Here is a 214888-nt window from a genome sequence, read left to right as displayed (position 1 = left end):
GACTCACCCCTCACGCTCCTGGTCACCCTCATCGCCATCGCCCTCATGGTCGCCGGCTGGTACGCCTGCCGCAAACGCATCCACGAGATCGCCGAAGCCCGCGAAGGCTTCACCGGCATGTCCCCCGTCATCGCCAACCGCCCCGGCCCGGGCGGCGCGGACCGGATCTAACCCGGCAACTTCTTTCCCGGCAAGACAGCGCCACTGAGCGCGAACGGACACATGTGGCCCCACTCCAGGGGCCACATGTGTCTGTTCGCGCTTAAGCGGTTTCGGTCATTGACGGCCGTTGGGTGCCGGAGTAATTTACGACTAGCTGTGCTGAAAGCGCTGGGCCACAGGCCCTAAACCGTCGAGACGGGGACGAACCTCGTGTCTGAATCACGCCAAGGCAAACCGCGCGATGCTGCCGCCCTGCCAAGGTGCATCCGGTCTCCGCCGCTGTGGACGTCCTGCCCGGACTACTGCGCCTCCAAGAGCAAGAGGTTGGGCCCGCACCGGCTGCAAAGACAATCACCCGGCGCGGCCATGCGGCCGCCCCCAGATACCGGGGTGTGTGCCCCCGGATGAATCGGGAGTAAACCGTGGACAACAGTTCCTTCGAGGCCCTCCAGGAGAAAGTACGGGGCCAAGTCATCACGAGCGACCAGGCGGACTACGACGATGCGCGGGCCGTCTTCAACGGAATGATCGACAAACGCCCCGCGGCCGTCCTGCGCGTGTCGCAGGTCGCGGACGTCATCGCCGGCGTGAATTTCGCCCGTGACACAGGCCTGGACCTGGCGCTGCGCGGCGGCGGCCACAGCGCGCCCGGGTTCGGGACCTGCGACGGCGGCCTCGTCATCGACTTCACAGGCTGCCGGGGGGTGCGCGTGGACCCTGCCAATGGCACGGCACGAGCCGAAGCCGGAACGACATGGGCGGACTTCAATCACGCCACGGGTGCATTCGGCCTCGCCACCACCGGAGGCATCATTGGATCAACGGGCGTTGCGGGACTAACGCTCGGCGGAGGCATCGGCTACCTCGCCCGGAAGTACGGACTGTCGTGCGACAACCTCAAGTCCGCTGACGTGGTGACTGCGGACGGGAAGTTTTTGGTCGCCAGCACCACTGAAAATGACGACCTCTTTTGGGCGCTTCGCGGCGGGACCGGCAACTTCGGCGTCGTGACTTCCTTTGAGTTCAACCTGCACCCCGTGGATGTTCTCTACGGGGGAGTGATCATTTACCTTCTGGAGCACGCCGACGCTGTGGCACGGCTCTACAGGGATTACATCGCCACGGCACCGGAGGAAATGGGCGTCTTCCTGGGCTTCCACCAAGGCCCGCCGGTCCCGTTCCTGCCAGAGGAGTACCACGGGAAGCCCGTGGTAGTGCTGGTGGGCGGCTGGGCGGGCCCCCACAACGAGGGCGAGCGTCAATGGCAGCCGTTCCTTGACGTTGCGCCTGTCGCCGGCTCCTTCCTTGGCCCTCTGCCCTACACAGTTCTCAACACGCTCTTCGACCCGTTCTACCCGAAGGGCCTGCAGGCATATTGGAAGTCAGAGTTCCTGCCCGTTCTGAGCGATGACGTAATCCATGTGGCTGAGAAGTTCGGCGAAGGCATTCCCAGCGTCCAGACGGCCAACCACTTCTACCCGATTGACGGGGCCGTCCAGCGGGTCGGGCGGGACGAGACCGCATTTCCGTACCGCGACGTCAACTTCGCCGTCGACATTGCCTGCCATTGGGAGGATCCGGCCCACAACGAAGCCAACAAGAAGTGGGTGCGCGATTACTACGCAGAGCTCCACCCCCTCGGATCCGGTGCGGGCTACGTGAACTTCCTCGACGCCGACGACCAGACACACATCAAGGACACCTACGCGGGGAACTACGCCCGCCTCGCCGAGGTCAAGGCCAAGTACGATCCCGGCAACCTGTTCCACGTCAACCAAAACATCAAGCCGGCCGGCTGATACCGCCTGCATCACGAGCATTTCTGCACCTCTTCAAGGGGGCCGTCCGCATCTCCGCCGCACCAGTCGGTGGGCGTGCGTGGGGACAGCCGCAGAAAGTGGTGCAGAAATGCCCTTCGCCCTACGCGGGGAAGGTTCCTTCTGCCGCCATTCGGCCTACCATGGAGGCATCCGGGGTGAGGCCCGCGATGAGCGGTGCCTCCACGGTGCGTCGAAGGGCCGGACGAATGGACGTCGTTGTCATCGAAACCCCGCAGCTCGGGGACCGCAGCTACCTGGTCCATGACGGCCGCGTCGCGCTGGTGGTCGATGCCCAGCGGGACACCGACCGCATCGAGGAGGCCGCGAGGAGCGCCGGGGTGCGGATCACCCACGTGGCCGAGACTCACGTCCACAACGACTACCTCACCGGCGGCCTGATCCTCGCCCGCGCCCACGGAGCCAAGTACCTGGTGAACGCCGCGGACCAGGTTGCCTATGAGCGCGAGCCGGTTGAAGACGGCCAAACCCTGCAGATCGGCGCGCTCACGCTCCGAGCCGTGGCCACGCCCGGGCACACCCACACGCACCTGTCCTACATCGTCACGGACGGTCCGGGCAGGGCCGTATTTTCCGGCGGCAGCCTGCTCTTCGGCTCCGTTGGCCGCACCGATCTTCTCGGCCCCCGAGACACCGCCGGCCTGACACGGGACCAGTACGCGTCGGTCCACCGGCTCGCGGACGAGGCCGGACCCGATGCTGCCCTCTATCCCACCCACGGGTTTGGCTCGTTCTGCTCGGTCGGACCGGCCACCCGCGCGGAGACGTCGACCATTGCCGAGCAGTGCGAAGGGAACCATGCACTGACGGATCCGGATCCCGAGCACTTTGCGGCCGAGCTCATGGCCAATCTCTCCGCGTACCCTTCCTATTACGCCCACATGGCCCCCATTAACATGACCGGCCCCGAGCCCGCGGACCTGAGCCTGCCGGAGTCACTCGGCGCCGCTGAGCTGACGGAGCGGCTGGCGAACGGCGAATGGGTGGTCGACCTGCGCCACCGCGTGCTGTTCGCCGGCAACCACCTGCGGGGCACCGTCAGCTTGGAATACGGCTCGGGACGAAGCTTCAGTTCCTACCTCGGCTGGGTTCTCCCCTGGGGCGAAAAGCTGACGCTCGTCGGCAGCAGTGAGGATCTGCAAGATGCCATCCGCGACCTTTCCCGCATCGGCATCGAGCGCCCCGATGCCGCGGTGGGAACAGAACCCGGCGAACTGGCCCCGGGAGCTCCCGTCGCCTCTTATCCCCGCGCCGGCTGGCCCGCCGTCGTTCATGAAAAGCCCGGCGGCGACCCCGTGCTGGACGTACGCCGCAGCGACGAGTTTGCCGCCTCGCACGTGGCAGGCGCCATTAACGTGCCACTGCACGAACTGCTGGCCCGTCTGGCGGAACTGCCCGCCGGGTGCCTCTGGGTGCACTGCGCCACCGGCTACCGCGCCGGCGTCGCGGCCAGCCTGCTGCAGCGGGCAGGGCGGGACGTGGTCCAGATCGATGCCCGGTTCCGGGACGCCGCGGCCGCCGGGGTCGCCCTGCAGATGAAGCCGCTGCAGCGGGGGTGACGCGTCTGTCCGTGGCCGATGACCCGGTCGAAAATGCAAAGTCTAGGTTGAAAGGAGAACAACAATGGATGCTGAACGCAAAGTGGTTGTCGGCGTGGATGGCTCCGATTCCTCGGTGGAAGCCCTCCGTCTGGCGGCGCGGCTGGCACCAGGCCTGGGTGCGCGCGTCCATGCCGTAGCCTGCTGGCATTTCCCGGAGATGTATGCCGGATACATCCCTCCGGATTTCGAGGCGTTCGAGACCTCGGCTGCCAAGACCCTGGCCCAGTGCATCGAGAAGGCATTCGGACCGGACGTTCCGGAGACCCTGACCAGTGAGCTGGTGCGGGGTCCGGCCCCGGCCACGCTGGTGGAGGCGGCGGCCGGAGCGGCGATGCTGGTGGTGGGGCGCAGGGGCCACGGCGGGTTCATGGGCCTGCACCTCGGCTCGGTGAGCACCGCCTGCGTGGCGCACGCCCAATGCCCGGTCCTGGTGGTGCACACCAAGGATGACCACGAGCGCGCCCACCATTTCCGCAGGGGCGCCGCGTCCAGGGACGCACACAAGGACCCGGGCAGGGACGCACCCGTGGACACGGCCACGCGCTAAACCCTCCGCGTAACGCAACGCACCTGCAACCCCCTGACGGCGCGCCATCGCCTATGCTCGGCTGAGCAGCTCACAACTGGCTCAACGTCGAACCACGGGAGACAACCTCATGACCAACTGGCGGATCCGGGACTTCCACTCCGCGGACCTGGACGGCATCCTGCACCTCTGGGAGTCGCTGAAGGCCACCAACGTCGAGCCGGTCTATGCGCTCTCCGAGGTGCTGGCATCGTGCGAGAAGGACCATGCCGTAGTGGCCGTCCTCGGCGACCAGGTGGTAGGCGCCGCCGTCGGCCGTGCAGCCCACGACCAGGGCTGGGTCGTTTTCCTGGCCACTCTGCCGGAATTCCGCGGCCGGGGCATCGGCACTTCCCTGCTTGCCGCCGTCGAAAACCGGATGGCGCCGCACGGACTGAACAAGCTTTCGGCCCTGATGCCCGAGTCGGAGACCCGGGTGGAGGCCTTCCTGAGCCGCGGCTTCGTGCTCAAGAAGAACCTGCGCTACTTCGAGCGCACCATCCCCGTGCAGCGGCAGGAACTCGAACCCCTTAGCCTGCTGGGCGGACGCATCCTGGCGCGGGACCTGTGGGAGAACGTGGCCGGCATGCGCCGGGAAAAGGAACTCCTGGAGCGCCGCCTGGTCCTGCCGCTGGCGGAGGCGGACCTCGCCGACGAATTCGGTGTGGTGCCGCCGCGGGCAGTGGTGCTGTTCGGGCCCCCCGGTACCGGCAAGACCACCTTCGCCAAGGCGATCGCCTCCCGGCTGGAGTGGCCCTTTGTTGAAGTCTTTCCCTCCCGGCTGGCGTCCGACCCCAAGGGTCTGGCAGGCGCACTGCGGGAGACGTTCCTGGAGATCGCGGAACTCGAGCACGCCGTCGTGTTCATCGACGAGGTGGAGGAGATCGCCTCCCAGCGCGCCGGGGACCCGCCGTCTCCGCTGCAGGGCGTCACCAACGAACTGCTCAAGATCATCCCGGCCTTCCGCGAACAGCCCGGCCGCATCCTGGTCTGCGCCACCAACTTCATCCGCGCCCTCGACTCCGCCTTCCTGCGCCACGGCCGGTTCGACTACGTGATCCCCATCGGCCTCCCGGACCGGCAGGCCCGCGAAGCCATGTGGCAGCGCTTCATCCCCGCCGCCGTCGTGGACAACGTGGACGTGGAGCAGCTCGTGGACCGGACCAAGGGCTTCTCCCCCGCGGACATCGAGTTTGCCGCGCGTAGCGCCTCCCAGCGTGCGCTGGAAAAGGCAGTGTACGACGACGGCGGGCTGGCTTCCGGGGGCGGCGTGTCCGTCCGCGAGGCGGTCCGAAAAGGTCCCGCCACCCAGGACTACCTCGATGCCATCGCAGACACCCGCACCACCGTCAGCGACGAGGTGCACGAGGAGTTCCTGGAGGACATCGACGCCCTCGGCCGCGTGTAGCCTCTTCGCTGCAGCCAAAGCAACGCGGGGTCAGATAACGCCCATATGTGGGCCCGAATTGGGCGCTAAGTGACCCCGCGTTGCAGTCATTGCCGAGTCGAGGAGCAACGTGATCCTGTTTCTGACGATCGTCAGCGGAGTGGCCTGGACGGTTGTGTATGTCGAGGCGATCCGGCTGGGCGTCCGGGAACGCACCTACGCCATCCCGGCGGCGGCCTTGGCGCTCAACTTTGCCTGGGAGGCCATCTACGCCTCGCGGTCCCTGGCTACGGGCATATCGGCGCAGGGGATTTTCAACATCGTGTGGGGCCTGGCGGACGTCCTCATCGTCTACACCTTCCTGAGGTTCGGGCGGGCCGAGCTGCCGCCCTGGATCACGCGGCCGCTCTTCCTGGGCTGGGCCATACTGCTGGGCGTCACGTCATTCGCGGTGCAGCTTCTGTTCGTGGCTGAGTTCGGCTGGGACGACGCCACCAAGTACGCCGCCTTCCTGCAGAACCTGCTGATGTCCGGGCTCTTCTTCGCCATGTTCGTCGCGCGTGGCGGCGGCCGCGGCCAGTCGCCCATCATCGCCGTGGCCAAGTGGATTGGCACGCTTGCACCCACCATTGTCTACGGCGGTTACGGAAACTCGGCCCTGATCCTTGGCTTGGGAGCGCTGTGCAGCGTGTTCGACGTGACATACATTGCCCTGCTCTGGCGGGCGCGCGGACGCGCTACTGTTTGACTCATGCCCTCTAATCCGCTTCGGCACGCCGCGGCCCGCATGGGCGGCCGGGATCCACACCAGCCGCACCGGACAGCCACCCCACTGGAACTCTTCTTCGACCTGACTTTCGTGATCGCCTTCGGGGTGGCCGGCAGCCAGTTCGCCCACGAGATCGCGGAGGGACACTTCGGCGCCGGGCTGCTCGGCTTTTCCTTCGCGATGTTTGCCGTGATCTGGGCGTGGATCAATTTCACCTGGTTCGCCAGTGCCTACGACACCGACGACTGGGTGTTCCGGTTGGTCACCATGGTTCAGTTGCTCGGTGTCCTGATCCTGGCGATGGGCATCGAGCCCATGTTCCACTCCCTGGTGGAGGGGCGGCACGTGGAGAACACGGCCATCGTGGGCGGCTACGTCATGATGAGGCTTGCCCTGGTCTTCCAGTGGCTGCGCGCTGCCCGGCAGGATCCGGCCCGCAGGCAGACGTGCCTGCGCTACGCGGGATACTTGGCGGTGGTCCAGCTTGGGTGGATCGCTGTGCTGTTCATCCAGGCGGACGTCGCCACCACATTCCTGATGATTGCACCGCTCTATGTCCTGGAGTTGGCCACTCCGTACGCCGCCGAGCGGAACGCCACCACGCCCTGGCATGCCCACCACATCGCCGAACGCTACGGCCTGCTGGCCATCATCGCCCTCGGCGAATGCCTGATCGGCGCCGTAGAGACACTCCGGGCGATCGTGGCCAACCATGGCTGGTCGGTTGATGCAGCCCTGGTGGGTTTCGGCGGCACGGCACTGGCCTTCAGCATGTGGTGGATCTACTTCGTCCTGCCCGCCGGCCGGGCGCTGCACCTGCAGCGGCACCGTTCCTACTTCTTCGGCTACGGCCACATCCCTGTCTTCGCCGCAATCGCCGCCACGGGCGCTGGCCTGCACGTCGCCGCGTACTACATCGACCATGCCGCCCACATCAGCGCCGCCGTCGCCGTCGCCAGCATCGCCGTTCCCGTGGCCCTGTTCAAGGTCTCGCTCACGGCACTCTTCAGCGTCATGACGTGCGTCGACCGCACGCTCATCGCCGTCACCACCGGAGTGGTGCTAGTGCTCGGGGGAAGCGTGGCATTGGCGGCTGCGGGCGTCTCGGTTCCCGTCTGCCTGCTTGTCATTGTTGCGGCGCTCGGTGCGTCGATCGTCATCGATGAGCGCCGGAGCACGGATCTGCTTCACGCGGCGCTGGCGAAGCTGGAGCAGCGGTCCGAGACCGCCTGACGGGCTCCGCTACGCCCCGGGCCAGACCCAAGGGTCACGCGGCAGGCTGGCGGGCGAAAACTCTTTGAGGGCGTTCTCCAAGGAAGCGCCGGGGAGCCCCAGCGATTCCAAGATGATGCGCTGCACAGCTTCTGCGGGGATTCCGACGGCGGCCAGGTCGCCCAAGGTAACCGCGCCGTCCCGCTTTGCCAGACGGGCGCCGTCGGCGTTCACCACCAGCGGCACGTGGGCATATTCCGGAGCGGGCATATCTAGGAGAGATGCGAGATATGCCTGCCGGGGTGTGGACGGCAGAAGGTCATCGCCGCGGACCACCTGGTCTATGCCCTGCTCGGCATCATCCACGACGACGGCCAGGTTGTACGCGGTAACACCGTCGTTCCGGCGCAGGACAAAGTCGTCCACGACGCCCGTGAACGTCCCGTGCAGCACGTCCTCCACCGTCCACTCAGCCACAGAGGAACGCAACCGGATCGCGGCCGGACGGGTAGACCGCTTGAACTCGAGCTCCGCCGCTGACAACTGTCGGCATGTGCCGGGATAGGCTCCCTGCGGTGCGTGCGGCGCGGACGGTGCCTCCTGGATCTCACGGCGGGTACAGAAGCACTCATACGTCAGCCCGGCGGCGGCCAGCCGTCCGATGGCGGCCGTGTACAGCGGTTCGCGGTCCGTCTGGCGCACCACCGCGCCGTCCCACGTCATTCCGACGGCCGCCAGGTCCCGCAGCTGCACGGCCTCAGCCCCCGCCCGCGCGCGGTCGAGGTCCTCAACGCGCAGCAGAAACCGCCGTCCGGTGGAACGGGCAAAAAGCCAGGCAAGGATCGCCGTCCGGAGGTTTCCCACATGCAGCTCACCGGACGGGCTCGGTGCGAAGCGGCCAGCGCAAGTCATGCCATCCACCCTATGCCGAACACCACAAGAGCCCCTCAGCTACCGTGCTCCGGGGGGTTGGCCGGGGATCGGTAACTCAGGGGCTCTTGCCGTGCCTGTCCTGAACGGAACTGCGTTCCGGAATTCGAGGCACTTCCTGCGGAAAGACGAATGCGTGAACAAGTGTCAATCAGCGGCTGCCTCCTTGCGGGAAGCGTGGTCCAGGGAGCCGGGTGGTGTGCCGGGAGCCTGTAGCCTGCCGGCTGCGGGGGTAACCGTCGCCTGCGTTGCCACTATCTGAGCAGAACACTTACAGTAGGCGCAACGGGCACCGAACCGACTGGTCAATCTGACCGGTTGCGCGGCCCGGAACAGGACAGGAAGTGATCAGATTGCAGGAGCTCGACGCCACCGACCGGAGAATCCTTTCGGCCCTGGACGAGGATCCGCGGCTGCCAATCATGGTCCTGTCCCAGCGGCTGGGCCTGGCCCGCGGAACAGTACAGTCGCGCCTGGAGCGGATGACGGCGTCGGGCGCTCTCCGGCCCAACAGCAGCCGTGTACTGCCCGCAGCGCTGGGCCGCGGCGTTGCCGCCGCGGTCAGCGCCGAACTGGACCAGAGCCACCTCAACGAGGCCATCGCTGCGCTGCGCGAAATCCCGGAAGTACTGGAGTGCCACGCCCCTGCCGGCGACACGGACCTGCTGATCCGGGTGGTGGCCACCAGCCCTGATGACCTTTACCGGGTTTCCGAGGAGATCCGGCTGTGCCCGGGAATCGTGCGGACGTCCACCAGCATGTTCCTGCGCGAGGTGATTCCCTACCGGACTACGGGCCTCCTAGAACACTGACAAAACCCCCTTGGATAGGCGCTCCGATACTGCGCAAATCATTGGGGAAAACTGCGGATTTTCCGGCGGCTGTCCTGCGGTGGCAGCTATAACCTGATTCAGCATCCGCCGCGGCGCTGGGCACGCGGCGGGTGCATTGTTCACTCAGGGTCTCCGCCGGGGGGTCGGTCTCAATAAGGAACTCAATGCGCTCTTTTTCACGTTCAATCGCGTCGGTCACCGGCTTGCTGGTTCTCGCCGCGGGCCTCGTCTCGCTTCCCGCCGCCGCTTCGGTGGCTGCCACAGATCCTGCCGCGGGCGGCACTACACTGCCGGCGGAGTCCCCGACGGAACAGGAGCACCACGGGTACGAATCCGCGCCCGGTGTGCCGATGGATGAGCCGCCTGCCGGACTGGCACTGCAGACCGAGGCGGGGGTGACTGCTCCCGTTCCAATCACGGTCAAACTTGTCGTGGCCACCCTGGTCGATAACAAGGCCCTCGTTCCGATGGCCCAGGCCGAGGCGGCCGTGACGGCCTCCAGCAACTACTGGAAGGCGATGTCCGGCGGCCGTATCTCCATGACCGTCACCGAACGGGCGACCTTGGCCTCCAAGACGGCGAGGTCGACGGACTCCTACTACGACATGATCAACAAGATCACGAGCGAGCTGAAGTGGACCTACAGCGCCAACAAGGCCCTGGTGATCTTTGTGCCAAGCGACACGCTCGCCGGCGGCGCCCTCGGCGCCGGCTACAGCAGCAACGGCAACAGCGGGCGCGTGCTGATGCCGAAAATCAGCGGCTTCACCAACAGCGTGATCGCCCACGAATTCGGGCACGTCCTGGGTTCCATGCACGCCGACGCCCTGCAGTGCGGCAGCGGCGTTTCGGACGTGGGCGTCACCAGCACCGGGCAGTTCACCGATTCCTCCTGCTATATCCGGGAATACGGCGACAGCACCGACCTGATGGGGCTGTCCAGCTACAACATGCCGGTGATCAGTTCGCCGTTTTGGGAAGCCAGGGGCCTGGGCAATGGCACTGACGTCCGCGACCTCGGTGTCGCTTCCGGCGTGAAGAGCTACACGCTGAAGCCGTGGGGTGACACCAAGCTGGCCTACCGCGCGGTGAAGTTCGCAGATCCGGCCAGCCGGGAGGTCTACTACCTGGAGCTCCGCCAGCCGGTCGGCTACGACACCTACCTGGCCAGCGGGTATGCGGGCAACCGGGGCGTCAAGGTGGTCCAGCGCGGCGGCGCCACCCCCTCGTCCTCGCTGGCACTGATGCCGTCCACCGTTCCATTCAGCGGCTACTACGCCACCAATCACACGTGGCAGGCCGGCAGCACGTTCACCACGAACGCGGGAACCCGGGTCACCATCAATTCCGTCACCGCCACCTCCGCCACCGTTACCATCGACGCCGACCCCGGACGCAAAGCCCGAATCCGGTTTTCGGCAGGCGACTTCGACGGAGACGGACGCCCGGACATGCTGTCGCGGGAGACCGACGGCTCCCTCATGCTGAACGCCGGCCAGCCCGGAAACAAGCTCGGCGCGCCGAAGCGCATCGCAGGCGGCTGGAACATCTTCAACACGGTCGTGGGGGATGCCGACTTCACCGGAGACGGACAAGCCGACCTTCTTGGACGTACTTCCGAAGGAGAGCTCTGGCTCTACCCAGGAAACGGCCAGGCCGGCTTCCTGCCCAGGATCCGAATCGGCGGGGGTTGGCAGATCTTCCAGCGCATCGTCACCCCGGGTGACCTGACGGGTGATGGCAAGCGCGACCTAGCCGGCATCAAGCCCGACGGCACGCTGTGGCTCTACCCCGGCGACGGCAAGAGCGGCTTCCTGGCCCCCACCCAGGCCGGAACCGGGTGGAACGGCTTCACCGCAGTTTCCCCGGCAAGCGGATTCGGCGGGCGCGTTGGCGGACTACTGGCCCGCAGCAGCGACGGCTCGCTCTCCTTCTACGCCGGAAACGGCGCCGGAGCGTTCCGCGAGCCGGTTCGGCTGGGAGCAGGCTGGGGCGCGTTCGAGACGATCATCGGCGGGCATGACTTCAGCGGGGACGGACAAACCGACGTTCTCGTGGGCACGTCCGCCGGCACCCTCGCGCTCTACCCGGGTACCGGTGGGAGCCGCCTGGCGCCGCGGGTATCACTCGGGACCGGATGGAACAAGTACAGCCAAGTGTGGGGTGCCGGCGACATGACGGGCGACGGACGCACCGACGTCCTGGCGCTCACTCCGCAGGGCCAGCTGTTCCTGCACCCGGGCAACGGCTCGGGCGGGTTCACGGCCGCCCGGTTGCTCAATTCCGGCTGGCAGACCTATAGCCAGATCTTTTCCGCCGGAAACATCGACGGCAGCGGGGGTCCGGACATCGTGGCCCGGGCTGCGGACGGAAGGCTGTGGATCTATCCCTCTGACGGGAAGGGCACTCTCCTGGCCCGCAAGCTCATCGGTGCCGGTTGGCAGGGCTTTACGCGGATCCTGTCCCCGGGAGACTTCACCGGGGACGGTAAGAGCGACCTCATGGCCCAGACACCTGACAGCAGGCTGTGGGTGTACCCGGGCAACGGCAGGGGCGGCCTGCTCGCGCGGCGGGCGCTGGGTTCCAACTGGAACGTGTTCAGCCAGCTCATCCCTGCGGGCGACATCACCGCGGACGGCAAGCAGGACATCCTGGCCCGCACCGCAGCCGGGGACCTGTGGCTCTACCCGGGCAACGGAACCGGTGGCGCCCTGCCGCGCCGGCAGCTTTCCGGCGGCTGGGCCGCATACAAGCCGCTCGTAGCGGCCGGCCGGCTCACGGGCACCAACTCCACCAGCCTGCTGGCTCCGTCAGCAGACGGAACCCTGTGGCTGTATAGCCTGTCGAGCTGGGGCACGTTCCAGAACGTCGTGCTGAACCCCCGCTGAGCACCGGAGACAGTTAAGCGCGAGCGGACACTTGGGCCCCTGATCCACACGGATCGGGGGCCCCAAGTGCTCGTTCGCGCTTGTGGAATGCCCGGCGTTGGAAGGAAAGTCACACCGGCGGGCCCGCGTTGGACTTCAGGTTCTTCATCACCAGCGTCGAGGTCAGCCGTTCGACGCCCGGAAGTGCCGTCAGCTCACTGTCGTAGAAGCGCTGGTAGGAGGGCAGGTCCGCCGCGATCACCTTGAGCAGGTAGTCCGGGGAACCGAACAGCCGCTGCGCCTCCACGATGTTCGGGTTCTCCGCGACCCGGCTCTCGAAGATCTCCATGGTGGGGCGGTCCACCTGCCGGAGCGTCACGAACACAATCGCCTCAAATCCAAGCCCGACGGCGGCCGGGTCAATGTCCGCTTTATAGCCGCGGATCACGCCGGACTGCTCGAGATCGCGGAGCCTGCGGTGGCAGGGGGCAACGGTGAGTCCCACCTTGGCGGCCAGCGCCGTGGCAGTTATTCTGCCGTCCTCTTTGAGGTGGCGCAAAATACTTCTGTCGATATGGTCAATCACGCAAGAATCTTACTCGCAAGGCCGCGATCCGGGCGAAATCGGAGAGCACTTCTGGCTGCGTTTTGCCTAGGCTTTTCTTACAGCCCAACACGCAGGAGCCCGCCCATGAATCCCCAGCTATTCCTCGCCTTTATTGTGGTGGCGGCCGCCCTCGCCTGCACCCCCGGGGTGGACTGGGCCTACTCCATCACTGCGGGCCTGGGCCGCCGCAGTTTCGTGCCCGCCGTGGCGGGGTTGTGCAGCGGTTACGTGCTGCACACCGTTCTCATGGTCGCCGGGCTCGCCGCAGTCCTGGCAAGCATGCCGGGCCTGCTGGGCTGGATCACGGTGGCCGGTGCCGTCTACCTGCTGTGGCTGGGGACCGTCACCATCAGGTCATGGCGAGGTGCGAGCTTCACGGCCGCGGCCGCCGTCGGGAATCCGGGGCAGAACCAGCTCCGGTCCTTTCTCCAGGGCATGGGGACCAGCGGCATCAATCCCAAGGGCCTGCTGTTCTTCCTGGCCCTCGTGCCGCAGTTCGTCAGCGCCGACGCGCCGCTGCCCGTGCCGGTACAGTCCGGACTGCTGGGCCTGACGTTCGTGCTGCTCGCGGCCCTCGTGTACACCTGCGTGGCCCTGCTGTCGCGGAAACTCCTGCAGTCCCGGCCTAATGCGGCCCGCCGAGTGACGCTGTCCAGCGGCATCATCATGGTGCTCCTGGGCGCCGCGCTGCTCTCGGAGCAGCTGCTGCCAGCCCTGGGCCGGTTGGCGTAGGAGCCGGTCCGCCCGGAAGCCGGCCCGGCGGCAGACTCAGACCTTTTGCTCCATGAACCACTCGGTGAAGCCCGAGGCCCGCCCCTCGGGATCGAGCCGGATCACCCACAGGTTCTCGTAGTTCGGGCGGTCATCAAGGTACGTGGTGCGGCCCTGCACGAACGCGAGGTCCCCGTCGGACCCCAGCAGCGACCATTCGAACGTCCAGTCCTCAGGCTGGTCCGCCGACCCGATCCAGCGCTCCACGATCTGTTCGCGCCCGCGCCACGGGTCCGGGTCGTAGGGCCGCGTGGCATATACGGCATCCTCGGTGAAGAGGGCGGCGATGTCTTCGGGGTCGTTCGTTGTCCACGCCGCTACATACTTGTCCATCCACTGCCTGATTGCGTCAGTCATGGGTCCGTTGTATCGCGGCCCTGGACTGCCCACAAGAGCCTGCCGCCCACAGGAGCCAGCCTCAGTCCCCGCCGAACTGCTTCCACTTCTGTTCCCACGCCCGGCGCGCTTCGATGTCCTTGCGGATGACCTCGAAGGTTTCGAGCTCCGCCTGCTTGCTTCGCTGCCAGTCCCGAGGGTTGAGGGACTTCCGGCCGTTGTCCAGCAGTATCAGGGCGCGGTCGGTCAGGGCGTCGTTGCGCAGGGACAGGCTGGTCTTCTGCCGCCGCAGGACTTCCTTGAGTGCCTGCTGGGCCTGACTGTGGGCGCCTAGCCGACGGAGCGAACGGGCCCGGATCAGAAGCAGCGCCGCGGACAGGTCATCCGCATTCATCAGGCCCTCAGTCCAGACCACCACCTCCTGGTCCCGGCCCAAGGCGGCGGCGAGGGCGCACCTCGCCAGCGCGGTGGGCAAGGACGGCGGCAGCCTGACCAGCGTTTCAAGGGCCGCCTCGGTCTGTCCCGCTTCCCGGAGCGAATGGGAGAGCGCAAGGAAAACCGACTCCTCACTGAACAGCACCGGCACCACGACGCGTTCGGCGACTTCCACCCGGGTGACCACGTGCGTGAGGTAACTGGCGGCGAACTGGTTCGCCTCATCGTCGTTCCTGATGGACAGCCCGCGCTGCAGGAGCTCCGCGGCCCGCAGGTAACCGCCCTGCTTGTAGGCGAGCAGGCCAGCCATCACGCAGCAGAGTCCTGCCCAGCCGGGATAGGCGCGGCCAGCCGCAATGAGCCGGTTCGGGTCGGCGTTCGAGAAGATGGCGTCGTATACGGTCCTGGCAGCTTTTCCGGGCAGCAGCTTGAGCCGCGGAACACTGCCGTCCACGCTGATCCGGGAGTCCCCTCCCCCGAGGACGCCGTGGATCAGCCCACCCATGCCCTCGGCTATTTCGCGCACCGGCGTGCGGACCTTGCCGCCGCCGAAGGGTGTCAGGTCGCGCGTGTCGCGGTAGATCGGTCCTGGACGCTGCCCCGCGGTCATTCCACCATGCTAATAGCGGGACGGAACTAAGCCGAAGCGGCGCCCACCCAGACGCCCACCACCCAGGTGCTGGCCGCGAGGCAGGCCAGGCCGAACTCAGCGAGCATTCCCAGGCCCGTGGCTTTCAGGGCGGCCCAGCTGGAGGTCAGGGCAGTCCGGAAGTTGCGCGTGCGCAGGACTTCGCTGAGCAGCAGCCCGGCGGCAAAGCCCACGAACAGGCCCACCACGGGAATGACGAACATGCCGGCAATGCCCAGCACAACCCCGACGGCGACGCTCCGGTTGGGAATCCGGTGTTCCTTCAGCTTGCGGCCGGCGAGGACGGCGCTGGCCGCCATGCCTGCCAGCACAAACATCATGCCCACGGCGAAAACCACCCAGCCGGTCACGCCCTCGCCGCCCCAGATAGCCCACGCCAGCAGGCTCAGGCCGATCAGGAAACTGCCGGGGAGGACGGGGATGACGGTGCCGGCGACGCCAACCAGGATGGCCAGGCCGCACAGGACGGTCACGAGGGTTTGGGCGTTCATGCCCCCAGTCTAGGGCGGAGCAGCCGGGCGCTTGGTCCGCGGAGCGCGGACTTTGCCGGGAACGACGACGGCGGCGCCTCCCCAGCACGGGAGGCACCGCCGTCGGGCTTCAGTCAGCCCTTTCAGTCAGCTTTGGTGTCAGACTGCGTCCGCTTCGACCGCCGCGGCAACAGCGGCCGTGACGGCCGGCGCAACCCGCGGGTCCAGCGGGCTGGGCACAATGTAGGACGCCGACAGCTTGTCATCGGCCAGTTCGGCGATAGCGCGGGCCGCGGCAACCTTCATCGCAGGCGTGATGCGGCGCGCGCCGGCGTCCAGGGCGCCGCGGAAAATGCCAGGGAACGCCAGGACGTTGTTGATCTGGTTCGGGAAGTCGCTGCGGCCGGTGGCCACCACTGCCGCGTACTTGGAAGCGACCTCGGGCAGGACCTCGGGGTCCGGGTTGGACAGTGCGAACACGATGGAGCTGTGGTTCATCAGCTTCAGGTGCTCCTCGTCCAGCTTGGAGGAGGAAACGCCCACGAAGACGTCAGCGCCCAGCAGCGCTTCCCCCGGGCCGCCTGAAATGCCGCGCGGGTTGCTGCGCTGCGCCATCTGGGCCTTCTTGCTGGCGGGATCGGCGGCGATGTCGGCACGCCCGGAGTTGATCACGCCGCGGGAGTCCAGCAGCACCACATCCTCGATGCCCGCGGTGAGCAGGATTTCGGCGATGGCGATGCCAGCAGCGCCTGCACCGGAGATCACCACGCGGAGTTCCTCGAGCCCGCGGCCGGTCACCTTGGCGGCGCCGGTCAGCGCGGCGAGGACCACGACGGCGGTGCCGTGCTGGTCATCGTGCATGACGGGGCAGTCCAGGGCTTCGATGAGCTTTTCTTCCAGCTCGAAGCAGCGCGGGGCGGCGATGTCCTCGAGGTTGACGGCACCGAAGCTGGGGCGCAGCCGGACAAGGGTTTCCACGATCTCGTCCACGTCGGTGGTGTTGAGGACCAGCGGGATGGAGTCCAGCTCGCCGAAGGCCTTGAACAGGGCCGACTTGCCTTCCATGACAGGCAGCGAGGCGCTGGGGCCGATGTTTCCCAGGCCGAGGACAGCCGTGCCGTCGCTGACGACGGCCACGAGGCGCTGGGCCCAGGTGTGGCTCTTGGCGAGTTCTGGGTCAGCGTGGATGGCGCGGCTGACCTGGGCGACGCCCGGCGTGTAGGCGATGGAAAGGTCCCGCTTGTTGCTGAGGGGAACGGTGCTGGCAATGGAAAGCTTGCCGCCCTCGTGGGCAGCGAAAATCTCCTGGTCAGTCAGCTCGGCGGCTGCGCTGGTGTCATTGGTAGCAATAGTTTCAGTGGACACGTCGTTGTCTCCTGTAGCTAGCCGTGGGCGCACGGCACAGTATGGCTCAAGCAATCGAGGCTCAAGATGGTCAGATACACGCTTTCGCTGACGGCCCAAAGGTGGCGGGTCCCGTCAGAAAGCCAGTGGAGCTGGTGGGTGCTGGCCACTCCGCTACTGCCATGTTAGACAGGACAAAGGCCCACCCTTAGCCATATCGGACCTGCTGGGCCGAACGGAAAGCATTTATAGCTGACTTGTGGCCCATTTCACCGCTTATCGCCCCTTTTATGACTCGCCGGTCTAGACCGGTTACGCGGTATTCCGCGCCAGCCGCGGCGCCGGCACCAGCAGGGTGCAGGCCTTCTTCAGGTCTTCCTCCGCCTCAAACAGGGATAGCCTGCGGCAGCGCACCGACTGGACTAGACCGGCGATGGTCGGCAGCAGGACCCGCGCGACGGTAGGGTCGCCGCTCACTGAGGCAACGGCACGTTCGGCCAGGGAATCGATGTCGCACAGCAGGCCGGTGGTGTCCCGGTCCTTGACGTACACGCCTTGGCTCAGGCACTGTTCAACGGCGGGCTGCATGACGCGCATGTGGAAGATTTCCATGGCTACACCGGAGAGCGCATGGATGCGGACGGCGCCCGGCCCTGCTCCCGTCTTGAGCTCGCCGAGCTGATGCCGGTACAGGGCCAGCATCAGGTGGGTGGCGGAGGGGAAGTAGCGGTACAGGGTGCCTAGGGGGACGTTGGCCTGGGCGGCAACCTCAGACAGGGTCACGGACTGGAGGCCCTTCCGCGAGAACCCGGCGGCCGTCTCGAGAATCCGGTTGTAGCGGCGCTGCTGCCGGGGAAGGGAGGGCGGGGCGGCCATGGGCGGAAGATCAGGCATAGCGTCAAGCATCATCAGTCCGGGGGTTGAGATTCCTGGTGCAGTCAGGGAGAGCCCCATTCCCTGTCCTGCCACGATTCGCGCTCCACTATACGGCACAGGCTTCAGGGCTCCCTGGGAGCCGGGCGTGTCCCGACGCTAGGCAACGCCCTTGATCTTGACCACGAAGACGGCCCCCAGCAGGCCGATGACGGCGGCGGCTATGTAAAGGGACACGTAGCCGCCCCACAGGGTGACGAACGGCCATGCAAGTGCCGGAGCGATGACCTGTGGCAGGGAGTTGGCGATGTTGATGATGCCAAGGTCCTTGCCCTTGTCGGCAGCGTTGGGGAGCACCTGGGTGATGAGCGCGAAGTCCACGGCGAGGTAGGCGCCGAACCCGATCCCCAGCACACTCGCACCGATGATGCCGCCCACCCAGGTGGGGGCGAAGGCCAGGATCAGCGATGCCAGCGCAATGATCACTGATGATGCGATCACCAGCGGCTTGCGCTTGCCCATCCTGTCACTGAGCCGGCCGCCGACCACGCTGGTGATGATCACGAATACGGCGTACAGCCCGGTCAGCACCAGCAGACCGAAAGCTGGTTCAAGTCCCGTGGTCTCCTTCAGGTGTACGGCGTCCGCCAGGAAGAACAGCAGGTACAGGGTGACCATGTGGTTGCCGATGTTGACCAGCAGCCGGGTGATCCAGGCCCAGGCAAAGTCGGGGTGCCGCAGAGGCCGGATGAACCCCAGCAGGAAGCCGCGCCAGTTCAGTGGTTGGCCAGCCGCTGCCGGGAGCGGGGCGTCGTCGCTCTTGACCATGTACATCACCACGCCTGCCACGAGGGCGGCCGCACAGATGATGTAGCCGAGGGCGAAGTTTCCGCTGACGACCGCGCCAATCACCGCTCCGACCAGGATCCCGGCAGTTTGTCCCATCGCCGCCAGGCCGCCGACCGTCGCGCGCTGCGGGACGGGGACACGGTCGGGAACTGCGGCGGTGATTGCGGCATAGGCGCCGTTGCAGCCGGCCTGCACCAGGCACCAAAGCAGCGTCATCACCGCCACGTTCGGCGCCCCGGCCAGCCCCACGAGCCCGACTGCACCAAGGACGGCGCCGGCCAGCACCCATGGCACGCGCCGGCCGAACCGGGACGCCGTGCGGTCGCTGAACGCGCCGAAGAGCGGATTGGCCACCAGCGACACCGCCGCGCCGGCACCGGTGACGAGGGCGAGGATGGCTTCCTTCTGACCCGGATCGAAATGTTCCGCCTGCTGCGCGAGGAGCACCTGGATCGGGCCGAAAAATGCCGCGTTGATGCCGAGGTTGACCAGCACCACGCCCGTGACCCAGAGGGACCTGACCCGTGCCGTCGGTTCGGCGAGCGCGGCGGACTGCCGGGTGCCCACCAGGCCGGGGTCGGGTACCGCACCGGGTATGTCGGACAGGCTCATGGCGGTCTCCCCCTGGAACATGGTGATGATGGAATCAGACTATCCGCAGGACGTTTATATCAGCGTTCTTTGCGGCGATAGAATGCGGTGCCTGCACACCTCCTGCCACCGGGGTTCCGTCCGCAGAGACACCTACTGCTCATTCCATGGGGGAATGCATTTTGTCACCACAAATCCCCGGCCATCGCGTCCTACTCAAATCCGCCGCTGTTGCAATCGCCGCCGCCTTGGCCCTCGCGGCTTGTACCACCAACAGCTCCCAACAGGCTTCCGACTCCAGCCAGAGTCCTGCAAATGACGAAGCCACAGTCAGCCGCGTCATCGACGGAGACACCTTCGTAGCTTTGACCAATGACGGCGAGAAGACCATTCGCCTGCTCAACGTCGATACGCCGGAAACCAAGGATCCGAACGCTCCCGTAGAGTGCCTCGGCCCCGAAGCTACCACCGCGCTGGAACAGCTCCTTCCAGTCGGGTCGGTGGTGCGTCTGGAGCTCGATGTAGAGCCGACCGACAAGTACGGACGCACACTCGCCGGCGTTTTTGATTCGTCAGGAACCCTTATCAACGCAGAGGTCGCCCGCCAAGGCATGGGCATTCCGATGCTTATAGAGCCCAATCGCAAGTTTTACGCGGCGGTCGAGGACGCCTTCGAAGAGGCCCGGACCCGGGCTGTTGGACTCAACTCCACGGACCTCGCGTGTCTGCCTGCGCAGCAGGTTGAGCAGGCGGTGGCAGCAGTGGAGTCGATCACTGCCGTTCCACTCGCAGAATCGACGTCAGCGCTCGATAAATCAAATGCGGGGCTTGTAACCGCGCTGGCGACCATCGCGGCGCTGAGGGCGGCGTCGAAAGCTAAGGGCAAAGTCCATTGGGCTGCCTACCAGCCAGCCAAGCTGGCACAGCTCGTTTCACGGCTGGAGACTTCAGCCTCAGCTGCGACGGCACGGCAGGTAGCAATCAAGGGCAAGAAGAATAGCCTCGCCGATGCTGCAGCAGCTGCGAAAGCCGCCCGGGTGAAGGCTGAAGCCGCAGCAAAGGCAGCAGCTGCGAAGGCTGCAGCTGAGGCGGCCGCCGCAGCCCGAGCCAAGGCGGCCGCTGAGGCAGAGGCTGAACGCATCAGGAACCTTCCTCCTGTCTATGTGCCGCCGGCTCCCCCTGTCTATGTTCCGCCCGTATACGAACCTCCGGCAGCTCCGGCACCAGTCACAGACCCTTACCCCGGCTACACCGGGCCGCGCTGCTACGCACCCGGCGGTAAGACGTGGAGGCCCTGCGGATAGTTAGGCTTTGATAGCCGCACCACGACCCTGAGGAGAACCAATGACCGCTTCGCCTGCCAATGCCGCCGTCAACACCGCCGATCTCTACGATGAGCGCGGCGACGAGCTGGACTCCATCTCCCTGCAGTTCCAGTCCCTGGGCAGCCACTCGCATTTCAGTGGCCCCGTCCGGACCGTGCGCTGCTTCGAGGACAACGCCCTCGTCAAGTCCGTCCTCGCCACACCCGGGAACGGCGCCGTGCTCGTCGTCGACGGCGCCGGTTCCCTGCGGACCGCGCTCATGGGGGACCTGATCGCGGCGAGCGCCGTGGCGAACGGCTGGGCCGGCGTCGTAATCAACGGCGCCATCCGGGACCGTGAGGCCATCGCGGAACTGCCACTCGGAGTCAAAGCCCTGGGAAGCAATCCGCGCAAGAGTGCCAAGGCAGGAGCGGGAGAGACGGACGTGGACCTGGTGATCGACGGCGTGACCATCCGAACCGGCGCCACCATCTGGTGCGATCCGGACGGAATCCTCATTGAGCGCTGAGGAATACACGGTGATAGGTGAGATCTCGACGCTTAGGAGCACCCCAAGCGTCGAGATCTCACCTCTCGGCGGGCGCTGACCGGCGGAGCCAACCGCCGAAGAAGAGCCCACGGGAAATTTCGGTTGCTCCGGGGAACAAAGCAGGAAGTAACATAGTTACTGAAAGCAACTATCAAATGCGATCCCCCCTTCTCTTGACCCTGGAGCAGCCATGTCCAAAACCACCGCCGGACCCGCGCCCGGAGAGGCCCTGACGCAGCGGCAGACCATCACCGTCATGGTGGGGCTGATGCTCGGCATGTTTCTGTCCTCGCTGGACCAGACCATCGTGTCCACCTCCATCTACACCATTGCCAACGACCTCGACGGGCTCTCCCTCCAGGCGTGGGCCACCACGGCATACCTGATCACCTCCACGGTCACCACACCGCTGTACGGCAAGCTCAGCGACATCTTCGGCCGCCGCCCGCTCTACCTCGCGGCGATCATCATTTTCCTGGCCGGCTCGCTGTATGCAGGCTCGGTGCACTCGATGACCGAACTGGCCATCGCCCGCGGCATCCAGGGCATGGGCGCCGGCGGCCTGCTGGCCCTGGCGCTGACCATCATCGGCGACATCGTCCCGCTCAAGGACCGGGCCAAGTTCCAGGGCTACTTCATGTCCGTGTTCGGCATCTCCTCGGTCCTCGGCCCCGTGGTGGGCGGCGCCTTCGCCGGATCCGAGAGCATCCTGGGCTTCGACGGCTGGCGCTGGGTCTTCTTCATCAACCTGCCCATCGGGCTGGCCGCCCTGGCCGTGGTGTTCCTCTACCTGCACCTGCCCGCGAAGCACGTCAAGCAGAAGATCGACTACTGGGGCGCCGCAGCCATCACGCTGGCCATCGTCCCGCTGCTCCTCGTCGCCGAACAGGGCCGCAGCTGGGGCTGGACCTCGGCCAACTCCTTCATCTGCTACGGCCTGGGCGTCTTGGGCATCGTTGCCTTCCTGCTGGCCGAGCGGCGCGCCGGCGACTATGCGCTCATCCCGCTGCGTCTCTTCCGGAACGTCACCTTCGGACTGTCCTCGCTGCTGAACTTCATCATCGGCATCGGCATGTTCGGCGCCATCGCGATGCTGCCCATGTACCTGCAGCTGGTCAAGGGCCTCACGCCCACCGAAGCCGGCCTAATGATGATCACCTTCACCATCGGCATCCTGACCGGCTCTATCACCGCCGGGCGTACCATCTCGGCCTCGGGCACCTTCCGGATCTTCCCCATCCTGGGCACCGCCATCCTGACCACCGCCGCCATCGTCATGGGACTGTCCCTTGGCGCTGACACCGAACTCTGGGTCCCCGGCCTGATCGCCGTCTTCTTCGGCCTGGGCCTGGGCTTCTGCATGCAGCCGCTCACCCTCGCGATGCAGGTTTCGGTGCCCTCGAAGGACATGGGCGTTGGCACCTCCACCGCCGCGTTCTTCCGCTCCATGGGCGGTGCCGTCGGCACGGCCGTGTTCATCTCCATGCTCTTCAGCCTGGCCGCGGACAAGATCGCCAGCGGCATGAAGGACGCCGCGCAGAACGCCGATTACCTCAAGGTCCTGAAGGACCCCGCCGTCGCCGCCGACCCCGCGAACGCCAAGCTCTACGACTTCTTCAAGAACGGCGCCAGCAACGATTCCCTCAACGACACCAGCTGGCTGCACTCGGCAAACCCCGTGCTCACCCGGCCGATCACCGAGGGCTTTGCCCAGTCGATCGACACCGTCATGCTCACCGCGGCCGTCCTCACCGGCATCGCCTTCCTCATCAGCTTCGCGCTGCCGAAGAAGAAGCTCACGGATCCGAAGGCAGTGATGAAGGAACCCGCGGCCGCCCACTAGGCACCGCTTACGCCAAATCCGCAGCTGCGTTACGGCAGGCACCCTCCGGGGTGCCTGCCGTTTCATTTTTCCGCGGAAATCTGCCGGATGCGGCACCAAACGGACGACGACGGCGGGACCTGCCGCCGTCGTCGTCATCCGTCCCGGAGTGGATCAGCGCCCGGTGACGTGGCACACTGTTAGGCGCGTGTGCGCCGGCCGACAGGGCCGGTTTCCGCAGCCGACGACGTTTGCACCGCAGCCACCCACCCCCGAACCAAGGGAGAACCATGTCCACCGACAAGCAGACAACCGCCAAGATCCCCAAGCGGGTGATTTGGCTGGCGCTTGCCGGCGCCGTGGGCGGCTTCCTGTTCGGCTTTGACTCCTCGGTGGTCAACGGCGCCGTGGACGCTATGAAGGACGAATTCGCCCTCGGCGAGGCCGTCACCGGTTTCGCCGTGGCCGTGGCACTGTTGGGCTGCGCGGCCGGCGCGTACATGGCCGGCAAGGTGGCGGACCGCTACGGCCGCATCCCTGCCATGAAGCTGGGGGCTCTGCTGTTCCTCATCAGCGCCATCGGCACCGGCTTCTGCTTCAGCGTCTGGGACCTCATCTTCTGGCGCCTGGTGGGCGGGCTGGGCATCGGCCTGGCCTCGGTAATCGCACCGGCGTACATCTCCGAAATTTCGCCCCGGCACGTCCGCGGCCGGCTAGCGTCACTGCAGCAGCTGGCCATCACCACGGGTATCTTCGCCGCCCTGCTGTCCGACGCCCTGTTCGCCACGTCCGCCGGAGGTGCGCACCAGGCATTCTGGCTGGGCATCGAAGCCTGGCGCTGGATGTTCCTGGCCGCCGCTGTTCCGGCCGTGGTCTACGGCGTGGTCGCGTACACGCTCCCCGAGTCCCCGCGCTTCCTCGTGGTCCAGGGCAAGGAGGACCTGGCCCGGAAGGTCTTCGACTCCATCGCCCCGGACGAAGACACCGACCGCCACCTGCGGGAAATCCGGGAGGCGATCGAGGAGGACCAGCTCGCGGGCAGGAAGGGCTCGCTGCGCGGCAAGGCGTTCGGCCTGCAGGCAGTGGTCTGGATCGGCATCACCCTGTCCGTCCTGCAGCAGTTCGTGGGCATCAACGTGATCTTCTACTACTCCACCACGCTCTGGAAGGCCGTCGGCTTCCAGGAGAAGGACTCGCTGACCATCTCGGTGGCCACGTCCATCACCAACATCCTGGTCACGCTCGTGGCCATCGCCCTCGTGGACAGGATCGGACGCCGCCCCATCCTGCTGGCCGGCTCCATCGGCATGGCCGTATCCCTCGGCGCCATGGCCCTGGCCTTCGCCTCGGCCACGGGCACAGGTTCCGACATCACGCTCCCCGGCGCCTGGGGTCCCGTTGCCCTGGTGGCCGCGAACGTGTTCGTGATCAGCTTCGGCGCATCCTGGGGACCGCTGGTCTGGGTGCTGCTGGGCGAGATCTTCCCCGCCCGGATCCGCGCCCGCGCCCTGGGCCTGGCCGCCGCCGCCCAGTGGATCGCCAACTTCGCCATCACGCTGAGCTTCCCCGTGATGGCCGCAGGCTCGCTGCCGCTGACGTACGCCATGTACGCACTCTTCGCGGCAGCTTCATTCTTCTTCGTCATGTACAAGGTGCCGGAGACGAACGGCATGTCGCTGGAACAGGCTGAGACCCTGTTTGTTCCGAAGGGGTCCGTCAAGGTCTAACCGGCTCTTGGCTCCTCTGGCATGAAACGGAAGACGCCCACGTTCCCTGCTTTGTCTTTGGAACGTGGGCGTCCTCTGCTTAAGACGGCTGGCTAGGACTGGGGACGGTTCACGATCGCTTCGGCGTGCTCGGCAACCCAGGCGACGAGGGGCAGCATCAGGGCACTCAGTTCCTCCCCGCGGCCGGTCAGGCTGTAGTCCACGCGGGGAGGAATGACGGGCTGGGCGTCGCGGCGGACGAACCCGTCGGCTTCGAGGGTCTTCAGTGTCTGGGCGAGCATTTTCTCACTGATGCCCTCGGCCCGGCGGCGGAGTTCGCTCCAGCGCTGGGGACCCTCGGACAGTGCAACCAGGAGCAGCACGCCCCACTTGCTGGTGACGTGGTCAAGCACGGTCCGGCTGGGGCATCCCGCCGGAAAGATCCCGTCCGCGAAGGGAAGTGCAGCGGCCTTGGCTGGGGTACTTACCGTCATGCCAGTACCTTACCTGAAAGTGCGTACTCTCTTTTGGGAAGCATTCGCGAATGAACCGGGTTGGCACCACTGACAGTCACCTCAGAAAGGACCATCATGACCATCGTCATCACCGGAGCCACCGGCCAGCTCGGCCGCCTCGTCGTCGAAGCGCTGCTTGAAAGCGGCCTGCCCGCGGAGCAGATCGTTGCCGCAGGCCGGACCGTGGACAGGATCGCCGACCTCGGCGAGCGCGGCGTCCAGGTCCGCACCATCGACTACAGCCAGCCGGAGTCCCTTCGGCAGGCGTTTGCCGGCGCGGACAAGGTCCTGCTGGTTTCAGGCAGCGAGGTGGGCCAGCGCGTCGAGCAGCACCGGAACGCGATCCATGCGGCCAAGGAGGCCGGCGTCGGCCTGATTGGCTACACGAGCATTGCCAATGCGGACACCACCGCCATGCAGCTGGCCGCCGAACACATCGCTACTGAAGACATTCTCCGGGACTCGGGCGTGCCGTTCGTCCTGCTCCGCAACGGCTGGTACCTGGAAAACTACACGGGCCAGTTCCCGGTTCAGGTCCAGCACGGCGCCGTGTTCGGCAGCGCTGGCGACGGCCGCGTAAGCGCCGCGTCCCGGGCCGACTACGCGGCAGCGGCTGCGGCTGTGCTGCTGCGGGATGACCAGGGCGGCAAGGTTTACGAGCTGGGCGGCGACAATGCCTTCACCCTCAGTGAGCTGGCGGGGGAAGTCAGTGCGGCATCCGGAAAGCCTGTGGCGTACAGGGACCTGCCTGCAGAGCAGTACACCGAGGTCCTGGTGGGTGCCGGACTGCCGGAGCCATATGCGGCCATCCTGGCTGACAGCGATCTCGGCATCGCCCGCGGTGATCTCCTGGTCACCAGCGGGGATCTCAGCGCCCTACTCGGCCGCCCGACCACGCCGCTGCGCGAGGCCGTCCAGGCCGCCGCTGCAGTGAGCCCCCAGGCCAGCTAACCCCAAGCCAAACGCTCGATCACTTCCTGCAGGCTTTCACCGCACCCTTCCTCACGTCCTGCAGGTTTCCGACGAACGCTTCCTCACTTGGGGTCAGGAGCTCCGGCCAGGCCCGGTCTCAAGTGAGGACGCGTCGGGAGAGAAGCGGCAGGACCTGAGGACGCGTCGGGAAAGAAGCGGCAGGACCTGAGGACGCGTCGGGAGAGAAGCGGCAGGACCTGAGGACGCGTCGGGTCAAAAGCGGCAGGACCTGAGGACGCGTCGGGGAAAAGCGGCAGGATCTGATAGAGCGTCCTTTGGGCACGATTAGACGCACGGATTAAACGCACGACGCCGGAACCCGCTTTGAGTTCCGGCGTCGTGTTGTCGCGTTATTCAGCTCAGAGACAGAGCCTGCGGGCCAGGCTAGGCCGGGGCGGCGACGTCCTCTGCCTTGCGCTCCTCGACGAGGCCGCAGACCGCCGCGAAGAGCGGGTGGTCCTGCGCCAGTCCGGTGATGCGCTCCGTGGCCGCGGCCGGTTCGGACGAGGCCAGGATCTGCCCGAGCTCAACGGCCTCGGTGTCGGCGGGGTCGTTGAAGCGCAGGGCAGCAGCGATGGCCCCGAGCAGGGCCTCCGGGACGATCCCGCGTTCGGCCAGTTCCGCCGCCGGACCGATGAACCGCTCGTGCCGGCTGAGCTTCCGCAGCGGCGCGCGCCCCACGCGGTTCACGGTGTCCGGCAGGTGCGGGTTGGTAAAGCGGCCCAGGATCTTCTGGACGTAGGCTTCCTGCTCGTCGTAGCTGAAGCCGTGCTTGGACACGAGCAGCTGCTTGGTTTCGTCCAGCACGGCGCGCACGTCCGCAGCAACGTCCTCGTCCGCCATGGCGTCGGAAATCTTTTCCAGCCCGGCTTCAAACCCGAAGTAGGCCGCGGAGGCGTGGCCCGTGTTCACCGTGAACAGCTTGCGCTCGATGTAGGGCCCGAGCTCGTCCACGAAGGTGGCACCCGGAATCACAGGGGCGGCACCCCCGAACGGCGTGCGGTCGATGACCCATTCGTAGAACGTCTCCACCGTGACGTCCAGGCCCTGCCCGGGTTCCTGGTTGGGCACGATCCGGTCCACGGCCGTGTTGGCGAACACCGCCGAGTCCGCCAGGGATCCGGCGGCCTCGTCCCAGGACGAGACGATCGACTCGCGCAAAAGGTCCGTGGCGTTGATGGCGTTCTCACACGCCATCACCTGCAGCGGCGGCAGCCCAGCGGCCCGGGCGGCGATTCCCTTGGCGATCGCGGGGGCCACGAACTTCAGGATGTGCGGCCCCACAGCCGTGGTGACGATGTCCGCTGTCGCGATTTCCTCGATGAGCTGCGCCTCCTGGGTGCCGGAGTTCACCGCCCGGAAGTTGTCCACCGTGCGCACGGCGGGGTTCTCCCCCACCTCGTGCACGCTGTAGCTGTCGGCCCCAGCGAGCTGGGAGATCAGGGCATCCGCAACGTCAGCGAACACCACCTCATACCCGGCTTCGTGCAGCAGCAGGCCAACAAACCCCCGGCCGATGTTGCCGGCCCCAAAATGTACAGCCTTCACTATGCGTTGACCTTTCCAAACAGTTCCAGGACTTCGTCCACGGATGTCGCCGCCTCAAGCTGCGCCACCTGGGCCTTGTTCGTGAAGACCTTGGCGATCGAGGACAGGATGTGCAGGTGCTCGTTGTTGACACCGGCCACGCCCACCACGAACTTGACCTGCTTGCCGTTCCAGTCGATGCCCTCGGGATAGCGGATCACCGAGACAGCCGACTTCCGGATGTGGTCCTTGGCGGCGTTGGTGCCGTGCGGAATGGCCAGGAAGCTACCCATGTACGTGGAGACTGACTCCTCGCGCTCGTGCATCGCGCGGATGTAGTCCTCATCCACGGCGCCGCGCGCCAGGAGCAGCTGGCCCGCCTCGTCGATCGCGGCATCCCGGGTGGAGGCTGAGCCGGTCAGGACCACGCTCTCCGGTACCAGGATGTCCGACGGCGCCGCGACAGTTTCGGGGGAAGCGTCAGTTACGGCGCCGGTTCCGGCAGTTGCACCGGCCGCAGCCGTTGCGCTCGCTCCGGCACTGGTACCGGCTTCGCCCGGAGCCTCCGCCCCTTCCGCATTGCTGCGCTGGACCATTTCCACGATCTCGTCATAGCGCGGGCTGTTCATGAAGTTGTCCACGGAAACATGGACTGCGCTGGCCGTGGCCGGCTTGGCCCGTTCCGTGAGGTCCTGGTGCGTGACCACCACGTCGTAGGTGTCGCTGAGGTTGGCGATGGACGCATTGGTGACCTTGACGTCCGGGAACCCGGCCGCCTTGATCTTGTTGCGCAGAACGGAGGCGCCCATGGCGCTGGAGCCCATTCCGGCGTCGCACGCGAACACGATGTTGCTGATCGGACCGGTCAGAACGCCCACGCCGCCACCGGCCCCCGCGCCGGTGAGCACGGAGGAAACCGAGCTCTTCTTGCCCTTCATGGCTTCCATCTTCGCGGTGGCGTCTCCGAGATCAGCCTCGTCGCTGTGACGGGTTGTGCGCAGGATCAGCGAGGCCACGAGGAAGGAAACCGTGGCGGCGAGGAGCACGGAGAGGATCACGCCGAGGTAGCTGTCGCGGGACGTCTGGGCGATGACGGCGATGATGGAGCCCGGGGCCGCCGGGGCCACGAGGCCGGAGTTGGTGACCGCCAGCGTGGCGATGCCGGTCATGCCGCCGGCAATCGCCGCCAGGATCAGCAGCGGGCGCATGAGGACGTACGGGAAGTAGATCTCGTGGATGCCGCCGAAGAAGTGGATGAGGGCCGCGCCGGGAGCAGAGGCCTTGGCGGCGCCACGGCCGAAGAACATGTAGGCGAGCAGGATGCCCAGGCCGGGGCCGGGGTTCGCCTCCAGCAGGAACAGGATGGACTTGCCCTGGTCCAGCGACTGCTGGATGCCCAGCGGGGTCAGTACTCCGTGGTTGATGGCGTTGTTGAGGAAGAGAACCTTGGCCGGTTCGATGAAGATGCTGGTCAGGGGCAGCAGGCCGTTGTTCACGAGGAACTGGACCACGTTGCCGGCGGCGGTGCTGAACGCCTGGACCAGCGGGGAGATGCCGTAGAAGCCGAGCATGGCGAGCAGGGCGCCCCAGATGCCGGCGGAGAAGTTGTTCACCAGCATCTCGAAGCCGGGACGGATCTTGCCGTCCCAAATGGCGTCGATCTTCTTCATGGTCCAGCCGCCGAGGGGGCCCATAATCATGGCGCCGATGAACATCGGGATGCCGGCACCGACGATCACGCCCATGGTGCCGATGGCACCAACGACGCCGCCACGGACGTCATAGACCATCTTGCCGCCGGTGTAGGCGATCAGGAGAGGCAGCAGGTAGGTGATCATGGGACCCACAAGGCCCGTGTTCGGAACTCCCTCGGCGTTCGTGCCGAATCCGCCGAGCTGCGGTACCGGGATCCATCCCTTTTCGATGAACAGTGCCGTGATGATGCCCCAGGCGATGAACGCACCGATGTTGGGCATGATCATGCCGGAAAGGAACGTCCCGAACCTCTGGACGTGCACCCGCGCACTGGTTTTGGGTTTTGCAACTGTCTCTGTTGCCATGTGATTTCCTAACGTGGTCCCTGCGGCACCGCAGGATGGTCCGATAGTTTCGTCTAGCTGGTGGAACTGGTGGAGATCCGGTGGAGCCATTCGAGAAAAAGCTTGAGTTCCGAGCTGGTGAGCTGGTCCGAGTGGGATGCCTGCAGCGCCGCGTTCAGCGCTATGGCAGCCACCACCACTGATGACTTTCCGGAGTCCTCCGGTCCCGCATCCCGCCCCTGGTCCCTGGACACCGCAAAGATCATGGCGTCCCGGGTCATGGTGGACAGCTCCAGGTTCCGCTCGGCGGCCGGTTCTGCGATCAGCATGAGTGTCACGCCCACGTTGGCTGCCAGGATGCTCCTGGCCGCCTCCCGTGGCTGGACGTTCAGCTGGCCGGCCGCAGCAGCCTTGTTCAGCATCTCCTCCAGGAGTCCCTCCGCATCGGCAACGATGGCGGGGCGGCTCTCGGGGCGGATGTTACCGAACATGACCAGATAAAGTTCGGGCTGCTTGAGCCCGAACTGCACGTGGTTGTCCCACATCCGCCGGATATCCACCAGCGGCTGTCCGGACGGGGCGAAATCCCTCTCGCCCGCCACGTACTCTTCGAAACCCGCGGCGACAACTGCGTCAAAGAGGCCCTCCTTGTCACCGAAGTGGTGATAGAGGGTGGGCGCCGTGACACCCGCCAGCTGCGTGATCTGGCGGGTGGAGACAGCGGCCCCCGCGGAGTTGGCCAGCAATTCGGCTGCCGCACGCAACAGCCTCATTTTGGGCGGAAGCTGGCCATCGAAACTCATAACCGCTACCCTAGCACCTATAGCAACGCTATATGAACTGAATCACATACAATTTTTTTCAGGCACCGCAACGCAGCATCGGACGTAGCCGTTCCGAGTTTCCGGGCTTCCGCCCGGGCAGATACCGGCGGGCCTGGCTACCGGCAGAGAACGAGGACCTTCAGTGCAGAACTTCCCAGGAGTAGGCGTCAGCCCCGGACGCATCATCGGCACGATCCGCCAGATGCCCAAGCCCATCAGCGAACCTCCGGCCGGCGAACAGCTGGCTGCCGGGACTACCCCCGAGGAGGCGACGGCAGCACTGAAGGCCGCAGCGGGTGCCGTCCATGATGAGCTGAAGGCCCGCGCGGACCACGCCACCGGTGATGGCAAGGCGGTCCTGGAAGCCACGGCCCTGATGGCCAAGGACACCATGCTGATCAAGGGCGCAGCTAAGCTGATCGCCCGCGGCACCTCGCCGCAGCGGGCCATCTGGGAATCGGGCTCCTCGGTTTCCGAAATGCTGCACAACCTCGGCGGCTACATGGCCGAGCGCGCCACCGACGTCCTGGATGTCCGCGCCCGCATCGTGGCCGAACTCCGTGGCGTATCCGCACCGGGCATCCCGTCGTCGAACGAACCGTTCATCCTGGTGGCCGAGGACCTGGCCCCTGCCGACACCGCCACCCTCGATCCCAACAAGGTCCTCGCGCTGGTCACCGCCGGCGGCGGTCCGCAGTCCCACACCGCGATCATCGCCCGCTCACTCGGCCTGCCGGCGGTTGTGGCCGCCGTCGGCGTGGACGAGCTTCCGGACGGCACCGAGGTTTACGTTGACGGCGCCGCCGGTTCCATCACGGCCAGCCCGGATGATTCGCTGCGCGCAGCGGCCGAGGCCTGGGCCGCCACGGCCTCCCTCCTTGCCGAGTTCAGCGGTACGGGTTCGACGGCGGACGGCCACCTCGTGCCCCTCCTCGCCAACGTGGGCGGGGCCAAGGACGCCCAGGCCGCGGCCAAGCTCGGCGCCCAGGGCGTTGGCCTGTTCCGCACCGAGTTCTGCTTCCTCGAACGTGACACCGAGCCCACCGTTGAGGAACAGGCCGCGGCATACAAGGGCGTGTTCGATGCCTTCCCGGGCAAGAAGGTGGTGCTCCGCACCCTGGACGCCGGCGCAGACAAGCCACTCCCCTTCCTCACCGACTCCACCGAACCCAACCCGGCCCTCGGCGTGCGCGGCTACCGCACCGATTTCACCACTCCGGGGGTCCTGGATCGGCAGCTGGAGGCAATCGCGCAGGCCGAAAAGGAGTCGGAGGCTGACGTCTGGGTCATGGCTCCGATGATTTCGACGGCGGAGGAAGCCGCCCGTTTCGCCACGATGTGCGCTGAAGCCGGCATTAAGACGCCGGGCGTGATGGTGGAGGTTCCGTCCGCCGCCCTCACCGCCGACACCATCCTGCGCGAAGTGGCCTTTGCCAGCCTGGGAACCAACGACCTCACCCAGTACGCCATGGCCGCCGACCGCCAGCTGGGCCCGCTCGCCGGGCTGAACACGCCGTGGCAGCCTGCCGTACTGCGCCTCGTGGGACTGACCGTTGAGGGTTCACGGGCAGAAGGACACAACAAGCCGGTGGGCGTCTGCGGCGAGGCCGCCGCGGACCCGGCCCTCGCCGTCGTGCTGACCGGCCTGGGCGTGACCACCCTGTCCATGACGGCCCGCTCGCTCGCGGCGGTGGCCGCCGTGCTGAAGACCGTCACTCTGGCGGAGGCCCAGGAGCTGGCCAAGCTGGCCCTGTCCGCGCCGAGCGCCGTGGAAGCCCGCGCCTGGGTCCGGGAAAAGCTGCCCATCCTGGAAGAACTCGGACTGTAGTTCAGCTGCTCGGGGAAGGCAGGCGCTCGGAAATCCGGGCGCCTGCCTTCCTGGCGTTCACGCCGTCAGAATGGGGGTCAGGCCGTGGAGCCTTCGGCTGCCGCTGTGCCCTCGGCCGCGGCGCCGGCCCAGCGCCGGATGGTCCGGGCAACATCTTCGGTTGCGGTGTCCTGAACGACGTGCCCGCGCCCGGGCAACTCGGCAAACGCACCGTCCGGCGCCTGCGCGGCGAGGAGTTCGCACCACGGCCTGCGGGCGATCGGATCCCTTCCGCCACGGAGGACGAGCACCGGCTGGGCCACGCCCCGGATCCGGGAGTCGAGCGGGTACTCCATCATCACGGGCAGTTCTGTCAGATACCACCGAAACCCGGTCCGGAAGTAGTCGGTAAACACCACGGCGTTGGTCAGAGGCGGCTCGCTGAAAAGCGAATCCCGTGTCAGTGCGAGCGCGTGCCACGCCGCGCTCCGCCGCGCAGAGTCCACCACCGGACCCATGAGCACTGTGCGGGTCACCAGCCCGGGCGCCTGGAGCGCCAATTCCACTGCGAACTGGACCCCCATGGAATGGCCCACCACAATGCAGGACTCCACGCCATGCTCCGCCAGGACCGCCGCGACGAAAGCCGCGTACTCACCCACCGTGACCTGCCGGCCCGGACGCGGCGTGCCGCCGAAGCCCGGCAGGTCGAAGGAGTAGACGGCAGCGGCGCGTTCGGCGCCCTCCGCCTGCAGGTTCTGTTCTTTCGGGCCCCGGGCCAGTTCGACGTGCAGCCGGGCGAGGTAACGGTGCGAAACGCCGATGCCGTGGAGCAGCACATAGGCCGGCTGCCCCGCGGCCGACGCCTCGTTCGAGGTGTACAGGCGCCCCGTCAGGCCGTTCGCCGTCACTGCTTTCCCGCCGCTCAGTCTCATCCGCCGAGCATATCCAACTCACCGTTCCGCAACGGTTAGGCTTCTGCCATGGCTCTGATTGCTCCCCGGGTGGCGCCCGCCCTTCCTGCCGACGATGCGCTGGCGCTGCAGCGCGCGCTCGACGGCGGCACTGACATCACCGTCTTCGTGGACGGTACTGTCCACCGCCTCCCGCCTCAGGCGAGGGACGCCGTCGTCGACCTCCTGGCACGGTTCAGCCGCGGCGAAGCGGTGACCGTCAGTAGCGTGGAGGAAATGCTCACCACCTCAAAGGCGGCAGAACTGGCCGGCATCTCCCACACCTACCTGCGCAACATGACGGACCGGGGCGAGATTCCGGTGGAATACCGCGGCACACACCGCCGCATTCGGCTGGCCGCCATCATGGCATGGCTGGAAGGGCAGAAAAAGAAGCAGGCGGCAACGGCCGCCGCGGCCGGTGAAGCCTCCCACGCCGGGACTTCCGACGGCGGGAGCGCACAGTAGCGTTTCGCGCGGTTTGGCGGTGGCTGGAGACGTTTAACGTGCAAAGATTGAAGGTAATCGGAAAAGCGCCGGCGCCCGAAGGCTCGGGCATGGGCACCGGTGACAGCGGAACCACGGACTGCAGGAGGCCTGGGAATGGAAAGTGCGGCAATTTCCACCTCCGCGCTTGACTTGCTGCTGCTCCTGCGGGGAAGTGAACCGGAGGGGCTGGGCCGCGCGGACCAGGTCTCCTACCAGATCGAGACCGCCATTCTGATGGGCATCCTCACCGAAGGCGACAGGCTGCCCACGGAGTCCGTGCTTGCCGGTGAACTCGGCATCTCCCCGATCACCCTGCGGCAATCCCTGGCCGCCCTGCGGACCAAGGGGCTGATCGAAACCAGCCGTGGACGCAGCGGCGGCAGTGTGATTCGCCGGCAGATCGAATTCACGAATTCCCAGCTGCAGGACAAGCTTCGCGAAACGAGCACAGAGGCGCTCAGGGACCTTGGCGACCTCGGTGCGGCCATCGCTTCAATGTCGGCCCGGCTTGCGGCCGGGCGGGCGGATCCCAAGAACGTGGAGCACCTTGAGGATCTGGCGAGGCGCCACCGGGACTCGGCCGATGACCGGGCGCGGCGCCGCATGGACAGCCGGTTCCATGTTGCCGTCAGCATCGCCGCACAGTCCAGCAGGCTGACCTCGGCCGCCCTTCAGCTTGAAGCCGAGCTGATGACCCTGTGGTGGGGGCGCTCCGGCCAGGCCGGCAGTGACGGCAAGTCCGTGGAAGAACACGCCGCAATCGTTGATGCCATCAGGGCCCGGGACGCTGACGCTGCCGCCAGCGCGGCAGAACGGCACAGCCGCAACGAGACCGAATACTTGATAGAGCAGCATCTCAGATTGACGATGCGGCCCGAAGAAGGTGCGTGACGTGGAGACCGTAGAAGAAGCCCTTGAGCGGACGGCCGCCACGCTCTCGTCGAGCATTAGCCGCGTTTTCGTTGATCTGGAGAAGATTGCAAGCACCGTTACGGCGGCGGCAGCAGCCGTGTCAGGCGTACCGCGCCGCAGCGAATTCCTGTTCCTGAAGCAGGAACTCGCCAATTTCATCAAGCTGCACTCGGACATCATCGTCGGAGCCGGCATCGCCTACGCCCCGGGAAGTCTCCGGGAAGCAACGCACTGGCTGGAATGGTGGCGGACGCAGCGGACGGGCGAACCCCGTTTTGTCACCCATGACCTCAACCCGGACTCGCTGAACTACTACGACTACACAACCCGCGACTGGTTCACCATCCCGTCCGCCAGCGGGCAGCCCGTGGCGGTTGGACCCTACGTCGATTTCGGCGGCATCAACGTCAACATCATCACCCTCTGCGTTCCGGCGCCCACCGCCCAGGGGATTCAGATCCTGGGGTGCGACCTGACCCTGGCGAACCTCGAGGGAATCTTCCTGCGGGCCCTTCAGCTCCGCGAGCCCGTGGTGGTCCTCGTGGGCCCCAACGGCCGGGTCATCGCGTCCAACAACGCACGCATCGCCACGGGAACTCTGTTCCTGGAAGAGGACATGGCGCGGGCTGACATCTCGGTGGACGTTTCGCCGGCCAACCCCGCGCGACTGCCCTGGAAGCTGATCACCCTCCGGGATTAGGCTCCTTCGTGGACTGTAGATGTCCCGGCCTGCAAGCAAAATGACGGGGTGATAAGGATCAAGCAACGATCCTCCCTATCCAGGGTTTCCGGCTGGCCCGCGGGGTTACTCTTTATTCGTGGTGAGATTCAGGGGGTTGCACATCGTGGCGGGCATCGTCGCCATGGGTGTGGCGGCTGCCTTGGGAACCATCATGGGCCTGAACAATACCGCCGTTTTTACCTCCAGCTGCGTGGTCTACGTGGCTGTATCGCTGTTCGTCCAGAGCCGCCTCGCAAAGTTCCGCACCCCGCTTCAGGGGCTTCCGCAGCATCTGCCCGACGGCGTTCCGCTGGAACGGACCGCAGAGCGGACTTCAGAACGTCCTGCCGAGCAGCTGCCCAGCGGCGAAGGCAACGCCGCCTAGTCCCCACCGGCTCCCTGGCGGCGTGGGCCCAAAGCCGGGCGTCAGATTCTTGGCCTTGAAGCCCAGCGCCGCGCCTTCAGGGCGGCGTGCAGCTCCAGCCGCACCATCCCCTTGAGCGGATCGACGCCCAGCAGCTGACGGATGCGGCCCAGCCGGTTGTAGATGCTGCTGCGGTGCAGGTGCAGCTTCTCGGCGACATCCTGGACAGAACCGTCATTGTCGTAGAGCAGTTCCAGCACCGGCAGGAGCTCGCCGTTCCGGTCGTGGTCCTCCAGCGCCCGGAAGTTCACTGAACTTGCATCGCTCCAGACCCCGGCCCCGCCGCCGGCCGAGGCCAGGAGCTGGTAGACGCCCGAGGCCCGGCAATCCACCAGCTCGCCGAGCCGTGGATCAACCGCGGCCGCCAGGGCGGCAACCTTCGACTGCCGGTAAGCCTCGGCCAGGTCTTTGACACGGCCGAATCCCTCACTGGTTCCCAGGATGATCCGCTCCACGGACCTACCGGAACGCTTGGCGAGCTCCAGCTGATAGTGCACCAGGACCTGAGCGTGGCTCGCGCGCCCCGTGGACTCCCGGAAAAGGACCACCGAATGTGTCTCGGCACCGGCGCTGAACAGGGCAGCGTCCACGCCGATGGTGGCTTGCAACGCGGCTGCGCGGTGAATCAGCGTCGAGGCGATCGGGTCTGGCCCGGCCATCCAGCCGTCGGCGTCGAGGACCGTCACCAGCTGCCACGGCCCGCGGTCCTGGACTTCCTTCCAGCCCGCCACGGCAGCAACCGCATTCGCTTCCCCGGCGCAAGCTGCCAGGAACTCCCGTTCGCGGCTGCGCCGGAATTCTGATTCGGCGGTGTTGGAGTCGAGCAGCATTCCGGACAGCAGGTCCAGCTCGTCCCGGACGCCGGGCAGTTCGGCGAGGATCGCCGTCGCACTTTGCTCCTCCAGGTCCTGCTGCACCCACAGGTAGCCCACGCGGAATCCCCGGACCAGCAGCGGGACGCAGACGCGCCCCAGCATTCCCAGGTCCTCGTTGGCGGGCACCACCACCGGCCGCACCGCGGTGGCGATGCCGTGCGAGAGCTGCCAGTTTTTGACGTCCAGCGGCACGCGCTTGCTGAGCAGGAAGTTAACCCGGACCCGGTCCGCGTGCGACTGGTTGGAGCTGTAGGCGAGCAGCAAACCGTCCAGGTCTTCCAGGGAAAGCCCGCGGCCAAGTTTCAGGGCTACCCGCTCCACGAGCTGCTCCACATCCTGCTGCATGGTGAAAGACTACGTCCCGGAGGGGGCCTCGGGCGAACGGACATCAGGCGACACCTGACGCCCCACCGGTCGACATTAGTCGAACACCAGACTTCGAAAACCGCGGAATCACGCGGTCCGGCTACGGGCGGGGCAGCCGATTCCTGTAGTGCGCCTCACAGCCGGATTTATTCTGGAATCACAACATTCCCCACACATTCCGGCCTTGCAGCCATCGAATCTGGAGCCCAAAAAAATGATCATCGGTGTCCCCAAAGAGATCAAGAACAACGAATTCCGCGTCGCCATCACGGCTGCCGGCGTTCACGAATTCCGCACCCACGGCCACACGGTCCTGGTGGAGCGCGGTGCGGGCCTGGGTTCCGGCATCACCGATGAGGAGTACGCCATTGCTGGCGCGGAAATCGTCGCCGATGCCGACGAGGTCTGGTCCCGCGCGGACATGGTGATGAAGGTCAAGGAGCCCATCAAGGCCGAGTACCACCGCTTCCGCAAGGGCCTGATCCTCTTCACCTACCTGCATTTGGCCGCCGAGCCCGAGCTGACCCAGGAGCTCATCAACGCCGGCGTCACCGCCATCGCGTACGAGACCGTCCAGGAAGGCCGCACGCTGCCCCTGCTCGCGCCCATGTCCGAGGTGGCCGGCCGGCTCTCCGTCCAGGTGGGCGCGACCTCCCTGATGGCGCCCGCGGGCGGGAAGGGCGTGCTGCTCGGCGGCGTCCCGGGCGTCCGCCCGGCCAAGGTCGTGGTCCTGGGCGCTGGCGTCGCAGGCACCAACGCTGCCGCCATGGCCCTGGGCCTCGGCGCCGACGTCACCATCCTGGACATCAACATCAACCGGCTGCGCGAACTCGACGCCCAGTACCAGGGCCGGCTCAAGACCGTGGCGTCCAACAAGTACGAGATCGAGAAGTCCGTGGTGGACGCCGACCTCGTGATCGGCTCCGTGCTCATTCCCGGCGCGAAGGCCCCCAAGCTGGTGACCAACGAACTCGTGGCGCGCATGAAGCCCGGCTCGGTGCTCGTGGACATCGCCGTAGACCAGGGCGGCTGCTTCGAGGACACGCACCCCACGACGCACCAGGAACCCACGTACAAGGTCCACAACACGATCTTCTACTGCGTGGCCAACATGCCCGGTGCCGTCCCGAACACCTCCACCTACGCGCTGACCAACGTCACGCTCCGCTACGGCGTGGCCCTGGCAAACCTCGGCGTCAAGGCAGCCTTCGAGAAGGATCCCGCACTCGCGGCCGGCCTGAACATCGCCGCAGGCCACGTTGCGCACCACTCCGTCTCCGAGGCACACAACCTGCCCCTCGTAGCGGACTGGCACGAGCTGGTCTCCGCGTAACTAGCTCGCCGTCCTGAACGGCAGTCACCCTCCGCGTGCTTGGGCCCACGCCGGCAGGGTTCCCTAGCCGAGCTTGCGAGGTTAGGGTGCCGGCGGGGAGCACGCTTCCGGATGGCTGCCGTTCAGACGTTAAACCTGCGCAGAGGCCAGCTCACGTGCTTTTTCTATTAATTTGAGGACCTCAACGGGGCCGGCCGGATCTACTGGTAACGGCAATGACGAGGCGGTGCCGCCGGCGGAGATCTTGGCAGCGAGGAGGCGATAGAACTCCGGGTAGTTCCCGCGCTCGGTCGGCAGCCGGTCCAAGTGCCCGTCGCGCCCCAGCTGTCCGGCCCATTCGGCGGCCTCCACGCCGTACTCCGCATCCAGCGGGCTCCCGCCGGCGACGATGTACGGCTCCTGCGGGTCCACGCCGTGCTTGGTGTAGCCGCCATCGGTGCCGAGGACACGGTAGCGCGGGCCCTGCTGCGCGCAGAGCATGTTCATCCAGTGGTGGCTGAGCACGCCGCTCTCATGCCGCAGGATCACGAAGCAGTCATCATCGGTCTTTTCGCCGGGGCGGCGGGCCTGGAGCTCGGCATGGACCACCTCGCCCGGGCCGAAGAGCTGCAGCGCCTGGTCCAGGAGGTGGGTGCCGAGGTCGAACAGGACACCGCCGCCGTCCGCCGCGGTGGCCTCCGCTTTCCAGGCCTTGGCAACCTCGGGCGACCACCGTTCAAACCGTGATTCAAACCGCGTGACCTCCCCCAGCACACCTCGCTCCAGCAGGGCTTTGACCGTGAGGTAGTCCCCGTCCCAGCGGCGGTTCTGGAACACCGTCAGCACCCGCCCCAGCCGCTCAGCGAGCGCAATCAGCTCCTGCCCCTGATCGCTCGTCACGGCGAACGGCTTGTCAACGACGACGTCGAGCCCGGCCTCGAGCGCGGCCTTCGCCAGCGGATAGTGGGTGGCCGGCGGAGTCCCCAGCACCACAAGGTCAAGGTCAGCGGCCACCGCAAGGACAGCATCGCCGTCGGGCACCGTTCTGACGTCGGGGTATTGCTCGACGGCGGCTGCCTGCCGGCCCGGGTCAGAGGTGGCGATGATATCCAGCGAGTAGCCGGGGTCCGCCGCGACCAGCGGCGCATGGAAGACCCGGCCGGACAGGCCAAAGCCCACCACGGCAGTGCGGATGGGAGCGGAGAGGATGGGGGAATCGGTGCTCATGGTGCCACGCTACTCCCTGGGCCGGTCCAGCTTCAGCCGCCGGCACCTCCGACGACGCGGGTGACCAGCTCACGCCAGGACTCCTCCAGCCGCTCCGGCGAAAGGTGCTGCTCGCGGACGGCGTGCAGCAGCCGTTCGGGTTCGAGGGTTGCGCTGAGGGACATGGCCATGAGCCACGGGTCCGCGTCGAAGCCCGCCGAGCGCAGCAGATGCTCGATGTGGCGGTGCCACAGCACCGCGGCGGGGGCCTCGAACCTGTTGTGCAGCGACGCTTCGGCGGCCCGCGCGAGCTCACCGTATTCCATGACATACCGGATGCGTTCGGCGCCGAAGGCGATCAGCCGTTCCAGCGCCGGCGCCCCGGGACCAAGCGGCGGCGGCCCGAACATAAAGCGGCCCTGGAACTCGGCCTCGGCGTCGCTGAGCAGGGTCATCATCAGGCCGGCCCGGCTGCCGAAGCGGCGGAACACGGTTCCCTTGCCCACGCCCGCGCGCTCCGCCAGTTTGTCCATGGTCACGCCATCGGCGCCGCATTCCTCCACGAGCTGCCGGGCAGCGCACAGGAGCAGCTCCCGGTTCCGGGCAGCATCGCTGCGTTCCGCTCCGGCCCCGGACGCAGCGCCGGACGCCGACGTGGACGCGGCGCCGGACGAGGATCCGGGAGCGGACCCGGATCGGATTGGGATGAGGCTCACACCAAGCATTCTAGACCCGGGAATAATATCCGGACCGCAGTCCGTTTAGTCTGGATGAAGGCACCAAACGCCTCCAAGAACCATTCGCCCCGGAGCGTTCCGCGGCAAGACCTAAGGAGTTCACATGTCCAAGAGCACCGTACTCGCCCTCGTGGGAAGCCTGCGCGCCGACTCCCACAACCGCAAGCTCGCCGAAGCCATCCAGCTGAACGCCCCTGAGGGCCTCGAGATCGTGATCCACGAGAGCCTGGGCAACATCCCCTTCTACAACGAGGACATCGACGTCGAGGGCCAGGTCCCGGCCGCCGCCACCGCCCTGCGCGAGGCAGCCGGCCAGGCTGATGCCCTGCTGCTGGTCACCCCCGAGCACAACGGCACCATGCCCGCTTCGCTGAAGAACGCCATCGACTGGCTGTCCCGCCCCTACGGCGCCGGCGCCCTCACCGGAAAGCCCACCGCCGTCGTCGGCACCGCGTTCGGCCAGTTCGGCGGCGTCTGGGCCCAGGACGAGGCCCGCAAGGCCGTTGGCATCGCCGGCGCCCGCGTCCTGGAGGATGCCAAGCTCGCCGTCCCCGGCTCCATGGTCCGCTTCGCGGAAACCCACCCGAAGGACGACGCCGAGGTCGTTGAGCAGATCAAGGAACTCTTCGTCGCCCTGTCCGCCGTCGAGCCCGCCGGCGCAGCCGCCTAAGCGACTCCGCTCCCCCACACGCCCCCGGCCCTCCAGCGGCCGGGGGCGTGCGCGATTCCCGGCCTCGGCCCGCTGACCGGCGGCCCGGACGGCTGCAATCAATCCGTGACTGAGCTGCCGCCAAACTGACACCCGGGCACCGTTCCCCGGCCCGCCGCCCCGCCGTAACGTTGATGTACGGGACGTGCCGGGGCAGGGAGTGCGGTGCAGTCATGAAGTCGAGCTGGGGAGTCAGACCGCTGACGACGGCGGTTGCCGCCTTCTGCCTGACGTTGCCCTTGTGGCTCGGCGCCTGTGTCCCGCTCGAACAAAATGCCTACGACGCCGGGCCCTCCCCCGCCGTTGCACCCGAACCCCGCCCGGCTCCTCCGGTGAGCCCGCCAGAGGAAGCCGGCGCGCCCACCGCCACCGGATCCAGCCTGGAACCCGGGCGTGGAGCCTCGGGCCAGGGTGCCCCTGGTGCCGGCGCAACAGGTCAGGGAACAGCTGGCGGACTTTCCGAACCCGTTCCTTCAGCGGGTTCAGCTGCTCCGTCCGGAGACCCTAACCCCGGCGGATCAGGGCCTGGCGGGCTTCCGTCCGCCGGCGTGGCCGGCCCGGACGCCGGTCCTGACACCCAGGCACAGCTGCCGGGCTCCGGACAGCAGCCCGCGCCTGCTTCGGGGGCCGCGGCCGGCCCGGCTGCCGCTGTCCCCACAACCGGTTCCACCCCAACAGCTTCCACGGCGCCCGGTTCGCCTGGAACTGGGACCGGTGAAGCCGGCGCCGGCACTGCGGTTTACTACGTCGCCCTCGACGACGGCGGCAGGTCCGGCGTGCGCTTCGGCTGCAACGACAGCCTGGTGGCCGTGCACCAGGCCGACTCATCCGCCAGCGAGCCACTGCAGGCCGCCATGGGCAGGCTGCTGTCCGGCCCGGGCGCGCCGCCTGCGACCGGCCTGTACAACGCCCTGTCAGCCTCCTCGCTCCAGTACGTGTCCGGCTACCTGGACGGCACCACCGTGGTGGTGAACCTGACCGGTGCAGTGCAGCCGGGCGGCGTCTGCGATCTTCCGCGGATCGAAGCACAGCTCACCCATACTGCCGTCACGGCCGTGGGTGCCGTCCGGGCGGAAATCTATGTCAGCGGCGTGCCGCTGGCCGAAGTTCTCGGCCTCCGCTAGCCCTCATCGTCCCGGGAGAACAGGGCATCCATGTCAGCATGGGTCGGCGAGCCGGCGAGTTCGGACCAGTTGCCGTCGCCCAGGATTTCGGCGGCCACTCGGGAGACCGTTGCGTAAGCCGCCTTCGCAGCATTGCCGCCGATACTGACCCGCCGCACGCCGGCGTCGTGCAGTTCGCCCACCGACGCCGATCCGACGCCGGCAAGGGCATTCACAGGTGCCGAAATTCGCCTGCTGAGCTCATGCAGGATGTGAAGGTCCGTCACGCCGGGAACGAAGATTCCGTCGGCCCCTGCGGCAAGCCAACGCTCGGCCCGCTCCAGCGTTTCCTCGAACGCCGAGTCCCCGAACTGCCCGGAAAGGTACGTGTCCGTCCGGGCATTGATGAAGAGGTTCACTCCGGACTCTGCCGTGATGCTGCGGACCAGGCTGATCCGGTGGGCCTGCTCGTCGGCGTCAGTAAGACGTATCCCGCCCGAGTCTTCGATGTTCACGCCCACGGCGCCGGCCTCCAGCACCGCCGCGACGGTCTGCCGGAGCAGCCCGTCGTCGAAAGCGCCGTCCGCACCCGCGTACCCTGCCTCGATATCCGCCGTGACCGGGAGACTCGTCGCCGCGGTGATCCTGCGGAGCGCGTCGAACGCCAGACCCGGCGGCACATGGCTGCCGTCGGGGTACCCCAGGCTCCAGGAAATGGCCGAACTCGAGGTGGCAATGGCCTGCGCCCCGGCCTTCTCCACGAGCCGGGCCGACGCCGCGTCCCACACGTTCACGAGCACCAGCGGAACAGCACCGCCCGCGTGCATCTGACGGAAGGCGTCAGCCTTGGCGGATTGGGAGAGTGCAGATCTGGACACTACGGATTGGGACCGTGCGTGCTGGGGCTCGAGTGACGTCATGGCTCCATTCCATGCCTTGGTCCGCCCGACGTAAAGGTGCCCGGCGGTCCTGGTTCCTAAGGTTCCACAAGATAAGTCAACAGCTGTTGCCTAACCAGCAACCCATGGCTGTACTCTGGGACTGTGACCCACGAGACACTCGACGCCGCCGCAGCCGTCCTCCCCGCCGAAGCCATCGACGCCATCGAGCGGGCCGCGACATCAGCCCACCGCCACGATGAACTCTTCTCCGAGCGAGCCGCGAACATCAAGCAGTCGGCGGTCCGGGATGTTTTCGACATTTCCATGCGGCCAGGCCTGGTCTCCCTGGCAGGGGGCAGCCCCTACCTGCAGTCCCTGCCCCTCGAAAAACTTGCCCAGACGGCCGCGCGGATCATCGCCGAGGACGGCCTGACGGCGCTGCAGTACGGCGGAGGCCAGGGCACTGAGGAACTGCGCACACAGATCTGCGAAGTCATGGCCGCCGAAGGCATCCTGGACGCGCGGCCCGAGAACGTGGTGATCACCGCCGGCTCGCAGTCCGCCCAGGACGTGGCCACCAAGGTGTTCTGCGATCCTGGCGACGTGGCCCTTGTGGAGGAACCGACCTATGTGGGGGCGCTCAACACGTTCGAGGCATACCAGGTCCAGGTGGAGGCCGTGCCCATGGACGACGACGGCCTGGTGCCTGATCTTCTCGAGGCCAGGATCGCGGCGCTCCAGACCGCCGGGAAAAACATCAAGTTCCTCTACACCATCCCCAACTTCAACAACCCGTCGGGCATCACGCTGGCGCAGGAGCGCCGGCAGCAAATCGTGGAAATCTGCCGCCGCGCCAACATTTTGGTGCTGGAGGACAACCCGTACGGGCTGCTGAGGTTCGACGGCGAGCCGCTGGCCCCGCTGCGCGCAGACAACCCTGACGACGTCATTTACATGGGATCGTTCTCGAAAATCTTTGCCCCGGGATTGCGCATCGGCTGGGCCCTGGTTCCGGCCCACCTGCAGCGCCGTTACTACCTGGCCTCCGAGGCAGTCACGCTCTGCCCACCTACACTAAACCAGATGCTGGTCTCGGCCTACCTTCGCGACTACGACTGGAAGGGCCAGATCGAGACGTACCGCGGGCTGTATGCCGAGCGGTGCCACGCGATGCTGGCGGCACTGGAGAAGCACATGCCTGAAGGGCTCAGCTGGACCCGGCCGCAGGGCGGATTCTTCGTCTGGGTGACGCTGCCGGAGGGCGTGGACACGTACCCCCTGCTCCACAAGGCAATCGATGCCGGCGTCGTCTTCATTCCCGGCGCAGCCTTCACGCACTCCGACGAACCGTCGAACAAGCTGCGCCTGGCTTTCAGTGCCGTTCCGCCGGAAGCCATCGCCGAAGGGGTGCGGCGCCTGGCTCCGGTGCTGCAGGAAGCCATAGACGCCCTGGCCTGAGCTGCGGGCGGCCAGGACATCAGATCATCCGGAACAAGCAAAGGAGATAAGGCCATGGCGGAAACCATTGTTGTGGGTGTGGACGGAAGCGGTACCGCACGCAAGGCAGCGGAGGTGGCGCGGGACTTGGCCGGCGCGCTGGGCGCCCGCCTCCACGTCGTGTCCGCGTTCGATACCGACCGGACCGAAGTCTTCGGCAGCGGCAGTGACCGCTGGATCGTGTCGGACGCCGGCGAAGCTGAAAGAGTGGCCCGGGAGGTGGCGGCCGCCCTGGCGGCAGGCGAACTCGAGATCACGTATTCCGCCGCACGGGGCAAGCCCGCCGAGGCGCTGGTCAGGGAGGCGGACCGCCTTGAGGCGAGAATGATCGTGGTGGGAAACCGCCGCATGCAGGGCCTCGGGCGCGTGCTGGGCAGCGTGGCCAACAGCGTGGCACACAGTGCGTCCTGCGACGTCTACATCGCGAATACCTACGGAGCGGACTAGCCCCGGCGCCGCCCTGACTCGGGTAGGCCTGCGCACTGCCGGCAGCGTACTGCGGGCCTGCCCAGCGCAAGCCTCACTTGACGCGGATCACCCCGGCTGGTGGGCAGTCTCACCACGTTTTCCGGCAATCCGGCGAGGCCTGAAAGATAAAATTGGAGGTGCCCCCGATGGTGCGGACAAACCCAAATCTACCTTTCAGGGGAACACTGTGCTTACACTCCAGCGTCGCCACCTCGTCGGCCACGACATCCTCCTCGCCCGCCACGGCAACCACATCAGCGCCATGCGCGTGGACCGCTCCGCGGACCGTGTGATCGCCCTCCTCGATGACGGCTCCGTGGACAGCGCCCCGAACCTCATCTCCCCCGACCTGCAGCTGCCTGACACGCTGAAGAGCGTTCTGCGCGAGGACTGGAAGTTCCTCACGCTCGTGAGCGCCGGCATCGCCGCCGTATCCGGCGTCATGCTGGCCGCCGCGGTAAGCATGGCAGGCATGTCCGCCGATCCGGCCATGGCCCAGCTGCTGGCCAGCTCCTACACCGCCTACTAGACCGGTGCCCGGCGTCAGCCGATCCGCACCAGCACCTCTCGGAGTACCCACCACAATCCTGCGGTGACGCCGCCGCCCACCAGCGCGCCCGCAACAACCTGCGCCACCGTATGGGCACGCAGTACCACCCGGGACCAGCCCACAGCGGGAATCAGCAGCAGCAGCGGAAGCCACGGGGCGCCCAGGATCAGCACCGCGATGACCGTGGTCAGGGCGATCGCCCCCGCATGGCCGCTGATTTTCCAGAACAGGCTGATGGCGGCGAGCACCACCACGCCGCCCACTATGGCCAGCACCACCACAATGACGCTGTACGGCGCGTTAATGGCCAGGAGCACCGCCAGCCCCGCGAGCAGTGACACCACCGTCATGGCAAGCACCGGCGCCCGTTGCTCGCGGTTACTGACGTGGTGGTCCGTCACCTTGCCCAGACGGACCAGAAGGACGACGGCGGCCAGGGGCAGCACGCACACAAACAGCACCGCCACGGCGCCGAACCACACGGTGCCCGGAAAGCCCGGTTCCAGGGCCGGGCTAAGGAGCAGCAGCAAAGCCACGGTGATCGGCGGCTGAAGCGCCTCCGTAATGACCCGGGCCACACGGTTTTTCACGCGGATGCTCATCCCGCGATCCTCACCCATGGAAACCCCGTCCCTGACTGTCCGGCCCTCCCCCCCTTTCCCGGAGGGTACCGCTCCGCGGACCGGCAGTCGAGCAGCAGTCCCGGTCAGTCGAGCAGCAGCGCCGGCTCTTCCAGGATGGCGGCGACGTCGGCCATGAAGCGCGCTGAAAGGTCACCGTCCACCACGCGGTGGTCGAAGGATCCGCCAAGGGTGGTGATCCAGCGCGGAATGACCTCGCCGTCCAGGACCCACGGCTTTTGCTTGATGGTGCCAAACGCCACGATGGCCACTTCGCCGGGGTTGATGATGGGAGTTCCGGTGTCGATGCCGAGGGCGCCGATGTTGGTGACCGTCAGCGTGCCGCCCTGCATCTGCGCCGGCTGGGTCTTGCCGGCACGCGCGGTGGTGGCGAGCTCGTTGAGGGCCAGCGCCAGTTCCTTCAGGGACAGGTCCTGCGCGTTCTTGATGTTCGGGACCATGAGCCCCCGGGGCGTGGCCGCGGCAATGCCCAGGTTCATGAAGTGCTTGACGTGGATCTCCGCGGAGTCGCTGCCGTCCGCGTTGTCCACCCAGGTGGCGTTCACGCTCGGGTTCCGCGCTGCAGCCCAGATGACAGCCTTCGCGAGGATCAGCAGCGGGGAGACCTTGATGCCCTCGAAGTCGCGTGAAGCCTTGAGCCGCTTGACGAATTCCATGGTGCGGCTGGCATCCACGTCCACGAAGATGCTCACGTGCGGCGCGGAGAACGCCGACTCCACCATGGCCTTCGCGGTGGCCTTGCGGACGCCCTTGACCGGGACCCGTTCGATCCGCTGCTCCTGCGGACGGCCTGACGTGCCCCAGAAGGTGTCCGCCTTGTCCACTTCCGCATCGCGCTGCGCCTGGTAGCTGACCAGGTCCTCGCGGGTCACCTCGCCGCGCGCGCCCGTGGCCACGACGTCGGCCAGGTCAATGCCGAGGTCGCGGGCGATCTTCCGCACCGGGGGCTTGGCCAGAACCCTGTTCATGAGCCCGGAAATGGCCCCGCCCAGCGTTGGCTTGTCAGTTTCAAGAGCGGGCGTCCACTCGGGCCGCCTCGTCACGGCAGGCCCTGCCACCGGACCGGCGCTGGGCGGACCGTCCAAGAGCGCATCCTTCGCGGACCGCGGCTGGACAGGCTCCACCTCCGGCGCGCCGTGGACTGCATCTGCCGGAATCGCCGGCCTGGTCTTGCGCGGGCGCCGCTTCACGGCGTCAGCCTTGGGGCCTGAACCCACCAGCGGCCCGGCGGCCAGGCCGCCAGCGGCAGCTTCATCGTCGGCTGGCAGCTTTCCGTACATCAGCGCCGGCTCGGTGGCCTCAGCGGCGGGCACCGGCGCGTCGGCCGGTGTGGGGTCGCCGTGCATGGTGTCAGAGACGCTGATGATGGCGGTCCCCACGTCCACCGTCTCTCCTTCCGCGACCAGCAGTTCGGTGACGGTGCCGGCGAACGGCGACGGGAGTTCGACGAGGGACTTGGCCGTCTCGATCTCGCACAGGACGTCGTTGATGGCCACCTCATCGCCGGGCTTGACCTTCCACGAAACGATTTCTGCCTCGGTCAGGCCCTCACCGACGTCGGGGAGGTTGAACTTGTTAAGCGTCATGGGATCCTCGGGTTCGAATGCTCGGCCGCTCCGGGAGGTGCGGAGCCGGTAGGCGAAGGGTCAGCAGGTGCTGGTGCGCGACGGCGTCAGTACGCGAAGGCGCGGTCCAGCGCCTCAAGGATGCGGTCGATGTCCGGAAGGTAGTCCTCTTCGACCTTGGCCACGGGGTACGGCATGTGGAAGCCGCCCACCCGGATGACCGGCGCCTCCAGCGAGTGGAAGGCCCGTTCGCTGATCCGCGCGGCGATTTCACCGCCGATGCCGCCGAAGGTGGGAGCCTCGTGCGCCACGACCAGCCGGCCCGTCTTCTTGACGGAGGCCTCGATGGCGTCGAAGTCGATCGGCGAGATGGAGCGCAGGTCGATCACCTCGATGCTGCGCCCGTCCTCCGCCGCGGCGTTGGCGGCAGCGAGGGCCACGGGGACTAGCGGGCCGTAGACCACCACCGTGGCGTCGGTCCCTTCCCGGACCACATGGGCCTTGAACGGATCCTCGGCCGGGCCGGCTGATTCCGTGTCGACCTCGCCCTTGAGCCAGTAGCGGCGCTTCGGTTCGAAGAAGATCACCGGGTCCTGGCAGTTCACGGCCTGCTGGATCATCCAGTAAGCGTCGTGGGGGTTTGACGGAGTGATGATGCGCAGCCCGGGGGTGTGCGCGAACAGCGCCTCCGGCGACTCGGAGTGGTGCTCAATGGAGCCGATGCCGCCGCCGTAGGGGATGCGGATGACCACGGGCACAGTGAGGTTGCCGTTGCTGCGCGAGTGCATTTTGGCCAGCTGGGTGGTGATCTGGTTGAAGCCGGGGAAGACGAAGCCGTCGAATTGGATCTCGGCAACCGGGAGGTAGCCGCGTAGCGCCAGGCCGATCGCGGTGCCGATGATGCCGGATTCTGCGAGCGGGGTGTCCACCACCCGGTCCGCTCCGAATTCGCCGATCAGGCCGTCGGTGACGCGGTAGACGCCGCCGAGAGGGCCGATGTCCTCGCCCATGAGGAGGGACTTGGGGTTGTTGCTCAGCGTGGCACGCAGGCCTTCGTTAATGGCCTTGGCAATGGTCATGGTGGTCATCAGCGGCTTGCCCCTTCTTCCTCGTCGCCGCCGGCAAAGCCCGCGCTGTACTCTTCGAACCACGCCAGTTCCTCGGCCACGAGCGGGTGAGCCTCGACGTAGGTGTTGGCAAAGGCGGTCCTGATGTCCGGTGCGTCCGACTCATACGTGGACTTGCGGATGTAGGCGGCGAGTTCGTCGCCGTCGGCGGCAACCTGCGCGAAGAAGGCGTCATCGGCCATGCCCTCAGCGCGGAGGTACTTCTCCAGCCGGTCCAGCGGATCCTTCTCCCGCCAGAGGGCCTCTTCCGAGGACTCGCGGTATTTCGTGGGGTCATCGGCCGTGGTGTGGGCGCCCACGCGGTAGGTGAAGGCCTCAATGAGCACCGGGCCGTTGCCCTGGCGCGCGTGCTCGAGCGCCCATTCGGTGACGGCGTGTACCGCCACGACGTCGTTGCCGTCCACGCGGATGCCCGGGAAGCCGTAGCCCTTGGCGCGGTTGGAGAGCGGGATCCGGGTCTGCACAGCGGTAGGCACGGAGATGGCCCAGTGATTGTTCTGGCAGAAGAAGACCACCGGGGCGTTGTACGAGGACGCGAACACCATGGACTCGTGGACGTCGCCCTCGGAGCTGGCACCGTCGCCGAAGTAGACCATGACGGCCGCCTTCGGCCCGGCCGGGCCGTCGATGCCCTGGGCGCCCTCCACTCCTTGAGCCTCTGCCAGGCGCTGGTCGCGCTGGATGCCCATGGCGTACCCGACGGCGTGGGGCGTCTGCGCAGCTAGCACCAACGTGTACAGGTGGAAGTTGGTGTCCTTGGGGTTCCAGCCGCCGTTGGAGACGCCGCGGAACTGCTTCAGCAGTTCGGCCAGGTCCACGTTGCGGGTCAGGGCGACGCCGTGCTCCCGGTAGGTGGGGAAGATGTAGTCCTGCGGCTGGCTGGCACGCCCGGACCCGATCTGGGCTGCTTCCTGGCCCGTCAGCGGAACCCACAGCGCCAACTGGCCCTGCCGCTGCAATGCCGTGGCTTCCTGGTCGAACCGGCGAATGGCCGCCATGTCCGCGTAGAAACCCCGGAGTTTTTCGGCGTCGAGACGCGCGGCATACTCCGAGAACACTGAGTCGGTACCCAGCGTGCCATCGGGGCCCAGAAGCTGGACCATTTCACTCGAAGGCACACCCAGGGCCGCCTCGGCCTGCGCCTCGAGCTGGTCGTCCAGTTCCGTGCCATCGAACTCGGTGGAGGGCAGATGTGTTGCGCCCATACCGTCTCCTTGCCTGCCGCATCCGGATGCGTTGCAATGTCGCTGGGATATATGCCTTGCTGGGAATGCATTCCCGGTGAGGCATATATATTTGGCTTACTGTTCCTTACTTTATCCGGCGTAGGTAGTGCCGGCTGTTTGTTAAGCGCTAGGAACGGCGTGGCGGTTTTGTGTAAACCGCACAGAGTTCCAGGAATCGCGTGTTCGCTTCCACTTCGCCGATGCTGACCCGGACACCTTCATTTCCGAAGGCACGCACGGACAGCGCCCGTTCCCCGGCGAGCTGGGCGAACTCCGCACTGTTCTCGCCAAGATCGAGCCACACAAAGTTGCCCTGGGCGTCCGGAACGAACCAACCGAGGTCCCGGAGACCTGCCGTTACCCGGTCCCGCTCAGCCACCAGGCTTTGTACCCTTTCTACAACCTGGCCAAAATTCTGCAACGACACGACGGCGGCCTGTTCGGCGATCTGCGAGACCGCGAACGGGGTGGCGGCTACGCGCAGATGCTGGGTGAGCTGGGGCTGGGAAACGCTGTAGCCGACCCGGAGGCCGGCGAGGCCGTGTGCCTTGGAGAACGTCCTGAGCACCGCCACATTGGGGTACTTGCGGTACATCTGGATGCCGTCCACCGCGTCTTCCGCCCTGACAAACTCCTGGTAAGCCTCATCGATGACCACTACAACGTCCGACGGCACCGCCCTGATGAAGCGCTCGGTTTCCTCGGCGGTCAGGATGGGGCCGGTGGGGTTGTTGGGAGTGCACAGCAGGATCACCCTGGTTCGCGCGGTCACGGCCGCGGCCATGGCGTCGAGGTCATGGCGGCCGTCAGCCGTCACGGGGATACGCACACTCTCTGCCCCGGCCAGCCCCACGCAGATGGGATAGGCCTCGAACGACCGCCAGGCGTAGATCACTTCGTCGGGCTTGCCGTCGTCATTCTGGCCGGCGAACGTGGTCAGCAACTGGGTGAGGGCGCCGAGGCTGCCGGCACCGGTGACGATGTCCTCGGCCGGAACGTCGAGGAATCCGGCGAGCGCGGTACGCAGCTTGGTGCTGAGCGGATCCGGATATCGGTTGAAGTCGGTCTGGGCGGCAATGGCCTCCACCACGGCCGGGATGGGCGGCAGCGGGTTCTCGTTGGACGACAGTTTGTAGCTGGCAAGGCCGTCGACGGCGACGGGCGGCTTGCCGGCAGCGTAGCGGGGCAGCCGGTCAACCACCGGTCGCGGCCTCAAGCCCCCCGCCATAGTCTCTGATGAAGTCATGCCACCTAGCCTATGCCCCGGACTGCCTGCCCGACCTTGCGGTGTGACAGCATGGGCGCATGCGGTCTTTCATCATGCGCGTGATCATTAATGGACTGGCGCTGTGGATTGCCAGCTGGCTTCTGCCCGGCCTGGATATCTCCACCACAGCCACCACGGAAGCTGTAGCCAAGACCGGGGTGAACCAGGGAACTGACGCCGCCGGCATTGTCCTCGCGTACCTGTTCATCGGACTGATTTTCGGCCTGGTCAACGCCTTCGTGCGGCCGATCGTCAGCTTCCTCTCCCTGCCCATCACCATCCTGACGCTGGGCCTGTTCACTGTTGTGATCAACGCCGCGATGCTCTATCTCACCTCCTGGATCAGCGGCTACACGCCCGTGCACTTCACTATCGATTCGTTCTTCTGGACCGCCCTGCTGGCCGCCATCATCATCACCGTCATTTCGCTGGTGGCAGACCGGGTCCCCGGCGCCCGCCACCGCTGAAACCCCCGCCGGCGCCGGCACTTCCGCCACCACTGACACCCCCGCCGATGGGTAGGATCGTCCTGCCCAGGGCGGGCAGTGGCGGCAGCCCCGCGGGCGTGGGCGGTTTTGGCGCACGGACCAGCTGGAACCGGGTGGCCCTGGCAGTCCCTCCCGCGCCTACCACCCCGGCAAGCGCGGCAGTGGACGCCGCCAGGGAAGGATCCGGGCTCGCCGAGACTGCCCGGGCCCCCGCCTCATAGTTGGTGAGCCTGTGCCCGGGACCGAGGCCGGCGTCCACACCGGGCGGCGTCCTGACGAGACCGTTGAGCGTGACTGTCACCCGTTCCTTGGTGTCCGGGTTGGGGAGGCCCTCACTGCCGGGAACCCAGTCCTGCCGGTGCTCCAGATGCAGGCTGCTGATGCCCGGCTCCGGGGTTATGGCGCCCACCGGCGATCCCGCGGTCAGCACGTACTTGAGGTTGTACTCGGTCAGGAAGGCCTTGTCCTGGCTGAGGTTCATGGCATGGATGCCGCCCTGGCTGTAGCCCACGGCCACCACCTGGTCCCCGGCCTCCGCACCGGCCTGGCGCAGGGCCGCCCGGATGCCTGCGGCCGTGTACTCGGACCCGTACCCCAGTGATTCGCCGACACCGGCCTCGTCGAAGGGGTTGGGGCCACCCATGTTGCCGGGCTGAGTTCCGGGGATGACGACGATGAACGCGCCCCGACCCCCGGTGGTTGTCCGGATGATCTCGATTCGGCCGGGGCCGGCGTCGTCCACCTCCCCTGCCCGGGCAAGAAGACCTGCCGGAGAGGCGTCCAGGGCAATCTCGCCGGAGCTTTCCTGCAGCGCCTTCACCGGCCGCGGCTTGAGGTCGGGCCTTACCCGGTCCATCAGCATGCGGACAAGGACCGGCGCACTGGAGCCCCCGCCGGAGGCAAGCGCCATTTCCGTGGCGGCATCCATCTCACCGGACCGCATCCCCAGAAGCGCGGCCAGGAAGCCAGCGGCCACCACCGGATCGCTCGAGGCGATCGCCTCGGTACTTGCCGTGTTGGGCCGCCAGTCCCGCCAGTCCCCAACCAGGGCGAGGTCAACTGCCTGCCGTCCCCACAACCATGGTGCGTCCCAATGGAGATGTGTGATGAGCAGGTTCGCCGTCTCGGCGGCGCTGTACTCGAGCTGGCAGGCGCGCACACCCCCTGCAAGGCGCTCCACCTCCTCCCGCACCGCCGCTACGGAACGCTGCCCTTCCCAGACGGCAGTGAGGGCCCCGGCACCGCTGGCCGGATCGTCCCGCTGGTAGCTTCCCAGCGATTCCCAGACCCTGTACATGCCCAGTTCGACAGCCGCCAGATCCCGGGCGAGCACATCCAGCTCACGCGCCCCCGAATCCAGTTCCTCCAGCTGGAAGGAGATCCCGCCTACTCCGCCGCGCACGGAAAGGACAGCGTTGGAGGCCGGTTCGAGGGGGCGCAGCTGCCCGCCGCCACCGCCCGGCGCGGCCTCGGCCATCAGTAGCCACCGGCGGTGGGAAGGGCGGCCCCGGTGACACGGACGGAGTGCCGCCGCAGGGCGAGGGCGGCGGCAAGCACTCCTTCCCGGGCCCGGCAAAGGGCAACGGCCTGTAAGCGGAGACTGGATCTGTACGCCAGCCCGGCAGGGGACTGCCAGTCCATCAGCTGGAGCTGCGTCAGCCTTGCCTGTACAGCATCGACCTGTTCCGCGCAGGCCTCCACCCGCCCGGCCAGCAGCTGGACCTCAAAACTCCGCGACGAACATGCCGCGGCGTCGGCCGCTGTCACGCTGGCGCTCATCACTGTCCCGCTGGCGCTCATCCGGATACCCCCATCCACTGCGGGCCAACGCTCCGGCGTCAGCCCTTCTCTCGCTTCCTGCCCACGACGCTAAGGCGCCGTCCGCCGCCGGCGGAACGGCCGGCGTCGTCCATGTGGAGAAGTGCGCGGGTCAGGGGCTGTGGAGGAGAAGTCACACGGAATCCGGTGCTTCAGCGGGCACAGAACTTCATGAAAGAATCAGGTCATGCCTGAAACTGCCGCCACAGCTGACACCCGTACGCCCTCCGGACGCCTCGCCCTCGCCGCGTCAGGGGAACAAATCGCGCTCGGCCCGCTGGACGGCCGCTACAAGTCCGCCGTCGGCCCCCTCGTTGACTACCTGTCCGAGGCAGCCCTCAACCGCGACCGGGTGGCCGTCGAGGTGGAGTGGCTTATCCACCTGACCGGGGACAACGTCCTCCCCGGCGCCGGCCCCCTGACCGGGGACCAGCAGCAGCAGCTGCGGGCGATCGTCACCGAATTCGATGCCTCCTCCGTCGCCGAGCTGGCCGAAATCGAAGCCGTCACCGTCCACGACGTGAAGGCCGTGGAGTATTACATCGGCCGCCGCCTGCCCGCCATCGGCATCGAGAACCTCACCGCCATGGTGCACTTCGGCTGCACCTCGGAGGACATCAACAACCTTTCCTATGCCCTGGGCGTGAAGGGCGCTGTGGAGGACGTGTGGCTGCCCGCAGCCCGTGCCCTCGTGGCCCAGATCAGCAAGATGGCAGAAGATAACCGCGCCGTTCCCATGCTGTCCCGCACGCACGGCCAGCCGGCCACGCCCACCACCCTGGGCAAGGAGCTCGCCGTCATCGCGCACCGCCTGAACCGGCAGCTGGTGCGCGTCGCCAAAACGGAATACCTCGGCAAGATCAACGGCGCCACGGGCACGTACGCCGCCCACGTGGCATCCGTCCCCGGCGCGGACTGGCAGCAGGTCGCGAAGTCGTTCGTGGAGAAGCTGGGCCTGACTTGGAACCCGCTGACCACGCAGATCGAAAGCCACGACTGGCAGGCAGAGCTGTACGCCGATGTCGCCCGCTTCAACCGGATCCTGCACAACGTCTGCACGGACATCTGGAGCTACATCTCGATCGGCTACTTCGCGCAGATTCCCGTGGCAGGCGCCACCGGCTCCTCAACGATGCCGCACAAGGTCAACCCGATCCGCTTCGAAAATGCCGAGGCCAACCTGGAGATCTCCTCGGGGCTCCTGGACGTGCTGGGCTCCACGCTTGTCACGTCCCGCTGGCAGCGCGACCTCACGGACTCCTCCAGCCAGCGCAACATCGGCGTGGCCTTCGGCCACTCCCTGCTGGCCATTTCCAACGTGGCCAAAGGCCTGGAGCGGCTCGATGTCGCGGAGAGCGTGCTCGCCGGGGACCTCGACACGAACTGGGAAGTCCTGGGCGAAGCCATCCAGATGGTGATGCGCGCGGAGGCAATCGCCGGCGTCGAAGGCATGGAGAACCCGTACGAGCGACTCAAGGACCTCACCCGCGGCCAGCGCGTGGACGCCGCCCGGATGCAGGAGTTCGTCCAGAGCCTGGGCCTCTCCGCAGAGGCAGAGGCGCGGCTGCTCGCCCTGACGCCGGGCAAGTACACCGGCATCGCGGACCAGCTGGTTGATCACCTTAAATAAGCACGACGGCGGTGCCGGCTATGTTGCCCGGCACCGCTTCCGTTTCCGGCGGCTTCGGCAAGACAGCTCCTGCACGAAGCGGCCGGTCCCGTTTTGCGGCGGCTTGTCCCGCCTACCTTCCCGACGACGATAAGGAACGCGAAACCATGAGGCTGCTGCTCATCCGCCACGGCGAAACTCCCGGGAATGTGCTGGGGCAGCTGGACACCGCCCACCCCGGCCCCGGCCTGACCGAGCTGGGCGAGCGCCAGGCCGAGGCCCTGCCGCGGGCCCTGGCGAACGAGCCGATCAGTGCGCTGTACGCCTCCACCCTGGTCCGCACCCAGATCACCGCCAAGCCGCTGAGCCGGGAGCTCGGCCTCGATGTGGAGATCCTGGACGGTATCCACGAGATCGAGGCGGGCGCCCTGGAAAAGCTGACGGACCACGAGTCCCACCGGCGGTACATGAGCACCGTGTTCGCCTGGACCGACGGCGACTTCGACCGCCGGATGCCCGGAGGGCCCAACGGGCGCGAGTTTTTCGAACGCTATGACGCCGCGATCGCCAAGGTGTCCGCGGAAGCCGCCGGTACCGGCGCAGTCGCCGTCGTCAGCCACGGTGCCGCGATCCGCGTCTGGGCGGGCCACCGGGCAGGCAACATCGACATGGAGTTCGCCGCCCGGCACGTCCTCGCCAACACCGGGATCGTGGCGCTGGAAGGCGAGCCCGAGGCCGGCTGGAACCTGGTTCACTGGGATGCCAGCCCCGTCGGGGGCCTTGCCCTGGCCGACCCCACCGCCGAGGACCCGATGGGAAAGACCACGGGCTAGGTCCGGCGAAGTGTTCCCACAGCGCTTACCGGCAGGAAACACCGCGGAAACGGCGCGCTTCTAGCCTTAATTCGCATAACCCTTCGGCGAATCGAGGCACAGATGCAGACCAATCCGAGGCTCAACATCCGGAAAGTCAGTTGGTCGAATCCTGTGGGAGCTGATCTGCGCGCGGCACAGCAGGCGGAACTGGACGCCCGCTTCGGGTGCCCCGACCATGAGCCGGGACCCAAGCCCTCCGAAGTGGACACCGCCGTGTTCCTCGTGGCTTACGACAAGGGTTCGGGCCAGCCGGTGGGCTGCGGGGGCCTGCGGCTGCTCGATTCCGGGACGGCGGAAATCAAGCGCCTCTACGTTCTCCCGTACACCCGCGGTTCAGGCGTGGCGAGCTCCATCCTGGCCGCCCTCGAGGCCGAGGCCTTTGCCCAGGGCATCACCCGGATCACTGCGGACGCGGGCTCGGCGCAGACCGACGGCCGCAATTTCTACGCGAGCTCCGGCTTCGATCCGGTTCCCAACTTCGGTCCCTACATCGGCGTCGAGTACTCGTTCTGCTTCGCCAAGACGATCAACTCGCGCAGTGCGGCGCATACTGCCATGGCCTGAACCGCCCCACACAACCGGCGGCGGCCGTCACACTCCGGTGGGGCAGGCCGCCGTCGGCTAATCTCGCGCTATGGAAACCAAAGACATTACGTTCCGCACCCGCAAGTGGGTCCGGCCCGAGGACCTCAACGCCAACGGCACCCTGTTCGGTGGCAGCCTGCTGAAATGGATCGACGAGGAAGCCGCCATCTACGCCATCCTCCAGCTGGGCAACGGCCGCGCGGTCACCAAGTACATTTCCGAAATCAACTTCGTCAGCTCCGCAGTCCAGGGCGACCTCATTGAGATGGGCCTGACCGCCACGCGCTTCGGCCGGACGTCGATGACCATGCGCGCCGAAGTGCGCAACATGATCACCCGGCAGAGCATCCTCACCATTGAGGAGATCGTATTCGTGAACCTCAGCTCCACCGGCAAGCCGGAACCGCACGGCTACACCGAAATCACCTACGACCGCGACCGCATCCCCACGCACCACCTCACCGAAACGCTGCAGCAGGACTGACGTCACCGCCGTCGTCCGGCTGATACGGATGCACCGCCGGTGTCAACGGGTAGCCAGCCTGAGCAGCCCGTCGCGCAGCGGCTGTGCCCGTTCGGTCAGGGCCACACCCGCCATGGCGGAGGAAGCCAGCCGCAACAGCTGGGTCTTCAGGGCGCGCTGCCGGTTGTAGGCCTTGAGCGCGTCTTCCATCCGATGGACGTTGAGGAGTTCGGCCAGCGTGACGGCGTCTACGAGCGCCTCGCAGGCGCCGCGGCCCAGGTTGGGCGTCATGCCGTGGGCGGCGTCGCCGGCCAGGACGGCGCCCGGCCGCACAAAGCTGCCCAGGTTGGGCGTGGTCCAGATCCGCTGCGCCAGCGTGGCGTCCGCCGTGGCCTGCTCCAGCGCTGTCCGGACGGCGGGCGCGCTTCCGGCGAAGCGCTCCATTGCCTGCTTCAGCGCTTCGGCTGCATCAACGCCCGCCGGCCCGAGGTCCGAGCGGAACGAGGCATACCAGTAGGTCCGGCTGGCGGACGCTGGCGTGATGCCGAACAGTTGCCCGCGGCCCCAGTATTCCCCTCCGGCGCCGGCCTGGACGGGACCGGGAAGGACGCCCCGCAGCGCCAGGTACGGCGTCAGCTTTGCCTGTGACCTGGCGCCCCAGAAGGAGCGTCGCACCACGCTGTGGACGCCGTCGGCCCCCACCAGCAGGCCCGACGACAGCGGGCCGGTGGCCGGAATGTCATCCACCCTGCCCTCGATGCGCTGCACGGAAGCCGGCAACGCGGCATCAAGGATCCTGATGAGGTCCGCGCGTGAGACGCCGCGGACCCCGCGGACCTCGGGCGCCACCAGGGCTGTACCCGTGGCGTCGCGCAGGGCCATCCCGCCGAACGCTGTGCCCGCCTCCCTGATCTGCGGCAGCACTCCCAAGACCGCCAGCGCCGCCTGCGCCTCCGGCCACATGGCCAGCGACGTCTCCACTGCCGGAAAGCCGGGCCGCTGCTCGTGGATGGCGACGTCGAAGCGCTGCGGGTCAAGGCCCGCCGCGAGCGCGAGGCCGGCGATGCCGCCGCCGATGATCGTTATGGCTTCCATGGACCCGATCTTAAGCCCGACGGCGGGGCGCCTGGCCCGTCATGAGGTCCGGGGCCTGTCGTGCGGAAGACTAGTGTGACGGCCAGCCAGTGTAGGCCTCGGCAAGGTACGCCTGGCCGTGCCGTGAGGACACCACGGAGTGCAGCTCGCCCAGCTGGCGGGCCCGGGCGAAGTCGCCGGCATCGGCAGGGGTGTGCAGCATGGTGGTCATCCAGTAGGAGAACTGCTGGGCCTTCCAGACGCGGTCCAGGGCGCGGTCACTGTACGAATCCAGGAGGGCGGTGGAGCCGCTGTTGTAGTAGCTGTCCAGCCCCTCAAACAGCACCTTGACGTCGTGGATCGCCAGGTTCAGGCCCTTGGCGCCGGTCGGCGGCACCGTGTGCGCAGCGTCGCCGGCCAGGAACAGCTTGCCGTGCCGCATCGGCGTGTGCACGAAGCTGCGGAACGGCAGGACCATCTTGTCGATGACCGGGCCTTCCTTCAGTTCGAAGCCGTTGCCGTTGACGCGGCTGCGGAACTCCGCCCAGATTCGCTCATCGGTCCAGTCGGCCACGTTTTCCTTGGGGTCGCACTGGAAGTACATGCGCTGCACGGTTTCGGTGCGCTGGCTGATGAGGGCAAAGCCGTTCTCGGAGTTGGCGTAGATCAGCTCGTCGGAACTGCGGGGTGCCTCGGCCAGGATGCCGAACCACGCGAACGGGTACTCGTGAAAGTACCACTTGCGGTGCACCTCGGGGATCTGGAAACGGCAGTGGCTGCGTGAGCCGTCGGCGCCGGTGATGAAGTCGGCCTGGAGCTCGTACTCCACGCCGTCTGCGTCGGTGAACCAAACTTTGGGCTTGTCCTCGATGCCGTGGGTGGTGGTGTCGGTGACGCTGTAGCGCACGTCGCCGCCGTCGGCCTCCCGGCGGGCGGCGAGGTCCATGAAGACGTCGGTCTGTGGGTACAGCCAGACGGACTCCCCCACGAGTTCCTTGAAGTCGATGCGGTGGCTCTCGCCGTTGAACCGCAGCTCGATCCCGTCGTGGCGGTCGCCCTCCCGCAGCAACCGGTCGGACACGCCGCTGTCGACGAGCATGTTCACCGTGCCGTGCTCCAGGATGCCGGCGCGGACCGTCTCCGAAATTTCCTGGCGGCTGCGGATTTCGATCACGGTGGATTCGATTCCGGCCTTGGCCAGCAGGTGGGACAGCATGAGTCCCGCAGGGCCCGCGCCCAGGATGGCTACCTGGGTGGTGATGATCTGTCGTGCCATGGTGTTCCTCGCTCCGTTGCGTGGCCCGTAGGTCCGGGCGGAAGGTGGTTGCTGGCTAACAGTGTGCGCCGGGCAGTGTGGCTGGCGTTACACCAATTCCGATCAATGGAAGCAACCCAGCGCCCCGCCGTCCTACCCGGCACCCTCGCTGAGCCGCCGCGCGATGCCTCGCGCCGCCGTCTGGAGCGCGGGTACCAGCGCCTGCATGCGCATCTCCCGCAGGGGAACCACGACGCCGATTGCCGCCACCGCGCGCTTCTGGCCGTCCAACACGGGAACGGCAATGCCCCAGGTGTCGGGGTCGATCACGCCCGCAAGTTCGGCATAACCCTGGTTTGCTGCCTCAGCCAGCAAGGCGCGCACCTCGTCCCGGCTCGCCTTTCCGGCGGGATCGGCGAACTCGTCCAGGTACTCGGCCTGGAGATGCTTGGGCTGGTGCGACATCAGGGCCAGTCCGGCTGACGACACGTGGACCGCCATGCGGCCGGCGATCTGGGCCCGGTTCGCCACCGATCCCCGCCGGGACAGCCGCTCCACAAACAGCGCTTCCCAGCCGTCGAGCACCGCAAGGTTCACGTTCTGGTTGAGAACATGCTGGATGTCCTCCATGAAGGGCATGGCTGCCTGCCGCAAGGCCAGCGTGGGCGAATTGCGGTTGACCAGCTCCCATAGCCTCAGCCCCAGCCGCACCGAGCCCCCGGGGCTGGTCTCCAGCAGCCCGTGCGCTGCCAGCTGACGTACCAGGCGGTGGGCAGTGGTCAGGGGGAGGTCCGCGCGCTCGGCAAGCTCGGACAATTGCAGGACGGTGACGCCGGCCGGGAATGCTGCGATGACACGCACCACGCGGTCAACCACCGAATCCCCGGAGACTGAGTTGGCCAAGGTCCTGCTTCCATTGAATGGTTTTTGTTGTCCCACATTACACCCGGCGGTGATACAACTCTCATGTCGAATCTGATGGCGGCACGCCGAAACGCTCCCTGCAGCGCCGCGGCATTCCGTCCTCCAGAAGGTCTTTCCGGCCATATGCAGCGGCAGCTCCACAAGCCGCCTTCGATCCCGTAACAAGCTTCTACCCGGACGATGAGGTTCCCATGTCAACGCTCCCTGCTGCCCGCCGCTCCCAGTGGCCCGTCTGGCTTTGCTGGCTGGCTATGGTGCTGGACGGATTCGACCTGGTGGTGCTGGGCACCGTCATCCCTACCCTGATCAAGACCCATGAGCTGGGCTTCGACGCCATCGGGGCCACCTACGCAGCCACGATTTCACTGGTGGGCGTGGGCATTGGGGCGCTCTTCATCGCGCCGCTTTCCGACCGGCTGGGACGGCGCCGCCTCCTTGTGGCCTGCGTGGCGTGGTTTTCGCTCTTCACCATTGCGGTCGTTTTCGCGCCGAATGTGGCCGTCTTCGGCATCTTCCGCCTGCTCGCCGGACTGGGCCTGGGCGCCTGCCTGCCGGCCGCATTGGCCTACATGAACGACTACGCCCCAGCCGGCACGGCCGGTAAGTCCACTACCAGGACCATGACCGGCTACCACGTGGGCGCCGTCGCCACCGCATTCCTGGCCCTTCTGGTGGTCCCGGACTGGCGCATCATGTTCGTCGTCGGCGGCGTGGCCGGTTTCGCCCTGGTCCCGCTCCTGTGGTTCCGGCTGCCGGAGACCCTGCCGCCTGCGCACGCAGTGGAGCCCGCGGAAACAGAAGCCGTAACAGCGGCAGCAGGGGCAGAGGCCCGGAGCCGCGAGGCCCGGCCCACAGCGACGCCCTCCACCGCCCGCCAGCAGGCCAGCTTCCGCGACCTCCTCCGCAAGCCCTACCCCTTCGTCGCCCTCGGCATCGCGGTGGCATCCTTCATGGGACTCCTGCTGGTGTACGGCCTGAACACCTGGCTCCCGCAGCTCATGGCCTCCGCCGGGTACACCGTCAGCGCGGGCCTGGTGCTGCTGCTGGTCCTGAATGTGGGTGCCGTCGTGGGGCTCGTGGTGGCCGGCATCCTTGCGGACAAGCACGGCACCAAGAAGATCGTCCTGTTGTGGTTCGGGCTTTCCGCCGTCTTCCTTGCCGTCCTCAGCATCAAGGTGCAAAGCGAGCTGCTGCTCAACGCGGCCGTGTTCGTGACCGGCGTTTTCGTCTTCAGCTCCCAGGTCCTGGTCTACGCCTGGGTCAGTCAGCTCTTCCCGGCCCGGCTCCGCGGCACCGCCCTCGGGTTCGCTGCCGGTGTGGGCAGGTTCGGCGCGATCATGGGCCCGGCCGTCACCGGAACGCTCGTGGCCGCCGGCATCGCCTACCCGTGGGGCTTCTACGTGTTCGCGGCCGCCGCCGTCCTTGCGGTCGTCGCCCTGGTGGCCGTCCCCCATGCCATCGCCGCGGCACCCGGCCGGGAGGCCGCCGTCGAACGCTCTTGACTAGCCCCTTCCGCGGACGACGGCGGCGGGTAACCTAAGGACAGTAAGCTCACTTACCATCCTTGGAGGCTGACCCCATGACGGACCGGATCGCAGACATCTGGGGCGAGCGGACGCCGCACGGAAGCGGGCAGGCGTGGCCCGAGCGCGTGGACCAGGTCCTGGCCGAAGGGATGACCGACGGCGACGTGGACCGCTGGGTGCAGTCGGCCTGCGTCCTGTGCAGCAACGGGTGCGGCTGCGACATTGCCGTCAAGGACGGGAAAATGGTGGGCATCCGCGGCCGCGCGCAGGACCGGGTGAACCGCGGCCGGCTGGGGCCCAAAGGCCTCTACGGCAGCTGGCAGGGCGAGCAGCACCGGGACCGCCTGACCCGGCCGCTGATCCGGGTGGACGGCGAGCTGGTGGAGACCGACTGGGACACCGCCATGGGCCGCATAGTGGAGCGGAGCAAGGAGCTGCTGGCCAGCAAGGGCCCGCTCAGCCACGGCTTCTACACCAGCGGGCAGCTGTTCCTGGAGGAGTACTACGCGCTGGGCATGCTAGGCAAGGCTGGAATCGGCACTCCGCACATGGACGGCAACACGCGGCTGTGCACCGCCACGGCCGCCGCGGCGCTGAAGGAATCATTCGGCGCCGACGGCCAGCCGGGCAGCTACACGGACATTGATGACTGCAGCGCCATCTTCCTCTACGGCCACAACATGGCTGAGACGCAGACGGTGCTGTGGGCGCGCGTGCTGGACCGGCTGGACGGGCCTAACCCGCCAAAGCTCGTGTGCGTCGATCCGCGCGACACCGAGGTTGCCCGCCGGGCCGACGTGCACCTGGCGGTCCATCCGGGCACCAACCTGGCGCTGATGAACGGGCTGATCCGCGAGGTCCTCGCCAACAACTGGATCGACGAGGACTACATCAGCCAGCACACCGCAAACCTGGAGCAGCTGCGCAGCGTGGTGGAGCCGTGGACTCCGGAGAAAGTGGCGGAAACCTGCGGCGTGGATACGGCCGACGTGCGCCGCGCCGCCGAGATCTTCGGCACCGGGGAGAGGGTCCTCTCCACTGTCCTGCAGGGCTTCTACCAGTCGGCCCACGCGACGGCATCGTCCTGCCAAGTCAACAACCTGCATCTGCTCCGGGGCATGCTGGGCAAGCCGGGCTGCGGGCTGCTGCAGATGAACGGCCAGCCCACCGCGCAGAACAACAGGGAATGCGGGGCCGACGGCGACCTGCCGGGCTTCCGTAACTGGGAGAACCCGCAGCACGTGCAGGACCTGGCCCGGCTGTGGAACGTGGACCCCGGCATCATCCCGGACTGGGCTCCGCCCACGCACGCCCTGCAGATCTTCCGCTACGTCGAGCAGGGCTCCATCGAACTGCTCTGGATCTCCGCCACGAACCCGGCCGTGTCCATGCCCCAGCTGGAACGGATCCGGCACATCCTTGACAAGGACAGCCTGTTCCTGGTGGTCCAGGACATCTACCTCACCGAGACGGCGCAGTATGCCGACGTCGTCCTCCCCTGCGCCGCCTGGGGCGAGAAGACCGGCACCTTCACCAACGTCGACCGGACCGTCCACCTGTCCGAGAAAGCCGTCGACCCGCCGGGCGAGGCACGGAGCGACCTCGACGTCTTCCTCGACTATGCCCGCCGAATGGGGTTCACGGACACGGACGGGCGGCCGCTGCTGGACTGGTCGGGCCCCGAGGACGGCTTCGAGGCGTGGAAGGAATGCTCGCGCGGCCGCCCATGCGACTACACGGGCCTCAGCTACGACAAGCTCAGGGGCGGCAGCGGCATCCAGTGGCCGTGCACCGACGGTCAGCCCGGGGGCACCGAGCGGCTGTACACCGACGGCGAGTTCCCCACCGCCCCGGAGTACTGCGAGTCCTTCGGGCATGATCTCCTCACCGGCGCCACGACGGGCGAAACGGAGTACAAGGCAACGGTGCAGCCCGGGAAGGCCTGGCTCAAGGCACTCGACTACACCCCGCCGCACGAGGAACCCGACGCCGACTACCCGCTGCGCTACACCACCGGCCGGACGGCGTACCACTTCCACACCCGGACCAAGACCGGCCGCAGCCGCCGGCTCAACGCCGCCGCGCCGGAGCCGTGGATCGAGATGTCCGTCGAGGACGCTGCCCGCGCGGGGTGCCAGGAGGGGGACATCGCCCGGGTGACGTCACGCCGCGGCAGCCTCGAAGTCCCGGTCCGCGTGGGGGACATCCGGCCCGGCACCGTCTTTGCGCCGTTCCACTACGGGTATTGGGACGTGCCCGACGGCGGCCGGCACCGCGCCGCGAACGAACTCACCGTCACCGAGTGGGACCCGGTGTCCAAGCAGCCGCTGTTCAAGAATGCCGCCGTCCGGGTGGAAAAACTGCGCAGCGGCGACGGCCCGTCGAAGGCCCCGGACACCACCGCTTCCCGCCGCGCAACAGGAGCCCAGCGATGAAACTTCCCGTCTACATCGGCCTGCTGGACGAGGCGGAGGCCACGCTCGCGTCGTCGTTCCGCGTGGTTGCGGAGGGCCTCGGCGATGAGCCGGACGTGCACTTCATCCTGCAGACGTTCGCCAAGAAATGCGATGCCCACCGGGAGGCGCTGAAACCGGTCATTGACCGCTACGGCGAGGACACCGAGGGCGAGGAGGAGCACCGGCTGACGGCCGATGGCATCAGGAAGGTCCGCTCCGGGCCACTGGGGCTGATGCTTGACCTGCAGGACCTGTACGTCCTGGTCAACCACATCGACGTGACGTGGATGATGGTGGGGCAGGCCGCCAAGGGTGACCGGGACAGGGAACTCCAGGGCGTGGTAGAGCAGTGCGAGGGCGACTCGGAGCTGGAAATCCGCTGGCTGCAAACCAGGATGAAGCAGGCCGCGCCCCAGGCGCTGCTGGTGGCCGAGTGAACCGTGGCTAGATAAACCCGTGGCTGAATAGCGCCCTACCGCGCCGGCACGCCTGCAGAGGTCCGCCGCGACATCCGGGACCACACGGCGGGCGCCAGCACCACGGCGATTCCGACGGCGGCGCCGATCACCGTCTCGACGATCCGGTCCCGGAGCAGGATGCCGGGCGCGGCCGGGGAGACGAGCAGCGTGGAGGTCAGCGCCAGCGGCGTCACGAAGAGCTGGGCCAGCACGTAGTTCCGGGCGATGAAGAGCTCGGCGCCGAACTGGCAGATGGCGATCACCAGGACCGTCTGCCACGGCACTGGCTGCAGCAGCAGGATGCCCGCCAGGAGGATAAGGCCCAGCACTGTGCCGATGATCCTCTGGACGCCGCGGGCGATGCGGTGCCGCGTGGTGCGTCCCACCAGCGGAACCACCGCCGCCACCATGGCCCAGTAGTTGTGCCCGAAGCCGAGCAGCTGGCCCACGAGGGTGGCCAGGGTGCCAGCGAGCCCCGCTGCCACCAGGTAGCCCAGCGCCTCGAGCCCCGCCGCCCGCTTCTCTTCCGCGGTAAGGCGGACGGGCGGGGGCTTCTCCCACGGGGTCCGGTGGCTGCGCAGTACGCGGGAGGACAGCCCGACGGCCAGGCAGAAGAGCGTGGTCAGGACGGACACCAGCATGCACTGCCACAGCGGCGGCTGGCTGGGGATGGACGCGATCGCGGCGAAGGCGAAGATGTGGAACAGTGAGCCAGCCGGCCGGTGCCGCCACCGGGCGATCACCAGCGAGCAGACCCCGGCCACAAGGGTGGTTACCAGCACCTGCAGCCAGATGGCCGCCTCCGGGGACAGGCCGCCGGCGTGCACCAGCCGGGCGGTCAGCGTGGCCAGGAGGATCACCAGCAGCATGAGCGCACCCGCACGGACCTGGATGAAGAACCGCTTGCGGTGCAGCTCGCCGCGGCCGTAGATGCCGGTGAAGGCGCCGAAGGAGGCAAAGATCGCCAGGTCCAGGCGGCCCAGCAGCACCAGGGTGATCAGCGGCACGAAGACGCCCACGGCGCACCGCACGGCGACGTGATGATCCTTGTTTGCCGGGGCAAGGGTGAACATCTCGGCCAGCAGCTTCACGGGGGGTTCGCGCCTTTCGTTGCAGTTTGGAACTGACGACGGCGGCACTGGCGTCCGCTTACCAGCTTAATGGGGGCGGCCCACGCCTTTCCCGTGGCGGCCGCCCGCTGTCCTGTTGCGTTCGTCTCCCTCCGCACGGGCCTCCTCAGCCGGGCCTACCGGGCGGGGCTACTTGGTGGCGTGGGTACGTGCGTCCACGGTGACCACTTCGAAGGTCTTGGCGTTCGTCACCCCAAACTTGGCGTTGACGGCGGCGAGGGTGTCATCGAAGAGTGCGGCCGTCGTCGGGATGTTGAAGTGGGGGCTCTTGATGACCTCACGCAGCTTGGCCGTTGACTCGTGGAAGTTCACGCGGAGCCGGCTGATCTGGTTGGAGAAGTTCTGCACGGCCCAGACGGTGCCGCCCTTGACCAGGATGCCGTCGACGTTGGGCACCTTCACGCCGGTGATCTCGGTGCTGGCGCCGGTCCGCGGATTGACCGTGTAGAGCGCCTGGTTGCCCGAATGGGCCACCAGCAGCCGGCGGCCGTCGCGGGAGTAGGCGATGCCGTTGAGGTTGAACTCCTTGCTGGTGTCCGCGGCGGGGCCCTTCAGCGTCAGCGTGCGCACGCTGCCGAGGCCGCCGTCGTCATCCACCGGGATGAAGTACAGCTCACCCTGCCGCGAGTTGGTGAACCAGGCGCCGTGGCGGGTGAGCGCCACGTCGTTGATGAACGCTTCCTTCTTCGTCAGCTGATAGGTCTTGACGGTCTTTCCTGTGTCGGTGTTGTACACGTAGGCCTGGCCGGTGGGGCCGCCGGCCACGAAGAGCAGATCGTTGTGCCGGTCTGCTTTCATGCCCACGGCCATCCTGCCCGCGGGCACATCGATGAACCTGGTGGCCTTGTCCTTGCGGATGTCACCGCGGTAGATGTCCCCGGTGACGAGGTCGCCGGCGAAGAACTTGGTGCTGCCGGCGGCCGCGATGCCTTCGGCGCCCTTGGCCCCGTCCAGCAGGATGACCGGGGCAACATCGTCCGAACGGGACTGCACTGCCCGGGCCTCTCCGGCGGAGGCGACGGGTGCGGGGACCAGGAGCGCGGCGAGGGCGAGGAACCCTGCTGCGGCAAGGCGGCCGGTACGGCCTGGACTGATGCTGACGGGCATGGCGGTGCTCTCCACGAGTGGACTTTTCCGTGCGAGCAGGCCGTTGTACGGGAGCTCCGCACGCTGGTCTTTCCAGTTTAAGGACCGGGCCGGGGGCTGGCCATAGCCCGGGAACGGGGACGCCGCCGCCCTGGCCCGGCTGCGAGTTTTTTATCCAGATATCGCGTGCAAAAGCCCCATCAGAGGCCATTATCTGGACAAAAACTCCAAGGGTTTGCGGGATGGTTCGCGGGATCGGAACGCGGGGGCAATGCCCCTGTAACAGCGGCCGGGCAGGCTGGGGGCATGAAGCCCACCGCGAGCGCCCCATCCCCTGCCGAACTGAGCTGTGCCGAATTGAGCTGCGAGGTCTGCGGGCAGATGCCCGAGCCCACCAAGACGCGCCTCACGGTGGCCAATGTCGCCGTCATGCTCCCGATCGAACTCCTGGTGCACGCGCTGGTGGTGCAGACGCATCTGCCCTACGTCGCCAAGGTGCTCGTCCTGACCCTGACGGCCACCGTCCTGGTGATCTGGGTGGCCGAGCCGTCCGCCGCGCGGATCCTGCGGCGGTGGCTCCACGCCCCCGCGCTCCGTCACCGCCGGCACCTTGGCGCGGCTCCGGCTCTGTGGCGTGCCCGCACCGTGCTCCGCGACGAGCCCGGCTCCCTCAAGCGGATCACCCGGTCCCTGGCGCTGCTGGACACCAACATCCTGGGCATCCACGTGCACCCGGTCCGGGGCGGGGTGATGGATGAGTTCGTGCTGTCCGCCCCGGGTGAGGTCAGCGAGCGCCAGCTGCTGGAGGCACTGGCGGACGGCGGCGGACGGGGCCCGCAGGTCTGGCCCACCACCGCCCTGGCCATGGCCGACGGGCAGACCAAGGCCCTGACCCTGGCCGCCCGCATCGCCGCCGCACCCGGGGAGCTTCCACTGGCCGTAGCGGAACTGCTGTCCGCCCGGATCCTCGACCCCGGCAGCGAGTCCGCCCGCCACACCCTAACGAACGGCACGGAAACGAACGACGCCGGCACTCTCCTGAAGATTCCCACCGCCTGGCACGGACCCATCACCTTCTTCCGTCCCGGCGAGCCGTTCACGCCGGCCGAATCAGCCCGCGCCCACCGGCTCGCGGAGCTCGCCGAAATCCTGGCGCACCGGGAGCCGCTCGCCCATCACGGGAAGAGTCAGAACCCGGAGGGGTAGCGCGGGGTGTAGCTCTCTTCGAGGCGCCGGACTTCCGAGTCGGTCAAAGCAATCCCGACGGCGGCAGCGGCGTCGTCGATATGGCGTTCCTTCGTCGCCCCGATGATGGGGGCGCTGACGGCGGACTTGCCCGCGCTCCAGGCCAAAGCGATCTGTGCCATCGGCACGCCACGATCCTCCGCCACGGCGGCGACGGCGTCGACGATAGCCCTGTTCGCGTCCTCGTCCTGCTTGTACAGCCCCTTGCCGAACTCGTCCGTGTCCTGCCGGGTCCCGGACCCGGCAGCACCCCACGGCCGGGTCAGGTTTCCGCGGGCCAGCGGGCTCCAGGGGATGACGCCCACACCCGTGGCCTGGCAGAACGGATGCATTTCGCGTTCCTCCTCCCGCTCGAGGAGGTTGTACTGGTCCTGCATAGACACGAACTTGGTCCAGCCGTGCAGCTCCGCCACATGCTGCATCCGGGCGAACTGCCAGGCCCACATGCTTGACGCCCCGATGTACCGCGCCTTTCCCGCCTTCACGACGTCGTGCAGGGCCTCCATCGTCTCCTCGACCGGGGTCACCGGGTCATAGCGGTGGATCTGGTACAGGTCGACGTAGTCGGTGCCAAGCCGGGTGAGGGACGCATCGATCTCGTGCATGATCGCGGCCCGGCTGAGGCCGGCCCCGTTACGGGCCTGACGCATCCGGCCGTGGACCTTGGTGGCAATCTGGACCTCCTCACGGGGTGCCAGCTCCTTGAGCAGGGTGCCGGTGATCTCCTCGCTCGAGCCGGCCGAGTACACATTTGCTGTGTCGAAGGTGGTGATCCCCGCCTCGTAGGCGCGCCGCACGAACGGCCTGGCTTCATCAAGTCCCACACTCCACCCGTGCGACCCCTTCTCCGGATCGCCGTAGCTCATCATGCCCAGGACAACTGCGCTGATTTCCAGCCCGGAGTTTCCAAGTCGGACCGTCTTCATTCGGTACTTCCTTTCCCTGCCTGCCTCACCCTCAGTCCGGAGGGAGTAGCTACATCCGGACTTTGAGCGCCCCGGGATCCACCCAGATGGACAGGCTCTTGACGGTGCCCACGTGGTCGCCGTCGAGCTGGAACTCCTCCTCGTGCTCCAGGGTGACCTCGATTTTCTTGCCCTGGAAGTACTCGGCGGATTCCTTCTGGTTCTTCCGGCGGCCGAAAATGCCCGCCGCGACGCCCAGCCAGCCGAAGTGCCCGCGGGGCGCCAAAATCAGCAGGTCAAGGACGCCGTCGTCGACCTTCGCCTCGGGGAAAATCTCGATGCCGCCCATGATCCGGCCGCAGTTGCCGGCCATGACACTGCGGATCCGCCGCTTGACCGGGTGCTTGCCGTCCACCTTGACTGTGGCCCTGACCGGCTTGCCCGGCAGCTTGCGGATGCCGGCTTCAACGTAAGCGAGCCAGCCCATGCGGTCCTTTAGCGCGTCCACCGTGTCCGCCATGATCGCGGCGTCGTAGCCCACGCCGGCCATCACCAGGAAGACGTTCTCGTCGTCGGACCCGTTAAAGCTGCTTCTGGCGACATCAATCGTGCGGACGGTGCCGTTCAGGACGTCATAGGCAGCGGAAACGGGATCGGAGATGTCCACGCCCATATTGCGGGCCAGCAGGTTGCCGGTCCCCAGCGGCACCATCCCCATCGGAGTATCGGTCCCGGCCAGCGCCTCAGCCACGCACCGCACCGTACCGTCGCCGCCGACGGCAATGACGACGTCGACCCCCGCCTCCAGCGCCTCGCGCGCCTGGCCCACCCCGGGGTCTTCAACCGTGGTTTCCAGCCACAGCGGCTCGGCCCAGCCCTGCGTTTCGCACAGCCGGACCAGCGAGGCGCGGAGGTCGGCGCCAACAGCCTTGGCGGGATTCACGACCACGGCGGCCCGTGGCAACGAGGAAGCATTCTGGGCGGTCATGGTGTCCTTCGGCTGCTGCGGGCGGGCCCGAAAGCCCCGGAACTCAAATCGTAGCCGCGTTCCGGGGATCTGGGCATGAAGCTATCGTTTCGGTTGATACTTGCGATCCCAATCAGCGGCCCAACTGCCGGCCCGCAACTGCCGCCTTCAGCGCGCGGCCTCCAGCGCGCCGGTGCTGCGGCGGTCCAGGACCGATGCCCCAGCAGCGGCCAGGATGAGTGCAGCGGCAAGGAACAGGGGAATCTGCGGCTCCCCTGTTATGACGACGCCGGCCGCAGCTGTTCCCGCCGACCCGGCGGCGATTTTGAGGGCACCAACCCAAACAAACACCTGCCCCCGGACCTGCGGCGGAGCAAACTCGCTGCGGGCGGCCAGTGTGGCCGCGAAGAAGTACGAGTTCATGACGCCCGCAGCTCCGTAGGCGGCGACGGCAGGCACAAAGGACCCGGAGAAGGCGGCCACTGCGAGAGCCGCTGCGACCAATCCCGCGAGCCGGGTCACCAGCCGGTCCGCGTCGCCCCGCAGCGGACGGCACATCACTCCGACCGAACCGGCCAGGCCGCCCAGCCCGTAGGCAGCCGTCAAAACACCGGCGGCGGCCGGGTGTACCTGGAACACGGACGTGGAGGCGACTGCCGCTATGGGAAGCGCCGCAACCGAGAACGCCACGCTGATGGTCAGGTAAAGCATCCTCCGAAGGCGGCCCGTCACAGCCATCAGCTGAAGGGTCTGAACAGGTTTGTGAACGCCTGCTGCCCCGGATGGGGGAGGTGCGTAAGGCAGCAGACGCACGACGCCGGCCGCCACGAGTGTCGCCGCCACCAGGATAAGCGCGGCTGCAGTGGGCCCGGCCCAGGCGGAGACGGCGGCCACGACGCTCGGGCCTACGGTCCCACCGATTCCGTAGGTGGCCACGTCCCAGCCCTGGGCACGGCGCTGGCTGACCTGGTCCGGACCGGCGATGGCCCGAAGACGGCTGCTGATGCCGCCAGTCAACAGCGGCCCAACCAGCCCCGAAGCCATCAGCAAAACGCCTGTCACCGCCGGCCAGGCCACCGGGTACAGCAGCACAGCTGCCGCCAGGGTGGTGCCATGCGCGACGCACGCCCACGCGATCAGGACGCGGCCGTCCCGGCTGGAGTCCAGGCTCCGCGCCACCAGCGGCCCCAGCAGGTGCGGCGCGGTGATGCAGGCGCCCAGCAGGCCGGCAAGCCAACCCGGCGCCCCGCTGGTGGTGACCATGAGGACGATCGCCACCACGGCTCCGCCGTCCGCGGTGCGCGCCAGTGTCGCGGCCGCCACGTAGCGGGCCAACCCGCCGCCTGCTGTTGTGGGCGCGGCTACCGTCCGCTCCGCCGTGCCCCGGTTCAGGCTACCCATGCCACACCTGCTCAGGCGCCCAGTCCACTGAGCCGCAAGGCTTCTTCGACCCCGATACGGCCCTCACCGACCAGGCTTTTCAGGGGGCGGGGCAGGCACGGCACCTCCACGAAGCCAAGGACTTCAGCCATAGTGGCAGCAACGCGCAGGCTCCCGTAGGTGCGGAACAGCTCCCACACGGGCTCCAGCGCGGCGGAAGCTTCCCGCGCCGGGCCGCCCTGGCCGGCTTTGGCGAGATCAACGATCACCTTTGCGGCCTTGGGAAACAGGCCGGCGACGACCGAATACCAGACATCGCACCCGGCGAGCAGCGCCTCACCCGCGGCCCAGTCGCCGCTGACGCCCAGGGAGACACCCGCAGGAACGGTCGCCCTCAGCCGCGCCATGCGGTCGGCGGCCTTGCCCGGCGCCGGCGGCGGGAACTTGATCGATGCGATGCCCGGAAGTTTGGCGATGCGGCCATGGAGTTCATGGGAGAAGGTGAACCCCGTGGTGGCAGGGTTATCGTAGACGGCGATCGGCAGATCGGACGCGGACGAGACCTCGCGGTAGAGACCATAGACCTCTTCTTCAGTGAGCCGCTGATACGACACCGGCGCCAGAAGCAGGCCGGATGCGCCCGCAGTGTGGGCATCTTCGACGCACCCCAGCACGTCGCGGGTGCGCATCGCACCGACACCTGCCACCACGGGTGTTCCCTGGGCAGCTTCGACGGCGGCCTCCACCACCTTGCGGCGTTCCTGGCGCAGCAGGTAGGTGTAGATGCCGGTCGAACCCAGCACACCGACGGAGTCCACGCCGGCATCGACGCACCGTGCAACCAGCCGCACCAGCGCGGCTTCGTCGACATTGTCCCCAACGAGAGGAGTCAGGGGAAACGCACAAAGGCCCTTAAACATGAAAGGTGTCCTCTCTTTAGTTCAGTTTTGGTTTCTCCCTACATGCTCACAGGCGGATTGGTCCTAACATAGATCCAAGAATCCACAATTCAGGAGGACCAAGATCGAAGCTGAACTGCCGCTGGTTCTGGACCAGCAGAGCCGCGTTCCGCTTGCCGCCCAGTTGGTCGGCCGCCTCCGGGAAGCCATCCTGGACGGCACCGTGAGGCCGGACCACACGCTCCCGGCATCGCGGCGTCTTGCCGCCGAACTGGGAGTCTCCCGCGGAGTCGTGGTTCGCGCCTACGAGCAGCTCGCCGGTGAGGGATATTTGGAAAGCCGGGGCTCGGCCGGTACCCGCGTGGCGGTACGTTCTGACGGCCGGGGCATGGCTTCCGAAGGCATCCAGGCGGCATCCGGCAGGGAGCAACCGCCAACAATCGACCTCACGCCGGGACGGCCGTCCGGCGCCCCGTTCCGTGACAGCGACTGGCGGGCCGCGTGGCGGAAGGCCGTGGCCGAGCCGGTGGAGGTGGAGCTTCCGGCCGCCCTGGGCACCCCGGTCCTTCGCGCTGCCGTGGCCGAGCACCTCGCCGCGTCCCGCGGACTGTCGGTGAGTGCGGACAACGTCGTCATCACGGCGGGCACCAGTGACGCCCTGCAGCTGATCGTCACGGCACTCCGCGGGAAGGCGGACCGGCCCCGGGTGCTGATGGAGGACCCCGGCTATCCCACGGCCAGGCGGGTGCTTTCCGCGGCGGGAGCTGCGGTGGAAACCCTTCCGGTTGCCGACGACGGGCTGGAGGCGGCGCAGCTTGCGGCCGTTTCTCCCCGTCCTGACGCCATCCTGGTGACGCCCAGCCACCAGTACCCCCTGGGCGGCCGGATGCCGGTGAAGGAACGGCTGGCTCTGTTGGCCTGGGCTGAAGCCAACCGCGTGATCATCTTGGAGGACGACTATGACAGTGAGTTCCGACACCGGCGGATGCCGCTGCCTGCCCTGGCCTCGCTGCCCTCCGCGGCCGAAGTCGTTTTGGTGGGCACGTTCTCAAAGTCGTTGAGCCCGTGGCTGCGGTGCGGGTATCTCGTGGTCCGCGGCACCTCAGGGCAGCGCCTCAAGAACGCACGGCTTGACCTCGGCACACCGGTTCCCGGAGTCATGCAGTCTGCCTTGGCGAACTATATTGCCGGCGGCGGCCTGGCACGGCACATAGCCCGGGCACGGCGCCAGTACGCACACCGGCGCGTACTGCTGCTGGACCGGCTCGGAGGACGGGCGGACGTCCAGCTGGCGGCCCTGGACGGCGGCCTGCACGCCGTCATCCGGCTCCAGCCGAACATTCCTGCCGAGCGCCTGGCCAAGGAAGCACTCACGCTGGGGGTCCGGGTGGTGACACTGGCAAGCTACTTTGCAGAACGGACACCGGAAAACGGCCTGGTCATCGGGTACGGTGCCCCGACCGATCTGCAGCTTGCCCGTGCACTGGACATCATCGCCGGGATACTCGATCGAATGGCCAGCGACAACGGATAACGAGCTGCCGCGGCCGCTGGCGGCGCAGCCATCGGCCTTTAGTTGTGAGCGTCAGTGTCCGGTTGCAAGTATGGCGGCCAGAGTGAGCATGAGCAGGGCGACACCGCCGTCAAGGATGCGCCACGACGCCGGCCGCGCGAAAAAACCGCTGAGCCCGCGCGCCCCGTAGCCGATAAGGGGAAACCAGACGGCGCTGCCGGCGGCGGCTCCAGCCCCGAAGAGCCATTTCCCGGAATCACCCTGGGAGTTGGCGAGCGAGCCCAGCAGCACCAGCGTGTCGAGGTAAACGTGCGGGTTGAGCCAGGTGATCGCTGCGGCGGTGAGTACGGCTGACCAGACGGTCCCCCTGCCGGGAGAATCCGCCGCCTTAAGCGCCCCGGGCCGCAAGGCACGCCGCGCGGCGAAAACCCCGTACGCGAGAAGGAACGCGACACCGAACCAACGCACTACGGCGAGGAGCACCGGCGCGCCCTGGATGAGCGCACCGATCCCCGCGACGCCGGCCAGGATCAGGAGCGCGTCGCTGAGGAGGCACACCAGGACGACCGGCAGGACACCCTCACGCTTGAGGCCCTGCCGCAGGACGAACGCGTTCTGCGCGCCGATGGCGACGATGAGGCTAAGGCCGGCTCCGAGACCGGTCAGAAAGGAAAGCATTCTTCGAAGGTAAGGCTGCAAAATCTGAAAAGCAATTCAGTTTTTCTGCAGTTCCATTAGAATATCTTTATGGAACTCGACCAGCTCAGGGCCCTGGCCGCCGTCGTTGACCACGAGACCTTCGACGCCGCTGCGTCGGAACTCCGCCTCACCCCCTCCGCCGTGAGCCAGCGGATCAAGGCACTCGAACGCTCGGTAGGCAGCGTGCTGGTGCGGCGCCTCAAGCCGGTCCGGCCGACGCCGGCGGGCGAACAGCTCCTCCGTTCCGCGCGCCAGCTCCTGCTCCTCGCCGACGAGGCGGTCCTTGCCCTGCGGGGGCCGGCGGGCAAGGAGGGGGGCGACGCGCCGCCGCCCAGCGCCGGGAGGCTGCGGGTTCCCATCGTGGCCAACGCGGACTCGATCGCGACGTGGCTCCCCGCGGCCTACCGGAAAATTGCGCTTGGCGGCCGGGTGGCCCTCGAGCTGCTGCGCGACGACGAGCATTCCACCGCTGACCTCCTGCGGTCCGGCGACGCGGTAGGTGCGATCACCGCGGATCCCCGGCCGGTGCAGGGGTGCACCCTCCGCCCGCTCGGCACCATGGTGTACCGGGCCAAGGCGTCCCGCGAGTTCGTGGCCCGCTGGTTCCCCGACGGGCCCACGCCGGAGGCCCTCGCCGTCGCCCCCGTCATGCAGTACGACCGGAAGGACACGCACCAGCTCGCTGTCCTCGCGCGCATCGCGCCGGACGCCACGCCCCCGCAGTTTTTCATGCCCGATTCCGTGCAGTTCGTCGAGTCGATTCACGCGGGCCTCGGCTGGGGCATGGTGCCGGACCAGCAGGATCCCGAGAACTCGCTCGTGGAGCTGGACCCGGAATGGAGCGAGAACCTGCGGCTCTACTGGCAGGTGTGGACGCTGGACTCACCGGGCCTCACGGAGGTGACGGACGCCGTCGTCCGCGCCGCTCAAACGCTGCCGCACCGAAACTAGTTTTCGGTGCGGCAGGGCCGTTAGGACAGCACGGACTCGAGATCTTTCCTCTCGTCAACGATCGGGATGTTCTTCGGGGCCGCTGCCCTGACGAACCTTGGTCCGGCCGGGCCATAGGCATCGGCGGGTTCCGGGAACAGCCACAGCACCGAAGGATAAAGAACTGCGGCCAGGCCAATGGAAACGGGGATGCTCAGGTCCACCCCCGCCGCGAGGTTGCCAAAGGCGCCTACGAACTGGTTCGGAACGTTCACAAACATGATTCCCATGACTGCCGAGAAGATCCAGACGCCCATCGCCCGCCAGTTCCACCCGTGGTTGAACCAGTAGCGGCCGCCAACCTGTCGGCGGTTGAAGACCTGGAGGGAATCGGCGTCGTACCAGCCCCGCCGCGTCACGTACCCGATCATCATCATGATCATCCATGGAGCGGTACAGGTGATGATGAGCACCGCGAAGGTGGAGATACTCTGCACAATGTTGAAGGCGAAGCGGCCCACAAAGATGAAGACGATGGCAATGGACCCGATGAACAACGTGGCCTGGACCCGCGAGAACCGGGGAAAGACGCTGGAGAAGTCGAGGCCTGTTCCGTACAGCGCGGTGGTGCCTGTGGACATTCCGCCTACCAGGGCAATGAGGCACACCGGCAGGAAGTACCAGGCAGGGGAAACGGCCAGGAGGCCGCCCACATAGTCAGAGTTCTCGAAGAACGACGGCGCCTCCGTGGCAATGATGGTAGCCGTGACCAGCCCGAAGCCAAACGGCACCAGAGTAGCCACCTGGGCGAGGAAGGCAGCAGCCATGACCTTTCGCTTGGGTGCCTCCGCCGGGATGTACCGGGACCAGTCACCCAGGAACGCGCCAAAGGAGATGGGGTTGGACATGACGATCAGTGCGGATCCTATGAAGGATGGCCAGAACAGGGCGCTGGTAGCGGCGTCCGCCCCCTGCCCGAACGTCCCGGCGTAGGACGGGTCAAACGCACCCGCAAACGCAACGATGCCGAGCAGGAACAGCAAGGACGCAGCCACCACCGCGATCTTGTTGACCCAGAGCATGAAACGGAACCCATAGATGCACACGGTCAGGATCAGAACAGCAAAGACGCCGTAGGCGAGGCTCAGCGTCACCGCGTTCTGGGGCAGGCCCACCAGGCGGTTCGCGCCCCCAACCAGCGCGTCCCCCGAACTCCACACAGAGATGGAGAAGAACGCGAACGCCGTCAGGAGTGACAAGAAGGATCCCACAACCCGGCCGTGCACGCCCAGATGCCCGGACGAGGAAACAGCATTGTTCATTCCGTTGGTGGGACCAAAAACAGCCATCGGGCAAAGTATCAGGCCACCAACCACGACGCCCAGGACCGTGGCCAACAGCGCGTCCTTGAAGGACAGCCCAAAGAGGATCGGGAACGATCCCAGGACCACCGTGGCGAAGGTGTTCGCGCCGCCAAACACCAGGCGGAACAGGTCCAGCGGTTTCGCCGTCCTGTCGGCGGCGGGAATCGGTTCGATGCCGTGCTTTTCGACCTCGGTCACGGCAGGGGCTTTTGAATCTTGTGTCATGAGATTGCCTTCGGGCTAACCGGCGCCGGAGAAAGGTGCTCATGTATGGCCAGCACGTTGCCAGACTCCGTCCTGGTGAAAATGATGGTCTCCCTCTCGTGAAGGGTCTCTCTTGTGCCAGCCACGTCGATGACGGTTTCGACATCATGGCTGAATACGGCGCATGTGCCGGCGTTTTGGATGTACGCATTGGAACTGGCGCATTCTGCGACCCGCCAACCATCCGAGAGCCAGTTCTGCCACAGGGCGCGGTATTCCTCGCGCGAACTCAGGCGGCCCGGTTCGGAATGGAAGACGAAAGACGCGTCGGGCGCGAAACAGTCGAAGTAGCGGTCAGTGTCGGTGGCCGCGAAGGCGGTCATCAGCCTCTGCGCTGCTGACTCGACCTCGGCGGTGGTGATTAGGTCCACGGGAGCTCACTCTCGGCGTTGCTTGCAAAGTTCGGCCGTGACGTGGCCCAGCTCACATCCGGTCAGGGTGCCAGTAAACCGGACGGGTATCTTCTAGTCAACAATTGTTGCTTGTGAGTGACTTTTGTTTCGCGCCGCCGACTGCTGCCGGTACCGAATCTGCCGCAAACGCAGCAGCGGCGGGTGCCTATGCACCCGCCGCTGCTGTTGTAACGTTCTGCCTGTTCGGCTGTCGCCCGTCAGGCGCTCACGCGCTGTTAGGCGTTCACCCGCACGTAGGTGGAGCCGGTGAGCCAGGAGGCCGGGTGCACGATGGTTTCGTTGACGCCATTCATGCCACTGCTGATGGCCTGGCCGCCGCCGATGTAGACGCCGACGTGTCCGGCGCTAATCATCAGGTCACCGGGCTGCGGGGCGGAAACCGGAGTCCCGTACTGGTAGAACTGTGCGGGGGCCAGGTCGCCGACGGACTTACCGACAGAGCGCAGTGCCTGCTCCACCAGGATGGTGCAGTCCTGGGTGGCGCCGAGCTGCGCCCGGGCAGAGGCCACAATGGCTCCACCCACGCCACTGGCTGACTGGGTTGCAGCCGCCGGTGTAATCGAGGCGGAGGCGTTGTAGATTCCCATGCTGGCAGGCGCCGGGGCAGCCGGTGCTGGAGCCGCGGGAACTGCCGGAGCGGCAGGAACCTCAGGCACTGCCGGGGCCGCAGGTACAGCGGGAGCTGCAACGGCACCCGGTCCGGGGATGAGGATCTGGTCGCCGGGGTAAATGACGGACGCCAGGGACAGGCCGTTCTCCGCGAGGAGTGCATCAAGGCTGACACCGTGGCGTGCTGCGATGGCACCAAGGGTGTCGCCGGGCACCACGGTGTGCGATGCGCCGGCAACAGCGGATCCACCGCTTGCCGGCGCGGGAACTGCCGGGGCGGCCTGCGCCGGGGCGGGGACTGCCTGGGTGGGTGCTGCCAGCGCCTGGCCAGCTGCGGACTGGACAGCAGCGGCGGCGTCCGGCGTCTCCGGAGCGTAGGCACCTGCGTGTGCGGGTGCTCCGGCGCCGAAGAGGAGCCCTGAAGCGACGGCGGCGGCGGCCGCCGGCTTGGCAACCGAGGCAGCGTTGGACCTGAGGGAATACTGCAGGCCCTGCAAAGCGATGGACGTCGTCGGGGTGGCGCGATGGCGCGCGGCGGTGAACTTACGTGACATGGTTGATGTGCCTCTCCCATGCCTGCGGGGTGAGCTGTCGGGTTCGGATGGGAGTCACCCGGTCCTGCCCGCCGCTGGGCGGAGCGTCTGGACTTAACCCCTAGGCCTTGGCTTGCAAGGCCGGTACAAAGGTGGTTCCCCCGTCCCTGCCTGTTGGTCATAGCGAACGGATCCCGGTCAGCGGCAGGGCTCGGCATTCTGCCCGGGAATGCCCTGAGCGGAACCAGGGCACCGGCCGAGGCTATCGCACTCAGGCCCCAAAAGTCACATTTGAGTAACGAGGGTGTGGCGGAAAGGCTCGGGACAACCCCCGGATGCTGCCCCCTACAGGGCCTTCACCGCGCCCAGCACCTTCGTCAGGGACTCCTTGGCGTCGCCGAACAGCAGGGTGGTTTGCGGTTCGAACATGAGGTCGTTCTCGATTCCCGCGAACCCGGGCCGCATGGAGCGCTTGAGGAACACCACCTGCCGTGCGTCCGCCACCTCAAGGATGGGCATCCCATAGATCGGCGAGCCTGCGGTGGTCTTGGCGGCGGGGTTCACGACGTCGTTCGCGCCCACCACCAGCGCCACGTCGGCGGTGCGGAACTCGGAGTTGATCTCACCCATTTCCTTGAGCGATTCGTAGGGCACATTGGCCTCGGCGAGCAGCACGTTCATGTGCCCCGGCATGCGCCCCGCCACGGGGTGGATGGCGAAGTCCACGCGGGTACCCCGGGATTCCAGGGCCTGCGCCAGCTCCGCCGCGGTGTGTTGTCCCTGCGCGACGGCCAGCCCGTAGCCGGGAACGATGATCACGCGCTGCGCGTAGCCCAGCAGCACCGCCACGTCCTCGGGGCTCGACGAACGGACCGGACGGTCGCTCACAGCGGTGGATCCCGCCGTCGAACCTCCCCGGAACGCGCCGAACAGGATGCCGGCCACGCTTCGGCCCATGGCCGCAGCCATCGCCCGGGTGAGGATGGTGCCGGACGCCCCCACCAGTGTGCCGGCCACCACCAGGAGCACGTTGCCCAGCACCAGGCCGGATGCCGCGACCGCCAGGCCAGTGAAGGCGTTGAGCAGCGAGATGACGATCGGCACGTCGGCGCCGCCCACCGGCAGCACCAGCAGCACGCCTGCCACCAGGCCCAGCAGCAGGAGGGGCAGCGCCAGGACGAGCGAGCCGCCCAGCACAACGGCGGCGCCAGCGCCGACGGCGGCGAGCAGCACCGCGCCCATGAGCACCGGCAGGCCGGGGAACACCACGGGGCGGGTGGTCATAAGCTCCTGCAGCTTCGCGAACGTCACCGCGGAACCGGCGAAGGACACCGCCCCCACCAGCAGGGTGAACACGACGGCGACGCGCACCCAGGCGTCCTCAGCATGCGGCAGTTCCAGCAGCGCCACGAGGGCAGCGGCGCCGCCGCCCACGCCGTTGAAGAGGGCGACGAGCTGCGGCATCTGGGTCATCTTGACGCGCCTGGCCACGGGGGCTGCCACGCCGGAGCCCACGGCTATGGCGCCGAGGATCAGGGGGACGTTGTCCAGCCGGGTCGAGAAAAAGACCGTAAAGACCGCGACCACCGCACCAAAGGCGCCGATGAGGTTGCCGCGGCGGGCGGTTCGCGGGGAATTCAGGCCCTTCAGCGCCAGGATGAAGAAGACAGCCGCCGCGAGGTAGAGCAGGGCGGTGACGTTGGGGTCCAGGAGGGTCACCGGGTGGCCTCCGTGTTCTCCTTGGTATCACCGAGTGTGGCGCCCGTACCTGGTGTGGCACCGGGCGCACCGGGCTTGGCCGGCTTATCCGGCTTGCGGCCGCGGAACATCTGCAACATGCGGTCCGTCACCACAAAGCCGCCCACCAGGTTCGCCGTGGCAAGCACCACCGCCAGCAGCGCCACCGCGAGGACCCAGGGATGCGTTGCCTGGCCGGCGACGATGATGGCACCCACCAGGATGATCCCGTGGATCGCGTTCGCGCCGGACATCAGGGGCGTATGCAGCGTGCTGGAAACCTTCGACACCACTTCGAAGCCGACAAACACCGCAAGCACGGTGATGGTCAGCAGGCTGATGCCGTCCATCAGACCACCCCTTCGTTTTCCGATGTCTTCACTGGCCCGTCCGCCAACTCATCGGCGAGTCCGTTGTCCGCCTCGCTCGCGACCACCGCGAGAGCCTCCGCCGTCGGCGGGTGCCGCACCACGCCGTCGTGCGTCAGGCACGCACCTGCTATCACGTCGTCGTCGAAATCCGGGTCCACCGTCCCGTCCCGCGTCATCAGCGCCAGCAGGTTGGCCACGTTCTTCGCATAGAGCCGGGAGGCGTCCGTGGGCATGGCCGACGCCGCGTCCTTGAGGCCGACGACGGCGACGGTCCCCTTTCCGTCGGCCGTGGGGACGTGGATGTCCCGGCCGGCCACGGACCCCTCCACATTGCCGCCCGACTCCGCGGCGAGGTCGACCACGACCGATCCGGGGCGCATGCCCTGCACCATCTCCCGGGTCACCAGGAGCGGGGCGTGCCGGCCGGGGACAGCCGCCGTCGTGATCAATACGTCGGCATCGGCGACGTGGGGAGCCAGCAGCTGCCGCTGCAGGGCGCCGCGGTCGGCGGTGAGCTCGCGTGCGTACCCGCCAGCCGCCTCTGCGGTCTCCAGATCCAGCTTGATGAAGGTGCCGCCCATGGACGTGACTTCTTCCGCGGAGGAGGGCCTGATGTCGTTGGCGGAGACGCGCGCGCCGAGCCGCTTCGCCGTCCCGATCGCCTGCAGCCCGGCCACGCCGACGCCGAGCACCAGCACCCGGGCGGGCGGGACGGTTCCGGCGGCGGTCATGTACAGCGGAAAGAAGCGGGGCAGGCGGATGGCGGCTTCAAGGACGCAGCGGTAGCCGGCCACGAGGGCCTGCGAGGACAGGGCGTCCATGGACTGGGCCCGGGAGATGCGCGGCACGAGTTCCAGTGCGAAGGACGTGACCCCGCCCTGGGCCAGCGCCCTGACGGTGGCAAGTTCGGACGACGGCGAGGCCAGGCCCACGGTGACGGCGCCGCGCTTCAGGGCCGTCGCCGTCGGAAGTTCCAGCGGACGTACATGGGCGAGGATGTCCAGCCCGGCGGGATCGAGGTCGTCAACGATGCGGGCACCTGCCTGGCGGTATTCGTCGTCGGCGTGCCCGGCGGAAACACCCGCCCGGGATTCGACCAGCACCTCCAGGCCCAGTCCGGCCAGCTGCTTTACGGTTTCCGGCGTCGCAGCGACCCGCCGTTCGCCTTCCCGGCGCTCCCGCGCTATCCCCAGCTTCACCCGCCACTTCCCTTCCAACGGTGCAGCGGCTTCTGCTCATTTCTGGCCCGAGGACCGGACCCACGGAGCGGCACTGCTGCACGTAGTTGGCTTGAGTCTATGGCTCAAGGGCGCGTGGCGGGAGGGCGGCGGCCAACGGCGTCCCTTACCGCCCGCTGGAGAAGTCCGACGAAATTCTCTCCGCCGTGGCCACGATTTCCTTCCGCACGGACTCCAGGTAGGCCTCACGGTCCAGCTTGGCGGCCACGGACTGTGCCTGCAGCGAGACGTTGACGGCGGCCACCACCTTCGGACCGTGATAAACCGGAGCGGCCACGGACATCAGCCCCAGCTCCAGCTCCTGGTCCAGCAGGCACCAGCCCTGAGCCCGGACCTTGTCGAGGACGGCCAAAAGGTCCTTCACCGTGCCAACCGCGCGTGGGGTGAGCGGCTTGATCTCCGCCGCCGCCAGGTATTCCTTAAGCTGCTCCGGCGGGAGCCCGGCGAGAAGCACCCTGCCCATCGACGTCGCATAGGCGGGGAACCTGGTGCCTACGGTGATGCCGATGGTCATGATCCTGCGGGTGGTGACCCTGGCGATGTAGGCGATGTCGGTCCCGTCCAGCACCGCCGCCGACGTCGACTCCCCCAGCTTCAGCGACAGCTCCTCCAGGTGCGGCTGGGCCAGCTGCGGCAGGGAGAGGCCTGAAAGGTAGGCGTAGCCGAGCTGCAGCACCTGGGCCGTAAGCGCGAAAGTCTTGCCGTCGGTCCGGACGTAGCCGAGCTCCACCAGCGTGTGCAGGAAACGCCGGGCCGTGGCGCGCGTGAGATCCGTGCGGGCAGCCACCTCGGTGAGCGTCATGTCGGCATGCTCGGTGTCGAACGCGCGGATCACCGCGAGGCCCCGCGCGAGCGACTGCACATACTGGTCGCTCGCCGCCGGCGTCGCGCCGTCCTTCGGCGCTCGGCCCGCACGAGGCGTGGTCCCTGCTGCTGCGTCGGTCATGGTTACCAATCCTAATCGGCGCGAACGGACACTTCCGGCCCCGCCCCCACACGCGCGAACTGGCAGCTGATGCCCTCAAAATCCGGGTTTGCGGTCATTTGCTGCCGGTTCGCGCTGGGACGCGGGGAAAGCCTTAGTGCTCGACGGCGGGGGCTGCCGTGAGCGGAACGGGGACCAGGGCCTGGAGCTCCTCGAGGGTGCAGCCGAAGGTTTCGCGGACGCGGACGCCGTCGGGTCCGGTGAGGAAGACGGCCTTGTCGGTGTAGACGCGGGTCACGCAGCCCACGCCGGTGAGCGGGTAGCTGCAGGCTTCCACGATCTTGGAGGCGCCTTCGCGGGTCAGGAGGGTCATCATCACGAAAACGTCCTTGGCTCCGGTGGCCAGGTCCATCGCGCCCCCGACGGCGGGGATGGCATCCGGGGCGCCGGTGTGCCAGTTGGCGAGGTCACCGGTCGCGGAGACCTGGAACGCGCCGAGGACGCAGATGTCCAGGTGCCCGCCGCGCATGATCGCGAACGAGTCGGCGTGGTGGAAGTAGGACGCGCCCGGGAGCTCGGTGACGGGGATCTTGCCGGCGTTGATGAGGTCACCGTCGATCTGGTCGCCGGTGGCGACCGGGCCCATGCCGAGCATGCCGTTCTCGGTGTGGAGCGTGATGTTCTGCTCTGGCTTGAGGTAGTTCGACACCAGGGTGGGCTGGCCGATCCCGAGGTTCACGAAGGAACCGGGCTTGATGTCGCGGGCCACCATGCGGGCGAGGTCGTCGCGGCCCAGCGGCGTTTCGGACGTCTGGATGGACGTTTCTACAAGGCTCATCTCAGGCCACCTGTTCTGCGGTGCCGGCGGCGGCAGCACCGCTGGAATCAATACGGACGATGCTGTTGACGTAGATGCCGGGGGTCACGATGTTCTCCGGGTCCAGCGCACCGGTGGGGACGATCTCGGAAACCTGCACGATGGTGTGCTTGGCTGCCGCGGCCATGATCGGGCCGAAGTTCCGGGCCGTCTTGCGGTAGATGAGGTTTCCCACACCGTCGGCCTTCAGCGCCTTGATCAGCGCGACATCGGCGTGGATGGGCGTCTCGAACACCTGGCCGCGGCCGTCGATGATGCGGGTTTCCTTGCCCTCGGCCAGCATGGTGCCGTACCCGGTTGGCGTGAAGAACCCGCCGATCCCGGCCCCGGCGGCGCGGATGCGTTCGGCCAGGTTGCCCTGCGGCACCAGTTCCAGCTCAATCTGCCCGGCCTTGTATTTGGCGTCGAAGTGCCACGAGTCGGACTGCCGCGGGAAGGAACAGATCATCTTGCGGACCCGGCCCTCCTTGATGAGCAGGGCCAGCCCCTGGTCGCCCTGGCCGGCGTTGTTGTTCACCACGGTCAGGTCCGTGGCGCCGGACTCCAGCAGCGCGTCGATCAGTTCGAACGGCTGCCCGGCGTTGCCGAACCCGCCGATCATCACGGTGGAGCCGTCCCTGACGGCCGCGACGGCCTCGCCGACCGTGTCAACGAAATTCAGCATCGCCTATGCCTTCCCATTAGTAGCAGTCACGTTTTCGAGCACCACGGCCAGGCCCTGCCCGACGCCGATGCAGATCGCCGCCACACCCCAGCGTTCCCCGGAGGCCTGCAGGCTGCGGGCGAGGGTGCCCAGGATCCGGGTACCTGAGGCGCCCAGCGGGTGGCCCATTGCGATCGCGCCGCCGTGGCGGTTGACGATGCCCGGGTCGATGCCCCAGGCGTTGATGCACGCCAGGGACTGCGCGGCGAACGCCTCGTTAAGTTCGACGGCGCCCACCTGGTCCCAGCCGATGCCCGCCTTCGCGAGGGCCTTGTTCGCGGCCTCCACCGGAGCGAAGCCGAAGAACTGGGGATCATTGCCGTGCGCGCCCCGGCCCGCGATCCGGGCCAGCGGCTCCAGTCCGAGCAGCCCGGCGGCGTTCTCCGACCCGATCCACGCCGCGGACGCGCCATCGGACAGAGGTGACGCGTTGCCGGCGGTCACCGTGCCGCCTACTTCGGCGCCCTCCGGCTCGGAACGGAACACCGTCTTCAGCCCGGCCAGCTTCTCGGCCGTGGAGCCGGGCCGGATGCCCTCATCGCGGACCAGGTCCGTGCCGGGAACCGGTGCCACGAGGTTGTCGTAGAAGCCTTCGTCCCAGGCAGCGGCGGACAGGTTGTGCGAAGCGGCGGCGAACTCATCCTGCTGCTGCCGGGTCACCCCGTACTTCTCGCGCAGGCGCTCGGTGGCCTCACCCAGGGAGATGGTCCACTCCTTGGGCATCGCCTTGTTCACCAGGCGCCAGCCCAGCGTGGTGGACGCCAGCGTCATGTCCCCGGCCGGGTAGGGCTTCTCCGTCTTCGGCAGCACCCACGGCGCCCGCGACATCGACTCCGCCCCGCCCACCAGCACCAGGTCGGCATCGCCGGCGTTGATCTGCCGGGACGCGATAATCGCCGCGTCCAGCGACGACCCGCACAGACGGTTGACCGTGGTGCCCGGGATCGAGACCGGCAACCCGGCAAGGAGCGTGCCCATCCGGGCGATGTTGCGGTTCTCCTCGCCCGCGCCGTTGGCGTTGCCGAAGACCACCTCGTCAATGCGCTCCACGTCCAAACCGGGCGCGCGGCGAACTGATTCACCGATCACATGCGCGGCAAGGTCATCGGGACGGACCCCGGCAAGGCCGGAGCCGAACTTACCGAACGGCGTGCGTACGGCGTCGTATACAAATGCCTGATTCATGAATTCCTCGAGTTGTCTGTTCTGGGCCCAACTGGGTAGCACTTCAGGGCGTTCTGAGGGCTCAGAACGCCATCTGCTGCTACCTAGTTGGGTGGGGTGGGGATGTTGTCGAGCCCGGCGCTGTCCATGGCTGTGCTGTCCGTTGCGGCGTTATCCATTGCTGTGTTGTCCATTGCTGTGTTGTCCATTGCATGGAAGACCTGCTGGGCTGTCTTGAAGGCGGTGTTGGCGGAGGGAACTCCGCAGTAGATGGCGGTCTGCAGCAGGATTTCCTTGATCTCGTCCCTGCTCAGCCCGTTCGTGATGGCCGCACGGATGTGCATGGCGAGTTCTTCCCAGTGCCCGTGCGCCACCATCGCGGTGATGGTGACGGCGGAGCGCATCTGGCGCGGCAGACCCGGACGGGTCCAGATGCCGCCCCACGCGATGCGGGTGATCATGTCCTGGAAGTCCTCGGTGAAGGCATCCTTCTTGGCGTTCGCCCGGTCGACGTGCGCGTCGCCGAGCACTTCGCGCCGAACCACCATCCCGCCGTCGTAAATCTCCTGGCTGGTGGCGTCCGGCTGGACCACACCGTGGCGCCGGGTGCCGGTAACTTCGTCGCCGCTCACTTGGCAGCTCCGCGGGCTTCGGCCCAGGAAATGAGGCTCCGCATCAGCTCGGCCACGTGGGCCGGCGCCTCGGCGGGTGCCTGGTGCGCCACACCTTCCAGCGTGGCTGCGGAGGCGGTGCCTCCACCGGCGGTGATTCCGGCGGCCACCTCTTCGGCGAGCGACGGCGGGGCCACGCCATCCAGCGCACCCGCCACCACCTGCGTGGGTACGGTGATGCTGCCGAGCTGGTCGCGCACATCGAAGCCGGCAAGGGCCTCGCAGCAGAAGGCGTAGCTGAAGCGGTCGGCGTCGCGCAGGGCATGCAGGAGCCGGCTGCTGAGTTCGGGTTCGCGGTCCATGAACCCGGGTGCGAACCAGCGTTCGGCCGAGCCCTGGATCATCACGGGGGTGCCCTGGGTGCGGACGGTTTCGGCACGTTCCAGCCAGCCCTCGGGGGTGCCGAGCTTGGCGCCCGAGCACTGCACGGAGAGGCTCTTCAGCCGGTCACCGTGCTTGATGCCCAGCTGCAGGCCGGTGGCCCCGCCCAGGGAAACGCCGGCGTAGTGGAACTTCTCGCCGGGGGCGATCGAGTCGACAAGTTCGACGACGGCGTCCGCCAGGTCCGGGACGCTGAAGGTTTCGGCGGCGGCGGCGGAGACACCGTGGCCGGGCAGGTCCCAGGCGACGACGTCGAGATCCTTGCCCAGGAGCGAGCCGACCTGCGCCCACAGCACCGAGGAGGTGCCGAGCGACGGCCCGACGATCAGGAGCGGTTTGTCCCCCAGCGTGCGCTGGGGGGAAAGCAGCACTGCCTTGACTGCTGGTTTAGCCACGGGAATCTCCGTTTCCGTCTGGTTCAGTTGAGGCTGGTTCGGTTTAACCAAGCGCAAAATCCGGGAAGGCGGCCAGGATCCGCCGCGAGATCTCGGCAGCCTGTCCGAGGTAGCTGGCAGGGTCGAGCAGCTCCTCCAGCTGCGCGTCGGAAAGCGTGTCCGCGGGGACGGCCTCGCGCAGCAGCCGGCGGTAGGTTGCGGCCTGTTCGGCCGGCGGTGCCTGCAGCGTCTTGTCGACGACGGACTGCAGCTGCTGCTTCCCGTCACCGGATCCGTTGGTTCCGTTAACAGCAAGAAGCGGTGCCACCACGGCGGAGACGCCCTCGCTGAGGAGCAGCGGACCGGACAGGTCCAGGTTCCGCCGCATGCCGTCGGGGAAGACCTGCAGCCCCTCGGCGAGTTCCCGGATGTGGCCGGCGGCGCCGAGGGCCAGCGCGAGCAGCTGGCGCAGGGCCGGCCATTCGGTGTGCCATGCTCCGTCGGGGCGTTCGTCGTTGCAGGTTGCCGCGGCAAGGTGCACTTGCGCAGCCAGGCCGGGGGCCTGGAGGGCGGCGCTGCGGACCAGCACGGCCAGTACGGGGTTTTGCTTCTGCGGCATCGCCGAGGAAACTCCACGGCCCGGGGCGCGCGGTTCGGCCACTTCGGCCACCTCGGGACGGCTCAGGAACAGGACATCCGCGGCAATCTTGCCAAGCGCGTCCACCACGGAGGCGACGGCGCCGCCGAGCGACGTCACGGCCAGCCGGTTGGTGTGCCATGGTGCCGGTGCGGCGGCGAGGCCAAGCTGTGCGGCCAGCGCGTCGGACAGTGCAAAGGGATCCGTGGCGGAGCCGGACGTCAGTACGGTCCCGGCCGCGAGCGTTCCCGCCGCCCCGCCGAACTGCACCGGCAGTTCCAGCGCCTCTAGCCCGCGTGCCGCGGCCGCCAGCCCGTGGAACCATTGCGCCGCCCGAAGCCCGAAGGTGAACGGCAGAGAATGCTGGGTCAGGCTCCTGCCGACGCACAGCGTGTCCGCATGCTGTTCCGCCATGCGGGCGAGCGCCGTCGTCGTGCCTTTCACGTCGGCCAGCAGTGTCGCAACGGTGTTGCGGGCCACCAGCATGAGGGCGGTGTCAAGCACGTCCTGGCTGGTCAGCGAGGTGTGGACGGCTTTCGCAGCGCCCACGTTGGCCGTGTCCAGCGCCTTTACCTGTGCCCGGAGATCGGCCAGCAGCGGGATCACCGGGTTTCCCCCGCCCTGAGCGCGGCGGGAAATATCGCCGAGATCGTACCGGGAGGCGTCGGCAGCGTGGGCCACCACCGCAGCAGAGCCGTTGGGAGCAAGGTCGTGCTGCTCCAGCACCGCGGCCCAGCCGGCCTCGACGGCCAGAATCGCCCCGAGCACGGCCCGGTCACCGGTCAGTGCCGCCACCAGGGGCGACGCCAACACGGGGCTGAGCAGCCCATAGTCACCGTGAAGCCCGCCGCCTCCCGCTGCCTGGAACCCGGTCACTTTGCAGCGCCCCTGGTTCCGGTTCCTTCGAAGTCGAGGAAGACGGTTTCGCCCTCACCCTGCAGGCGGATGTCCCAGGTGAGCCCGCCGTCGGCGTCGCGGCGTGCGATCAGGGTCTTGCGGCACTCGGGATCCAGGGCGGACAGTAGCGGGTCCTTGGCCAGCGCGTCCTCGTTCTCCGGCAGGTAAACGCGGGTGAAGAGGCGGTTCATCAGTCCACGGGCAAAGACCGCGACGGAGATGAAGGCTGCCGCACCGGGTTCGGTGGGGCCCGGGTTCACTGTGGTGAAGGTGTAGACGCCGGTGTTGCCCACGGCGCTGCGGCCGAAGCCGGTGAAGGTGTAGCCGTCCCGGACCAGCGAACCGGTTTTGTGCACAATGTTGCCCTCCGAATCCGGCTGCCAGATTTCGAGGATGGCGTCCGGAACAGTGTGGCCGGCGCCGTCGTAGACGGTGCCCTGGAGGCGGATGGAGCCCGGGGATCCGGGCGCCAGCAGCTCGCGGTCCTTGTCGTAGGGCAGGGCGTAGCCGTAGAACGGGCCCACGGTCTGGCCCGGGGTGGGAACAAGCTTGGTGGAGTTACTCATGGTCGTCGCCTTCCGCGCCCAGCGCCTCATTCTCGGTCCAGGTCCGCTTGGAGCCCGTCAGGATGATGTCCCAGTTGTAGCCCAGCGCCCATTCCGGCTCGGTGAGGTCGTGGTCGTAGGTGGCCACGAGGCGGTCGCGGGCATCCTGGTCCACGATCGACTGGTAGATCGGGTCCAGCGGGAAGAGCTGGTCGCCCGGGAAGTACATCTGGGTGACGATCCGCTGCGTGAACTCCTGGCCGAACAGCGAGAAGTGGATGTGCGCGGGCCGCCAGGCGTTGAGGTGGTTCTTCCACGGGTAGGCGCCGGGCTTGATGGTGGTGAAGCGGTAGGAGCCGTCCGGGCCGGTAATGCAGCGGCCCACGCCGGTGAAGTTGGGGTCCAGCGGTGCGGGGTGCTGGTCGCGCTTGTGGATGTAACGGCCGGAGGAGTTGGCCTGCCAAATCTCCACGAGCTGCCCGGCGACCGGCCTGCCGTCGCCGTCGAGCACGCGGCCGGCGACGATGATGCGTTCGCCCTGCGGTTCGCCGTTGTGCTGGATGGTCAGGTCCGACTCCAGGGCGTGGACGTCCTGGTGGCCGAACGCCGGGGAGTACAGCTCGATGGTTTCCGGGTCCGTGTGGTGCAGGCTCTTGGTGGGGTGGCGCAGGAGGCTGCTGCGGTACGGCGCGAAGTCCAGGCGCGGCTGGGTTTCCGGCGCCGCACCGTCCTTCAGCGCGCGGGCGTAGGCATCGCCGATGGCCTTGATCTCCGCGGTGAGATCCTGCTGGGTTTCCACGCGCGGCGCTTCAGCGGGGACGTCTGCCGGAGCGGCCGGGGTTGCGGGTACTGCGTCCGACAGGTCCTCGGTCAGCGCGTCGGCGTTGTACGTTGCGAGATTCACGTCTTCAGGCACAGCAGCCTCCTTTCAATCTGTGGTTGGAATCAGTGGTTGGTTACTTGGTCAGTTGGTGCAGGTGGTCGTACTGGACGGCGTGGCGCACCGGCGCGTTGGGGGCCCCGTAGCCGTCATAGTTGCCGCGGCGTTCCACCATCTCGAAGAACACGCTGCCCACCGTGGCGGTGTAGAAGTGCAGAAACTCGCCGTCGGCGTCGCGGTCATACAGCAGGTTGAGGTCCCGGAGCGTGTCCAGGAAACCGGGCTCGAGGTCGAAGCGGGCGTCCAGGTCCTCGTAATAGTTCTCCGGGATCTGCAGGAAGGCCAGTCCCCGGTCGCGGGCGGCGCGGGCCGTTGCCACCAGGTCATCCACTGCGAAGGCGATGTGCTCCTGGTAGGTCTTCCGCGAGGCCGCCCCCGTGTCTGCGCCGTCCTGCTGGATCACCGGGGCCAGGTTCAGCACCAGGCGCACGTCCCGGTCCGAAGTCTGCATGACCTGCGACCGGACCAGACCGCTGGGGCTGGCGACCTCGGCGTACGGCTGCGGCTCCAGCGCCAGGGCACTCGTATAGAAGAGGACAGCCTCGTCGAAGTGCTGCCACGGCTGGGCCAGGTTCACGTGGTCGATCACCGCGGTCCGGGCACCGGACGGAACTTCCAACCCCTGCCCAAATTCAGCAGTCCAGGCGGCCGTACCGTCCGGGTTGCCCTGGCACAGGAAGATCTCGGTGGAGTCGGGGGCGGCGAAGCCCTGGAACACTTCCTCGTTGGCCTGGCTCTTCCGGGGAACGACGGGAGCCTTGAGCTGCTGGGCGCGGGCGGAGGCGATCACCGGGGAGTCGACGTCAAAGCCGAGGGCGGCGATGGCGGGTTCAGCCGCTGCGGGGGCCTGTTCGTTGATGATCACGCGGGCGTGCCCCATGGTCCAGAGCTGGACATCCTTGGTGCGGTGGCGGCCGTTGAACTCGAAGCCGAGCTGGCCGAGGACCTTTTCCAGCACCCCGGTGTCCGCCGCCTTGACTTCGGCGAAGTTGAAGCCGGCCGGCTCCGCCACCTGCGGGAGCGTGGCCAGTTCCATGGGATAACGGCGGCGGGCAGAGGCCGTGGGACCACCAGCGACAGTACCAGGGGCGCCTCCGCCGTTGGCCGCAGTGTCCAGCCACTTGGCGCTCTGCTCCTCCAGCCAGATCAGCGAACGCATCGCGTCGACGGCGGTGCGTTCGACGTCGGACTGGCGGAAGACGTCGTTGAAGACCTCCAGCGACACCGGCCCGGTGTAGCCGGCACGGACCACGTGGCCCATGAACTTGGCGAGCTCGAACTGGCCCTCGCCCGGGAAGACGCGGTAGTGCCGGCTCCAGGACAGCACGTCCATGGAGAGCTTGGGCGCGTCGGCCACCTGCACGAAGAAGATCTTCTCCGCGTTGATGTTCTCGATGGGCGCGGTGTCCCAGTCGCGGGACAGGATGTGGAAGGAGTCCAGGCAGGTGCCGAGGTTCGGGTGGTCCACCATCTCCACGAGGCGGTGGGCGTGCTCGTAGTCGTTGACATACTTGCCCCAGGCGAGGGCCTCGTAGGCAACCTTGACGCCGTGCTCACCCGCGCGGTCCGCCAGGGCAGCGAGCTGCGCGGCCCGGAGGTCGTCGTCGTCGATCGTGGCGGTGGCGACGTTGGCGCAGACCAGGATCGTATCCATGCCCAGCCGGGACATGAGCCGGAACTTGGCCTCGGCCCGGCGGAGGTTGGCTGCCAGCAGGTCCTCGGTCACGCTGTCGAAGTCGCGGAACGGCTGGTAGAGATCCAGCGTGAGGCCCAGGTCGGCAGCCATCTTGCGGACGTCCTCGGGGCTCAGGGACGAGGTGACGAGGTCCTGCTCGAAGATTTCGATGCCGTCGAAGCCCGCGATGGCGCAGGCCTGCATCTTTTCCTTCAGCGTGCCGGAGAGGCAGACGGTGGCGATTCCGGTGCGCATCAGACGGCCACCTCTTCCGCGGCGATGAGCTCCAGGAAGTGTGCGCGCATGCGTTCGGCGTCGGGCTCGAGCCCAGTGAAGATGCGGAATGCGTCGGCGGCCTGGCCCACGGCCATGCGTCCGCCGTCGAGCACCTGGCAGCCCTTGGCCCGCGACTCGCGGACCAGTTCGGTTTCGATCGGGCGGTAGACGATGTCCGCCACCCAGTGCCGGGATTCGACGAGCGCCATGTCCAGCGGGGTGCCGGGGTGGGCGGCCATGCCCACGGGGGTGCAGTGCACCAGACCGTCGGCGGCGGGCATCAGCTGCGGCAGCTTCGCCGTCGTGCGCGCGGTGACGGTGCGGTCCGGGAAGAAGCCAGCCAGTTCGGCGGCACGTTCGGCGCAGCGCGCCGCATCCATGTCCACGAGCTCCAGCGTCTGCACGCCGGCGGTGAGCAGGGCGTAGGCGACGGCTGATCCGGCGCCGCCCGCTCCCAGCTGCACCACGCGGTCCAGCTTGGCGTCCGGAAGTCCGGAAGCAAGGGCGGCGGCAAAGCCGGAGAAGTCTGTGTTGTGGCCGATGAACCGTCCGTCCTGGACCACCACGGTGTTGACGGCGCCCAGGCGTTCGGCGTCAGGGGCGATCTCGTCGAGGTGGTCGAGGACCAGCTGCTTGCACGGGTGGGTGATGTTCAGCCCGTTGAAGCCCATCCGGTACGCACTTTGCAGCAGATCGCCAACGGCGGTGGCCGCCAGGTCAAGCTCATGCAGGTCGATGGGCCGGTAGAGGTAGCGGACGCCCTGGACGTCACCTTCACGCTCGTGCATATGGGGCGAGAGCGACGGCATCACGCCGTCCCCGACAAGTCCTATCAGATAGGACTCGGTTCGATTGCTCATGCGTGCGGCTCCTTTGACAACGGCACTCGGCCGGCTCGGGCGCCTGCTGCGCCCCGTGCTGGCCGGGTGATACGGATAACAATACAGCAGAAGTTCATATGATGCACTCTTGTTCTACATGCGAACAAGCGGGACCCGGGCATCTGTTTCTGGCGCGTCTTAGCGCTGCGGCAGCCGGGCAGAAAGCTCGACGGCGGCGGCCTGCAGCAGCGGAACCAGCGCCACCAGCGCCTCCATGCTGAGCCGGAACACCGGAACAGCAGTGGCCAGGGACGCAAACGCGGCGCCCTGGGAGTTGAAGACGGGCACCGCCACGGCCCGCATGCCCAGCTCGTTCTCCTCATCCATGACCGCGTACCCCTGCCGCCGGACCTTCTCGATCTCGGCGCGGAAGGCATCCCGGTCGGTAATGGACAGGGCCGTCAGCGGCTCCAGCGGGAGTTCCTCGAGCAGCCGTTCGCGGTCCTCGTCCTCAGCGAAGGCGACGAGCGCCTTGCCGACGGAGGTGGTGTGGAGCGCGCCGAGAAAGCCGGGGTCGCTGGTGACGCGGAAGGTCTGGGGGCCGTCCACCTTGTTTACGGTGAGGTGGTGCATGCCGTCCCGGACGGACAGGATGGTGGCCTCCCCCGTCTCCTCGGTGACCCGGCGCAGGATGGGCAGCGCCGTGCCGGCAAAGCCGTGGTGGTTGGAGACCCGCTGGCCAAGCTGGAAGATGCGCAAGCCCAGATGGTAGCGCCGGCCGTCCGGCTCGTAGTCCACAAAACCGTCGCGAGTGAGCGAGCCGAGGAGCCGGTAGGTGGTACTGAAGGGAAGGTCCGCGCGCCGGGAGATCTCGGCCGCACTGGCGCCGCGGGGCTCGTCCCCCAGCAGGACCAGCAGTCCCAGCGCCTTGCCCACCATGTCGGTGCGGGACTCCCCCTTCGCTGACTTTGTTTCTACGGGGGCGCCTGCCGCGGCGGGGGTCCCTGAGGAGGCGTCTCCACCTGTGGCTTCCTTCACACTCATAGCTCGATGTTGCCACAATGTGAGAGCTATTTCTAGATCGTGAGCAAGTTTCTTGACAGGTGACTGCCCTCACAGCCATCATTGCTGTATCGCACAAGTAGCTCCCACCATGTGGCTACTGTGTCCGGGTCTTTCCAAGGACCTCCAGCCGCCCCTCTCCCAACCAGGACTGCGGCCGCGACCCCTGATCTGTCCCGCGACAACGTCGTCCCCCTGAAGGAACACCATGAGCCAGACCACCCAGTCCACTACGGCGGGCACTGCTGCCCCGGCCGGGACACCGAAGAAGGCAGCCCTTGCCAGCTTCCTCGGCAGCGCCGTCGAGTACTACGACTTCTTTATCTTCGGCTCCGCAGCCGCGCTGATCTTCCCGCACGTGTTCTTCCCGAACGCGGACGCCAATGCCGCCATCATGTCCTTTGCGACGTTCGGCTTTGCGTACATCGCGCGGCCCGTCGGCGCCGTCATCCTGGGCCACTTTGGCGACCGGGTGGGCCGGCGCAAGGTCCTGATGTTCACCCTGGTCCTCATGGGTGCCTCCACCTTCCTGATCGGCTGCCTGCCGGACTTCAACACCGTGGGCTGGTGGGCGCCGGCGCTGCTGGTGCTGGCCCGCCTCTGCCAGGGCCTCTCGGCTGCCGGTGAACAGGCCGGCGCATCCTCCATGACCCTGGAGCACGCTCCGGACAACCAGCGCTCCTTCTTCACCTCGTGGACCCTGACCGGCACCCAGGGCGGCCAGATCCTGGCGGCGCTTGTCTTCATTCCGGTCCTGGCCCTGCCTGACGAGATCAAGTACGGCATCGGCTGGCGGATCCCCTTCTGGCTCAGCGCCGTGGTTGTGATGGTCGCGTTCTTCATCCGCCGCACCCTGCACGAGCCGCCGGCCTTCGAAGCCGCCCAGAAGTCGGCCCAGATCGCCAAGCTGCCCGTCGCGGACCTGCTCAAGACCCACTGGCGCGACGTCCTCCGCGTCATCTGCTGCGCCTTCATCTCTGCCGTCTCCACCGTGTTCGGCACCCTCGCCATCAGCTACGCGAAGACCGTTGCCGGCGTGGACGGCACCACCACTCTCTGGCTCGTGGTGGGCGCCAACCTCGTGGCCCTGGGCACCCAGCCGCTCTTCGGCAGGCTGGCGGACCGGATCGGCCGGAAGCCGGTCTACATCTACGGCGCCCTGTCGAGCGCGGCCCTTGCCCCGCTGTTCCTGCTGAGCCTCGAATCCGGCAACGTGCCGCTGATGTTCCTGGCCGCCATCGCCTTCTTCTCCTGTGGCTACGCGGCCGCCAACGCCGTCTGGCCGTCTTTCTACGCCGAGATGTTCAGCACCAAGGTGCGCTTCTCCGGCCTGGCCATCGGCACGCAGCTCGGCTTCCTGATGGCCGGCTTCGCCCCGGCCATTGTCGCGGCCATGGGCGGCATCAAGCCCGGGGGCTGGGTGCAGATCAGCATCTTCACCGCGGTCATCTGCGGCGTCGCCGCCGTCTCGGCCCTGACGGCGAAGGAGACCTTCAAGGTCCCCACCAAGGAGCTCGGGCTCAAGTAGCCCAGCCCCCGGGCCAAGGTGCGTTCCCGCCGTCGTGACCCCGTTTGCTCCCCAAACCGGGTCACGGCCGGCGGGTCGCTGCGTTTTGGGGCGATTTAGCTTTAAAGAAGGTCACGACGGCGGCCCGCCAGTTGCGGGGCGACAGGAACCTCAGGTGGCCAGCACCTCGGCGAGGTCGAACTTCACCGGCTCCTCGAGCTGTTCATAAGTGCAGGACTCCGGGTCCCGGTCCGGCCGCCAGCGCACGAACTGCGCCGTGTGGCGGAACCGCTCCCCTTCCATGTGATCGTATTTCACTTCCAGCACCCGCTCCGGCCGCAGCGGCGTGAAGGACAGGTCCTTGCCCGCGCTCCACCGGCTGCCCTCCGCGTTGCGGGGCGTCCGGGTGCCGTCCTCCTGCTTGGCCCAGGCCCACGGGTGCTCGTCGAAGCTGGTGACCAGGGGCTGGAGCTCCTCGAATAGCTCCTTGCGCCGCTTCATCGGAAAAGCGCCAACAACGCCGACGCTGGCGAGTTCACCGCCGGGTTTGTACAGGCCCAGCAGCAACGAGCCAATCGCGTCGGGGCCGCTCTTGTGCACGCGGTAGCCGGCCAGGACGCAGTCGGCAGTCCGTTCGTGCTTGATCTTGAACATCACGCGCTTGTCCGGCTGGTACGGACCGTCCAGCGGCTTGGCAATGATCCCGTCCAGGCCGGCGCCCTCGAACTGGTGGAACCACTTTCCGGCCAGCTCCGGATCCTGCGTGGCGGCGGTCAGGTGGACCGGGGCGCTGGCCGAGGCGAAGGCCTGCTCCAGGGCCGCGCGCCGCTCCGCGAAGGGACGTCCGCTGAAGTCCTCGTCGCCGAGGGCCAGCAAATCGAAGGCCACGAATCTCGCCGGCGTCTGCTCGGAGAGCATCTTGACCCTGCTGGCCGCGGGATGGATCCGCTGCTGCAGGGCGTCGAAGTCCAGCCGGTCCCCGGAGGAGCCCACCAGGACGATCTCGCCGTCGAGCACGCATTTGGGCGGCAGGTTGGCCTTCAGCGCCTCCACGAGTTCGGGAAAGTAGCGCGTCATCGGTTTCTCGTTGCGGCTGCCGATCTCCACGTCGTCGCCGTCGCGGAAAATGATGGAGCGGAATCCGTCCCACTTCGGCTCGTAGCTCAGGCGGCCTTCGGGGATGGCGCCGACCGATTTGGCCAGCATGGGGGCGACGGGGGGCATGACCGGCAGCTGCATAGGCCCCATTCTTGCCCGGCACCCGTCCGGGCGCCACCCCTGGCCGCACCAGCGCCGCCGCGCCCACCACGACTGGCCGCCACCCTCGACACGACCACCGCCTCGCCGGTAGACATTAAGGATGGCAGCTATCGGTTTCCACGCATCGCATGAACAGATCAGCCCCGGCCAGCTCCTGAAGGACGTCCGGCTCGCCGAGGAGGCGGGCTTCGACGCCGCCATGTGCTCGGACCACATCGAACCCTGGTCTGCGCGGCAGGGGCACTCGGGCTTCGCGTGGTCCTGGCTCGGCGCTGCCCTGGCCAGCACCAGCCTGCGCTTCGGCGTGGTCACCGCGCCGGGACAGCGGTACCACCCGGCCATCATCGCCCACGCCTCGGCCACGCTGGCATCCATGTTCCCCGGCCGGTTCTGGATGGCCCCGGGCAGCGGCGAGAACATGAACGAGCACGTCACCGGCGACCCCTGGCCGCTCAAGGAGACCCGCCAGCAACGGCTGGAGGAGTGCGTGGACGTCATCCGCCGGCTGCACGCCGGCGAGGAAGTCACCCACCACGGCCTGGTCACCGTGGAGCAGGCGCGGATCTGGGACGTGCCGAATCCCCCGCCGCCGCTGATCGCCCCGGCCATCAGCGTGGAGACGGCTCGCCGGGCCGCCGGCTGGGCGGACGGCCTGGTGACGGTGAACCAGCCGGCCGAAAAACTCGCGGAAATGCTGGCGGCCTACCGGTCCGAGGGCGGCCAGGGGAAGGCCGTGCTCCAGATCCACCTGTCCTGGGCTCCCCGGGAGGAGGACGCCGTCGCCACAGCCCTCGACCAGTGGCGTTCGAACGTCTTCGCCCCGCCCATCCCCTGGGACCTGCCGACTGCGGCGCACTTCGACGGCGTCAGCACCGACGTCGGGGAGGCCCAGGTCCGAAAATCGGTGAACATCTCCGCGAGCCTGGACCGCCACGTGGAGTGGCTAAGCGAGTACCTGGACCTCGGCTTCGACGAGCTGTACCTCCACTTCGTGGGGCAGGACCAGGCGCCGTTCATCGATGCCTTCGCGGGCAGCGTCCTGCCGCAGCTGCGCAAGGTGCCGGTGGCATGAACATCGCGGAGACATCGGATCTGTGGTGGAAGACCGCCGTCGTCTACTGCCTGGACGTGGAGACCTTCTTTGACCACGACGGCGACGGCACCGGTGATTTCAGCGGCCTGACCCAGCGCGTGGACTACCTGGCGGCACTGGGCGTGAACTGCATCTGGCTCATGCCCTTCTATCCGTCACCGGACCGGGACGACGGCTACGACGTCACGGACTTCTTCGACGTCGACCGCCGGCTGGGCACTCTGGGCGACTTTGTGGAGTTCATCCGCACCGCGAAGGACCGCGGCATCCGGGTGATCGCGGACTTCGTGGTCAACCACACCTCCAACCAGCACCCCTGGTTCGTGGAGGGCCGCAAATCCGTGGACAACCCGTACCGGGACTACTACGTCTGGCGGAGCGATCCGCCGCCGGACACGTCCTCCGAGGTGGTTTTCCCGGGCGAACAGACCTCCATCTGGACCCAGGACGACGCCACCGGTGAGTGGTACCTGCACATGTTCATGGAGCACCAGCCGGACCTCAACGTGACCAACCCCAAGGTCCGCAACGAGATCGCCAAGGCCATGGGCCTCTGGCTGGAGCTGGGACTGGACGGGTTCCGGCTGGATGCAGTGCCGTTTTTCCTGGAGACCCGCGGGGCGCCCAAGGACGAGGCGGCCACCATCGACCCGCATGACTACCTCAGGGCCCTGCGCAGCTTCGTCAACCGGCGCAACGGCGGGGCGGTGCTGCTGGGCGAGGTGAACCTGCCGTACAAGGACCAGCTGGAGTATTTCGGCGGCGCTGAGGGCAACGAGCTGAACATGCAGTTCGACTTCATGTCCATGCAGCACATCTACCTGTCGCTCGCCAGGCAGGACGCGCGCCCGCTGGCCGAGACGCTGAAGACGCGCCCGCGGCTGCATCCGGACAACCACTGGGCGATGTTCGTGCGCAACCATGATGAGCTCACCCTGGACAAGCTCAGCGACGGCGAGCGGGAGGAGGTCTTCGCCGCCTTCGGACCGGACAAGAACATGCAGCTCTACGGCCGCGGGCTGCGGCGCAGGCTGCCGCCGATGCTGGACGGCGACGCCGACCGGATCCGGATGGCCTACTCCCTGATGTTCGCCCTGCCGGGCACGCCGGTCCTCTTCTACGGCGAGGAAATCGGCATGGGTGAGGACCTGCGGCAGAAGGGCCGCGCCGCCGTCCGCACGCCCATGCAGTGGAACGGCGAGAAGAACGGCGGCTTCTCCAGCGCGAAGGTGTCCGAGCTGGTGGTCCCTCTGGCCCGCGGTGAGTACGGCCCGGAAAGGGTGAACGCGGCCAGCGCCAAACGTGACCCCGAATCGCTGTGGAACTTCATGGCCACGCTCATCCAGCGGTACCGCGAATCACCGGAACTGGGCTGGGGCGAGTTCGCCGTCCTCGAGCAGCCGGAGCCGGCCGTCCTTGCGCACCGCTGCAGCTCGGCAGAGGCAACGGTGGTGTTGCTGCACAACTTCGGCGAGGCGCCGGTCAAGGTCGCCGCGAACGTCGGATCCCGGGACAGTCCGCCGCGGGCTTTCAGGGACGCCATCCTGCTGGATCTGTTCGACGGCGGGAACGTACCGTTGGAGGCCGACGGCGGGTTCACCGTTGAGCTGGGGCGGTACGGCTACCGCTGGTTCCGGGTTCACCGGCCCGGCGACCGCCTGGCGCCCTGAGGGGCCGTGAGCCGGGCCCTTCGGGCCTAACGGTCCCGGCGGAACACTTTCACCTCCCACGGGCGCAGCTCCAACTGCTGCGGTCCTGCCGCCGGCGCCTCGCCGGCGTCCGGCGGATAGTTGCCCAGCACCAGCTCAGCCGTTCCTAGGCCGCCAAACCAGCCGCCGTCGTCAACCTCGGCTGTCCGGCCGGTCCCCGAAAAGTTGGCCAGCACCAAAAGTTCCGCCTCCGGAAGGGACCGCGTGAACGCGTAGACGTGTTCGTCGTCGGGCAGCAGCATGCTGAAATCCCCGTAGGCGATTACGGGATCCGAGTGCCGGAGGGCTATGACCTTGCGGTAGAAGTTGAAGACCGAGTCGGGATCGTCAACCTGGGCGGCGGCGTTGATGGTGTTGGCGTTGGGGTTCACGGCAATCCAGGGCGCCCCGGTGGTGAAGCCGCCATGCCGGCTGGCGTCCCACTGCACGGGTGTCCGGGCGTTGTCCCGGTTCAGCGGTGCCAGGGCGGCGAAGACCTCGGCGTCGGTGTGGCCCAGGTGCGTGGTGGCCTCGCGGTGGTGGTTGAGGACTTCGATGTCGCGGTAGTCGCTGATGGCCCCGAATGCCATGTTGGTCATGCCCAGCTCTTCGCCCTGGTAGACGTACGGCGTACCGCGGTGCAGGTGCAGGACCGCGGCCAGCATTTTCGCCGACAGCTCGCGGTACTGGCCGTCGTCGCCGAACCGGGAGACGGCGCGGGCCTGGTCGTGGTTACCCCAGTAGAGGCTGTTCCAGCCGCGCTCCGCGAGCCCCTCCTGCCAGCGGCCCAGGGACTTCTTCAGGTCGGTGAGCAGCAGCTTCTTGGGCCGCCACTTATTGCCGCCCTCCTGGTCGAGGGCCACGTGCTCGAACTGGAACACCATGTCCACCTCCCCGCGGCCCGGATCGGTGAAGAGGGCGGCGTCCTCCACGGTGACGCCCGGCATCTCGCCCACGGTGAGCAGGTCCTTGTCCCGCCCCGCGAAGACCTCCTGGTGCATCTCCTGGAGGAACTCGTGGATGCGCGGTCCGCAGATGAAGTGCGGGCCGCCGTCGCCGTAGAGCATCCCTTCGGCCTGCGGGCCGTCCGGCAGCGACTGCTCCTTGGAAATGAAGTTGATGACATCCATCCGGAAGCCGTCCACGCCGCGGTCCAGCCACCAGTTCATCATGTCGTACACGGCCGCCCGCACCTCCGGGTTTTCCCAGTTGAGATCCGGCTGCTTCCTGGAGAACAGGTGCAGGTAGTACTCCCCCGTCTTTGTGTCGTACTCCCAGGCCGGCCCCGAGAAGGCCGATCCCCAGTTGTTTGGCTCCGCACCGGGCATTCCGGGAGCAGGTTCACCAGGCCCGGCGCCCTCGCGCGGCGGCCGCCACCAGTACCAGTTCCGCTTCGGGTTGTCCTTACTGGAGCGGGACTCCGCGAACCACGGGTGCTCGTCGGAGGTGTGGTTCACCACCAGGTCCATCAGCAGCTTCATGTCACGCGAGTGCAGGCCGTCCAGCAGTTCGTCGAGGGTTTCCAGGTCGCCGAACACGGGATCGATGTCGCGGTAGTCGCTGATGTCGTAGCCGTTGTCATCCTGCGGCGAGCGGTACACCGGTGAAAGCCAGACGACGTCGACCCCCAGCTTTTGCAGGTAGTCCAGCTTGCCGATGATCCCGCGGAGGTCGCCGATCCCGTCGCCGTCCGAGTCAGCGAAGCTGCGCGGATAGATCTGGTAGACCACCGCGCTCTTGAACCACTCCCTGCCGGCGCGGTAGGCCGTTTCTGCCTCGGGTTCCTGCGTGGTCATCGCTGGCTCCTCCTCCTGGTCGACGGTGGCGGGCTGCTGGCCCACTGAAAGTCTTGTTCCAGAAGAATCGGCGGTCAATGGCTTGGCTCGGAGGCCTCACGGGATGCCGTCCGGAATGCAGGATGGGGTGGCGGAAACCGCCCCGGCGCCGGAAACTAACCGGGCGCTAACGGGCAGGAAACGCGTGCGCAACAATGCCACGCCACACTTGGTTGTGCCGGCAATTGCAGGCACCAGCTCCAGCTCAGGAGGCCAGGCCATGTTGAAGGAAGCCAAACCCCACATCACCCGGGTCCGTGCCCTGGACCAGCTGCACCGCGGGGACGAGATCGAGGCCCGCCTGTCGGTGGGCCCCAGCTATGACGATGTCATCGTCCGCCGCGGCAGCGTCCAGGAGACAGCCCCGGGCATCGGCGTCGTCTGGATCATGGACCATCACTCGGGCATGCGCAAGGCCATCAATACCGACGAATGCAGCGTGTGGCGCGTCGCCTGAGCGAGCTAACCGCCAGCCACGGACTGGATAATCAACACTTCCTGGCCGGCAGAAACTTCCGTTTCCAGGCCGCGGAGACGCCGGACCTCCTCGCCGTTCACGTAAATATTCACGTAACGGCGGAGCGCACCCGTCTCGTCCCGCAGCCGCCTGGCGAGCACCGGGTAGGTCCCGGTCACGGAATCCAGCAACCAACCCACAGTCACCGCCCCGTCGGCGGGTGTAGTCAGTATGGACTGCCCGCCGGCGAGCGGCTGGAGGACGCCGGGAAGGACCACGCTGATCTCAGCCACCGCACATCCTCACGCCGGGGTCGCCGCTGCAACGGGCGCTCCAGCCACCACGGCAGCGCGAACGCACAGCACATCCGGCAGGTGGGACGCCACCTCCGCAAAGGTTTCGCCCTCGTCCGCGCTGGCATACACCGCGCCGCCGCGCGTTCCGAAGTACACCCCGGCGGGTTCGGCGGAGTCCACGGAGGCCGCGTCCCTGAGCACCGCGTTGAATTCTGACTGCGGCAGCCCGGAGTCCAGGCGCTTCCACGTGGCGCCGGCGTCGTCGGTACGGTGCACGGCGAGCTTTCCGTCCGGCGGGATGCGTTCGCCGTCGGCCTTCAGGGGAACAACCCAGGCCGTGCCTGCACGCCGGGGGTGGGTCAGCATGACGAACCCGAAATCGGCCGGCAGGCCCTCCGCTATCGATTCCCAGTTCTCGGCATTGTCGTCGGTGCGGTACACGCCGTGGTGGTTCTGCGCGTAAAGGCGACCGTCGACGGCGGCATCCGCGGCAATCTTGTGCACGCACTGGCCGAATTCCGGGTTGGGATCGGGCATGAAGTAGGCGGAGATCCCTTTGTTCCGCGGCTCCCAGGACGTCCCGCCGTCGAGCGAGCGGTAGACGCCTCCCGTGCTCATGGCGACGTGCACGTTGTCCCCGGAGGAGTTGACCACGATCGAGTGCGCGGCTGCGCCGCCATATCCCGCACCCCATTCGCTGCGGTGCGGGTGGTCCCACAGTCCGCGGTTCAGCTCGAAGTGCTCGCCGCCGTCGGTCGATTTCCACACCGAAATCGGCTCCGCACCGGCCCAGACCACCCCCGGACGGGATTCGGCGTCGGGGTAGATCTGCCAGATGCGTTCCACGGCGGCGTCGGTGCCTTCGGGGAACTTGATGGCACCCTGCTCGGGCTCGGTCCAGCTGGCACCGAGGTCATCCGAGTGGGCAACGTAGGGGCCCCAGTGCTCGGACCGCACCCCCACCATGATGCGTGTGCGGCCGTCCCGCGTATCGATTCCGATGCTCGGTATCTCGCTCATGAGGAAGTGCGGGCCGGAATAGGACCATTGCTTCCGGTCCTGGCTGGTGGCCAGCCAGAGGCCTTTTTTGGTCCCGATAGCTAAGACGAAACTCTCTGAGGCATTCATGCTCCCCATGCAACCACTCCGCTGGAGGGGCTGCAATGGTTTGAGCCCCCGCGGGTTTCGTGGGTTCGTTGCCCGGGCGGGACCTAGGACCCCGTCCTTGCACCGGCTTTGGCGCTGCTGGCTTTCCCGGCGCGGCGGTTCCGCCACCACCGGCGGAGCAGGTCGGCGGCTGCCAGGATTCCGGCCAGGGGCGTCAGAACGGCAGCGGCGTAGACAAACAGCAGCCATGTCAGCGTGGCGATCGGAGGCTGGCTCCGGCTCAGCAGAGACAGGCCACCAAAAAGGCCCGCCACCCAGAAGAGCACCACCAGCGTCAGCACGGCTGCCGCCGGAAAGTACTCGTTCCGCGCCACCCTCTTCAAGGTTTCCACCACTGATCCTCCTGCGCCTTGCATCCCCATGAGACCAGTATGCGACGCAGACCCGCTGTCACGGAGACGGCACGGCGAACGTGTGATGAATCCAACCGCTGCCTGGCCTGGCTGCATTCTGTCAGTCGGGAGGACTACACTGAACTATCGAACATATATTCGAAAAAAGGTGTGTTGTGGGTGTGATCATCGGACCCCGCGTGACAGAGGCGGGACTTTCCCTGCGGCTGGTGCTGATTTCGCCCGTGGCCGTGGCGGCGGGCTTCCCGTCCCCCGCCCAGGACTACTTTGACGGGCGGATCGACCTCAATGAGCACCTGATCAAGGACATCACCAGCACCTATATCGTGCGGGTATCCGGGGACTCGATGGAACAGGCCGGCATCAGCGACGGGGACGAACTGATCGTCAACCGGGCGCTGGAACCGCGCGACGGGTCCGTGGTCGTCGCAGTGCTGGACGGTGAGCTCACCGTCAAGCGCCTGAAGGTCACCGCGGCAGGCGTGGTGCTCCAGGCCGCCAACCCTTTGTATCCGGACATCAACGTCCCCGCCCTGGCCGATCTCACCATCTGGGGCGTAGCCACGAGGTGCCTGCACCATGTCTAGTTCGCGGCAGCAAATAGCGCTGGTGGACGTGAACTGCTTCTACGCCAGCGCGGAGCGCGCCTTCGACCCCTCCCTGGAAGGCAAGCCGCTCGTCGTGCTCTCCAACAACGACGGCTGCGCCGTGGCCCGCAGTCCGGAGGCCAAGGCCCTGGGGATCAGCACGGGCGATCCGTGGTTTAAGCTCGCCCCTCGGGCCAAGGAATGGGGCCTCATTGCCCGGTCCAGCAACTATGAACTGTACGGCGACATCAGCTCCCGCGTCATGGAACTGCTGGGACGCTACTCGGCCTGGCTTGAGGTGTACAGCATCGACGAGGCGTTCCTGGGCATCAAGGGCAGCCCCGAGCAGGTGGTGGGTCTCGGCCGTACCATCAAGGCCGCGGTCCAGCGCAACGTCGGGGTGCCCGTGTGCGTCGGCATCGCCGCCACCAAGACGCTCGCCAAACTGGCCAACCGGTGGGCAAAGAACAACCCCGCGCTCGGCGGGGTGTGCCGCTGGGAGTCGATGGAGCCGGAGGTACGCGAACTGCTCATGGCCCGGCTGCCGGTCTCGGAGGTGTGGGGTGTGGCGGGCCGGCTCGAAAAGCGGTTGAACGCCCTTGGGATCTGCACCATCCTCGAGCTGAGCCGTGCCGATCCGGTGATGGTGCGCGACCGCTTTTCAGTGGTGCTGATGCGTACAATGCTCGAACTGCGCGGGACGCCCTGCATACCGCTGGAGGAGGAGCGAATGGGCCGGGACCAGCTGATCTTCTCCCGCTCGTTTTCCACTCCCTTGGCGTCAGCTCCTGAATTTCGCCAGGTCCTGAGCGTCTACGCGCAACAGGCGAGTGCCCGGCTGGCCCGGCACCACCTCCAGGCCAAGGTCCTCACCGCGTTCGCCGGCACGTCCCATTACAATTCGGAGGACAAGTCGTTTCCCTCGGTATGCGTTCCGCTGCCCATGCCCACCTCAGACCCGGTACTGCTCACTAGGGCTGCCCATGCACTGCTTCCCGCGATCCAGGACGGCGTCAAGTACGCCCGTGCCGGGATCATGGTCACCGACCTGCGGCCGTCCGGCAACCAACAGCCACTTGAGCCCTTCGCCAACCCGCACGAGGAACGCGGGATCGGCCCGCTGGTTGAGCAGGTCAGCCGGAAGTGCGGCAGGGGCACCATCGGACTCGGGTTCGCAGGCTTGAGGACCGGCCTGGATTGGACCATGAAGCGTGAAATGCGTTCGCCACGCTACACGACGCACTGGGACGAGTTGCCGGTGGTGCGTGCGGCCTGACCGGCCACGCGTCCGCGGACCGTTCAGTCCACAAATTCAGACTGCGTCTCGATGAAATCCCACTCGGCTTCGGTCAAGACTGCCTGCGGTGTATCCGGGTGCGGACCTCCCGCCTCGGCGATCCCCTGCATCACGAACAGCGGAACGTCACCGGCCCGCAGGTTTTCGCGAAGCCACTCCTTGCTTTTCAGGTCAAGATCAAGCCACCACATGTAAATCTGCATGGGACGCCGCCTTTCTACGTCTCCACGCTAGGCTCGCCACGGCCGGGATTCAAGGGAAAATCAACACTCTTCTCCGCGGGACAGCACCCGTGCCGCAGGGCCAAAAACCTTCGCTGAGCTGGGCCGAAGGGGCTGTGGCTATGGTCTTTCCTGACGCCGCAGGCACACAATTGATTATGGATGCAGAGCATTTCAGCGGGCCGCCTCCCCTCCTCGTGGGCATGGTCCCCGGTCAGCATCCGGAGGTCCTCAAGACCGCGGTCACTCTGGCCCAAAAGCTGTCCGCCCCGCTGCTGTGCGCCTACGTGGACGAAGCAAGCTACCTGGTTGAGTGGGATCCCGCGCGCTCTGCGCACCGGCTTTCGCTGCATCCCGACAGGGACGACGACGACATCCGTTCCGTGACGACGGAACTGAAGTCGGCCATCGGCTCGGCCCTGCAGGACGGAGGGCCGGCGTGGACCTTGCGCACGCTTGCCGGGGATCCCGCACGGGCCCTCGGCAGGCTGGCCTCCGAGGTCAATGCCCCCATGATCATTGTGGGCACGCCGGAGCGCGGCTTCGGGCACCGGATCACTGAACTCCTGAACGGCTCCGTGGCCGCATGGCTCACCCACCACCAAAGCCGCCCCGTGTTGGTGGTCCCGTTCCGGATGGCCGCACACCAGGACAGGGCCGAGTAGCCAGCAGCCGCCCAAGACAAAGGTGGAAAAGTAAAGCGAAAGTAGTTATTCGAGGTGGTGGCCAACATGGCTACCGGCAAGTAAGCTGATCAGGCAGGCCGCCGCAGGCCCGCCCAAAGACTGCTCCGGAGTGCGTATCCCCCAATAACGCGCTCCGGGGCTTTTTTGTTGCCCAAAAACCTCCGAGGGCACAAGCGGTCTTGGGGTTATAGGACAAAACGTGTGTAAATCTCGGGTGTGTCATGAACGTCCTGCCCAGCCTTTTCGGTGCCAGAGGCCCTCGTCGGCGGTGAGGCCGGCGCTGTAAAGCTCCGGCCCTGGCTCCTGTTCTGTCGGTGTCGTGGCTTTGGTCTTGCCCGGACGATAGTGCCGGGCGCCGATCAGTTTGGCCGGTGGCAGGGGCTGTTCGCTGTGGAGATAGAGGTACCACTCGATCGCGCGTTTACGGTGTTCTTCGCTCATTCCCCGGTGTGCCCGCAGCAGCAGCCGGAGTTGGGCGTTGGTGCCCCCTTCAATGCGGTTGGTAGTCGATGCGATCTGAAGGCCTGCGAACTCAGCGCGCAGGTCGCACCCATCCCGGCACGACGGCACTGCCGTTCCGGTAGGTTCTGGCAATAACGAGGTGCCCGTAGCCCTGGTGCCAATCATTCAGCCCGCCTAGCCACGCGGCGGCTTCGGCCGCTGTGGTGGTCCTCGTCAGTGCCCGCCCGAGCCGCAGCAACGCCTTGCCCGCCTCAGTTCTGGGCCGCCCAGTCAAGTAGGTACGGACATTCCGTTGGACGTGCACCAGGCAGCGCTGAACCGCGGTCTCACTCCAGCACTCGGACAGGGCTGCTGCGATTCCGGAGCCGCCATCGGTAATCACGACGCTGGGCGCCGGGAACCGGGCGAGCAGGGCAGCCCACGCGGCCTTCTTTTCGGTGTCGCACCACTGCCATCCGAGCACGTACTCCCCGGCGACAGCTATCAAACAGCACCACGAGCCCACGTAGATCCCATCGACCTGAATCTGGTCGTGGATCTCGCCGGTGACCGGGATCTCGGGGGCGATGTTCCAGCACCACTCGGTGCGGCGCCGGAAGGACCTTGCAGTGCCGAAGGAGGTCGCTGCTGACTGGTTCGATGTGCCCAGCAGCCATTCGAGAAACGCGTCCAATTCCGCCCGTCGGCTCACATCAGGACGCTCACCCGAACGACTCGCCCCGCACTCCAGGCACCGGTACCGCTGCTTACCCGCAGCTGTTTTCCCGTTCCGAACCAGCCCGCGACCACAAATCAAACACTCCAGAGATATGCAAGCACCCCAGCCACCCTAAGCTTCAAAAGCTTAGCTACCCCGGAATTCGCGCGCGGTGACTGGGAAGCAAGCCCCTCCCATACACACGTTTTGTCCTATAACCCCGGTCTTGCCCGCGCGCTCACTTTCCGCATCCGCGTTGACCTGCCGCATCACCCTTGACTGATACCCCCTAGGGGTATAACTTGAGGGCATGGAAACTTCCGAAGGACAGACGCCGGCAGCGCCTAACGAAGAAGCGATTGCAGAGGCCCCGCAGCACGGCTACACGGCGGACAAGGATGCGTACCTGCGCCGGCTCCGGCGGATCGAGGGACAGGTCCGTGGCATTGCCCGGATGGTTGAGGAAGACAAATACTGCATCGACATCCTGACGCAGGTCGCGGCCGTGACCAAGGCCCTGCACGCCGTCAGCCTCGGCCTCGTGGAAGAACACATTGGCCACTGCGTTGTCGGGGCGGCCTCCGAGCCTGATCCTGACCTGCGGGCTGAAGCCATCGACCTCAAGGTCAAGGAGGCGGCGGGTGCCATCGGGCGCCTGCTGCGCTAGCCGCAAACCACCACCCCCAGCCGACCAACCCCGTTATCGCACCAACTAGGAGCCAGCAATGAGTACCATCTCCACCAAAGTCCACGTCTCCGGCATGACCTGCGGGCACTGCGTATCGGCCGTCAGCGAGGAGCTCGAGGCGCTGGCCGGCGTCGAGGAAATCGACATCGACCTCAACGCCGGCGGCGTTTCGACCGTCACCATTACCTCCACGCAGAAGCTCTCCCCCTCCGAAATCGGCGAGGCAGTGGCCGAGGCGGGCTACCTGGTGGTGGCCAACGAGGCCTGACGCGCCTCCCATTCGTACCGAGCACGGCCAAGATCGAGCACCACCAGAGAAGGACCAGTCATGGGCACCGAACACCTTTCCGCAGGCTCCGCCAGCCGGGTGATCGAACTCGACGTCGAGGGCATGACCTGCGCGTCGTGCGTGAACCGGGTTGAAAAGAAGCTCGCCAAGCTCGACGGCGTCGAGGCCACCGTCAACCTCCCCCTGGAAACAGCGCACGTGACCGTCCCGGCCGGCATCACGGACCAACAGATCACAGACCAGGTAGCCTCCGCCGGCTACAAGGCGAGGATTAGAACGGTCATCGAGGAGGACCACGGCCACACCGCGGCCGACGTCGCCCCGCATCACGAAGACCATATGGCGCACGGCGGCAGGGCATCAGAGCTGAAGCCGCGCCTGCTCGTCGCGGCGGTCCTGGCCGTGTCGGTGTTCCTCATCTCGATGTTCCCGGCTTTCCAGTTCCCCAACTGGGGCTGGGTGGCGGGTGCCCTGGCGCTGCCGGTGGTCAGCTGGGCTGCGTGGCCGTTCCACAAGGCGGCCGCCATCAACGCCCGCCACCTCGCCTCCACCATGGACACGCTGGTATCGCTCGGAGTCATCGCTGCCTACCTGTTTTCCGCCTGGCAACTCCTCGCCGATCCGCGCCTGACCGAACACCCCGGCATGGAGCAGATGGGTGGCGCGGGTGCCGGCGGCCTGTACTTCGAGGTGGCCAGCGTGGTCACCACGTTCCTTCTGCTGGGCCGGTTCCTGGAGGCGAACGCCAAGGCGAAGGCCGGTGACGCGCTCAGGGCCCTCTTGGACCTGGGAGCCAAGGACGCCACCGTCCTGCAGGACGGCGTCGAGGTGAAGATCCCGGCAAGCCGGCTGGCTGTCGGGGACCTGATCGTGGTCCGCCCGGGCGAGAAGATCGCCACCGACGGCGTGGTGGTGGACGGCGCCTCGGCGGTGGATGCCTCCCTGGTCACCGGCGAATCAGTGCCGGTGGACGTGGGTCCGGGCAGCCCTGTCACAGGTGCCACCATCAACACGTCCGGCCGGGTGCTTGTCCGGGCCACCCGTGTCGGCGCGGAAACCACCCTGGCCCAGATGGGGCGGCTCGTTTCCCAGGCGCAGACCCGAAAAGCGCCCATCGCCCGGCTTGCTGACCGCATCAGCGCAGTATTCGTGCCGGTGGTCCTGGCCATCGCCCTCCTCACGTTCGCCGGCTGGCTGCTCGCCGCAGGACAGGAGATCACCGGGCCGGAGCTCCGCGCGGCCTTCACGGCCGCGGTGGCTGTGCTGGTCATCGCCTGCCCCTGCGCCCTCGGCCTGGCCACGCCCGTGGGCCTCCTCACCGGCACCGGCCGCGGCGCGCAGCTGGGCATTCTCATCAAGGGTCCGCAGGTCCTGGAAGACACCCGCACGGTGGACACCGTCCTCCTGGACAAGACCGGAACCGTGACCAGCGGCCAGCTCTCCGTCGAGGCCACCGTGGCATTCGCCCCGTTCAGCGAGGCGGAAGTCCTGCGGCTGGCCGGTGCGGTCGAGTCGGCGTCGGAGCATCCGATCGCCGCCGCGATCACCGCCGCCGCACGGTCCGCCGTGCCCGCCATGGGGCAGCCGTCGCACACCAGCCACAGCGGCAGGGAAGCGGACGACGACGCCGGCCTGCCCGCCGTCGTCGGCTTCCGGTCCGCACCCGGCGGAGGAGTGGTGGGCACCGTGGAGGGCCGGCTCGTGGTCGCCGGCCGGAGCGGGTGGCTACGGGACAACGGCGTGGAGCCCACGCCGGCACAGGACCAGGCGCTCCGCGCCGCCGAACAGTCCGGCGCCACAGCCATCTGGCTGGCGGTGGACGGCGAGGCTGCCGGCATCGTCGAACTGCGGGATACGGTCAAGGCGGGATCGGCGGTGGCCGTCGCGCGGTTCAAGGCCCTGGGCCTGCGGCCCATGCTGCTCACCGGCGACAACACCGCCGTCGCAGCGCAGGTGGCCGCCGCCGTCGGAATCGCCGCGGACGATGTTTTCGCCGGCGTCCTGCCCGAAGGCAAGGTGGACGCAGTCCGCCGGCTGCAAGCCGGCGGCGCGACCGTGGCCATGGCGGGAGACGGCGTGAACGACGCCGCCGCCCTGGCGCAGGCCGATCTGGGCATCGCGATGGGCTCCGGCACAGACGTGGCGATCGAAGCCGCCGACCTGACCGTGATGGGCAACGACCTGGGGCAGGTGGCCACCGCCATCGAGCTGTCCCGCCGCACCCTGGCCACCATCAAGACCAACCTGTTCTGGGCCTTCTTTTACAACGCGATGGGCATTCCCCTGGCGGCCCTCGGCCTGCTCAATCCGATGATCGCAGGGGTGGCCATGGCAGCGAGTTCCGTGCTGGTGGTGGCCAACTCGCTCAGGCTTCGCCGCTTCGGCAGGTAGTGCCCCGGACCTAGGCGGTACCGAAGCGGATGGCCGAGCGGGCCTTCGCCTTGGCGGCTTCCTCGTCGCGGTCCTTGGCGGGAGCGTGGGTAACGAGGGCGTCGAGCAGGTGCTGGGTCACGTGGGCTATCTCGTGCACGGCGCGCTCGAACGCCTCCTCATTCGCCTTCGACGGCTTGGTGCTGCCGCTCACCTTGCGCACGTACTGCAGCGCTGCGGCGTGGATCTCCTCGGACGTAGCGTGCGGTTCGTAGTTGTGGAGGGTACGGATATTCCGGCACATACCCCCATGCTAGGCTCTGGAGCGCCGAGGATCGACCCTTTCGCCCCGCCCCTGAGGGCACGGCCCATGGGGAGGACTGCATGGGGAGTGCTGCCCATCGACCCCGTTCTGGGCTAAGGATAGGTTTGAGGCAATGGATCTTCCGGACGAGCCGGAGGCCACGGGGGATGCCGACTGGATCGGGTCCGTTGATTAAAGGAGATACGTCATGGCTTTGTTGGGTGCAGATGTTGAAGCGCTGCGGAACCTGGGTACCAGGCTCACCGCTGGTTCGAATGACATCCAGAACCAGAAGAACCAGCTGAACAATCAGCTCGACGGCGTCGACTGGAGGGGCCCGGACGCTGACAGGTTCCGCGACGACTGGAGGAGCAACCACCTTCCGGCCCTCGAGAGGGTGGCACGCGCCCTGGAAGAGGCGGGCCAGCAGGCAACCCGCAACGCCCAGCAGCAGACTGAAGCTTCCCAAGGCTAGACCGGGAACGCACCGGAGGGCCGGACGCAGCATGCGTCCGGCCCTCCGGCATTTAAGCGGTTAGCTACTGAACTTTGAAGACTCAGGGGACGGGTTCGACGTCGTTCGCGTGGTCAAGCGGTCCGTTCACCTTTGCTTGGTCCCCCGCTTTGGCTCCCCGGAGCTCATCCAGCCGGACGAACAAGACCCCGCCGACAATCAGCACGCCGCCGAGGAGCTGGATGGGGCCGGGCAGTTCACCAAGCAACAGCCAGGCCCAGATCACGGCGAACAGGACCTCAGTGAGGGACACGAACGAGGCCACTTTGGAGCCGAGTGCGCGCGCGGCCACGATTCCTGAGACGTAGGCCAGCACGGTGGCCAGCAGCACGAGTCCGCCGAGCGGAACCCACCAGGGGGTTGTCCACGGACCGAGCTCGGTGTCGGCCGTGCTGATGGCCATGGGCAGGAGTCCCGTAGCTGCCGTCAGCCACATCACCGCTGCCCCCACCAGAAGCCCGCCCGACGCCAGAACGATGGGCGGCAGAGTGTCATTCTGCTTGGCCGTGATGAAGAAGTACATGGCCAGGCAGACGGCAGCGGCGAGGCCCCAGAACACACCGACGGCGTCGACCTTTACCGAGCCGGTGAGGTCCAGCACGAGGATAAGGCCACCCAGGGACAGCAGCGTCCCCGCAATTGTCAGGGGGCGGGGCCGCTTCCGGCTGGCCACCCAGAGCCACAGGACGATCAACACCGGAGCGAGGTATTCGAGCAGGAGGGCCACACCAACGGACAGCCGGGCCACGGCGTTGAAGTAGAACAGCTGGCAGGCAGCCACACCGATCAGGCCAAACAGCACGATCGTGACCCAGTTGGACGGCAGCTGGCTCCAGCGCCCGCGAAGCGCCAGGACAGCAGGGATTGCGAGGATGAGTGCGGCCGCTGTCAGCCGGGCCGTGACGGCTGCCCCGGGTGTCCATCCGGTTTCCAGGAGTGATTTGGCAAAGGAGCCGGAGAGCCCGAAGACGGCTGACGAAAAGAGGGCGATGCCCAGTCCTGACGCAAGGAAGCCGGAGGCCTTTGGCGAGGCCCCGGCCGCGGCGGGAGCCGTGGCCGTAGCCGTAGCCGGAGAAATCAGCGCTGTGTTGGCGCGGCGGATCGGTGCGGACACGGAGGTCTCCCGTCAGGAGTAAAGTGGGGTATTGGTCCTGACACTACGCCCCGCACCGTAAGGAGTCAAGGTGGTTTTTGCCCCTGACACAGAACTCTCACTGCGCTTCGTGGTGAACCTCATCAACTCTGCCGCCAACGGCGAGGAAAGCCTGGCCACGGTGGAGGACCTCGACGAGTTCCTCCGGCAGGAGGGCTTTATCGGCTCCCGCACCCACGACGCCGCCGAACTGGCCGCCGTCCACGCACTCCGCTCAGAACTGACAGCTTTATGGACCGCGGACGAGGATGCAGCCGTGGCCACTGTGAACCGGCTCCTGCGGGAAGCCCACGCACTCCCCCAGCTCCTCAAGCACGACCAATGGGACTGGCACCTGCATGCCACCACGCACGATGCCCCGCTGGCGGACAGGCTGGGCACCGAAGCCGCCATGGCGCTGGTGGACGTGATCCGCAGCAAGGAGATGGACCGCATGCTCGTGTGCGCGGCCGATGACTGCGACGCGGCGGTCCTTGACCTCAGCCGCAACCGGTCCAAGCGGTACTGCGACACCGGAAACTGCGCCAACCGCGCGCACGTCGCGGCCTACCGTGCGCGCCGCGCCACCGGGGAGTAAGGCCCGCCGGGGGAAGGGCGTTAGGAGGCCCCGCCGTCGGGCCCGGGCTCACCGGTTCCGGCCGTACCAGCGCCCGAGGCATCCGAACGGTGCTGGGTTCCCTCACTCTGGGTTCCGTGAGTCCCGTGGCCGCCATGTCCCGGGGAGGACTTGCGGGCCGAGCTCAGGTTCACGCCGGAGCCTTTACCCAGGTGCGCGGCGTTATCCTTGTAGCTCATGGACAGCATCGCCGCGATGACGAGGGTGACAATGAAGGCGATGCCGGCGGCAATGAAGGCCAGGTCGAACCGCGGCGACCGGGCGCTGCCGCCGGAGGCAAAGATCAGCACCGCGAAGAACGCCACCACAGCCCAGAAGGCGGAGAACATCAGGGGTCCCTTGACCGAGGTCCGCAGATTGCGCGGTTCGCCTGGTTTCTGGTGTGCCAAGGTGATTCCTCCCGTGCGGGCGGCGCGATGCGGCCTGCCCGCTGTGCTGTGTGCTGGTCTTGAAGGTATTGGTAGCCAAAGGCTGTTCTACAAGGAGTAGAACCCTTGGTACTAGTTTACGGCCTTTGACGCGGCCGCCCGCGCATCGTGCCGGAGCGAGAGGCCTGCGAGAATCCAGAGGACGCCCGAGATGATGGCGCCGCCGCCCGCAACGCCCAGCAGCGCGTGCGGACCAAGCCCCACAAAGAACGGAAGGGCCCCGGCCGTGCCCAGCCCGATGATTCCCGATGCCAGCCAGTCGCGGGCCAGGACATGCCGCCCACGGAACCGGATGCCCAGGTACAGTTCGGCCCCCGACGCCACGGCCAGCCCCACAGCGCCAACAACGGCGAACACCAGGCTGCCCTGCAGGAACAGCAGGGCCACGCCGGCGCCGGTCAGGGCAGCTCCCGCGGCGGAAAGAATACGGCCGGCAGGCACCTCGCGGCGAAACCCGGTCAGCGGAATGCCCCACAGCAGGATCAGGCCGGTGGCCAGCAGGTACGCCCCGCCCGCGAGCGACATCCCGGTCACCGAAGGAGCCGCCCAGAACACGGTCACGGCACCAAACGCCAGTGCGGCGGCGGCCCGGAGCAGGGCGGGTTTCCACAGCTCCGCCAGAGGGGAGGGCACGTCGGATTCAGCAGGGGCAGCGGGGGAAGTCACCGCTCCAGTTTAGTGCGTCGGCCTGAACGGGCGAATCCGGGCCGCAGGCTACGAGCCGAGCACCATCCAGCGGTCTGTCCTGGCCCGCAGCCCCAAGGTCAGGCCGCGGGCGCACATGTAGCCCAGCGAAAAGGCCACCCACACCCAAACGAGCGCCGCCGCGCCGCCGGCCCCGGCGAGCGGCACCGCCAGCAGCAGCGGAAGGTACACAGCAAGATTTACGACGCCGGCAATCGCCAGATACTTCGCGTCGCCGGCCCCGATCAGCACCCCGTCGAGGACGAACACGTACCCTGCCAGGGGCTGGCCCGCGGCCAGTACCAACAGTGCCGCGGTCAGGACCGACTGGACGCCGGCGTCGGGCGTGAAGAGGGCCCCGGCGAAAGGCGCCGCCACGGCGAGCAGCACGCCGGTGGCCACACCAAAGCCGATACCCCAGCGGATCATGGTCCGGGTCATGATGCGCGCCTTGCCGGGGTTGGAGGCTCCCAACTCCTTGCCGATCAGCGCCTGTGCGGCGATGGCCAGGGCGTCCAGTGCGAAGGCGAGGAAGGTGAAGACTGTCATGGCGAGCTGATGGGCAGCCAGGTTCACTGCACCCTGGGCCGTGACCACGAGCACGGTGGCGAGGATGGCGATGCGGAGGCTCAGGGTGCGCAGCATGAGCCAGGAGCCCACCCTGGTCATGGCCCGGATCCCGTGCCAGTCGGGCAGCAGGCTGACACCGTGGTGACGGGCGTTGCGCTGCACCATCACCAGATACACCGCGGCCATGGCCCACTGCGCGATGCTGGTTCCCACCGCAGACCCGACGACGGACAGCCCGAGGCCGTAGACCAGCACCAAATTCAGCACGATGTTCAGCGTGAATCCCGCCGTGGCAACCACCAATGGTGTCCGGGTGTCCTGCAGCCCCCTTAGCACGCCCGTACCGGCGAAGATCAGCAGCATCGCGACCAGCCCGGGCATGGACCACCGCAGGTAGTCGACGGGTGAAGGTGCGGATTTCCGGGCTCGGCCCCATGAGCCCGATCAGCGGCTCGGCGGCGAGGAAGCCGGCCAGCGCCAACGCAGTCCCGAGTAGCAAGGCCAGCCAGACGCCGTCGCGCCCGGCGGCAAGTGCCCTTCCGATCTGGCCATCCCCCACTGCCCGCGCCACGGCAGGGGTGGTGGAGTACGCCAAGAAGACCATCAGCCCTACCGCGGTATGCAGCACCGCCGAGGCCAGCCCCACGCCGGCCAGCTGGGCAACACCCAGGTGCCCCACAATGGCCGAGTCGGCCAGCAGAAAGAGCGGTTCGGCAATCAGCGCGCCGAAGGCAGGAACGGCAAGCCGGAGGATTTCCCGGCCGTGGCTGTCGGGCTTTGGGGTGGAAACGGCGGCGGAAGGCGATGGGGGCACCATCTCAGCCTAGCCGCCGAAAAAAAGATAAACGTGACACATTAGTTGACACTTCAACAAAACTTCGGGACAGTGGAAGGGAAGCATCGCCGGACGCGCTCCGGAGCGCGTGCCCAAAAGAGACAACCCCCAATCGAACCGAACGGTGAGAATCTCCATGAACCAGTCCACCCAGACCACCACAGCCCTGACGATCCTGCGAGTCATCACGGGATTCCTCTTCGCCGCGCACGGCTGGCAGAAGTTCAGCGAGTTCACCATCGCCGGGACGCAGGCATCCTTCGCCAAGATGGGGGTTCCGGCCGCTGAGGTCGCCGCCCCGGTCGTCGCCACCCTGGAGCTCGTGGGCGGCATCGCCCTCATCCTCGGCGTGCTGACACGCGTCTTCGCCGCCCTGCTCGCCCTGGACATGCTCGGCGCCCTCTTCCTGGTCCACGCCTCGGCCGGAGTCTTCGTCGCCGACGGCGGCTACGAGCTGGTTCTCCTGCTCGCAGCCGCGGCAGCGGCCATCGCCCTCGCAGGAGCTGGCCGCCTCTCGGCGGACGCAGCCCTGTTCGGCCGCAGCAACTCCAAGCTCAAGGTTCTCGCGTAACCTTCCCTGAACGAGTCACCGCTCCAGAGCGGTGACTGTTAGGAAGCGACGACGGCGGCCGCTCCCCCGGCACTTCGGTGCACGGTGGGCGGCCGCCGTCGTTTTGCTGTTAATTGCGCTTTCTTGTCGGGTTGTTCTGGTTCAGCCGCTCAGTTGGTCAGCCGGTGACACCCGTCAGTTCATCCGGCGTGTGAGCCAGAGTAGCCGTGCGGGCGGTCTTGCCCGCCTTCAGGTCGACGGCGTGAAGTTGCCCCGTTGCCGGCTCGGTTACATAGGCGGTGGAGCCCTGGACGTACAGGGCTGGCCGGGGGTCCTGCCACGCCTCTGGCTCCTGCCACGCGGCAACCACGGGGATCGTGGACACGGTGGCGCCCGTCGCCGCGTTGAGGACGTGCAGCGCGCCGTCGGTGCCGAGCACCAGAGCCTCCCCGGCCGGCCCGCGCCCCAGTGACCGGAACGAATAGCTCGTGCCGAGCTCCACCAGCTTCAGGGCCTTCGTGTCCGTATTCACCAGCGAAATCCTGGTGGGCCGCTCCAGGACCGCGTCTTTGTCCACCTTGTAGTCGCCGAGCACCACGGGCGACGCCGGTGAACCTGCCTGGTTGCCCATCCGGCCATAGGCGTCAGGACCGGAGATCTTGGAGAACCTGCCATCCTTGAAAACCAGCATCCCGTTCTCGCATCCGAAGACCACGGTGTTCTCGCCAGCCACTGCCTCGCCATGGACACCGGGGCAGCTCTGGCTGCGGAGAATCTCCCTGCGGTCCGGACCCGTCTCCTTGCTGCCCGAGCCCGCGGCCTGCCCGAGGAGGGCCACGGCGTTGCGGGCGTTCTCGTCGCCCACGGTTACCAGCAGCTTCCCGTCCTCCAGCTCCACCGCTACGCCGTGGTGGGCCGCGGGTGCCGTGTAGGTAACTGTCTCCGGAAGGCCGTGTTCCGGCAATTCTCCGAGGGCAGCGGACTCAAAGGACTCCACCTTGCCGGACCCGTCGCTGAACAGGACAGTTCTTCCGGCGTGCCGCACCACATGGCCGGGCTTGCTCGCCTCGAACGCGTAATCCGTCAGCGTGGGCTGGGCGGCATAGGAGTGGCCGTGGTCGCCGTGCCGCTCGGTCCAGACTCCGGCGTCGAGGACGCGGAACGAGTCATCCGCTGCCACCAGGACGTGGCGGCCGTCCCCGGCCGGGCTGATGCGGTTGTAGCCGCCCAGTTCGACCTCCGCCACGGGCTCGAGGGTCCCGGCGTCCAGCACTCCGATGCCGCCCTCGTAGCTGTACGCGAGGCGTGGTTTGGGGGCGCGAAGTTCCGCGGGTTCTGCGGTCTCGACGTTGGAAGTGCCGGCAGAACTTTCGGCCGCCTCCTGACCGGGGCTCCCCCCGCAGCCGGACAGGAGGAGGGCAGCCGCAGAGGCCGCCGCCAACCGGACTGCGTGCGGTCTTGTGAACGGCGGCGCGAAGGGCGTGGCGAATGACGGGATGGGGCGGCCGCGCCGGCGGGTGGTGGTTCGGGCAGGAAGAACAGGTCGCTTCGACAACATGACACTAATGATAATCATTATTAATAGTGCTGGGAATAACTGCCCCTTCATGACGTCGGAGGGCAGGCTTCCCGGGCTTATGGCGCGCGGGAGCGCGTTTGTGAAGGCCGGGATCTGCCCCGAGGACTGCGGTCAGTAAACTGCGACCATGAGCGAGACTGCCGCCAACTCAGTAACCCTCCGCTTCCTTGCCGCCCCCATGGACGTGGGCCACAGCGGATCCGTTGACGCCGGAACGGTGCTCGAGTGGGTGGACAAGGCGGCCTATGCGGCCGCCGTCGGCTGGGCCAAGTCGTACTGTGTCACCGCTTACGTAGGGAACATCCACTTCGCCGACCCGGTGAACGTTGGCGACATGGTGGAGGTCACCGCCACCATCGTCTACACGGGCCGCTCCTCCATGCATATCCGGACGGTGGTCTCCTCCGGGGACCCGAAAGGCGGGCCGGCCACCATGCGGAGCCAGTGCATGGTGATTTTTGTGGCGGTTGGCGAGGACGGGAAACCCATCCCGGTACAGCAGTTCGAGCCCATAACGGCGGAAGAACTGGAACAGCAGGACCATGCCCTGGCGCGGATCGGTATCCGGGAACAGATCGTCGAAGCCATGAGCGCCCAGGAATATACCGATGCCGGCACCGCCGAGCGCGTCGTCTTGCGGTTTATGGCGGCGCCCACGGACGTGAACTGGGGCGGGAAAGTCCATGGCGGGATCGTCATGAAATGGATCGATGAGGCCGCATATGTGTGCGCCTCACGCTACTGCGGCCGGGACACGGTGGCGGTCTTCTCCGGCGGGGTCCGGTTCTACCGGCCGCTGCTGATTGGCCACGTGGTGGAAGTGGAGGCCCGGCTGGTCTACACGGGCACCAAGGGCATGCACATTGCCGTACACGTCCGTTCCGGGGACCCCAAGGGCCGTGAACTGAACCTGACCACGTACTGCCTCACCGTGATGGTTGCCCGCGACGCCGAGGGCACTTCGGTCCCCATCCCCGCATGGACGCCCGTGTCCGAGGAGGACAAGCGGCTCCACGCCCATGCCCGGAAGCTCCTGGAGATCAGGGCGGCGGCCCCGGGGAACAGGCTCCCCAACCACCTGCTGCAGTCACAGCCGCACTAGCAGCGGCAGCCTAGAAGCCGCCGCCGCCTCCGGCATCCCCCGCCATGTTGGCGAACCGCGAATAGTGGCCCTGGAAGGCCACAACAATGTCCTTGGTGGGGCCGTTGCGGTGCTTGGCAATGAGGATGTCCGCCTCGCCGGCACGCGGGGACTCTTTGTCGTAGACGTCTTCACGGTGCAGCAGGATCACCATGTCGGCGTCCTGCTCGATGGACCCCGATTCACGCAAGTCAGAGACCATTGGCCGCTTGTCCTGGCGCTGCTCAGAACCACGGTTCAGCTGCGACAGTGCAATGACGGGGACCTGAAGTTCCTTGGCCAGCAGCTTCAGCGCACGCGAGAACTCGGAGACTTCCTGCTGGCGGGACTCCACCTTCTTCCCCGAGCTCATCAGCTGAAGGTAGTCGAGGATCACAAGCTTGAGATCGTGCTGCTGCTTGAGGCGGCGGCACTTTGCGCGGATCTCCATAAGGGACATGTTGGGGCTGTCGTCAATAAACAGCGGAGCATCATTCATGCGCCCCATGGTGGTGGCGATCTTGGACCACTGCTCGTCCTTGATGGTGCCCTTGCGGAGGTCCTGCAGGCCGATCGTGGCCTCGGCCGAAAGGAGGCGCATGGCGATCTCGTTGCGGCCCATTTCGAGGGAGAACATCACCGTGGCGAGGTTGTTCTTAATGGCGGCCGAGCGGGCAAAGTCCAGCGCGAAGGTGGACTTACCCACGGCGGGCCGGGCGGCAATGACGATCATCTGGCCCGGATGCAGCCCGTGCGTCAACTCGTCCAGCTCGTAGAAGCCGGTGGGAACGCCCACCATGCCTTCGCCGCGGTGGCCGGATGCCTCGATCTCATCCACGGTGGACTCCATGACGTCCTTCAGGACGACGTAGTCTTCCGCGGTGCGCCGCTCGGCGACTGCGTAGACCTCCGCCTGGGCCTGGTTGACCAGGTCTTCGACTTCGCCGTCCTGGCCGTAGCCGAGCTGCACGATCTTGGTACCGGCATTGACCAGCCGCCGGAGCACGGCGCGCTCGGCCACGATCTCGGCGTAGTAGCCTGCATTCGCGGCCGTGGGTACCGTCTGAATGAGCTCATGGAGGTAGGCCGGTCCACCGATCCGGTTGATCTCGCCGCGCTTGGTCAGCTCATCGGACACCGTGACGGCATCTGCGGGTTCTCCGCGGCCGTAGAGGTCGATGACGGCCTCATAGATGGTTTCGTGGGCGGGGCGGTAGAAGTCCTGCCCACGCAGGATCTCAACCACGTCCGCAATGGCGTCCTTGGAGAGCATCATGCCGCCCAGGACGGACTGCTCGGCGGGGATGTCCTGGGGAGGTTTGCGGCTGCCTTCGGATTCGCGGGTACCTTCGATTGAGTCCAGGTGCGTAACTGACAAAGCTGCCGTCCTCCATTGTGTCCGCAGTCCGTGCAGGAGGACTGCGGCGCGTGTGCCGTGTGCCGCGGGTGTGCCGCGCAGCAAAAACTGCTGCCCGGGCTAATGCAACTACACCAGCAGGCCCTGACATTTTTTTGGTCCGGGCTACTGAACCCCGGCGACGCCTCATCCACAGGTTTTCCACAGGGCAGCACTAATCACCCGGAGCCCGGCAGTCCGCTGGCCCCGGCCTGCAGGCCGGAAGTGAAAACTCACCCGAATGGGGTGTCTCCGCTACGTTAGCGCCCGCCTGCCCACTCACAAAGCCCGCGGTTCCGCACCTCTGTGGATAACGTGTGCACAACGTACTGCTGCTTGTGCACAGCCTGTGGGGGAAGCTGTGGATAGAAATTTTCTTTTCGGCATATATGCGGGCTGACCTGCGGAAACATTCAGATTTTCCTGTGGACGAATTAAAGTTTTGCATATACCTTCATCCACAGCCGGAGGCGTCCGCTGGGGATACCGGCCGGTAATTCGAGTGTCAGAAGGCCTTTTTCCCCTCCACATTCCCACTTTGTGATACGGATCACCGGCATATGTCCCCGTCCGTTCCCGGATGCATGCCGCCCGGAGGAATCTTGCCGTCCGAGGTCATCGCCAGCATCACGTGCGGAGTGCACCATGCGCAGCCGGGCATATGCTGTGGATAACGCGGATCTGGCGTTAAGCTCTAGGTATGGGCGACGTTCTGACAGTCTTGGTTCCTGCCCTTATCCTCGCCGCAACCCTCTGGGCTCTCGCAACGGCATTGAAGCCGCGTGATGGGGCATGTCCGACGCGGACCGCTACCAGCTGGATCTGGCAAGGCGTTCCCAGGCCCACTATGCGGCCCAGGTTCAGGCAGCCATGACGGCCCGGGCACGCTTGGAGGCTGCGGCCCTGCCCAGCCAGAACCGGCAACAGCAGATTCAGCAGCATGACCATCGCCAGACACTTCCGCTTGGACACCCCGCCCAGGATCCCGGCCATCATGCTGACTACCCGCACGGCTCCTACCCTGCGGCACTGGCGACCGGGGCCACGCTGAACCCGGAGCTGGCGCTGCAGCTGCAGGCATTGGTGCGCAACGGTCAGAAGCTCCAGGCCATAAGGCTTCTGCGCCAGGCCACCCACTCCAACCTTTTGACCGCCAAGCAATATGTAGATCGGCTGTAACCATGGAATCGCTCCTGATCCCCTTCCTGATCCTCGTGGCCGTTGCTGTGGCCGTGGCCCTCACAGCCCGTGCGCTGGGCCACCGCCGGCGCACTGCCAGGGAGCCGGCCAAACCGCCTGTGGAGTCCGCAGAGCTGGCAAGGGAAGCGGCAGCCAAGCTGTCCGAGGATGAACACCGGCGGCTGTACGCGCTCATCGCCCAGGGCCAGGCCATGGCTGCGATCAAGCTGTACTACGAGGTATCAGGGCAGGGACTGCGCGCATCACGGGACGCAGTGGCGGCGCTGGCAGCCCACCCGCAGCCTTTCCAGTCACCGGCCCAGGAACCCAGCGAACCCGAGGACGACGACGAGCCACCGCAGCGGTTCCCGTACAGGTACCGGGCCATAGCCAGCAAAGGCGATGTCACCCGGGAGGTCAGCAGCAACATGCTCAATGACGAGATCTACGGCCGCATCCGCACACTCGCCAAGAGCGGCAATACCGAAGCAGCTGCCAATGCGCTGACCCGGCATTCCGACATCACGCTGAAACAGGCGCGCGAATTTATCGCCCTGCTGGACGACTAACTACCGCCGGCTGCCCGGCCGGGCGCTACTCAGAAGTCGAACAGGTCGCCCAGCCAGCCTTCCTTCTTCTTGTGCCGGCGGCGGTCATAGTCGCGGTCGTAGCCCTTGCCGTAGTTCCGGTCGTCGTAGCGCGGATGGTCCCGCCGCGGCTCGTCACGCCGTGGTTCATAGTTGCGGTACAGCGGCGGAGGCGCCATGCCAGGCGCAGGTGACGCAGGTGCAGGGGGAACGGGCGCCGCTGGTGCCGCCGGCGCCCCGGTGTTGACGCGGTCGATGATTTTGTCCAGTTCGCCGCGGTCCAGCCACACACCCCGGCACTGCGGGCAGTAGTCGATTTCCACGCCGCTGCGTTCGCTCATGACCAGGTCTGAAGAATCAATGGGACATTTCATGCCCGGCACAACGAGCAGGTGCTGTGATTAGTTCGCGTTACTGGCCGGCTGAGATCCCGGCCAGCAGCTGTTCAAAGGGCAGCGACTCCAGCAGGGCCGGTTTGCGGCCCGGCTGGCCCCCCTCCAGGAGACGGCTGAACTCGGCCGCGGCCCGTTCGATCCGCACCGAAAGTGGAGTGCCGCCGTCATCCGTGTTTCCCCAGTCCTGGGGCCCGGCGAAGACGGCCGTGGCGGCCGTCCGCGTGCGGAGGTAGCTAAAGAGCGGGCGCATGGCGTGGTCGAGGACCATCTGGTGACGGTCCGTTCCGCCGGTGGCCCCCAGGAGGGCCGCTTTGCCGTCCAGTGATTTGGGGTCCAGGACGTCGATGAACGACTTGAACAACCCGCTGTAGGACGCACTGAACACCGGTGAGACCGCAATGATGCCGTCAGAGGCCTCGACGCCGGCGATCACCTCTGCCAGCCGGGGCGGGGCAAAACCCGTGACGAAGTTGTTGGCAATGTCCACAGCCAGATCGCGGAGCTCCACGACGTCGATGACCACCTCGTAGCCGGCGGCAGCCAGCTCCCGTGTGGCGGCGGCGGCCAGCTGGTCGGCCAGCAGACGGCTCGACGACGGCACTCCCAGTCCGGCGGACAGAACAGTGATGCGGCGGGTCTCCATGGCGGTCTCCTCTGTTTGGCGCTATATATGCATTTGCATCTATCCGCTCAACCGGACAGGTCCGCCTTTTATTCCGCCACCCCGTCGGCCGCCCAGTACACTGCGTCCATGGCGGAAAACAAGACACAGGTGACCGGGGTTTCTGCGGACGAGTTCATCGCTGCTGTGGAGCACCCGGTGCGCCTGCAGGACGCCCTGCGGCTGCGTACCCTCATGGCAGAACTGACGGGCCAGGAACCTGAGATGTGGGGCCCCACCATCGTCGGATTCGGCAGGGTGCACTACAAGTACGCCACCGGGCGCGAAGGGGACACCGCAGCGGTGGGGTTCTCGCCCCGCAAGGCCAGCCTCTCGCTCTACGGCCTGACAAATGCGCCGGAGTCGGCCATGCTCCTCGAGCGTCTGGGCAAGCACAAGACCGGCGCCGGCTGCCTCTATGTCAACAAGCTGGCCGACGTCGACGAAGCCGTGCTTGCCGAGCTGATCAGCCTCGGCTACCGCTACTGCACCACGGTCCTGCACCAGGAATAGGCAGCCGGCACAAACCGCCGGAAATGACGAAGCCCCCGCCGTCGGGTTCCCGGAGGAATCCGACGGCGGGGGCCGTCAGCAGTTCAGGACTGCGTAGTAGATCCGGCAAATGCCGGACCTGCTACTTGCCTGCGACTACGTCGAGTTCGATCACAGCGGCAACGTCGTCGTGCAGACGGACGTTGGCCTGGTAGGAACCGACCGACTTGATGTGAGCCGGCAGTTCAACCTTGCGCTTGTCGATGCGGCCAAGGCCTGCGGCCTCAACAGCGTCGGCGACGTCGGCCTGCTTGACCGTGCCGAACAGGCGGCCGCTTTCGCCGGCCTTGACAACCAGCTTGACCGGCTTGGCGGACAGAGCGGCGGCCTGCTTCTGAGCATCTTCCAGGGAAGCGTGCTCGCGGGCGACGCGGGCAGCCTTGATGGACTCAACCTGCTTCTCGCCACCCTTCGACCAGGTCAGGGCGAAACCGCGGGGCAGCAGGTAGTTACGTGCGTAACCGTCCTTGACCTCGACAACGTCGCCAGCAGCACCGAGACCGGTTACTTCGTGGGTCAGAATGAGCTTTGCCATGTTAGTTAATCCCTTTCCTTAGCCCCGGCCAGCGCCGGAGTAGGGCAGCAGGGCAACTTCGCGGGCGTTCTTGATTGCCTGGGCGATCTTGCGCTGCTCCTGCACCGTAACGCCAGTGACGCGGCGGGCGCGGATCTTTCCGCGGTCGGAGATGAACTTGCGCAGCAATGCTACGTCCTTGTAGTCGATGACAGTGATGTCAGCGGCCTTCAAGGGGTTGGACTTTGGTTTGGGCTTACGGAGTTCAGCCTTAGCCATCGTGGAGCTCCTATTCTAGGGAGCCCGTGAATCGTGATCCACGGGATGGTGGTGGTCCGACCGCGGCGTGCACAGAACGTGCCATATGGAACGCTCTGGCGGATGCTGCGCCGGACCTTTGTTGTGTTTTTTAGAAGGGAGGTTCGGAATCCGGGCCGTTGCCCCAGCCGCCGCCCGCATTGCTGACTCCGGGCGTGGCCCAGGGGTCTTCCTGCGCTGCGGGCTGCTGGTTGCCGCCCCAGTTTCCTCCGGTGTTGCCGCCCTGGTTTCCACCCTGGCCGCCACCGAATCCACCGCCACCGAATCCGCCGCTGTTGCCGCCGCCGAAACCGCCCTGGCCGCCGGAGCGCTGGGTGCGGTTGACCTTGGCATTGGCGTAACGCAGGCTCGGGCCGATTTCGTCGACTTCGAGCTCGATAACGGTGCGCTTCTCGCCTTCTTTTGTTTCGTAGGAACGGCTCTTCAGGCGGCCGGAAACAATCACGCGGGTGCCCTTGGTGAGGGACTCGGCGACATTCTCCGCTGCCTCGCGCCAGACCGAAGCGCGGAGGAACAGGGTTTCCCCGTCCTTCCACTCATTGGACTGGCGGTCGAAGGTGCGAGGCGTGGACGCGATGGTGAAGTTCGCTACTGCCGAACCTGACGGTGTGAACCTCAGTTCGGGGTCATTGGTGAGATTACCGATGACCGTAATAGTGGTTTCGCCTGCCATCTACTGCCTCCTTGTTCGTTCCTGCGGTGTAAAGAATGAAAATTGGTAGCTGAAATTACTCAGCAACAACCTTCTGCTCTTCGGGGCGGGTGATCTTGGTGCGCATGATGGTCTCGTTGAGACTCAGCTGGCGGTCAAGTTCCTTGGCGGTAGCCGGCGTCGAGGTGAAGTTCACCACGGCGTAGATACCCTCGGACTTCTTCTTGATGTCGTAAGCCAGACGGCGACGGCCCCAGATGTCAACCTTTTCGATGGTTCCACCATCGTTGGTGATGACGTTCAGGAACTTCTGAAGCGACGGCTCTACGGTACGCTCTTCGACCTCGGGGTCGATGATTACCATCAATTCGTAAGGACGCATATGTGAACCCACCTCCTTTGGGCTAAGCGGTTACGGTATTTCCGTAACAGGAGGTTCATTTGCGATGCCGTGCACGCCCGCGGCCGAAAAAGGACCAGGGCGCAGCACAGACTTCACTATCTTAGTGCACCCGGGAGGGTTTCCGCGATTCGGACAGTTCCAAGGCTATGGGCCTGGCCGGCTGGCCCGGAACTGCCGGTCCGGCTATGTGGAAAACCGAGGCGTCGGAACGGGTCATACGGCCGGGGCGGTGGACAACACCCGGCCCGGAATACTGGAGCCATGACGATTCTGAAATCCGTGCTCCTTTTCACCCTGGCCGCCGTGGCGGAGATCGGCGGAGCCTGGCTGATCTGGCAGGCCGTGCGCGAGGACAAGGCGTGGTGGTGGGCCGGACTCGGAATCGTGGCGCTGGGGTTCTACGGCTTTGTGGCAGCCTTCCAGCCGGATGCCCATTTCGGCCGGGTCCTGGCGGCGTACGGCGGGGTCTTCATCGTCGGCTCCCTGGTGTGGGGCATGCTTCTGGACGGCTTCCGGCCCGACCGCTGGGACCTCATCGGGGCGGCCGTCTGCCTCGTCGGCGTCGCCGTCATCATGTTCGCCCCCAGGCAGGGCTGACAAAACAAAAACATCCGCCCGGTCAGGCCATAATCGGCCAACCGGGCGGATGGTTCTTCAGAGTGCGCAGAGTGCGGGGGCGTGCCTACGACGCCGGGCCGGACCCCACGCCTGCGTCCGCGGTTTCGGCGGACGTCTCGGAGGCTGCGGGCACCCCGGCCCGGCCCGGACCGCCCTTGCGGTAGCGCCACACACCGATGCCGACCACCACGGCGGCCAAGGCCACGGAGAGCAGGAGCGACTCGCGGGTGGAATCAAGGATCACCATGCCGATGATTAGCGCCACGATGCTGCCGATCGCCAGCCAGGTGAGGTAGGGGAAGAACCACATCTTCAGCGACAGGTCCTTGGCTGCGGCCCCCATCCGGCGGCGCAGCACCAGCTGAGACGCGGCAATGACCAGCCAGACAAACAGCGCGATGGCACCGGAGGTGTTCACCAGGAACAGGAAGACCGTGTCCGGGGCGATGTAGTTCAATCCCACGGTGATGAAGCCGACCACGGTGGAGGCCAGCACCGCTGCGGCGGGCACGCCGCGCTTGGAGATGCGGGTCCAGGACTTCGGGGCGTCGCCGCGCTGCGAGAGCGAGAACAGCATGCGGCTGGCCGTGTAGAGGCCCGAGTTCAGGCAGGACAGCACCGAGGTCAGCACCACGACGTCCATGATGGTGCCCGCGCCGGGGATGCCGAACAGCTCGATGACCGCGACGTACGGGCTCTTGGCCACGTTCGCGGAGTTCCAGGGGAGCAGCGTGACAACAATCGCGATGGAGCCAATGTAGAAGACGAGGATGCGCCAAACCGTGGACTTCACGGCCTTCTTGACCGCTTCAACCGGGTTTTCGGATTCACCGGCTGCGATCGTGGCGATCTCAGCACCGAAGAACGCGAAGACCACCACGAGGATGCCGGCCAGGACGGCTCCCGGACCGTTGGGCAGGAAACCCCCGTTGCCCGTCAGGTTGCTCAGGCCGGGCGCCGGAACGCCCGGAACCAGGCCGAGGATCGCTGCCACGCCGAAAAGGAGGAACAGGATGATGGCGGTGACCTTGATGGAGGCAAACCAGAACTCGAACTCCCCGTAGGACTTCACCGAGCCCAGGTTGGTCAGCGTGAGCAGGACCATGAGCGCCAGGGCCCAGACCCACTGGTCGATGCCGGGCACCCAGCGGTGCATGATCGCGGCACCGGCCGTTGCTTCAATGCCCAGCACGATGATCCAGAACCACGCGTAGAGCCAGCCGATGCTGAAGCCGGCCCAGCGGCCCAGTGCCTTGTCCGCGTACGTGGAGAAGGATCCGGTTTCGGGGTTCGCCGCGGCCATCTCGCCAAGCATCCGCATGACGAGGATGACCACGATGCCTGCGGCCATATAGGCCAGCAGGATGCCGGGACCGGCCTGCTGGATGGCCGCGCCGGAGCCGACGAACAGGCCGGCGCCGATGACACCGGCAATGGCGATCATCGACAGGTGCCGGGGCTTTAGGGACTTCGACAGTTGTTGGTCAGCGTGCATGGCTGCGCCATCCTCGTTTTGATTGCAGGTTTTGGGGCGGTGGCCGGGCGGCGAAGGCTGAGGCTGTGCCGGGGACCACACTGTGCGTTTCACACTAAGGGAGCCGGGGGCTGATCCGGGCTGTGCAAGGTTACAGTTTACGGCACCCCAAAACAGGCACACTTCCAGCCATGCAGCTCAGAAGGCATCAAAGGTTGCCTGAACGGCACTTTTGTAACCGGGCTGAAATCTGCCACGTGTGCACTAGGCCTGCGCCGCGGCCCCAAAGAACAGCTCAGTCACCCGGGCAAGGCGGTGCGGATCTTCCACGCCGCAAAGCTCCCGGGCCGAGTGCATTGAGAGCAGGGGGACGCCCACGTCCACGGTCCTGATGCCCAGCCGGGTGGCTGTCAGCGGGCCGATGGTGGAACCGCACGGCATCACGTTGTTGGACACAAACTCCTGGTAGGGAATCCCCGCCTCGCCGCACAGCCGCGCCCAGAGCGCAGCCCCGGCAGCGTCGGTGGCGTACCGCTGGTTGGCGTTGATCTTCAGCAGTGGCCCGCCGTTGAGGACAGGGCGGTTGACGGGGTCATGCCGTTCGGCATAGTTGGGATGGACGGCGTGGCCAGCGTCGGCGGAAATACAGAACGACGCCGCGAACGCCTGCCGGCGCTGGCTCGCCGAAGCGCCCAGCCCGTCGGAGATCCGGACCAGAATGTCTTCGAGCACCGGCCCGGAGGCCCCGGACCGGGACGCCGAGCCGATTTCTTCGTGGTCGAAGGCCGCGAGCACCGCAATCGGTGCGGTTCCCGCGGAAGCCTGCGCGCCGCCGTCGGAAGCGTCAGCGTGCGCGATGAGCGCCGTGATCCCTGCGTGCGTAGCGGAAAGGTTGTCCAGGCGTCCGGAGGCGAAGAACTCACTCCTGACCCCGAAAACCGCGGGCGGCTGCGTGTCCGCGATGACGACGTCGTACCCTCCGATCCGCGCAGGATCAACCTCTTCAGTGCCCCCACCGGACACCCGCTCGGCCAGCACCGCCAGCAGGTCCTCCCCGCCAGGATCGCCGAGCCCGAACACCGGGTTCATGTGCTGCTGCTTGTCGAGGGTGAGGCCTTCATTCACCGCCCGGTCCAGGTGGATGGCCAGCTGCGGAAAGCGCAGCAGCGGGCCGGTGGCCGTCAGGTGCTGCGTGCCGTCGAGCATCACGAGCCGCCCGGCCAGCTGCAGTTCTCGGTCCAGCCACGAGTTCAGCAGCGGTCCGCCGTAAACCTCGACGCCGGCCTGGAGCCAGCCGAGGCGGCCAGTGGTCGGCTTGGGCTTGAGCTTGAACGACGGCGAATCCGTATGGGCGCCGAGGATGTTGAAGCCGGTGGTGGGCCCCGCATCCCCGGGCGTGACCCAGGCGATGAGCGCACCGTCCCGGATGACGTAGAACTTTCCTGCCGTGGCGGCCCAGGGCTCCAGCTCGTCCAGGCCGGTGAAGCCCGCCTGCGCCAGGCGCCGGGCGCCTTCGTGGGCGGCATGGAAGCTCGACGGCGAGGCGCTGACGTAGTCGCCCAGGTCCCGGATGTGCTCTGCGGCGGAGGAATGGAGAGGCATGGCTCCGAGTCTAGCGCCGCCCTAGATGGTGACGTTGAGCCCTGCCGTGTACCCGCCGGAGACGGCACCGGACATGGTGGCCAGCTGGTAGATGCCGCCGTCCCCGCCGAACACGTTGTCCGACTGCAGTGTGGTGTTGGGGAAGTTCCGGGCGCTGGTTTCGTAGCCCGCGGAGGCGTAGACCTCCCGGCAGGCGGCGTCGGTCAGGGCGATCTGCGAAACGGCAAGCACCTGCCCGGCGGCCGTGGCGTTGTTCATGGACTTGAACACCTCGAAGTGGATGTGCGGCCAGCGGCCGTTGTAGGCGCCCGGGTAAATGGTCTTGAACGTGACCTGGCCGCTGGAGTCCGCTTCCTGCACGCCGCGCAGGAAGTTCTCGTTCTCCACGCCCGAATCGTAGAGCGAGTACCTTCCCTCCCTGTCGCAGTGCCAGGCATAGACGGCCGCACCCGCCAGCGGGACGCAGCCGTTGGCGTTGTCGAGCAGGGTCAGCGTGACGGTCAGCGGCACACCGTCCGCTTTCGTGCCGGACGTGCCGAAGCTTGAGGTGATGTCCTGCCGGACCACACCGGAGGCTTCCAGGACGTTCGGTCCGTTGGATCCGTCGCCGGGGAAGGGGCCCGCCGTCTCCTGGGGGATCTCCACGCCGCACTCGGCGATCGCCCGCGTCACTGTGGGGGAAGCGGAAGCCGAGCCGGCAGCGGAAGCCGACGACGGCGACCCCGCCTGCGATCCCGGCGGCGACCCCGCCTGTGATCCCGAGGGTCCGGACGACCCTCCGGGCGTGCACGCCGCCAGCGCGGCGGCCGTGCCAGCGCCGAGGAACAGGCCCATCGAACGGCGCGACATCAGCGTGGAGAGATCGAACTCGAGGCCGCGGTCGTGGTTGGGATGCGGCTTGTGCCGGGACTGCTGTTCCTCGGGCGTGCGGGGTGCGGTTGTCATGGCACCATCCAACTCCAGCGGGCTATGGCCTGCATAGGGCCTCCCTGTGCGGACGCTGTGCCTGTTTCGCCGAGGGGCCCGTTTCAGTAGTCGGGATTGCTCGGGGTCACCAGGCCCGTTTCGTACGCGTACACCACGGCCTGGACGCGGTCGCGGAGGTGCAGCTTGGTCAGGATCCGGCGCACGTGGGTCTTCACGGTGGCCTCGGACAGGAAATAGCGGTGTGCGATCTCCGCATTGGACAGCCCCTCGGACATCGCCTCCAGCATCTCGGTTTCCCGGGGCGTCAGGTCCTCCAGCAGCGGGTCGCGCGGAGCAGGTGCCGCGGCCTGCGGGGCCGCCGTGCCCGGACCATCCGACGCGGCCGCAGGTCCGGCACCGCGGACGTACGTCTCAAGAAGCCGCTGGGTGACGCGCGGCGCCACCACGGCATCCCCGCTCGCCACCACCCGCACGGCCTGGACCAGTTCAGCGGGTGCCACATCCTTGAGCAGAAACGCCGAGGCGCCGGCCTGGAGCCCGGCGAACGCGTACTCGTCCAGGTCGAAGGTGGTCAGGATGATGATCCTGGCACGCGCGCCTGAACGGGTGATGGCACGGGTCGCCTCGATCCCGTCGAGGGTGGGCATCCGGACGTCCATGAGCACAACGTCGGGATCGAGGCGGCCCACCTGGCGGACGGCGTCGGCCCCGTCCGAGGCCTCACCCACCACCTCAAGGCCGTCCTCACCCTCCAGGATGAGCCGGAAACCCATCCGCAGCAACGGCTGGTCGTCCGCCAGCAGGACCCGGAGGCGTCCGGACTCGTTCATTTGTTCCCCCATGTAGCCGTTCCCCATGTTGCCGTTTTCCAAGTTGCCGTCCCGCCTGCCAGTCAGCGTGCTGCCGGCGTTGTGCCGGTGTGCATGTTGGTGCCGGTCTGCATGTTGTTGCCGTTCAGCACGGCGCCGTTGAGTGCCAGGACAGCCCGCACGCGCCAGCCACCGCCGGCGGCCGGGCCTGCCTCCACCGTACCGCCGTAGATTCCGGCCCGTTCCTTCATCCCCGTCAGGCCCTGTCCTGTCCCGACCGATGCGGCCGCAGGACCGCCCCCCGGGCTGCCCCCGCCGGGGGTGGCGGCGTCAACGGTGCCCCGGCCGTCGTCGAGCACTTCAATGGTGACAGTGGAATCCTCGCGCACCACGAGCACGTCCACCCGGCTCAGTGCCCGGCCGTATCGCAGCACATTGGTCAGCGATTCCTGCACGATCCGGTACACGGTCAGCTGCAAGGCCACATCCTCCGGGAGTGCCGGGCCGGTGTGCGAGTAATGCACCGGAAGCCCCGCGGCCCGGAAGCCGTCCAGCAGCTTCCCGAAGCTGGCGCCGTCGGCGAGCGGCTCACGGGGCGCGTGGCTGCCGGTCGCCTCATCCCGCAGGACCCCAAGCACCCGGCGCATGTCCGCCAGGGCGGTGCGTCCCGTCCGGGACAGTTCCGCCAGGACCTCCGCAGCGCGTTCCGGATCCCTTCGAACCACGACGGCGGCGCCGTCGGACAGGGCCACCATGACAGTCAGCGAGTGGGCCACGACGTCGTGCATCTCCCGGGCAATCCTGTTGCGCTCGTCGACAGAGCCCAGGCGGGCGGCCTGGGCGGCCCACGCTGCAGTTTCCTGCTCGTGCTCCCGCCGCTGCCGGACGGAGATGCCGATTCCGGTGGCGATGATGTTGGAGAATACGATGCTGGTGCCCGCCGCAATGCTGGTCACGAGGCGGAACTCCTCGGGCGAGGAGGGAGTTCTGGGCAGTTCCCGCTCGAGCGGCCCCGCCGCGGCCAGGAAGTACAGCATTGCCAGCGGCACAGAGGCCACGGCCATCGTGACCAGGGCAAAGCGGCGCGCGTGCACCACGGCCACGGCGTAGAGCGAGAACCACAGCCCTGCCGACACGTTGGATCCCCACGGATGAAGCAGGGTCACACCAACTTCGGCCAACGCGATGAACACCACCACGGCCACCGGGCGCCGGCGCCGCAGGAACAGGGACAGCGCAACGGTGGCGAGCAGCCCGATCGCTGCCCACCTGCCCGCATTTACGGCGTCAATGACGGTTGGAACGACCAGCACCGCATAGCAGGCCACGACCACGGCATCCATGACGCGCGGACGCCGGTACAGGTAGCGCCGGACCCGGCCCCGCCGTCGGGCAGCAAGCTCGGCAAAGGACGCGTCAGCCCGGGTGGTTGGCGCGTCCTTCACCGGAACGGCATTCATCATGGGCAGAAACCTCGGTGCGGCTAGACGTCCCGTTTCTTCAGCAGGATCATGGCCAGGACCACGGGCACTACCACCCAGCCGCCCAGTACAAGGGCCGCCTGCCAGACTTCGAGCGTGTCCGGAACGTGCTCCACGGCCGTCAGCGGGTTGATCGTGTTGCCGGGAAGGTACTTGCGGGCCTCCTCGAAGAAGTCACCCGGAATGAGCTGGAACGCGATCGGTGCCACGAAGAACAGGCCCACGAGGGACATGATGCCGCCTGCTGAGTTCCGGAGCAGAGTGCCGAGTGCCATGCCGATTGCGGCCACCGCGGCCACGTAGGCGCTGGTGACGAGAAGCAGCTTGACGGACTGCGAGCTGGCGAGGTCGAGCTTGAGGTCGAAGTTGCCCAGGATCGGCACCGCCACCAGGCCGGCAATGTAGGTGGACACCGCCGTCAGGACAAAGGCGCTGACGACCACCACCACGAGCTTGGCGACGAACGCCGGCAGCCTCTTGGGTACGGCAGCGAAGGTGGAGCGGGCCATGCCGGTGGTGAACTCCGAGCTCATCAGCAGGACGCCCAAGGAGCCTAGGATCAGCTGCGCGAAGGATACGCCGGAGGTGGGCACCGTGACGGCGAGGTCGCCGCCCTGTGCCGCGATCGCGGCAGCCGCTTCGGGGTCGGAGGCGGCCTGGTCCGCGAACTGGCCGGTTCCCCAGGCGGACAGGGCGCCAAAGCCAACCATGACGACGGCCGTCGAAGCGAGCAGGATGATGGTGGACAGGAGCGTGCGGAACTTGATGAACTCCGAATTCAGGACGCGGAAGAAGCTTGGACCGGGCCCCGGGCCAGCTGCGTTGCGAGTGGCGGCGCGGCCGGGGCCGGCGGCGGGCTGGGTGGAAATCGAGGTGCTCATGGCGTCAGTTGCCTCCGGACTGGGCGGGAACCGGGGCCCCCGTGGTGATCAGCGAGTGGTATTCGACCTCGTCCTTGGTCAGCTCCATGTAGGCCTCTTCGAGGCTCGCTTGGAGCGGGGTGAGTTCGTAGATCAGAACCTGGTTGTCCAGGGCGCTCCGGGCAATCTGACGCGGGTCCAGGCCCGTGACCTCAAGGAGCTCGTGGTCCTGCAGCTCCACCGAGACCCCGGTTCCGGCGAGGACCTGCATGAGCCTGTCGGGCTGGTCCGAGCGCACCCGTGTCCGGCTGTGGCCCTTGCCGGTGATGATGTCCTTGATGGGAGCGTCGGCGATGATCTTTCCGCGGCCGATCACGATCAGATGGTCGGCGGTCAGGGCCATCTCGCTCATCAGGTGGCTGGACAGGAACACCGTGCGCCCCTCGGAGGCCAGGTACTTGACCAGGTTGCGCACCCAGACGACGCCTTCCGGGTCGAGGCCGTTGACGGGTTCGTCCAGGATGATGGTCTGCGGGTCGCCCAGGAGCGCGGCGGCGATGCCCAGCCGCTGGCCCATGCCAAGGGAGAAGCCCTTGACCTTTTTCCGGGCCACGTCCGCGAGGCCCGTCATATCAATGACCTCGTGCACCCGCTTCCGCGGGATGCTGTGCGTGGCGGCCATGGCCAGCAGGTGGTTATACGCTGAGCGGCTGGTGTGGACGGCCTTGGCGTCGAGCAGCGCTCCGATTTCGCGCAGCGGTGCCGCGTGCCGGGCGAACGGGACACCGTTGACAGTGACGGTTCCCGCCGTCGGGGTGTCCAGGCCCATGATCATGCGCATGGTGGTGGACTTTCCGGCCCCATTGGGTCCCAGGAAGCCGGTGACCTGGCCGGCTTGGACGGTGAACCTGACGCCGCCGACGGCGGTTTTGTCGCCGTAGACCTTTGTCAGGCCTTCTGCCTCAATCATGGAAGCTTTCCTTTGCATAGCTGCTGGCGTACTGTCTGGTGTGCACGTTCCACGCTACCTAGGCCGCCTGCCGAATTCGCCGGTCTCAGGGATGATTCAGGGGCCAATCAGGGTTTCCGGGCGTCATCCGGTGGGATGAGGCGCTCAGCGGTCTTCCCCGGGTGAGTAGTAACACAGGGCGGCCCGCTTCAGGGTGAACTCGGCGGCCCGGACCCCGGGCATGGCTTCACCGTCCACCGCAAGCACCATGGGGGCGGTGCCGCACTCCACGCGGACTCGGGTGGCCTCGGCGAGGTGTGTGATCCGGGAGGTCGCCACCGTACCGGTCAGCACGGACCACAGCATGCGCAGCCGGGCGAATGACTCGTCGGCAGTCATCATCCTGACGTCGAGCACGCCGTCGTCCAGCACCGGCCGGACGAGCGGGGCGTGGTCCCGCGGGTAGTAGCGGCCCCGGCCCAGGTACATGATCCAGAGCCTGTGCCGGACACCGTTGACGATCAGTGTGATCGGCTTCTCCGCGGCGAAGGTCCGGAACATCGCAACGACGCCGGCGAGGGGCTTCCCCAGGGCGGGCTGCAGCTGTTCGCGGCGCCGCACCAAATTCGGGTACAGCCCGATGCTCGCGGTGTTGAGCATGATGAGCTCCACCTTTTCCGGATCGTCCGCCAGTCCGCGTTCCACGGCGACGGCGCCCACGTCAGCCAGCGCCGCTTCGCCGCTTTCCGCTGCAGCTACCGCCTCCACCAGGGAGGGCGTGCCGACGTCACGGGCGAAGTGGTTGAGGGTTCCACCGGCCAGCACCAGCAACGGAAGATCATGCTCGACGGCGGCTGCCGCGGCGGTGCCCACAGTTCCGTCCCCGCCCCACACTCCGAGCGCCCGGATGCCCGGAACGGTTGCTGCCTCCGCCATCCGGTGGGCAACGTCGTCCTCGGGCGCCATGAGAGTTATATGCGCAGACGGGAATACCTCTTGCAGCGCTGCTGCGGTTTCCTCGGTAAAGGACCCGCCGAGGGTGTTCACAGCGATGCTCAGCCCCTCCCCGTTCGGGAGTCTGGCCGCCTCAACCCGACGCCTCGAGGTGGCAGGCATGGGCGGCCGCACCGGCCACCATTTCCTCGTCACAAGAGCTGCGCCGGCTCCGATCGCGGAACCAAACAGCACATCCGATGGCCAGTGGGCTCCTGTATGCACTCTGGAGTATGCGACGCCTGCGGCCACGGGGGCCACGAGGGCTCCGAGCACCGGCTGCACCATTCCGGTGCCCAAGGCGAACGCCACCGCTGAAGCCGAGTGGCCTGACGGCATGGAGGAACTGGTGGGCTGGGGATGAACGAAGCGAAAGACCGGCAAATGCTCAGGCAGGGGCCGGGCGCGCGGAAGCAGTGTTTTGAAGACGAGGTTCGTCACGGCGGAGGCAACACCCTGTGCCAGCAAGCCGTGAACTGCGGCGCGCCTGGTGCGTCCCGGAATGGCAGCGGCCACGGCCGCTACGCCAAACCAGAGCTTTCCCTTGTTGGCCGAAGCCGAGAGCCGCCGGAAAAATGTGTCATGGTGCCCGCCGGGAAGGCCGGAGACGGCCCGCATCATCGTGCGGTCGAGGACAGCGACCCAGCCGGGCCCGCGGCGCAGCATTCGTCGCATTTCCCCACCCTACCGCCCGGTACAGCGGTGTGTTCGCGCCACCGCCGATTTCTTTCCGGAAGATCATTCCCTGACCGGAAGGGGCTTGGCGGCGCCGGCGAGCAGCAGGGCGAGCAGGATGGGAACACCGATGGCCAGCAATGCCAGGCGGATTCCGGTCAGGTCCCCGAGGTAGCCCAGCAGCGGGGGACCGGCCAGGAAGGCGACGTAGCCAATGGTGGACACCACCGACACCCTGGCCGCCGCGTGCCGGGGATCGTCCGCGGCGGCCGACATCCCCATCGGAAACGCCAAGGCGGCCCCAACTCCCCACAGAGCAGCGCCAACAGCAGCCAGCCAGAGGTTTCCGGCGAACACGAACAGGCATAGGCCGGCCGCGGCGGCAGCCATGCTTCCCCGGAGCACTGCCACCCGGCCGTACTTGTCGATGACGGTGCCGCCGAAGAAGCGCATGGCGGTCATGGCCAGCACGAAGAGTGCGAAAAGCAGGGCGCCGGTGGACTCGGGGGTCCCCAGGCCGTCCACGGAGGCCTTTGCGATCCAGTCGTTGCCTGCCCCCTCGGTCAGGGTGGCACCGAGGACCACCACGCCTATCAGCAGGGTGCGGCCGTCCCGCCAAGCCGAGGGCCCGCGGGCCACCTTGGCTTCGCCGTCGGCGGGCTGTTCAGGGGCGGTGTGGGGGAGGAAGTAGCGGGGGACAACGAACGTCAGCACGGCTACCGAGACGGCGATGACCAGCAGGTGCTGCGGCAGGCCAACCCCCAGACCGGACAGGCCTGCGCCGATCAGGGCACCCAGGAAGGCTCCGCCGCTGAAGGCCGCGTGGAACTTGGGCATGACCGTCTTGCGGAGCCGGTGCTCGACGTCGGCCCCCTCAACGTTTTGGGACACGTCCCACAGCCCGATGCCGATGCCGAAGAAGAAGAGCGAGGCGGCGGTTCCGGGCACCGACTCAGCGAGCAGTGACGCGGCGATTCCAACGCCTGCCAGCGCCGCCAGGAAGCCGCTGGCCCGGACGGTGTTAGCGGTGCCGATCCGGTTGATGACGTGACCGGCGGTGGGAAGCGCAATCAGCGAGCCGACGGCGGTGCACAGCAGAAGGGTCCCCATCTGGCCCGACGAGATGTGCAGGATCTCCGTGACGGCCGGGATGCGGGCTGCCCAGCTCGCAAAGACCAGGCCGTTGGCACCGAAGATGATGAACGTTGCCAGGGCGGCGGCGGAGACCTGCCGGCCGGCGAGCTGCTGGGTTGAGGTCATTCGACAACTCTAGCCAACCACCAACGCTCTTAGCGGGCGCGCTCCACCCGCTTCTCGTCCCAGACGGGTTCGGCGGACTCGTACACCTTGCCGTCGGAGCCGAAGACCAGGAAACGGTCAAAGGTGCGCGCGAACCAGCGGTCGTGGGTGACGGCAAGGACCGTGCCCTCGAAGTGGTCGATGGCCCGCTCCAGCGCCTCGGCCGAATGCAGGTCGAGGTTGTCGGTGGGCTCGTCCAGCAGGAGCAGCGTGGCACCGGAGAGCTGCAGCAGCAGGATCTGGAAACGCGCCTGCTGGCCGCCGGAGAGGGATTCGTATTTCTGTTCCGACTGCCCGGCGAGGCCGTAGCCATCCAAGGCACCGGCGGCGGCTTCGCGGCCCAGGCCGGAACGGTGCTCGTCGCCGCGATGCAGGATTTCGAGCAGGGTGCGGTTCATCAGGTCGGGCCGGACGTGGGTCTGCGCGAAGAACCCGGGACGGATACGGGCGCCAAGCTTCACGGTGCCCTCGTGGGGCACCTCGGCGATTTCGACGTCGGACACCGGCAGGTGTTCCCGCTCCGGGTCCGTGCCGCCGGTGGCGAGCAGCCGCAGGAAGTGCGACTTGCCGGAGCCGTTGGAGCCCAGCACGCCCACCCGGTCCCCGAACCAGATCTCGGTGGAGAAGGCCCTCATGAGGCCGGTCAGCTCCAGCTTTTCGGCGACGATGGCGCGCTTGGCGGTGCGGCCGCCCTTGAGCCTCATCTGGACGTTCTGCTCGATGGGCAGGGCTTCGGGCGGGCCGACCTCAAGGAACTTGGCCAGGCGGGTCTGGGCTGCGTGGTAGCGGTTGGCCATGTCCGAGCGGAAGGCGGCCTTGTTCTTGTACATGTTGACGAGTTCCTTGAGCTTTGCGTGCTCCTCGTCCCAGCGCTTCCGCAGCTCCTCGAATCGCGCGTTACGGTCCGCCCGTGCCTCGACGTAGGACCCGAAACCACCGCCGTGGATCCAGGCCCCGGCCCCGTTGATGCCGGGTTCAAGCGTGACGATGCGGCCGGCGGCGTTGTTCAGCAGCTCCCGGTCGTGGCTGATGAAGAAGACTGTCTTCTTCGATTCGTTGAGCTTGTCCTCGAGCCAGCGCTTTCCCGGGACGTCGAGGTAGTTGTCCGGTTCGTCGAGGAGCAGGAGTTCATCGGGGCCGGCAAAGAGGGCCTCCAGCACCAGGCGCTTCTGCTCGCCGCCGGACAGCGTGGACGCGCGGCGGTGCTGCGCGCGATCAAAGGGCAGGCCCAGAGCGGCCATGCACACCTCGTCCCAGACGGTTTCGACGTCGTACCCGCCGGCGTCTCCCCAGTCGACGATCGCCTGGGCGTACCGCATCTGGGTGGGCTCGTCGTCGTGCTCCATCATGGCCAGCTCCGCCTCATCCACGGCGCGGGCGGCGTCCGCCAGCGCCGGCGGTGCGGCAGATAGGAGGAGGTCGCGGACTGTGGAGTCGTCCCGGACCTGCCCCACGAACTGACGCATGATGCCCATGTTTCCGGAGCGGCCGATCACGCCTTCGTCCGGGGTCAGGTCCCCGGAGATGATGCGGAACAGGGTGGTTTTTCCCGTGCCGTTGGGACCGATGAGCGCCGTCTTGGTGCCATCCGGGACCTTGAAGGTCACCCCGTTGAGCAGCTGGGTGCCATCGGAGAGGAAGTAGTCAATGCCGGAAACGTCAATATGGGCCACCGGGCAATTCTCCCACGCCCCGCCCGCCGGAGTTTTTGTCCAGATATCGTGCCCAAAAGGGCCCTAAAGTCGCGACAAGTGGACAAAAACTCCGGCTGGAGGTGGATGCGCGAAGCGTCAGCCGGCGGCGGTCAGGAACTCCTTCAGCAGCGGGCCGGAGGTGGTGGCGCCGAGGCCGCCGTCCTCAACGAAAACGGCAACCGCCAAGTCCCCGTGCACGGCGATGATCCAGGCGTGCGTCTTGGGCGGGTTGTCGTTGCCGAACTCAGCGGTTCCCGTTTTGGCGCCCACGGGTTCGCCGGGGACCTCGGCCAGGAACCCGGCGTGGCCGGAAGTCACCACCGCCCGCATCATGTCTGCGAGGGCCGCGGCCTCGGCTTTGGTGACGGGCGTCTGGGCGGTCTTGGCCGGGGCTTCAGCTGTGACGGTCGACGACGGGGCGGAACCTTCCGGGGTCGGCGCCGGGCTGGCCGACGACGTTGCCGGAGCCGTCTCCTCCACCAAGACCGGGGACACGGGCGAGCCCTTGGCCACCGAGCCTGCCATCACGGCTGCTGACAGCGGTGACATCAGCACCCGGCCCTGGCCGATCATTGCTGCCGCGTGTTCGGTACCCTCAGCCTCGCCGGGAACTGAGCCAAGGAACGCCTCGGCGCCCAGCTTGGGAGCCTCCACGGCTACCCCGAGTGAGGTGGCGGCCGACTCGAGCTGGGCCTGGGTGACCTTGTCCCGGGCGGCAATGAAGGCGGTGTTGCAGGAGTGTGCGAAGGCGTCACGCAGGGTCACGGATCCGAGGGAGTCCTTGGGATAGCCCTCGGCGTTCTTGAATTTCCTGCCGTCGACGGTGAGCGTGGGCGTGCATTCAACGGTGGAATCGGGGGTGAACCCGTTTCGCATCATTGCGAGGGAGTCCACCACCTTGAAGGTGGATCCCGGCGCGTACTGGCCGAGCATGGCGGTGTTGTAGCCGTTGCTTCCGGGTCCGGATGCGGCGGCCAGAACCGCTCCCGTGGACGGCCGGATCGCCACGATGGCGGACGCCGGCTTGATGTCGGCCAGGGTGTCCTCGGCGAGCTGCTGCAGCTTCGTGTCGAGGGTGGTCTGCAACGGCGTGCCGGGAACGCCCTGCACCTCAAAGACGGTGCGCCTGGGGTCCGTGGGTGCGGCCTGGATCTCTTCCCGGGTCAGATCGGCGCGCTGCACCCGGACGACGGTGCCGTCCGTGCCGCGGAGCTGGGCGTCGTACTGCTGCTGGAGTCCGCCGGTGCCGATCACGTCACCGGCGGTCAGGGTCCCGTTGGACTTTTCAATCTGCTCGGCGCTGGCTTCGCCTACCGTGCCGAGGACAGCCCGGGCGAAGTTCCGTGTCGGTGCGAGCGGCAGTTCGTCCGGGATGGCCCGGCCCCCCGGAATCGCTTCGATCTCGGCATCGGTCACGGCGCGGTCGCTGGTGTTGCGCAGGGTGATGGCCGGAACGAACGCTTCCGCGCCGGACGCCTCCACCTGCTGCACGTAGGCCGCGGGATCCACGCCCACCAGCTTGGCGAGCTTGGTGGCGGAATCCGCGGCATCGGCGCCGGCCAGCTGTGGCTTGTCAATGCCAACTTTGACCACCGGGCGCAACGTCACGAGCTTCTGGTTGCCGGCACCGAGAATGTCGGCGCGCGGAGACGACTGAGTGGCCTTGCTGAGAATCTCCCCTTCGGCCAGGTTGGGGACGAGTAGCCCGGGCGACCAGACGGTAAGCCACTTGTCCCCGGATTTCCGCAGGTCGGCTGAGACGGTGTACTTCCATTCGCCGGTGGAAATCTTCCAGCTGTAGTTCAGCGGGATGTGGGCGGTGTCCCCGTCGAGCGTCAGCTCGCCCGCTTCGACGGAGGGCTTGGCCGGTGCCAGCGCCTTGAAGACCTGGTTGAGCTGGTCGTTGGCCACCGCCGAGTCGCGGCCGTCGAAGGCCACCGGGCGGAGGTCCAGGCCGGCGACGGCGGAGGCTAGCTGCTTCGCAGCTGCTTCTGCGCCGCCGCGGCCGTCGTCGCAGGCCGCCAGTGAGCCGCTGAGTATGAGACCAGCAAGGACAAGTGAAAGTTTTTTAGTGTTCCCCACCGCGTTATTATCCCCCGGCGGCCGCCCGGCGCGAGCCACGCCACAGCAACACCCATTCGGGCTTGCGGGAGAAACACCGGCTAGAGGCCAAGGGCAGGGACGTCCAGCCCAAATACGTCGTTGAGCGCGTGTTTCGCCGCGTGGTACCCGGGCATGCCGGTGACGCCCGGTCCCGGCGGCGTCGAGGAGGAGCAGAGATATATGCCGCGCGCGGGAGTGCGCCATGGAACGGGCGAAACGACCGGACGCTGGACCAGGCCCCGGGGATCCAGGAGGCCGGTGCTGAAGTCGCCGCCGACGTAGTTCTCGTTGTAGGCGGCCAGTTCGGCCGCCGTCGTCACCTTGTGCCGCACCACCAGGTCACGGAACCCGGGCGCGAAGCGTTCCAGCTGGTCCATGACGGCCTGGCCCATGTCCACCGTGGACCCCGCAGGGACATGGCAGTAGGTCCAGAGGATGTGTCTGCCCTGCGGCGCGCGGCCGGCGTCGACGACTGATGGCTGCGAAACCAGGACGTAGGGACGCTCCGGATGCCGGCCCTGGGACACGGCGTTCTCCGCCTCGGCCATCTCCGCCCGGGTGCCCCCCACGTGCACCGTTCCGGCCCCTGCCAGTCCCGCAGCTGTCCACGGCACGGGCCCTGACAGGATGAAGTCCACTTTGCACGCACCGTTGCCGAACCGGAAGGACTCCAGCGTGCGGCGGTATGAGGCGGGCAGGCGGCTGCCGGCGATGCGTGAAAGCGCGGGAGGCGCAACGTCCAGCAGCACCGCCTTCGCCGGCTCGAGCTCCGCCAGCGACGTGACGCGGAATCCCGTCTGCAGGACGCCGCCGTGGGCTTCGATGTCTGTGGCCATCGCTTCGGCGATCGCAGACGATCCGCCCACTGGAATGGGCCAGCCCCCGCTGTGCGCCAAAGCGTTGAGTAACAGGCCGGCCCCCGCCCCGGACAGTGACGGCAGGCGCCCCACGACGTGGGCTGCCACACCGCTGACAAGGGCGGGCGCCCGGTCCTCGCGGAACCGTAAATTCCACGTCGGGGATCCCTGCTCAAGGGTCCGCAGACCCAGAACGGCGGCGGCCAGCGGGTGGGCGGGAACCCTCAGCAGCTGGTCGGACGTGGTCTGCACAATCCCGTCAATGTGCCGCACCAGCGGAGCGATGAGCCTGCGGTAGGCGCGGCCGTCCCGGCCCAACTCGTCGGCGGTACGGTCGAGCGACCGGTACGCCAGGGCCGAGCGGCCACCGTGCAACGGGGAGCCGAACTGCACCGGCGGAAGCCGCAGGTCCACCCGCCGCGCCAGTTCGAAGGCCCGGAAAAAGGGCGAGGCCAGCGCCATGGGGTGAACGGCGGAGCAGACGTCGTGCCAATGCCCTTCCTCTATGACCTGGGACGTCCGGGATCCCCCGCCGAGCTGGTCCGCGGCCTCATACACATGCACTTTGAGTCCCGCCCGCGCCATGACGACGGCGGCGGCGAGTCCGTTAGGTCCGGAACCAACGACGGCGACGTCAGGCATCACGGTCCACCGTCCGCCACGGAACGAGAGACGCGGAGGGACGGAGCAGATCGATCCGCACCTTGTCCGGTGCGTTGTCGAAGGGACCGCCGTGTGGGTCGTCCATCGCGTGCCGCCGGATCGGATCGTAGCGGGGGTCCCAGATGTCCCAGGCGACCCGCAGCATGATATATGCAGTTGCGAGCATATGGGCGACGACGGCCAGGATGTAGTAGGGCATGTCGATGTTGTGCTGTGATACGCCGCCGCTGGTCACTTGGCCAAGATACATCCAGATGGCGGCCCAGTGCAGCCCCTCGATGCCCTGCCAGACCAGGAAGTCACGCCACTTCGGCCGGGCGAGGGCGAGCAGCGGCACCAGCCACAGGACAAACTGGGGTGAGTAGACCTTGTTGGTGAGGATGAAGGCCGCCACGATCAGGAAGGTCAGCTGCGCAATCCGCGGCCGTTGCGGGGCGGTCAGGGCCAGGACCGCAATGAGGACGCACGCAAGCAGGAACACATTCAGGGCCAGCGTGTTGATGGCCTCCGGAGTAAGGAGCGCCCAGCGCACCCGCCCGGCCACCAGGTTGTATGCGAACCAGGGCGAGCTGTAGCCGGCGGGACGGTCCTGCGTGAACTCGAAGAAGTACTTCCAGCCGGCCGGGTCCCGCGCGGCAATGGGCAGGTTGACGGCGAGCCAGGCCGCAGCGGCGGACGCTGCCGGGACCAGGAAGGCCCGGATCTTCCCTGTGCGCAGGGCCAGCAGGAAGATGGCGCCGAAGACAAGGACGGGATAGAGCTTGGTGGCAGTCCCCAGGCCGATCAGGACGCCGGCCAGGACCAGCCGCTCCCGGGAGAGGAAGTACATGCCGAGGGCCAGCATTGCCACAGCCCACATGTCCCAGTTGATCACTCCGGCGAGGACGATGCCCGGAGCCAGGGCCACCATGGTCGCGTCCCAGGGCCGCCGGCGGACCATGCGGGCCGTGGCCAGCACGGTGACAATCCAGACGGCGGCAATCAGGGTGGCGTTGACATCGAAGTAGCCGAGGATGCGGGCGTCGGTGGCTCCCTCGCCGGGCACGAGGCGGGCCGTGATGCCGGCAATCAGTCCCATCAGGACCGGATACTCGAAAAAGGCGTCCGGTGTGAAAAACGGAAAGGCTCCGTCGCCCAGGCCCCGGTTGCGGAACAGTTCCGGGAAGTCCGAATAGCAGGTCGCGTAGAACTGTGACGGCGTCTCCCAGCCGTTCACCCGGCAGTAATCCTTGACGGCGATCGCAGCGAGGGCGGCGAGCACGGTCAGGATGATCAGCACACGTTCCACTGTGAAGAAGCCGGGCGCGACCACCCCAGGGGCAGACCGCTGGCCCAGGGGCCCTCCGATGAGCTCGGTGAAGTTGCGCAGGAGCCGGTCGCTGCGGCTCGGCACCACCAGGCGCGCGAGCTTTCGATCGGGCGGCGGCTGTGTCTCCTGCATGGTCTCGAGCTTACCGGTGGGTCCCTGGCCTGCGGTTCAGCGCATACCGCTCATCTGCTGATGCATGAGCACGTAGACGTCCTCCCGGTTCTGGTCCAGCAGCCGGCCGTCGAACTGTGATTGCTGGACAGATGCTGCATCGGCGCCGGAAAGGCCGGCGTCACCGCTGGAACCACGGTCGGAGAGAACCTCCTGTAGTTTGCGGAGCATAGTTTTTCACCTCCCTTCAGAAAGTGATGAAAAGAATCCGGGCACGGCAATTAGAGCCATTCGGGATGCAAAGAAATGGCCGCAAAAAGGCAAAGAAATGCTCGGTAAGGAAATGGAATGCGAAAAAGCGGCATTGGCCCACGAAACGGCAGCGCGGCAAGCCCAACAGGAAGCAGGGTTCCGAACTATGGGGGAGCTGCGCAACCGCGTGGTTCCGCTACGGCAGACCGCCGGGGGTCAGAGTTCCTGGGAAAGAGGCAGATTTGCCTGCCACTGGCCCGCCTGCCCGCCCATCACATGTGGGAGGGCGGCAGGGCCGTCAGAATTATGCTCGGGCGAGTCCGTGAAGAGGGCGCGGGTCAGCAATGAAGGCCGGGAACGCGGCAATGGTCATCTTCCATCCGCTAGTCAAAGTAATCATTTTCCCAACCTCCTTTTCTGCTCTGCCGGTGCCGGCTGCTTGGCCGGACAACGTGCGCCGTGACCCTGGCGGATCGCTCTGGGGTCTGGAATAAAAGTACACCAGGAATCATCTGGTTGACTACTTATTTTCCGAAAATTCGAAAAACAAATGCAAAAGGCGCTTTTTACAGGCCCCAGCGGACAATGGCGGGTGTTCTTTTATCCCAGCCCAGGGTGCAAACTTTTGCTGTTCCCAGAATGAAGTGCCGTCCCTCTTCAGGTTCGAGTTCGAGCCAGCGGGCGGTGAGGATGCGGGAAAAGTGGCCATGGGCCACAATCAGGACATTGTCCAGCCCTGACTCCAGGACCCGGGCCACGATCTTGTCTGCCCGGGCAGCCACATCATGCAGCTTCTCGCCGTTGGGAACCCCGTGCGTCCAGATCAGGTAGTCAGGGTTGTCCTTGCGGATCAGGTCCGAGCTGATGCCCTCATAGTCGCCGTAGTCCCATTCCACGGCCAGCGGTTCGTGGACGGCATCCGGAAAACCGGCGAGTTCCGCGGTGCGCCGGGCGCGGCGCAGCGGAGAGGTCAGGACCAGATCAAAATCAACGCTGTCGAGGATCCTGCGCGCCTCGACCGCCTGCTGCTCGCCCTCCACCGTCAGGGGCAGGTCCGTCAGCCCGGTGTATTGGCCACTCTTGGACCATTCGGTTTCACCGTGCCGCAGGATCCAGAGCTGGGGTCGGGCGATGTTGGCGGCGTTCACTTGGACTCCTCGGTTAGGGAAGATTCGACGTCGGCGGGAGAGTCGGGGGACTCAGATGTCGCAAGGGCAACGGCTTCGGGCTGCTCAGCCCACCAGGCCCGGAGCCGGGACTCGGCGTCGGCAGGGTCCAGCGGGCCGTTTTCCATCCGTTCCTCCAGCAGGAACTTGTACGCCCTGCCCACGACGGGCCCGGGCTTGAGGTCCAGCAGTGCCATGATTTCGGCGCCGTTCAGGTCCGGACGGACCGCGTCCAGGGATTCCTGCTCGCGGAGGGCCGCAATCCGGGATTCGAGGTCATCGTAGGCAAAGGACAGCCGGTCAGCTTTGCGCTGGTTGCGGGTGGTGACGTCGGAGCGGGTGAGGCGGTGCAGGCGCTCCAGCAGGGGCCCGGCGTCAGTCACGTAACGGCGCACAGCCGAGTCGGTCCAGCCGGCATCGCCGTAGCCGTAGAAACGCATGTGCAGTTCCACGAGGCGGGCCACCGCCTTGATGGTGTCGTTGTCGAAGCGCAGGTTTTTCATCCGCTTCGTCGTCAGTTTGGACCCCACCATGTCGTGGTGGCGGAAGCTGACCGCACCGCCCGGTTCGAACCGGCGCGTAGCCGGCTTCCCGACGTCGTGCATCAGCGCCGCAAACCTCAGGACAAAGTCAGGGCCGGGGACGGCACCGTCGGAATCAGTCTCCAGCGCAGCTGCCTGCTCCAGGACCTGGAGGGAGTGCTGGTAGACGTCCTTGTGGCGGTGGTGTTCGTCTGCTTCGAGCCGGAGCGCGGACACCTCGGGCAGCACGAACTCGGCGAGGCCGGTGTTCACCAGCAGGTCGATGCCCACGCGGGGATGCTGCCCGCACACGAGTTTGACCAGTTCATCGCGGACGCGCTCGGCCGAGATAATGCTGATCCGCTCGGCCATCCGGGTCATGGCGACGCGGACGTCGTCCCGCACGGACACCCCCAGCTGGGATGCAAACCGCGCGGCCCGCATCATCCGCAGGGGATCGTCGGAGAAGGATGCCTCGGGAGCGCCCGGGGTGGCCAACACGGAGGCGTGCAGGTCGCGGACTCCGCCGAAAGGGTCCACCAGTTCCAGCGAAGGCAGCCGCAAGGCCATGGCGTTGATGGTGAAGTCGCGGCGCAGCAGGTCGTCCGTGAGGGAGGAACCAAAGGCCACCACGGGCTTCCGGGACTCGGGGTCATAGGCTTCGGCACGGTAGGTGGTGATTTCGATCTGGAAGCCGGCCTTGCGCATGCCGATGGTTCCGAAGGCGCGGCCGATCTCCCAGAAGTTGTCCGCCCACTTCTTGATCAGCGCCACCGTCTGGTCCGGCGTCGCATCCGTCGTGAAATCGAGGTCGGGGGAGGTGCGGCCCAGGAAGAGGTCCCGGACCGGGCCGCCGACGAGCGATAGTTCATGACCGGCGTCCACGAACCGCTGCCCGAGCTCCAGCACCACCGGGTCCACCTGGAAGTCAACGGTGTGAAGATCAGTCTTTTGATGTGCGTGCGCCATAGTTACTTAAGCTTGTCAGAAAACCAACCCCCACCGCACCAAATCCCGTCATTGTGCGACGGTGCCGGCAAAGCCCGTCACATGCAGTCCACCCGGAAGCCATGTCCCGGTCATCACGGCGGGGCAAGAGTCGTTAGAGTGGACTGCATGGCCCATCCAGTACCGAGCGCTCCCGGCAGGAGGACGAACCCACCGTTGCCGTCGGCAATCGGTGCCCACGTCGCGCCTGCACCGCACTCGGCCCCGGCCTCGCTCCCCACCGTCGAGGAGGCCTCCGCCGGAGGCGTCGTGGTGGACACGTCCGACGACGAACTGAGGGTAGCGATTATTGCCCGCCTTAACAGGGGCGGACGGCTGGAGTGGTGCCTGCCCAAGGGCCACCCCGAGGGCCGGGAGAACAACGAGGAAGCCGCGGTCCGTGAGATTGCCGAGGAAACCGGCATCGACGGTGACATTCTGGCCCCGCTGGGCAGCATCGATTATTGGTTTACCGTCAGCGGGCACCGCGTCCACAAGACGGTGCACCACTACCTGCTGCGCGCCACCGGCGGTGAACTCACCATCGAAAACGATCCTGACAAGGAAGCGGTTGATGTTGCCTGGGTTCCCATCCACGAGCTTGCGCGCAAGCTTTCGTTCCCCAATGAACGCCGCATCGCCGACCTGGCACGCGAAGTACTTCCAGAGCACCTCTGACCGTCCGGCAATGCCTGCCGGATACCCCCTTGCGTGCCGCGATATCAGCGCCCAGGTGAGACGATGAAGACGATGTCAGCAGCCAATCCGTCCTCCGACCAGCCCGCGCAGCCGGGCGAAACACCGCCCGGCGTGACGCCCGCCAGCGAGGCAGCCTCCAGTGCCGCGCAGCCCGGTGAGGCCCGTTCCAGCGCCATCATGGCTGCCGGGACGCTGGTGTCCCGTGTGCTGGGATTCGGCAAGACCTGGATGCTCGGCGCGGCGCTGGGCCTGGGCTCGACGGTTAATGACACGTTCATCAACGCCAACAACCTGCCCAACCTGATCTTCCTGCTCGTGGCCGGCGGGGTGTTCAACGCCGTGCTGGTCCCGCAGATCATCAAAGCCAGCAAGGCTCCGGACAGGGGAGCGGACTACATCAGCAGGCTGCTCACGCTGGCAGTTCTCGTGCTTCTGTCCCTGACCCTGCTGGTTACGCTGCTCGCGCCGGCCGTCATCGAACTCACCACCCAGGGCTACTCGCCGCAGCAAAAGGCACTGGCTGTTACCTTCGCCTTCTGGTGCCTGCCGCAGATCTTCTTCTATGGCCTCTACGCGCTGCTGACGCAGGTCCTCAATGCCAACGGCGCCTTCGGCCCGGCCATGTGGGCACCCATCCTGAACAACATCGTGGCCATCGCCGGCCTTGGCATGTTCATCTGGATCTTCGGTGCCAACAATGTCAACCGGCATTCGCTGGACAACTGGGGCGCGTCCCAGACGTTCTTCGTCGCCGGCTTCTCCACCATCGGCGTCATCTCCCAGACCGCCATCCTCCTGATCCCGGTGTTCCGACTGAAGCTGGGGCTGCGCCCTCGCTTTGGCTGGCGCGGGGTGGGGCTGGGCCATGCCGCGAGACTAAGCGTGTGGACGCTCCTGACGGCAGCAGCCGGGCAGCTCGCGTTCCTGTACGTGATGCGCATCGCCACCATCCCCGGAGCCGAGCGGCTCCGGCTGCAGGAGGCCGGCGATCCCGCCGGGGACATGCTTCCGGGCAACGCAGTCCTGGAAGTGGCCAGCCAGCTGTACCTGCTCCCGCACTCGATCATCGCGCTCTCCCTGGCCACCGTGCTGTTCAACCGGATGACCCGCGCCTCGCAGGACGGCAACCGTGCGGAGCTCCGCGAGGCCCTGTCGCAGGGGCTGCGGACCATGGCGGTGGCAACGGTGTTCGGTGCGCTGGCGCTGTTCGCCCTCGCCGGGCCGCTGGGCATGTTCTTCTCCGGCGGTGCCCGCACGGACGGCGTGATGCTGGCGCAGACTCTCACCATCCTGGCGCTGAGCACTCCGTTCATGAGCGCCAACTTCATGATGTCCCGGGTCTTTTATGCCAACGAGGACGCGCGCACGCCGTTCTACATCCAGCTGGTGCTGGCCCTGGTGAATGTGGTGGCCGCGTTCTTCATTCAGTTCCTGCCGTTCGACCAGATCATTTTCGCCATCGCCGTCCTTTACACCGCGGGGAACATCCTCTCGGTGGTCGTTTCCGCCTTCTTCCTGCGCCGCCTGCTGGGGCACCTGGACGGTCCGCGGATCATCAACTCATATATCCGGATGGGCTACGCCGCCCTCGGCTCGGCCGTTGCAGGTGTGGGTGCGCTGTGGCTGATGGGCAGCTACAGCCCGGTGGGCTTCGCCTGGAGCAGCCGGCCTGCAGCCCTGGCGACCATCATCGTCGTCGGGCCTGTGATGATGGCGGTGTACCTGCTGCTGCTGAAGCTGTTCCGCGTCACCGAGCTGCGCGATCTGCTGCGGCCGCTGCTCGGGCGGCTGGGCCGCGGTTCCGGCGGGGATTCCGGTACACCGGCGGCTGCTCCCGCTGCCGCCACCACCGGCACTTCGGCCGCCGGAGCGTCCGCTGGCACTGCACAGCAGCGTCCGACGGCGGAACGAGCCACGGTTTCTTCGGACACCGGCCTGATTCCCCGGATTTCCGGCGAGTTCGATTCCGCCTCCTTCCGCGCCGGGCCCGCGCCGCAGCCGCAACCGGAAGATTACGACGACGCCGCCTACCTTCCTGAGGAGGACGTGCCCGGGACGGCCCGTGGGAACGCCCTGCGCGGAGAGATCCCGCTCCCGGGCCGCCGGACCTACCAGGGCACCCCCGGCCAGAACCCGCACTTCCCGTCACGGCGGAGGAAGAAAAAGTAGCCGGAGAGAGAGCCGGTCAGCCCCGTCTTCCGCGGCCGTTGCACAGCATCGGCTAGGATCGAAGGGAACAAAGGTAGTTGCAGACCACGGGTCCGCCGGTGCGCCGGAGGCCTTTCAGGGCGATGCATCGCCAGGGCCAGAAGCATTTCCCGGACAGGCTAGGAGGAACACGTGTCCCACCCGATCGATGTCGGATCAGTACTTGGCGGCCGCTACAAGGTCACGGCCACAGTGCTGAGCTCGCATGACCAGGATCTGGTGCTGGACGGTGTGGACCAGGTGCTGAACCGATCGGTCAGTATCCTGGTGGCCGGCCCGTACAACGCCGACCAAGTGGCCCAAAGTGCCCGGGAAGTGGCCACGGGGGAGCGCCCCGGGAACGTACAGATATTGGATCTTGGCGTCAGCGACGCCACGACCTACCTGATCACCAACCACACGTCCGCTGCTGACCTGTTGGACCTTGTGGTTGCTTCCAACCCACCCTACGTGGAGCCCTTCTTCACGGACACCCTGGGCAGCGAGATCTTCGGCCGGGCGCGCTCCCACGAACCCGAAACCTACGACGAAGACGACGAGGTCGAAGCCGGGTACATCAACTACAGCGAAGGCCAGTCCGGGCCGGGCGGGCAGTACCCCGCCACCTCCCCGGCCCCTGCCGGCGGCCCGTCCAGCCACGGGGCACCGGGTCCGCAGGGGCGCGGGCAGCAGACGCCTGCGCAGGCACCCACAGCACCGGTGCGGAAGGCTCCCGTTGTGCCGCCGCTTCCGGCTGCCCAGCCAGTCGCGGGGCCGGCCGCCGGTGCCGCTGGTGCGGCCGCCGCAGGTGCGGCCGCCGGCGCGGCCGCTTCGCGGGGAACCCGGCAGGGGGTCCCGCAGACCACTGCGCCCCAGCCTGTTCAGCCGGACAGGGGCCACGAGCAGGACGCCGGCCACGAGGCCGTCCAGCACGACAACGTTGAGCAGGCGCTCCTGCAGCGCGACAATAACCGCTCCGGCAAGGCCGCACGTGGAGCCGCCGATGCAGGTGCTGCGGCCGCAGCGTCCACGGGGGCTTCCGGCGACGGCCGCGGCTCATCCAAGGTGTCGCTGTGGTCCGAGAACGACTACGACTACGTCCCCGAAGACGGGTATGACGACGAGGGCAGCGACGCGCACGAGCCGGACCGCCGTGCAGGCAATTTCCCTCCCGGCCGCACCGGCGCTGCTCCCGCAGCCGACTATTACGACGATGAAGACGACGAGCCCCAGAAGGAGCCGCGTTCCATGCGTTGGCTCGTGGGCGGCCTTCTCGCGGCCGTCCTGATCGTCGGACTCATCTTTGCCGTGACCAACCTCGGCAGCCTCTTCAAGAGTGCGCCGCAATCGGAAGCAACCCCCGGAGCCACCGCACCGCCGTCGGCCGCCACCAAACCTAGTACCGGTACCCCGACCCAAAGCACCGCCCCGGCGGCAGGGCCGCCGGCCATCGAGGGAATCACCCGGCAGGGCAACTTTGATTTCGCTTCGACGTATGACGGCGACCTGGGCAAGGCGTCTGATGGTAACGCGGCGAGCTACTGGTCAGACATGGAATTTGCCACCGAGGACTGGGGCGGTCTTGCTCCCGAGGGGGTCCCGCTGGTGGTCAAGCTCAAGAGCCCTTCCAAGGTCTCCTCGATCACGCTGAACCAGTTGGGCGCCTCGGGCGGAAACATCACGGTCTTCACCAACGACCGCCCGTCGCTGGACGGTGCAAAGCAGGTGGGAACCAACAGCTTCACTTCGCCTGACCTCACCATGCCGCTGGCCGAACCGGTGACTGCCCAGTACGTCATCGTCTCGATCAAGAACCTGCCAAAGCTCGCAGCCCCGAAGACCCGCTTTGGCTACGGCCTGCGGCTCGCGGAGATCAAGGTCCAGTAGAGGACACAGCCCAATACGAGGACACAGCCCAATAGTGGACACCCTGCAATAAGGGGCACTACCTCAGCGGTCATGTTCCTCCGGGGCGTAACCGGCATGCCCTGGGTGGCCGGAGACGGTACCCTTGTGGAAAGTCCCGTGGCGGTGTTCTCCTGCAGGCACGGGCGTTTCTGCCTGCCTGCAAACGCGTTTGGAATATTCCACACTGCCAATCAGTTGTGCCATGTGGCCGGCCGGAAGGCTGGCGCATCGACAAAGGAAGAGGTTCACCGTTCAGTGAGCACCGCAGAAAACAGCGCGTCAGAAGTACGTGATGTCATCATCGTCGGCTCCGGCCCCGCGGGCTACACGGCTGCCGTGTACACGGCCCGTGCCAACCTGAAGCCGCTGCTTCTGGCTGGCTCCGTCACCGCGGGCGGTGAGCTCATGAACACCACCGACGTCGAGAATTACCCTGGCTTCCCTGAGGGCATCATGGGACCGGACCTCATGGAGAACTTCGAAAAGCAGGCTGCGCGTTTCGGCACCGAAATCCAGTTTGAGGACGTCACCGCTCTCGATCTCGACGGCGACATCAAGACCCTCACCATCGCAACGGGGGAGACCTTCCGCGCCCGCGCCATCATTCTGTCCACCGGCTCGGCGTACCGCGAGCTCGGCCTGGCCAACGAAAAGCGGCTCTCCGGCCACGGTGTCAGCTGGTGCGCAACCTGCGACGGTTTCTTCTTCAAGGACCAGGACATCGCCGTGATCGGCGGCGGCGACTCGGCCATGGAGGAAGCGCTCTTCCTCACCAAATTCGCCAGGTCCGTAACGGTGGTTCACCGCCGCGACACGCTCAAGGCCTCCAAGATCATGGGAGACCGCGCGCAGGCCCACGAGAAGATCAACTTCGTGTGGAACACCGCCGTCGAGGACGTCCTCGGCGAAGACAAGGTCACCGGCCTGAAGCTGAAGAACCTGGTCGACGGCACCGAGTCAGAACTCGCCGTGACCGGAGTTTTCGTGGCTATCGGCAACGACCCGCGCACTGAGCTTGTCAAGGAGAGCCTGGAGATCACGGACGCCGGGACCATTGCCGTCGAGGGCCGCAGCTCCCGCACCAGCATCAAGGGCGTCTTCGCCGCCGGCGATGTTGTGGACCCGACCTACCGCCAGGCCATCACCGCGTCCGGTTCCGGCTGTGTCGCAGCGATCGATGTTGAGCACTACCTCGCAGACCTTCACGCCTGACCGGCGCTGAGAATCATTCCAAGAGAGAGACAAGGGTTATGAGCAACGCAAAAGACGTAACAGACGCAAGCTTCAGCAGTGACGTACTCGCCGCCGACAAGCCGGTAATCGTTGACTTCTGGGCCGAATGGTGCGGTCCGTGCCGGAAGCTGGGTCCCATCCTGGATGAGATCTCCGTCGAGTACGGCGAGAAGGTCAACGTGGTCAAGGTGAACGTTGATGACAACCCTGCCATCGCCGCCGAGTACGGCATCACCTCCATTCCTGCCGTGTACCTGTTCCAGGGCGGCGAAGTGAAAAGCACTGTCATCGGGGCCAAGCCGAAGCAGTTCTTCGAAAAGGAATTCGCGGACGTCCTGTCCTAGCCTCAACGCCGGACGGGATACCTGACAGGCAACGCCAGTCACGGTGCCGTCAAAAGGTGGCCATTGCTCCTAGGGGAGTGATGGCCACCTTTTTGTTCTTCAGGTGCTTCTCGGGGGCCCCGTGGGCGCTTCCTGGCATGCTGCTGGTCGGAGGAAACCTGTTGCGATCTCGTTCTACTGCGTTCTTCGCTCAGAGTCCCGCAGACGTCCGCATTCGCAGTATCGGCGACTTGTGGCCAACACGCCACCCCAAACCGTGGCGTATCGTGCCGAGATCGTTTCAGATTCGTGCCACTCGACGACGACGCCCTACCGCACCTCGTGCTGAACAGCCCGAAAGTCGGGCGTGGCTGGCTGCACAGAGGAAGATGTTTCACGTGAAACAGGGCAGCGTAAGCGAGAACCAACGCACGTGGAAAGCTCCGCGCGCGCGTCAGTGCAACCGGCCGCCTAGGCGTGCGACCAGCCCCGGCAGGGATGGTCCCGTTTGGACGACACCTGTGTTGTGCCCGCCTCTCTGTGCGCGCCGCCCAAGCCTGGGGCAAGACACCGACGACACCACGGACGTCCCATCTAGTGCTTATCCCTTTGAGCACGCGTATCGCCGCCCGGTTACTGATACGTTCCCGCCCAGCCCCAGGGCCGCAATGCGGGCGAGCACGACGCTCGCGCCTCACCTAAGGCCGCAAACCCCGCCTGCCGCCAGCCGTACCGCCAAGCGCCAGCCAGGCGCGGTCCACAGCCCGCACCTGTTTCACGTGAAACATGGACCGCGCACATGGGCTTTTGGTGCTTGAATTAACGAACGCATGGGTTTGTGGCCTCACAGGGGAGTGCGCACCGCCCCCGAATGTGCTGCGTCCTTACAGCCGCGCGCAAGCCGGAACATGCGGAATCGTAGCGTTCCCTCTTTTCCTCACCGTTGCGATCTGCGAACAGCGGATTCAAAGCCGCACGGTGCACGAGAACGTCTCGGACGAGTCTGTCCGGGGCAAGCGCAGTGCGGGTGCCCTGAAGAATGGGCGCGGTTATCCTCATTCTCAAGCACTGTAACCACGCCAACCACGCCTCTATGAGCCGATGCCACCGTGCAGGTCACTGAACACGGTGCCACGTAACCGCTGGGCCGCACGACGGCTGTACAAGGACGATCGTGCTGAATCGATCGAACCCTAAGACGGGGCAGAGACACGAAACCCCATCATCATGACGCCCACAAGAGTTCGCGTCCGGCAAGACTTTCTATGCTCGCACCGGACGCGAAGCTTGCTCATTGGTATCCCCATCCGACCCAACTTCTATCCCACGACGCCATTACTCGCTGGTCCACGGCCTGAACTGGCATGCGTCCTGGCCGACCGCCGTCGTGCGGGCACCAGTCGCACTGTCGGCGATGTAGCGCCGAATTGGGGCCAACGCGCAAACAAGTCGAGGCCTGGATTCCGCCGGTACCTTGAGGCCTGCTTGTCCTCGTGCCGGGACCTGTAGCAGCGCAGCACCGAAACCAGGAGCCAACTGAGCCTGTTCTCGGTGACTTGCGGTTCACGATTTCGGGCCCGCGGTCGGCGTAGCGGCCAAATGTACTGCGTCACCCCGGGTGGGCCTTGATGCTGTAGACGCCAGGCCATAACCGACACCCGGATATCCGGCTCCTCGGTGCATGCGGATCGTCTGCAGTGTTTCACGTGAAACGTTGAGCCGTACGGCGCCGGTGTGCCGCATCCCGATGACAATGCTTCAAGTGAAATGCCGCAACTCGCATTAGGCATCGTGGCACGACTACGCGCGAGCACAACCGCACGAGGGTATCCGCAGCCCATCCTGGAGTGAGTTCTAGGGGTGGTCCCTCCCGAGCCCTGTGCATTGTTAGCATCCCCAAGCAACCTAAAAGGGTCGTTAGAATGACGCGTCACTGCATACCGAGACCAACCAAACCGCGCGCAGACTTTGATGTTTATTGTGGAATATCAAATACAGATGGATACCGTCGCGTTCGATGCCGGTTGACATGCGCCGTCAGGCGAACGGTGCATCCCGGGAACACCCTGCACGACACCTTCCGGCATCCGCCCGATTCTGGTGCAGGGACAGGCTGGGGGGTTTCACGTGAAACCATGAGTAGGCGGCAGCTGGCCTCGGGTGCGTAGTACCACTACGACCGCAGGAGGGATGGGAATCCAGTGCCCGCGCAGCCTGGCAACGATACTGCTCGTCTCCGCCCCTGTCCTACGGCACGGAACGGTGGTCCACAACGGGGAGTGCAATGGAATTCGCATTGCGCCATCTGCGGGACCCGACTTGGCTGGGCTGCTCCAGGTTGGGGTTCGGGACGCCCGGTGCGGCCCCGCCCGGTTCTCCTCTTTGCACAGATGCGTATGCAGCTTGCTCACGTCAACGTTGATCTCTACGCACCACCTGGGTCATCACCGCCCGGTCCTCTACAGACTTCAGGGTCAATTGCCGACCTCCCTGACTGTGGAAGTCGAACCGCGCAGTATAGCCATGCTAGCTACTACTAGGCTCCCGGCGCGGGTTTAGTGCAGCGCGTGCCCTCGGACCCGGCCGGCACAGCGGCCGGCGAGCTGGATGAGAATCGAGTGTGATCGTGCGAAGGGCAGCCACGGGCTCGTTCTGAACTGCCTTTGTTCTGGTGTCGTGCGTACGAGCTCCAATGCACGAAGGTACAGACAGCCGCTATCGAACCCAACAATAGACAACGGAGGACGTCCGATTGGAGCCCGGCCATTGCGCGGCCCAGGCTCCGGGTGTTTCGACTGCAGCCCAGAGTCATCCTTCGAGGACGAAGGAAGGGAAGACGATGGCGGTTTTGGTCCGATCACTCTAGCTGTCGGGGATGGAGTCCTTGGGCCCCTACTACAGCGCCTGTTGTACAGCCATCTAAAGGCAGTGAAATGCTAGGTGATTAGATCGACGCACCTAGCTTGGGCCCTCGCTCGACCAGGCCGCGGAGGGGAAAAGCGTCGGGCGCAAATTCTCCGCTGCCCCCGGTCCGAAATCGTCGCCACAAGCGCCGTCGGCGGCATTGAAGTGGTCCACTCGCGAGTGAGCAGTGGGATGTCATCCGCCGATGTACGAAGTCTCACAATGAGATTATTCACAGTCTTATCCACAGCGCTATCCACATGCTTATCCACAGCGATCTTTCCGGCGTTCGGACACATGGGCGCAGCCGGTGAAGGACCTCACACCAGCTGGGCCTCGAGCGACGTCCCGCCACCGGCCCGCCGATCAAGTTTTCCGATAGGCGGTCATCCGGCGCGGCGGCCTGTTTGCGCATTAAGTCACTGGTCTAGGTAACCAATTTCATTCGATGAATGGCCGCTAACCCACCAAGAAAGCGAAGTGGATGATGTGGGCGAACCGTCATCTTCCAGTTTCACGTGAAACACTAGGCGAGCGTGACCCGCCCTAGTATGCCCCTGGGGTCAGAGCCAGCTAGCGCACGCAGTACGCGGAAGAGTGCGCGGCTAGGATATCCGCCCGGATACCCACAGAGTTATCCACAGCGTTATCCACCGGCTCATCAACAGCTCCTGCGGGGCTGTGGGAACAAACGTGGGATCCTGTTTTTCACCCAGTCCGACAGCACTCATCGATCCTGTGACGGACATCGTCCCGCGGCAGCATCCGCCTCCGCCCAGCGGCTGGCCGCCTACTGCTCCAGCCAGGCCGACTCTCGTGGCAGCTCAGGAAACATGGTCCCGACCGGGTGGTGGCCACTGATGCATCAGCCACAAGCACATCACCAGGTCACCATCCGATTTCGTAAGCCGGGGGAGCACACAAGGGGTGGACGAATGCGCAGGCCCATTCCCTGCAATTTCTGTCCGTCCCCTCACGGCCCGGGGCCGTCAAACACCGTTGCATGATCCGCCATGGTCTCTTCCGTCGGTGCCCGTGACTGATGCGCGTCTGGACCTCTGCACATCCGCGGGCCCGAACCCTCACCGCGAAGGGCTACGTAGCTCCCAATGCGAGCCCAAGCATCTACTTAAGGCAGCGGTTGCCCGGGCAGCCGGCGCTCATTCAAACGACCCGCACCAGAACGTTTCACGTGAAACCACCCTTCCGCCCACGCTTCGCGATGAGGGCAGCGGAGGTACAGTAGAGGAGCATTTGTAGCTCCACAGCGGACAGCAGAGAGGGGCGCACGTCTGCGGATGTCAGGGCCAGGAGACCGTATTGCCCCAACCGCCTTCGCCCAATTGAAAGTGCGCCTACCTAGGACCGCCAGTCAGGCTAGCTTCGGCCTGGGAATCGCCTGCGGCACGCACTTTCATGGGGGGCTTCGACCGCGGGGTCAGGAGAATTCCGGAACTTGCCGCACACGATCCTCTTATGGTCTAAGTTCTCGTAGTGGCCCTCGGTTCCACGATTACTGACGATGGCACCGCTGCCTCCTCGGGCCTCTGGGCTGACGTGCCTGGCCGCAAGCGCCGAGGAGTCTGCCGCACCCGCTCACTGGCTTGCCAGCCGGCCGAACGGCGGTGCTCTGCTACTGCGCAACACTCACCAAGACACGTCGGATATCGATTCTGGAGGCCGCTGCCGGGCTAGAAGTGGGGGCATGCGACAGAACTGAGACCTCTTCCTGGTTCACAAATGTGTTGCTAGGAAGTTGTCCCGTTTCACGTGAAACATCTGGCGAGAACAGTACGCTGCGTTGCGGTGCCGCCGACTACCCTACGCGTACAGGCGAGCGTTTCCCCACCCGTGAGGTTTGCCGTTAGAGGGGCCACCGCGCCTCCATCCTTGGCTCACGGAATTGATGAGCACAGCGAGGTGATCGCTGAGATCATTGCCGTGAACCGGCCAGAGTAGCCCATTGGAACCGGGGGAGCACGTCTGCGCGCCCACCGCGTGCAGCTGTTGGGCAATGCGGTAATAACCACATCTTAAGGACAGCTTTGCTTACCGCCGCAGTGCAATGAGATTGGATATAGATTGAACTCCAATCCTTCTGCGGTCTTCAATCAACTCGCCGGGTTCGGAGCGTGCGGACGGCACCTAATACAGCCGAAGCGAATGCAGTCTGGCACTTGTCGTGCCGGATGTTTCAGTAGGGGGACACCAAGGCCCCCAAGAAATGCTGGCTTGCGCGGAGGTTCGGCAACCCTGCTGGCCTGGTTCCGTGTAGTTTCACGTGAAACAGCGCCCCGATGGCGGTGCCGGCTCAACGACTGATGCCACGCGGCCGAAAAGGACGACGACACCCTCCACATTTCACTCCACCGAGGACATGCAGGGCGCACGCCAAGGGACGGCAACATAGTAAACGGCAGAATGAGTGCAGAAACGATCAGGAGGTCCTAGAAGGACCGCAGGCGTCTCCCTGGCCCTAGCACCGCGCAAGCCTACGCTCTAGAGCAAAGTCCTTCTCGAAAAGCGCCGAGCAGCGGGCTATTACGGAACCGCCGGAACGCCTTACGTTCTCATGTGCAAGCGAACCCATGCTCCATCACGGGACGAAGAGCGGCATCCAGGGGTCGCAGACAGTTACGGTTGGCCGAACGCCAGATGAAGCAGGAAAGAGCTCATTCCGCCGAAGCCAACATGAGTTCCGCCGAGCGTCGCCTCAATACGCCCAACTCCTGAGCAAGGTTTCTCCTACACCTACATGGTTCTATTGGTCCAGCAAGGCCACAATCGGGTCCGTAGCTCACTAACCGGCAGCCATCTTGCTGCAGCTCAATTGACCTTGACTGCACGACCAAGACAGATGGCGCAAAGCCCAACCGCGGCATCTACCGAATTACCGTCGCTAGAAACCGCTAAGCAAACAGAGCGCGCGAATACGGAAAAGGGCCCGTTCACCTGAACGGGCCCTTGTCGACAGAGGTACTTTAGTTTTCCGCGCCCGGCGCGAGGACGTCCATGATGCGGTTGAGGTCTTCAACGCTAGCGAATTCAATACTCACACGGCCTTTACGTGCTCCCAGCGAGATCTTCACGTTGGTGTCGAGCCTGTCCGAGAGCGAGGAGGCCAGATAATCCAGCCGTTCGTGACGTGCGCCCGGGCGGGGAATGTTGTTCTTCGCCGGCGTCGCGGGTTCGCGGTGAAGGGTGACCGCTTCTTCGGTGGCCCGGACCGACATGCCCTCAGCCACAATCTTCTGCGCAAGGCGTTCCATTGACGCTGCGTCGGGAAGCGAAAGCAGGGCCCTGGCGTGGCCGGCAGACAGCACATTGGCGGCGACGCGACGCTGCACCAGCGGCGGGAGCTTCAGCAGCCGCAGAGTATTGGATACCTGCGGACGTGAACGGCCAATGCGGTCAGCAAGCTGCTCGTGCGTTGTGCCAAAGTCCTCCAGAAGCTGCTGGTAGGCAGCGGCCTCTTCGAGCGGATTCAGCTGGCTGCGGTGCAGGTTTTCCAGAAGTGCATCACGGAGCAGGTCATCATCCGTCGTGTCGCGGACGATCGCGGGGATCGTGGAAAGCCCGGCGGCTTGAACTGCCCGCCACCGGCGCTCACCCATCACCAGTTCGTACGGTTCTCCACCCATTTCGGTTGAAGTACGTACCACAATTGGCTGGAGGACGCCTATCTCACGAACAGAGTGAACGAGCTCCGCCATGTCGTCCTCATCGAAGACAGAACGTGGCTGTTTACGGTTTGGGTGGATGTCCGTGACAGGAATTTCCGCAAAACGGACGCCCGGCACCTCGACGAGATCAACGCCGTTGTCCAAGGCAGTAGCGGAGTCTACGTTCTCCCCGGCAGCGGCAGCCTGGGCAGAAGCGGCAGCGTTCTTGGGTACATCCGCGGCAGACCTGTCCGAGCGAGCGGCCTCGGACGTCGCTGCACCCTTGTCGGCCATAGCCGCCCCGGCCTTTGCAGAACCCGCGCCAGCTTCGGAAGCACCGATCCTGGAAGCGGCGGTCTTCGCATTGGACTTGGCAGGGGAAGACTTCACCGCATCCGAACCATCCATGGCGCCGGCATCAGTATCCGCCTCGGCCGAAGCCTTCCGACCGGACCGGCGTGCAGGCGTTTCGTGGAGCTCAGGCTTGTCGGGCTCAACGGCCGGTACAGGCTCAGCTGTCTTGCGCGCCTCAGGGAAGAACAGATCCACAGGGCGCGACGGAGCTGCTCCGTTACCCGAAGCGCTTGCGGACGCGGAACTTGGGATGAGTGCGCCAAGTCCGCGACCGAGCCCGCGTCGCTTATCGCTCATGGATGATTCCCTCCATCGGAAGAGCCCGGCTATGCCGGGCTCCGGCTGTTGCTGTGTTTGGAAAATTCTAACGCTCAGCGATTTCCGCTGCGGCTTCCAGGTAGGACAACGCGCCGCTGGAGGATGGATCGTACGTCATGACGGTCTGCTGGTAACTCGGCGCTTCGGAGATCCGCACAGAACGGGGAACGACGGCCCCGAGGACCTGCTCCGGGAAGTGTTGCCTGACTTCAGCCGCCACCTGGGCGGCCAGGTTGGTGCGTCCGTCGTACATAGTGAGCAGAATCGTGGAAACTTCCAGTTCCGCATTCAGGTGCTTCTGGATCATCTCGATGTTCTTCAGCAGCTGGCTCAGTCCCTCGAGTGCATAGTATTCGCACTGGATGGGAATGAGCACCTCGCCGGCCGCACAGAAGGCATTGACCGTCAGCAGGCCCAAGCTGGGCGGGCAGTCAATGAAGATATAGTCGAGCCTCTGCTCGCCCTTCTTCTGCCGGGCCTTCGCATAGACATCGATGGCACGGCGGAGGCGCTGCTCCCGTGCCACTAGGGAGACGAGCTCGATCTCGGCGCCGGCCAGATGGATGGTTGCCGGGGCGCAGATGAGGTTGCTGATGTCCGGGCACTGTGCCACGACGTCCTCGAGAGGCAGATCGTTGATCAATACGTCATAGATGCTGTCGACGTCGGCATGGTGCTCAATGCCCAGGGCCGTGGACGCGTTGCCCTGCGGGTCGATGTCGATGACCAGGACGTTCAAGCCGGCAGCCGCCAGCGCTGCGGCGATGTTGACGGTGGTTGTGGTCTTTCCCACTCCACCCTTTTGGTTTGAAACCGTGAAGATACGTGTCTTCTCCGGCTTCGGCAGGTTGCGGCCGAGGAGCCGTTCCCGCCTCCTGTTCTCATGCGCGAGTTCCCGGGCGATAGGGCTCGAGTCATCCAGGGTGTCCAGGACGTTGCCCCGGGCTGCGGTTTCACGTGAAACCTTGGGAGTACTCGTACTTGCAACCGGATTGGGCTGATTTACTGTCGTAGCGACCGGTGATACGCCAAAGGCACGCGCCGACCCCAGAGACACGAACGGGGGGATCCGCTGCGTGGAGGTTTCGCTACTGGTCACTGGGACACACTCACTCTCGTTCGGCCTTCACTGCCGTTCTCTAGCCTAACCGCTACACCCTAAGGACCCGCGGCACCTTGCGGGGCTAGGCCCTCTTTTGGGACTTCTTTACTACGATGCGCACCACCGTGGTGGGCTCCTCGAGCAGGTCTTGGCCTACAGTGACCACCGACGTCTCCACGCCACCAAGCTTGCGGATGGCCTTAGCCGCCTTGTCGATCTCATCGGCGGCGCTGCGGCCCTTGATCGCCACGACTTCACCCTCGCCGCCAAGCAGGGGAATGGTGAGGCCTGCAAGATTGCTCAGGGCGGACACTGCCCGGGCGGTCACGACGTCGGCCGTCACCATGCCTACGGCGAGCTCGGCGCGCGTGCGCATCACGGTGACGTTGCTCAAACCGAGATCGTCAACCACTTCCTGCAGCCAGATCACCCGGCGCTCCAGCGGTTCGATGAGGGTCAGTTCGAGGTCGGGGCGGGCAATAGCCAGGCAAAGGCCCGGCAGGCCGGCGCCGCTTCCGACGTCGGCCACGTGGCTGCCCTGGGGAATCTCACTTTCGATCACCGCGCAGTTCAGGACGTGGCGTCCCCAAAGCCTGGGGATTTCCCGCGGGCCGATAAGCCCGCGTTCGGTCCCGGACGTCGCCAGGTGTTCGACATACCGTTCAGCCAGGCCCAGGCGGTCACCGAAAATCTTCTCCGCCGCCTGGCGCTCGGCTGCCGTCATTTCAACCATCAGTAAGTCAGCCAACGGTTCAGTCGGCGGAAACGACGATGTGCCGGCCTGCACCCTCGCCCTCGGACTCGCTGACGAATCCAAGGTCGGCGACGGCGTCGTGGACGATCTTACGCTCGTAGGCGCTCATGGGCTCCAGCGCGACAGCGTCGCCGCTTTCCTTGACGGAGGCGACGGCGTCTTCAGCGATCTTCTGCAGGTGGCCCGCGCGTTCCTTCCGGTAGCCGTTGATGTCGAGCACCAGGCGCGAGCGGTTTTCCGTCGCAGAAAGAACGGACAGCCGCGTCAGTTCCTGCAGGGCTTCCAGGACCTCGCCGTCCTGCCCGACGAGGCTATCCAGCCCGGCAGATTCTTCCTCGGCCACGATCGAGATGTAGGTGCGGCCGTTGCGGACCTCGATGTCAATGTCGCCATCGATGTCGGCGATGTCGAGCAGTTCCTCAAGGTAGTCGGCGGCTACATCGCCCTCTTCTTCCAGGCGGCTTGCCGTCGTGCCCTTGCCCACATCTGCGGTAGCGGCAACGGAGTCCTGGTCTTCGCCGGCTTCAGCGGAAAGTGCGTGCTCAGAGCTCTCAACAGACATTACTTCTTCTTCCTGTTCTTGCGTTGTGGCTGAATGCGCTGCGTCCGGGCCTCGACAACCGCAGCGGCGGCAGCGGCCTCCGCTTCGGGATCAGCCTTCTTGCCGCCCAGGATGGGAAGGGCCGGAAGGCCCTTGGCGGCACGGCGCTCGGCGAGGGCCTTGGCGGCGGGGGATCCCGGCGTCGGCATGCGGCGGATGACAAAGAACTGCTGGCCCATGGTCCACAGGTTGGTGGTGGTCCAGTAGATGAGGACACCGATGGGGAAGTTGATGCCGCCCACACCGAACACGAGCGGCAGGATGTACAGCATCATCTTCTGCTGGCGCATGAACGGGCTGGCCATGGCCTCTTCAGACATGTTCTTAGCCATGATCTGCTTCTGCGTGATGAACTGTGACGCCGTCATGGCGATGATCATCAGGATGCTCAGTACGACGACGGCGACGTTCCCGACACCGCCGTGCAGCAGGGCAGCAGACAACGGAGCCCCAAAAATGCTCGACTCGTCGAACTGCACGACCTGTTCCTGGCTCATGGCTCCGATGCCCTGACCCTGGGTCTTGGCTGAGCTGATGCCGGACAATACCTGGAACAGAGCGAAGAAGAACGGCATCTGGATCAGCATGGGCAGGCAGGCCGAGAACGGGTTGGTCCCGTGCTTCTTGTACATGGCCATCTGCTCCTGCGCCATTGCCTGGCGGGAGAGCTGGTCGGTCTTGCCTTTGTACTTGTCCTGCAGCTTCTTCAGGTCCGGCTGCAGCAGCTGCATGCCGCGCTGAGCCTTGATCTGCTTGACGAAAACGGGGATGAGGGCGGCACGGATCACCAGCACCAGACCGATGATGGACAGCGTCCAAGTCCATCCGGATGCCTCAGGCAGGCCGATGGCGCTGAGGCCTTCGTGGAAGCCCACCATGATGATGGACACAAGCCATTTGAACGGAAACATGATTGTTTCAAAGAAGTCCATACGATATCCCTATTCGTCAGGCCGCAGCGCGGCCTTCTCCATCAGTCTGAGCAGCCAGGTACTTGTCCGGGTTGTTCAGCACAACAATTGTGGGTGTCTGGTGTTCGGGCCATTCGCGGTGACCGGCGGGGACATGGTCCACGCCGCCGGCATTCCACGGGTGGCAGCGCACCAGGCGCTTGGCCGCCAGCCAGCTTCCCTTGACCGCCCCGTGCACGGTGATGGCTTCGAGCGCATAGGCCGAGCAGGAGGGAAAGAAGCGGCAAACCTGGCCGTACAAGGGAGAAATCACCTTGCGGTAGGCCAGGAGCAGAAGAATGAGGATATTGCGGGGCAGGTTCCAGATGAACTTGCCCGCAGCCGCTGCTGCGGACTTGGGGGAACGGACGACGGCGGCACTCGGGTCAAGCACGCTGTGTCCCCTCCTGTGTTGTTCCGTCCGGTCGCGTTCCGGCCGGCCTTGTTCCGGTTACCCCCGGGTGGCGGCCAGCCAGCCGCCTCATGGTGTTTGCCAAGGCAGCGTTGTAGTCCGCCAGGAGTTCATCCCAGCTGGCTGTTGCGGAGGCCGGCAAAGCACGCACCACAATAGCGAATCCGGTGCCGTACTCGCGCAGCGAGACAGCGCCGGCTTCTCTAAGTCTCCTCTTAACGAGGTTCCTGGCAACAGCGTTCCCGACAGCCTTGGAAACGATGAAGCCGATGCGGCTTGGTTCGTCGGCTCCAATAGTTGCCGTATATAACACTACGTTCCGGCGTCCATTGCGGACGCCGGAACGTACAGTTGTTGAAAAATCGGTTGAAGTCCTCAGGCGGTTCCGGGTGGCAAGCACCGCTAATCTCGCAGAAGGAAGAAGACCGACAAGTCAGTATTTATGCCGACAGTTCGGTGCGGCCCTTGCCACGGCGGGCGGCCAGAATGGCACGGCCGGCACGGGTGCGCATACGAAGGCGGAAGCCGTGCTTCTTGGCCCGACGGCGGTTATTCGGCTGAAAAGTCCGCTTGCTCACGTTAGTTACTCCAGTGGATCAAAGGTGCGCCCACCCGATCAGTAAAGGGGAAGAACTGGCCGACGCTAAGTTTTGTATGTGTCTGCTTCCCCTGGATTTTCCCGGAACACGTGAAGCGTCCGGAAGTCCAAAATGGGGTCAGAAAGCAGGCACAAAGGACTCCACAACGTTAGGGCAAAACGCCGCCGGGAGTCAAACCGGCAGGCCATCGGGCGTGTTTCCCCAGCTGTGGCTAACGGGGTGCCGAACCTGTGGATGAAGCGGCTCGCGATCGCCGTTTTCGAACCACAACGGTGTAATTATCCACAAGGCACTTCCCAGCTATCTTCTAGGCTTTTCATCCCCTAGAGTGTCTCAGTAGCCGATTATCCACGGACTGTGCATAACCCTGTGGATTAAGCCGGGCCAGCACCCTGGTTTCGGGCTTGCGGCTGCATGTAATGCAGGCAGCAAGCTTTGAGGAACCAAATTTGATGACAGTAGACGAAGCCAACCACGCCAACACTGTCGGAAGTTCCTGGCGGCGCGTGGTGAATCTTCTCGAACAGGACGACCGCGTCTCGCCGCGGCAACGCGGCTTTGTCATCCTCGCCCAGGCGCAGGGCCTCATCGGTTCCACCCTTCTCGTTGCCGTGCCCAACGAACTGACCAGGGAAGTGCTCCAGACCCAGGTCAAGGACGCGCTGGATGACGCGCTCCGGAACGTGTTCTCGGACGACATCCGCTGCGCTATCGACGTGGACACCGATCTGGTGCCCATCCACGAAGAGCCGGAACCCGCCGTCGAGCTTTCCCTCGCGAACGATCCGTCCGTCGAACAGAAGCCGCAGCCCATGCTGCCGAGCACCTCGCACGAGTTTGGCCGGCTCAACCCCAAGTACGTTTTCGACACCTTCGTGATCGGTTCCTCCAACAGGTTTGCCCACGCGGCAGCCGTCGCAGTGGCGGAAGCCCCGGCGAAGGCATACAACCCACTGTTCATCTACGGCGATTCAGGCCTGGGCAAGACCCACCTGCTGCACGCCATCGGCCACTACGCCCGGCGCCTCTACAGTGGCATCCGCGTCCGGTACGTCAACTCCGAGGAATTCACCAACGACTTCATCAACTCGATCCGTGACGATGAGGGCGCCAGCTTCAAGACGACGTACCGCAACGTCGACGTCCTGCTGATCGACGACATCCAGTTCCTGGCCGGCAAGGACCGGACGCTGGAGGAGTTCTTCCACACGTTCAACTCGCTGCACAACAACAACAAGCAGGTGGTCATCACCTCGGACCAGCCTCCCAAGCTGCTGGCAGGCTTCGAGGACCGGATGAAGTCCCGCTTCGAGTGGGGCTTGCTGACGGACATCCAGCCGCCCGAACTGGAAACCCGCATCGCCATCCTCCGGAAAAAGGCGCTCAGCGAAGGCCTCTCCGCCCCGGACGACGCCCTGGAATACATCGCTTCGAAGATCGCGAGCAACATCCGCGAACTCGAAGGCGCCCTCATCCGGGTGACGGCGTTCGCCAGCCTCAACCGCCAGCCGGTGGACGTGGCCCTCGCGGAAATGGTGCTCAAGGACCTCATCACCGACGACGGCGCCCAGGAAATCACGTCGGGCCAGATCCTGCAGCAGACGGCTGAGTACTTCAAGCTCAGCATGGAGGAGCTCTGCAGCAAGTCGCGGACCCGGACGCTGGTGACCGCCCGCCAGATCGCCATGTACCTGTGCCGGGAGCTGACTGACATGTCGCTGCCGAAGATCGGCCAGGAGCTCGGCGGCCGCGACCACACCACCGTGATCCACGCCGACCGCAAGATCCGTGAGCTCATGGCCGAGCGGCGTGTGATTTACAACCAGGTCACCGAGCTCACCAACCGGATCAAGCAGCAGCAGCGCGACTCCTGATCCGCGGTTCTTAACCTTATTAACAGGTGCGTGTGGATAACCCTGTGGACAGTTAAGGGGACAACCGCGGTTAATGGGCTTAAAACCCTTAAGGCGTCTGTGGATCACCGCAACAGGCCAAAAACGTTGTCCCCATCCACACCCTGTTTAAAACGTGCCGAACCCACAGTCCATGAACAGGGCTTAACCCCGGATCCGAGCCGCGAAACCGGGTTATCCACAGTTTCCACAGCAGTTATTAACACTACTAATCCCAAAAAATTGAAATCCCTCAAATAACAATCTCGTTCCCTGACCTCCACCGCACCGGCCAAAGCATCGGCAATTGGCCGCCGGCAGAGCCGGCATCACTGGCGGGGATGGGGAAATCCCTGTTGTTCCGGCTAAGCTGTCTGCAGCGCTCCCATCCCTGGGTTTGTTTGCGGTCGGCCATGCGCGGACCATGCAGGTTCCGGGACTTTGGGGGCACCGGTCTTGTGGGCTCCTTGCGAGTTCCCGTTCAGAAAATGGCAGCAGCAATGAAAGGCGGCACCCTTCCGTGAAGTTCAGAGTCGAACGGGACGTCCTGGCAGAAGCCGTCACATGGACAGCCCGGTCGTTGTCTCCGCGGCCGCCAGTACCCGTGCTCTCCGGCCTCCTGCTCAAGGCCGAATCCGGGACCGTCAGCCTGTCCAGCTTCGATTACGAGACCTCAGCCCGGCTTGAGATTCCTGCTGACGTCAGGGACGAAGGCACCATCCTGGTTTCCGGCCGCCTGCTCGCGGACATCTGCCGCAGCCTTCCGTCGGCACCCGTGGACATCGAAACCGATGGCAACAAGGTCACCCTCACCTGCCGCCGAAGCAGTTTCCACCTGGCCACCATGCCTGAGGCGGAATACCCGCCCCTGCCTGCGTTGCCCACCATCACCGGTACTGTCGCCGGCGACGCCTTCGCGCAGGCCGTGTCGCAGGTGATCATCGCCGCCAGCAAAGACGACACCCTTCCCATCCTCACCGGCGTCCGCATGGAGATCGAGGATGACCTCATCACCCTCCTGGCCACGGACCGCTACCGGCTCGCCATGCGCGAAGTACCGTGGAAGCCCGTCACTCCGGGCATCTCCACCAGCGCCCTGGTCAAAGCCAAGACGCTGAACGAGGTTGCCAAGACATTGGGCGGCAGCGGCGACATCAACCTGGCCATCGCCGAGGACGACAGCCGGCTCATCGGCTTCGAAAGCGGCGGCCGCACCACCACGTCACTGCTGGTCGATGGCGACTACCCCAAGATTCGCTCGCTGTTCCCGGATTCCACGCCGATTCACGCCACCGTGCAGACCCAGGAACTAGTGGAGGCCGTCCGCCGAGTCTCACTCGTTGCCGAACGCAACACCCCGGTCCGGCTCGCGTTCACACAGGGCCAGCTCCACCTCGACGCCGGCACCGGCGAGGACGCGCAGGCCTCCGAAGAGCTTGAGGCACAGCTGTCCGGCGAAGACATCACCGTGGCCTTCAACCCGCATTACCTCGTTGAAGGCCTCAGCGTGATTGAAACCAAGTTCGTGCGCTTCTCGTTCACCACTGCGCCGAAGCCCGCCATGATCACCGCTCAGAACGACATCGACGGTGAAGACCAGGACGATTACCGCTACCTCGTGATGCCGGTGCGCCTGCCCAACTGATCCACTTGCCCAATTGAGTAGCAGCTGAGGGGCTTCTGCGCCCTCAGAACGCCCTGAGCTGCTACCTAGTTGGGTGGTCCTGAAGCCCTAGCCCTCCGCGCAGAAAAGAGTTCACACGATGCATATCGGACTGATCGGCCTTGGAAAAATGGGTTTCAACATGCGCGAACGGCTTCGCAAGGGCGGGATCGATGTCACTGGCTTCGACCGCAACCCCGAGGTCACCGATGTCGCCTCCACCGACGAGCTCATCGCCGCACTACCTGCGCCACGCCTGATCTGGGTCATGGTTCCTGCCGGTGAAATCACCGATGCTGTCGTCACGGAGCTCGGTGCGAAGCTGCAGCCCGGCGATATGGTGATCGACGGCGGCAACTCCCGCTTCACCGAGGACCAGAAGCACGCCGCGGCCCTGACCGAAAAGGGCATCCGCTTCGCAGACTGCGGTGTCTCCGGCGGCGTCTGGGGACTGCAAAACGGCTACGGCCTCATGGCCGGCGGCGACGCCGAGGACATCGAACGTGCCCTCCCCGTCTTCGATGCGCTCCGCCCGGAAGGTGACCGCGCCGACAGCTTCGTCCATGTGGGCGGCGTCGGCGCAGGCCATTACGCGAAAATGGTGCACAACGGCATCGAATACGGCCTGATGCAGGCCTACGCCGAAGGCTACGAACTCCTCGCCGCCAAGGAAATCGTCACGGACCTTCCCGGAACGTTCCGCGCCTGGCAGAAGGGAACCGTCGTCCGGTCCTGGCTACTCGACCTCATGGTGAAGGCCCTGGACGAGGATCCGGGTCTGGCCTCGATCGATGACTACGTCGAAGACTCCGGTGAAGGCCGCTGGACGGTGGAAGAGGCCATTGCCAATGCGGTTCCGGCTCCGGCCATTACCGCCGCGCTGTTCGCCCGCTTCGCTTCCCGCGAGGACAATTCGCCAGCCATGAAGATGGTGTCCGCACTGCGCCACCAGTTCGGCGGGCATGCCACCCGTCCAGCCAAGTAGTGTACCTAGAACACCTGTCCCTGACCGACTTCCGCAGCTACGCGCAGGTGGATCTCCGGTTTGACCCGGGCGTCACGGTCCTGGTCGGCTCCAACGGCATCGGCAAGACCAACCTGATGGAGGCCATCGGCTACCTGGCCACCTTGAGTTCGCACCGGGTCAGCGCCGACGGGCCCCTGCTGCGCTTCGGAACCGACCGTGCCCTGATCAGGGCGAAGCTGGTCCGCGGCGAACAGTCCACCATCCTGGAGCTCGAAATCAACGGCGGCCGGGCCAACCGCGGACGCATCAACCGCAGCAACCCGGTCCGTGCGCGCGACCTGCTGGGCATCTGCCACACAGTCCTGTTCGCCCCGGAGGACCTGGCGCTCGTCAAGGGCGATCCGTCGAACCGGCGCCGTTTCCTGGACGAGCTCCTGGTGAGCCTGATTCCGCGGCACGCTGCCACCCGCAGCGACTATGACCGGGTGCTCAAACAGCGGAACGCACTGCTGAAGTCGGCACGGGCCGGCAAGTTCACCGCCGGCCACGAAGCCACCCTCGATGTCTGGGACCAGCACATGGCGCGCGCCGGGGCGGAGCTGCTGCACGCCAGGCTGGAACTCGTCGAGCGACTCCGGCCGCACCTCAACAATGCCTACGCCCAGCTCACTGATGGCTCGAAGGCCGCCGATGCGGTCTATCGCTCAACGCTGCAAAACATGATGGACGACGACGGCGAGCCGGCCAGCGCTTCGACGGCACCATCCGGGCCGGGAAACCCGGCCGAGGATCTGCGTCTGCTGTCCGTGGATGAGCTTGCCGAACGCTACGTGCAGGCCTTCGCGGCATCCCGCCGCAAGGAACGCGAACGGGGAATCTCCCTCGTGGGTCCGCACCGGGACGAGCTCGAACTCGTGCTGGGCCAGGCCCCGGCCAAGGGTTACGCGTCGCACGGTGAAACATGGTCCATGTGCCTGTCCCTCCGGTTGGCCTCCTACTACGTCATGCTCGACGACGCCCGCACCGGAGGCTCCGCACCGATCCTCATCCTCGACGACGTTTTCGCCGAACTGGATGTCCAGCGGCGGCGTAAACTGGCCGCAATAGTTGCCGGCGCCGAGCAGGTGCTGGTCACCGCCGCGGTGGACGCCGATATTCCGGACGAGCTGTCGGGCCGGCGGGTGAAGGTAATCCCGGGAGGAATCGATGAACAGGGATAAGGACGGCGGCCTGCAGCCGGGCCGCGATCCCGATGAAATCGATGCCGCCCAGGCGGCGCTGAACAGAATGCGTGAGGCAGCGGCAGCCCGCGGCGAGATCCGCCGGAAGGCGCCGCCGCGGGCCGGCGCCAGTCATAAACCGCGATCGGGTTCCGGGGGAACGCGGGGCTTCAGCCAGTTCCACTCCACCGGACGCGATCCCTTGGGACTGGGAAAAGTCGTGGGGCGGTTGGTCGCCGAACGCGGCTGGACCTCCCCGGTGGCCGTGGGCTCGGTCATGGCTGAGTGGCCGGCGCTCGTGGGCCCGGAAATCTCTGCCCACTGCACCCCGGAGAGCTTCACCGATACCACCCTCCATGTCAGGTGTGACTCCACGGCGTGGGCGACGCAGCTCCGGCTGCTCAGCATGAGCCTGCTCGAAAAGTTCCGCTCCGAACTCGGTGACGGCGTGGTCACGAGCATCCAGGTACTGGGCCCGGCGGCACCGAGCTGGCGCAAGGGCGGGCGTACCGTCAACGGCCGCGGACCCCGGGACACTTACGGATAAGAGCGAAACCGGAAACGGCGTGCAGGGCGCTCAAACCGCCGTCGGCCGTATAGGAGCCCAAAACGTGGTCTGCTGGAGCCTTGCAGGCGGAGTCAATGGCCAGCGAGAGGCACATCGGGCCGCGTCCGCGCCCCGCCAATGCAGGAAACAGCCGCGTTTCACGATAGAATTCCCCTAGATAACTGGGCGCGGGTGAAACGTTGACTGAGTCCGTTTTCCCGCGCTTTTTTCATGAGCGGGAGCGGTTCCGCAGGTTGACCAAGTAGCTGGCGCTACAGTGACGTGCCTTTTGGCGGCCGCCCTTGCTTCGGCGGACGGCGGAGGCCGGCCATCAACGAACATAGAGGAGTCGAAAGCGCCTGTGGCTAACGACAATGCAGACATCGAGGCAGTGGAGCCCGTGACGGAGGATGCCCCAACCGCTGGCAACCCGGCTGAGACTGCCACGCCGCGGGAATACGGCGCCAGCGACATCACGGTTCTTGAGGGCCTCGAGGCCGTACGCAAACGGCCGGGCATGTACATCGGCTCCACCGGTCTGCGCGGCCTGCACCACCTGGTGTACGAAGTGGTGGACAACTCGGTGGATGAGGCCCTCGCGGGTTACTGCACGCACATCGAGATTGTTCTGCAGGCGGACGGCGGCGTCAAAGTAACCGACGACGGCCGCGGCATCCCGGTGGACATCCATCCGACCGAGGGCAAGCCCACCGTCGAGGTGGTCATGACCATCCTGCACGCCGGCGGAAAGTTCGGCGGCGGCGGATACGCCGTTTCCGGTGGCCTGCATGGTGTGGGCATCTCCGTGGTCAACGCCCTCTCCTCCCGCGTGAACACCGAGGTCCGCCGCCAGGGCCACGTCTGGCGGATGGCCTTTGCCGACGGCGGCAAGCCCCAGGGCGCCCTGGTCCAGGGTGAGGAGACCAGCGAGACCGGAACCAGTCAAACCTTCTACCCGGATGCGAGCATTTTCGAATCCGTGGAATTCGACTTCGAAACGCTGCGCGCCCGGTTCCAGCAGATGGCTTTCCTTAACAAGGGATTGCGCATCACGCTCACCGACGAGCGCCAGGCGGCAGCCGGCACGGACGAAGCCGGCGACCTGGACCTGGACGGCGTCCTCACCGAGGGCGAGGTCCTGGCCGAGCACCGCACGGTGGTTTACCAGTACAACGACGGTCTCCTTGACTACGTCAAGCACCTCAACTCCAGCAAAAAGGTGGATGTGGTCCACGAGGACGTCATCGCCTTCGAGACCGAGGACGTCGAGCGGCACATCGCCGTCGAAATGGCCATGCAGTGGACCACCGCGTACTCCGAAAGCGTGCACACATACGCCAACACCATCAACACGCATGAGGGCGGTACCCACGAAGAAGGGTTCCGCGCTGCGATGACGTCACTTATCAACCGCTACGCGCGCGATAAGAGCATCATCAAGGAAAAAGAAGAGAACCTCACGGGCGACGACATCCGCGAAGGCCTAACGGCCGTCATCTCCGTGAAGCTGTCCGAGCCGCAGTTCGAGGGCCAGACCAAGACCAAGCTGGGCAACTCCGAAGTCAAGGGCTTCGTCCAGCGCGTGGTCACCGATCAGCTCGGGGACTGGCTGGAACGCAACCCCGGGCCCGCGCGTGACGTGATCCGCAAGGCCATATCCGCCGCGCAGGCCCGCATGGCCGCGCGCAAGGCCCGTGACAATGCGCGCCGGAAGAGCCCGCTGGAGTCGTTCGGCATGCCGGGCAAGCTCTCCGACTGCTCCTCGAAGGATCCCTCGAAGTGCGAGGTCTACCTGGTGGAGGGCGACTCGGCAGGCGGTTCGGCCAAACGCGGGCGCAACCCCGAAACGCAGGCCATCCTTCCGCTGCGCGGCAAAATCCTGAACGTGGAGCGGGCACGCCTGGACAAGGCGCTGGGCAACAACGAGGTCCAGTCCATGATTACCGCGTTCGGCACGGGCATCGGCGAGGACTTCGACCTGAGCAAGCTGCGGTACCACAAGATCGTGCTGATGGCTGATGCCGACGTTGACGGCCAGCACATCACCACGCTGCTGATGACCCTGCTGTTCCGCTACATGCGCCCGCTGATCGAGAACGGTTACGTCTACCTCGCGCAGCCGCCGCTGTACCGGATCAAGTGGTCCAACGCTCCGCACGACTACGTCTACAGCGACCGTGAGCGTGACGCCGTTCTGGTCTCCGGCCAGGCCGCAGGGCGCCGCATTCCCAAGGAAAACGGCATCCAGCGCTACAAGGGTCTGGGCGAGATGGACTACACCGAACTCTGGGACACCACTATGGACCCGGACCGGCGCACCCTCCTGCAGGTCACCATGGAGGACGCAGCCGCCGCGGACCAGATTTTCGCCGTGCTGATGGGTGAGGATGTCGAGTCCCGCAGAAACTTCATCCAGCAGAACGCCAAGGACGTCAGGTTCCTCGATATCTAGCGGCTTCCGCGCTTGATATTCCAGAACAGACATATACCTGAAACGGAAAACACAGACTATGAGTGACGAAACACCCGAGGTCCCGGCCGAGTCTCCGGACGGCACGGAGCCGGTTCTGGAGGGCGACGTGCTGGTCGACCGCGTGGAGCAGGTCGACCTGCAGACAGAGATGCAGCGGTCCTACCTCGACTACGCGATGGCCGTCATCGTCGGCCGAGCGCTGCCGGACGTACGCGACGGGCTGAAGCCCGTCCACCGCCGCGTGCTGTACGCGATGTTCGACGGCGGGTACCGCCCGGACCGTGCGTTCAACAAGTGCGCCCGTGTGGTGGGCGAGGTCATGGGCCAGTACCACCCGCACGGCGACACGGCGATTTATGATGCCCTGGTGCGCCTGATCCAGGACTGGACCATGCGCTATCCGCTCGCGCTGGGCCAGGGAAACTTCGGCTCACCCGGCAACGACGGTGCCGCGGCTCCGCGGTACACCGAAACCAAGATGGCGCCGCTCGCCATGGAGATGGTCCGTGACATCGACGAGGAGACCGTCGACTTCCAGGACAACTACGACGGCAAGAACCAGGAACCCACCATCCTCCCGGCGCGGTTCCCCAACCTGCTGGTCAACGGGTCCTCGGGCATCGCCGTCGGCATGGCCACCAACATCCCGCCGCACAACCTCCGCGAGGTGGCGGACGGCGTTCAGTGGTACCTGGCCAACCCGACCGCCAGCCGCGAGGAGCTCCTCGAGGAACTGCTGAAGCGCATCAAGGGACCCGATTTCCCCACGGGTGCCACCATCCTGGGCCACAAGGGCATCGAGGACGCCTACCGGACCGGCCGCGGCTCCATCACCATGCGCGCTGTGGTCAACGTGGAGGAACTGCAGGGGCGGACCTGCCTCGTGGTCACCGAGTTGCCCTACCAGGCCAACCCGGACAACCTGGCCATCAAGATCGCCGAGCTGGTCAAGGACGGAAAAGTCCAGGGCATCGCCGACCTCCGCGATGAGACCTCCGGCCGCACCGGGCAGCGCCTGGTCATCGTCCTGAAGCGCGACGCCGTCGCCAAGGTGGTGCTGAACAACCTCTACAAGCACACCCAGCTGCAGGAGAACTTCGGCGCGAACATGCTGGCGATCGTGGACGGAGTGCCGCGCACTCTCAGCCTCGATGCCTTCATCAGGCACTGGGTCACCCACCAGTTGGATGTCATCGCCCGGCGCACGCGCTACCGCTTGCGCAAGGCCGAGGAAGAAGCGCACATCCTGCGTGCCCTCCTCAAGGCATTGGACATGCTGGACGAGGTCATTGCGCTGATCCGCGCCTCGAGCACTACGGAGGCAGCCCGCGATGGCCTGATGCAGCTGCTGGAGATCGACGAGATCCAGGCCCGCGCCATCCTCGACATGCAGCTCCGCCGGCTGGCTGCCCTGGAACGCCAGAAGATCCAGGACCGCCACGCCGAGCTCGAAGCGATGATCGCCGAGTACAACGCGATCCTCGCCTCGGAGGAGCGACAGCGCTCGATCATCAGCGAGGAACTCGCCGAGATCGTGGCCAAGCACGGGGACGACCGCCGCACCCAGATCCTGATGGGCTACGACGGTGACATGTCCATGGAAGACCTCATTCCCGAAGAGGAAGTGGTGGTCACCATCACCCGCGGCGGCTACGTCAAGCGCACACGGAGCGACAACTACCGTTCGCAGCAGCGCGGCGGCAAGGGCATCAAGGGCGCCCAGCTGCGCGGTGATGATGTGGTGGAACACTTCTTCGTCACCACCACCCACCACTGGCTGCTCTTCTTCACCAACTTTGGTCGCGTATACCGGGCCAAGGCCTACGAACTGGCCGAGGGCGGCCGCGACACCAAGGGCCAGCACGTGGCAAACCTGCTGGCCTTCCAGCCGGACGAGCACATTGCCCAGGTGCTGGACCTGAAGGACTACCAGCACGCGCCGTACCTGGTGCTGGCCACCAAGCGCGGCCTGGTCAAGAAGACCCGGCTGGAGGACTACGACACCAACCGGTCCGCTGGCGTCATCGCCATCAACCTCCGGGAGGAGGACGAACTGGTCTCTGCGCAGCTGGTCTCCGAGACGGACGATCTCATGCTGGTCTCGCGGAAGGGCCAGTCGATCCGCTTCACGGCCACCGATGAGGCACTCCGGCCCATGGGACGTGCCACGTCCGGCGTGACAGGCATGAAGTTCCGGGAGGACGACGAACTGCTCGCCATGAACGTGGTGGCCGAGGGCTCCTACGTTTTTGTGGTGACCGAAGGCGGCTATGCCAAGCGCACCGCCGTCGAGGAATACCGGCTGCAGGGCCGCGGCGGACTTGGCATCAAGGTAGCCAAGCTCGCCGAGGAACGCGGCGACCTCGTGGGCGCCCTGGTGGTCCAGGAGGAAGACGAAGTCCTCGTGGTCATGGGCGGCGGCAAGGTAGTCCGCTCATCCGTGGCCGGCGTCCCCGCCAAGGGGCGCGACACGATGGGCGTCATCTTCGCGAAGCCGGACAAGAACGACCGCATCATCGAGGTGGCCCGCAACACCGAACGCGGCCTCGAAGAGGAAGTTGAAGCCAGTGCAGAGCGTGAATCCGAGGCCGACCACACCGATGAACCGAGTGCGTCAGAAATCTTGGCTATCGCTGCCGATGACGTAACGTTGGCTGAAGATGCCGGACCAGACGAGGAAGCCGCAGAGGCGCCTTCAGGACTGGCCGATGAAGCAGAAGGAACGTCCGGCGATGCTGAGGCGAACGAAGACAACACCGGAGGTAACGAGTGAGCAATTCCGACTCATATCCCAAGCCGAGCAGTAATGGTCCCGGCGGGATGCGTCAGCCGGCGTCCGCTCCCCGGGTGAATGCCCCGGTGCGTCCCCAGCAGAGCCCGGCCACGCCGTCGGGCCCTCCGGGCCAGCGTCCTGCAGGCGCGGCGCAGCGCCCGGCGCCCGCAGGACAGGGCCAGCGGCCGGCCGCGCCGGCACAGCGCCCGGCAGCCCCCGGACAGCGCCCCCAGGGCGCGCCGGGTGCACAGGGGCTGGTCAAGCCGGCTCCGAAGGCCAAGGCGCGCCGCGCACGGCTTCTGGTCAGCAAGGTTGACCCCTGGTCTGTGCTGAAGATGGCTTTCCTGCTGTCTGTCGCGCTTGGCATCGTCACGGTGGTGGCCGCCATCGTCCTGTGGACAGTGCTGGACCTGACCGGCATTTTCGACCAGGTGGACAGCCTGCTGGGAACGCTCGCCGGTTCTGAGAGCGGCGGCTTCGAACTGAAGAAGGTCGCATCGCTCGGCCAGGTGGCATCCTTCGCGACCATTATTGCCGTCGTGAACGTGGTCCTGCTGACCGCCCTGTCCATGTTGTCGGCCGTGTTGTACAACATCTCAGCGACGCTTGTCGGCGGCATCGGCGTGACCCTCACCGACGACTAAAAACCCTGTATTTCCGCGGAAAAACTCCGGTGGAATGCCTCGATTTGAGATCGGGCCGGGATGTGCTGTAGAGTCATGTCTCGGCCCGATGAGGCATCGGGGCGTATAGCTCAGGCGGTTAGAGCGCTTCGCTGATAACGAAGAGGTCCCAGGTTCAAGTCCTGGTACGCCCACGGAACCTGCACAGGTTCAAGACGAGGTTTAGGCCGGATTCCACAGGAATCAAGCCGGAACGGGGTGCATGTGAAGAAGTTGCTGGTCATTGCAGCTGCAGTCGCAGGCGCCCTCCTCTACAAGAAAAAGGTGCAGGAATCCGAAGCCCGGAAAACAGTCTGGAGCGAATCAACCGACAAGGTTGAATAGCCCGGATCCCGGTGCGGAAGCTGGTAAGCCAGGCTCCGGAACTAGGGTATGATGGACGGGTTGCTTCTTATGGGGGCATGGCGCAATTGGTAGCGCACCTGCTTTGCAAGCAGGGGGTTCGGGGTTCGAGTCCCCGTGCCTCCACCATAAGGAAGGTCCCGGTCGGAAACGGCCGGGGCCTTTTTCTTTGCCTTGGTTTCGACAGGCTCAACCAGCGGGCGGCACTACTGTGGAAGCGTGAATCTCTTCCTTGCAGCCTTGGGCGTCCTGGGCGTGGCCTCGTCAGGACCGCTCATTGCCGCAACACTCGGTGCCACCACAGTCACGGCCCTCGCCATCGCCTTCTGGCGCAACGCCATCGCGGCAGCCGTCATGGCCACCCCTACGCTGGTCCGGGAGCCGAGCCAGTTCGGCCGGATCAGAGGCTATGAGTTCCGCTGGTCGCTCGTCGCGGCGGTGGCCCTGGCCCTCCACTTCGCCTGCTTCATCACGTCCCTGCAGCTGACCTCCGTGGCCGCCGCTACCGCCCTCGTTTGCCTGCAGTCCGCCTGGATTGCCATCATTCAGCTCTTCCGCGGCGTGCGGCACCGCTGGCAGGTCCTGGTGGGCCTGGGCATTGCCTTCGGCGGCGTCGTGGCCATCACCGGTTTCGACATGGGAACCTCCCCGGACGCCTTGCTGGGCGATCTCCTAGCCATGGCCGGCGGGTTCCTCGCGGGAATCTACACGCTGGCCGGAGGCCGGGCCCGCCAGAGCATGACGACCGGAACGTACACGGCCCTCTGCTACGGCATGTGTGCTGCTCTGGTCGCGGTGCTGGCGATCTTCACCAACCAGCCCCTGTCCGGGTTCGACGCCGGCGGCTGGCTCGGGATTCTGGCCATCACCGTGTGCGCCCAGCTCGTGGGACATACGGCATTCAACCACCTGCTGGCCACCATGAGCCCTCTGCTGGTGTCCATGATCATCCTGCTGGAAATACCGGGAGCGGCCCTGCTGGCTGCCGCGTTCCTGAACGAAACGCTGCCGGCGGGCACCTACGCCGGGCTGGCGCTCATTCTCGTGGGCCTCGCCGTCGTGGTGGCCGGACAAAGGAATGCTGGCAAGGCCGGGCAGAGCAAGCCGCCGGAGGAACGCCCGCTGGCGGAGCTGGGGGCTGACTGACGACGCCCGGCCCCCGCCGGCGTTACTGACCGCCGCGGCGGATTGGCTGGCTGGCGTTGACGGTGTGGATGGCGCGCAGGAGCTTGGCGGGGAAATACACGGAGAAGAACACCACCATGGGCGCCTTGAGGGCCATCTTCTTCACGTTGTGGGCCTTGTAGGTGCGGTCGAAGCGCGTCACGTAGTAGCGGTAGTCCCGGGGTGAGTCCTCGAGCCGGCGGGCCGACATCCCGGAGACCATCTGGGGCCAGTACTGGACCTTGAGGTCGTGGTCAGCGAGATGCAGGGACAGGTCGATGTCCTCGTGCATCTCGTCCTTTTCGTCCCGGCAGCATTCGCTGCGGATTGTTTCCCAGGCGCACCGGCGGAGTGCCATGTTGGATCCGAACAGGAAGTGGTACTGGTGCTTGGCCAGCTTCAGCATCAGCTGGCGCATCTTGTCATCCGCTTTGAGGCCGAAACGCCGCATCGGCATGTCGTAGTAAACGACGGGGCCGGTGGCAGCTGAGGTGGAAACGTCCTCGAAGGCCTTCTGTACCTGTTCCACCCAGTCCGGTTCCACCACTGAATCGGCGTCGATCCGGCCCAGGATGTCCCCGGTCGCGTGGTCGAGGCCAAAGTTGCGGGTGGGAATGAGTCCCTGCTCCCGATCCTGGCGGAGGAGGATGATGGGGCTTTCCGGATACTCCTGCTGCATTTGCGTGACGATCGACGCTGTGCGGTCCTTGGACATGTTGTCCACCACGATGATCTCGTGCGCCGGAACCGACTGGTACACCGCCGCGATGAGGCACTGCCGGATGACACCTTCCTCGTTGTAGGCCGGGATAACAATGGATACGCGCGGCTCAGTGTCAGTCAAGGCATCCTCTGCGGATCTATCGGGTGACATCACCTCAAACTTAGCACCGATGCTTTCCATTCCGGCGGCACCGTGCCTGTCAGGCGGAGCGGTGCGCGGATACGCCCGCGCAGACGACAGGAGGGGCCCCGCGGCTGCGGAACCCCTCCTGTTAATGCCCTTGCGGGCAAGTGGCTAAGACTTTTTGTCTGCACCGTTCTCGATGTCGGATGCGATGTTCTTCACCGCGGTCTTGGCATCGGTGGCAACTTCACCGGCGTCGGAGTCAGCGTCCTCGGCAACGTGCTTCGCCTTGTCGGCAGAAGTGTCGGCTTCGTCCTCGGCGGCCAGTGCAAAGGCAGCATCGAGCGGCGTATCGGCGGCCGCGGAAGCAGAGCTGCCAGCCGGGGTAGCCGGAACCGGCGCCGGCGTCTCGGCAGCCGATCCAACACCGGTGGCTGACGCCGCGGGGGTGGTGACCTCCGAGGCTGACGGTGCAGGCGTCACGGGTGCGGGGGTCTTCCAGGGGTCCTCGACCGGCTTGGAAGCCTTCCACGCCGCAACCCCGGCAGCCACGGCCGCGGCTATTACACCGACAATCAGGAGGCCGCGCTTCTTCGGCTTCTCCGGCTCCACCACCAGCGCCTTGCCGGTCACCGCCCGGCCGGCCTCGGACGCGGCCGACTTCAGGTGCCCGCCAGCCAGATTCGCCTGCTCCTGGAAGGTGTGGATGATGCCGACGTCGCCGAGTCGCTGGGCCACAGCGTCGATCCGTGCCGGCGTGCCCTCAAGGGTCCGGTGGACGGCCTCGGATGCGGTTCCGATCTGGTCGGAGAATCGGGGAAGGTATTCCACCACCACGCGGTCGCGGGCCTGGGTGATGACGGGCGTTGCCCGGTCCAGGGCCTCGTGCATGCGCGGTGTGGCACCCTCCACGACGTCGTGGATCTTGGGTGCAAGCTGTGCCAGGCCGTCCTGAATGCGGGGCGTCACGGTTGCAACTCCGCCGGCAAGGTTATGGGCCGCCACCTTGAGCCCCTCCTGGATTTTGGGGGAAGCGGTATCAATGCCTTGCTGCAGGCGGGGAACTGCCCAGTCCACTGCTGCTTCCACGCGGTCTTTTGCGTTCTCGACTGCAGAACTGACCGACAACTCCAGTTCGCGGGCAATACGATCCGATTTCTTCACAACTACCTCCCGATTAATGTGACGGTTCTGTTGTTAGCCTACGTGCACGAATAGCCGGGCTGCTATCGTTCCGGCGGATTCACGGTGGATTTCACCCAGCGCGGAACTGTCTTTTCCGCCCGCGTTCGCGTTGACCCGCCGTGAAAGAATGGCCCTATGACTGCCTCAGCAACTGCAAAAGCAACCATCCACACCAGCCTCGGCGACATCGTCGTGAACCTCTTCGGCAACCACGCGCCCAAGACTGTTAAGAACTTCGTCGGACTGGCCACCGGCGAACAGGCCTGGACCCACCCGGAGACCGGCGAGGACAAGACCGGCACGCCGCTCTACGACGGCACCATCTTCCACCGCATCATCAAGGACTTTATGATCCAGGCCGGCGACCCGCTGGGCCGCGGCACCGGCGGACCGGGCTACCGTTTCGACGACGAGATCCACCCCGAGCTGAGCTTCAGCGCACCCTACAAGCTGGCCATGGCGAACGCCGGCATCCAGATGGGCAAGGGAACCAACGGTTCACAGTTCTTCATCACCACCATCCCCACCGACTGGCTGCAGGGCAAGCACAGCATCTTCGGCGAAGTTGCCGATGAGGAATCCAAGAAGGTTGTGGACGCCATTGAAGGTGTCCGCACCGGCATGGGCGACCGCCCGGTTGAAGATGTGACCATCAACAGCATCGATATCGAGCAGCTCTAGCCCCATGAGCTACGGAACTCCGGCGGCGGAGCCGTCAGCGCAGGCACCGGTGTGCCCCCGGCACCCGGACCGGCCCTCGTATGTCAGCTGCCAGCGTTGCGGGCGGCCGGCATGCCCCGAGTGCCAGCGCGCGGCCGCCGTCGGGTTCCAATGCGTTGACTGCGTCAACGAAGCAAGGCGTACGACGCCGACAGCCCGGACCGTCTACGGCGGCGCCGTTGCCTCCGGCAAGCCTGTAGTAACGTTCGCGATCATCGCGGCGTGTGCACTCCTGTTTGTTCTGCAGTGGGTGCTTCCCGGGAATGCGGTGTTCCGGACGCTCGCTTACGCGTCGGTTTACGCAACGCCCGAGTACGGGGTGTTCCAGCCATGGCGCATGCTTACCTCCGCCTTTCTGCACTCCCAGGGCTTCCTGCTGCACATTGTCCTGAACATGTACACGCTGTGGATTTTCGGCCAGGCGCTGGAACCGCTGCTGGGACGGATCCGTTTCCTCGCTGTCTATTTGCTGTCCGCCATCGGCGGGTCGGTGGGATACCTGCTTATGACCCCGATCCTGCCCGAGGGCGGCCCCGTGGGCCTGGTCGGTGCTTCCGGAGCGATCTTTGGACTGTTTGGCGCCATGCTCGTGGTGCAGCGGCACCGCGGCGGTGAGACGAGACAGCTCTGGGTACTCATCGCCATCAACGGCGTCATCGGCTTCATGGTGCCGCAGATCGCCTGGCAGGCCCACCTCGGCGGCTTTATCACCGGCGCCCTGTGCGCAGCCGTCATTGCCTATGCCCCGCGCGGCCTGCGGCGCAACATTCTGCAGGCCGGAGGGCTAGCGCTCGTTCTGGCCCTGCTGGCCGTGGTTTCCTGGTACCGAGTGCTCGTGGTGTCCTGACAGCTTCTGAGGGCCTCCTCGTAGTGCCGCTCCCCCTAATGCCCCTGCTTTCCGAAGCGGGGGCATTTTTGTGTCCACGGGCCGCGGTTAGGACGCACCGACGCGCGCTAGTTTTCCACAGCGGTTATCCACACTGTTAATAACTTACACAGTTGTAAGTCACGGGCCAGCCCCCGGCATGGCGGGCGGCGGGGCCACTTCCGTCCGTTTTGCACGCTTCCGTCCACACCTGTGGATAACTTTGATGCCCGCCCCTGTGGTTAAGTGGACAACTTTGCCCAGATCTGACCGGCGCGCGGTGCCCTGGGCATAACCAGGCATGTGGGCGCGGGTGAAGGGGATTATCAGGCGGCCTTTCAACAAGGTTATTCACACTGTTAATAACCCACGCAGGTCTCACGTAAGGGTTGCAGAGCTTCCCAACGCCCAGATTGTGGCATTTCCGCCCCCGCTACCCACAAGTTTTCCCCACCTGTGGATAACTTGTGGGTAGCCGCCTGTTGCTAAGTGGATAACCGGCCGCTGCGCAGCGGCCCCGTGTAGTCTCTGACTCACAGGCAGCCGATGAACCCCGTCCAAGGAGCAATGACTTGACTACCCACAGCCACATCTTCCTGGACAAGCACCACCCCGCCGCGTGGCGGGCGTTGAATGGGCTAGGGCTGAAGGCCAAGGAAGCGGTGCTCGAAGCCGGCCTGGACGAACATCTCATCGAACTGCTCAATGTCCGGATATCGCAGGTCAACGGCTGCGCGTATTGCCTCGACATGCACGTCGCAGATGCCGTCAAGGGCGGTGAATCCACACAGCGCCTGGCGGTCTTGCCAGCCTGGCGGGACACCGCGGTGTTTGAGGCCCACGAGCGGGCGGCGCTGGCCTTGGCCGAGAGCATCACGGTTCTCCCGGATGCCCGCACGCGCGAGCTGGAGGACGCCTACGCGCGGGAGCACCTCACCGACGAGCAATACTCAGCCGTGAGCTGGCTGGCCATCGCGATGAACGCCTTCAACCGCGTGTCCATCACCAGCCAGCATCCCGTCCGGCCCCAAAAGGGCTGAACGCCGGGGTTTTCCACAGTCGTTTCCACAACTGTTAATAACTTGGAAAATGCAAGTTTGGCTTTCCGGGCGCGGCCAGCCGGGCATGCAGGGCCGTTTCCGGGGGCCGCAGCCGGCGAAGTTATCAACACTGTGGATATCTTTACCAACATGTGTGGACCGGTGGGGGCAGGGGCTGGCTGGCCCGGAGTGCGGCGCCAGGCAGCGGTCAGGCCCAGACCCCTGATGTCCCCCTGCGGTGGCTGTCCACCAGGTGCGTGTCCACCATGCCGATGGCTTCCATCAGGGCGAACATGGTGGTTGGCCCCACGAAGGCGAAGCCCTTCTTCCGCAGCGCCTTGGAGAGGGCGATGGACTCGGGGGACGTGGTGGGCACATCGGCATAGGTGGCGGGGGCAGGCGTCGAAGCCGGCTGGAACCCCCAGACAAAGTCAACGAGGCCGCCCTCGTCCCGCATCGCTATGGTGGCCCGGGCATTGGTGATGGCGGCACGGATCTTGAGGCGGTTTCGCACGATGCCGGGGTCCTGAAGGAGGCGCTCGACGTCGGCCTCGGTAAAAGCGGCCACGGTTTCCGGATGGAAGTCGCCGAAGGCCGCACGGAAGGCGGGGCGTTTGCGCAGGATGGTGGACCAGGACAGGCCCGCCTGGAAAGCTTCGAGGCTGATGCGCTCGTAGAGGCCCTGCTCGTCCCGGACGGGCAGGCCCCACTCGGTGTCGTAATACTCGCGCAGAAGGGGATCCGTGGAAGCCCACGGCGGACGTGCCAGGCCATCCTCGCCGATGATGATGCCTTCCGCGGTCATGGGCGTCGGTTCAGGAGCGCCAGCGGGTGGTCATCAGGAAGCCGACGATCGCGATGCCGAACCCGGCCAGGATGTTCCAGGACTCCCATGCCTGCACAGGCAGCTGGCCTTCGCTGATGTAGAAGGTGATGATCCAGAGCAGCCCGATGATCATCAGGCCGAACATGACCGGCTTGAACCAGACGGGGTTCGGCTTGTAGGCCTCGGTGGAAACGGGCTCGGCCGGGCGGGCAGTCTTCTTACGTGGCTTTGACTCGGGCACATGTCCTCCTTGGCGGCTGAAACAAGAGGAGGGACCGGGGCTTGATATCCTGCTGGAAGGGGATTACCGGCGGTCTGCACACTCTTGGTCAGGTCTGAAGTCTTACTAGCAGCCAATTCTAGCTGTAGTTCAGCCCGCGCCGGTGCCCCGCAACCGCTTGAAGGAGATCGCGTGGTAGTGCAGGAGAAGGTGACGGCAACCGCCAAGCCGGCAACCGGCGTCGTAATCCTGCGGAAGGCCGTCCAGATCTTCGGCGAGCTGCTCATCACCGCCGGTATCGTGCTGCTCCTGTTTGTCGCGTGGCAGCTCTGGTGGACCAACGTGGAGTCCGATGCGAAGCAAACCGCCGCCGTCAAGGACTTTGCCAGGGACCTGGGTGGTCCGGTGGCCCCCGCGCCCACACCGGCTGCGACGGGCGGCACGGCCGCCTCCGGCCCGAAGGACTATGGAGCGCCAGTGGTGGGAGAAGCCCCCGGGCACGGCGGAACCATCGGGATCATGTACATTCCCCGGTTTGGCGAGAACTACACCCGGCCCATTGTCGAGGGCACCAGCGGCGACGTCCTGGACACCCTGGGCCTCGGCCACTACGGCAACACGTCCATGCCCGGCGCCGTGGGTAACTTCGCCGTGGCAGGCCACCGGCAGACGCACGGCGCCGTGCTGGACAATATCCACACGCTGGTTCCCGGGGACAAGATCTATGTCCAGACGCGGGACGGTTACTACGTCTACGTGTTCCGCAACAACCGCATTGTTCTGCCGAGCGAAGCCGATGTCCTCCTCCCGGTGCCCAACCAGCCAGGAGTGCGCCCCACCGAAAGGCTTCTCACCATGACCAGCTGCAATCCCCGCTTCGGCTCCGAGGAACGGATCATCGCTTATTCGGTGCTGGACCGCTGGCAGCCCGCGTCGGCGGGGCCGCCCGCGGAGATCGCAGCCCAGGTGGCACGCGCACGGGGGGAAGGCTAGGCATGTACGGCTGGATATTCCGTCACCTTCCCGGCCCGCTCTGGCTCCGCGTCCTCACGTCGCTGCTGCTGGCCGCCGGCGCCTTGTTCCTGATGGTCGAGTTCCTTTTCCCCTGGATGTCCCAGTTCACCCAATTCACCGACTCAACGATTGGTGCGCCAAGAAACCCATGAGCACAGCAAAGATACTCGTCGTGGACAACTACGACAGCTTCGTCTACACCCTGGTGGGCTACCTCCAGGAGCTGGGCGCCGAGACAACAGTGGTCCGCAATGATGATGTGACCCTCGCCGAGGCCATCGAAATGGCAGAAACGCGCGACGGCGTGCTCATCTCGCCCGGACCGGGCTCACCGTCCGAAGCGGGCGTCTGCATCGACCTGATCCGTTGGTGCGGGGAGAAGACGAAGCCGATGTTCGGCGTCTGCCTCGGGCACCAGGCCCTTGCGGAGGCGTACGGCGGAAGGGTGACCCATGCCCCGGAGCTCATGCACGGCAAGACCTCCTTGGTCCAGCACGACGGGGCCAGCGTGTTTGCCGGCCTGCCCTCCCCCGTGACGGCCACGCGCTACCACTCCCTGGCCGCCGTCCGGGACACGATTCCGGAGATCCTGGAGATCACGGCGGAAACCGCCAGCGGCGTCATCATGGGGCTGCAGCACCGCACCGCTCCACTGTGCGGTGTCCAGTTCCACCCCGAGTCCGTGCTGACTGAGGGCGGCTACCAGATGCTGGGCAACTGGCTCGAGTCGCTTGGCATGAAGGGTGCCGCCGGACGGGCAGCGAAGCTCAGCCCCCTCATCCAGCACTAGGATTCGGCTCGGCGGGCCCTACTTGCCCTTCGTGGGGCTCGGTGTCGGAGTCGGGGTCGGCGTCGCCGTCGCCGTGGGGGTTGGCGTCGGGGTGGGTGCCGGCGCCGGGGCCTTGGCCACCGTCACGGTGATGGCCTTGCCCTGCTCCACGAGTGAGTTGATCGGATCGCTCTGACTGGTCACCTTGCCCGGCTGGACCTGGGAGTTCTCCACCTCGCTGATGACGGCAACCAGGCCGAGCTCCTTGAGCGCTGCCTCGGCCTCGGCACGGGTCATGCCGCGAAGCTCCGGCATGGCCACCTTGCCTGTGGACAGCAGGATCTCAACGGTGCTCCCCACCGCCACCTGCTGGCCCGGCGCCGGCTTGGTGGTGATCACCAGGCCCGCCGGAACAGTGGCGCTGTTGGCCATGGTGGTGGACGGCGCGCCTACCAGTCCCGCCTGCCGCAGGATATCGCGGGCTGCCGCCTCCGTCCGTCCCGGCAGCGTCGCCGGGATCTTGACGGCACTGGGGCCTGACGAGATGTTCAGGACAATTTCCGAGTTCGGTTCCAGCGACGATCCCGCCGGCGGCGCAGTGCCAATGGCGGTGCCCTTGGCGATCGAGTCGTGCTGCACCCGCTTGATCTGCGGCCGCAGTTTCGCGTCGTAGAGCGCCTGCAGCGCCTCTGATTCGGAGAGCTTCTCCACGGCGGGAATCGCGACGCGCACTGGTTCGGCAGGGGGCTGGTTGAGGAAGTTGTAGAACCACAGGCCGCCGCCGGCCAGCACCAGGAGCGTGAAGATCACGAAGGTCGTGATCCAGGCCCGACGGCGGGACTTCTGTAAGTCCGAGCGCTCCCGTTCGCGGGGCAGGCCGAGCGGAAGTTCATCGTGCTCGGCCGTCTCGTAGACCGCCGCGGCCTCGGTCGGCAGCACGGAGGCATCACCGTCGGTGTCCCGGCTTCGGCGCAGGCGGCCCGTGGGAGCGTCGTCGAGGAAGCTGGCTCCGGTCATGGAAAACGCTTCGGTGGGCGGAGTGCGGTGCGGCTCAGGAATGTCATTGGGGTCCGTCGGCGCTTCGCTTGGCGACAATGCCGGAACCGGGATCCCGTTCTTAGCGGCCCTCAGCGCACGGCGGAAGGCCGCGGCGTCCTGGAAACGGTCGGCACGGTTCTTCTGCAGCGCCTTTTCCAGCACGCTGTCCAACGCTCGGGAGATCTCCGGATTGAAGTTGCTGGCTGGTTCCGGCTTCTCGCGGACATGCTGGTACGCCACGGATACCGGGCTTTCACCCACGAAGGGCGGCCGGCCAGTCAGCGTTTCGTACAGCAGGCAGCCTGCCGAATACAGGTCGCTGCGGGCATCCACCGCCTCACCGCGCGCCTGCTCCGGCGACAGGTACTGGGCGGTGCCCACCACCGCCTGGGTCTGGGTCATGGTTGCGGACGAATCGGCCACCGCGCGGGCGATGCCGAAGTCCATCACCTTGACCATGTCCGAGTTCGCGCAGTACATCACGTTCGCCGGTTTAATGTCCCGGTGCACGATTCCGGCCTTGTGGCTGTATTCCAGTGCAGACAGGACACCCAGCGTGTACTCCACCGCCTGGTCAATGGTGATGTCGCTGGCCCGGATCAGGTCCCGGAGCGTCTTGCCCGCCACGAACTCCATGACGATGTACGGAACGCGGACCTGGTCATGGGCGTCGCCCGGGACGGTGTGTTCGCCCGTGTCGTAGATGGCAACGATCGACGGATGGTTCAGGGCTGCGACGGCCTGGGCTTCGCGTTTAAACCTGGCCTGGAACTGGGGGTCACGGGCCAGGTCGGGGCGGAGCAGCTTGATGGCAACGGTCCGGCCCAGCCGGGTATCCAGGCCACGGTGTACATCGGCCATGCCCCCGCGGCCGATGAGTTCGCCAAGTTCATAGCGCCCGTTCAGGACGCGCTGACTGGTCACCGGGATGTTGTCTTCCCGGTGTGACGGAGTTCGCGGCGTGGTCACGGCTTATGGTCCGCTGGGCGAGCCGCTTGGGGTCGGCGTGGATGAGGGAGTGGGGATCAGCGCTTCGGACAGGTGGTAAGTCACGACAGTGCCGGCGTCGACCTCCCGGCCGCTTTCGGGCTCGGAACGGACGAAGGTGCCGGCGTCCTGGTCCGGGTCGCCGGGTTCGTCGGCACCCTTTTGCCAGCGCAGCCCGGCTTTCTCGATGGCTGACTGGACTTCCGACTCGCTGCTGCCCGTGCCGATGTCCGGGACGGCGATCTTCTTCGGCCCCTTGGAATAGGTGACCTTTACGGTGTCGCCGGCCTGCAGCGGGCCGGACGGGTTAAGGTCCGTGACCGTGCCGGGAGCGGCGGGGTTGAAGACTTCATCGCCGTTGACTTTGAGCCCGAGCGCGATCAGTTCGGTGCGGACCTCGCTGTACTGCCTGCCGAGGTACGCGTCCGGAATGACGTTGATGGCCTCGGGAGTGGACTGCGTCGGCGTCGGTGTGGGCGTCGGCGTCGGGGTCGCCGATGTCCGGGTAGGCGTGGGCGTGGAACTGGTGGTCACGCTGCGGCTGGGTGTGCTCGACGTGGTGGCGGCAGGACTCTGGCCCGGGGACAGGAAGCCGGCCTGGCTCAGGAGGATACCGGCGACGGCGAAAAGCACCAGCAGGATCAGGGCGATCAGCGGCCACGTCCACGGGCTGCGCTTCCGCCGCTCGGGCTCATCGGCGGGTTCGCCGTCGTAGGGCGCCGTGTACTGGTCCTCTTCCTGGTCCCAACTGCGCTCGGCGGCCAGGGCATCGGCACGCGACAGCGTGCTCCCCGCCCGCGTGGGGGCGGCATCCGAGGGGTTTCCGGCGGCCGCAGCAGCGGCTCCGCCGGCGGCAGCACCAGCGGCTGCCGCGCCGAGCACGGGCAGCGCCGAGGTGGCCGCCGTCGGGCTTTTCTCCGAGCCGATCACGCCTGTTGGTGCCGTGGCGATATTAACCGGTGCCGTCATGGCGCCGGTGCCCCCTTCGAACAGGAGCATGCCGGGGACGGCGGCGTGGGCTGCCGAGATGTCACCGTTGCGGATGGCCTCCGCTGCCTCGGCCAGTTTGATCGCGTTGGCCGGGCGGTTCCTCGGGTCCTTGGCCAGCATGGACATCAGGAGCGCCCGGACCGGCCTGGGCAGCGACTCCGGCAGGGGCGGCGGCGCGTCGTTGACCTGGGCCAGGGCGATGGCGATCTGGGATTCGCCGGAGAACGGCCGGTGCCCGGTGAGGCACTCGTAACCGATGACGCCGAGCGAGTAGATGTCCGAGGCGCCGGTGGCGGTCTGGCCGGTGGCCTGTTCGGGGGCTAGGTACTGGGCGGTGCCCATGACCTGGCCGGTCTGGGTCAGCGGCACCTGGTCCGCCAGGCGCGCGATGCCGAAGTCGGTGACCTTGACCCGTCCGTCCGGGGTGATGAGCAGGTTTCCGGGCTTGATGTCACGGTGCACCAGGCCTTGGGCATGGGCCACGGACAGGGCCCGCGCCGTCTGCGCCATGATGGACAGCGTACGGTCCGGTGAGAGCACCTGCTCGTGCTCGATGATGCTGCTCAGCGGCTGGCCGGGGACCAGCTCCATCACGAGGTAAGCGGACCCTTCCTCCTCGCCGTAGTCGAAGACATTGGCGATGCCCACGTGGTTGAGAAGCGCAGTGTGGCGGGCTTCAGCGCGGAACCGCTGGAGGAAGCCGGGGTCGCCCGTGTACTCCTCTTTGAGCACCTTGATGGCCACGATCCGGCCCAGGATCAGGTCCTTGGCCTTCCAGACTTCACCCATGCCGCCGATCGCAATACGCGTGGTCAACTGGAATCTGCCGCCGAGGGTGATTCCCGATGTAGGCCTCACTTATTCAACACCGCCTCAAAAATTCTCTTTGCGTTCGGACTGGTTAGCTGTGCTCCGGCGGTGATGTCCACGCCTTGCATGACGACCGTGACGGACACTTGCGGATCGTTAGCCGGGGCGAACCCCGTAAACCAAGAGTTGTTCAGGCCGTCCCCGAGCTCGGCGGTGCCGGTCTTGCCGGCGACCTCGACGCCTGGCACGGCGGCACCGGAGCCGATGCCCTCGCTGACCACGCTGGTCATCCACTCGGTGATCTGTCCCGCGATCTCCGGCGTCGTCGAGGTCCGCAAAGCCACCGGCTTCGGTTCGTCGATCACGCGGAGGTCCGGGGAACGTACGGCCTTGATCAGGTTCGGCGCCATCTGCACTCCGCTGTTGGCGATGGCCGAGGTCATCAGCGCAATCTGGAGCGGGGTCGCACGGACGTCGCGCTGGCCAATGGCGGACTGCGCCAGTCCGGCGTCGTCGAGGTCCGAGGGGAAGACACTGGGGGCGTAGTCCAGCTTGAGCTGGTCGCCGAGGTCTGAATTAAAGCCGAACTTGCTGGCCTGCTGGGCTATCGCGTTCTCTCCCAGATCGCGGGCAATACTCGCGAAGGGCGTGTTGCAGGACTGCTGCAGCGCGAACGCAAAGCTCGCCGTGTTCCGGGTGTAGCAGTTGCCGCCGGCGTAGTTGGGCAGCTGGTATTGGATGCCCGGGAAGCTCATCTGGGCCGGGTTGGGCAGCACGCTGTCGGCGTTGTACTTGCCGGAGTTCAGGGCTGCCGCCGTGTCCACCAGCTTGAAAACCGAGCCCGGTGCCAGCAGGGCGCCCGTGGGGCCGCTGACGGAGGGGTTCAGGTTGACGCCCGGGACCTTGATGGCCGCGTTGTATGCAGCCTGCTCCTTGGCGACGTCCTGGGTGGCGATGAGGTTGGGATCGTAGGAGGGCTTGCTGACCATGGCCAGGATGTTGCCCGTCTTGGGATCGGTCACGACGATCGACCCCCGCTGGCCGTCCGGGATGAGGTCGTAGGCCAGCTTCTGGATCTTGGGGTCGATGGTCAGCTCGACGGATGCGCCCTTGGGCTGGTTGCCCAAAAAGAGCTGTCCGATCCGGTCGAAGAACAGCTGGTCCGAGCTTCCCGCCAGCTGGGCATCCATGGCACTTTCGAGGCCCGTGACCCCGTAGCTCCGGGAAAAGTATCCGGTCAGCCCCGCATACAGCTCGGGCTGGTTGTACCGGCGCTGGAACTTGCAGGATTCATTGCCCGGGACGGATTCGGCGATGGCGGAGCCACCCACGAGGATCGCTCCCCGGTCATTGCAGTAGTTCTGCAGTATGGCTCGCCTGTTCCACGGATTGGCCTTGAGCTCGTCCGCGCCCACCACCTGGACGTAGCTGATCGCACCGAAAATCAGGGCGAACATGGCGATCGCGGCGATCCATGAATGTCGAATGGCCTGGTTCACAGGTGTTTCACCGCCTCGGTGGGAGCGTCTGGGAGAGTCTGGGTGCTGTTCCGGTCCTGCCGGCTTCCTGCGGCCGTCACCGGTGCCGGCTTCTGCGCCTCGGGCGTGCGGCCGGGCTGCATCGGTGAGGTGTCCACCGGGCCGCGGGCCGTGTGGGAGATCATCAGCAGCAGGCCAACGATGATCCAGTTGGCCAGCAGCGAGGAGCCACCAGCGGCCAAAAACGGCGTGGTGAGGCCGGTCAGCGGAATCAGCCGCGTCACGCCGCCGATCACCACGAAGCACTGCAGCGCCACCGCGAAGGACAGACCGCAGGCGAGGAGCTTGCCGAAGGCGTCGCGGGTGCCGAGGGCCGCACGGAAACCGCGGGTGAAAAGCAGCAGGTACATCATCACGATGGCGAAGAGGCCAATCAGGCCCAGTTCCTCGCCGAAGGAGGCGATAATCATGTCGCTGTTGGCGAACGGCACTAGGTTAGGCCGGCCCTGTCCGAGGCCGGTGCCCACTAGTCCGCCGCTGGCCATGCCGAACAGGCCTTCCACGATCTGGCCGCTGCCGCCAGGGGAACGGCCGAAGACTTCCTCGGTGAAGGCATTGAGCCAGCTGTCGATGCGGAGGCCAACGTGCGAGAAGACCTTGGACGCCACGAAGCCGCCGCCGAGGATCAGGGTGAGGCCGATCACCACCCAGCTGATGCGGCTGGTGGCCACGTAGATCATCACGATGAACAGGCCGAAGAACAGCACGGACGATCCGAGGTCCCGCTGGAAGATCAGCACGCCGATGCTTACGAGCCACGCCGTGATCATGGGTCCCATGTCCTTGAACCGGGGGAACTGCATGGGCCCGATCTTGCGGCCGGCCAGCATGATGAGGTCCCGGTTCGAGGAAAGATATCCGGCAAAGAATATGGCGAGGGTGATCTTGGCGACCTCACCGGGCTGGAACGTCATCGGACCGAGGCGAATCCAGACCCGGGCCCCGAGGATCTCGCCGGCGGAGATGCCGGGGACCAGCGGAAGTATCAGGAGCAGCGCGCTGACGGCAAGGGAGATGTAGGTGAAGCGGCGCAGGACACGGTGGTCCTTGAGGAACCAGATCACGGCGATGGCAACGGCCATGGCGATGACGGTCCAGCGCAGCTGGTTGTTGCCGGTGTCGTCGCCCGGAGCGTCGAGGCGGTGGATCATGGCCAGGCCGAGGCCGTTGAGGGCAACCACCAGCGGAAGTATTACCGGATCGGCATACTTAGCCCGGAACCGGAGGACCACATGGAACACCAGGGACGCGACGGCGAGCAGGCTGGACTGGAACCAGAAGTCCGTGTCCAGTGCGGTCTGTTCGTCAATGCTGATCAGTGCGTTGGCGCCGATGCTGACCGACAGGGCGAGTACGAGCAACAGCAGTTCCACGTTGCGCCGGGGTTTGGGCATGGTGTCGGCGTGGCTCATTGGCCCCCCTCACAGGTTGCGGTTGGGGTGGGTGCGGCCGAGGCTCCGGTTGTTGCCGATGCCGTCGGCTTGGCGGTTGTGGTCGCCTTCGGGGACGTGGTGGCCGGCTTTGGAGTGGCGGAGCCCTTGGCCGTGGCTGAAGCCGTAGCCTTCGCCGAGGCCGAGGCCGAGGCGGAGGCCGTGGGAGACGCAGTCAGGCACTCATCCGAGGGTGCGGTGCTTCCCGTGCGTTCAAGGTTCTTGACGATCCGCTGGGCATCGTACAAATCCCGTGCGGGAACCGTCTGGCGGACCCGTTGCTGCGAGAACTGGGGCAGTGAATCCATCCGGATGTCCGTCACCGCTTCAAGGGTGGAGAGCTGGATGGGGCCGAGGCGCTGGGATACGCCGTTGAAGATGGCCACCCGCTGGTCGAATTCACCGATGTAGTAGCGCGTCTGGGTCCAGGCGTAACCGAGCCAGAGCCCGACGGCGAGGACCAGGAGTGCGGCGCCCGCAATTCCCAGGGTGAGCCAGCGGCGCGGGCGCCTGACGGGCGTGAACTCCTCGGCCTCATCGCGGGCATGGTCTGACTTGTGTGTCAGGACAGTTGCCGCGCGGCGCGCGACGGTCCGGCCGGCAATGGTGGGGATGGAACCGGTCTCGGCAGCAGCGACGGCTGCGCCGACGAGGATGTGGGGCCGGGAAGCCAGTTCCTCGCGCAGTACCTCCGCGGACAGATGCTCGCCCAGATGCGGATCGGTGCTGGTGGCCGGTTCGTTCGACGACGGCTTGCCGGCATCCTCGCTTGCCGCGTCGGGCCCGGATGTCGCGTCAGGCCCGGATGTCCGGTCCGCCTCGGAGTTACCGGCCGCCGGAACTGCGGCCGGCGGGGCGGAAGGATCCGCGGATCCAGGCGTCGATTCTGTTGGCCCGGTATCGCCTGGCCCGGACACTGGGGCGGAGGATGGCTCAGCAGCCTTCGTCCCGGTAATAGCTTCCGGTTGCTCGGCGTCAGGGACGATGTCGACGGCGGCCGTGCTGACGTCGTCGGGCGTTTCCTCCACGATTTCCACCATGACAACCGTGACGTTGTCCGGCGCGCCCGCCTCGAGGGTGAGGTCAACGAGCGTCTCCACGCATTCGCTGAGATTCGGCGTTTCCCGCACCGTGCGCTCCACGACGTGGCCTGCGACGTAATTCAAACCGTCGGAGCAGAGCAGCCAGCGCTCTCCGGGCTGCACCTCGATGGTGGCCAGGTCCAGTTCGGGGCTCGCATCGACGTCACCGAGGACTCGCATCAGGACGTTCTTGTGCGGATGGGTTTCCGCTTCTTCGGGGCGCAGCCGGCCCTCGTCGATGAGGCGCTGGACGAACGTGTGGTCAATGCTGATCTGCTCGAACTCGCCGTCGCGCAGGCGGTAGGCACGGGAGTCGCCGATGTGGGCGAAATGGAGCTTGCCCTCGGCCAGCAGCAGGGCAGTCACGGTGGTGCCCATGCCCGCCAGCTTGGGATTGATGTGGACGAGTTCCGATAGCAGCGAGTTGGCGGTCTGGATCTCGTCGGCCAGCACCGTGCCGGCGTCGTCATCGTAGTCGTCGGTGTCCAGGTGGATCATGTCCAGGACGGTGGCGGCGGAAGCAACATCGCCGCCGGCGTGGCCCCCCATGCCGTCCGCCACGACGGCGAGATGCCGTCCCACATAGGCGGAATCGTCATTCTTCGCGCGGATGCGGCCGACGTCAGAACGCGCCGCATAGCGCAGGATGAGGGGCCGAGGCGAGGCTGGCACCTCGCCCGCGGGCATGTCCGGAGCGGCCATGGCTACGGCCTCAATTCAATGACCGTCTTGCCGATTCTCACGGGTACACCAAGGTCCACGGGCAGGGCCCTGGTGAGCTGCTGTTCGGCCAGATAGGTGCCGTTGGTGGAGCCGAGGTCCTCGATGAACCAGCGGCTTCCCTGCGGAAAGAGACGGGCGTGCCTGCCGGAAGCGTAGTCATCCTCGAGTACCAGTGTGGCTTCCTGCGCCCGTCCCAGCAGGATGGGGCTCGCAGCCAGCGGGACCGTACGGCCCTTGAGCGGGCCTTCGGTGACGAGCAGCTGGCGGGCCTGCTGCTTTGCCGGCGCGGGCGCCGGTTCTGCCAGTTCCGGATTCTTCCGCACCTGCCGGGCCGTGGGAGCGCCGGTGGCCGCCTTGCGGCCAATCATGAGGTCGCGCCGCATGGCGGAGACGATGCTGAAGATGAGAACCCAGAGAAGAAGCAGGAACCCGAAGCGCAGGGCTGTGATGGTCAGTTCGCTCATGGGCGGCCGCCATTGTTGGCGGGCAGGAGGCGGAAGATGATTTTGGTCCGTCCCATCGTGATGGTGGAGCCGTCGGTGAGTTCCATGCTGCCGGCCACTTTGTGTCCGTTGACGTAGCTGCCGTTGGTGGAGCCCAAGTCGACGGCGGTGGTGGTGCCGTCGTGGGTCTGGATTTCCAGGTGCCGGCGGGAGACTCCGGTGTCGTCCACCAGGATGTCAGCCTCTGATGAACGGCCCAGGACGACTGAGGGCGCATTGAGTGAATACCGCTGTCCGTCGATATCCAGGACAGGCTGGAGGCGGACTGGCTGGCGGCTTGGCGCTGCCGGCGCTGAACCGGAGGACTTCTCGGTTTTGGAGGTGATCTCGAAGTCGCCGGCCCGGTGGGATTCGTCCCGGCGGAAAGAAATTCGGACCGGTCCCTGGAGGATGTAGCCCTGGCTGCGGACATGGTTGATCACGACGTCGCAGAGTTCCTCGGCCAGCGGAGTTCCCCATTCCTGGGCGCGCTGAAAGTCCTCGTCACTCAGGAGCACGTCGAAGATGTTGGGCACCAGGGTGCGTCCTGCGGCGATGGTGATGGCCTTGTGGTCCACTTCGCGGCGGAGGCGACTCGCGATTTCCACGGGCTCAACCTGGGCTTTGGAGCCGGTGGAGAAGACGCCGCGGACGGCCTTTTCAATGCCGCGTTCGACCTTGTCCAGCAAACCCATGGTCCTCTCCTTTCCTTGCTGCTGAGGGACAGCACGTCCCGTGGAACTCATTCTGGCGATGCGGTCACAACGAAACTCATAACAAAACGCCTGCCCGCCGGAAGCGGGCCCTTATGTATCCGATACTACTTGCCACGTCTGGGAAAGACCTTAATCCACAACGCGCCGGGAACCCGATTCGTTCATGTTTCCCCGGCGGGTGTGGGAGCGATCATAGGCCGGAACCCTGCCTCCGTGGTGGCATCGAGGGCCCTCGCCGCCGCGGCCCTGACGGGGAAAAACAGGCCGCAAGGCGGCTGTAATGCCCCGATTAGGAATTTGCGGGGAATGTCCGTTATGCTTGATCTCGCTGCTTTCACGAGGTGCAAAACCGGATTCCGGTTGGCCGAAGTGAAAGAAGTTGCGCGCGAGTGGCGGAACGGCAGACGCGCTGGCTTCAGGTGCCAGTGTCCGAAAGGGCGTGGGGGTTCAAATCCCCCCTCGCGCACGCATCAGGACCCCGGGAAATCAATGATTTCCCGGGGTCCTTTCTTGTTTTCCCGCCTGTGCGGGTCAGCCGGCCCCTTAGCCGGCCGCCAGCGCGGCGTTGACGAGCTTGGCGAGTTCCGGGGCAGCGCTTTCGGTGACGGCGCCGGCGGCTCCCGTTTTCACGACTGTGGCCGCCAATGTGCCTCTAACACCCGTAACCGTAAGGACGGCCTGCTTCCGGCCATTGGGGAGGGTCTGGGTTTGCAGTGCGCTTACGGACTTGTCCGCGTCCACCGGAACCTCGACCGGCTTCATCGCACTCGTGATTTTCTGCCCCTTCAGTTCGACCGTATAGGTTGAGCAGTCCCGGACTGCTGCATCGCTCTTGTCGAACTGGGTTGTCATGACGGTGGGATCCTTAACCGCGAAAACTGTCACGATCGTGGCAGTCTTGGCTTCCGCCGCCAGGCTTGCTCCCGCTGCGTAGGTGCTCCCTTCGGGAACCTGGGTGTTGTTGTCCGCCAGCACCCCGCACGCCTTCGGCGTGATGACGGCGTTCTTGAGCAGTTCCCGGGCGACGACAAGCCCCTGGTCCAGCTGGGCGGCGGGAACCACTGTCAGCGCCCGTCCCTGCGCGTCTTTCAGTCCTGTGACGATAGCCGCGAGGTCCTCGTTGGTGTAGGCCTTCGCCGCTGACGTCGGTGCGGTGGACGCGGAGGAGGGTTCCGCCGTCGTACTTGCCTCCGGTGAAACGCTGGAGGGTGCGGCGTCAGTTGCTGCAGACGCGGAACTCGAGGGAGCTGCCGTGGTGGACGGCGCCGGCCCTCCGCATCCTGCGAGGAAGAGTGCCGCCGCGGCGGTGAGGGAGATTGGTGCGATGCTTCGGTGCATGAGTGGATCCCCATTCCCTATGCCGGCTGTCCCGCGGGTTCTCGCGGGACTATCCCGGTAAGCGCACCAGCCGGGGCCGGAGCGCAGGGAGCAGCGTTCGGCTTTCGCCCGGCCGCGTGCGATTGCTCCGAGCGTACGACTCTTGTCCCTGCAATGCCAGAGCGCCGGCGGCACAATCGCGGCCTTGGCAGGAAAACGCCCCGGGGCGGGTGCCGGATTCCCGATCACCCGCCCCGGGGCGCTGAACACTGACTCGTAAAGAGAAGGCTGCTACTTCGCCGCTGACGGCTCCAGCCGTGTTGCGCCGGGCGCCGATGCTTTCTCCGTTGCGTCGGAGGCCGGCTTCCGCTCCTTGAGGAAGTAGACCAGGATGGCGGCCGCCGTCGATGCCGCTGCCAGGGCGAACAGGCCGGGCACCACGCTTCCGGTCTGCTCCTTGATGATGCCGAATCCGAACGGTGCCACAAAACCGCCGAGGTTGCCCAGGGAGTTGATGATGGCGATGGCGGGGGCGAGGACCAGGGGGTGCAGGGTCGACTGCGGGATGGTCCAGAACAGCGGTGATGCGCTCTTGAAGCCCATGGCTGCGACGGCCAGGAACACCAGGGCAAGGACCGGGGAGGCGACGGCTGCTGCGAGGGTGCCGACGGCAGCCACGAGGAGCGCGGCGACCAGCAGCGGGCGCTTGGACTTCGCCTTGTCCTGCCACTTGGCTGCGAAGTACATGGCGAACACGGCGCATACCCAGGGGATGGAGGAGAGGAAGCCGACGCTCAGGTCCGTGGTGCCGGGGATCTGCTTGACGATGGTCGGGAGCCAGAACGTGTTCGCGTAGATGGAAAGCTGCACGGAGAAGTAGATCCCGCACAGCAGGAGGATCTGCGGGTTAAGGAGCATCTTCCAGCGGTTGACCTTGCCGTCCTGCTTGCCGTTGGCCGTCGTGTGCTGGGCGTCCTCCTGGGCGATGGTTGCTGTCAGGGCCGACTTTTCGCCGGCAGTGAGCCACTTGGCATCCTGGACCTTTGCATCCAAGAAGAAGAATACGGTGATGCCAACGACGACGGAGAGAACTCCTTCGAAGCCGAACAGCCACTGCCAGCCGCGCAGGCCCAGGACGTCGTGCAGGCTCAGGAGCAGGCCGGCGATGGGGCCCGACAGGGCGGCTGCCACCGAGGATCCGGCGATGAAGATGGCGGTCGCCTTGCCGCGCTGGCCGGCGGGGACCCAGCGGGCGAAGTAGAAGATGACGGCCGGGAAGAAGCCTGCTTCCGCGGCACCGAGCAGGAACCGCAGTACGTAGAACATTGTCTCGTTCTGGACGAACGCCATCAGGAAGGACACGATGCCCCAGCTGACCATGATCCGGGTCAGCCAGACCTTGGCGCCGTACTTCTCCATCATGACGTTGCTCGGGAGCTCGAAGATGGCGTAGGCGATGAAGAACAGCCCGGCGCCGAAGCCGTAGGCCGCGGCGCCGATGCCGACGTCAGCCTGCAGATGGTCCTGGGCGTAGCCGATGTTGGACCTGTTCAGCTGGTTGCATACGAGCATGACCAGCATGATGGGCAGCACGCGCCGGAAAAACTTCTTCATGGCCGAAGCCAGATCCGTGACAGCGGTGTCTACAGACTGCATGTGGGGAATCCTCTTTGATAGAGCAGCAAGATCACGCTGTGGGGACTACGGGGCAGGCCGTTGTGGTCCTCGCCACAGCACCTATTAACTGTAAGCAGTAGGTTTCATGCCCGTCCAACACGCATATTGCATGGCGCGATACCCGCAGGGAACTACTACCCGCTAGCGCGGCCCGACGTCGGCCTTTACTGCCGTGACAGGGCAGCCGGCCTCGAGGATTACCCGTTGGGCCGTGCTGCCGAGGAAGAGCTTTCCCACCGGGGAGCGGCGGCGGACCCCGATCACAATCAGCTCGATGTCCTCCTCGTACGAGGCGTCGATCATCAGGTCCGCTGCATCCGAGCCCTCGTTGTGCCGGAGTGAGGCATCCACGCCGACGGCTGCCGCGGCCGCGATGGCGTCCCTGATGTCTGATTCCGATTCGGCGGAGGCTTCGCCGGGCAGGGGCCCCATGATCTGAAGTCGGGTCTTGCGCAATGCCGCCTCTCCGATGGCGGCGCTGAGTGCCGCCCGGCCTTCCTGGGTGGCAACGTAGCCCACCGCGACGCTCATGCCTGCACCGCCGTCAGCACAGAGCCAGTGGTCACATAGGAACGCAGGTTGGCGAGGGTGAGTTCGGCCATGTCGGCCCTGGTCTCGTGGGTGCCGCTTCCCAGGTGGGGCAGGAGGACCACATTGTCGAGGCCGAGGAGGTCTTCCGGAACCTTCGGCTCCTCCACAAAAACGTCCAGCCCCGCGCCGGCCAGGCGCCCGGCCAGAAGGGCAGCCACGAGGGCTTCCTCGTCCACGACGGAGCCCCTGGCGATGTTGATCAGATACCCGTCCGGGCCCAAGGCCTCAATGACGTCGGCATCAACCAGGCCAGCCGAGCCGGGACCGCCAGCGGCGGCCACGATCAGCACATCGCAGCCGGCCGCCAGCTCTACAGGGGAGGCGGCATACCGGTATGCGACGTCGGCCACCGGATTGCGGCTGTGGTAGCTGATGGCACAGTCGAAGCCTTCAAGCCTGCGCGCAATGACCCGTCCGATCCGGCCGAGCCCGAGGATGCCGACCCTCCGGCCGCTGGCCTTTGTGGCCAGCGGAAAATTGCCTTGGCTGAGCCAGTCCCCGCGGCGGACATAGCGGTCCGCGGCGCTGGTCTTGCGCAGCACGTCCAGGTAAAGGGCGACGGCGGTATCCGCCACACAGTCGTTGAGGACGTCTGGAGTGTTGCTGACGGTAATGCCGCGTTCGGCGGCCTGCACAACGTCAGTGGTGTCATAGCCGACGCCGAAATTGATGACGGCGCGCAGGTTGGGCAGCGCGCGCATCAGCTCGGTCCCGACGCCGAATTTTCCTGACGTCACGGCGATTTCGAAGGCAGCGCCGTGCTCCTGCAGGAAGGCCTCCTGCTCGGTGCCGGCATCGGGAAGCCGGACGGCGCGGTAATCCTTCCGGATGGATTCTTGGACGGTTGGCATGAGGGGCCCGACCTGCAGGACGGCGATGTTCTTCATAGCTGCACCCTAAGATTCCGATCTATACGGGTCCAACATGTAAATGGCATGGATCGATGCCGGGAGTGTATGGATTCCCCGTCTCCCGCGGAACCGCGCGGATTTCCGGGTGAAGTGGCTGCGGTCACAGGCCTCCGGCGTAGCCTTGGCCCGCCTTCGTTCGCTGCCGAAGCCCCGCAATATCCTTGTGGACCCCCTGGACCTCAATTAGCTTGAGTCCAGCGCGGCCCAAGCACCTGATTCCGTTCCACTACCGGGACCAGCCGGTGCCGCAATCACCCGATCCGGAGGAAAAACAATGACGTCTTCTTCAAAACTGCCCTTCCCAGCCGCCTTGCTGAAGTGGCCGGCCCTTGCCTCCGTCGCTGTGCTTGGCCTGAGCGGCTGTTCAGTGGCCAATTCCGACGCCGGAGCCTCCTCCTCGAACGCAGTGCGCGTGGTCCTCGGCCAGGAACCGCCGACCCTGGAAGCCTGCGAGTCGAACCTGACCTCCACCGGTGTGGTGGTGCGCTCGAACGTCACCGAGCCGCTGATCGAACGGAACCCCCAGACCGGTGAACTCGAGCCGAAGCTCGCCACCGAGTGGAAGGCCACGGGCGAGAAGGAGTGGACGCTGAAGCTGCGTGAAGGTGTGAAGTTCCAGGACGGCACGCCGTTCAACGCCGAAGCAGCTGCCTTCACCATCGACAGGGCCGTCAACTCGAAGCTCGGCTGCAACGTGGAGGGCTACGTCTTCGGCGACGCGGACCTCAAAGTGAAGGCCGTGGATGCCACCACCCTGACCGTCACGACGCCCGAAGCCGATCCCATCCTGCCGCTGCGCCTGTCGTTCCTCGAGGTGGTTCCGACGTCCACCAGCACCACGGCAAAGGTCCGTGAGCCAATCGGCACCGGCCCCTACAAGATCGAGCAGTGGGACGCCGGCCAGAAAATCACGCTCTCCACCTGGGACGGCTACTGGGGAGACAAGCCCGCCTATGCCAAGGCCGAGTACCAGTGGCGTTCCGAAAGCTCTGTGCGCGCCGCCATGATCACCAGCGGCGAGGCAGACGTCGCCATGGGGCTTAGCCCGGACGACAACATCGGCGACCTCGGCGTTGACTACCCGAACAACGAGACGGTTGCCCTGCGGTTGGACGCCAACGTGGCACCGCTCAATGACATCCGCGTCCGCCAGGCCATCAACTACGCCATCGACAAAGAGGGAATCGTCAACTCGCTCTACCAGGGAAAGCACAAGGTGGCTGCCCAGTTGGTTCCCCAGGGCATCGTGGGCCACAACGATGCGCTGAAGGGCTGGCCGTTCGACCTGGACAAGGCCAAGTCCCTCGTCGCCGAAGCCAAGGCCGCCGGCGTGGACACGTCCAAGCAGATCTCGCTGGTGGTCCGCAGCGCCCAGTTCCCGAAGATCACCGAACTGGCCCAGGTCCTGCAGGAACAGCTCAGCCAGGCCGGCCTCAACGTCAAGCTCAAGATGCTCGAAACCAGCCAGCACCTGACCTACCAGGTCCGCCCCTTCGCCAAGGACGATGGCGCAGTGGCGCTGATGACCCAGCACGGCAACCAGGCGGGCGACGCTGCCTTCACCGTCGACCAGTACATGCTGTCCACCGGAGCCCAGAGCTACTTCGGCACCCCCGAGTTTGACGCCATGATCAAGAAGGCCGATGCGGCATCCGGCGACGAGCGGAAGAAGGACTTCGAGGAGGTCTTCGCCTACCAGAACGACAAGGTTGTGCAGTTCGCCCACATCTCGCACCAGACCGGCATCATCGGCAAGGCCAAGTCCGTGAACTACACGCCCAACTCCTCCAGCGGCGATGAGCTGCGTGTCTCGGAAATGACCCCGGCAAGCTAGCCGCGGCTGCCGGGAGAGAAGGACAGCCATGCTGAATTACTTGAGAAAGCGGATTGTCTCCAGCGCACTGCCCCTGGTGGTGGTGATCGTCGGGGTGTTCGCCCTGGCCAGGATGACGGGAAATCCCGCCAGCCTGTACCTGCCGCTGAACGCCACTCAGCAGATGCGCGACGATTTCACGGCACGCAACGGCCTGGACCAGCCGCTGCTCGTTCAAATGGCCGACTACTTCGGCGGCGTGCTCCGTCTTGATTTCGGGCAGTCCCTGCGCACCGGGCAGGACGCGGCCGCCATGGCGCTGCGTGCCTTCCCGGCCACCCTGCAGCTGGCCGCCACCACCATGGTGCTGGCCGTGCTGCTGGCACTCGTGGTGGGCTGCTGGGCCGCGCTGAAGCCGAACGGCATTGCGGACCGGATCTCGAGTTTCATCTCCATGGCTGCCGCTTCGATCCCGGATTTCTGGCTGGCAATCGTGGGCATCTGGGTATTCGCCATCACCCTGGGCTGGCTGCCGACGTCAGGTGTGTCGGGAGTCAGCGCCTGGGTGCTGCCCATCGCCACGCTGCTCCTGCGGCCGTTCGGTGTGCTTGTCCAGATTGTCCGCGGCTCCATGGTGTCGGCTCTCTCGGAGCCGTACATCAAGCTCGCCCGCAGCCGTGGCGCTGGCGAGTTCCGCGTGGTCACGCGCCACGCCCTACGCAACGCAGCCGCCCCCGCGCTGACAGTGGCCGGCGACCTGACCGTGGGACTGGTCAACGGGGCCGTCGTGGTGGAGACCATCTTCGGCTGGCCGGGGATCGGAAAGCTCATGATCGACTCGATCCTGCAGCGGGACTTTGCCGTCCTGCAGGCAGCGGTGCTGCTTACCGCCGTCGCGATCTTCACCCTGAATATCCTCATCGACATGGGGTACGCGCTGCTGGACGCGCGCGTGCGCCCCGTCACGGTCAAAGCCCGCGTCCGGCCCGTCGCGGCTAAGGCTTAGGAGTAGCCATGAAGAGTTCACTGACTGAGAGTGCGACGCCGGAGCAGCTGCCGGATGCAGCCCAACTCCCGGAGGGCGGCAACAGAGCGGGCAAGGAAGGTAAGCAGGACGGTAACCTGAGCCTGTTCCGCCTCCTGCTCAAGGACCGCTTCGCCACCGTCTCGGCGCTGGTTCTGGTTTTTGTCGGCCTGACGGCGCTCCTGGGCCCCGCGCTGATGGGAGACCTGGCCACCAAGCAGAACCTGCTGTTCGCCAACAAGGCACCGTTCACGCTGGCGCACGGCTGGGAGTACTTCCTGGGCAGCGATTCCCTGGGCCGGAGCATGCTGGCCCGGCTGGTGGTTGCCAGCCGGACCACACTCTCCGTCGCCTTGCCTGCGGTGGCGGTGGCGCTGGTCATCGGTTCCCTGTGGGGCGTCTGGGCCGGCTACCATCGCGGCTGGCGGGAAAACGTGTCCATGCGCATCGCCGACGTCATCATGAGCTTCCCGTCCCTGCTGCTCGCCGTCGTCGTCCTCTATGTCTTTAGCCCGAGCGCCGCGAACATCGTCCTGATCCTCGCCCTGACCCGTATCCCGATCTACCTGCGCACCGCCCGCGCCGAGTCCGCGGAGCTCCAGAGCCGGACGTTCGTGGACGCTGCCCGGACGTTTGGGGCCAGGCCCAGTGCGATCATTGTCCGGCATGTCATCCCCGTGGTGCTGCCGACCCTGCTCACGCTGGCCACCCTCGAATTCTGCTACGTGATGCTCGCTGAGTCCTCGCTGAGCTTCCTGGGCATCGGCATCCAGCCGCCGGACGTCAGCTGGGGACTCATGGTCTCGCAGGGCCGGCAGTACCTGCAGACCGCCTGGTGGCTGTCCATCTTCCCCGGCGTCGCCATCGTGGTCACCACCATTGCCGCCAACGTCCTCGCCGCCTGGCTGCGGATCGCCACCGACCCGGCCCAGCGCTGGCGCCTGGCGCTTCCCCGCAAGCGGCTGATCGCCCGCATTCCAGTGAAGGAGACCCAGCCGTGAAAGCAGCTGCCGAACAAGCTCCCGTGAAACGCTCCCGCGCCGCAGGCTCAGCCATCGGCACAGCCGCCGGTGCAGCCGCCACGGACGCGAAGGCGCACGACGTCGTCCTGCAGGTCCGCGGCCTCGCCGTGGACATCCGCACCCACCGCGGCACCGTCCGTGCAGTCAACAGCGTGGGATTTGAAGCCCGCGCCGGGGAAACCCTGGCGCTGCTCGGGGAATCAGGCTGCGGGAAGTCCATGACCGCGAAGGCCCTGGCCGGCATCATGGACCCCGTCTGCGACCTGGCCGGCGGCGAGATCGTCCTCAACGGCACCGACCTCGCCGCCCTCAGCCCCAAGGAACGGCTCAAGTTTGCCGGCCCCGGCCTGGGCATTGTCTTCCAGGACGCCCTGACCGCTTTGAACCCCGTATATACAGTAGGAACGCAGCTTGGCGAGGCCTTCCGGATCCACCGCGGCCTGAATGCCAATCAGGCGCGCGTTGAGGCCATCGACCTGATGAAGCGCGTGGGCATCCCCGAACCGGAATCACGGGTCAACTCCTACCCGCACCAGTTCTCCGGCGGCATGCGCCAGCGCATCCTCATCGCCATGGCCGTGGCCCTCAATCCGCACTTGCTGATCGCCGATGAACCCACTACGGCGCTGGATGTCACCGTCCAGGCGCAGATTATGCAGCTGCTGCGGACGCTCCGCGAAGAGGGCCAGATGGCCGTCATCCTCATCACCCATGACCTGGCGGTCGTGGCGGAGGAAGCGGACTCCGTGGCGGTGATGTATGCCGGCAACGTTGTGGAGAGCGGACCTGTCTCTGGAGTGTTCGCGGATCCCCGCCACCCCTACACGAAGGGGCTGCTGGAATCGGTGCCCGTCCACCTGGAGCGCGGCGCGCAGCTGAAGTCCATTCCGGGCAGCCCGCCCGAGCTCCACGACATCCCGGCTGGCTGCGTTTACCAGTCGCGCTGCCCGCTGGTACAGGACATCTGCCGGGCCGAGCGTCCCGCCCTCCGGCCTGTTGTTGCCGGCTCGCCTGCCCGCACCGCCGCCTGCCACTTCAGCGAGGAGATCACCAATGCCTGAGCCGCTTCTGGCCATCGACGGCCTGACCAAGACGTTCCACGTGGCCAAGAGTGCCAGCGGCAACACCAGGCTCAAGGCCCTGGACGGCATCAGCCTGACTGTTGGGCGGGGGGAGACCCTCGGGCTTGTGGGCGAATCCGGCTGCGGCAAGTCCACGTTGGCGCGGACGCTGATGATGCTGGAAACACCGGACGAGGGAACCGTCACCTTTGAGGGAACCAACCCGTTCGGGCTGCGCGGCAAGGAACTGCTGAGCTGGCGGCGCCGGGTGCAGATGGTCTTCCAGGATCCCTTTGCCTCCTTGAACGCCCGCATGAACGCCGGGGACATCATTGCCGAACCGTGGGCCACGCACCGCAGCCTGTACCCGACATCCAGGGAGCGCGACGCCCGCGTCCGCGAACTGCTGCACATGGTGGGGCTGCGTCCCTCCGATGCCCGCAAGTCACCGCAGGAGTTCTCCGGCGGCCAGCGTCAGCGCATCGGCATCGCCCGCGCCTTGGCACTGAACCCCGACGTCATCATCCTCGATGAGCCCGTGTCCGCCCTGGACCTTTCGGTTCAGGCGCAGGTCCTGAACCTGCTCAACGAGCTCCAGCAGGAACTCGGTGTTTCCTACATCTTCATCTCGCACGACCTGACCGTGGTCCGGCACGTGGCGGACCGGGTGGCCGTGATGTATCTCGGGCGGATCATCGAAACCGGGGCCACCGAAGAGGTCTTCGACCACCCCCGGCACCCCTACACTGCGGCCCTGATGTCGGCGTCGCCGAAGCTGGATGTCAGCGGAACACAGCGGGACAGGATCGTTCTCCGCGGCGAGCTGCCCTCGCCGCTGGATCCGCCGTCGGGCTGCCGCTTCCGGACCCGGTGCTGGAGGGCGCAGGACATCTGTGCCGAGGTATCGCCGGCGCCGCAGGTGCTGGCGGCACCGGATGGCACGCGGCACGTTGCAGAGTGCCATTTCCCGCTCGATTCGATCCAAGGCCTGACCGGCGCTGCCGCCGCTGCCGGTGCTTCTTCCCGGTGACTGCTGACCAGTGAACCCTGACCAATGAACGCAGACCAATGAACGCTGACCAGTGACAGCTGCCGAATACGCCCTTATCGCCGGGGTGATCTTCCTGGCCGCCTGCCTGCAGGCATCCAGCGGCTTCGGCATGGGCATGCTGGCAGCGCCGGTGATCGCAATCGTGGATCCGGCGCTGCTGCCTGCCACGCTGATCCTCCTGGCCCTGCTGGTCACGGTGCTGGTGACCGTACGGGAGCGGCAGCACCTGGACCTGCGGGGCACCGGGTGGGCCCTGGTGGGCCGGATTCCCGGAAGCTTCCTCGGCGCGTGGCTGGTGGCGCTGCTCTCCCGCGAAGGGCTGGCGTGCATGGTGGTGGCAGTGGTGCTGACCGGGCTGGTGCTGGCGGGCCGGGGCTGGGCGCCCCGGCCGGTCCGGGCCAACCTGATCGCTGCGGGTGCGGCCTCGGGCATCATGGGCACGGCCACGTCCATCGGCGGCCCACCCATGGCGCTGATCTGGCGGGGACACGACGGTCCCCGGATGCGCGGCACCATGAGCGCGTTCTTCATGGTGGGATCGGCAATTTCGATGGCGATGCTCTGGATAGCCGGCGCGGTCACGGCGGAGATGCTGACCCTGGCACTCTGGATGGTTCCGGCAGTTGTGGGCGGCTACGCCGCCTCCCGGTTCGTTAACCGCTTCCTCAACCCGGCGCGCCTGAAGGCGCTGGCGATCGGCGCGTCGGCGCTGGGAAGCGTGCTGCTCATGGTCCAGCTGGCGTGGCAGCTGGTTCTGTAACGGGGCAAAGGGTTCTGTTGCGAGCGGGTGCCTAGGCTGCCGGCACCGGACGGGCCACCAGGTTCACCAGGTCCTCGCCGCGGGCTAGCCGGCCGATATTGGCGGCAATGTCGCCCGCCCGGCGTTCAAACGTGATGCGCGCATGCCCGGAATGGTGCGGTGTGAGCACAGCGTTCTCCAGCTCCGCGAAGGGCAGCTCCGCCGGCGGGACCACGCCGTCCGAGGGCTGTCCCCACCAGACGTCGATGCCAGCCCCGGCGATCCGCCGGTCCCTCAGCGCCCCGTACAGTGCGGACTGGTCCACCACGGGACCGCGTGCCACATTGATCAGCAGGCCGGTAGCCTTCATGGCGGACAGCTCAGCGGCCCCGATCATCCCCTTGGTATCGGCGTCCAGCGGCACCGTGACCACCACGACGTCGGACGCGGCCAAAAGCTCATGGAGTTGCCCGTTTCCGCCCACCCAATCGAGCCGGACGCCGTCGGGAAGGGGAGCGGCCGGGTGCTGCCGGACGGCCCGGACCTTCATGCCCAGCGACCCGGCCACGCGGGCCACCTCGGCACCGATGGAACCCAGGCCCACCAGTCCCAGCGTCAGGTCGGCGAGGACGGGATGGAACGGCACGTCCGCGTCCGTGGCAATGGTCCGCCACTTTCCCCGGCGGAGTGCGCGCTCCGCAGCGCCAACATTGCGTGACAGCATCAGGGTGACCATGAGGACATGCTCTGCGATGGGCCGGGCATGGTGGAAGGTGTTGGCCACCAGGGCAGGGTGTGCCAGTTGCGGGAACGAGATCTTGTCGTAGCCGGCGCCAGTGACGTGGACCAGGCGCACCCGGGAGGCCGTTTCGGCCTCCGCGGGGCTGAGGGAGGAACAGACGACGACGTCGGCCCCCGCCAGCGCGTCAAGCCGCTGTTCCGGCGTCCAAGCCGCCGCCATGTCCCAGTGGTGCGCGCCGCCGTCGTACTTTAATTGGTCAGCAAAGCGGCTGATGATCGGGTCGGTGACCATAATCCTCAGGGATTCAAAGGCCGGCGCGCCGACCCCTTCCGTTACCACCGGGGGCTCTGGAGCTCGTACGACGGGTGGAGCCGCTGCATGTAGCCGGTGTCGTCGCGGCTCCTGAGTCCGCAGTCCAGGTATTGGCGGTGCAGGCGTTCCAGGGCGTCGCGGTCGATCTCCACGCCGAGCCCCGGCCCGGTGGGGACCTGTACGGCGCCGTCCGTGAACGTGAACACGCCGCCGGCAATGACGTCCTCGGACGGGTCCTTCCACGGCCAGTGCGTGTCGCACGCGTAGTCGAGGTTGGGGGTCGCCGCCGCGAGGTGGACCATGGCGGCAAGGCTGATGCCCAGGTGGGAGTTGGAGTGCATGGAAAGCCCCAGGCCGAACGTCTCCGTGATCCCGGCGAGGAACTGGCTCCGGCGCAGGCCGCCCCAGAAGTGGTGGTCGGAGAGGATGACGTCCACGGCGCCGGCGGCCACGGCGGGTGCCACATCCGCGAAGCTGACCACGCACATGTTCGTTGCCAGCGGCATGCCCACCTCGCGGCGGACGGCAGCCATGCCGTCGATGCCCGGCGTGGGATCCTCAAGGTACTCCAGGATCCCGTGCAGTTCCTTGCCCACCCGGATGGAGGTGCCCACGGTCCAGGCGCCGTTGGGGTCGATGCGGAGCGGCAGGTCGGGGAATTCGGCGCGGAGGGCCTGGATGGCCGCGATCTCTTCCTCGGGGGGGAAGACGCCGGCCTTCAGCTTCAGTGCGGTGAAGCCGTAGCTGTCCACCATGGTCCTGGCCTGCCTGACGATGCCCTCAGGGTCCAGGGCGGCGCCCCACGCGTCGTCCGCCTGCCCGGGGTGGCCTGCCCACTTGTAGAACAGGTAGCCGCTGAACTGTACCGACTCGCGGACGGCGCCGCCAAGGAGGTCGCTGACGGGCCGGCCCAGCAGCTTGCCCTGGACGTCCAGGGCGGCGACGTCGAACGGGGACAGCACGCGGTCCGCTGTGCTCGACCCCGTGACCATGCCGCTCATGCCGTGGCCGCCCTGTATGGTGTAGTGCTCCAGCGCCTGGGCGATCCTGCTGCGCAGCTCATTGACATTGAACACGTCGGTCCCGGGCAGGGCGGCGGCTGCGAGCCGGAGCCGGGCGAGGTGGCCGGCGTCGCCATAGGTCTCGCCGTAGCCCGAAACGCCGGCGTCCGTCTGGACTTCCACGATGGCCCGCAGGGCAAACGGTTCGTGAACGCCCACGGTGTTGAGGAGCGGCGGGTCCTTGAACGCCACCGGGGTGATGAAGACGCCGGTGATTTTGGCCTGGTTGAGGTGCTGGGCGGGATCGAATGCCTGGTTCACTGCGCTGTGCTCCTTTTGTCGGCCGAGATTTCGCCAAAGGGGTTGATAAAACCTGCTTTGTTCACGACCATAAGGGGAGCCATCAATTCAAGTCCAAGCCAATTTCTGCACTCGACAATTCAGTAAGGGTATTGATGTTTTCGCTACCTCAGTTAGAAGCATTTGTGGCCGTTGCTGAAGAACTGCATTTCGGTGCTGCAGCGGAGAGGTTGAACATGACGCAGCCGCCGCTGAGCCGCCAGATCCAGATGCTTGAGAAGAAGCTGGGCGCGCAGCTTTTCGGCCGGACCAGCCGGAAGGTGGAGCTCACGGCCGCCGGCGCCACGCTGCTGCCGAGGGCGCGGCAGATCCTGGACATGTGCATCAAGACGGATCTGGACGTCCGCCGGGTCTCGTCCGGCCAGGCGGGCACGATCACCGTAGGCTACACGGCGATAGCCGGGCACAGTGCGCTGCCGCTGATGCTGCGCCGTGCAGCGGAGAACATGCCGAGGGTGTCCTTTGTGCTCCGGGAGCTGGTGTCAACGGACCAGATGGACGGGCTCGTGAAGGGGAACGTGGACATCGGGCTGCTGCGTCCCATCGTCGCCCGGCCGGGGGTGGTGTCCCGGCCGCTGATGCAGGACCGTTTGGTGGTTGCCTTGCCGGAGGGCAGCTCGCTGCTGGGCAACATGGCGGCACGCAACGGCGAGCCGCTGCCGCTGGGATACCTGGACAGGCTGCCGCTGCTCATGTACTCCACGAAGGAGGCCCGCTACTTCCACGACCTGGTGCTGCGGCTGTTCGCCAGTGCGGGAGCGCACGCCAACATCACGCAGTACGCCAGCCAGGTTCCGGCACTCCTTGCCTTCGTCCAGGCGGGATTGGGAGTGACCCTTGTACCGGCGTCGGCCATGGCTTTTGCGCCCGCAGGGGTGGAATTCCACGAGATCGACGGGCGGCACGGCATCCACGAACTGAACCGCGTTGAGCTGGAACTCGCGTGGAACGAGGAGACAGCCAACCCTGCGGTTTTGCGGCTGCTTGGCCTGATCGAGGCCCCTGAAACTGTCGGACCAGCCCGGCCCGGCGGAGTGTGATCCGCGAGCGAAGCTATTCGCGTCCGGCCCGGAGTCGGCGCCGCGAGTTGGCCAGGTGGTTCCGCATGGCAGCGGAGGCCGCGGCTCCGTCGGCGTCCGTGATGGCGGCGAAGATGGAGCCGTGCTCGTGGACCACCTGTTCGAAATGGTCCCGGGCGTAATGCTCGACGCCGGTCATCAGGCGGGTGCGCGGCATGGCGATCATGGTCTGGCCCAGGGAGGTAAGGCAGTCCGAGTAGAAGGGGTTTCCCGAGGCCGCGGCGACGGCTTTGTGGAATTCAAAATCCGCCTTCATGGCGTGTGAAGGGTGCTCGACGCTGTCCGTGAACTCCGCCAGCGCCTGCCGGATGGCGTTCAGCTGCCGCTCTGTCCGGTTTCCGGCGGCAAGCGCTGCCGCCTCGGTTTCCACACCCATCCGGAATTCGAGCAGGTGCAGCCGGTCCTCAGCGGTGACCACAGCCCGGATGGGCTGGCCCGACGTCGGACGTCCCGTGGGCGGGGTCAGCGCAAAGCTGCCCCGCCCGCGTTCGGTTTCCACGAGACCCTCGGCCTGGAGCCGCGTGAGCGCGGACCGGACGACTGTCCGGCTGACGCCGAACTCGCCGATCAGGGTGTTTTCGCTCGGAAGCTTTTCGCCGGGCTGGATGACGCCGTCGACGATGCGGGTGCGAAGGTCGGCGGCGAGGTCCGCGGTCAGGTTCCGGCTCATGGATTCAAGGTTACGCGCCGAATTCCGCGGTTTCGGTGGTCCACGCGCGGGCCTGGTCGCTGAGGCTGACCCCGAGGCCCGGGCGGTCCGGAACGATCATGCGGCCGTCCTTCGTTTCGAGGCGCTCGTTGAACAGCGGGTCCAGCCAGTCGAAGTGCTCCACCCACGGTTCGCGGGGGTAGGCGGCGGCGAGGTGCAGGTGGATTTCCATGGCGAAGTGCGGGGCGAGGCCCAGGCCGCGTTCGTCGGCGAGGGCTGCCAGGCGGAGGAACTGGGTGATGCCGCCGACGCGGGGGGCGTCGGGCTGGATGATGTCGCAGCCGTTGGCGGCGAGGAGTCCCTTGTGCTCGGCGACGGAGGCGAGCATTTCGCCGGTGGCGATGGGGGTGTCCAGGACCTGGGCGAGGTGGGCGTGGCCCTCAAAGTCGTAGGCGTCCAGCGGCTCTTCGATCCAGATGAGGTTGAATTCCTCGAGCTGGCGGCCCATGCGGAGTGCCGTGGCGCGGTCCCACTGCTGGTTGGCGTCCACCATCAGGGGAACGTCCCAGCCGATGTGCTCGCGGATGCCGGCCACGCGGCGCAGGTCTTCCTTGGTGTCCGGGAGGCCCACCTTGATCTTGATGCCGCCGATGCCCTCCTCGACGGACTGCGTGGCGCGGGCCTTGACCTCGTCGAGGGTTGCGTTGAGGAAGCCGCCGGAGGTGTTGTAGGTCTGGACGGAGTCGCGGTAGGAGCCCAGGAGCTTGGCCAGGGGGAGGCCTGCGCGCTTGGCCTTGAGGTCGTAGAGGGCGATGTCGATGGCGGCGAGAGCCTGGGTGGCGACGCCGGAGCGGCCCACGGAGGCGCCGGCCCAGAGAAGTTTGGTGTAGAGCTTGCCGATGTCGTTGGGGTCCTCGCCGATGATTCCTTCGGCGACTTCCTTGGCGTGGGCGTACTGGGCGGGGCCGCCGGCGCGCTTGGAGTAGCTGAAGCCGAGGCCGGTGTGGCCCTGTTCCGTGGTGATCTCTGCGAAGAGGAAGACGACTTCCGTCATCGGCTTCTGGCGGCCGGTGAACACCTTCGCGTCGCTGATCGGGACGGCCAGCGGAAGGCGGGCAGTGGAAAGCTTGACGTGCCGGATGAGGTCGACGGTGCTCATGGATTCTCCTTGGGAAGTAGGGGCAACATCGCCCGTGTACCTAGGATACAAGCGTAGTACTTGTAGTACAAGTAGCTGCCGGCTTCGTGCCAGTAACCGCGCATAGGATGATTGCCGGAATGGCGATGTCGGAGTTGATCGAGTCGGCTCCCTGAGCGGTATCGGCGTTACAAACCCTGCGCTTCAACAATCGCCCAGCGAGCGACGAGAATCGGCGACCGGGTTTGGCCGGGTGATGAGTGCCGACGAGCCCCTGAAATAAGGGAATGTTCCCGGCGCAACCTGTTCTACAGGCGCCGACTCCGCCTGGCGTGGGCCAATTGTGCAACAGCCTGTTGCACGATCTGGTGGTCGCGCCTGCTGATGCACGAACTAGAGACCAGGGGCAATTGTCTTGGTGCCGGCAGCAGCGCTTGAGCACGAATGGTCCCTGAATGCGACCATGAAGAAGACCCTGAAGGGGTGAGGGGCAGCTCCCGGAGACTTTGTCCAACGGCTTGTTGGACGAGATTTCGAACTGGCACCAGCAAATCGTGAAGGACTCCTGAAATTACGAATTCCTCAGTCTCTCCGGGGAGGTGGCCCAACGCGACCTCAGCAACGCCTCAGGACAAGGAAACGCTCCCTTGACGCTCAGTCCCGGTTGCGCCTTCGTCGGACGGCCCTGCATTTTCTATGTCGACGGCCACGGCTTCTAAGCGGACTGGCCGGATCGCAACCTAGACTAAGGACCAGTCGCCCGCACGGATGATATCGCCCTGAACCGTCGAGAACAGCTCGCGCCCAGGCTTACATATGCGCTGTTATCGGCGTTTGGCTGGCTCAATTGAGTTTGGAGCAGCTTGATCGGTAGTGGCCCGGTGTCCGGCAGTGTCCGCACCTTCTTGGCGCCCGCTGAGCGTCGGGGACAGGTGTTACTCGGTCGGCGGCGGACTCCGAACTGGGCGGCACGTCTAACGTGATTCGCAGGTCATAAAAATACGTCGGTGCTCCAAGGACCGATGCAGTCCGATTGAGGTCCGTCAGCTCTGCTGACGTGAGGATCTGGTCCGATAGCGCGGCTTCCCTCATCATCTCTAGGAATCGTTCATTGAGTCCCCGCACCTGAGTTGCTCCCATTCCGCCATGGCCGGCAATCCGCGCAAGTGCTTTTGCTTCCTCACCCACGATTTTGCCGTCCTCTAGCGCGGAAGCGAGTGCATCGAGGTAGGCATTAGCAGCAGCGTCACTGACGTCGCTTGTGCTGATCGGCAGGCGGGACATCAAGGATGACATCCATCCGTCGGTTCCTTTTCGCAGGGTAGCCGCCTGGGTCATCGGTCTGACGGCTCCGAGCTGATGAGATGTGCTCAGGCCGGAGGTAGGAGCGTGACCGAATTCCACTTCTGTGCCGTAGCGTTCCAGCATCATCGGCAACAGTGCCGATGTTGCCCTCACATCACCCAGGGCGGCGTGCGCGTCGACCAAAGGCACGCCAACGTGCTGAGCGAGAGTGGCTAGTTTGTGGTTTGGTGTATCGAACGTTTGCTGTCCTAACCACAGGTGCAGAGCGCCGGGAAAAGCGGTGCTGAGACTCCTGCCCGCTGGAGCTCCGAGGTCAGAAAACGTTCCTCAAATACGGCGTTATGGGCAACTACGACGGTACCTTCCAGTCGCGCAAGGATGTCACCGATGACTTCATGAAAAAACGGGGCGTTCCGTACGGCGTCGTTGCTGATGCCATGAATGAAGAGTGCCCCTGTATCCCTGCCTTCGGGATTGAGCAGGGTTGAGTACTCATCCTCAATGCGGCCATGCCTGTCGACGCGTGCGACCGCTATCTCAATGACGCGATCACCCTGGGCAGGGGAAAAGCCCGTCGTTTCAACATCGACCACCGCAAATGGCCCGTCATGGACATAACCCTGTCCGGTTGAGGGTCCACCGTAGCTGAATAGCTCCCCTGTTCTTCCGGGTTCAGCGAAGCGCATGGGCGCATCCGGGCGTTGCCGATCCGCCTCGGCGCGTGGATGCGTACGAATCGGAGCACGGGTGTTAGCGGCCATGAAAAACTGCCCGTAGATGGCCACGGAATTGCCCGCTGATGGCCACCGGGACTGCCCGCCTGTG

At 66.3% G+C, this 214888-nt stretch carries 197 protein-coding genes, 3 tRNA genes, 3 pseudogenes and 1 riboswitch; of the genes and pseudogenes, 84 read left to right on the top strand and 119 right to left on the bottom strand.

Translation table 11 applies throughout. The features are described from left to right. Nucleotides 1-584 precede the first annotated feature (584 nt). The 6 genes from ACTHQX_RS10025 to ACTHQX_RS10000 all read left to right on the top strand — a co-directional run bounded on the left by ACTHQX_RS10025 (nucleotide 585) and on the right by ACTHQX_RS10000 (nucleotide 7555). Nucleotides 585-1961 (top strand): FAD-binding oxidoreductase, encoded by a 1377-nt coding sequence (locus ACTHQX_RS10025; protein WP_440157264.1) that lies wholly within the window; start codon nucleotides 585-587, stop codon nucleotides 1959-1961. Nucleotides 1962-2188: 227 nt separating this feature from the next. Then, the gene (locus tag ACTHQX_RS10020) at nucleotides 2189-3559 is read left to right on the top strand and encodes an MBL fold metallo-hydrolase (RefSeq protein WP_440157262.1); all 1371 of its coding nucleotides are present in this window, start codon (nucleotides 2189-2191) and stop codon (nucleotides 3557-3559) included. 64 nt (nucleotides 3560-3623) lie between these two features. Beyond that, nucleotides 3624-4148, top strand: a complete 525-nt coding sequence (locus ACTHQX_RS10015; protein ID WP_440157260.1) for a universal stress protein — start codon at nucleotides 3624-3626, stop codon at nucleotides 4146-4148. A gap of 109 nt (nucleotides 4149-4257) precedes the next feature. Next, nucleotides 4258-5574, top strand: coding sequence for an ATP-binding protein (locus ACTHQX_RS10010; protein ID WP_440157258.1), 1317 nt, complete (start codon nucleotides 4258-4260; stop codon nucleotides 5572-5574). Nucleotides 5575-5683: 109 nt separating this feature from the next. After that, a complete protein-coding gene (locus ACTHQX_RS10005) occupies nucleotides 5684-6301 on the top strand; it encodes a transmembrane-type terpene cyclase (protein ID WP_440157256.1) in 618 nt (205 codons plus the stop codon). 3 nt (nucleotides 6302-6304) lie between these two features. Next, a complete protein-coding gene (locus ACTHQX_RS10000; RefSeq protein ID WP_440157254.1) occupies nucleotides 6305-7555 on the top strand; it encodes a low temperature requirement protein A in 1251 nt (416 codons plus the stop codon). Nucleotides 7556-7564: 9 nt separating this feature from the next. Here ACTHQX_RS10000 and gluQRS read toward each other — a convergent pair whose 3' ends face one another. Continuing rightward, nucleotides 7565-8446: a tRNA glutamyl-Q(34) synthetase GluQRS gene (gluQRS, locus tag ACTHQX_RS09995; protein WP_236805760.1), complete on the bottom strand. Its 882-nt coding sequence runs from the start codon at nucleotides 8444-8446 to the stop codon at nucleotides 7565-7567. 371 nt (nucleotides 8447-8817) lie between these two features. On the opposite strand from gluQRS, the gene ACTHQX_RS09990 reads away from it, so the two are divergent. Then, nucleotides 8818-9276: an Lrp/AsnC family transcriptional regulator gene (locus ACTHQX_RS09990; protein ID WP_190243046.1), complete on the top strand. Its 459-nt coding sequence runs from the start codon at nucleotides 8818-8820 to the stop codon at nucleotides 9274-9276. A 185-nt stretch (nucleotides 9277-9461) separates the two neighbouring features. Then, the gene (locus ACTHQX_RS09985) at nucleotides 9462-12185 is read left to right on the top strand and encodes an FG-GAP-like repeat-containing protein (protein ID WP_440157252.1); all 2724 of its coding nucleotides are present in this window, start codon (nucleotides 9462-9464) and stop codon (nucleotides 12183-12185) included. A gap of 109 nt (nucleotides 12186-12294) precedes the next feature. Here the strand turns inward: ACTHQX_RS09985 and ACTHQX_RS09980 are convergent, their stop codons facing one another. Further along, on the bottom strand, nucleotides 12295-12750 hold the full coding sequence (locus ACTHQX_RS09980) for an Lrp/AsnC family transcriptional regulator (protein WP_236805762.1): 456 nt from the start codon (nucleotides 12748-12750) through the stop codon (nucleotides 12295-12297). 105 nt (nucleotides 12751-12855) lie between these two features. Between ACTHQX_RS09980 and ACTHQX_RS09975 the strand changes: the two genes are divergently transcribed. Further along, entirely contained in the window at nucleotides 12856-13503 is a 648-nt protein-coding gene (locus ACTHQX_RS09975) for a LysE family translocator (RefSeq protein WP_440157250.1), read from the top strand. A gap of 36 nt (nucleotides 13504-13539) precedes the next feature. Here the strand turns inward: ACTHQX_RS09975 and ACTHQX_RS09970 are convergent, their stop codons facing one another. The 6 genes from ACTHQX_RS09970 to ACTHQX_RS09945 all read right to left on the bottom strand — a co-directional run bounded on the left by ACTHQX_RS09970 (nucleotide 13540) and on the right by ACTHQX_RS09945 (nucleotide 19110). Continuing rightward, nucleotides 13540-13899: a YybH family protein gene (locus ACTHQX_RS09970; RefSeq protein ID WP_236805766.1), complete on the bottom strand. Its 360-nt coding sequence runs from the start codon at nucleotides 13897-13899 to the stop codon at nucleotides 13540-13542. Between the two features lie 61 nt (nucleotides 13900-13960). Next, nucleotides 13961-14923, bottom strand: coding sequence for a hypothetical protein (locus ACTHQX_RS09965; RefSeq protein WP_440157248.1), 963 nt, complete (start codon nucleotides 14921-14923; stop codon nucleotides 13961-13963). Nucleotides 14924-14949: 26 nt separating this feature from the next. After that, nucleotides 14950-15453 (bottom strand): DUF456 domain-containing protein, encoded by a 504-nt coding sequence (locus tag ACTHQX_RS09960; protein ID WP_440157246.1) that lies wholly within the window; start codon nucleotides 15451-15453, stop codon nucleotides 14950-14952. A gap of 138 nt (nucleotides 15454-15591) precedes the next feature. After that, a complete protein-coding gene (locus ACTHQX_RS09955) occupies nucleotides 15592-16797 on the bottom strand; it encodes an NAD(P)-dependent malic enzyme (protein WP_236805769.1) in 1206 nt (401 codons plus the stop codon). Between the two features lie 291 nt (nucleotides 16798-17088). After that, nucleotides 17089-17670, bottom strand: a complete 582-nt coding sequence (locus tag ACTHQX_RS09950) for a TetR/AcrR family transcriptional regulator (protein ID WP_440157244.1) — start codon at nucleotides 17668-17670, stop codon at nucleotides 17089-17091. A 138-nt stretch (nucleotides 17671-17808) separates the two neighbouring features. Then, complete coding sequence (locus ACTHQX_RS09945; protein WP_440157242.1) at nucleotides 17809-19110, bottom strand: MFS transporter; 1302 nt, start codon at nucleotides 19108-19110, stop codon at nucleotides 17809-17811. Nucleotides 19111-19271: 161 nt separating this feature from the next. Here ACTHQX_RS09945 and ACTHQX_RS09940 point away from each other — a divergent pair, with 161 nt between their 5' ends. The 4 genes from ACTHQX_RS09940 to ACTHQX_RS09925 all read left to right on the top strand — a co-directional run bounded on the left by ACTHQX_RS09940 (nucleotide 19272) and on the right by ACTHQX_RS09925 (nucleotide 24492). After that, the gene (locus tag ACTHQX_RS09940) at nucleotides 19272-20393 is read left to right on the top strand and encodes a thermonuclease family protein (RefSeq protein ID WP_440157240.1); all 1122 of its coding nucleotides are present in this window, start codon (nucleotides 19272-19274) and stop codon (nucleotides 20391-20393) included. A 40-nt stretch (nucleotides 20394-20433) separates the two neighbouring features. Then, a complete protein-coding gene (gene rraA, locus ACTHQX_RS09935) occupies nucleotides 20434-20922 on the top strand; it encodes a ribonuclease E activity regulator RraA (protein WP_111903039.1) in 489 nt (162 codons plus the stop codon). A gap of 211 nt (nucleotides 20923-21133) precedes the next feature. Further along, nucleotides 21134-22786, top strand: a complete 1653-nt coding sequence (locus ACTHQX_RS09930) for an MDR family MFS transporter (protein ID WP_440157238.1) — start codon at nucleotides 21134-21136, stop codon at nucleotides 22784-22786. Between the two features lie 269 nt (nucleotides 22787-23055). Next, complete coding sequence (locus tag ACTHQX_RS09925; protein ID WP_440157236.1) at nucleotides 23056-24492, top strand: sugar porter family MFS transporter; 1437 nt, start codon at nucleotides 23056-23058, stop codon at nucleotides 24490-24492. Nucleotides 24493-24584: 92 nt separating this feature from the next. On the opposite strand, the gene ACTHQX_RS09920 is transcribed toward ACTHQX_RS09925, so the two are convergent. Continuing rightward, nucleotides 24585-24965 (bottom strand): winged helix-turn-helix transcriptional regulator, encoded by a 381-nt coding sequence (locus tag ACTHQX_RS09920; RefSeq protein WP_440157234.1) that lies wholly within the window; start codon nucleotides 24963-24965, stop codon nucleotides 24585-24587. A gap of 96 nt (nucleotides 24966-25061) precedes the next feature. Between ACTHQX_RS09920 and ACTHQX_RS09915 the strand changes: the two genes are divergently transcribed. Further along, nucleotides 25062-25937 carry an SDR family oxidoreductase gene (locus ACTHQX_RS09915; RefSeq protein WP_236805791.1) on the top strand — a complete coding sequence of 292 codons (876 nt, stop codon included), beginning with the start codon at nucleotides 25062-25064 and terminating at the stop codon, nucleotides 25935-25937. Nucleotides 25938-26342: 405 nt separating this feature from the next. On the opposite strand, the gene ACTHQX_RS09910 is transcribed toward ACTHQX_RS09915, so the two are convergent. Genes ACTHQX_RS09910 through ACTHQX_RS09900 form a run of 3 tightly spaced genes read right to left on the bottom strand, consistent with a single transcriptional unit; the run spans nucleotide 26343 to nucleotide 30327 of the window. Beyond that, complete coding sequence (locus tag ACTHQX_RS09910) at nucleotides 26343-27506, bottom strand: mannitol-1-phosphate 5-dehydrogenase (protein WP_440157232.1); 1164 nt, start codon at nucleotides 27504-27506, stop codon at nucleotides 26343-26345. After that, nucleotides 27506-29545 (bottom strand): PTS mannitol transporter subunit IICBA, encoded by a 2040-nt coding sequence (locus ACTHQX_RS09905; RefSeq protein ID WP_440157230.1) that lies wholly within the window; start codon nucleotides 29543-29545, stop codon nucleotides 27506-27508. The genes ACTHQX_RS09910 and ACTHQX_RS09905 overlap by 1 nt, the downstream gene beginning before the upstream one ends. Nucleotides 29546-29598: 53 nt before the next feature. Continuing rightward, nucleotides 29599-30327 carry a TetR/AcrR family transcriptional regulator gene (locus ACTHQX_RS09900; RefSeq protein ID WP_236805794.1) on the bottom strand — a complete coding sequence of 243 codons (729 nt, stop codon included), beginning with the start codon at nucleotides 30325-30327 and terminating at the stop codon, nucleotides 29599-29601. A 163-nt stretch (nucleotides 30328-30490) separates the two neighbouring features. Here ACTHQX_RS09900 and ptsP point away from each other — a divergent pair, with 163 nt between their 5' ends. Beyond that, nucleotides 30491-32176: a phosphoenolpyruvate--protein phosphotransferase gene (ptsP, locus tag ACTHQX_RS09895; RefSeq protein ID WP_236805796.1), complete on the top strand. Its 1686-nt coding sequence runs from the start codon at nucleotides 30491-30493 to the stop codon at nucleotides 32174-32176. A 77-nt stretch (nucleotides 32177-32253) separates the two neighbouring features. Here the strand turns inward: ptsP and ACTHQX_RS09890 are convergent, their stop codons facing one another. Continuing rightward, the gene (locus ACTHQX_RS09890) at nucleotides 32254-33090 is read right to left on the bottom strand and encodes an alpha/beta fold hydrolase (RefSeq protein WP_440157228.1); all 837 of its coding nucleotides are present in this window, start codon (nucleotides 33088-33090) and stop codon (nucleotides 32254-32256) included. 48 nt (nucleotides 33091-33138) lie between these two features. Between ACTHQX_RS09890 and ACTHQX_RS09885 the strand changes: the two genes are divergently transcribed. From ACTHQX_RS09885 to ACTHQX_RS09870, 4 genes are all read left to right on the top strand, one after another. Beyond that, entirely contained in the window at nucleotides 33139-33576 is a 438-nt protein-coding gene (locus ACTHQX_RS09885) for a helix-turn-helix domain-containing protein (RefSeq protein WP_440157226.1), read from the top strand. A gap of 135 nt (nucleotides 33577-33711) precedes the next feature. Further along, nucleotides 33712-34488 (top strand): FadR/GntR family transcriptional regulator, encoded by a 777-nt coding sequence (locus ACTHQX_RS09880; RefSeq protein ID WP_236805800.1) that lies wholly within the window; start codon nucleotides 33712-33714, stop codon nucleotides 34486-34488. A 1-nt stretch (nucleotide 34489) separates the two neighbouring features. Next, the gene (locus ACTHQX_RS09875; RefSeq protein WP_440157224.1) at nucleotides 34490-35209 is read left to right on the top strand and encodes a PDC sensor domain-containing protein; all 720 of its coding nucleotides are present in this window, start codon (nucleotides 34490-34492) and stop codon (nucleotides 35207-35209) included. Nucleotides 35210-35327: 118 nt separating this feature from the next. Next, complete coding sequence (locus tag ACTHQX_RS09870; RefSeq protein WP_440157222.1) at nucleotides 35328-35615, top strand: hypothetical protein; 288 nt, start codon at nucleotides 35328-35330, stop codon at nucleotides 35613-35615. Between the two features lie 41 nt (nucleotides 35616-35656). On the opposite strand, the gene ACTHQX_RS09865 is transcribed toward ACTHQX_RS09870, so the two are convergent. Beyond that, nucleotides 35657-36874: a PucR family transcriptional regulator gene (locus tag ACTHQX_RS09865; RefSeq protein WP_440157220.1), complete on the bottom strand. Its 1218-nt coding sequence runs from the start codon at nucleotides 36872-36874 to the stop codon at nucleotides 35657-35659. A 235-nt stretch (nucleotides 36875-37109) separates the two neighbouring features. Between ACTHQX_RS09865 and ald the strand changes: the two genes are divergently transcribed. Next, nucleotides 37110-38228: an alanine dehydrogenase gene (ald, locus tag ACTHQX_RS09860; RefSeq protein ID WP_102972464.1), complete on the top strand. Its 1119-nt coding sequence runs from the start codon at nucleotides 37110-37112 to the stop codon at nucleotides 38226-38228. 129 nt (nucleotides 38229-38357) lie between these two features. On the opposite strand, the gene ACTHQX_RS09855 is transcribed toward ald, so the two are convergent. Then, nucleotides 38358-39434 carry a Gfo/Idh/MocA family protein gene (locus ACTHQX_RS09855; protein WP_440157218.1) on the bottom strand — a complete coding sequence of 359 codons (1077 nt, stop codon included), beginning with the start codon at nucleotides 39432-39434 and terminating at the stop codon, nucleotides 38358-38360. 32 nt (nucleotides 39435-39466) lie between these two features. Beyond that, on the bottom strand, nucleotides 39467-40129 hold the full coding sequence (locus tag ACTHQX_RS09850; RefSeq protein WP_440157216.1) for a TetR/AcrR family transcriptional regulator: 663 nt from the start codon (nucleotides 40127-40129) through the stop codon (nucleotides 39467-39469). Nucleotides 40130-40253: 124 nt separating this feature from the next. Between ACTHQX_RS09850 and ACTHQX_RS09845 the strand changes: the two genes are divergently transcribed. Beyond that, the gene (locus tag ACTHQX_RS09845) at nucleotides 40254-40820 is read left to right on the top strand and encodes an NAD(P)H-dependent oxidoreductase (protein WP_236805806.1); all 567 of its coding nucleotides are present in this window, start codon (nucleotides 40254-40256) and stop codon (nucleotides 40818-40820) included. Between the two features lie 212 nt (nucleotides 40821-41032). Beyond that, nucleotides 41033-41983: a GerMN domain-containing protein gene (locus ACTHQX_RS09840; RefSeq protein WP_440157214.1), complete on the top strand. Its 951-nt coding sequence runs from the start codon at nucleotides 41033-41035 to the stop codon at nucleotides 41981-41983. Here the strand turns inward: ACTHQX_RS09840 and ACTHQX_RS09835 are convergent. After that, entirely contained in the window at nucleotides 41980-42882 is a 903-nt protein-coding gene (locus ACTHQX_RS09835) for an isocitrate lyase/PEP mutase family protein (protein WP_440157212.1), read from the bottom strand. The genes ACTHQX_RS09840 and ACTHQX_RS09835 overlap by 4 nt on opposite strands. A 123-nt stretch (nucleotides 42883-43005) precedes the next feature. Between ACTHQX_RS09835 and ACTHQX_RS09830 the strand changes: the two genes are divergently transcribed. From ACTHQX_RS09830 to ACTHQX_RS09820, 3 genes are all read left to right on the top strand, one after another. Further along, nucleotides 43006-44301: an aminotransferase-like domain-containing protein gene (locus ACTHQX_RS09830; RefSeq protein WP_236805814.1), complete on the top strand. Its 1296-nt coding sequence runs from the start codon at nucleotides 43006-43008 to the stop codon at nucleotides 44299-44301. A gap of 54 nt (nucleotides 44302-44355) precedes the next feature. Further along, the gene (locus ACTHQX_RS09825; protein WP_440157210.1) at nucleotides 44356-44787 is read left to right on the top strand and encodes a universal stress protein; all 432 of its coding nucleotides are present in this window, start codon (nucleotides 44356-44358) and stop codon (nucleotides 44785-44787) included. Between the two features lie 208 nt (nucleotides 44788-44995). Further along, nucleotides 44996-45337: a hypothetical protein gene (locus ACTHQX_RS09820; protein ID WP_236805816.1), complete on the top strand. Its 342-nt coding sequence runs from the start codon at nucleotides 44996-44998 to the stop codon at nucleotides 45335-45337. Nucleotides 45338-45351: 14 nt separating this feature from the next. Here ACTHQX_RS09820 and ACTHQX_RS09815 read toward each other — a convergent pair whose 3' ends face one another. From ACTHQX_RS09815 to ACTHQX_RS09795, 5 genes are all read right to left on the bottom strand, one after another. Then, entirely contained in the window at nucleotides 45352-45960 is a 609-nt protein-coding gene (locus ACTHQX_RS09815; RefSeq protein ID WP_440157207.1) for a phosphatase PAP2 family protein, read from the bottom strand. Nucleotides 45961-46064: 104 nt separating this feature from the next. Beyond that, nucleotides 46065-47585 carry a 2-oxo acid dehydrogenase subunit E2 gene (locus ACTHQX_RS09810; protein WP_440157205.1) on the bottom strand — a complete coding sequence of 507 codons (1521 nt, stop codon included), beginning with the start codon at nucleotides 47583-47585 and terminating at the stop codon, nucleotides 46065-46067. An 86-nt stretch (nucleotides 47586-47671) separates the two neighbouring features. Then, nucleotides 47672-48652 (bottom strand): alpha-ketoacid dehydrogenase subunit beta, encoded by a 981-nt coding sequence (locus ACTHQX_RS09805; protein ID WP_395400063.1) that lies wholly within the window; start codon nucleotides 48650-48652, stop codon nucleotides 47672-47674. Continuing rightward, on the bottom strand, nucleotides 48652-49896 hold the full coding sequence (gene pdhA, locus ACTHQX_RS09800; protein ID WP_440157203.1) for a pyruvate dehydrogenase (acetyl-transferring) E1 component subunit alpha: 1245 nt from the start codon (nucleotides 49894-49896) through the stop codon (nucleotides 48652-48654). The genes ACTHQX_RS09805 and pdhA overlap by 1 nt, the downstream gene beginning before the upstream one ends. 148 nt (nucleotides 49897-50044) lie before the next feature. Continuing rightward, nucleotides 50045-51163 carry a histidinol-phosphate transaminase gene (locus ACTHQX_RS09795; protein ID WP_440157202.1) on the bottom strand — a complete coding sequence of 373 codons (1119 nt, stop codon included), beginning with the start codon at nucleotides 51161-51163 and terminating at the stop codon, nucleotides 50045-50047. 59 nt (nucleotides 51164-51222) lie between these two features. On the opposite strand from ACTHQX_RS09795, the gene ACTHQX_RS09790 reads away from it, so the two are divergent. Then, nucleotides 51223-51651, top strand: coding sequence for a phage holin family protein (locus tag ACTHQX_RS09790; protein ID WP_236805825.1), 429 nt, complete (start codon nucleotides 51223-51225; stop codon nucleotides 51649-51651). Here ACTHQX_RS09790 and ACTHQX_RS09785 read toward each other — a convergent pair. Both ACTHQX_RS09785 and ACTHQX_RS09780 read right to left on the bottom strand, forming a co-directional pair. Beyond that, nucleotides 51605-53149 carry a hypothetical protein gene (locus ACTHQX_RS09785; protein WP_440157200.1) on the bottom strand — a complete coding sequence of 515 codons (1545 nt, stop codon included), beginning with the start codon at nucleotides 53147-53149 and terminating at the stop codon, nucleotides 51605-51607. The genes ACTHQX_RS09790 and ACTHQX_RS09785 overlap by 47 nt on opposite strands. Then, nucleotides 53149-53472, bottom strand: a complete 324-nt coding sequence (locus tag ACTHQX_RS09780) for a hypothetical protein (protein ID WP_440157198.1) — start codon at nucleotides 53470-53472, stop codon at nucleotides 53149-53151. The genes ACTHQX_RS09785 and ACTHQX_RS09780 overlap by 1 nt, the downstream gene beginning before the upstream one ends. Before the next feature lie 205 nt (nucleotides 53473-53677). Between ACTHQX_RS09780 and purB the strand changes: the two genes are divergently transcribed. The 4 genes from purB (at nucleotide 53678) to ACTHQX_RS09760 (ending at nucleotide 57043) form a co-directional block, all read left to right on the top strand. Then, nucleotides 53678-55120 (top strand): adenylosuccinate lyase, encoded by a 1443-nt coding sequence (gene purB, locus ACTHQX_RS09775; RefSeq protein WP_440157196.1) that lies wholly within the window; start codon nucleotides 53678-53680, stop codon nucleotides 55118-55120. A gap of 146 nt (nucleotides 55121-55266) precedes the next feature. Beyond that, nucleotides 55267-55932 carry a histidine phosphatase family protein gene (locus ACTHQX_RS09770; protein ID WP_440157276.1) on the top strand — a complete coding sequence of 222 codons (666 nt, stop codon included), beginning with the start codon at nucleotides 55267-55269 and terminating at the stop codon, nucleotides 55930-55932. Nucleotides 55933-56034: 102 nt separating this feature from the next. After that, nucleotides 56035-56538, top strand: coding sequence for a GNAT family N-acetyltransferase (locus ACTHQX_RS09765; protein ID WP_440157194.1), 504 nt, complete (start codon nucleotides 56035-56037; stop codon nucleotides 56536-56538). Between the two features lie 70 nt (nucleotides 56539-56608). Next, complete coding sequence (locus ACTHQX_RS09760) at nucleotides 56609-57043, top strand: acyl-CoA thioesterase (RefSeq protein ID WP_111903068.1); 435 nt, start codon at nucleotides 56609-56611, stop codon at nucleotides 57041-57043. A gap of 42 nt (nucleotides 57044-57085) precedes the next feature. On the opposite strand, the gene ACTHQX_RS09755 is transcribed toward ACTHQX_RS09760, so the two are convergent. The 3 genes from ACTHQX_RS09755 to ACTHQX_RS09745 all read right to left on the bottom strand — a co-directional run bounded on the left by ACTHQX_RS09755 (nucleotide 57086) and on the right by ACTHQX_RS09745 (nucleotide 60254). Then, nucleotides 57086-58117, bottom strand: coding sequence for an FAD-dependent monooxygenase (locus ACTHQX_RS09755; protein ID WP_440157192.1), 1032 nt, complete (start codon nucleotides 58115-58117; stop codon nucleotides 57086-57088). 70 nt (nucleotides 58118-58187) lie between these two features. Further along, nucleotides 58188-59372, bottom strand: coding sequence for a 4-hydroxybenzoate 3-monooxygenase (locus tag ACTHQX_RS09750; RefSeq protein WP_440157190.1), 1185 nt, complete (start codon nucleotides 59370-59372; stop codon nucleotides 58188-58190). Nucleotides 59373-59504: 132 nt separating this feature from the next. After that, entirely contained in the window at nucleotides 59505-60254 is a 750-nt protein-coding gene (locus tag ACTHQX_RS09745; protein ID WP_440157188.1) for an IclR family transcriptional regulator, read from the bottom strand. A gap of 212 nt (nucleotides 60255-60466) precedes the next feature. On the opposite strand from ACTHQX_RS09745, the gene ACTHQX_RS09740 reads away from it, so the two are divergent. From ACTHQX_RS09740 to ACTHQX_RS09730, 3 genes are all read left to right on the top strand, one after another. Beyond that, nucleotides 60467-61777, top strand: a complete 1311-nt coding sequence (locus ACTHQX_RS09740; RefSeq protein ID WP_440157186.1) for an MFS transporter — start codon at nucleotides 60467-60469, stop codon at nucleotides 61775-61777. A gap of 77 nt (nucleotides 61778-61854) precedes the next feature. Continuing rightward, nucleotides 61855-64236, top strand: a complete 2382-nt coding sequence (locus tag ACTHQX_RS09735) for a molybdopterin oxidoreductase family protein (RefSeq protein WP_440157184.1) — start codon at nucleotides 61855-61857, stop codon at nucleotides 64234-64236. Continuing rightward, entirely contained in the window at nucleotides 64233-64694 is a 462-nt protein-coding gene (locus tag ACTHQX_RS09730) for a hypothetical protein (protein ID WP_440157182.1), read from the top strand. Before ACTHQX_RS09735 ends, ACTHQX_RS09730 begins: the two co-directional genes overlap by 4 nt. Before the next feature lie 35 nt (nucleotides 64695-64729). Here the strand turns inward: ACTHQX_RS09730 and ACTHQX_RS09725 are convergent, their stop codons facing one another. Then, complete coding sequence (locus tag ACTHQX_RS09725; protein ID WP_440157180.1) at nucleotides 64730-65806, bottom strand: FUSC family protein; 1077 nt, start codon at nucleotides 65804-65806, stop codon at nucleotides 64730-64732. Nucleotides 65807-65974: 168 nt separating this feature from the next. Then, the gene (locus tag ACTHQX_RS09720) at nucleotides 65975-66967 is read right to left on the bottom strand and encodes an SMP-30/gluconolactonase/LRE family protein (protein WP_440157178.1); all 993 of its coding nucleotides are present in this window, start codon (nucleotides 66965-66967) and stop codon (nucleotides 65975-65977) included. Between the two features lie 270 nt (nucleotides 66968-67237). On the opposite strand from ACTHQX_RS09720, the gene ACTHQX_RS09715 reads away from it, so the two are divergent. After that, on the top strand, nucleotides 67238-68137 hold the full coding sequence (locus ACTHQX_RS09715) for an amino acid-binding protein (RefSeq protein WP_440157176.1): 900 nt from the start codon (nucleotides 67238-67240) through the stop codon (nucleotides 68135-68137). Here the strand turns inward: ACTHQX_RS09715 and ACTHQX_RS09710 are convergent. The 4 genes from ACTHQX_RS09710 to ACTHQX_RS09695 form a co-directional block, all read right to left on the bottom strand. Continuing rightward, entirely contained in the window at nucleotides 68119-69102 is a 984-nt protein-coding gene (locus ACTHQX_RS09710) for an aldo/keto reductase (protein WP_440157174.1), read from the bottom strand. The genes ACTHQX_RS09715 and ACTHQX_RS09710 overlap by 19 nt on opposite strands. A 49-nt stretch (nucleotides 69103-69151) precedes the next feature. Then, nucleotides 69152-70069: a diacylglycerol/lipid kinase family protein gene (locus tag ACTHQX_RS09705; RefSeq protein WP_236805845.1), complete on the bottom strand. Its 918-nt coding sequence runs from the start codon at nucleotides 70067-70069 to the stop codon at nucleotides 69152-69154. Between the two features lie 147 nt (nucleotides 70070-70216). Then, entirely contained in the window at nucleotides 70217-71449 is a 1233-nt protein-coding gene (locus ACTHQX_RS09700) for an MFS transporter (protein ID WP_440157172.1), read from the bottom strand. An 11-nt stretch (nucleotides 71450-71460) separates the two neighbouring features. Next, a complete protein-coding gene (locus ACTHQX_RS09695; protein WP_440157170.1) occupies nucleotides 71461-72348 on the bottom strand; it encodes a dihydrodipicolinate synthase family protein in 888 nt (295 codons plus the stop codon). Nucleotides 72349-72451: 103 nt separating this feature from the next. Between ACTHQX_RS09695 and pdxR the strand changes: the two genes are divergently transcribed. Then, a complete protein-coding gene (gene pdxR / locus ACTHQX_RS09690; RefSeq protein ID WP_440157274.1) occupies nucleotides 72452-73861 on the top strand; it encodes a MocR-like pyridoxine biosynthesis transcription factor PdxR in 1410 nt (469 codons plus the stop codon). A gap of 51 nt (nucleotides 73862-73912) precedes the next feature. On the opposite strand, the gene ACTHQX_RS09685 is transcribed toward pdxR, so the two are convergent. After that, on the bottom strand, nucleotides 73913-74518 hold the full coding sequence (locus ACTHQX_RS09685) for a LysE/ArgO family amino acid transporter (protein ID WP_440157168.1): 606 nt from the start codon (nucleotides 74516-74518) through the stop codon (nucleotides 73913-73915). A gap of 69 nt (nucleotides 74519-74587) precedes the next feature. Here ACTHQX_RS09685 and ACTHQX_RS09680 point away from each other — a divergent pair, with 69 nt between their 5' ends. Continuing rightward, nucleotides 74588-75490 (top strand): ArgP/LysG family DNA-binding transcriptional regulator, encoded by a 903-nt coding sequence (locus ACTHQX_RS09680; RefSeq protein ID WP_440157166.1) that lies wholly within the window; start codon nucleotides 74588-74590, stop codon nucleotides 75488-75490. Between the two features lie 20 nt (nucleotides 75491-75510). On the opposite strand, the gene ACTHQX_RS09675 is transcribed toward ACTHQX_RS09680, so the two are convergent. From ACTHQX_RS09675 to ACTHQX_RS09590, 18 genes are all read right to left on the bottom strand, one after another. Continuing rightward, a complete protein-coding gene (locus tag ACTHQX_RS09675; RefSeq protein ID WP_440157164.1) occupies nucleotides 75511-77058 on the bottom strand; it encodes a purine-cytosine permease family protein in 1548 nt (515 codons plus the stop codon). Further along, nucleotides 77055-77468 carry a YybH family protein gene (locus ACTHQX_RS09670; RefSeq protein ID WP_440157162.1) on the bottom strand — a complete coding sequence of 138 codons (414 nt, stop codon included), beginning with the start codon at nucleotides 77466-77468 and terminating at the stop codon, nucleotides 77055-77057. Before ACTHQX_RS09670 ends, ACTHQX_RS09675 begins: the two co-directional genes overlap by 4 nt. 257 nt (nucleotides 77469-77725) lie before the next feature. Further along, the gene (locus ACTHQX_RS09665) at nucleotides 77726-78673 is read right to left on the bottom strand and encodes a LysM peptidoglycan-binding domain-containing protein (protein WP_440157160.1); all 948 of its coding nucleotides are present in this window, start codon (nucleotides 78671-78673) and stop codon (nucleotides 77726-77728) included. A gap of 4 nt (nucleotides 78674-78677) precedes the next feature. Further along, nucleotides 78678-78848: riboswitch (cyclic di-AMP (ydaO/yuaA leader) on the bottom strand. A 149-nt stretch (nucleotides 78849-78997) separates the two neighbouring features. After that, nucleotides 78998-80371, bottom strand: a complete 1374-nt coding sequence (locus ACTHQX_RS09660; protein WP_440157158.1) for an NAD(P)(+) transhydrogenase (Re/Si-specific) subunit beta — start codon at nucleotides 80369-80371, stop codon at nucleotides 78998-79000. Continuing rightward, on the bottom strand, nucleotides 80368-80739 hold the full coding sequence (locus tag ACTHQX_RS09655; RefSeq protein WP_440157156.1) for an NAD(P) transhydrogenase subunit alpha: 372 nt from the start codon (nucleotides 80737-80739) through the stop codon (nucleotides 80368-80370). Before ACTHQX_RS09655 ends, ACTHQX_RS09660 begins: the two co-directional genes overlap by 4 nt. Beyond that, on the bottom strand, nucleotides 80739-81959 hold the full coding sequence (locus ACTHQX_RS09650) for a Re/Si-specific NAD(P)(+) transhydrogenase subunit alpha (protein ID WP_236805863.1): 1221 nt from the start codon (nucleotides 81957-81959) through the stop codon (nucleotides 80739-80741). Before ACTHQX_RS09650 ends, ACTHQX_RS09655 begins: the two co-directional genes overlap by 1 nt. Nucleotides 81960-82104: 145 nt before the next feature. Beyond that, complete coding sequence (locus ACTHQX_RS09645; RefSeq protein WP_440157154.1) at nucleotides 82105-82944, bottom strand: IclR family transcriptional regulator domain-containing protein; 840 nt, start codon at nucleotides 82942-82944, stop codon at nucleotides 82105-82107. Between the two features lie 133 nt (nucleotides 82945-83077). Next, nucleotides 83078-83761 carry a 3-oxoacid CoA-transferase subunit B gene (locus tag ACTHQX_RS09640; RefSeq protein WP_440157152.1) on the bottom strand — a complete coding sequence of 228 codons (684 nt, stop codon included), beginning with the start codon at nucleotides 83759-83761 and terminating at the stop codon, nucleotides 83078-83080. Between the two features lies 1 nt (nucleotide 83762). Next, entirely contained in the window at nucleotides 83763-84464 is a 702-nt protein-coding gene (locus ACTHQX_RS09635; protein ID WP_440157150.1) for a 3-oxoacid CoA-transferase subunit A, read from the bottom strand. 3 nt (nucleotides 84465-84467) lie between these two features. Beyond that, nucleotides 84468-85688 (bottom strand): thiolase family protein, encoded by a 1221-nt coding sequence (locus ACTHQX_RS09630; protein WP_440157148.1) that lies wholly within the window; start codon nucleotides 85686-85688, stop codon nucleotides 84468-84470. An 83-nt stretch (nucleotides 85689-85771) separates the two neighbouring features. Continuing rightward, the gene (pcaC, locus tag ACTHQX_RS09625; RefSeq protein WP_440157146.1) at nucleotides 85772-86299 is read right to left on the bottom strand and encodes a 4-carboxymuconolactone decarboxylase; all 528 of its coding nucleotides are present in this window, start codon (nucleotides 86297-86299) and stop codon (nucleotides 85772-85774) included. After that, complete coding sequence (locus ACTHQX_RS09620; RefSeq protein WP_440157144.1) at nucleotides 86296-87114, bottom strand: alpha/beta fold hydrolase; 819 nt, start codon at nucleotides 87112-87114, stop codon at nucleotides 86296-86298. Before ACTHQX_RS09620 ends, pcaC begins: the two co-directional genes overlap by 4 nt. Nucleotides 87115-87157: 43 nt before the next feature. After that, nucleotides 87158-88606 (bottom strand): lyase family protein, encoded by a 1449-nt coding sequence (locus ACTHQX_RS09615; protein WP_440157142.1) that lies wholly within the window; start codon nucleotides 88604-88606, stop codon nucleotides 87158-87160. Beyond that, a complete protein-coding gene (gene pcaG, locus ACTHQX_RS09610; RefSeq protein WP_440157140.1) occupies nucleotides 88603-89193 on the bottom strand; it encodes a protocatechuate 3,4-dioxygenase subunit alpha in 591 nt (196 codons plus the stop codon). Before pcaG ends, ACTHQX_RS09615 begins: the two co-directional genes overlap by 4 nt. After that, complete coding sequence (gene pcaH / locus ACTHQX_RS09605; protein ID WP_236805878.1) at nucleotides 89186-90088, bottom strand: protocatechuate 3,4-dioxygenase subunit beta; 903 nt, start codon at nucleotides 90086-90088, stop codon at nucleotides 89186-89188. Before pcaH ends, pcaG begins: the two co-directional genes overlap by 8 nt. A gap of 40 nt (nucleotides 90089-90128) precedes the next feature. After that, nucleotides 90129-92042, bottom strand: a complete 1914-nt coding sequence (locus ACTHQX_RS09600) for a bifunctional sugar phosphate isomerase/epimerase/4-hydroxyphenylpyruvate dioxygenase family protein (protein WP_440157138.1) — start codon at nucleotides 92040-92042, stop codon at nucleotides 90129-90131. Beyond that, the gene (locus ACTHQX_RS09595) at nucleotides 92042-92923 is read right to left on the bottom strand and encodes a shikimate dehydrogenase (RefSeq protein ID WP_440157136.1); all 882 of its coding nucleotides are present in this window, start codon (nucleotides 92921-92923) and stop codon (nucleotides 92042-92044) included. The genes ACTHQX_RS09600 and ACTHQX_RS09595 overlap by 1 nt, the downstream gene beginning before the upstream one ends. A 159-nt stretch (nucleotides 92924-93082) precedes the next feature. Next, entirely contained in the window at nucleotides 93083-93928 is an 846-nt protein-coding gene (locus ACTHQX_RS09590) for an IclR family transcriptional regulator (protein WP_440157134.1), read from the bottom strand. A 226-nt stretch (nucleotides 93929-94154) separates the two neighbouring features. Here ACTHQX_RS09590 and ACTHQX_RS09585 point away from each other — a divergent pair, with 226 nt between their 5' ends. Continuing rightward, nucleotides 94155-95474 (top strand): MFS transporter, encoded by a 1320-nt coding sequence (locus ACTHQX_RS09585; RefSeq protein ID WP_236805881.1) that lies wholly within the window; start codon nucleotides 94155-94157, stop codon nucleotides 95472-95474. 150 nt (nucleotides 95475-95624) lie between these two features. Here the strand turns inward: ACTHQX_RS09585 and ACTHQX_RS09580 are convergent, their stop codons facing one another. After that, complete coding sequence (locus tag ACTHQX_RS09580; protein WP_440157132.1) at nucleotides 95625-96692, bottom strand: ATP-dependent DNA ligase; 1068 nt, start codon at nucleotides 96690-96692, stop codon at nucleotides 95625-95627. A 121-nt stretch (nucleotides 96693-96813) separates the two neighbouring features. Here ACTHQX_RS09580 and ACTHQX_RS09575 point away from each other — a divergent pair, with 121 nt between their 5' ends. Then, nucleotides 96814-97785 carry a TIGR03885 family FMN-dependent LLM class oxidoreductase gene (locus ACTHQX_RS09575; protein ID WP_440157130.1) on the top strand — a complete coding sequence of 324 codons (972 nt, stop codon included), beginning with the start codon at nucleotides 96814-96816 and terminating at the stop codon, nucleotides 97783-97785. Beyond that, nucleotides 97782-99476, top strand: a complete 1695-nt coding sequence (locus tag ACTHQX_RS09570; RefSeq protein ID WP_440157128.1) for an alpha-amylase family protein — start codon at nucleotides 97782-97784, stop codon at nucleotides 99474-99476. The genes ACTHQX_RS09575 and ACTHQX_RS09570 overlap by 4 nt, the downstream gene beginning before the upstream one ends. 26 nt (nucleotides 99477-99502) lie before the next feature. Here ACTHQX_RS09570 and ACTHQX_RS09565 read toward each other — a convergent pair whose 3' ends face one another. Beyond that, the gene (locus ACTHQX_RS09565; RefSeq protein WP_440157126.1) at nucleotides 99503-101290 is read right to left on the bottom strand and encodes a glycoside hydrolase family 13 protein; all 1788 of its coding nucleotides are present in this window, start codon (nucleotides 101288-101290) and stop codon (nucleotides 99503-99505) included. Between the two features lie 259 nt (nucleotides 101291-101549). Between ACTHQX_RS09565 and ACTHQX_RS09560 the strand changes: the two genes are divergently transcribed. Beyond that, nucleotides 101550-101786, top strand: coding sequence for a hypothetical protein (locus ACTHQX_RS09560; RefSeq protein WP_102972536.1), 237 nt, complete (start codon nucleotides 101550-101552; stop codon nucleotides 101784-101786). Nucleotides 101787-101791: 5 nt separating this feature from the next. Here the strand turns inward: ACTHQX_RS09560 and ACTHQX_RS09555 are convergent, their stop codons facing one another. From ACTHQX_RS09555 to ACTHQX_RS09545, 3 genes are all read right to left on the bottom strand, one after another. After that, complete coding sequence (locus ACTHQX_RS09555; RefSeq protein ID WP_214851966.1) at nucleotides 101792-102079, bottom strand: MoaD/ThiS family protein; 288 nt, start codon at nucleotides 102077-102079, stop codon at nucleotides 101792-101794. Between the two features lie 9 nt (nucleotides 102080-102088). Next, entirely contained in the window at nucleotides 102089-103219 is a 1131-nt protein-coding gene (locus tag ACTHQX_RS09550) for a WD40/YVTN/BNR-like repeat-containing protein (protein WP_236805886.1), read from the bottom strand. A gap of 74 nt (nucleotides 103220-103293) precedes the next feature. Beyond that, entirely contained in the window at nucleotides 103294-103581 is a 288-nt protein-coding gene (locus ACTHQX_RS09545; RefSeq protein WP_440157123.1) for a hypothetical protein, read from the bottom strand. A 176-nt stretch (nucleotides 103582-103757) separates the two neighbouring features. Here ACTHQX_RS09545 and ACTHQX_RS09540 point away from each other — a divergent pair, with 176 nt between their 5' ends. Both ACTHQX_RS09540 and ACTHQX_RS09535 read left to right on the top strand, forming a co-directional pair. Beyond that, a complete protein-coding gene (locus tag ACTHQX_RS09540; RefSeq protein ID WP_440157121.1) occupies nucleotides 103758-104189 on the top strand; it encodes a LexA family protein in 432 nt (143 codons plus the stop codon). Next, entirely contained in the window at nucleotides 104182-105465 is a 1284-nt protein-coding gene (locus tag ACTHQX_RS09535; RefSeq protein ID WP_440157119.1) for a Y-family DNA polymerase, read from the top strand. The genes ACTHQX_RS09540 and ACTHQX_RS09535 overlap by 8 nt, the downstream gene beginning before the upstream one ends. A gap of 23 nt (nucleotides 105466-105488) precedes the next feature. Here ACTHQX_RS09535 and ACTHQX_RS09530 read toward each other — a convergent pair whose 3' ends face one another. After that, nucleotides 105489-105689 (bottom strand): hypothetical protein, encoded by a 201-nt coding sequence (locus ACTHQX_RS09530; RefSeq protein WP_102972543.1) that lies wholly within the window; start codon nucleotides 105687-105689, stop codon nucleotides 105489-105491. Nucleotides 105690-105865: 176 nt separating this feature from the next. Here ACTHQX_RS09530 and ACTHQX_RS09525 point away from each other — a divergent pair, with 176 nt between their 5' ends. Beyond that, on the top strand, nucleotides 105866-106372 hold the full coding sequence (locus ACTHQX_RS09525) for a universal stress protein (RefSeq protein WP_236805893.1): 507 nt from the start codon (nucleotides 105866-105868) through the stop codon (nucleotides 106370-106372). Between the two features lie 240 nt (nucleotides 106373-106612). On the opposite strand, the gene ACTHQX_RS09520 is transcribed toward ACTHQX_RS09525, so the two are convergent. From ACTHQX_RS09520 to ACTHQX_RS09510, 3 genes and pseudogenes are all read right to left on the bottom strand, one after another. Beyond that, nucleotides 106613-106834: a hypothetical protein gene (locus ACTHQX_RS09520; RefSeq protein WP_440157116.1), complete on the bottom strand. Its 222-nt coding sequence runs from the start codon at nucleotides 106832-106834 to the stop codon at nucleotides 106613-106615. A gap of 91 nt (nucleotides 106835-106925) precedes the next feature. Continuing rightward, nucleotides 106926-107546, bottom strand: coding sequence for a transposase (locus ACTHQX_RS09515; RefSeq protein ID WP_440157272.1), 621 nt, complete (start codon nucleotides 107544-107546; stop codon nucleotides 106926-106928). 33 nt (nucleotides 107547-107579) lie between these two features. Next, nucleotides 107580-107651 (bottom strand): annotated as a pseudogene (locus tag ACTHQX_RS09510) (IS1/IS1595 family N-terminal zinc-binding domain-containing protein); the annotation flags it as partial. A gap of 211 nt (nucleotides 107652-107862) precedes the next feature. Here ACTHQX_RS09510 and ACTHQX_RS09505 point away from each other — a divergent pair. Genes ACTHQX_RS09505 through ACTHQX_RS09495 form a run of 3 tightly spaced genes read left to right on the top strand, consistent with a single transcriptional unit; the run spans nucleotide 107863 to nucleotide 110920 of the window. Further along, nucleotides 107863-108219 carry a metal-sensitive transcriptional regulator gene (locus tag ACTHQX_RS09505; RefSeq protein WP_236805895.1) on the top strand — a complete coding sequence of 119 codons (357 nt, stop codon included), beginning with the start codon at nucleotides 107863-107865 and terminating at the stop codon, nucleotides 108217-108219. A 58-nt stretch (nucleotides 108220-108277) separates the two neighbouring features. Further along, entirely contained in the window at nucleotides 108278-108508 is a 231-nt protein-coding gene (locus ACTHQX_RS09500; protein ID WP_003799993.1) for a heavy-metal-associated domain-containing protein, read from the top strand. 60 nt (nucleotides 108509-108568) lie between these two features. Next, nucleotides 108569-110920 (top strand): heavy metal translocating P-type ATPase, encoded by a 2352-nt coding sequence (locus tag ACTHQX_RS09495; RefSeq protein ID WP_440157114.1) that lies wholly within the window; start codon nucleotides 108569-108571, stop codon nucleotides 110918-110920. 10 nt (nucleotides 110921-110930) lie between these two features. Here the strand turns inward: ACTHQX_RS09495 and ACTHQX_RS09490 are convergent, their stop codons facing one another. Further along, nucleotides 110931-111203, bottom strand: coding sequence for a DUF2277 domain-containing protein (locus ACTHQX_RS09490; protein WP_190602887.1), 273 nt, complete (start codon nucleotides 111201-111203; stop codon nucleotides 110931-110933). A gap of 208 nt (nucleotides 111204-111411) precedes the next feature. Between ACTHQX_RS09490 and ACTHQX_RS09485 the strand changes: the two genes are divergently transcribed. Continuing rightward, the gene (locus tag ACTHQX_RS09485) at nucleotides 111412-111678 is read left to right on the top strand and encodes a WXG100 family type VII secretion target (protein WP_236805898.1); all 267 of its coding nucleotides are present in this window, start codon (nucleotides 111412-111414) and stop codon (nucleotides 111676-111678) included. Between the two features lie 82 nt (nucleotides 111679-111760). Here ACTHQX_RS09485 and ACTHQX_RS09480 read toward each other — a convergent pair whose 3' ends face one another. Next, complete coding sequence (locus ACTHQX_RS09480) at nucleotides 111761-112795, bottom strand: EamA family transporter (RefSeq protein ID WP_440157270.1); 1035 nt, start codon at nucleotides 112793-112795, stop codon at nucleotides 111761-111763. A 106-nt stretch (nucleotides 112796-112901) separates the two neighbouring features. Here ACTHQX_RS09480 and ACTHQX_RS09475 point away from each other — a divergent pair, with 106 nt between their 5' ends. After that, nucleotides 112902-113447, top strand: coding sequence for a CGNR zinc finger domain-containing protein (locus ACTHQX_RS09475; protein ID WP_440157113.1), 546 nt, complete (start codon nucleotides 112902-112904; stop codon nucleotides 113445-113447). A 20-nt stretch (nucleotides 113448-113467) separates the two neighbouring features. Here ACTHQX_RS09475 and ACTHQX_RS09470 read toward each other — a convergent pair whose 3' ends face one another. The 3 genes and pseudogenes from ACTHQX_RS09470 to ACTHQX_RS09460 form a co-directional block, all read right to left on the bottom strand. After that, a complete protein-coding gene (locus tag ACTHQX_RS09470) occupies nucleotides 113468-113875 on the bottom strand; it encodes a hypothetical protein (protein ID WP_440157111.1) in 408 nt (135 codons plus the stop codon). Between the two features lie 111 nt (nucleotides 113876-113986). Beyond that, nucleotides 113987-114580 carry a hypothetical protein gene (locus tag ACTHQX_RS09465; protein ID WP_440157109.1) on the bottom strand — a complete coding sequence of 198 codons (594 nt, stop codon included), beginning with the start codon at nucleotides 114578-114580 and terminating at the stop codon, nucleotides 113987-113989. A gap of 48 nt (nucleotides 114581-114628) precedes the next feature. Beyond that, nucleotides 114629-115985 (bottom strand): annotated as a pseudogene (locus ACTHQX_RS09460) (MATE family efflux transporter). A gap of 154 nt (nucleotides 115986-116139) precedes the next feature. On the opposite strand from ACTHQX_RS09460, the gene ACTHQX_RS09455 reads away from it, so the two are divergent. Beyond that, nucleotides 116140-116574 (top strand): DoxX family protein, encoded by a 435-nt coding sequence (locus tag ACTHQX_RS09455; RefSeq protein ID WP_440157107.1) that lies wholly within the window; start codon nucleotides 116140-116142, stop codon nucleotides 116572-116574. Between the two features lie 157 nt (nucleotides 116575-116731). Here the strand turns inward: ACTHQX_RS09455 and aztD are convergent, their stop codons facing one another. Then, nucleotides 116732-118111, bottom strand: coding sequence for a zinc metallochaperone AztD (aztD, locus tag ACTHQX_RS09450; RefSeq protein ID WP_440157105.1), 1380 nt, complete (start codon nucleotides 118109-118111; stop codon nucleotides 116732-116734). Nucleotides 118112-118259: 148 nt separating this feature from the next. On the opposite strand from aztD, the gene ACTHQX_RS09445 reads away from it, so the two are divergent. Then, entirely contained in the window at nucleotides 118260-119234 is a 975-nt protein-coding gene (locus ACTHQX_RS09445; protein WP_440157103.1) for an acyl-CoA thioesterase, read from the top strand. Between the two features lie 10 nt (nucleotides 119235-119244). Here the strand turns inward: ACTHQX_RS09445 and dnaB are convergent, their stop codons facing one another. After that, nucleotides 119245-120630 (bottom strand): replicative DNA helicase, encoded by a 1386-nt coding sequence (gene dnaB, locus ACTHQX_RS09440; RefSeq protein WP_236805906.1) that lies wholly within the window; start codon nucleotides 120628-120630, stop codon nucleotides 119245-119247. 810 nt (nucleotides 120631-121440) lie between these two features. Here dnaB and ACTHQX_RS09435 point away from each other — a divergent pair. Next, entirely contained in the window at nucleotides 121441-121827 is a 387-nt protein-coding gene (locus ACTHQX_RS09435; RefSeq protein WP_440157101.1) for a hypothetical protein, read from the top strand. 2 nt (nucleotides 121828-121829) lie between these two features. Then, entirely contained in the window at nucleotides 121830-122396 is a 567-nt protein-coding gene (locus ACTHQX_RS09430) for a hypothetical protein (protein ID WP_440157099.1), read from the top strand. A 29-nt stretch (nucleotides 122397-122425) separates the two neighbouring features. Here the strand turns inward: ACTHQX_RS09430 and ACTHQX_RS09425 are convergent, their stop codons facing one another. Then, nucleotides 122426-122788, bottom strand: coding sequence for a zf-TFIIB domain-containing protein (locus ACTHQX_RS09425; protein WP_440157097.1), 363 nt, complete (start codon nucleotides 122786-122788; stop codon nucleotides 122426-122428). 37 nt (nucleotides 122789-122825) lie between these two features. Further along, nucleotides 122826-123452 carry an FMN reductase gene (locus ACTHQX_RS09420; protein WP_440157095.1) on the bottom strand — a complete coding sequence of 209 codons (627 nt, stop codon included), beginning with the start codon at nucleotides 123450-123452 and terminating at the stop codon, nucleotides 122826-122828. Nucleotides 123453-123560: 108 nt separating this feature from the next. On the opposite strand from ACTHQX_RS09420, the gene ACTHQX_RS09415 reads away from it, so the two are divergent. Further along, entirely contained in the window at nucleotides 123561-123983 is a 423-nt protein-coding gene (locus ACTHQX_RS09415) for a DUF1801 domain-containing protein (protein WP_440157093.1), read from the top strand. 121 nt (nucleotides 123984-124104) lie between these two features. On the opposite strand, the gene rplI is transcribed toward ACTHQX_RS09415, so the two are convergent. The 4 genes from rplI to rpsF all read right to left on the bottom strand — a co-directional run bounded on the left by rplI (nucleotide 124105) and on the right by rpsF (nucleotide 125888). Further along, a complete protein-coding gene (rplI, locus tag ACTHQX_RS09410; RefSeq protein ID WP_236805912.1) occupies nucleotides 124105-124557 on the bottom strand; it encodes a 50S ribosomal protein L9 in 453 nt (150 codons plus the stop codon). 18 nt (nucleotides 124558-124575) lie between these two features. Beyond that, the gene (gene rpsR, locus ACTHQX_RS09405) at nucleotides 124576-124815 is read right to left on the bottom strand and encodes a 30S ribosomal protein S18 (protein ID WP_003800144.1); all 240 of its coding nucleotides are present in this window, start codon (nucleotides 124813-124815) and stop codon (nucleotides 124576-124578) included. A 130-nt stretch (nucleotides 124816-124945) separates the two neighbouring features. Further along, entirely contained in the window at nucleotides 124946-125527 is a 582-nt protein-coding gene (locus tag ACTHQX_RS09400) for a single-stranded DNA-binding protein (RefSeq protein ID WP_102972563.1), read from the bottom strand. 55 nt (nucleotides 125528-125582) lie between these two features. Further along, on the bottom strand, nucleotides 125583-125888 hold the full coding sequence (rpsF, locus tag ACTHQX_RS09395) for a 30S ribosomal protein S6 (RefSeq protein ID WP_190602856.1): 306 nt from the start codon (nucleotides 125886-125888) through the stop codon (nucleotides 125583-125585). 282 nt (nucleotides 125889-126170) lie between these two features. Here rpsF and ACTHQX_RS09390 point away from each other — a divergent pair, with 282 nt between their 5' ends. After that, nucleotides 126171-126506, top strand: coding sequence for a YnfA family protein (locus ACTHQX_RS09390; protein ID WP_440157090.1), 336 nt, complete (start codon nucleotides 126171-126173; stop codon nucleotides 126504-126506). A gap of 85 nt (nucleotides 126507-126591) precedes the next feature. On the opposite strand, the gene ACTHQX_RS09385 is transcribed toward ACTHQX_RS09390, so the two are convergent. From ACTHQX_RS09385 to ACTHQX_RS09310, 16 genes are all read right to left on the bottom strand, one after another. Continuing rightward, nucleotides 126592-128022, bottom strand: coding sequence for an amino acid permease (locus tag ACTHQX_RS09385; protein WP_395400270.1), 1431 nt, complete (start codon nucleotides 128020-128022; stop codon nucleotides 126592-126594). A gap of 243 nt (nucleotides 128023-128265) precedes the next feature. Continuing rightward, nucleotides 128266-129603: a M18 family aminopeptidase gene (locus ACTHQX_RS09380; protein WP_440157088.1), complete on the bottom strand. Its 1338-nt coding sequence runs from the start codon at nucleotides 129601-129603 to the stop codon at nucleotides 128266-128268. A gap of 21 nt (nucleotides 129604-129624) precedes the next feature. Then, a complete protein-coding gene (locus ACTHQX_RS09375) occupies nucleotides 129625-130548 on the bottom strand; it encodes an intradiol ring-cleavage dioxygenase (RefSeq protein ID WP_440157086.1) in 924 nt (307 codons plus the stop codon). Between the two features lie 83 nt (nucleotides 130549-130631). Then, nucleotides 130632-131360, bottom strand: a complete 729-nt coding sequence (locus ACTHQX_RS09370; protein WP_440157084.1) for a response regulator — start codon at nucleotides 131358-131360, stop codon at nucleotides 130632-130634. A 62-nt stretch (nucleotides 131361-131422) separates the two neighbouring features. Then, entirely contained in the window at nucleotides 131423-132802 is a 1380-nt protein-coding gene (locus ACTHQX_RS09365) for a sensor histidine kinase (protein ID WP_440157082.1), read from the bottom strand. A 20-nt stretch (nucleotides 132803-132822) separates the two neighbouring features. Beyond that, nucleotides 132823-133701, bottom strand: coding sequence for an ABC transporter permease (locus tag ACTHQX_RS09360; RefSeq protein ID WP_236805918.1), 879 nt, complete (start codon nucleotides 133699-133701; stop codon nucleotides 132823-132825). 4 nt (nucleotides 133702-133705) lie between these two features. Next, complete coding sequence (locus tag ACTHQX_RS09355) at nucleotides 133706-134650, bottom strand: ABC transporter ATP-binding protein (RefSeq protein WP_440157080.1); 945 nt, start codon at nucleotides 134648-134650, stop codon at nucleotides 133706-133708. Between the two features lie 144 nt (nucleotides 134651-134794). Further along, nucleotides 134795-136297, bottom strand: coding sequence for a bifunctional phosphatase PAP2/diacylglycerol kinase family protein (locus ACTHQX_RS09350; protein ID WP_440157078.1), 1503 nt, complete (start codon nucleotides 136295-136297; stop codon nucleotides 134795-134797). A 63-nt stretch (nucleotides 136298-136360) separates the two neighbouring features. Then, a complete protein-coding gene (locus ACTHQX_RS09345) occupies nucleotides 136361-137557 on the bottom strand; it encodes an MFS transporter (protein WP_440157076.1) in 1197 nt (398 codons plus the stop codon). A gap of 29 nt (nucleotides 137558-137586) precedes the next feature. Beyond that, a complete protein-coding gene (locus ACTHQX_RS09340; protein ID WP_440157074.1) occupies nucleotides 137587-139269 on the bottom strand; it encodes an ABC-F family ATP-binding cassette domain-containing protein in 1683 nt (560 codons plus the stop codon). A 117-nt stretch (nucleotides 139270-139386) separates the two neighbouring features. Beyond that, a complete protein-coding gene (locus tag ACTHQX_RS09335; protein ID WP_440157072.1) occupies nucleotides 139387-141372 on the bottom strand; it encodes a penicillin-binding transpeptidase domain-containing protein in 1986 nt (661 codons plus the stop codon). Between the two features lie 80 nt (nucleotides 141373-141452). Continuing rightward, on the bottom strand, nucleotides 141453-142892 hold the full coding sequence (locus ACTHQX_RS09330; protein ID WP_440157070.1) for a phytoene desaturase family protein: 1440 nt from the start codon (nucleotides 142890-142892) through the stop codon (nucleotides 141453-141455). After that, nucleotides 142885-144354, bottom strand: coding sequence for a glycosyltransferase family 87 protein (locus ACTHQX_RS09325; protein WP_440157068.1), 1470 nt, complete (start codon nucleotides 144352-144354; stop codon nucleotides 142885-142887). The genes ACTHQX_RS09330 and ACTHQX_RS09325 overlap by 8 nt, the downstream gene beginning before the upstream one ends. A 36-nt stretch (nucleotides 144355-144390) precedes the next feature. Further along, nucleotides 144391-144564 (bottom strand): hypothetical protein, encoded by a 174-nt coding sequence (locus ACTHQX_RS09320; protein ID WP_440157066.1) that lies wholly within the window; start codon nucleotides 144562-144564, stop codon nucleotides 144391-144393. 587 nt (nucleotides 144565-145151) lie between these two features. After that, nucleotides 145152-145733, bottom strand: coding sequence for a histidine phosphatase family protein (locus ACTHQX_RS09315; protein WP_102972578.1), 582 nt, complete (start codon nucleotides 145731-145733; stop codon nucleotides 145152-145154). After that, on the bottom strand, nucleotides 145730-147241 hold the full coding sequence (locus ACTHQX_RS09310) for a CCA tRNA nucleotidyltransferase (RefSeq protein WP_440157064.1): 1512 nt from the start codon (nucleotides 147239-147241) through the stop codon (nucleotides 145730-145732). Before ACTHQX_RS09310 ends, ACTHQX_RS09315 begins: the two co-directional genes overlap by 4 nt. A gap of 195 nt (nucleotides 147242-147436) precedes the next feature. Between ACTHQX_RS09310 and ACTHQX_RS09305 the strand changes: the two genes are divergently transcribed. From ACTHQX_RS09305 to trxA, 5 genes are all read left to right on the top strand, one after another. Further along, nucleotides 147437-147937 (top strand): NUDIX hydrolase, encoded by a 501-nt coding sequence (locus tag ACTHQX_RS09305; RefSeq protein WP_440157268.1) that lies wholly within the window; start codon nucleotides 147437-147439, stop codon nucleotides 147935-147937. A 72-nt stretch (nucleotides 147938-148009) separates the two neighbouring features. Continuing rightward, nucleotides 148010-150127 (top strand): murein biosynthesis integral membrane protein MurJ, encoded by a 2118-nt coding sequence (gene murJ / locus ACTHQX_RS09300; RefSeq protein ID WP_440157266.1) that lies wholly within the window; start codon nucleotides 148010-148012, stop codon nucleotides 150125-150127. Between the two features lie 171 nt (nucleotides 150128-150298). Next, nucleotides 150299-152032 (top strand): ABC transporter substrate-binding protein, encoded by a 1734-nt coding sequence (locus ACTHQX_RS09295; protein WP_440157062.1) that lies wholly within the window; start codon nucleotides 150299-150301, stop codon nucleotides 152030-152032. Between the two features lie 276 nt (nucleotides 152033-152308). Beyond that, complete coding sequence (gene trxB, locus ACTHQX_RS09290; protein WP_440157060.1) at nucleotides 152309-153265, top strand: thioredoxin-disulfide reductase; 957 nt, start codon at nucleotides 152309-152311, stop codon at nucleotides 153263-153265. Between the two features lie 38 nt (nucleotides 153266-153303). Then, nucleotides 153304-153630, top strand: a complete 327-nt coding sequence (gene trxA / locus ACTHQX_RS09285; RefSeq protein ID WP_111903149.1) for a thioredoxin — start codon at nucleotides 153304-153306, stop codon at nucleotides 153628-153630. Between the two features lie 5864 nt (nucleotides 153631-159494). On the opposite strand, the gene ACTHQX_RS09280 is transcribed toward trxA, so the two are convergent. From ACTHQX_RS09280 to rpmH, 8 genes are all read right to left on the bottom strand, one after another. After that, complete coding sequence (locus ACTHQX_RS09280; RefSeq protein ID WP_440157058.1) at nucleotides 159495-160826, bottom strand: ParB/RepB/Spo0J family partition protein; 1332 nt, start codon at nucleotides 160824-160826, stop codon at nucleotides 159495-159497. 67 nt (nucleotides 160827-160893) lie between these two features. Continuing rightward, nucleotides 160894-161946: a ParA family protein gene (locus ACTHQX_RS09275; RefSeq protein WP_440157056.1), complete on the bottom strand. Its 1053-nt coding sequence runs from the start codon at nucleotides 161944-161946 to the stop codon at nucleotides 160894-160896. Between the two features lie 85 nt (nucleotides 161947-162031). Next, nucleotides 162032-162682 (bottom strand): 16S rRNA (guanine(527)-N(7))-methyltransferase RsmG, encoded by a 651-nt coding sequence (gene rsmG, locus ACTHQX_RS09270; RefSeq protein ID WP_440157054.1) that lies wholly within the window; start codon nucleotides 162680-162682, stop codon nucleotides 162032-162034. Nucleotides 162683-162701: 19 nt separating this feature from the next. Continuing rightward, the gene (locus tag ACTHQX_RS09265) at nucleotides 162702-163265 is read right to left on the bottom strand and encodes a Jag family protein (RefSeq protein WP_440157052.1); all 564 of its coding nucleotides are present in this window, start codon (nucleotides 163263-163265) and stop codon (nucleotides 162702-162704) included. Next, nucleotides 163265-164236 carry a membrane protein insertase YidC gene (gene yidC, locus ACTHQX_RS09260; protein ID WP_440157050.1) on the bottom strand — a complete coding sequence of 324 codons (972 nt, stop codon included), beginning with the start codon at nucleotides 164234-164236 and terminating at the stop codon, nucleotides 163265-163267. The genes ACTHQX_RS09265 and yidC overlap by 1 nt, the downstream gene beginning before the upstream one ends. 16 nt (nucleotides 164237-164252) lie before the next feature. Further along, nucleotides 164253-164648, bottom strand: a complete 396-nt coding sequence (gene yidD / locus ACTHQX_RS09255) for a membrane protein insertion efficiency factor YidD (RefSeq protein WP_236805934.1) — start codon at nucleotides 164646-164648, stop codon at nucleotides 164253-164255. After that, complete coding sequence (gene rnpA / locus ACTHQX_RS09250) at nucleotides 164641-165066, bottom strand: ribonuclease P protein component (RefSeq protein ID WP_236805935.1); 426 nt, start codon at nucleotides 165064-165066, stop codon at nucleotides 164641-164643. The genes yidD and rnpA overlap by 8 nt, the downstream gene beginning before the upstream one ends. Nucleotides 165067-165106: 40 nt before the next feature. Continuing rightward, nucleotides 165107-165244 (bottom strand): 50S ribosomal protein L34, encoded by a 138-nt coding sequence (rpmH, locus tag ACTHQX_RS09245; RefSeq protein WP_003800212.1) that lies wholly within the window; start codon nucleotides 165242-165244, stop codon nucleotides 165107-165109. A gap of 473 nt (nucleotides 165245-165717) precedes the next feature. On the opposite strand from rpmH, the gene dnaA reads away from it, so the two are divergent. The 12 genes and pseudogenes from dnaA (at nucleotide 165718) to ACTHQX_RS09185 (ending at nucleotide 178971) form a co-directional block, all read left to right on the top strand. Next, nucleotides 165718-167139, top strand: coding sequence for a chromosomal replication initiator protein DnaA (dnaA, locus tag ACTHQX_RS09240; protein ID WP_236805936.1), 1422 nt, complete (start codon nucleotides 165718-165720; stop codon nucleotides 167137-167139). Nucleotides 167140-167677: 538 nt separating this feature from the next. Further along, nucleotides 167678-168802, top strand: coding sequence for a DNA polymerase III subunit beta (gene dnaN, locus ACTHQX_RS09235; RefSeq protein ID WP_440157047.1), 1125 nt, complete (start codon nucleotides 167678-167680; stop codon nucleotides 168800-168802). Between the two features lie 91 nt (nucleotides 168803-168893). Then, a pseudogene (gnd, locus tag ACTHQX_RS09230) lies at nucleotides 168894-169805 on the top strand (phosphogluconate dehydrogenase (NAD(+)-dependent, decarboxylating)); the annotation flags it as partial. Then, a complete protein-coding gene (gene recF / locus ACTHQX_RS09225; protein WP_102972594.1) occupies nucleotides 169805-171007 on the top strand; it encodes a DNA replication/repair protein RecF in 1203 nt (400 codons plus the stop codon). The pseudogene gnd and the gene recF, both read left to right, overlap by 1 nt. Further along, on the top strand, nucleotides 170994-171554 hold the full coding sequence (locus ACTHQX_RS09220; protein ID WP_440157044.1) for a DUF721 domain-containing protein: 561 nt from the start codon (nucleotides 170994-170996) through the stop codon (nucleotides 171552-171554). Before recF ends, ACTHQX_RS09220 begins: the two co-directional genes overlap by 14 nt. Before the next feature lie 361 nt (nucleotides 171555-171915). Continuing rightward, nucleotides 171916-174006, top strand: coding sequence for a DNA topoisomerase (ATP-hydrolyzing) subunit B (gene gyrB, locus ACTHQX_RS09215; RefSeq protein ID WP_272912731.1), 2091 nt, complete (start codon nucleotides 171916-171918; stop codon nucleotides 174004-174006). Nucleotides 174007-174064: 58 nt separating this feature from the next. Next, nucleotides 174065-176800, top strand: a complete 2736-nt coding sequence (gene gyrA, locus ACTHQX_RS09210) for a DNA gyrase subunit A (RefSeq protein ID WP_440157042.1) — start codon at nucleotides 174065-174067, stop codon at nucleotides 176798-176800. Then, a complete protein-coding gene (locus ACTHQX_RS09205; RefSeq protein WP_236805941.1) occupies nucleotides 176797-177444 on the top strand; it encodes a DUF3566 domain-containing protein in 648 nt (215 codons plus the stop codon). Before gyrA ends, ACTHQX_RS09205 begins: the two co-directional genes overlap by 4 nt. 99 nt (nucleotides 177445-177543) lie before the next feature. Further along, nucleotides 177544-177617 (top strand) — tRNA-Ile (locus tag ACTHQX_RS09200). Between the two features lie 64 nt (nucleotides 177618-177681). Next, a complete protein-coding gene (locus tag ACTHQX_RS09195) occupies nucleotides 177682-177807 on the top strand; it encodes a DLW-39 family protein (protein WP_440157040.1) in 126 nt (41 codons plus the stop codon). A gap of 71 nt (nucleotides 177808-177878) precedes the next feature. Continuing rightward, nucleotides 177879-177954 (top strand) — tRNA-Ala (locus ACTHQX_RS09190). A gap of 90 nt (nucleotides 177955-178044) precedes the next feature. Beyond that, nucleotides 178045-178971 (top strand): DMT family transporter, encoded by a 927-nt coding sequence (locus ACTHQX_RS09185; protein WP_440157038.1) that lies wholly within the window; start codon nucleotides 178045-178047, stop codon nucleotides 178969-178971. 22 nt (nucleotides 178972-178993) lie between these two features. On the opposite strand, the gene ACTHQX_RS09180 is transcribed toward ACTHQX_RS09185, so the two are convergent. Next, nucleotides 178994-179863 (bottom strand): glycosyltransferase, encoded by an 870-nt coding sequence (locus tag ACTHQX_RS09180; protein WP_440157036.1) that lies wholly within the window; start codon nucleotides 179861-179863, stop codon nucleotides 178994-178996. Between the two features lie 144 nt (nucleotides 179864-180007). Continuing rightward, nucleotides 180008-181000, bottom strand: coding sequence for a hypothetical protein (locus tag ACTHQX_RS09175; RefSeq protein WP_440157034.1), 993 nt, complete (start codon nucleotides 180998-181000; stop codon nucleotides 180008-180010). Nucleotides 181001-181156: 156 nt separating this feature from the next. Here ACTHQX_RS09175 and ACTHQX_RS09170 point away from each other — a divergent pair, with 156 nt between their 5' ends. The 3 genes from ACTHQX_RS09170 (at nucleotide 181157) to ACTHQX_RS09160 (ending at nucleotide 183646) form a co-directional block, all read left to right on the top strand. Further along, on the top strand, nucleotides 181157-181702 hold the full coding sequence (locus ACTHQX_RS09170; protein WP_102972601.1) for a peptidylprolyl isomerase: 546 nt from the start codon (nucleotides 181157-181159) through the stop codon (nucleotides 181700-181702). Nucleotides 181703-181706: 4 nt separating this feature from the next. Next, the gene (locus ACTHQX_RS09165) at nucleotides 181707-182588 is read left to right on the top strand and encodes a rhomboid family intramembrane serine protease (RefSeq protein WP_440157032.1); all 882 of its coding nucleotides are present in this window, start codon (nucleotides 181707-181709) and stop codon (nucleotides 182586-182588) included. A gap of 590 nt (nucleotides 182589-183178) precedes the next feature. Continuing rightward, a complete protein-coding gene (locus ACTHQX_RS09160) occupies nucleotides 183179-183646 on the top strand; it encodes a carboxymuconolactone decarboxylase family protein (RefSeq protein ID WP_236805946.1) in 468 nt (155 codons plus the stop codon). A gap of 208 nt (nucleotides 183647-183854) precedes the next feature. On the opposite strand, the gene ACTHQX_RS09155 is transcribed toward ACTHQX_RS09160, so the two are convergent. After that, complete coding sequence (locus tag ACTHQX_RS09155) at nucleotides 183855-184451, bottom strand: DNA-3-methyladenine glycosylase I (RefSeq protein ID WP_440157030.1); 597 nt, start codon at nucleotides 184449-184451, stop codon at nucleotides 183855-183857. Between the two features lie 10 nt (nucleotides 184452-184461). Then, nucleotides 184462-184713: a cell division protein CrgA gene (locus ACTHQX_RS09150; RefSeq protein ID WP_102972605.1), complete on the bottom strand. Its 252-nt coding sequence runs from the start codon at nucleotides 184711-184713 to the stop codon at nucleotides 184462-184464. A 171-nt stretch (nucleotides 184714-184884) separates the two neighbouring features. Between ACTHQX_RS09150 and ACTHQX_RS09145 the strand changes: the two genes are divergently transcribed. Then, complete coding sequence (locus ACTHQX_RS09145; RefSeq protein ID WP_440157028.1) at nucleotides 184885-185685, top strand: class E sortase; 801 nt, start codon at nucleotides 184885-184887, stop codon at nucleotides 185683-185685. 169 nt (nucleotides 185686-185854) lie between these two features. Beyond that, the gene (locus ACTHQX_RS09140) at nucleotides 185855-186496 is read left to right on the top strand and encodes an aminodeoxychorismate/anthranilate synthase component II (RefSeq protein WP_236805949.1); all 642 of its coding nucleotides are present in this window, start codon (nucleotides 185855-185857) and stop codon (nucleotides 186494-186496) included. 18 nt (nucleotides 186497-186514) lie between these two features. Here ACTHQX_RS09140 and pknB read toward each other — a convergent pair whose 3' ends face one another. The 7 genes from pknB to ACTHQX_RS09105 are packed head-to-tail and all read right to left on the bottom strand — an operon-like array spanning nucleotide 186515 to nucleotide 196250. Next, nucleotides 186515-188482, bottom strand: a complete 1968-nt coding sequence (gene pknB / locus ACTHQX_RS09135; protein WP_440157026.1) for a Stk1 family PASTA domain-containing Ser/Thr kinase — start codon at nucleotides 188480-188482, stop codon at nucleotides 186515-186517. Nucleotides 188483-188485: 3 nt separating this feature from the next. Beyond that, nucleotides 188486-190348: a protein kinase domain-containing protein gene (locus ACTHQX_RS09130; protein WP_440157024.1), complete on the bottom strand. Its 1863-nt coding sequence runs from the start codon at nucleotides 190346-190348 to the stop codon at nucleotides 188486-188488. Next, nucleotides 190345-191799, bottom strand: coding sequence for a peptidoglycan D,D-transpeptidase FtsI family protein (locus ACTHQX_RS09125; RefSeq protein WP_440157022.1), 1455 nt, complete (start codon nucleotides 191797-191799; stop codon nucleotides 190345-190347). Before ACTHQX_RS09125 ends, ACTHQX_RS09130 begins: the two co-directional genes overlap by 4 nt. Next, the gene (locus ACTHQX_RS09120) at nucleotides 191796-193250 is read right to left on the bottom strand and encodes an FtsW/RodA/SpoVE family cell cycle protein (RefSeq protein WP_236805952.1); all 1455 of its coding nucleotides are present in this window, start codon (nucleotides 193248-193250) and stop codon (nucleotides 191796-191798) included. The genes ACTHQX_RS09125 and ACTHQX_RS09120 overlap by 4 nt, the downstream gene beginning before the upstream one ends. Beyond that, a complete protein-coding gene (locus ACTHQX_RS09115; RefSeq protein WP_440157020.1) occupies nucleotides 193247-195052 on the bottom strand; it encodes a PP2C family protein-serine/threonine phosphatase in 1806 nt (601 codons plus the stop codon). Before ACTHQX_RS09115 ends, ACTHQX_RS09120 begins: the two co-directional genes overlap by 4 nt. Nucleotides 195053-195054: 2 nt before the next feature. Continuing rightward, entirely contained in the window at nucleotides 195055-195537 is a 483-nt protein-coding gene (locus ACTHQX_RS09110) for an FHA domain-containing protein FhaB/FipA (RefSeq protein ID WP_102972613.1), read from the bottom strand. Beyond that, the gene (locus ACTHQX_RS09105) at nucleotides 195534-196250 is read right to left on the bottom strand and encodes an FhaA domain-containing protein (RefSeq protein WP_440157018.1); all 717 of its coding nucleotides are present in this window, start codon (nucleotides 196248-196250) and stop codon (nucleotides 195534-195536) included. The genes ACTHQX_RS09110 and ACTHQX_RS09105 overlap by 4 nt, the downstream gene beginning before the upstream one ends. A gap of 404 nt (nucleotides 196251-196654) precedes the next feature. On the opposite strand from ACTHQX_RS09105, the gene ACTHQX_RS09100 reads away from it, so the two are divergent. Next, nucleotides 196655-196737, top strand: a tRNA-Leu gene (locus ACTHQX_RS09100). 77 nt (nucleotides 196738-196814) lie between these two features. Here the strand turns inward: ACTHQX_RS09100 and ACTHQX_RS09095 are convergent. The 4 genes from ACTHQX_RS09095 to ACTHQX_RS09080 form a co-directional block, all read right to left on the bottom strand. Beyond that, a complete protein-coding gene (locus ACTHQX_RS09095; protein WP_440157016.1) occupies nucleotides 196815-197609 on the bottom strand; it encodes a hypothetical protein in 795 nt (264 codons plus the stop codon). Nucleotides 197610-197879: 270 nt separating this feature from the next. Continuing rightward, on the bottom strand, nucleotides 197880-199244 hold the full coding sequence (locus tag ACTHQX_RS09090) for an MFS transporter (protein ID WP_440157014.1): 1365 nt from the start codon (nucleotides 199242-199244) through the stop codon (nucleotides 197880-197882). A 162-nt stretch (nucleotides 199245-199406) separates the two neighbouring features. Continuing rightward, entirely contained in the window at nucleotides 199407-199796 is a 390-nt protein-coding gene (locus tag ACTHQX_RS09085) for a universal stress protein (RefSeq protein ID WP_440157012.1), read from the bottom strand. Next, complete coding sequence (locus tag ACTHQX_RS09080) at nucleotides 199793-200743, bottom strand: 2-hydroxyacid dehydrogenase (protein WP_440157010.1); 951 nt, start codon at nucleotides 200741-200743, stop codon at nucleotides 199793-199795. Before ACTHQX_RS09080 ends, ACTHQX_RS09085 begins: the two co-directional genes overlap by 4 nt. A gap of 298 nt (nucleotides 200744-201041) precedes the next feature. Between ACTHQX_RS09080 and ACTHQX_RS09075 the strand changes: the two genes are divergently transcribed. The 6 genes from ACTHQX_RS09075 to ACTHQX_RS09050 are packed head-to-tail and all read left to right on the top strand — an operon-like array spanning nucleotide 201042 to nucleotide 207498. After that, complete coding sequence (locus ACTHQX_RS09075; RefSeq protein WP_440157008.1) at nucleotides 201042-202601, top strand: ABC transporter substrate-binding protein; 1560 nt, start codon at nucleotides 201042-201044, stop codon at nucleotides 202599-202601. 28 nt (nucleotides 202602-202629) lie between these two features. Beyond that, nucleotides 202630-203586 carry an ABC transporter permease gene (locus ACTHQX_RS09070; RefSeq protein WP_440157007.1) on the top strand — a complete coding sequence of 319 codons (957 nt, stop codon included), beginning with the start codon at nucleotides 202630-202632 and terminating at the stop codon, nucleotides 203584-203586. A gap of 8 nt (nucleotides 203587-203594) precedes the next feature. Beyond that, complete coding sequence (locus tag ACTHQX_RS09065) at nucleotides 203595-204605, top strand: ABC transporter permease (protein WP_440157006.1); 1011 nt, start codon at nucleotides 203595-203597, stop codon at nucleotides 204603-204605. After that, nucleotides 204602-205687, top strand: coding sequence for an ABC transporter ATP-binding protein (locus ACTHQX_RS09060; RefSeq protein ID WP_440157005.1), 1086 nt, complete (start codon nucleotides 204602-204604; stop codon nucleotides 205685-205687). The genes ACTHQX_RS09065 and ACTHQX_RS09060 overlap by 4 nt, the downstream gene beginning before the upstream one ends. Then, entirely contained in the window at nucleotides 205680-206717 is a 1038-nt protein-coding gene (locus tag ACTHQX_RS09055; RefSeq protein WP_440157003.1) for an ABC transporter ATP-binding protein, read from the top strand. Before ACTHQX_RS09060 ends, ACTHQX_RS09055 begins: the two co-directional genes overlap by 8 nt. A gap of 52 nt (nucleotides 206718-206769) precedes the next feature. Next, complete coding sequence (locus ACTHQX_RS09050) at nucleotides 206770-207498, top strand: sulfite exporter TauE/SafE family protein (RefSeq protein ID WP_440157001.1); 729 nt, start codon at nucleotides 206770-206772, stop codon at nucleotides 207496-207498. A gap of 31 nt (nucleotides 207499-207529) precedes the next feature. Here the strand turns inward: ACTHQX_RS09050 and ACTHQX_RS09045 are convergent, their stop codons facing one another. Beyond that, complete coding sequence (locus tag ACTHQX_RS09045; protein WP_440156999.1) at nucleotides 207530-208510, bottom strand: 2-hydroxyacid dehydrogenase; 981 nt, start codon at nucleotides 208508-208510, stop codon at nucleotides 207530-207532. Nucleotides 208511-208551: 41 nt separating this feature from the next. Next, a complete protein-coding gene (locus ACTHQX_RS09040) occupies nucleotides 208552-209853 on the bottom strand; it encodes a glucarate dehydratase family protein (protein ID WP_440156997.1) in 1302 nt (433 codons plus the stop codon). Between the two features lie 134 nt (nucleotides 209854-209987). Between ACTHQX_RS09040 and ACTHQX_RS09035 the strand changes: the two genes are divergently transcribed. Beyond that, entirely contained in the window at nucleotides 209988-210932 is a 945-nt protein-coding gene (locus ACTHQX_RS09035) for a LysR family transcriptional regulator (protein WP_440156995.1), read from the top strand. Nucleotides 210933-210945: 13 nt separating this feature from the next. Here the strand turns inward: ACTHQX_RS09035 and ACTHQX_RS09030 are convergent, their stop codons facing one another. From ACTHQX_RS09030 to ACTHQX_RS09015, 4 genes are all read right to left on the bottom strand, one after another. Next, entirely contained in the window at nucleotides 210946-211641 is a 696-nt protein-coding gene (locus ACTHQX_RS09030; protein WP_440156993.1) for a FadR/GntR family transcriptional regulator, read from the bottom strand. A gap of 10 nt (nucleotides 211642-211651) precedes the next feature. Then, nucleotides 211652-212779: an L-talarate/galactarate dehydratase gene (locus ACTHQX_RS09025; RefSeq protein WP_440156991.1), complete on the bottom strand. Its 1128-nt coding sequence runs from the start codon at nucleotides 212777-212779 to the stop codon at nucleotides 211652-211654. Nucleotides 212780-213601: 822 nt separating this feature from the next. Then, nucleotides 213602-214252, bottom strand: coding sequence for a hypothetical protein (locus ACTHQX_RS09020; RefSeq protein WP_440156989.1), 651 nt, complete (start codon nucleotides 214250-214252; stop codon nucleotides 213602-213604). 59 nt (nucleotides 214253-214311) lie between these two features. After that, the coding region (locus ACTHQX_RS09015; protein ID WP_440156987.1) for a 3'-5' exonuclease at nucleotides 214312-214888 on the bottom strand (577 nt) is incomplete at its 5' end.

This window comes from Arthrobacter sp. SAFR-023, from assembly GCF_051965295.1.
In the GTDB taxonomy this organism is placed as follows: domain Bacteria; phylum Actinomycetota; class Actinomycetes; order Actinomycetales; family Micrococcaceae; genus Arthrobacter.
The sequence above is the reverse complement of the archived record's forward strand: the minus strand, read 5'-3'. Positions and strand labels throughout refer to the sequence as shown.

Bases quoted from the DNA above. Each gene is read 5' to 3' on its own strand.
- ACTHQX_RS09165 (WP_440157032.1), top strand. From the start codon at position 181,707: ATGAGCTACGGAACTCCGGCGGCGGAGCCGTCAGCGCAGGCACCGGTG.
- ACTHQX_RS09960 (WP_440157246.1), bottom strand. From the start codon at position 15,453: ATGAACGCCCAAACCCTCGTGACCGTCCTGTGCGGCCTGGCCATCCTG.
- rraA (WP_111903039.1), top strand. From the start codon at position 20,434: ATGACCGCTTCGCCTGCCAATGCCGCCGTCAACACCGCCGATCTCTAC.
- ACTHQX_RS09945 (WP_440157242.1), bottom strand. From the start codon at position 19,110: ATGAGCCTGTCCGACATACCCGGTGCGGTACCCGACCCCGGCCTGGTG.
- ACTHQX_RS09075 (WP_440157008.1), top strand. From the start codon at position 201,042: ATGACGTCTTCTTCAAAACTGCCCTTCCCAGCCGCCTTGCTGAAGTGG.
- pcaG (WP_440157140.1), bottom strand. From the start codon at position 89,193: ATGAGTAACTCCACCAAGCTTGTTCCCACCCCGGGCCAGACCGTGGGC.
- ACTHQX_RS09085 (WP_440157012.1), bottom strand. From the start codon at position 199,796: ATGAGCGTCGCGGTGGGCTACGTTGCCACCCAGGAAGGCCGGGCGGCA.
- ACTHQX_RS09735 (WP_440157184.1), top strand. From the start codon at position 61,855: ATGACGGACCGGATCGCAGACATCTGGGGCGAGCGGACGCCGCACGGA.
- ACTHQX_RS09655 (WP_440157156.1), bottom strand. From the start codon at position 80,739: ATGGACGGCATCAGCCTGCTGACCATCACCGTGCTTGCGGTGTTTGTC.
- ACTHQX_RS09640 (WP_440157152.1), bottom strand. From the start codon at position 83,761: ATGAGCCTTGTAGAAACGTCCATCCAGACGTCCGAAACGCCGCTGGGC.
- murJ (WP_440157266.1), top strand. From the start codon at position 148,010: ATGTCAGCAGCCAATCCGTCCTCCGACCAGCCCGCGCAGCCGGGCGAA.
- ACTHQX_RS09845 (WP_236805806.1), top strand. From the start codon at position 40,254: ATGTCCAAGAGCACCGTACTCGCCCTCGTGGGAAGCCTGCGCGCCGAC.
- ACTHQX_RS09380 (WP_440157088.1), bottom strand. From the start codon at position 129,603: ATGCCTCTCCATTCCTCCGCCGCAGAGCACATCCGGGACCTGGGCGAC.
- ACTHQX_RS09680 (WP_440157166.1), top strand. From the start codon at position 74,588: ATGGAACTCGACCAGCTCAGGGCCCTGGCCGCCGTCGTTGACCACGAG.
- ACTHQX_RS09360 (WP_236805918.1), bottom strand. From the start codon at position 133,701: ATGAGCACCTCGATTTCCACCCAGCCCGCCGCCGGCCCCGGCCGCGCC.
- ACTHQX_RS09925 (WP_440157236.1), top strand. From the start codon at position 23,056: ATGTCCACCGACAAGCAGACAACCGCCAAGATCCCCAAGCGGGTGATT.
- ACTHQX_RS09120 (WP_236805952.1), bottom strand. From the start codon at position 193,250: ATGAGCCACGCCGACACCATGCCCAAACCCCGGCGCAACGTGGAACTG.
- ACTHQX_RS09905 (WP_440157230.1), bottom strand. From the start codon at position 29,545: ATGGCAACAGAGACAGTTGCAAAACCCAAAACCAGTGCGCGGGTGCAC.
- ACTHQX_RS09975 (WP_440157250.1), top strand. From the start codon at position 12,856: ATGAATCCCCAGCTATTCCTCGCCTTTATTGTGGTGGCGGCCGCCCTC.
- ACTHQX_RS09105 (WP_440157018.1), bottom strand. From the start codon at position 196,250: ATGGGTTTGCTGGACAAGGTCGAACGCGGCATTGAAAAGGCCGTCCGC.
- rpsF (WP_190602856.1), bottom strand. From the start codon at position 125,888: ATGCGTCCTTACGAATTGATGGTAATCATCGACCCCGAGGTCGAAGAG.
- ACTHQX_RS09035 (WP_440156995.1), top strand. From the start codon at position 209,988: ATGTTTTCGCTACCTCAGTTAGAAGCATTTGTGGCCGTTGCTGAAGAA.
- ACTHQX_RS09585 (WP_236805881.1), top strand. From the start codon at position 94,155: ATGAGCCAGACCACCCAGTCCACTACGGCGGGCACTGCTGCCCCGGCC.
- ACTHQX_RS09795 (WP_440157202.1), bottom strand. From the start codon at position 51,163: ATGACTTCATCAGAGACTATGGCGGGGGGCTTGAGGCCGCGACCGGTG.
- ACTHQX_RS09575 (WP_440157130.1), top strand. From the start codon at position 96,814: ATGGCAGCTATCGGTTTCCACGCATCGCATGAACAGATCAGCCCCGGC.
- ACTHQX_RS09280 (WP_440157058.1), bottom strand. From the start codon at position 160,826: ATGAGCGATAAGCGACGCGGGCTCGGTCGCGGACTTGGCGCACTCATC.
- rpsR (WP_003800144.1), bottom strand. From the start codon at position 124,815: ATGGCTAAGGCTGAACTCCGTAAGCCCAAACCAAAGTCCAACCCCTTG.
- ACTHQX_RS09760 (WP_111903068.1), top strand. From the start codon at position 56,609: ATGGAAACCAAAGACATTACGTTCCGCACCCGCAAGTGGGTCCGGCCC.
- ACTHQX_RS09840 (WP_440157214.1), top strand. From the start codon at position 41,033: ATGAAGTCGAGCTGGGGAGTCAGACCGCTGACGACGGCGGTTGCCGCC.
- ACTHQX_RS09815 (WP_440157207.1), bottom strand. From the start codon at position 45,960: ATGAGCATCCGCGTGAAAAACCGTGTGGCCCGGGTCATTACGGAGGCG.
- ACTHQX_RS10010 (WP_440157258.1), top strand. From the start codon at position 4,258: ATGACCAACTGGCGGATCCGGGACTTCCACTCCGCGGACCTGGACGGC.
- ACTHQX_RS09390 (WP_440157090.1), top strand. From the start codon at position 126,171: ATGACGATTCTGAAATCCGTGCTCCTTTTCACCCTGGCCGCCGTGGCG.
- dnaA (WP_236805936.1), top strand. From the start codon at position 165,718: ATGACAGTAGACGAAGCCAACCACGCCAACACTGTCGGAAGTTCCTGG.
- ACTHQX_RS09045 (WP_440156999.1), bottom strand. From the start codon at position 208,510: ATGGTCACCGACCCGATCATCAGCCGCTTTGCTGACCAATTAAAGTAC.
- ACTHQX_RS09445 (WP_440157103.1), top strand. From the start codon at position 118,260: ATGAGCGAGACTGCCGCCAACTCAGTAACCCTCCGCTTCCTTGCCGCC.
- ACTHQX_RS09965 (WP_440157248.1), bottom strand. From the start codon at position 14,923: ATGACCGCGGGGCAGCGTCCAGGACCGATCTACCGCGACACGCGCGAC.
- ACTHQX_RS09810 (WP_440157205.1), bottom strand. From the start codon at position 47,585: ATGACGCTTAACAAGTTCAACCTCCCCGACGTCGGTGAGGGCCTGACC.
- yidC (WP_440157050.1), bottom strand. From the start codon at position 164,236: ATGGACTTCTTTGAAACAATCATGTTTCCGTTCAAATGGCTTGTGTCC.
- ACTHQX_RS09805 (WP_395400063.1), bottom strand. From the start codon at position 48,652: ATGACCACCATGACCATTGCCAAGGCCATTAACGAAGGCCTGCGTGCC.
- gyrA (WP_440157042.1), top strand. From the start codon at position 174,065: ATGAGTGACGAAACACCCGAGGTCCCGGCCGAGTCTCCGGACGGCACG.
- ACTHQX_RS09525 (WP_236805893.1), top strand. From the start codon at position 105,866: ATGGATGCAGAGCATTTCAGCGGGCCGCCTCCCCTCCTCGTGGGCATG.
- ACTHQX_RS09590 (WP_440157134.1), bottom strand. From the start codon at position 93,928: ATGAGTGTGAAGGAAGCCACAGGTGGAGACGCCTCCTCAGGGACCCCC.
- ACTHQX_RS09520 (WP_440157116.1), bottom strand. From the start codon at position 106,834: ATGAGCGAAGAACACCGTAAACGCGCGATCGAGTGGTACCTCTATCTC.
- ACTHQX_RS10020 (WP_440157262.1), top strand. From the start codon at position 2,189: ATGGACGTCGTTGTCATCGAAACCCCGCAGCTCGGGGACCGCAGCTAC.
- ACTHQX_RS09530 (WP_102972543.1), bottom strand. From the start codon at position 105,689: ATGCAGATTTACATGTGGTGGCTTGATCTTGACCTGAAAAGCAAGGAG.
- ACTHQX_RS09505 (WP_236805895.1), top strand. From the start codon at position 107,863: ATGGAAACTTCCGAAGGACAGACGCCGGCAGCGCCTAACGAAGAAGCG.
- ACTHQX_RS09140 (WP_236805949.1), top strand. From the start codon at position 185,855: ATGAGCACAGCAAAGATACTCGTCGTGGACAACTACGACAGCTTCGTC.
- trxA (WP_111903149.1), top strand. From the start codon at position 153,304: ATGAGCAACGCAAAAGACGTAACAGACGCAAGCTTCAGCAGTGACGTA.
- ACTHQX_RS09095 (WP_440157016.1), bottom strand. From the start codon at position 197,609: ATGCACCGAAGCATCGCACCAATCTCCCTCACCGCCGCGGCGGCACTC.
- ACTHQX_RS09495 (WP_440157114.1), top strand. From the start codon at position 108,569: ATGGGCACCGAACACCTTTCCGCAGGCTCCGCCAGCCGGGTGATCGAA.
- ACTHQX_RS09155 (WP_440157030.1), bottom strand. From the start codon at position 184,451: ATGACCGCGGAAGGCATCATCATCGGCGAGGATGGCCTGGCACGTCCG.
- ACTHQX_RS09765 (WP_440157194.1), top strand. From the start codon at position 56,035: ATGCAGACCAATCCGAGGCTCAACATCCGGAAAGTCAGTTGGTCGAAT.
- ACTHQX_RS09535 (WP_440157119.1), top strand. From the start codon at position 104,182: ATGTCTAGTTCGCGGCAGCAAATAGCGCTGGTGGACGTGAACTGCTTC.
- ACTHQX_RS09890 (WP_440157228.1), bottom strand. From the start codon at position 33,090: ATGAGACTGAGCGGCGGGAAAGCAGTGACGGCGAACGGCCTGACGGGG.
- ACTHQX_RS09915 (WP_236805791.1), top strand. From the start codon at position 25,062: ATGACCATCGTCATCACCGGAGCCACCGGCCAGCTCGGCCGCCTCGTC.
- ACTHQX_RS09025 (WP_440156991.1), bottom strand. From the start codon at position 212,779: ATGAGCACCGTCGACCTCATCCGGCACGTCAAGCTTTCCACTGCCCGC.
- ACTHQX_RS09375 (WP_440157086.1), bottom strand. From the start codon at position 130,548: ATGACAACCGCACCCCGCACGCCCGAGGAACAGCAGTCCCGGCACAAG.
- ACTHQX_RS09855 (WP_440157218.1), bottom strand. From the start codon at position 39,434: ATGAGCACCGATTCCCCCATCCTCTCCGCTCCCATCCGCACTGCCGTG.
- ACTHQX_RS09425 (WP_440157097.1), bottom strand. From the start codon at position 122,788: ATGAAATGTCCCATTGATTCTTCAGACCTGGTCATGAGCGAACGCAGC.
- ACTHQX_RS09685 (WP_440157168.1), bottom strand. From the start codon at position 74,518: ATGCTTTCCTTTCTGACCGGTCTCGGAGCCGGCCTTAGCCTCATCGTC.
- ACTHQX_RS09090 (WP_440157014.1), bottom strand. From the start codon at position 199,244: ATGCAGTCTGTAGACACCGCTGTCACGGATCTGGCTTCGGCCATGAAG.
- ACTHQX_RS09330 (WP_440157070.1), bottom strand. From the start codon at position 142,892: ATGCCTGACGTCGCCGTCGTTGGTTCCGGACCTAACGGACTCGCCGCC.
- ACTHQX_RS09635 (WP_440157150.1), bottom strand. From the start codon at position 84,464: ATGCTGAATTTCGTTGACACGGTCGGCGAGGCCGTCGCGGCCGTCAGG.
- ACTHQX_RS09310 (WP_440157064.1), bottom strand. From the start codon at position 147,241: ATGGCGCACGCACATCAAAAGACTGATCTTCACACCGTTGACTTCCAG.
- ACTHQX_RS09030 (WP_440156993.1), bottom strand. From the start codon at position 211,641: ATGAGCCGGAACCTGACCGCGGACCTCGCCGCCGACCTTCGCACCCGC.
- ald (WP_102972464.1), top strand. From the start codon at position 37,110: ATGATCATCGGTGTCCCCAAAGAGATCAAGAACAACGAATTCCGCGTC.
- ACTHQX_RS09835 (WP_440157212.1), bottom strand. From the start codon at position 42,882: ATGACGTCACTCGAGCCCCAGCACGCACGGTCCCAATCCGTAGTGTCC.
- ACTHQX_RS09560 (WP_102972536.1), top strand. From the start codon at position 101,550: ATGTTGAAGGAAGCCAAACCCCACATCACCCGGGTCCGTGCCCTGGAC.
- ACTHQX_RS09600 (WP_440157138.1), bottom strand. From the start codon at position 92,042: ATGCGCACCGGAATCGCCACCGTCTGCCTCTCCGGCACGCTGAAGGAA.
- ACTHQX_RS09985 (WP_440157252.1), top strand. From the start codon at position 9,462: ATGCGCTCTTTTTCACGTTCAATCGCGTCGGTCACCGGCTTGCTGGTT.
- ACTHQX_RS09430 (WP_440157099.1), top strand. From the start codon at position 121,830: ATGGAATCGCTCCTGATCCCCTTCCTGATCCTCGTGGCCGTTGCTGTG.
- ACTHQX_RS09885 (WP_440157226.1), top strand. From the start codon at position 33,139: ATGGCTCTGATTGCTCCCCGGGTGGCGCCCGCCCTTCCTGCCGACGAT.
- ACTHQX_RS09415 (WP_440157093.1), top strand. From the start codon at position 123,561: ATGGCGGAAAACAAGACACAGGTGACCGGGGTTTCTGCGGACGAGTTC.
- rplI (WP_236805912.1), bottom strand. From the start codon at position 124,557: ATGGCAAAGCTCATTCTGACCCACGAAGTAACCGGTCTCGGTGCTGCT.
- ACTHQX_RS09695 (WP_440157170.1), bottom strand. From the start codon at position 72,348: ATGTTTAAGGGCCTTTGTGCGTTTCCCCTGACTCCTCTCGTTGGGGAC.
- ACTHQX_RS09550 (WP_236805886.1), bottom strand. From the start codon at position 103,219: ATGGGGAGCATGAATGCCTCAGAGAGTTTCGTCTTAGCTATCGGGACC.
- ACTHQX_RS09500 (WP_003799993.1), top strand. From the start codon at position 108,278: ATGAGTACCATCTCCACCAAAGTCCACGTCTCCGGCATGACCTGCGGG.
- ACTHQX_RS09645 (WP_440157154.1), bottom strand. From the start codon at position 82,944: ATGACCGACGCAGCAGCAGGGACCACGCCTCGTGCGGGCCGAGCGCCG.
- ACTHQX_RS10015 (WP_440157260.1), top strand. From the start codon at position 3,624: ATGGATGCTGAACGCAAAGTGGTTGTCGGCGTGGATGGCTCCGATTCC.
- ACTHQX_RS09110 (WP_102972613.1), bottom strand. From the start codon at position 195,537: ATGAGCGAACTGACCATCACAGCCCTGCGCTTCGGGTTCCTGCTTCTT.
- ACTHQX_RS09065 (WP_440157006.1), top strand. From the start codon at position 203,595: ATGAAGAGTTCACTGACTGAGAGTGCGACGCCGGAGCAGCTGCCGGAT.
- ACTHQX_RS09790 (WP_236805825.1), top strand. From the start codon at position 51,223: ATGCGGTCTTTCATCATGCGCGTGATCATTAATGGACTGGCGCTGTGG.
- ACTHQX_RS09920 (WP_440157234.1), bottom strand. From the start codon at position 24,965: ATGACGGTAAGTACCCCAGCCAAGGCCGCTGCACTTCCCTTCGCGGAC.
- ACTHQX_RS09570 (WP_440157128.1), top strand. From the start codon at position 97,782: ATGAACATCGCGGAGACATCGGATCTGTGGTGGAAGACCGCCGTCGTC.
- ACTHQX_RS09705 (WP_236805845.1), bottom strand. From the start codon at position 70,069: ATGACCGCCCAGAATGCTTCCTCGTTGCCACGGGCCGCCGTGGTCGTG.
- ACTHQX_RS09930 (WP_440157238.1), top strand. From the start codon at position 21,134: ATGTCCAAAACCACCGCCGGACCCGCGCCCGGAGAGGCCCTGACGCAG.
- ACTHQX_RS09630 (WP_440157148.1), bottom strand. From the start codon at position 85,688: ATGAATCAGGCATTTGTATACGACGCCGTACGCACGCCGTTCGGTAAG.
- ACTHQX_RS09265 (WP_440157052.1), bottom strand. From the start codon at position 163,265: ATGTCTGTTGAGAGCTCTGAGCACGCACTTTCCGCTGAAGCCGGCGAA.
- ACTHQX_RS09580 (WP_440157132.1), bottom strand. From the start codon at position 96,692: ATGCAGCTGCCGGTCATGCCCCCCGTCGCCCCCATGCTGGCCAAATCG.
- ACTHQX_RS09370 (WP_440157084.1), bottom strand. From the start codon at position 131,360: ATGAACGAGTCCGGACGCCTCCGGGTCCTGCTGGCGGACGACCAGCCG.
- ACTHQX_RS09435 (WP_440157101.1), top strand. From the start codon at position 121,441: ATGTCCGACGCGGACCGCTACCAGCTGGATCTGGCAAGGCGTTCCCAG.
- ACTHQX_RS09455 (WP_440157107.1), top strand. From the start codon at position 116,140: ATGAACCAGTCCACCCAGACCACCACAGCCCTGACGATCCTGCGAGTC.
- ACTHQX_RS09565 (WP_440157126.1), bottom strand. From the start codon at position 101,290: ATGACCACGCAGGAACCCGAGGCAGAAACGGCCTACCGCGCCGGCAGG.
- ACTHQX_RS09780 (WP_440157198.1), bottom strand. From the start codon at position 53,472: ATGAGCGCCAGCGGGACAGTGATGAGCGCCAGCGTGACAGCGGCCGAC.
- ACTHQX_RS09700 (WP_440157172.1), bottom strand. From the start codon at position 71,449: ATGGGTAGCCTGAACCGGGGCACGGCGGAGCGGACGGTAGCCGCGCCC.
- ACTHQX_RS09350 (WP_440157078.1), bottom strand. From the start codon at position 136,297: ATGCGACGAATGCTGCGCCGCGGGCCCGGCTGGGTCGCTGTCCTCGAC.
- ACTHQX_RS09715 (WP_440157176.1), top strand. From the start codon at position 67,238: ATGAAGCCCACCGCGAGCGCCCCATCCCCTGCCGAACTGAGCTGTGCC.
- ACTHQX_RS09055 (WP_440157003.1), top strand. From the start codon at position 205,680: ATGCCTGAGCCGCTTCTGGCCATCGACGGCCTGACCAAGACGTTCCAC.
- ACTHQX_RS09665 (WP_440157160.1), bottom strand. From the start codon at position 78,673: ATGTCACGTAAGTTCACCGCCGCGCGCCATCGCGCCACCCCGACGACG.
- ACTHQX_RS09420 (WP_440157095.1), bottom strand. From the start codon at position 123,452: ATGGAGACCCGCCGCATCACTGTTCTGTCCGCCGGACTGGGAGTGCCG.
- ACTHQX_RS09490 (WP_190602887.1), bottom strand. From the start codon at position 111,203: ATGTGCCGGAATATCCGTACCCTCCACAACTACGAACCGCACGCTACG.
- purB (WP_440157196.1), top strand. From the start codon at position 53,678: ATGCCTGAAACTGCCGCCACAGCTGACACCCGTACGCCCTCCGGACGC.
- ACTHQX_RS09740 (WP_440157186.1), top strand. From the start codon at position 60,467: ATGTCAACGCTCCCTGCTGCCCGCCGCTCCCAGTGGCCCGTCTGGCTT.
- ACTHQX_RS09320 (WP_440157066.1), bottom strand. From the start codon at position 144,564: ATGCTCCGCAAACTACAGGAGGTTCTCTCCGACCGTGGTTCCAGCGGT.
- ACTHQX_RS09750 (WP_440157190.1), bottom strand. From the start codon at position 59,372: ATGGCACGACAGATCATCACCACCCAGGTAGCCATCCTGGGCGCGGGC.
- ACTHQX_RS09080 (WP_440157010.1), bottom strand. From the start codon at position 200,743: ATGAAGAACATCGCCGTCCTGCAGGTCGGGCCCCTCATGCCAACCGTC.
- pdhA (WP_440157203.1), bottom strand. From the start codon at position 49,896: ATGGGCGCAACACATCTGCCCTCCACCGAGTTCGATGGCACGGAACTG.
- ACTHQX_RS09900 (WP_236805794.1), bottom strand. From the start codon at position 30,327: ATGAGTTTCGATGGCCAGCTTCCGCCCAAAATGAGGCTGTTGCGTGCG.
- ACTHQX_RS09385 (WP_395400270.1), bottom strand. From the start codon at position 128,022: ATGCACGCTGACCAACAACTGTCGAAGTCCCTAAAGCCCCGGCACCTG.
- ACTHQX_RS09400 (WP_102972563.1), bottom strand. From the start codon at position 125,527: ATGGCAGGCGAAACCACTATTACGGTCATCGGTAATCTCACCAATGAC.
- ACTHQX_RS09730 (WP_440157182.1), top strand. From the start codon at position 64,233: ATGAAACTTCCCGTCTACATCGGCCTGCTGGACGAGGCGGAGGCCACG.
- ACTHQX_RS09785 (WP_440157200.1), bottom strand. From the start codon at position 53,149: ATGGCCGAGGCCGCGCCGGGCGGTGGCGGCGGGCAGCTGCGCCCCCTC.
- ACTHQX_RS09170 (WP_102972601.1), top strand. From the start codon at position 181,157: ATGACTGCCTCAGCAACTGCAAAAGCAACCATCCACACCAGCCTCGGC.
- gluQRS (WP_236805760.1), bottom strand. From the start codon at position 8,446: ATGACTTGCGCTGGCCGCTTCGCACCGAGCCCGTCCGGTGAGCTGCAT.
- ACTHQX_RS09220 (WP_440157044.1), top strand. From the start codon at position 170,994: ATGAACAGGGATAAGGACGGCGGCCTGCAGCCGGGCCGCGATCCCGAT.
- ACTHQX_RS09770 (WP_440157276.1), top strand. From the start codon at position 55,267: ATGAGGCTGCTGCTCATCCGCCACGGCGAAACTCCCGGGAATGTGCTG.
- ACTHQX_RS09880 (WP_236805800.1), top strand. From the start codon at position 33,712: ATGGAAAGTGCGGCAATTTCCACCTCCGCGCTTGACTTGCTGCTGCTC.
- ACTHQX_RS09950 (WP_440157244.1), bottom strand. From the start codon at position 17,670: ATGCCTGATCTTCCGCCCATGGCCGCCCCGCCCTCCCTTCCCCGGCAG.
- ACTHQX_RS10000 (WP_440157254.1), top strand. From the start codon at position 6,305: ATGCCCTCTAATCCGCTTCGGCACGCCGCGGCCCGCATGGGCGGCCGG.
- ACTHQX_RS09825 (WP_440157210.1), top strand. From the start codon at position 44,356: ATGGCGGAAACCATTGTTGTGGGTGTGGACGGAAGCGGTACCGCACGC.
- rsmG (WP_440157054.1), bottom strand. From the start codon at position 162,682: ATGGTTGAAATGACGGCAGCCGAGCGCCAGGCGGCGGAGAAGATTTTC.
- ACTHQX_RS09115 (WP_440157020.1), bottom strand. From the start codon at position 195,052: ATGGCCGCTCCGGACATGCCCGCGGGCGAGGTGCCAGCCTCGCCTCGG.
- ACTHQX_RS09365 (WP_440157082.1), bottom strand. From the start codon at position 132,802: ATGATGAATGCCGTTCCGGTGAAGGACGCGCCAACCACCCGGGCTGAC.
- ACTHQX_RS09070 (WP_440157007.1), top strand. From the start codon at position 202,630: ATGCTGAATTACTTGAGAAAGCGGATTGTCTCCAGCGCACTGCCCCTG.
- ACTHQX_RS09970 (WP_236805766.1), bottom strand. From the start codon at position 13,899: ATGACTGACGCAATCAGGCAGTGGATGGACAAGTATGTAGCGGCGTGG.
- aztD (WP_440157105.1), bottom strand. From the start codon at position 118,111: ATGTTGTCGAAGCGACCTGTTCTTCCTGCCCGAACCACCACCCGCCGG.
- ACTHQX_RS09865 (WP_440157220.1), bottom strand. From the start codon at position 36,874: ATGCAGCAGGATGTGGAGCAGCTCGTGGAGCGGGTAGCCCTGAAACTT.
- ACTHQX_RS09675 (WP_440157164.1), bottom strand. From the start codon at position 77,058: ATGACACAAGATTCAAAAGCCCCTGCCGTGACCGAGGTCGAAAAGCAC.
- ACTHQX_RS09355 (WP_440157080.1), bottom strand. From the start codon at position 134,650: ATGATTGAGGCAGAAGGCCTGACAAAGGTCTACGGCGACAAAACCGCC.
- ACTHQX_RS09710 (WP_440157174.1), bottom strand. From the start codon at position 69,102: ATGAAGACGGTCCGACTTGGAAACTCCGGGCTGGAAATCAGCGCAGTT.
- ACTHQX_RS09345 (WP_440157076.1), bottom strand. From the start codon at position 137,557: ATGACCTCAACCCAGCAGCTCGCCGGCCGGCAGGTCTCCGCCGCCGCC.
- ACTHQX_RS09180 (WP_440157036.1), bottom strand. From the start codon at position 179,863: ATGTCACCCGATAGATCCGCAGAGGATGCCTTGACTGACACTGAGCCG.
- ACTHQX_RS09755 (WP_440157192.1), bottom strand. From the start codon at position 58,117: ATGGAAGCCATAACGATCATCGGCGGCGGCATCGCCGGCCTCGCGCTC.
- ACTHQX_RS09595 (WP_440157136.1), bottom strand. From the start codon at position 92,923: ATGAGCAATCGAACCGAGTCCTATCTGATAGGACTTGTCGGGGACGGC.
- ACTHQX_RS09325 (WP_440157068.1), bottom strand. From the start codon at position 144,354: ATGCAGGAGACACAGCCGCCGCCCGATCGAAAGCTCGCGCGCCTGGTG.
- ACTHQX_RS09485 (WP_236805898.1), top strand. From the start codon at position 111,412: ATGGCTTTGTTGGGTGCAGATGTTGAAGCGCTGCGGAACCTGGGTACC.